General features: G+C 68.1%; 217 protein-coding genes and 1 pseudogene (2 of these 218 cut by a window edge). 118 read left to right on the top strand and 100 right to left on the bottom strand.

Annotation, left to right across the window (positions count from 1 at the left end; translation table 11 throughout):
• A protein-coding gene (locus ACLKOY_RS10935) for an MFS transporter (RefSeq protein WP_436453648.1) crosses the window boundary here: on the bottom strand, positions 1-500 show its start. Its footprint begins 760 nt before the window's first position; only the first 500 of its 1,260 coding nucleotides appear in the window; its start codon is at positions 498-500; its stop codon lies off the left edge, out of view.
• 59 nt (positions 501-559) lie between these two features.
• Here ACLKOY_RS10935 and ACLKOY_RS10930 point away from each other — a divergent pair, with 59 nt between their 5' ends.
• Positions 560-1,621 carry a LacI family DNA-binding transcriptional regulator gene (locus ACLKOY_RS10930; protein WP_436453647.1) on the top strand — a complete coding sequence of 354 codons (1,062 nt, stop codon included), beginning with the start codon at positions 560-562 and terminating at the stop codon, positions 1,619-1,621.
• A gap of 12 nt (positions 1,622-1,633) precedes the next feature.
• Here ACLKOY_RS10930 and ACLKOY_RS10925 read toward each other — a convergent pair whose 3' ends face one another.
• Positions 1,634-3,133: a hypothetical protein gene (locus tag ACLKOY_RS10925; protein ID WP_436453646.1), complete on the bottom strand. Its 1,500-nt coding sequence runs from the start codon at positions 3,131-3,133 to the stop codon at positions 1,634-1,636.
• 263 nt (positions 3,134-3,396) lie between these two features.
• Here ACLKOY_RS10925 and ACLKOY_RS10920 point away from each other — a divergent pair, with 263 nt between their 5' ends.
• From ACLKOY_RS10920 to ACLKOY_RS10890, 7 genes and pseudogenes are all read left to right on the top strand, one after another.
• Positions 3,397-6,339, top strand: coding sequence for a Na+/H+ antiporter subunit A (locus tag ACLKOY_RS10920; RefSeq protein WP_436453645.1), 2,943 nt, complete (start codon positions 3,397-3,399; stop codon positions 6,337-6,339).
• A pseudogene (locus tag ACLKOY_RS10915) lies at positions 6,339-6,840 on the top strand (Na(+)/H(+) antiporter subunit C); the annotation flags it as partial. The gene ACLKOY_RS10920 and the pseudogene ACLKOY_RS10915, both read left to right, overlap by 1 nt.
• 256 nt (positions 6,841-7,096) lie before the next feature.
• Positions 7,097-8,650 (top strand): Na+/H+ antiporter subunit D, encoded by a 1,554-nt coding sequence (locus ACLKOY_RS10910; RefSeq protein ID WP_436453644.1) that lies wholly within the window; start codon positions 7,097-7,099, stop codon positions 8,648-8,650.
• Positions 8,647-9,255, top strand: coding sequence for a Na+/H+ antiporter subunit E (locus ACLKOY_RS10905; RefSeq protein ID WP_436453643.1), 609 nt, complete (start codon positions 8,647-8,649; stop codon positions 9,253-9,255). Before ACLKOY_RS10910 ends, ACLKOY_RS10905 begins: the two co-directional genes overlap by 4 nt.
• Entirely contained in the window at positions 9,252-9,521 is a 270-nt protein-coding gene (locus tag ACLKOY_RS10900) for a monovalent cation/H+ antiporter complex subunit F (RefSeq protein ID WP_042540345.1), read from the top strand. Before ACLKOY_RS10905 ends, ACLKOY_RS10900 begins: the two co-directional genes overlap by 4 nt.
• Positions 9,518-9,907 (top strand): monovalent cation/H(+) antiporter subunit G, encoded by a 390-nt coding sequence (mnhG, locus tag ACLKOY_RS10895; RefSeq protein ID WP_363573181.1) that lies wholly within the window; start codon positions 9,518-9,520, stop codon positions 9,905-9,907. Before ACLKOY_RS10900 ends, mnhG begins: the two co-directional genes overlap by 4 nt.
• A gap of 15 nt (positions 9,908-9,922) precedes the next feature.
• The gene (locus ACLKOY_RS10890) at positions 9,923-10,738 is read left to right on the top strand and encodes a DUF2510 domain-containing protein (RefSeq protein ID WP_436453642.1); all 816 of its coding nucleotides are present in this window, start codon (positions 9,923-9,925) and stop codon (positions 10,736-10,738) included.
• Positions 10,739-10,829: 91 nt separating this feature from the next.
• Here ACLKOY_RS10890 and ACLKOY_RS10885 read toward each other — a convergent pair whose 3' ends face one another.
• A complete protein-coding gene (locus ACLKOY_RS10885; RefSeq protein WP_363573177.1) occupies positions 10,830-11,591 on the bottom strand; it encodes an alpha/beta hydrolase in 762 nt (253 codons plus the stop codon).
• A 103-nt stretch (positions 11,592-11,694) separates the two neighbouring features.
• Between ACLKOY_RS10885 and ACLKOY_RS10880 the strand changes: the two genes are divergently transcribed.
• Complete coding sequence (locus ACLKOY_RS10880; protein WP_436453641.1) at positions 11,695-13,059, top strand: MFS transporter; 1,365 nt, start codon at positions 11,695-11,697, stop codon at positions 13,057-13,059.
• Positions 13,060-13,078: 19 nt separating this feature from the next.
• Here ACLKOY_RS10880 and ACLKOY_RS10875 read toward each other — a convergent pair whose 3' ends face one another.
• The 6 genes from ACLKOY_RS10875 to ACLKOY_RS10850 form a co-directional block, all read right to left on the bottom strand.
• A complete protein-coding gene (locus ACLKOY_RS10875; protein ID WP_436453640.1) occupies positions 13,079-15,724 on the bottom strand; it encodes a penicillin acylase family protein in 2,646 nt (881 codons plus the stop codon).
• Positions 15,725-15,859: 135 nt separating this feature from the next.
• A complete protein-coding gene (locus ACLKOY_RS10870) occupies positions 15,860-17,737 on the bottom strand; it encodes a YhgE/Pip family protein (RefSeq protein ID WP_436453639.1) in 1,878 nt (625 codons plus the stop codon).
• The gene (locus tag ACLKOY_RS10865) at positions 17,734-18,708 is read right to left on the bottom strand and encodes a hypothetical protein (RefSeq protein WP_436453638.1); all 975 of its coding nucleotides are present in this window, start codon (positions 18,706-18,708) and stop codon (positions 17,734-17,736) included. Before ACLKOY_RS10865 ends, ACLKOY_RS10870 begins: the two co-directional genes overlap by 4 nt.
• Complete coding sequence (locus ACLKOY_RS10860) at positions 18,705-19,328, bottom strand: helix-turn-helix domain-containing protein (RefSeq protein ID WP_363573161.1); 624 nt, start codon at positions 19,326-19,328, stop codon at positions 18,705-18,707. Before ACLKOY_RS10860 ends, ACLKOY_RS10865 begins: the two co-directional genes overlap by 4 nt.
• A 133-nt stretch (positions 19,329-19,461) precedes the next feature.
• Positions 19,462-20,895 carry an argininosuccinate synthase gene (argG, locus tag ACLKOY_RS10855; protein ID WP_436453637.1) on the bottom strand — a complete coding sequence of 478 codons (1,434 nt, stop codon included), beginning with the start codon at positions 20,893-20,895 and terminating at the stop codon, positions 19,462-19,464.
• A 67-nt stretch (positions 20,896-20,962) separates the two neighbouring features.
• Complete coding sequence (locus tag ACLKOY_RS10850; protein ID WP_436453636.1) at positions 20,963-21,382, bottom strand: winged helix-turn-helix transcriptional regulator; 420 nt, start codon at positions 21,380-21,382, stop codon at positions 20,963-20,965.
• Positions 21,383-21,492: 110 nt separating this feature from the next.
• Here ACLKOY_RS10850 and ACLKOY_RS10845 point away from each other — a divergent pair, with 110 nt between their 5' ends.
• The 3 genes from ACLKOY_RS10845 to ACLKOY_RS10835 all read left to right on the top strand — a co-directional run bounded on the left by ACLKOY_RS10845 (position 21,493) and on the right by ACLKOY_RS10835 (position 24,464).
• Positions 21,493-22,857: an MFS transporter gene (locus tag ACLKOY_RS10845; protein WP_436453635.1), complete on the top strand. Its 1,365-nt coding sequence runs from the start codon at positions 21,493-21,495 to the stop codon at positions 22,855-22,857.
• A 13-nt stretch (positions 22,858-22,870) separates the two neighbouring features.
• Entirely contained in the window at positions 22,871-23,662 is a 792-nt protein-coding gene (locus ACLKOY_RS10840; protein WP_436453634.1) for an NAD(P)H-dependent oxidoreductase, read from the top strand.
• Positions 23,663-23,756: 94 nt separating this feature from the next.
• Positions 23,757-24,464: a ZIP family metal transporter gene (locus ACLKOY_RS10835; RefSeq protein WP_436453633.1), complete on the top strand. Its 708-nt coding sequence runs from the start codon at positions 23,757-23,759 to the stop codon at positions 24,462-24,464.
• A gap of 225 nt (positions 24,465-24,689) precedes the next feature.
• Here the strand turns inward: ACLKOY_RS10835 and ACLKOY_RS10830 are convergent, their stop codons facing one another.
• From ACLKOY_RS10830 to ACLKOY_RS10790, 9 genes are all read right to left on the bottom strand, one after another.
• Positions 24,690-25,811: a DUF4064 domain-containing protein gene (locus ACLKOY_RS10830; protein WP_436453632.1), complete on the bottom strand. Its 1,122-nt coding sequence runs from the start codon at positions 25,809-25,811 to the stop codon at positions 24,690-24,692.
• A complete protein-coding gene (locus ACLKOY_RS10825; RefSeq protein ID WP_436453631.1) occupies positions 25,805-26,593 on the bottom strand; it encodes a hypothetical protein in 789 nt (262 codons plus the stop codon). Before ACLKOY_RS10825 ends, ACLKOY_RS10830 begins: the two co-directional genes overlap by 7 nt.
• Positions 26,590-27,615, bottom strand: a complete 1,026-nt coding sequence (locus ACLKOY_RS10820) for a vWA domain-containing protein (RefSeq protein WP_436453630.1) — start codon at positions 27,613-27,615, stop codon at positions 26,590-26,592. Before ACLKOY_RS10820 ends, ACLKOY_RS10825 begins: the two co-directional genes overlap by 4 nt.
• Positions 27,612-28,598, bottom strand: a complete 987-nt coding sequence (locus ACLKOY_RS10815; protein WP_436453629.1) for a vWA domain-containing protein — start codon at positions 28,596-28,598, stop codon at positions 27,612-27,614. The genes ACLKOY_RS10820 and ACLKOY_RS10815 overlap by 4 nt, the downstream gene beginning before the upstream one ends.
• Positions 28,589-29,080, bottom strand: a complete 492-nt coding sequence (locus ACLKOY_RS10810) for a hypothetical protein (protein ID WP_436453628.1) — start codon at positions 29,078-29,080, stop codon at positions 28,589-28,591. Before ACLKOY_RS10810 ends, ACLKOY_RS10815 begins: the two co-directional genes overlap by 10 nt.
• Entirely contained in the window at positions 29,067-29,954 is an 888-nt protein-coding gene (locus tag ACLKOY_RS10805) for a DUF58 domain-containing protein (RefSeq protein WP_436453627.1), read from the bottom strand. The genes ACLKOY_RS10810 and ACLKOY_RS10805 overlap by 14 nt, the downstream gene beginning before the upstream one ends.
• A 29-nt stretch (positions 29,955-29,983) precedes the next feature.
• Positions 29,984-31,141, bottom strand: a complete 1,158-nt coding sequence (locus ACLKOY_RS10800; RefSeq protein ID WP_436453626.1) for an AAA family ATPase — start codon at positions 31,139-31,141, stop codon at positions 29,984-29,986.
• Positions 31,142-31,263: 122 nt separating this feature from the next.
• The gene (locus ACLKOY_RS10795; RefSeq protein ID WP_436453625.1) at positions 31,264-31,968 is read right to left on the bottom strand and encodes a Pr6Pr family membrane protein; all 705 of its coding nucleotides are present in this window, start codon (positions 31,966-31,968) and stop codon (positions 31,264-31,266) included.
• 248 nt (positions 31,969-32,216) lie between these two features.
• Positions 32,217-33,206, bottom strand: a complete 990-nt coding sequence (locus ACLKOY_RS10790) for a DMT family transporter (protein WP_436453624.1) — start codon at positions 33,204-33,206, stop codon at positions 32,217-32,219.
• A gap of 176 nt (positions 33,207-33,382) precedes the next feature.
• Here ACLKOY_RS10790 and ACLKOY_RS10785 point away from each other — a divergent pair, with 176 nt between their 5' ends.
• The 9 genes from ACLKOY_RS10785 to ACLKOY_RS10745 all read left to right on the top strand — a co-directional run bounded on the left by ACLKOY_RS10785 (position 33,383) and on the right by ACLKOY_RS10745 (position 42,742).
• A complete protein-coding gene (locus tag ACLKOY_RS10785) occupies positions 33,383-34,669 on the top strand; it encodes an adenylosuccinate synthase (RefSeq protein ID WP_140035722.1) in 1,287 nt (428 codons plus the stop codon).
• A 7-nt stretch (positions 34,670-34,676) separates the two neighbouring features.
• Positions 34,677-35,786 (top strand): lactonase family protein, encoded by a 1,110-nt coding sequence (locus ACLKOY_RS10780; protein ID WP_436453623.1) that lies wholly within the window; start codon positions 34,677-34,679, stop codon positions 35,784-35,786.
• A 57-nt stretch (positions 35,787-35,843) separates the two neighbouring features.
• Complete coding sequence (locus ACLKOY_RS10775) at positions 35,844-37,217, top strand: MFS transporter (RefSeq protein WP_436453622.1); 1,374 nt, start codon at positions 35,844-35,846, stop codon at positions 37,215-37,217.
• 250 nt (positions 37,218-37,467) lie between these two features.
• Positions 37,468-38,901 carry a dihydrolipoyl dehydrogenase family protein gene (locus tag ACLKOY_RS10770; protein ID WP_436453621.1) on the top strand — a complete coding sequence of 478 codons (1,434 nt, stop codon included), beginning with the start codon at positions 37,468-37,470 and terminating at the stop codon, positions 38,899-38,901.
• Between the two features lie 201 nt (positions 38,902-39,102).
• Positions 39,103-39,405 carry a DUF427 domain-containing protein gene (locus ACLKOY_RS10765; protein ID WP_436453620.1) on the top strand — a complete coding sequence of 101 codons (303 nt, stop codon included), beginning with the start codon at positions 39,103-39,105 and terminating at the stop codon, positions 39,403-39,405.
• A 64-nt stretch (positions 39,406-39,469) separates the two neighbouring features.
• On the top strand, positions 39,470-40,357 hold the full coding sequence (locus ACLKOY_RS10760) for an ABC transporter ATP-binding protein (RefSeq protein ID WP_258184347.1): 888 nt from the start codon (positions 39,470-39,472) through the stop codon (positions 40,355-40,357).
• On the top strand, positions 40,354-41,034 hold the full coding sequence (locus ACLKOY_RS10755) for an ABC transporter permease (protein ID WP_436453619.1): 681 nt from the start codon (positions 40,354-40,356) through the stop codon (positions 41,032-41,034). Before ACLKOY_RS10760 ends, ACLKOY_RS10755 begins: the two co-directional genes overlap by 4 nt.
• Positions 41,031-41,765, top strand: coding sequence for an ABC transporter permease (locus ACLKOY_RS10750; RefSeq protein ID WP_436453618.1), 735 nt, complete (start codon positions 41,031-41,033; stop codon positions 41,763-41,765). The genes ACLKOY_RS10755 and ACLKOY_RS10750 overlap by 4 nt, the downstream gene beginning before the upstream one ends.
• 53 nt (positions 41,766-41,818) lie before the next feature.
• Complete coding sequence (locus ACLKOY_RS10745; protein WP_436453617.1) at positions 41,819-42,742, top strand: ABC transporter substrate-binding protein; 924 nt, start codon at positions 41,819-41,821, stop codon at positions 42,740-42,742.
• Positions 42,743-42,819: 77 nt separating this feature from the next.
• Here ACLKOY_RS10745 and ACLKOY_RS10740 read toward each other — a convergent pair whose 3' ends face one another.
• Entirely contained in the window at positions 42,820-44,097 is a 1,278-nt protein-coding gene (locus ACLKOY_RS10740; RefSeq protein ID WP_436453616.1) for an AI-2E family transporter, read from the bottom strand.
• 94 nt (positions 44,098-44,191) lie between these two features.
• On the opposite strand from ACLKOY_RS10740, the gene ACLKOY_RS10735 reads away from it, so the two are divergent.
• Positions 44,192-44,491, top strand: a complete 300-nt coding sequence (locus ACLKOY_RS10735) for a chorismate mutase (protein ID WP_042541193.1) — start codon at positions 44,192-44,194, stop codon at positions 44,489-44,491.
• A 138-nt stretch (positions 44,492-44,629) separates the two neighbouring features.
• Positions 44,630-45,796: an ROK family protein gene (locus ACLKOY_RS10730; protein ID WP_436453615.1), complete on the top strand. Its 1,167-nt coding sequence runs from the start codon at positions 44,630-44,632 to the stop codon at positions 45,794-45,796.
• A 46-nt stretch (positions 45,797-45,842) separates the two neighbouring features.
• On the opposite strand, the gene ACLKOY_RS10725 is transcribed toward ACLKOY_RS10730, so the two are convergent.
• From ACLKOY_RS10725 to ACLKOY_RS10710, 4 genes are all read right to left on the bottom strand, one after another.
• Positions 45,843-46,250, bottom strand: coding sequence for a hypothetical protein (locus ACLKOY_RS10725; RefSeq protein ID WP_436453614.1), 408 nt, complete (start codon positions 46,248-46,250; stop codon positions 45,843-45,845).
• Between the two features lie 173 nt (positions 46,251-46,423).
• The gene (locus ACLKOY_RS10720) at positions 46,424-47,344 is read right to left on the bottom strand and encodes a carbohydrate ABC transporter permease (protein ID WP_171821966.1); all 921 of its coding nucleotides are present in this window, start codon (positions 47,342-47,344) and stop codon (positions 46,424-46,426) included.
• Between the two features lie 2 nt (positions 47,345-47,346).
• Complete coding sequence (locus ACLKOY_RS10715) at positions 47,347-48,321, bottom strand: carbohydrate ABC transporter permease (RefSeq protein WP_436453613.1); 975 nt, start codon at positions 48,319-48,321, stop codon at positions 47,347-47,349.
• A gap of 50 nt (positions 48,322-48,371) precedes the next feature.
• Positions 48,372-49,616, bottom strand: coding sequence for an extracellular solute-binding protein (locus ACLKOY_RS10710; RefSeq protein ID WP_436453612.1), 1,245 nt, complete (start codon positions 49,614-49,616; stop codon positions 48,372-48,374).
• 290 nt (positions 49,617-49,906) lie between these two features.
• Here ACLKOY_RS10710 and ACLKOY_RS10705 point away from each other — a divergent pair, with 290 nt between their 5' ends.
• The 5 genes from ACLKOY_RS10705 to ACLKOY_RS10685 are packed head-to-tail and all read left to right on the top strand — an operon-like array spanning position 49,907 to position 54,414.
• A complete protein-coding gene (locus tag ACLKOY_RS10705) occupies positions 49,907-50,803 on the top strand; it encodes an SIS domain-containing protein (RefSeq protein ID WP_436453611.1) in 897 nt (298 codons plus the stop codon).
• A gap of 24 nt (positions 50,804-50,827) precedes the next feature.
• Positions 50,828-51,820 carry an ROK family protein gene (locus ACLKOY_RS10700; protein WP_436453610.1) on the top strand — a complete coding sequence of 331 codons (993 nt, stop codon included), beginning with the start codon at positions 50,828-50,830 and terminating at the stop codon, positions 51,818-51,820.
• Complete coding sequence (locus tag ACLKOY_RS10695; RefSeq protein ID WP_436453609.1) at positions 51,817-52,758, top strand: 1-phosphofructokinase family hexose kinase; 942 nt, start codon at positions 51,817-51,819, stop codon at positions 52,756-52,758. Before ACLKOY_RS10700 ends, ACLKOY_RS10695 begins: the two co-directional genes overlap by 4 nt.
• Positions 52,755-53,609 carry a class II fructose-bisphosphate aldolase gene (locus ACLKOY_RS10690; protein WP_436453608.1) on the top strand — a complete coding sequence of 285 codons (855 nt, stop codon included), beginning with the start codon at positions 52,755-52,757 and terminating at the stop codon, positions 53,607-53,609. Before ACLKOY_RS10695 ends, ACLKOY_RS10690 begins: the two co-directional genes overlap by 4 nt.
• Positions 53,610-53,637: 28 nt before the next feature.
• On the top strand, positions 53,638-54,414 hold the full coding sequence (locus ACLKOY_RS10685) for a DeoR/GlpR family DNA-binding transcription regulator (protein ID WP_436453607.1): 777 nt from the start codon (positions 53,638-53,640) through the stop codon (positions 54,412-54,414).
• Positions 54,415-54,638: 224 nt separating this feature from the next.
• Here ACLKOY_RS10685 and ACLKOY_RS10680 read toward each other — a convergent pair whose 3' ends face one another.
• The 4 genes from ACLKOY_RS10680 to ACLKOY_RS10665 form a co-directional block, all read right to left on the bottom strand.
• Complete coding sequence (locus tag ACLKOY_RS10680) at positions 54,639-57,137, bottom strand: CHAT domain-containing protein (RefSeq protein ID WP_436453606.1); 2,499 nt, start codon at positions 57,135-57,137, stop codon at positions 54,639-54,641.
• 171 nt (positions 57,138-57,308) lie between these two features.
• Positions 57,309-58,883: a S8 family peptidase gene (locus ACLKOY_RS10675; protein WP_436453605.1), complete on the bottom strand. Its 1,575-nt coding sequence runs from the start codon at positions 58,881-58,883 to the stop codon at positions 57,309-57,311.
• A gap of 166 nt (positions 58,884-59,049) precedes the next feature.
• Positions 59,050-59,532 (bottom strand): hypothetical protein, encoded by a 483-nt coding sequence (locus ACLKOY_RS10670; RefSeq protein WP_436453604.1) that lies wholly within the window; start codon positions 59,530-59,532, stop codon positions 59,050-59,052.
• The gene (locus ACLKOY_RS10665) at positions 59,529-60,155 is read right to left on the bottom strand and encodes an RNA polymerase sigma factor (RefSeq protein ID WP_436453603.1); all 627 of its coding nucleotides are present in this window, start codon (positions 60,153-60,155) and stop codon (positions 59,529-59,531) included. The genes ACLKOY_RS10670 and ACLKOY_RS10665 overlap by 4 nt, the downstream gene beginning before the upstream one ends.
• A 90-nt stretch (positions 60,156-60,245) precedes the next feature.
• On the opposite strand from ACLKOY_RS10665, the gene ACLKOY_RS10660 reads away from it, so the two are divergent.
• Positions 60,246-60,464, top strand: coding sequence for an SCO4848 family membrane protein (locus ACLKOY_RS10660; RefSeq protein WP_140035740.1), 219 nt, complete (start codon positions 60,246-60,248; stop codon positions 60,462-60,464).
• A gap of 30 nt (positions 60,465-60,494) precedes the next feature.
• Here ACLKOY_RS10660 and ACLKOY_RS10655 read toward each other — a convergent pair whose 3' ends face one another.
• Together ACLKOY_RS10655 and ACLKOY_RS10650 are read right to left on the bottom strand one after the other, a co-directional pair.
• Positions 60,495-60,953, bottom strand: a complete 459-nt coding sequence (locus ACLKOY_RS10655; RefSeq protein WP_436453602.1) for a hypothetical protein — start codon at positions 60,951-60,953, stop codon at positions 60,495-60,497.
• 60 nt (positions 60,954-61,013) lie between these two features.
• On the bottom strand, positions 61,014-61,511 hold the full coding sequence (locus ACLKOY_RS10650; RefSeq protein WP_436453601.1) for a MarR family winged helix-turn-helix transcriptional regulator: 498 nt from the start codon (positions 61,509-61,511) through the stop codon (positions 61,014-61,016).
• A 115-nt stretch (positions 61,512-61,626) separates the two neighbouring features.
• Between ACLKOY_RS10650 and ACLKOY_RS10645 the strand changes: the two genes are divergently transcribed.
• A complete protein-coding gene (locus ACLKOY_RS10645; RefSeq protein ID WP_436453600.1) occupies positions 61,627-62,418 on the top strand; it encodes an SDR family NAD(P)-dependent oxidoreductase in 792 nt (263 codons plus the stop codon).
• Between the two features lie 13 nt (positions 62,419-62,431).
• On the opposite strand, the gene ACLKOY_RS10640 is transcribed toward ACLKOY_RS10645, so the two are convergent.
• Positions 62,432-63,853, bottom strand: a complete 1,422-nt coding sequence (locus ACLKOY_RS10640; RefSeq protein ID WP_436453599.1) for an MFS transporter — start codon at positions 63,851-63,853, stop codon at positions 62,432-62,434.
• Between the two features lie 75 nt (positions 63,854-63,928).
• Between ACLKOY_RS10640 and ACLKOY_RS10635 the strand changes: the two genes are divergently transcribed.
• Positions 63,929-64,510 carry a helix-turn-helix domain-containing protein gene (locus tag ACLKOY_RS10635; RefSeq protein ID WP_436453598.1) on the top strand — a complete coding sequence of 194 codons (582 nt, stop codon included), beginning with the start codon at positions 63,929-63,931 and terminating at the stop codon, positions 64,508-64,510.
• Positions 64,511-64,513: 3 nt separating this feature from the next.
• Here the strand turns inward: ACLKOY_RS10635 and ACLKOY_RS10630 are convergent, their stop codons facing one another.
• The 7 genes from ACLKOY_RS10630 to ACLKOY_RS10600 all read right to left on the bottom strand — a co-directional run bounded on the left by ACLKOY_RS10630 (position 64,514) and on the right by ACLKOY_RS10600 (position 70,515).
• A complete protein-coding gene (locus ACLKOY_RS10630) occupies positions 64,514-65,659 on the bottom strand; it encodes an FUSC family protein (RefSeq protein ID WP_436453597.1) in 1,146 nt (381 codons plus the stop codon).
• Positions 65,660-65,819: 160 nt separating this feature from the next.
• Positions 65,820-66,506 carry a hypothetical protein gene (locus ACLKOY_RS10625; RefSeq protein WP_436453596.1) on the bottom strand — a complete coding sequence of 229 codons (687 nt, stop codon included), beginning with the start codon at positions 66,504-66,506 and terminating at the stop codon, positions 65,820-65,822.
• Complete coding sequence (locus ACLKOY_RS10620; RefSeq protein WP_436453595.1) at positions 66,506-67,423, bottom strand: ABC transporter ATP-binding protein; 918 nt, start codon at positions 67,421-67,423, stop codon at positions 66,506-66,508. The genes ACLKOY_RS10625 and ACLKOY_RS10620 overlap by 1 nt, the downstream gene beginning before the upstream one ends.
• Complete coding sequence (locus tag ACLKOY_RS10615; protein ID WP_436453594.1) at positions 67,420-67,827, bottom strand: GntR family transcriptional regulator; 408 nt, start codon at positions 67,825-67,827, stop codon at positions 67,420-67,422. Before ACLKOY_RS10615 ends, ACLKOY_RS10620 begins: the two co-directional genes overlap by 4 nt.
• Positions 67,828-68,081: 254 nt before the next feature.
• On the bottom strand, positions 68,082-68,882 hold the full coding sequence (locus tag ACLKOY_RS10610; protein ID WP_436453593.1) for an ABC transporter permease subunit: 801 nt from the start codon (positions 68,880-68,882) through the stop codon (positions 68,082-68,084).
• Positions 68,879-69,862 (bottom strand): ABC transporter ATP-binding protein, encoded by a 984-nt coding sequence (locus tag ACLKOY_RS10605; protein WP_436453592.1) that lies wholly within the window; start codon positions 69,860-69,862, stop codon positions 68,879-68,881. The genes ACLKOY_RS10610 and ACLKOY_RS10605 overlap by 4 nt, the downstream gene beginning before the upstream one ends.
• Positions 69,859-70,515: a TetR/AcrR family transcriptional regulator gene (locus ACLKOY_RS10600; RefSeq protein ID WP_436453591.1), complete on the bottom strand. Its 657-nt coding sequence runs from the start codon at positions 70,513-70,515 to the stop codon at positions 69,859-69,861. The genes ACLKOY_RS10605 and ACLKOY_RS10600 overlap by 4 nt, the downstream gene beginning before the upstream one ends.
• 61 nt (positions 70,516-70,576) lie before the next feature.
• Here ACLKOY_RS10600 and ACLKOY_RS10595 point away from each other — a divergent pair, with 61 nt between their 5' ends.
• From ACLKOY_RS10595 to ACLKOY_RS10580, 4 genes are all read left to right on the top strand, one after another.
• Positions 70,577-71,779: a class I SAM-dependent methyltransferase gene (locus ACLKOY_RS10595; RefSeq protein WP_436453590.1), complete on the top strand. Its 1,203-nt coding sequence runs from the start codon at positions 70,577-70,579 to the stop codon at positions 71,777-71,779.
• A gap of 345 nt (positions 71,780-72,124) precedes the next feature.
• Positions 72,125-73,426 (top strand): quaternary amine ABC transporter ATP-binding protein, encoded by a 1,302-nt coding sequence (locus tag ACLKOY_RS10590; protein ID WP_436453589.1) that lies wholly within the window; start codon positions 72,125-72,127, stop codon positions 73,424-73,426.
• The gene (locus ACLKOY_RS10585) at positions 73,426-74,448 is read left to right on the top strand and encodes an ABC transporter permease (protein ID WP_436453588.1); all 1,023 of its coding nucleotides are present in this window, start codon (positions 73,426-73,428) and stop codon (positions 74,446-74,448) included. Before ACLKOY_RS10590 ends, ACLKOY_RS10585 begins: the two co-directional genes overlap by 1 nt.
• 80 nt (positions 74,449-74,528) lie before the next feature.
• Positions 74,529-75,449 carry a glycine betaine ABC transporter substrate-binding protein gene (locus ACLKOY_RS10580; RefSeq protein WP_436453587.1) on the top strand — a complete coding sequence of 307 codons (921 nt, stop codon included), beginning with the start codon at positions 74,529-74,531 and terminating at the stop codon, positions 75,447-75,449.
• Positions 75,450-75,555: 106 nt separating this feature from the next.
• Here ACLKOY_RS10580 and ACLKOY_RS10575 read toward each other — a convergent pair whose 3' ends face one another.
• Positions 75,556-76,443 carry a MurR/RpiR family transcriptional regulator gene (locus ACLKOY_RS10575; RefSeq protein WP_436453586.1) on the bottom strand — a complete coding sequence of 296 codons (888 nt, stop codon included), beginning with the start codon at positions 76,441-76,443 and terminating at the stop codon, positions 75,556-75,558.
• 103 nt (positions 76,444-76,546) lie between these two features.
• On the opposite strand from ACLKOY_RS10575, the gene ACLKOY_RS10570 reads away from it, so the two are divergent.
• From ACLKOY_RS10570 to ACLKOY_RS10540, 7 genes are read left to right on the top strand one after another with little or no spacing between them, the layout of a single operon-like run.
• On the top strand, positions 76,547-77,740 hold the full coding sequence (locus tag ACLKOY_RS10570; protein WP_436453585.1) for a C45 family autoproteolytic acyltransferase/hydolase: 1,194 nt from the start codon (positions 76,547-76,549) through the stop codon (positions 77,738-77,740).
• Between the two features lie 19 nt (positions 77,741-77,759).
• Positions 77,760-79,403: an ABC transporter substrate-binding protein gene (locus tag ACLKOY_RS10565; protein ID WP_436453584.1), complete on the top strand. Its 1,644-nt coding sequence runs from the start codon at positions 77,760-77,762 to the stop codon at positions 79,401-79,403.
• Positions 79,404-79,408: 5 nt separating this feature from the next.
• On the top strand, positions 79,409-80,359 hold the full coding sequence (locus ACLKOY_RS10560; RefSeq protein WP_436453583.1) for an ABC transporter permease: 951 nt from the start codon (positions 79,409-79,411) through the stop codon (positions 80,357-80,359).
• A complete protein-coding gene (locus ACLKOY_RS10555) occupies positions 80,356-81,204 on the top strand; it encodes an ABC transporter permease (RefSeq protein WP_436453582.1) in 849 nt (282 codons plus the stop codon). Before ACLKOY_RS10560 ends, ACLKOY_RS10555 begins: the two co-directional genes overlap by 4 nt.
• Positions 81,205-81,207: 3 nt before the next feature.
• Positions 81,208-82,002 carry an ABC transporter ATP-binding protein gene (locus tag ACLKOY_RS10550; protein ID WP_436453581.1) on the top strand — a complete coding sequence of 265 codons (795 nt, stop codon included), beginning with the start codon at positions 81,208-81,210 and terminating at the stop codon, positions 82,000-82,002.
• Complete coding sequence (locus tag ACLKOY_RS10545) at positions 81,999-82,853, top strand: ABC transporter ATP-binding protein (protein WP_436453580.1); 855 nt, start codon at positions 81,999-82,001, stop codon at positions 82,851-82,853. The genes ACLKOY_RS10550 and ACLKOY_RS10545 overlap by 4 nt, the downstream gene beginning before the upstream one ends.
• A gap of 55 nt (positions 82,854-82,908) precedes the next feature.
• Positions 82,909-84,384 (top strand): lipase maturation factor family protein, encoded by a 1,476-nt coding sequence (locus tag ACLKOY_RS10540; protein WP_436453579.1) that lies wholly within the window; start codon positions 82,909-82,911, stop codon positions 84,382-84,384.
• Positions 84,385-84,496: 112 nt separating this feature from the next.
• Here the strand turns inward: ACLKOY_RS10540 and ACLKOY_RS10535 are convergent, their stop codons facing one another.
• From ACLKOY_RS10535 to ACLKOY_RS10520, 4 genes are read right to left on the bottom strand one after another with little or no spacing between them, the layout of a single operon-like run.
• Positions 84,497-85,264, bottom strand: a complete 768-nt coding sequence (locus tag ACLKOY_RS10535; RefSeq protein WP_436453578.1) for an ABC transporter permease — start codon at positions 85,262-85,264, stop codon at positions 84,497-84,499.
• A complete protein-coding gene (locus ACLKOY_RS10530) occupies positions 85,261-86,046 on the bottom strand; it encodes an ABC transporter ATP-binding protein (protein ID WP_436453577.1) in 786 nt (261 codons plus the stop codon). Before ACLKOY_RS10530 ends, ACLKOY_RS10535 begins: the two co-directional genes overlap by 4 nt.
• The gene (locus ACLKOY_RS10525; RefSeq protein ID WP_436453576.1) at positions 86,043-86,414 is read right to left on the bottom strand and encodes a DUF1048 domain-containing protein; all 372 of its coding nucleotides are present in this window, start codon (positions 86,412-86,414) and stop codon (positions 86,043-86,045) included. Before ACLKOY_RS10525 ends, ACLKOY_RS10530 begins: the two co-directional genes overlap by 4 nt.
• A 1-nt stretch (position 86,415) precedes the next feature.
• Complete coding sequence (locus tag ACLKOY_RS10520; protein WP_436453575.1) at positions 86,416-86,775, bottom strand: PadR family transcriptional regulator; 360 nt, start codon at positions 86,773-86,775, stop codon at positions 86,416-86,418.
• Positions 86,776-86,955: 180 nt separating this feature from the next.
• Between ACLKOY_RS10520 and ACLKOY_RS10515 the strand changes: the two genes are divergently transcribed.
• Positions 86,956-87,912: an FUSC family protein gene (locus ACLKOY_RS10515; protein ID WP_436453574.1), complete on the top strand. Its 957-nt coding sequence runs from the start codon at positions 86,956-86,958 to the stop codon at positions 87,910-87,912.
• Here ACLKOY_RS10515 and ACLKOY_RS10510 read toward each other — a convergent pair.
• The 4 genes from ACLKOY_RS10510 to ACLKOY_RS10495 form a co-directional block, all read right to left on the bottom strand.
• Positions 87,909-89,237: a threonine/serine ThrE exporter family protein gene (locus ACLKOY_RS10510; protein WP_436453573.1), complete on the bottom strand. Its 1,329-nt coding sequence runs from the start codon at positions 89,235-89,237 to the stop codon at positions 87,909-87,911. The genes ACLKOY_RS10515 and ACLKOY_RS10510 overlap by 4 nt on opposite strands.
• 17 nt (positions 89,238-89,254) lie before the next feature.
• Positions 89,255-90,610, bottom strand: a complete 1,356-nt coding sequence (locus ACLKOY_RS10505) for an anaerobic C4-dicarboxylate transporter family protein (RefSeq protein ID WP_311877662.1) — start codon at positions 90,608-90,610, stop codon at positions 89,255-89,257.
• On the bottom strand, positions 90,607-91,335 hold the full coding sequence (locus ACLKOY_RS10500) for a Type 1 glutamine amidotransferase-like domain-containing protein (protein ID WP_436453572.1): 729 nt from the start codon (positions 91,333-91,335) through the stop codon (positions 90,607-90,609). The genes ACLKOY_RS10505 and ACLKOY_RS10500 overlap by 4 nt, the downstream gene beginning before the upstream one ends.
• Positions 91,336-91,640: 305 nt before the next feature.
• A complete protein-coding gene (locus ACLKOY_RS10495) occupies positions 91,641-92,372 on the bottom strand; it encodes an SGNH/GDSL hydrolase family protein (protein WP_436453571.1) in 732 nt (243 codons plus the stop codon).
• Between the two features lie 41 nt (positions 92,373-92,413).
• Here ACLKOY_RS10495 and ACLKOY_RS10490 point away from each other — a divergent pair, with 41 nt between their 5' ends.
• A complete protein-coding gene (locus ACLKOY_RS10490; RefSeq protein ID WP_436453570.1) occupies positions 92,414-92,887 on the top strand; it encodes a cytochrome C5 in 474 nt (157 codons plus the stop codon).
• A gap of 54 nt (positions 92,888-92,941) precedes the next feature.
• On the opposite strand, the gene ACLKOY_RS10485 is transcribed toward ACLKOY_RS10490, so the two are convergent.
• From ACLKOY_RS10485 to ACLKOY_RS10470, 4 genes are all read right to left on the bottom strand, one after another.
• Positions 92,942-93,943, bottom strand: a complete 1,002-nt coding sequence (locus tag ACLKOY_RS10485; protein WP_436453569.1) for a magnesium and cobalt transport protein CorA — start codon at positions 93,941-93,943, stop codon at positions 92,942-92,944.
• Between the two features lie 280 nt (positions 93,944-94,223).
• Positions 94,224-95,063, bottom strand: a complete 840-nt coding sequence (locus tag ACLKOY_RS10480; protein WP_436453568.1) for an SDR family NAD(P)-dependent oxidoreductase — start codon at positions 95,061-95,063, stop codon at positions 94,224-94,226.
• On the bottom strand, positions 95,060-95,809 hold the full coding sequence (locus tag ACLKOY_RS10475; RefSeq protein WP_436453567.1) for a spermidine synthase: 750 nt from the start codon (positions 95,807-95,809) through the stop codon (positions 95,060-95,062). The genes ACLKOY_RS10480 and ACLKOY_RS10475 overlap by 4 nt, the downstream gene beginning before the upstream one ends.
• Complete coding sequence (locus ACLKOY_RS10470; RefSeq protein ID WP_436453566.1) at positions 95,806-96,675, bottom strand: hypothetical protein; 870 nt, start codon at positions 96,673-96,675, stop codon at positions 95,806-95,808. Before ACLKOY_RS10470 ends, ACLKOY_RS10475 begins: the two co-directional genes overlap by 4 nt.
• A 101-nt stretch (positions 96,676-96,776) precedes the next feature.
• Here ACLKOY_RS10470 and ACLKOY_RS10465 point away from each other — a divergent pair, with 101 nt between their 5' ends.
• Together ACLKOY_RS10465 and ACLKOY_RS10460 are read left to right on the top strand one after the other, a co-directional pair.
• Positions 96,777-97,349 (top strand): ArsR/SmtB family transcription factor, encoded by a 573-nt coding sequence (locus ACLKOY_RS10465; protein ID WP_436453565.1) that lies wholly within the window; start codon positions 96,777-96,779, stop codon positions 97,347-97,349.
• A 10-nt stretch (positions 97,350-97,359) separates the two neighbouring features.
• Positions 97,360-98,895, top strand: a complete 1,536-nt coding sequence (locus ACLKOY_RS10460; protein WP_436453564.1) for a serine hydrolase domain-containing protein — start codon at positions 97,360-97,362, stop codon at positions 98,893-98,895.
• Positions 98,896-98,988: 93 nt separating this feature from the next.
• On the opposite strand, the gene ACLKOY_RS10455 is transcribed toward ACLKOY_RS10460, so the two are convergent.
• A complete protein-coding gene (locus tag ACLKOY_RS10455; RefSeq protein ID WP_436453563.1) occupies positions 98,989-99,339 on the bottom strand; it encodes a TraR/DksA family transcriptional regulator in 351 nt (116 codons plus the stop codon).
• Positions 99,340-99,467: 128 nt separating this feature from the next.
• Between ACLKOY_RS10455 and phnD the strand changes: the two genes are divergently transcribed.
• The 5 genes from phnD to ACLKOY_RS10430 are packed head-to-tail and all read left to right on the top strand — an operon-like array spanning position 99,468 to position 103,536.
• The gene (gene phnD / locus ACLKOY_RS10450) at positions 99,468-100,412 is read left to right on the top strand and encodes a phosphate/phosphite/phosphonate ABC transporter substrate-binding protein (RefSeq protein WP_436453562.1); all 945 of its coding nucleotides are present in this window, start codon (positions 99,468-99,470) and stop codon (positions 100,410-100,412) included.
• A complete protein-coding gene (locus ACLKOY_RS10445) occupies positions 100,409-101,272 on the top strand; it encodes a phosphonate ABC transporter ATP-binding protein (RefSeq protein WP_436453561.1) in 864 nt (287 codons plus the stop codon). Before phnD ends, ACLKOY_RS10445 begins: the two co-directional genes overlap by 4 nt.
• On the top strand, positions 101,256-102,140 hold the full coding sequence (gene phnE / locus ACLKOY_RS10440; protein ID WP_436453560.1) for a phosphonate ABC transporter, permease protein PhnE: 885 nt from the start codon (positions 101,256-101,258) through the stop codon (positions 102,138-102,140). Before ACLKOY_RS10445 ends, phnE begins: the two co-directional genes overlap by 17 nt.
• Positions 102,137-102,904 carry a tyrosine-protein phosphatase gene (locus tag ACLKOY_RS10435; protein ID WP_436453559.1) on the top strand — a complete coding sequence of 256 codons (768 nt, stop codon included), beginning with the start codon at positions 102,137-102,139 and terminating at the stop codon, positions 102,902-102,904. The genes phnE and ACLKOY_RS10435 overlap by 4 nt, the downstream gene beginning before the upstream one ends.
• A complete protein-coding gene (locus tag ACLKOY_RS10430; RefSeq protein WP_436453558.1) occupies positions 102,901-103,536 on the top strand; it encodes a TetR/AcrR family transcriptional regulator in 636 nt (211 codons plus the stop codon). The genes ACLKOY_RS10435 and ACLKOY_RS10430 overlap by 4 nt, the downstream gene beginning before the upstream one ends.
• 233 nt (positions 103,537-103,769) lie before the next feature.
• Here ACLKOY_RS10430 and ACLKOY_RS10425 read toward each other — a convergent pair whose 3' ends face one another.
• A complete protein-coding gene (locus ACLKOY_RS10425; RefSeq protein ID WP_436453557.1) occupies positions 103,770-106,313 on the bottom strand; it encodes an MMPL family transporter in 2,544 nt (847 codons plus the stop codon).
• A 72-nt stretch (positions 106,314-106,385) separates the two neighbouring features.
• Between ACLKOY_RS10425 and ACLKOY_RS10420 the strand changes: the two genes are divergently transcribed.
• Positions 106,386-106,955, top strand: a complete 570-nt coding sequence (locus ACLKOY_RS10420; RefSeq protein WP_436453556.1) for a TetR/AcrR family transcriptional regulator — start codon at positions 106,386-106,388, stop codon at positions 106,953-106,955.
• A gap of 9 nt (positions 106,956-106,964) precedes the next feature.
• Here the strand turns inward: ACLKOY_RS10420 and ACLKOY_RS10415 are convergent, their stop codons facing one another.
• The 4 genes from ACLKOY_RS10415 to ACLKOY_RS10400 form a co-directional block, all read right to left on the bottom strand.
• A complete protein-coding gene (locus ACLKOY_RS10415) occupies positions 106,965-107,672 on the bottom strand; it encodes a DUF2786 domain-containing protein (RefSeq protein ID WP_436453555.1) in 708 nt (235 codons plus the stop codon).
• A 267-nt stretch (positions 107,673-107,939) separates the two neighbouring features.
• Positions 107,940-108,083: a hypothetical protein gene (locus tag ACLKOY_RS10410; protein WP_311260231.1), complete on the bottom strand. Its 144-nt coding sequence runs from the start codon at positions 108,081-108,083 to the stop codon at positions 107,940-107,942.
• Positions 108,080-110,413 (bottom strand): phosphoribosylformylglycinamidine synthase subunit PurL, encoded by a 2,334-nt coding sequence (purL, locus tag ACLKOY_RS10405; protein ID WP_400789863.1) that lies wholly within the window; start codon positions 110,411-110,413, stop codon positions 108,080-108,082. The genes ACLKOY_RS10410 and purL overlap by 4 nt, the downstream gene beginning before the upstream one ends.
• Positions 110,414-110,482: 69 nt before the next feature.
• Entirely contained in the window at positions 110,483-111,427 is a 945-nt protein-coding gene (locus ACLKOY_RS10400) for a helix-turn-helix transcriptional regulator (RefSeq protein ID WP_436453554.1), read from the bottom strand.
• 101 nt (positions 111,428-111,528) lie between these two features.
• On the opposite strand from ACLKOY_RS10400, the gene ACLKOY_RS10395 reads away from it, so the two are divergent.
• Positions 111,529-111,993, top strand: a complete 465-nt coding sequence (locus tag ACLKOY_RS10395; RefSeq protein WP_436453553.1) for a VOC family protein — start codon at positions 111,529-111,531, stop codon at positions 111,991-111,993.
• Between the two features lie 131 nt (positions 111,994-112,124).
• Here ACLKOY_RS10395 and ACLKOY_RS10390 read toward each other — a convergent pair whose 3' ends face one another.
• Positions 112,125-113,618 carry a serine/threonine-protein kinase gene (locus tag ACLKOY_RS10390; protein WP_436453552.1) on the bottom strand — a complete coding sequence of 498 codons (1,494 nt, stop codon included), beginning with the start codon at positions 113,616-113,618 and terminating at the stop codon, positions 112,125-112,127.
• A 433-nt stretch (positions 113,619-114,051) separates the two neighbouring features.
• Here ACLKOY_RS10390 and ACLKOY_RS10385 point away from each other — a divergent pair, with 433 nt between their 5' ends.
• From ACLKOY_RS10385 to ACLKOY_RS10375, 3 genes are all read left to right on the top strand, one after another.
• Complete coding sequence (locus ACLKOY_RS10385; protein ID WP_290163937.1) at positions 114,052-114,279, top strand: DUF2188 domain-containing protein; 228 nt, start codon at positions 114,052-114,054, stop codon at positions 114,277-114,279.
• Positions 114,280-114,314: 35 nt separating this feature from the next.
• Entirely contained in the window at positions 114,315-115,037 is a 723-nt protein-coding gene (locus ACLKOY_RS10380) for a 3-keto-5-aminohexanoate cleavage protein (protein ID WP_436453551.1), read from the top strand.
• A gap of 213 nt (positions 115,038-115,250) precedes the next feature.
• The gene (locus tag ACLKOY_RS10375) at positions 115,251-116,435 is read left to right on the top strand and encodes a MalY/PatB family protein (RefSeq protein WP_436453550.1); all 1,185 of its coding nucleotides are present in this window, start codon (positions 115,251-115,253) and stop codon (positions 116,433-116,435) included.
• A 219-nt stretch (positions 116,436-116,654) separates the two neighbouring features.
• Here ACLKOY_RS10375 and ACLKOY_RS10370 read toward each other — a convergent pair whose 3' ends face one another.
• Entirely contained in the window at positions 116,655-117,035 is a 381-nt protein-coding gene (locus ACLKOY_RS10370) for a type II toxin-antitoxin system VapC family toxin (RefSeq protein ID WP_436453549.1), read from the bottom strand.
• The gene (locus ACLKOY_RS10365) at positions 117,032-117,295 is read right to left on the bottom strand and encodes a type II toxin-antitoxin system Phd/YefM family antitoxin (RefSeq protein WP_436453548.1); all 264 of its coding nucleotides are present in this window, start codon (positions 117,293-117,295) and stop codon (positions 117,032-117,034) included. Before ACLKOY_RS10365 ends, ACLKOY_RS10370 begins: the two co-directional genes overlap by 4 nt.
• Positions 117,296-117,451: 156 nt before the next feature.
• On the opposite strand from ACLKOY_RS10365, the gene ACLKOY_RS10360 reads away from it, so the two are divergent.
• Together ACLKOY_RS10360 and ACLKOY_RS10355 are read left to right on the top strand one after the other, a co-directional pair.
• Positions 117,452-117,985, top strand: coding sequence for a PadR family transcriptional regulator (locus ACLKOY_RS10360; RefSeq protein ID WP_436453547.1), 534 nt, complete (start codon positions 117,452-117,454; stop codon positions 117,983-117,985).
• Entirely contained in the window at positions 117,937-118,746 is an 810-nt protein-coding gene (locus tag ACLKOY_RS10355; RefSeq protein WP_436453546.1) for an alpha/beta fold hydrolase, read from the top strand. The genes ACLKOY_RS10360 and ACLKOY_RS10355 overlap by 49 nt, the downstream gene beginning before the upstream one ends.
• Positions 118,747-118,780: 34 nt before the next feature.
• Here ACLKOY_RS10355 and ACLKOY_RS10350 read toward each other — a convergent pair whose 3' ends face one another.
• Positions 118,781-119,950, bottom strand: a complete 1,170-nt coding sequence (locus ACLKOY_RS10350) for a MalY/PatB family protein (RefSeq protein WP_436453545.1) — start codon at positions 119,948-119,950, stop codon at positions 118,781-118,783.
• 454 nt (positions 119,951-120,404) lie between these two features.
• On the opposite strand from ACLKOY_RS10350, the gene gnd reads away from it, so the two are divergent.
• Both gnd and ACLKOY_RS10340 read left to right on the top strand, forming a co-directional pair.
• Positions 120,405-121,466, top strand: coding sequence for a phosphogluconate dehydrogenase (NAD(+)-dependent, decarboxylating) (gene gnd / locus ACLKOY_RS10345; RefSeq protein WP_436453544.1), 1,062 nt, complete (start codon positions 120,405-120,407; stop codon positions 121,464-121,466).
• A 189-nt stretch (positions 121,467-121,655) separates the two neighbouring features.
• Entirely contained in the window at positions 121,656-122,120 is a 465-nt protein-coding gene (locus tag ACLKOY_RS10340) for a GNAT family N-acetyltransferase (RefSeq protein WP_436453543.1), read from the top strand.
• Between the two features lie 126 nt (positions 122,121-122,246).
• Here the strand turns inward: ACLKOY_RS10340 and ACLKOY_RS10335 are convergent, their stop codons facing one another.
• The 6 genes from ACLKOY_RS10335 to ACLKOY_RS10310 all read right to left on the bottom strand — a co-directional run bounded on the left by ACLKOY_RS10335 (position 122,247) and on the right by ACLKOY_RS10310 (position 128,110).
• A complete protein-coding gene (locus ACLKOY_RS10335) occupies positions 122,247-123,053 on the bottom strand; it encodes an ABC transporter ATP-binding protein (RefSeq protein WP_436453542.1) in 807 nt (268 codons plus the stop codon).
• Between the two features lie 8 nt (positions 123,054-123,061).
• Positions 123,062-123,949 (bottom strand): ABC transporter permease, encoded by an 888-nt coding sequence (locus ACLKOY_RS10330; RefSeq protein WP_436453541.1) that lies wholly within the window; start codon positions 123,947-123,949, stop codon positions 123,062-123,064.
• A 2-nt stretch (positions 123,950-123,951) separates the two neighbouring features.
• Positions 123,952-124,956 carry an ABC transporter substrate-binding protein gene (locus ACLKOY_RS10325; RefSeq protein WP_436453540.1) on the bottom strand — a complete coding sequence of 335 codons (1,005 nt, stop codon included), beginning with the start codon at positions 124,954-124,956 and terminating at the stop codon, positions 123,952-123,954.
• 58 nt (positions 124,957-125,014) lie between these two features.
• Positions 125,015-126,736, bottom strand: coding sequence for an allophanate hydrolase (gene atzF / locus ACLKOY_RS10320; RefSeq protein WP_436453539.1), 1,722 nt, complete (start codon positions 126,734-126,736; stop codon positions 125,015-125,017).
• Positions 126,733-127,464: a GntR family transcriptional regulator gene (locus tag ACLKOY_RS10315; protein ID WP_436453538.1), complete on the bottom strand. Its 732-nt coding sequence runs from the start codon at positions 127,462-127,464 to the stop codon at positions 126,733-126,735. The genes atzF and ACLKOY_RS10315 overlap by 4 nt, the downstream gene beginning before the upstream one ends.
• 259 nt (positions 127,465-127,723) lie before the next feature.
• Positions 127,724-128,110 carry a VOC family protein gene (locus ACLKOY_RS10310; protein WP_436453537.1) on the bottom strand — a complete coding sequence of 129 codons (387 nt, stop codon included), beginning with the start codon at positions 128,108-128,110 and terminating at the stop codon, positions 127,724-127,726.
• Positions 128,111-128,407: 297 nt separating this feature from the next.
• On the opposite strand from ACLKOY_RS10310, the gene ACLKOY_RS10305 reads away from it, so the two are divergent.
• Entirely contained in the window at positions 128,408-128,614 is a 207-nt protein-coding gene (locus ACLKOY_RS10305) for a hypothetical protein (RefSeq protein ID WP_436453536.1), read from the top strand.
• A gap of 218 nt (positions 128,615-128,832) precedes the next feature.
• Here ACLKOY_RS10305 and ACLKOY_RS10300 read toward each other — a convergent pair whose 3' ends face one another.
• Positions 128,833-129,237 (bottom strand): hypothetical protein, encoded by a 405-nt coding sequence (locus tag ACLKOY_RS10300; protein ID WP_436453535.1) that lies wholly within the window; start codon positions 129,235-129,237, stop codon positions 128,833-128,835.
• 117 nt (positions 129,238-129,354) lie between these two features.
• Between ACLKOY_RS10300 and ACLKOY_RS10295 the strand changes: the two genes are divergently transcribed.
• The gene (locus ACLKOY_RS10295; protein ID WP_436453534.1) at positions 129,355-129,915 is read left to right on the top strand and encodes a dihydrofolate reductase family protein; all 561 of its coding nucleotides are present in this window, start codon (positions 129,355-129,357) and stop codon (positions 129,913-129,915) included.
• On the opposite strand, the gene ACLKOY_RS10290 is transcribed toward ACLKOY_RS10295, so the two are convergent.
• Positions 129,893-130,405: a hypothetical protein gene (locus ACLKOY_RS10290; RefSeq protein ID WP_436453533.1), complete on the bottom strand. Its 513-nt coding sequence runs from the start codon at positions 130,403-130,405 to the stop codon at positions 129,893-129,895. The two genes, ACLKOY_RS10295 and ACLKOY_RS10290, sit on opposite strands and share 23 nt — an antisense overlap.
• A 105-nt stretch (positions 130,406-130,510) precedes the next feature.
• Here ACLKOY_RS10290 and ACLKOY_RS10285 point away from each other — a divergent pair, with 105 nt between their 5' ends.
• The gene (locus ACLKOY_RS10285; protein WP_436453532.1) at positions 130,511-131,080 is read left to right on the top strand and encodes a TetR/AcrR family transcriptional regulator; all 570 of its coding nucleotides are present in this window, start codon (positions 130,511-130,513) and stop codon (positions 131,078-131,080) included.
• A 74-nt stretch (positions 131,081-131,154) separates the two neighbouring features.
• Positions 131,155-131,565: a DUF1428 domain-containing protein gene (locus tag ACLKOY_RS10280; RefSeq protein WP_436453531.1), complete on the top strand. Its 411-nt coding sequence runs from the start codon at positions 131,155-131,157 to the stop codon at positions 131,563-131,565.
• A gap of 10 nt (positions 131,566-131,575) precedes the next feature.
• Here the strand turns inward: ACLKOY_RS10280 and ACLKOY_RS10275 are convergent, their stop codons facing one another.
• The 4 genes from ACLKOY_RS10275 to ACLKOY_RS10260 form a co-directional block, all read right to left on the bottom strand.
• On the bottom strand, positions 131,576-131,956 hold the full coding sequence (locus ACLKOY_RS10275; RefSeq protein ID WP_436453530.1) for a hypothetical protein: 381 nt from the start codon (positions 131,954-131,956) through the stop codon (positions 131,576-131,578).
• A 32-nt stretch (positions 131,957-131,988) separates the two neighbouring features.
• The gene (locus ACLKOY_RS10270) at positions 131,989-132,243 is read right to left on the bottom strand and encodes a hypothetical protein (protein ID WP_436453529.1); all 255 of its coding nucleotides are present in this window, start codon (positions 132,241-132,243) and stop codon (positions 131,989-131,991) included.
• Positions 132,244-132,667: 424 nt separating this feature from the next.
• Positions 132,668-133,843 carry an ATP/GTP-binding protein gene (locus ACLKOY_RS10265; protein ID WP_436453528.1) on the bottom strand — a complete coding sequence of 392 codons (1,176 nt, stop codon included), beginning with the start codon at positions 133,841-133,843 and terminating at the stop codon, positions 132,668-132,670.
• An 83-nt stretch (positions 133,844-133,926) separates the two neighbouring features.
• Positions 133,927-134,937 carry an SDR family NAD(P)-dependent oxidoreductase gene (locus tag ACLKOY_RS10260; protein ID WP_436453527.1) on the bottom strand — a complete coding sequence of 337 codons (1,011 nt, stop codon included), beginning with the start codon at positions 134,935-134,937 and terminating at the stop codon, positions 133,927-133,929.
• A 671-nt stretch (positions 134,938-135,608) separates the two neighbouring features.
• Between ACLKOY_RS10260 and ACLKOY_RS10255 the strand changes: the two genes are divergently transcribed.
• Positions 135,609-136,436 carry a hypothetical protein gene (locus tag ACLKOY_RS10255; RefSeq protein WP_436453526.1) on the top strand — a complete coding sequence of 276 codons (828 nt, stop codon included), beginning with the start codon at positions 135,609-135,611 and terminating at the stop codon, positions 136,434-136,436.
• Here ACLKOY_RS10255 and ACLKOY_RS10250 read toward each other — a convergent pair.
• From ACLKOY_RS10250 to ACLKOY_RS10240, 3 genes are all read right to left on the bottom strand, one after another.
• Positions 136,433-137,662, bottom strand: a complete 1,230-nt coding sequence (locus ACLKOY_RS10250) for a DNA cytosine methyltransferase (protein ID WP_436453525.1) — start codon at positions 137,660-137,662, stop codon at positions 136,433-136,435. The genes ACLKOY_RS10255 and ACLKOY_RS10250 overlap by 4 nt on opposite strands.
• 339 nt (positions 137,663-138,001) lie before the next feature.
• Positions 138,002-138,550 (bottom strand): MarR family winged helix-turn-helix transcriptional regulator, encoded by a 549-nt coding sequence (locus ACLKOY_RS10245; RefSeq protein ID WP_436453524.1) that lies wholly within the window; start codon positions 138,548-138,550, stop codon positions 138,002-138,004.
• Between the two features lie 253 nt (positions 138,551-138,803).
• Positions 138,804-140,648, bottom strand: coding sequence for a DUF262 domain-containing protein (locus ACLKOY_RS10240; protein WP_436453523.1), 1,845 nt, complete (start codon positions 140,646-140,648; stop codon positions 138,804-138,806).
• A 199-nt stretch (positions 140,649-140,847) separates the two neighbouring features.
• Between ACLKOY_RS10240 and ACLKOY_RS10235 the strand changes: the two genes are divergently transcribed.
• On the top strand, positions 140,848-141,051 hold the full coding sequence (locus tag ACLKOY_RS10235) for a hypothetical protein (protein WP_436453522.1): 204 nt from the start codon (positions 140,848-140,850) through the stop codon (positions 141,049-141,051).
• Positions 141,051-141,629, top strand: coding sequence for a DUF7255 family protein (locus tag ACLKOY_RS10230; protein ID WP_436453521.1), 579 nt, complete (start codon positions 141,051-141,053; stop codon positions 141,627-141,629). The genes ACLKOY_RS10235 and ACLKOY_RS10230 overlap by 1 nt, the downstream gene beginning before the upstream one ends.
• A 73-nt stretch (positions 141,630-141,702) precedes the next feature.
• On the opposite strand, the gene ACLKOY_RS10225 is transcribed toward ACLKOY_RS10230, so the two are convergent.
• Genes ACLKOY_RS10225 through ACLKOY_RS10205 form a run of 5 tightly spaced genes read right to left on the bottom strand, consistent with a single transcriptional unit; the run spans position 141,703 to position 147,707 of the window.
• Entirely contained in the window at positions 141,703-142,623 is a 921-nt protein-coding gene (locus ACLKOY_RS10225) for a metallophosphoesterase (protein WP_436453520.1), read from the bottom strand.
• Positions 142,624-142,665: 42 nt separating this feature from the next.
• Entirely contained in the window at positions 142,666-143,694 is a 1,029-nt protein-coding gene (locus tag ACLKOY_RS10220; RefSeq protein WP_436453519.1) for a LacI family DNA-binding transcriptional regulator, read from the bottom strand.
• Complete coding sequence (locus ACLKOY_RS10215) at positions 143,691-145,574, bottom strand: ABC transporter permease (RefSeq protein WP_436453518.1); 1,884 nt, start codon at positions 145,572-145,574, stop codon at positions 143,691-143,693. The genes ACLKOY_RS10220 and ACLKOY_RS10215 overlap by 4 nt, the downstream gene beginning before the upstream one ends.
• A 1-nt stretch (position 145,575) precedes the next feature.
• On the bottom strand, positions 145,576-146,592 hold the full coding sequence (locus ACLKOY_RS10210) for an ABC transporter ATP-binding protein (RefSeq protein ID WP_436453517.1): 1,017 nt from the start codon (positions 146,590-146,592) through the stop codon (positions 145,576-145,578).
• A 41-nt stretch (positions 146,593-146,633) separates the two neighbouring features.
• On the bottom strand, positions 146,634-147,707 hold the full coding sequence (locus tag ACLKOY_RS10205; protein ID WP_436453516.1) for an extracellular solute-binding protein: 1,074 nt from the start codon (positions 147,705-147,707) through the stop codon (positions 146,634-146,636).
• A 444-nt stretch (positions 147,708-148,151) separates the two neighbouring features.
• Here ACLKOY_RS10205 and ACLKOY_RS10200 point away from each other — a divergent pair, with 444 nt between their 5' ends.
• The 16 genes from ACLKOY_RS10200 to ACLKOY_RS10125 all read left to right on the top strand — a co-directional run bounded on the left by ACLKOY_RS10200 (position 148,152) and on the right by ACLKOY_RS10125 (position 167,407).
• Positions 148,152-149,852 carry an ABC transporter substrate-binding protein gene (locus ACLKOY_RS10200; protein ID WP_436453515.1) on the top strand — a complete coding sequence of 567 codons (1,701 nt, stop codon included), beginning with the start codon at positions 148,152-148,154 and terminating at the stop codon, positions 149,850-149,852.
• 2 nt (positions 149,853-149,854) lie between these two features.
• Entirely contained in the window at positions 149,855-150,829 is a 975-nt protein-coding gene (locus ACLKOY_RS10195) for an ABC transporter permease (RefSeq protein ID WP_436453514.1), read from the top strand.
• Positions 150,826-151,824, top strand: a complete 999-nt coding sequence (locus ACLKOY_RS10190) for an ABC transporter permease (RefSeq protein WP_363572871.1) — start codon at positions 150,826-150,828, stop codon at positions 151,822-151,824. Before ACLKOY_RS10195 ends, ACLKOY_RS10190 begins: the two co-directional genes overlap by 4 nt.
• A complete protein-coding gene (locus ACLKOY_RS10185; RefSeq protein ID WP_436453513.1) occupies positions 151,821-152,729 on the top strand; it encodes an ABC transporter ATP-binding protein in 909 nt (302 codons plus the stop codon). Before ACLKOY_RS10190 ends, ACLKOY_RS10185 begins: the two co-directional genes overlap by 4 nt.
• Positions 152,726-153,622 carry an ATP-binding cassette domain-containing protein gene (locus tag ACLKOY_RS10180; protein ID WP_436453512.1) on the top strand — a complete coding sequence of 299 codons (897 nt, stop codon included), beginning with the start codon at positions 152,726-152,728 and terminating at the stop codon, positions 153,620-153,622. Before ACLKOY_RS10185 ends, ACLKOY_RS10180 begins: the two co-directional genes overlap by 4 nt.
• On the top strand, positions 153,619-154,911 hold the full coding sequence (locus tag ACLKOY_RS10175) for an alpha/beta fold hydrolase (RefSeq protein WP_436453511.1): 1,293 nt from the start codon (positions 153,619-153,621) through the stop codon (positions 154,909-154,911). Before ACLKOY_RS10180 ends, ACLKOY_RS10175 begins: the two co-directional genes overlap by 4 nt.
• Positions 154,908-156,350 carry an aminopeptidase P family protein gene (locus tag ACLKOY_RS10170; protein ID WP_436453510.1) on the top strand — a complete coding sequence of 481 codons (1,443 nt, stop codon included), beginning with the start codon at positions 154,908-154,910 and terminating at the stop codon, positions 156,348-156,350. The genes ACLKOY_RS10175 and ACLKOY_RS10170 overlap by 4 nt, the downstream gene beginning before the upstream one ends.
• Complete coding sequence (locus tag ACLKOY_RS10165; protein WP_436453509.1) at positions 156,347-159,181, top strand: beta-L-arabinofuranosidase domain-containing protein; 2,835 nt, start codon at positions 156,347-156,349, stop codon at positions 159,179-159,181. The genes ACLKOY_RS10170 and ACLKOY_RS10165 overlap by 4 nt, the downstream gene beginning before the upstream one ends.
• A gap of 109 nt (positions 159,182-159,290) precedes the next feature.
• Positions 159,291-160,199, top strand: coding sequence for a dihydrodipicolinate synthase family protein (locus ACLKOY_RS10160; RefSeq protein ID WP_436453508.1), 909 nt, complete (start codon positions 159,291-159,293; stop codon positions 160,197-160,199).
• A 16-nt stretch (positions 160,200-160,215) separates the two neighbouring features.
• Positions 160,216-161,217, top strand: coding sequence for a proline racemase family protein (locus tag ACLKOY_RS10155; protein ID WP_363572857.1), 1,002 nt, complete (start codon positions 160,216-160,218; stop codon positions 161,215-161,217).
• Positions 161,214-162,209 carry an ornithine cyclodeaminase family protein gene (locus ACLKOY_RS10150; RefSeq protein WP_436453507.1) on the top strand — a complete coding sequence of 332 codons (996 nt, stop codon included), beginning with the start codon at positions 161,214-161,216 and terminating at the stop codon, positions 162,207-162,209. Before ACLKOY_RS10155 ends, ACLKOY_RS10150 begins: the two co-directional genes overlap by 4 nt.
• Positions 162,196-162,900, top strand: coding sequence for a GntR family transcriptional regulator (locus tag ACLKOY_RS10145; RefSeq protein WP_436453506.1), 705 nt, complete (start codon positions 162,196-162,198; stop codon positions 162,898-162,900). Before ACLKOY_RS10150 ends, ACLKOY_RS10145 begins: the two co-directional genes overlap by 14 nt.
• Complete coding sequence (locus ACLKOY_RS10140) at positions 162,900-164,066, top strand: NAD(P)/FAD-dependent oxidoreductase (protein WP_436453505.1); 1,167 nt, start codon at positions 162,900-162,902, stop codon at positions 164,064-164,066. The genes ACLKOY_RS10145 and ACLKOY_RS10140 overlap by 1 nt, the downstream gene beginning before the upstream one ends.
• A gap of 29 nt (positions 164,067-164,095) precedes the next feature.
• On the top strand, positions 164,096-164,425 hold the full coding sequence (locus ACLKOY_RS10135) for a (2Fe-2S)-binding protein (protein ID WP_436453504.1): 330 nt from the start codon (positions 164,096-164,098) through the stop codon (positions 164,423-164,425).
• Positions 164,418-165,917 (top strand): FAD-dependent oxidoreductase, encoded by a 1,500-nt coding sequence (locus ACLKOY_RS10130; RefSeq protein WP_436453503.1) that lies wholly within the window; start codon positions 164,418-164,420, stop codon positions 165,915-165,917. Before ACLKOY_RS10135 ends, ACLKOY_RS10130 begins: the two co-directional genes overlap by 8 nt.
• Complete coding sequence (locus tag ACLKOY_RS10125) at positions 165,914-167,407, top strand: aldehyde dehydrogenase (NADP(+)) (RefSeq protein ID WP_436453502.1); 1,494 nt, start codon at positions 165,914-165,916, stop codon at positions 167,405-167,407. The genes ACLKOY_RS10130 and ACLKOY_RS10125 overlap by 4 nt, the downstream gene beginning before the upstream one ends.
• A 109-nt stretch (positions 167,408-167,516) precedes the next feature.
• On the opposite strand, the gene ACLKOY_RS10120 is transcribed toward ACLKOY_RS10125, so the two are convergent.
• Both ACLKOY_RS10120 and ACLKOY_RS10115 read right to left on the bottom strand, forming a co-directional pair.
• Entirely contained in the window at positions 167,517-169,409 is a 1,893-nt protein-coding gene (locus ACLKOY_RS10120) for a glycoside hydrolase family 127 protein (RefSeq protein ID WP_436453501.1), read from the bottom strand.
• A gap of 151 nt (positions 169,410-169,560) precedes the next feature.
• Positions 169,561-171,057, bottom strand: a complete 1,497-nt coding sequence (locus tag ACLKOY_RS10115; RefSeq protein ID WP_436453500.1) for a SulP family inorganic anion transporter — start codon at positions 171,055-171,057, stop codon at positions 169,561-169,563.
• A 135-nt stretch (positions 171,058-171,192) separates the two neighbouring features.
• On the opposite strand from ACLKOY_RS10115, the gene ACLKOY_RS10110 reads away from it, so the two are divergent.
• The 5 genes from ACLKOY_RS10110 (at position 171,193) to panB (ending at position 174,843) form a co-directional block, all read left to right on the top strand.
• On the top strand, positions 171,193-171,663 hold the full coding sequence (locus tag ACLKOY_RS10110) for a hypothetical protein (protein WP_436453499.1): 471 nt from the start codon (positions 171,193-171,195) through the stop codon (positions 171,661-171,663).
• A gap of 246 nt (positions 171,664-171,909) precedes the next feature.
• Entirely contained in the window at positions 171,910-172,689 is a 780-nt protein-coding gene (locus ACLKOY_RS10105; RefSeq protein ID WP_436453498.1) for a DUF2520 domain-containing protein, read from the top strand.
• Positions 172,686-173,591 carry a pantoate--beta-alanine ligase gene (panC, locus tag ACLKOY_RS10100; RefSeq protein ID WP_436453497.1) on the top strand — a complete coding sequence of 302 codons (906 nt, stop codon included), beginning with the start codon at positions 172,686-172,688 and terminating at the stop codon, positions 173,589-173,591. Before ACLKOY_RS10105 ends, panC begins: the two co-directional genes overlap by 4 nt.
• A complete protein-coding gene (panD, locus tag ACLKOY_RS10095; protein WP_436454113.1) occupies positions 173,591-173,977 on the top strand; it encodes an aspartate 1-decarboxylase in 387 nt (128 codons plus the stop codon). Before panC ends, panD begins: the two co-directional genes overlap by 1 nt.
• A complete protein-coding gene (panB, locus tag ACLKOY_RS10090) occupies positions 173,974-174,843 on the top strand; it encodes a 3-methyl-2-oxobutanoate hydroxymethyltransferase (protein ID WP_436453496.1) in 870 nt (289 codons plus the stop codon). The genes panD and panB overlap by 4 nt, the downstream gene beginning before the upstream one ends.
• Before the next feature lie 16 nt (positions 174,844-174,859).
• Here the strand turns inward: panB and ACLKOY_RS10085 are convergent, their stop codons facing one another.
• The 3 genes from ACLKOY_RS10085 to ACLKOY_RS10075 all read right to left on the bottom strand — a co-directional run bounded on the left by ACLKOY_RS10085 (position 174,860) and on the right by ACLKOY_RS10075 (position 177,177).
• A complete protein-coding gene (locus tag ACLKOY_RS10085) occupies positions 174,860-175,063 on the bottom strand; it encodes a helix-turn-helix domain-containing protein (RefSeq protein ID WP_042540715.1) in 204 nt (67 codons plus the stop codon).
• On the bottom strand, positions 175,063-175,551 hold the full coding sequence (locus tag ACLKOY_RS10080) for a DUF2975 domain-containing protein (RefSeq protein WP_436453495.1): 489 nt from the start codon (positions 175,549-175,551) through the stop codon (positions 175,063-175,065). The genes ACLKOY_RS10085 and ACLKOY_RS10080 overlap by 1 nt, the downstream gene beginning before the upstream one ends.
• A gap of 408 nt (positions 175,552-175,959) precedes the next feature.
• Entirely contained in the window at positions 175,960-177,177 is a 1,218-nt protein-coding gene (locus ACLKOY_RS10075; protein ID WP_436453494.1) for an MFS transporter, read from the bottom strand.
• A gap of 100 nt (positions 177,178-177,277) precedes the next feature.
• Here ACLKOY_RS10075 and ACLKOY_RS10070 point away from each other — a divergent pair, with 100 nt between their 5' ends.
• Entirely contained in the window at positions 177,278-177,583 is a 306-nt protein-coding gene (locus tag ACLKOY_RS10070) for a transcriptional regulator (protein ID WP_363572825.1), read from the top strand.
• Between the two features lie 177 nt (positions 177,584-177,760).
• On the opposite strand, the gene ACLKOY_RS10065 is transcribed toward ACLKOY_RS10070, so the two are convergent.
• Together ACLKOY_RS10065 and ACLKOY_RS10060 are read right to left on the bottom strand one after the other, a co-directional pair.
• Positions 177,761-178,519: an SDR family NAD(P)-dependent oxidoreductase gene (locus tag ACLKOY_RS10065; RefSeq protein ID WP_436453493.1), complete on the bottom strand. Its 759-nt coding sequence runs from the start codon at positions 178,517-178,519 to the stop codon at positions 177,761-177,763.
• 1 nt (position 178,520) lies between these two features.
• Positions 178,521-178,799, bottom strand: a complete 279-nt coding sequence (locus ACLKOY_RS10060) for a helix-turn-helix domain-containing protein (protein WP_311244168.1) — start codon at positions 178,797-178,799, stop codon at positions 178,521-178,523.
• A gap of 78 nt (positions 178,800-178,877) precedes the next feature.
• On the opposite strand from ACLKOY_RS10060, the gene map reads away from it, so the two are divergent.
• Entirely contained in the window at positions 178,878-179,666 is a 789-nt protein-coding gene (gene map, locus ACLKOY_RS10055; RefSeq protein WP_436453492.1) for a type I methionyl aminopeptidase, read from the top strand.
• Between the two features lie 3 nt (positions 179,667-179,669).
• On the opposite strand, the gene ACLKOY_RS10050 is transcribed toward map, so the two are convergent.
• From ACLKOY_RS10050 to ACLKOY_RS10040, 3 genes are all read right to left on the bottom strand, one after another.
• Entirely contained in the window at positions 179,670-181,199 is a 1,530-nt protein-coding gene (locus tag ACLKOY_RS10050) for a glycosyltransferase family 2 protein (RefSeq protein ID WP_436453491.1), read from the bottom strand.
• 118 nt (positions 181,200-181,317) lie between these two features.
• On the bottom strand, positions 181,318-182,505 hold the full coding sequence (locus ACLKOY_RS10045) for an RNA polymerase sigma factor (protein ID WP_436453490.1): 1,188 nt from the start codon (positions 182,503-182,505) through the stop codon (positions 181,318-181,320).
• Positions 182,502-182,879 carry a YciI family protein gene (locus tag ACLKOY_RS10040; protein WP_436453489.1) on the bottom strand — a complete coding sequence of 126 codons (378 nt, stop codon included), beginning with the start codon at positions 182,877-182,879 and terminating at the stop codon, positions 182,502-182,504. Before ACLKOY_RS10040 ends, ACLKOY_RS10045 begins: the two co-directional genes overlap by 4 nt.
• A 165-nt stretch (positions 182,880-183,044) precedes the next feature.
• Between ACLKOY_RS10040 and ACLKOY_RS10035 the strand changes: the two genes are divergently transcribed.
• From ACLKOY_RS10035 to ACLKOY_RS10025, 3 genes are all read left to right on the top strand, one after another.
• Complete coding sequence (locus ACLKOY_RS10035; protein ID WP_140035836.1) at positions 183,045-183,632, top strand: PadR family transcriptional regulator; 588 nt, start codon at positions 183,045-183,047, stop codon at positions 183,630-183,632.
• A gap of 24 nt (positions 183,633-183,656) precedes the next feature.
• Positions 183,657-185,348: an ABC1 kinase family protein gene (locus ACLKOY_RS10030; RefSeq protein ID WP_436453488.1), complete on the top strand. Its 1,692-nt coding sequence runs from the start codon at positions 183,657-183,659 to the stop codon at positions 185,346-185,348.
• 104 nt (positions 185,349-185,452) lie between these two features.
• The gene (locus ACLKOY_RS10025) at positions 185,453-187,447 is read left to right on the top strand and encodes a BCCT family transporter (protein WP_436453487.1); all 1,995 of its coding nucleotides are present in this window, start codon (positions 185,453-185,455) and stop codon (positions 187,445-187,447) included.
• A 158-nt stretch (positions 187,448-187,605) separates the two neighbouring features.
• Here ACLKOY_RS10025 and ACLKOY_RS10020 read toward each other — a convergent pair whose 3' ends face one another.
• On the bottom strand, positions 187,606-189,249 hold the full coding sequence (locus ACLKOY_RS10020; protein WP_436453486.1) for an SDR family oxidoreductase: 1,644 nt from the start codon (positions 189,247-189,249) through the stop codon (positions 187,606-187,608).
• Positions 189,250-189,341: 92 nt separating this feature from the next.
• Between ACLKOY_RS10020 and ACLKOY_RS10015 the strand changes: the two genes are divergently transcribed.
• The 3 genes from ACLKOY_RS10015 to ACLKOY_RS10005 all read left to right on the top strand — a co-directional run bounded on the left by ACLKOY_RS10015 (position 189,342) and on the right by ACLKOY_RS10005 (position 191,501).
• Positions 189,342-189,590 (top strand): hypothetical protein, encoded by a 249-nt coding sequence (locus ACLKOY_RS10015; protein WP_436453485.1) that lies wholly within the window; start codon positions 189,342-189,344, stop codon positions 189,588-189,590.
• A gap of 57 nt (positions 189,591-189,647) precedes the next feature.
• Positions 189,648-189,821 (top strand): CsbD family protein, encoded by a 174-nt coding sequence (locus tag ACLKOY_RS10010; RefSeq protein ID WP_140035840.1) that lies wholly within the window; start codon positions 189,648-189,650, stop codon positions 189,819-189,821.
• 102 nt (positions 189,822-189,923) lie between these two features.
• The gene (locus ACLKOY_RS10005) at positions 189,924-191,501 is read left to right on the top strand and encodes an MFS transporter (protein WP_436453484.1); all 1,578 of its coding nucleotides are present in this window, start codon (positions 189,924-189,926) and stop codon (positions 191,499-191,501) included.
• 46 nt (positions 191,502-191,547) lie between these two features.
• Here the strand turns inward: ACLKOY_RS10005 and ACLKOY_RS10000 are convergent, their stop codons facing one another.
• On the bottom strand, positions 191,548-192,105 hold the full coding sequence (locus ACLKOY_RS10000) for a MarR family winged helix-turn-helix transcriptional regulator (protein WP_140035842.1): 558 nt from the start codon (positions 192,103-192,105) through the stop codon (positions 191,548-191,550).
• On the bottom strand, positions 192,105-192,362 hold the full coding sequence (locus ACLKOY_RS09995; RefSeq protein ID WP_436453483.1) for a hypothetical protein: 258 nt from the start codon (positions 192,360-192,362) through the stop codon (positions 192,105-192,107). The genes ACLKOY_RS10000 and ACLKOY_RS09995 overlap by 1 nt, the downstream gene beginning before the upstream one ends.
• 120 nt (positions 192,363-192,482) lie before the next feature.
• Between ACLKOY_RS09995 and ACLKOY_RS09990 the strand changes: the two genes are divergently transcribed.
• From ACLKOY_RS09990 to ACLKOY_RS09955, 8 genes are all read left to right on the top strand, one after another.
• On the top strand, positions 192,483-192,932 hold the full coding sequence (locus ACLKOY_RS09990; RefSeq protein WP_140035843.1) for a MarR family winged helix-turn-helix transcriptional regulator: 450 nt from the start codon (positions 192,483-192,485) through the stop codon (positions 192,930-192,932).
• A 70-nt stretch (positions 192,933-193,002) separates the two neighbouring features.
• Complete coding sequence (locus tag ACLKOY_RS09985) at positions 193,003-193,332, top strand: DUF7882 family protein (protein WP_363572799.1); 330 nt, start codon at positions 193,003-193,005, stop codon at positions 193,330-193,332.
• Between the two features lie 3 nt (positions 193,333-193,335).
• Positions 193,336-193,626 carry a hypothetical protein gene (locus tag ACLKOY_RS09980; protein WP_436453482.1) on the top strand — a complete coding sequence of 97 codons (291 nt, stop codon included), beginning with the start codon at positions 193,336-193,338 and terminating at the stop codon, positions 193,624-193,626.
• A gap of 74 nt (positions 193,627-193,700) precedes the next feature.
• Positions 193,701-194,924 carry an MFS transporter gene (locus tag ACLKOY_RS09975; RefSeq protein WP_436453481.1) on the top strand — a complete coding sequence of 408 codons (1,224 nt, stop codon included), beginning with the start codon at positions 193,701-193,703 and terminating at the stop codon, positions 194,922-194,924.
• 135 nt (positions 194,925-195,059) lie between these two features.
• Positions 195,060-196,367, top strand: coding sequence for an ABC transporter substrate-binding protein (locus ACLKOY_RS09970; protein ID WP_042537269.1), 1,308 nt, complete (start codon positions 195,060-195,062; stop codon positions 196,365-196,367).
• A 72-nt stretch (positions 196,368-196,439) separates the two neighbouring features.
• Positions 196,440-197,312 (top strand): carbohydrate ABC transporter permease, encoded by an 873-nt coding sequence (locus ACLKOY_RS09965; protein ID WP_042537267.1) that lies wholly within the window; start codon positions 196,440-196,442, stop codon positions 197,310-197,312.
• Positions 197,309-198,217, top strand: coding sequence for a carbohydrate ABC transporter permease (locus ACLKOY_RS09960; protein WP_056375345.1), 909 nt, complete (start codon positions 197,309-197,311; stop codon positions 198,215-198,217). Before ACLKOY_RS09965 ends, ACLKOY_RS09960 begins: the two co-directional genes overlap by 4 nt.
• A 1-nt stretch (position 198,218) precedes the next feature.
• Positions 198,219-198,929, top strand: coding sequence for an alpha/beta fold hydrolase (locus ACLKOY_RS09955; RefSeq protein WP_436453480.1), 711 nt, complete (start codon positions 198,219-198,221; stop codon positions 198,927-198,929).
• Positions 198,930-199,145: 216 nt separating this feature from the next.
• On the opposite strand, the gene ACLKOY_RS09950 is transcribed toward ACLKOY_RS09955, so the two are convergent.
• From ACLKOY_RS09950 to hisD (ACLKOY_RS09940), 3 genes are read right to left on the bottom strand one after another with little or no spacing between them, the layout of a single operon-like run.
• Positions 199,146-199,886 carry an HpcH/HpaI aldolase family protein gene (locus tag ACLKOY_RS09950; RefSeq protein ID WP_436453479.1) on the bottom strand — a complete coding sequence of 247 codons (741 nt, stop codon included), beginning with the start codon at positions 199,884-199,886 and terminating at the stop codon, positions 199,146-199,148.
• Positions 199,886-200,644, bottom strand: a complete 759-nt coding sequence (locus ACLKOY_RS09945; RefSeq protein ID WP_436453478.1) for an SDR family NAD(P)-dependent oxidoreductase — start codon at positions 200,642-200,644, stop codon at positions 199,886-199,888. The genes ACLKOY_RS09950 and ACLKOY_RS09945 overlap by 1 nt, the downstream gene beginning before the upstream one ends.
• A complete protein-coding gene (gene hisD, locus ACLKOY_RS09940; RefSeq protein WP_436453477.1) occupies positions 200,641-201,972 on the bottom strand; it encodes a histidinol dehydrogenase in 1,332 nt (443 codons plus the stop codon). Before hisD (ACLKOY_RS09940) ends, ACLKOY_RS09945 begins: the two co-directional genes overlap by 4 nt.
• 100 nt (positions 201,973-202,072) lie before the next feature.
• Here hisD (ACLKOY_RS09940) and ACLKOY_RS09935 point away from each other — a divergent pair, with 100 nt between their 5' ends.
• From ACLKOY_RS09935 to ACLKOY_RS09920, 4 genes are all read left to right on the top strand, one after another.
• Positions 202,073-203,074 carry a LacI family DNA-binding transcriptional regulator gene (locus ACLKOY_RS09935; RefSeq protein ID WP_056375350.1) on the top strand — a complete coding sequence of 334 codons (1,002 nt, stop codon included), beginning with the start codon at positions 202,073-202,075 and terminating at the stop codon, positions 203,072-203,074.
• A 135-nt stretch (positions 203,075-203,209) separates the two neighbouring features.
• Positions 203,210-204,190 carry an ester cyclase gene (locus ACLKOY_RS09930; protein ID WP_056375351.1) on the top strand — a complete coding sequence of 327 codons (981 nt, stop codon included), beginning with the start codon at positions 203,210-203,212 and terminating at the stop codon, positions 204,188-204,190.
• A 30-nt stretch (positions 204,191-204,220) separates the two neighbouring features.
• Complete coding sequence (locus ACLKOY_RS09925) at positions 204,221-205,390, top strand: cupin domain-containing protein (protein WP_436453476.1); 1,170 nt, start codon at positions 204,221-204,223, stop codon at positions 205,388-205,390.
• Entirely contained in the window at positions 205,383-206,261 is an 879-nt protein-coding gene (locus tag ACLKOY_RS09920) for a nitrilase-related carbon-nitrogen hydrolase (RefSeq protein WP_436453475.1), read from the top strand. The genes ACLKOY_RS09925 and ACLKOY_RS09920 overlap by 8 nt, the downstream gene beginning before the upstream one ends.
• Before the next feature lie 12 nt (positions 206,262-206,273).
• Here the strand turns inward: ACLKOY_RS09920 and ACLKOY_RS09915 are convergent, their stop codons facing one another.
• Positions 206,274-207,200 (bottom strand): LysR family transcriptional regulator, encoded by a 927-nt coding sequence (locus tag ACLKOY_RS09915; protein ID WP_436453474.1) that lies wholly within the window; start codon positions 207,198-207,200, stop codon positions 206,274-206,276.
• 76 nt (positions 207,201-207,276) lie between these two features.
• Here ACLKOY_RS09915 and hisD (ACLKOY_RS09910) point away from each other — a divergent pair, with 76 nt between their 5' ends.
• A complete protein-coding gene (gene hisD, locus ACLKOY_RS09910) occupies positions 207,277-208,593 on the top strand; it encodes a histidinol dehydrogenase (RefSeq protein WP_436453473.1) in 1,317 nt (438 codons plus the stop codon).
• Positions 208,594-208,918: 325 nt separating this feature from the next.
• Here the strand turns inward: hisD (ACLKOY_RS09910) and ACLKOY_RS09905 are convergent, their stop codons facing one another.
• Positions 208,919-209,671: an SDR family NAD(P)-dependent oxidoreductase gene (locus ACLKOY_RS09905; protein WP_140035847.1), complete on the bottom strand. Its 753-nt coding sequence runs from the start codon at positions 209,669-209,671 to the stop codon at positions 208,919-208,921.
• 70 nt (positions 209,672-209,741) lie between these two features.
• Positions 209,742-210,815 (bottom strand): LacI family DNA-binding transcriptional regulator, encoded by a 1,074-nt coding sequence (locus ACLKOY_RS09900; RefSeq protein ID WP_436453472.1) that lies wholly within the window; start codon positions 210,813-210,815, stop codon positions 209,742-209,744.
• Between the two features lie 196 nt (positions 210,816-211,011).
• Between ACLKOY_RS09900 and ACLKOY_RS09895 the strand changes: the two genes are divergently transcribed.
• The 9 genes from ACLKOY_RS09895 to ACLKOY_RS09855 all read left to right on the top strand — a co-directional run bounded on the left by ACLKOY_RS09895 (position 211,012) and on the right by ACLKOY_RS09855 (position 223,208).
• A complete protein-coding gene (locus tag ACLKOY_RS09895) occupies positions 211,012-212,394 on the top strand; it encodes an extracellular solute-binding protein (protein ID WP_436453471.1) in 1,383 nt (460 codons plus the stop codon).
• Complete coding sequence (locus ACLKOY_RS09890; RefSeq protein ID WP_363572786.1) at positions 212,394-213,332, top strand: sugar ABC transporter permease; 939 nt, start codon at positions 212,394-212,396, stop codon at positions 213,330-213,332. Before ACLKOY_RS09895 ends, ACLKOY_RS09890 begins: the two co-directional genes overlap by 1 nt.
• An 8-nt stretch (positions 213,333-213,340) precedes the next feature.
• On the top strand, positions 213,341-214,174 hold the full coding sequence (locus ACLKOY_RS09885) for a carbohydrate ABC transporter permease (RefSeq protein ID WP_363572784.1): 834 nt from the start codon (positions 213,341-213,343) through the stop codon (positions 214,172-214,174).
• Between the two features lie 36 nt (positions 214,175-214,210).
• On the top strand, positions 214,211-215,728 hold the full coding sequence (locus ACLKOY_RS09880) for a glycoside hydrolase family 32 protein (RefSeq protein WP_436453470.1): 1,518 nt from the start codon (positions 214,211-214,213) through the stop codon (positions 215,726-215,728).
• 162 nt (positions 215,729-215,890) lie between these two features.
• Positions 215,891-216,103: a heavy-metal-associated domain-containing protein gene (locus tag ACLKOY_RS09875; protein WP_290163343.1), complete on the top strand. Its 213-nt coding sequence runs from the start codon at positions 215,891-215,893 to the stop codon at positions 216,101-216,103.
• Positions 216,100-217,062, top strand: coding sequence for a heavy-metal-associated domain-containing protein (locus ACLKOY_RS09870; protein WP_436453469.1), 963 nt, complete (start codon positions 216,100-216,102; stop codon positions 217,060-217,062). The genes ACLKOY_RS09875 and ACLKOY_RS09870 overlap by 4 nt, the downstream gene beginning before the upstream one ends.
• Before the next feature lie 69 nt (positions 217,063-217,131).
• A complete protein-coding gene (locus ACLKOY_RS09865) occupies positions 217,132-219,399 on the top strand; it encodes a heavy metal translocating P-type ATPase (RefSeq protein ID WP_436453468.1) in 2,268 nt (755 codons plus the stop codon).
• 67 nt (positions 219,400-219,466) lie between these two features.
• On the top strand, positions 219,467-221,572 hold the full coding sequence (locus tag ACLKOY_RS09860) for a heavy metal translocating P-type ATPase (RefSeq protein WP_436453467.1): 2,106 nt from the start codon (positions 219,467-219,469) through the stop codon (positions 221,570-221,572).
• 151 nt (positions 221,573-221,723) lie between these two features.
• A complete protein-coding gene (locus ACLKOY_RS09855; RefSeq protein WP_436453466.1) occupies positions 221,724-223,208 on the top strand; it encodes a hypothetical protein in 1,485 nt (494 codons plus the stop codon).
• Here the strand turns inward: ACLKOY_RS09855 and ACLKOY_RS09850 are convergent, their stop codons facing one another.
• On the bottom strand, positions 223,209-224,207 hold the 3' portion of the coding sequence (locus ACLKOY_RS09850) for an ABC transporter ATP-binding protein (protein ID WP_436453465.1). 51 nt of this gene lie beyond the right edge of the window; 999 of the gene's 1,050 nt are visible here — the last part of the coding sequence; the start codon falls outside the window, past its right edge; it ends in the stop codon at positions 223,209-223,211.

The following is a 224,207-nucleotide window of genomic DNA, read 5'->3' as shown; positions in this document are numbered from 1 at the left end:
ATCTGCAGCTGGGCGGCCAGGGCACCGAGGCCGGCGCCGATCACGGTGCCGAAGCTGAAGAAGGCGTGGAAGAGGGGGAGGATCGTCTTGCCAGAGTGCTGCTCGATCGCGGTGGCCTCGACGTTCATCATGACGTCGACGCAGCCGTTGCCGAGTCCGAACAGCACGAGACCGATGAGTACCACCGAGTACGAACCCAGCACGTTGGCGCCGATGCCGATCAGGGCGACGCCGGAGGCGAACGTGAAGATCGACACCATCATGCCGAGGCGTGCGCCGGTGCGCGCCATGATCGCCGGGCTGGTCGAGATACCGATGATCGAGGCGATGCCCGCACCGAGCAGCAGCATGCCGACCTGCGCCTTGTCGACCTCGAGCGCGAGCTTGATGTCGGGGACACGTGAGGCCCAGGTCGCGATCGACAGACCGCTGGCGAGGAAGATCGCGAAGATCGCGGTGCGCCAGCGCACATACTGCGATCGAGAGAGAGCCGTGTCCATGTCGCACAGCATATCGAATCGATTCGATGATCGGGAACCCGGGGAGCTATCCTCGGAGTATGACGAGCCACGACAGCCCGCGCCGAGCGACGATCGCCGATGTCGCACGACAGGCGGGAGTAGCGACGTCGACGGCATCCGTCGTCTTCAGCGGCAAGGCCAACGTCGCGCCGGCCACGCGCGAGCGGGTGCTCGCCGCAGCAGCGGACCTCGGCTACGCCGGGCCTGACCCGCGCGCCGCCTCACTGCGCCGAGGACGCAGTGGCATCGTGGCCGTGGTGCTCGAAGGACATCTGCGTGCGGCGTTCCTCGACCCGGTGACCACCGCGATGATGGACGGGCTCACCGATGGGATGGCAGACCTGAGCGCCGGCATCCTGCTGATGCGCGACGAGCCGGGCGATGACGGATCGTCGCTGTCGAACGCACCCGTCGACGCGGTCGTGCTGATCGGATGCTCGGGGCGCGCCAAGGCATCGCTCGACATCGTCCGCAGTCGAGGACTGCCCGTGGTCGTGATCGAGGGCGACGCCGGAGAGGGCATTCCGAAGATCATGCTCGACAACACCGCCGCCGCGGCGGACGTCGCTCGTCACCTGCGCGATCTCGGACACCGCGACGTGGCGCTCGTCACCCTGCCGCTCGACACGCAGCGCGAGCGCGGCCCGGTCACGCAGGAGCGCATCGACGCGGCGACCGTGGATGTGACGATCGATCGCCTCGCCGGCATGCGCGAGATCTTTCCCGACGCACCGGCGATCTCGGCGGGAGGCAGCTTCATCGATGAGGGCCTCCTCGCGGGGCGACGGCTGCTGGCGGACGTCGAGACGAGGCCGACCGCGATCCTCGCGCAGAGCGACCTGATCGCGGTGGGTGTCATCCGCGCGGCGGAGGAACTGGGGCTGCGCGTGCCCGAAGACCTGTCGGTCGCCGGTTTCGACGGCATCGCCGCCGACGGACTCGGCGACCTCGTGCTCACGACCAGCGTGCAACCGGCGGTCGAGAAGGGGCGCGCTGCCGGAGAGCAGGTCGCCCGGATGCTGCAGGGGGAGCCGGGCCTCACCCTGCACCTCACCTGCCGATTCCGCGCGGGCACGACCACGGCGGCGCCCGCCCGCTGAGCAGGCTGCCAGTCAGGAACGCTGCGGGCCCAACGGCAGCGTCTCGGCTCCGAAGTCCAGGATCGAGTACCGACCGCAGTCGACGATCGTCTCGGGGAGCAGCGCCTCCGACAGGTCCCACGGCACGGTCTGCGCATCCTCGACGAGGAATGACACCTCGCCGACCGCGAAGTCCCCGCGGTTCACCAGCCAGGCGTACGCGTTGAGCTGATGATCGACCTGCACGAGTCGTGAGGGTTCGGACAGATGCAGCTTGGGCAGACGCACCGTCCAGAACTGCCCGGCACCGGTGCCGCCGGAGGCGTCGACCCAGGCGGTGACGCAGGTGAGATCCGCATCAGGCCGGGCGGCGGCATCCGCGAGTCGAGGGATGCTGAGGCCCCCGACGATGAGCAGCACGACCCCGGCCATCACTGCCAATGCTCTCCGGGCACGCTCGCTGACCCGCAGGGCGTGCGGAGCGGCCACGAGTGCGAGCACCGGAGCGAAGGCGACCGGCTGCAGATAGCGTGCCGCGTGGGTTCCCAGCGCGATGGCCCCGATGACGACCACGACCGGCGCCACCCATCCCATCGCGGCGACCAGCCGCGAGCCGGGTTGGCGCGGCCGCACGGTTCGCACCACGGCTACGGCCAGGAGTGCGGCAGTGATCAGCAGCCCGATCACCCCGAAAGGGCTCTGCATCCGTTCGCCGACGAGCTGTGCGTAATGGTCGATCGACTCGTGCCACTGCTCGGGATGCACGTACCCGACGCCGGTCTGGGTGATCCATGCCGCGAGCGGAATACGTGCCAGAAAGCCGATCGCGGTGCCGGCAAGCAGCACGACGATGATGACCGGCATTCGCGAACGCAGCTCCGAGGAGATCGCGGCGACGGCCAGGACGATCACGAGCGGAACCGTCGCCCACGCAGCGTAGAGGGGGTTCGAGAGGGTCGACACGAGCGCGACGATGCCGAGGGCGATCAAGGGCCACGCTCTGAGCGCGTGGCTGTCGATCATGCGTCGGACTATGCCGATCGTGACGACGACGCCGACGACGGTCGCGGAGTAGTACGTGGTGGTCAACTGCAGCGACGCGAGGTCCAGCGCCTCGCGCGACGCCGACACATCGGTCATCGCGAGTGCCCCGAACGCCGAGAGAGCGACCACGGACCAGGCCACAGGGGCACTGCCGGCGCGAGCACGTCCGGCAGCCAGACGGATTCCTCCGTAGAGAGCGAGCAGATTGACGACCGCGCTGATCGCGAAGAGACCGTTCGCATCTACGGGCAACGCGGCGTGGAGGGCCGTAAAGGCTGCGGACTCGGGCAGGAACAGCACGCTCGACATCGCCCAGTCGAGCGGTTGCCCTGAGAGCAGCGAGCGGGCGAGCATCGCCACGACCAGAGAGTCGCCGTCGCGGAAGAGCAGATCGGCTCGAGGCGACGACGCGACGGCACCCGCGGTGACGAGCGCGACTGCGGCAGCGCTCAGCCACCCGCCCAGCTCCCGCACCCACGCCCGCGTCACGGGGCTACTCTGCCACGACCCCCGTGAGGATTGCGGACTTCGCGCGGGTCACGCGATCTGCGACGATCGACGCATCCGAATGATCTGATTCCTCGATTCGAATCACGCAAAGTGCCCGGAATCCCGCGAAAAACGGGACATTTGGGCGATTCGACGCCGACATGATCGACCCTGAAGAGCGAAATATCAAGGTAAACTCGATATCGACACCCGCCCGCCCGCCTGCGCCGCCCCCGGCCGACGAGCTTTGAGGAGCCGCGTATATGCTGACGCTCCTCGCCGTGTTCCTCCTCGGGTCGATCCTGATGCCCGTCCTGGTGCGCTGGCTGGGGTCTCAGGCATTCGCCATCGCGGCTCTCATTCCCACTGCGGCATTCATCCACGCCCTCGTGCTCACCCCCCAGGTGCTCGACGGACCGACGCCCTTCGTCTCGGTCGCGTGGATTCCGCAGCTCGGCCTGAACCTGTCCATGAACATGGACGTCCTCGGCTGGGTCCTCACGCTGATCGTCACCGGTGTCGGCGCCCTCGTGCTGTTGTACTGCCGGTGGTACTTCCACGACGACTCCGCGGGTATCGGCCAGTTCGCCGGAGTCCTGCTCGGCTTCGCCGGTGCGATGTACGGTCTCGTCCTGACCGACGACCTTGTCATGCTCGTCATGTTCTGGGAGGTGACGAGCATCCTCTCGTACCTCCTCATCGGCCACTACCGACGGCGAGCGGCCAGCCGACGAGCCGCCCTCCAGGCGCTCCTGGTCACCACGCTCTGCGGACTCGTGATGTTCGTCGGAGTCGTTCTGCTGGTCGTCGATGCCGGAACGTCGAGCATCCGCGAGATCCTCGAGATCGCGCCCACAGGGGCGATCGTCGATGCCGCCGTGGTCATGCTGCTCGTCGGTGCCATCAGCAAGTCCGCGATCTTCCCGTTCCACTTCTGGCTTCCCGGTGCGATGGCGGCGCCGACCCCAGTCAGCGCCTACCTGCACGCTGCGGCGATGGTGAAGGCGGGCATCTACCTGATCGCGCGCTTCGCCCCGATCTTCGCGTTCACCGGTCCGTGGCGGCCGATCATCATCTCGCTGGGAATCGTGACGATGCTGCTCGGCGGCATCCAGGCCCTGAGAGAGACCGACCTCAAGCGCATCCTCGCCTTCGGCACGGTCAGCCAGCTCGGGTTCTTCTCGATCGTGATCGGCTACGGCACGCAGGCGAGCGCCCTGGCCGGTCTCGCACTCGTGATCGCGCACGCGCTGTTCAAGTCGGCCCTGTTCCTCATCGTCGGTGTGATCGACAGGCAGCTGTCGACCCGAGACATCGATGAGCTGAGCGGCGTGGGGCGTCAGGCGCCGGTCATGGCCACTGCGGCATTCATCTCCATCGCGTCGATGGTAGGCGTCGCGCCGACCCTCGGATTCGTCGCGAAGGAGTCCACTCTCACGGCCCTCCTCGATGACGCGCTGCACGGGTCCCCCTGGGGACTCGTGGCGATCATCGGTGTCAGCATCGGCTCCATTCTCACTGCGGCATATGGCATCCGCTTCCTCTGGGGCGCCTTCTGGACCAAGCGCGACGCAGCAGGCGATCGCCTGCCGGACACCATGTGGCCCGATCCGCCCGTCGGGTTCCTCTCGGCGCCGATCATCCTCGCCGGCCTCACGCTCGCGGCCGGAATCGGAGCCCCGGCTCTCGACGTCGCTCTGCAGGGATACGCACTCACCGCCACGCCTGGCCTCGACGCAGAAGGGGTGCCCGCCGAGGGACCAGGGCACCTCGCCCTCTGGCACGGTCTCGAGCCTGCTCTCGGCATCTCGATCCTGTCGATCCTGCTCGGCGCCGCGGTCTTCCTTCTCACGCTGCGCACGGGGTGGGATCGCAAGGCGCGGTTGATCCGCTTCACCGCGGCGGACGTCTACTACCTGGTCATGCGCGGCGTCGACCGGCTCTCGGTGCTGAGCACGACGCTCACGCAGCGAGGCTCGCTTCCGGTCTATGTCGGCACGATCTTCGTGGTCTTCGTCGCCGCCGAGATCACGGCTCTGGTCGCCAGCGACATCGACCGCTTCCAGCTCTCGGCCTGGCACACTCCGACGCAGCTCGTGGTCGCGCCCCTGATGGCCGCCGCCGGCGTCATGGCCGTGCGGGCGCAGAAGAGGTACACCGGCGTCGTGCTCGTCTCGATCACGGGCCTCGGCATGGTGGCGCTCTTCGCCACGAGCGGTGCGCCCGACCTCGCACTCACGCAGATTCTCATCGAGACCGTGACGATGGTGACCTTCGCGCTCGTGCTGCGCCGCCTGCCCGCACGGATGGGCGAGCACAACGCGTCCGTCGGTCGCATCCCCCGAGCGCTGCTGGGAGTCGGAGTCGGACTCACGATGGCCTTGGTCGCGATCGTGGCGACGCAGTCGCGAGTCGCCGATCCGATCTCCGCAGTGTTCCCCGAGATCGCGTACGAGATCGGCCACGGCAAGAACGTCGTGAACGTGGCGCTCGTCGACCTGCGCGGCTGGGACACGATGGGCGAGCTCTCGGTGCTCGTGCTCGCCGCGACCGGCGTCGCATCGCTCGTCTTCGTCACGCATCGCGCCGACATGCTGTCGGCGACCAAGACGCTCCCCAAGGCCCGCCGCCGCCGCACTCTCAGCCGCCCCCTGGTTGAGACGACCGAGGGCGTGCGGTTCCAGACCGACGAGAACGAGAGCAGCCCCCGCGCCTGGCTCGTCGGCGGCCCGAAGATGAAGCCCGAGAACAGATCGATCCTGCTCGAGGTGATCGTCCGCATCCTCTTCCACACGATCATCGTCGTGTCGATCTTCCTGCTGTTCTCCGGTCACAACCTCCCGGGCGGCGGCTTCGCGGGCGGACTCGTCGCGGGCATGGCGCTCGTCATGCGCTACGTCGCCGGCGGACGCTGGGAGCTCGGCGCGGCCGCGCCCACGGACGCCGGCCGACTGCTGGGGGCCGGTCTGATCCTCGCGGTCGGCACCGCCGTCGTGCCGCTGTTCTTCGGCATGGCCCCGCTCACCAGCACGTTCTGGGAGTGGGAGATCCCCGGCATCGGCCACATGGAGTTCGTGACCTCGACCATCTTCGACGTCGGCGTGTACCTGGTCGTGATCGGACTCGTGCTCGACGTGCTGCGCAGCCTCGGTGCCGAGGTCGACCGTCAGGCGCAGGAGTTCCGCGAGCGGGGGGTGAGCATCTGATGGATGTCTCGTTGACCCTGATCGTGATCATGGCCGTGCTGTTCGCGTGCGGTGTCTATGCGATGCTCGAGCGCAGCCTCACCCGCGTGCTGATCGGCTTCCTGCTGCTCGGCAACGCCACCAACCTCCTGCTCCTCATCGTGATGGGCGTGCCGGGGAGCGCCCCCTTCTACGGCGTCGAGGGCGAGATCAGCGATCCGCTGCCACAGGCGCTCACCCTGACGGCCATCGTCATCACGTTCGCCGTCTCGGCCTTCCTCCTCGCGCTCATCTACCGCTCGTGGCAGCTGGGTCAAGCCGACACGGTCGAGGACGACGAGGCCGACATCGCTCTCCGCGAGCGCACCGACGCCGACGAGGACCTCATGGACGACGAGGCCGACGCAGCCGACGACGAGGCGACCACCGACTTCGTCGGCGTGCAGACGTCGCCGATCACGGTGCTGCACATGCGCGACCATCCGTCGATCCACGACGATGCCCCGACCGACAGGCCCACGGCTGCCCGTGCCCCCGAGCGCGCGGAAGACGACGACGACGCGGATGCCGCAGCATCCGTCCTCACGGCCGAATCGGCCCCGTCCGACGATGACGACGCAGACGACTCGCCGCCCTCCGACGACTTCCGAACCGATGCCGACACCCACGCGTCCGACGCTCACGAGACCGACGCGGCTGATGCCGCCCGAGACACGGCGGCCGACACGGCTTCCGATGACAGCGCGCCCGAGCACACCGACGACGAGGAGGACCGCCGATGAGCGCCCTCGTCCCCCTGCTCGTGGCCCTTCCGCTGCTCGGTGCGGCGGTGACCCTGATCTTCGGTCGCAACCCGCGCCTGCAGGCCTTCGTCACGGTCGCGACGCTCGCGACCGTCTCGGTGATCGCCGCCGTGCTGCTGGTCGTCGTCGACGCAGGCGAGCCGCTGGCGGTGTCGGTCGGCGGATGGCCCGTGCCCTTCGGCATCGTGCTCTACGTCGACAGGCTCGCGGCTCTCCTCGTGCTCATCTCGAGCATCGTGCTGCTCGCGGTGCTGCTCTTCTCGATCGGTCAGGGCGCGGCCGACGGCACCGACGAGACCCCGATCTCGATCTTCAACCCGTCGTACCTGATCCTCGCCGCGGGAATCTTCAACGCCTTCATCGCGGGTGACCTGTTCAATCTGTACGTCGGGTTCGAGATCCTGCTCGTGGCGTCATACGTGCTGATAACCCTGGGGAGCACTGAGTCGCGCATCCGCACCGGTGCCGTCTATATCGTCGTCTCCCTGGTGTCGTCGATCCTGTTCCTCGCCTCGATCGCGATGATCTACGGCGCGCTCGGCACCGTGAACATGGCGCAGATCGCCGAGCGCATGACCGAGCTCCCGCAGGAGACGCAGCTCGTGCTGCACCTCATGCTCGTGATCGCGTTCGGCATCAAGGCCGCGATCTTCCCGGTGTCATTCTGGCTGCCCGACTCGTATCCGACGGCTCCGGCCCCGGTCACCGCGGTCTTCGCCGGGTTGCTGACCAAGGTCGGCGTCTACGCGCTGATCCGCACCGAGACGCAGCTCTTCGCCGACAACAGCATCGACACCGTGCTGCTGATCATCGCTCTCGCGACCATGATCGTCGGCGTGCTCGGAGCGGTGGCGCAGGCCGAGCTCAAACGAATCCTGTCGTTCACGCTCGTGAGCCACGTCGGCTACATGATCTTCGGCCTCGCGATAGCGACCCCGGCGGCGATCGGCGCGACGGTGTACTACATCGTCCACCACATCGTCGTGCAGACGACCCTGTTCCTCGCCGTCGGTCTCATCGAGCGTCGAGCGGGAAGCACCTCGATCCTCCGGGTGAAGGGTCTGCTCAAGATCGCGCCGGTGATCGCCGTGCTCTACTTCATCCCCGCGATCAACCTCGGCGGGCTCCCGCCGTTCTCCGGGTTCATCGGCAAGTTCGCGCTCTTCGAGGCTGCGGCATCCGTGGGCACCCCGCTGATGATCGTGCTGATCTTCGGTGGGATTGTCACCTCGCTGCTCACTCTCTACGCCCTGATGCGCGCGTGGAACCTCGCATTCTGGCGCGAAGAGGACGACTCGACCGAGACCGAGGGTCGCATCTCGTATCTCGGCAACGCCCCGGCCGCAGACGAGCAGCAGGAGCGTCGCCGCATCCCGCGCATCATGACGATCGCCACCGCCGGCATGGTGGGCGTCACCCTGGCTCTCACGGTGTTCGCCGGCCCGCTCTACGCGCTGTGCGATCGCATCGGTGCGGCTCTGCTCGACCCCGTCACCCTCGTGCAGCTGGAAGACGAGGTCGAAGGATGAGCCCCACCGAGACCGGCCGCCACTTCTGGCGGGACATCCGGGTGCAGCTGCCGTTCCTGGCATGGCTCGTCGTGCTCTGGATGCTGCTGTGGAGCCAGTTCACGGTGCTGGCGTTCATCTCGGGTCTCGTCGTCGCCGTGTTCGTCACGCGCGTCTTCCGGCTGCCGACCGTCGAGCTCTCCGGCCGCATCAACATCTGGTACGCCGCGCTCCTGGTCGTGCAGTTCCTGTTCGCGGTGCTCCGAGGCGCGGTCGCGGTGACCGTGCAGGTGTTCGACTTCCGGCATCAGCCCGGCGCGGCGATCATCGCAGTGCCCCTGCGCTACGCCGACGATCTGATGATGACGCATGTGGCAGTCATCTCCTCGCTGGTGCCCGGCTCGCTCGTGGTCGAGGCCGACCGCGACCGTCAGGTGCTGTATCTGCACGTGATCGGGGTGCGCAGCATGGCCGACGTCGAGCGGCAGCGCGAAGGTGTGCTGCAGTGGGAGCGACGAGTCGTGCGTGCGCTCGGCGCCCCCGCGCAGTACCGTGCCCTCAAGGCCGACGAACGCGCGGCGCGTGCCGGTGGTGCCGGCGGGCTGACCAGGGGAGGTGCCCGATGAACGTGCTGATGCTGGCGATCATGGTCGTCTTCGGGGTGGCCGCCATCCTGACGATCATCCGCATCGTGCGCGGCCCCTCGATCCTTGACCGAGCCGTCGCCTCCGACGTGCTGCTCACCGAGGTCATGTGCGTGCTCGGCGCCGAGATGGCGATCAACGGCCACACCCGCAACATCCCGGTGCTGCTGATCATCGCAGCCGTGGGCGTCTTCGGCTCGATCTCGGTCGCCCGATTCGTCGCCAGAAGGGACAACACGACCCCATGAACGTGTTCGGTCTCGCCATTCCCGACGCCGTCATCGACGTCGCCATCCTCGTGCTGATCCTGCTCGGCGCGATTCTCTGCCTGTCGGCCGCGGTCGGGCTGCTGCGCTTCCGCGACGTACCGTCGCGTTTGCACGCTGCGACGAAGCCCCAGGTGCTCGGTCTCATCCTGATCTGCCTCGCGATCGCCCTGTCGCAGCGCACCGTCGGCGGGATCCTCATCGGGCTCGCGCTCGTCTCGCCGATCGTCCTGATGCAGTTCGCCACAGCGCCGCTGTCGGCCCACATCGTCGGTCGGCAGGCCTATCGCAACGGCACGACCGACGAGCGCAGCCTGGTCGTCGACGAGCTCGCCGAGTCGAAGCAGACTCCGCCGGCCGCCGGCTGAGCAGAAGGAAGACGGATGTCAGCACCACAGGGATGGTACGAAGCGGGCGCGCCGGGTCAGCAGCGCTGGTGGGACGGCGTGCAGTGGACCGCACATGAGCGGACGGCGCCGCCGACCACCCCGTCGATGGGCTGGTACCAGGTGCCGGGGACCACAGACGTGCGCTGGTGGGACGGCGCGATCTGGACGCCGTACCGCGTTCGCACGGGCAAGCCGCGGCCCGACGCCCTGGCGGTGGAGCCGCCGGCGGTGGGGCTGGTCCTCGGGATCGTGTTCTTCGTGCTCGCGATGCTGCAGCTGACTGCAGCGGTCATCACGCAGAACCCGGGCAACTTCGCCCTTCCCGTGATCCTGATGTCCGTGGCCGTGATCTGGATCCTCGGCGCCGCACACACACACGCCGTGCGCAGACTCCCCGCCCCGCAGTCCGTGCCGATCGTCGACGCATCCGTGCAACCGCTGCCCGGAGAGGTCGACGGGCCGGGTGCCGGGTGGTATCCGGTGACCGGGCAGGCCAGCCGCTGGTGGACCGGTTCTCGCTGGACCTGGTACCTCGGCACGAAGTTCGGCACGCGCCCCGGGCACGCCGGGCCGCGCGGCTATCTCGTGTCGATGATCGTCGGCTGGGGCGTGGTGGCGATCGCGGTGATCGGTGTGATCGCCGCGGTGGCGGGAAGCGTCATGGAGCAGAGTCTCGTCACCGGGTTCATGATCGTGTTCGGCATCATCTTCGCGCTGCTCTTCGGCGGTCTGGGGGCGTTCGTGCTTCTGCTGACGAGGTCGCGCCGCAACGCGATGCTTCTTCCGACCACACCTCCGCCGCTGCGCTGAGGCGGGTGCGCGGTGCGCCGGTGCGGAGCCGCGTGGGTTCACAATTCAGCATGAGACTGAGTTGTGAACCGAACGGCGACGAGAGTGCGGGTCAGAGGTCGTCGGCGAAGCGCTGGATCAGGCGGGCCGCCGGCTCGGAGTCGCTGATCAGCGTGCCGTGCCCATGGTCGGGGATGACCCGCAGGTCGGCGCCGGGGATCTCGTCGATGATCTCCTGGCACCAGCTCATCGGCGCGAGCGGGTCGTCTTCACCGCGCAGCACCAGCACCGGCTGATCGATGCGAGCGAACGCCTTCTCCGGCTGGTGCACGATGGTCGCGCGGATCTTGCGGATCAGGTGCGGGCCGCCCCGCAGGTACTCCCGGGCGCCACGCCAGATGACCAGCGGGCGCTCGCCGATCAGGTCGGTGAGGAGGTACCTCGCCTGGGAGGCGATGTTGCGCGCGGCCTTGTTGACGGTGGGGCCCGCAAGCACGACGCCTTCGACGAGCGAGGGATGCCGGGCGGCCAGCTCTGCAGCGATCTGGCTGCCCATCGAATGGCCGATCACGACGACAGGACCTTCGCCGGTGTGCCGCAGGTAGGCGGCGACGAGGTCGGCGTGGCGCTCCATGGTGAAGGTGCGTGCGGGCTCGGGTGCTTCGCCGAACCCGGGGAGGTCGAGCGCGATGACCCGGCCCTTCAGTCGCTGCACGACGTCGAGGTAGACGCTGCGTCCCATGCCGATGCCGTGAAGCAGCAGGAAGGTGCGCGGTCCTTCGCCGAAGGTCTCTGCGATGAGCGTCGCCCCTGCGTGCTCGAACTCGAGCAGGGTGACGGGGGTGCCCTTCGGGGCGAGATAGCTGGAGACCACGCACCCACGCTAACCGAGTGCAGGCGCGGCGGCTAACCCGAACGATGTGCGTCGTATGCCGGTGTGCGACGAGACGCGAGCGCGCGCCATGCGAGGATGAAGGGTGTCTTCGCCCAGCTCCGATCCCGATCAGATCGAGACAGGGGGCGAGACGCAAGGCCCGTCGAAGGGGTTCATCGCCCGCATCGCAGACGGGTTGAGCGATCCGGTGCTGCGCGCGCTCGTCGCCGCGACCGCTGTGTCGCGCATCGGCCGCGGTGTCTTCCTCGCGGTCACGGTGCTGTTCTTCACGCAGATCATCGGTCTCTCCCCTGCACAGGCGGCCGTGGTGCTCGCGGTGTCGAGCGGATGCGGTGTCGTGGGGTCGCTCCTCGGCGGCTGGCTCGCGGACCGGTGGAGCGCCCGACGCCTCGCATTCGGCTTCGAGATGACCGGGGGCGTGCTGCTCGCCGCCTATGCGTTCGTCGGAGATTTCGTGTCGGCGCTTCTGCTCGCCAGCCTCTCCGGCTTCTTCGACTCGCTCGGATACTCGGCGAGGTCAGCGATCATCGCGCGAGGGTTCGCACCCGACAAGAGAGTGCACGCCCGGGCTGTGCTGCGCACGGTCACGAACCTCGCGATCGCGGCGGGCTCAGGTTTCGGCGCGATCGCTCTGGCGCTCGGCACCCCCGAGGCGTACCGGGTCGTCATCGCCGGTGCGGGTGCCGTCTGCGCGCTGGGCTCGCTCTCGCTCCTCCGGCTGACTGCGGCGGTCGACGCCCCCGCACGCGGTCGTGTCACGGCCCAGCTCACGGAGACGGGATCCATCGACACGCAGGCGACGGCCGCGGCATCCGCCGAACGCAAGGACTGGAACAGGCGCTCTCCGTGGCGCGACCCCCGGTACCTGCTGCTGAGCGCACTCTCGGCCATCTTCGGCATGCAGTTCGGGGTGGCAGAACTCGGAGTGCCGCTGTGGATCAGCGAGTACACGAATGCGCCTGATGCCACGTTCGCGGTGCTCCTGATCGTCAACACCGCGCTGGTCGTGCTGTTCCAGGTGCGTGCCTCGCGCGGCACGCACGACGTCCGGATCGCGGGACGGGTGACGATGATCGCGGGGTGGCTCATGGTCGGCGCCTGCCTGATCTATGCGCTCGCCGCAGGTCTTCCGACGTGGGCCGCGATCGTCATCCTCATCATCGGCATGATCACGCACACGTTCGCCGAGATCCTGTCGCAGGCCGGAGCCTGGGGGCTCAGCTTCGAGCTCGCCGATCCCGTGCGGGCCGGCGCCTATCAGGGCGTGTTCGGCATGGGCTTCTCGCTCGGAGCCCTCGCGTCGCCGATCGTCGTGAACGCCACGGCGATCACCTTCGGCTTCGCCGGATGGGCGATGCTGGCGGTGATCTTCCTCGCTGCCGCGGTCGGCATCTGGGTGATCGCACGCCGCGCGGCCGCATCCGGTCCCGCCCCTGTCGACGCCTGAGGAACGGGCCGGGCCGCGCCTACTCGCCCGGCGTCAGCACCAGCGTGTTGCGCGTCACCGCATCGACCGCCTTCTCGGAGAACGCCCACGGCTTCTGCACGCCGGCCGCCCAGTCGGCGGTCTGATCGATGTAGTGCTCATGGAACGCATGACCAGACGCGCCCGTGAGGTGGATCCAGGTCGAGGCGTCGAGGTCCGCCAGGTCGACCACCATGCGCATGGACGGCACGGTGGTCGTCGCGTACGAGGACCCGAGGTCCCACCCGGTCGCGTTGACCACCGATGCGCCGCCGCCGACCGCGTACGGACCGCGGTTGAAGAGCATCTCGATCGGGGCGATGCCCGACGAACCGAGAGTGTCGCTCGTGAGGGTGATCGCGTGCAGGTCGCCCCACCTCCACCCCGTGACGGCTTCGCCCTGCAGCGCGGAGAGCTCGTCATATGCCTCTTCGGCCGACAGCGCCAGCATCTCGTCCATGCTCGCGACGTCGATGGCCGGGTTCGTCCAGAGCGGGTCGGTGGGGTCGTCGAGCAGGTCCGCGACGACCGTGAAGAGGCGGCCCTGGCCGTCTATCGGCAGAGGCTGGTCGCGTTCGGCGAACAGGTTCTGCACGAGGTTCGACCAGAGCACGTTCGCGTAGGCGGCTCCTGCCGACCCCGCGTCGTTCTGCGCATCCCACGAACGCAGCAGGGCCACGGCATCCTCTGTGCCTGCGCCCTTCACCTCGACATCGTCCATCGCGGATGCCAGGCGCTTGCCGATCCACATCTCGCTGTCCATCTGGATCTCGCGCATGTCCTGCGCGGTGAGCGGTGCGGCTGCCACGCGTCGTTCGATCAGATGGGCGATGCGATCCGCGCGATAGCCGTAGTCCCAGTCCCGCGAGAGGAAGTACGGGTAGTCATCGGTGACGATCGCGTTGTTCGCGGTCACGATATAGCCGGATGCCGGGTTGTACGACATCGGCAGCTCGCCGAAGGGGATGAATCCGGTCCAGTCGTAACTGCTGTCCCACCCCGGTTGCGGCATCCACCCGTCGCCGGCTCCTCGCACGGGCAGGCGTCCGGGAGTCTGGTAGCCGATGTTGCCCTCGACGTCTGCGTAGATGAGGTTCTGCGCCGGAACGTCGAACAGGGCGGCCGCCGAGCGGAACTCGTCGAAGTCCTGGGCGGTCGACAGCGCGAAGATCGCGGTGGCTGCCGTGCCGGGGTCGAGTGCTGTCCAGCGCAGACTGACCGCGTACTCGGAGGCCTCGCCCGTGGGGGCAGCACCCGTCGCACCACCCGCGGCGAGGCCTGGCTCGGGTTCGTCGGCGATCGCCGTGAAGTCGTCGGTGAGCCCCGAGATGATGGGGCCGTGCACGGTCGACCGGATGGTGAGGTCGATGTCGTCGCCGCCGGCGACCGTGATCGTCTCGGTGGTCTCCTCGATCGGCACCAGCGCTCCGTCTCGCCAGTACTGGTCTCCCTCGATCCGCTCGACGTAGAGGTCGGTGACATCGGTGGTCAGATTGGTGAAGCCCCAGGCGATCTGCTGGTTGTGGCCGATCACGATGCCGGGGAGTCCCGAGAACGAGAAGCCGCCCATGTCGAACGGGCACTCGTCGGTGACCTCGCTGCATCGCAGCTGCACCTGGTACCAGACCGACGGCAGTGATGCGCCCAGGTGCGGGTCGTTGGCGAGCAGCGGCATCCCGCTCTCGGTGAGGTCTCCCGACACCACCCACGAGTTCGACCCGATGCCCTCGCCGACGTCGCCGACGAGCAGGCTCGCCGCTTCGATCACGTCTGAGGCCTCCTGCCACTCGATCGTCGTCGCGGCCTGCTGCATCTCATCGTCGTTCGCATCGGTCGTGAACGCGGCGGGCTCGGCCCCGGTCTCGGTAGTCGTCACGGTCGTCAGCTCGGGCACGATCACCGGATGCTCGTCGAACGGATACGCAGGGTAGAGCTCGTCGAGCGTCGCGGTGATCCCGGTCGGGTCCGAGGTCTCCGAGAGCTGCGCGGCCAGCAGCGCACGCTCGACCTCATCCTCGATGTTTCCGCGGAGATCCCAGGCCATGGCCTTCAGCCAGGCGACCGAATCGGCGGGCTCCCAGGGCTCGGGCACGTACTCGGGATTCTGCATTCCGAGGACGGCATATTCGAGCGACAGCTCTGCACCGGAGCGTGATGAGAGATAGGCGTTGACGCCGTCGGCATACGCCTCGTAGTAGCCGCGCGTCACGTCGTCCATCGCCTCGACCTCGGCCTCGGCGACCTTGCGCCACCCGAGGGTGCGCAGAAAAGCATCCGTTGCGGCCTGCGATTCGCCGAACATCTCAGCCACGCGCCCGGCCGTCACGTGTCGCCGGAAGTCCATCTCGAAGAAGCGGTCCTGCGCGTGCACGAATCCCTCGGCGTAGAAGAGATCGTGGCTCGAATCGGCAGTGATGGTCGGGATGCCGCGATCGTCGCGCTGCACCGTGACCTCGGCCTGCAGACCCTCGAGCGGCAGGGTGCCGTCGGTCTGCGGGAAGGACCGCTGGATGGTCCAGGTCACGAAGAAGGCGGCGGCGACAGCGACCACCACGATGGCGGCGACGACGAGGAAGACGATGCGGCCGATGCGGGCGCCCAGTGAAGGGCGCGACGGGTCGACGATCTCGGTCGAATGGGTTGTCATCTTCGAGAACTCTTTCGGGTGGCATGGCGGAACTCAGTCCCAGAGAGTCCCAGAGTGCGTCTCACCGACGCACTCTGGGAATACTACCCACAACGGCGCTGCGGGCGGGGGAGTTCTCGGCCCCCGCCCGCAGTGTCAGCCGATCAGGCTCGGCTGCAGATCGCGCAGCGTGCGCCGGTGCGTCATGCGGGTCACCCCGATGGCGGCGAGCAGCAGGGCGCCGACCAGCCAGATCCCGAGCACTACCAGATCCCACCCGGCCCTGGCGAGATTGCCCCCGTACATGAGCTGTCGCATGGCGTCGACCACGTAGCCGAGCGGCAGCACATGGTGCAGCGCGGCCAGGGGAGCGGGGAGCGTCTGCCAGGGGAAGGTGCCTCCGGCGGTGACGAGCTGCAGCACCATGAGCACCAGGCCCAGGAACTGACCGACTGAGCCGAGCCAGACGTTCAGGGTGAGGATGATCGCCGCGAACGTCGCCGACGCGAAGATCATCACACCCAGCGTGCCGATGGGGTTGTTGAACGTGAAGCCCAGGGTGATCGCGAGAATGCCCATGAGCCCGACCATCTGCACCGCGCCCAGCATCGCGGGAGTCAGCCAGCCGGCCAGAGTCACCCGGATCGGAGAGTGCAGCGCGGTCACGGCGCGGCGAGAGACCGGCTTGACGATGAGGAACAGTGCGTAGATGCCGATCCAGGCCGACAGTGCGGCGAAGAACGGTGCGAGGCCTGCGCCGTAGTCCTCGGCCGACGCGACCTTGTCGCTCGACACCTTGACAGGGTCTGCGATCGTGTCGGCCTGCAGTGTTCGCAGTTCGGGGGTCGACACGGGGATCTGCTCCACCCCGTCGGAGAGACCGTCGCGCAGCTCGGCCGTGCCCGATGCGAGGGTGCTGAGCCCGTCGCGCAGTTGGGCCGCGCCGTCGTTCGCCGCAGCCGCGCCCGTCGCCACGGTCTGCGCGCCGCCGGCGAGGGTCTGCGCGCCGCTGGCGAGCTGTGAGGCACCGGATGCCAACGACTCGGCTCCGGCGGCGAGCTGGTCGACCTTGTCGACCGCGTTCTGCACGGTGGCGTTGCCCTCTTCGAGACGCGTGCCGAGCGGGTCGAGGGTCGCGAGGACCCGATCGATCTCCTCCTGCGTGAGGCCCTGATCCGTGAGGACCGTCGCGATGTCCTGTCGCGCCTGGGGCAGGGCATCCGTCGCGTGCTGCACTGCCGACCCGGCGCGGTCGGCGACGTCGGCCAGCTGTCGGTTGCCGTCGCTGACCTGCTGAGCCCCCGAGGCGAGGGTCGCCGCGCCGCCGGCGAGCTCAGACGCGCCGCCGGCGAGCTGCGACGTGCCGTCCGCGAGCTGAGATGTGCCGTCGGCGAGTGTGGCGCTGCCGGTCGCCGCGGTGTTGGCGCCGTCGGTGAGCTGGCTGGCCCCGTCGGCGGCGGTGACGAGGTTGTCTCGCACCTCGCTGAGTCCGGTGAGCAGGCGCTCTGCGGCTTCGCTGCCGACCATCTCGGCCACTGAGCTGCGGATCTTCTCGACCGCCTGGGTGCCCATGGACGACGCGAGGTAGTTGTTCGCGTCGTTGGTCTCGAGTTCGATGCGCGCCTGGTGGGGGTCGTCGCCCGCGGCCGAGGTCAGCGCCGCAGAGAAGTCATCGGGGATCGTCACGGTGAAGTCGACCGTGCCCTCGCGCAACGCGTCTGCGGCCTCGTCGGCCGACATCCGCTGCCAGTCGAAGGCATTGCCGTCGATGAGGTTCTCGGCGACGTCCTCGCCGTAGTTGACGGTCTCGCCGGTCTCGGCATCCGTTCCCGTGGTGGGGGCAAGTGCCCCGGCGTCATCGACGACCAGCGCCACCGGCACGTCAGGGAACTTCGCGTACGGGTCCTGGTTGGCCCAGAGGTACAGGCCGCCGTAGAGGATCGGCACGCACACGAGCGCGATCAGGGCGATGATGCCCATCTTGCTCGCGGTGAGGCGCCGCAGCTCGGCGGCGATCATGGCGGGAACCTTCATCGCTCGCCTCCGTTCTTCTCGGGGTCTGTGTCGGGCGTTTCGTCTCGGTCGGCTTCGCCGTCCTCGCTCAACGACCGGGGTTCTGTGTCTGGGTCGGGGGGCTCGCTCGACGAGCGGGGCGCGGGGTCTGGGGGAGAACCGAGAGGATCGGGCGTGTCCTCGGCGTGTTCGTCGTCGACACGCGGTGCCGTGGCGAGGTCGTCCGGGTTCTCCGGGACGGGGCCGGGGTCTGTGTCGGGCGTTTCGTCTCGGTCGGCTTCACCGCCATCGTTCGACGAGCGAGGGTCTGCGTCGGCTTCGACGCCATCGTTCGACGAGCGGGAGGCGTGGTCGAGCACGAGCGGTGGGATCGGGCCGGACGCGTTGATCGCCTCGAGCTCATGCATGCGTTCGAGGGCCACCGCTGCGGATCCACCGATGACGACGAGCATGGCGTAGCCGCGGTCGGCAAACTCCGATGCGATGCGCCACCAGCCGTCGGGGCTGCCGCCGTGGCGGTCGGGAGCGACGAGCACGATGCCTTCGGTGCCGTCGCGGAGGATCGCGAGCTCGCACAGGATCCGCACGCGTGCGGCCGGGTCGACGTTGCCGATCGGCACCCCGGCGAGGTCGCCGAAGCCGAGCTGGTTCAGCCAGCGGCGTGCGTGCAGCGGCGTCGCCCCGAGGCCGGCGAACATGAGCTCTTCGCCCACCACGCCTGCCAGGGTGATGTCGGGGTGCGGGTCGCTGACATCGGGAGCGTCGACGAGCGCGATCGTGCGGCGCAGGGCCTTGTTGTTCGCGTCGCCGTCGATCGTCACGCGTCCGGTGTCCGGGCGCATCCGTCCGCTGGCGATCAGGCCCAGCACGGTCGGTCGTTGCTCGGTCTCGGCGAGGGCGAAGCGCACCGCTCCGCTGTGGAACTCCAGGCTCGTCGTCGGCAGCGACTGACCGCCGCGACCCTTGCTCACCTCGTGCAGAGTGACTCTCATGCGCTGACCTCCTGCGATTCGGCGATGTCTGGGTGCGCGTTCAGCAGCTCGTCGGCTTCGCGCCATGAGAGCCCGGCGATGCTGAGCAGTGTGCGCACGGCGAGGCCGGCCGCGCCCGTGCTGTGGGCGTCCGTGCGCGAGACGACCGTGCGCGCGACCTCTTCGATGAGGCGGGCGAGGGTCGGGGCTGAGAGGTCGGTGCGGAAGCTGCCGTCTTCCTGCCCGCGACGCGCGAGGGCGGCGACGGTGCGGCGCAGGGGGGCGAGGGCGTCTGCGGTGTGCTGCACGTGGGCTTCGTCGAGGGCGAGCGCGGCGGCGACCTGAACGTGCGCGGCCTCCTGCCAGAGACGTGCGGCGAGGCGGGCCAGCGCGATGCGCGAGTCGGCGTCGGTGACGGACTCGGCGATCGCGTTGAAGCGCTGCGCTCCGACCGAGATCAGCTCGCGGATCAGTGCCTCGCGGTCGTCGAAGTGGCCGTAGAGCGTGCGGCGCGACAGGCCGGCGCTGCGGGCGATGACGTCGATCGAGGCGCGCGGGTCGGTCGCAAGGGTTGCGCGGGCCGCATCGAGGATTCCGGCGCGGTTCTCGACGGAGTCGCGGCGGGGAGCACGGGTGGTCATGCCCCCATTCTACGTATTGTGCACAGATGTGTGCAAGATAACTCGGGGGACTCACAGGGTCGCAGTGCACCGCGCGGGCAGAAAGAAGGGGGCGGATGCCGCAGCATCCGCCCCCCTCCAGAAGAACCGAGAGTCAGTCGGTGCCGGAGTCGAACGCAGCACCCTCGGATGCGGTGTCGACCGCGTCGGCGAAGTTCTCGTCGACCTCCTCGACGGAGCCCGTGATCTCGCCTGACTCGCCGGCGGTGACGCGTCCGACGAGCTCGCCGGTGGCGCCGCCGATGAGGCCGAGACCCGCGTACTGCTCGAGGCGCGAGCGCGAGTCGGCGATGTCGAGGTTGCGCATGGTCAGCTGTCCGATGCGGTCGACCGGGCCGAAGGCGGCGTCGCCGACACGCTCCATCGACAGCTTCTCGGGGCCGTACGACAGGTTGGGCGACGCGGTGTCGAGGATCGTCCAGTCGTCTCCGCGACGCAGGCGGATCGTGACGGTGCCCGAGATCGTGAGGCCGACCCAGCGCTGGATCGACTCGCGCAGCATGAGCGACTGCGGCTCGAGCCAGCGTCCCTCGTACATGAGGCGACCCAGGCGACGACCCTGCTCGTGGTACGTCGCGAGGGTGTCTTCGTTCAGGATGCCGTTGACGAGGCGCTCGTACGCGATGAAGAGCAGCGCCATGGCCGGGGCCTCGTAGATGCCGCGCGACTTCGCCTCGATGATGCGGTTCTCGATCTGGTCGCTCATGCCGAGGCCGTGGCGTCCGCCGATCGTGTTGGCCTCCATGACGAGGGCGACCGGGTCGGTGTACTCGACACCGTTGATGGCGACCGGGCGTCCGGCCTCGAACGTGACGGAGACGTCTTCGGTCTCGATCGCGACGGAGGGGTCCCAGAACTTGACGCCCATGATCGGGTCGACCGTCTCGAGCGAGACGTTCAGGTGCTCGAGGGTCTTCGCCTCGTGCGTGGCGCCCCAGATGTTGGCGTCGGTCGAGTACGCCTTCTCGACCGAGTCGCGGTAGGGGAAGTCGTGGGCGACGAGCCATTCGCTCATCTCCTTGCGGCCGCCGAGCTCGGTGACGAAGTCGGCGTCGAGCCACGGCTTGTACACGCGCAGGCGCGGGTTGGCCAGCAGGCCGTAGCGGTAGAACCGCTCGATGTCGTTGCCCTTGTAGGTCGAGCCGTCACCCCAGATGTCGACGCCGTCCTCCTTCATGGCGCGCACGAGCAGCGTGCCGGTGACGGCGCGGCCGAGGGGCGTGGTGTTGAAGTACGTGCGTCCGCCCGAGCGGATGTGGAAGGCGCCGCACGACAGCGCGACGAGACCCTCCTCGACCAGGGCGGTCTTGCAGTCGACCAGACGCGAGGCCTCGGCGCCGTACTCGAGCGCGCGGCCGGGGATCGACTCGATGTCGTCTTCGTCGTACTGCCCGAGATCGCCGGTATACGTGTAGGGGACGGCACCCTTGTCGCGCATCCACGCGACGGCGACGGAGGTGTCGAGTCCTCCGGAGAAGGCGATGCCGACGCGCTCGCCGACGGGAAGTGACTGGAGGACCTTGGACATGCTTCCCAGTCTATCGGCGGCGTGTCGGCTGTTTCGGACGGGAGGGAGGGAGTGACGAGGCCCGGTGTCAGCGCGCGGCGGCGGGCTCGAGCGTCTCCGGCTCGGCGGCGAGCTCGAGATTCTCACGTCGTTCGAGTTCTCGTCGCTGATGCGCCGCGTATCGGCCGCCCCAGTCGGTCAGGGCTTCGACGAGGGGCATCGACCCTCGGCCGAGGTCGCTCAGTCGGTACTCGACCTTGGGCGGGACCTGCCGGTACACCGTGCGGATGAGAAGCCCGTTGTCCTCCAGCTCACGCAGCTGACGGGTGAGCACACGAGCGGTCGGCTCGTCGAGCAGCCTGCTGAGCTCGCCGAATCGCAGCACCTCGTGCTCGTCGAGAAGGCTGAGGATGCTGGGCTTCCAGGCTCCGCCGATCACAGCGATCGAGATCTCCGCGTCGCACGCGTCGCCCCACTCCCGGACGATGCGCTCCGTCTTCTCCCTCATGGGATCCGCCTTCCGTTCCGTCTCATCGCGGCCATAGTATCCAGACAGTCACTATCTACCATCCATGACCGTACTTGTCTGAAGTGTACTCAGGACACGAGACTGATGCGGTGACCTTCCCGATTCCCACGGCATCCGCTCGACCGCGCACCGCCCTGCATCCGTGGCTCGCCATGATCCCGCTGCTTCTCGGCATCCTGATCGGGGCGCTCGCGATCAGCAGCATGTCGACCGCGCTGCCGGCGATCCGCGGCGACCTCGCCCTCAGCGACAGCGGTGCGCTGTGGCTCGTCGACATCTATGCGCTCTCGTTGGCGGCGACCCTGATCATCGCCGCCCGGATCGGTGACGCGTTCGGTCGCAAGCGCATCGTGCTCGCAGGACTCGCGGGCTTCGCCGTGCTCAATCTGGTGGGCGGATTCGCTCAGGACGGGATGCTGCTGATCGTCGTGCGCGCGCTGCTCGGCGTCGCGGAAGCCTTCGTGGTCGCGGGCGTCGTCGCCACGATCGGGGCGCACTATCACGCACGGCAGCGCGTGCTGGCCTACGGACTGTGGACCGCGACCTTCGGCGCGGGCAGTGCGCTCGGACCCGTGCTCGGCGGGCTCGTCACCGAGGGACCCGGATGGCGGTGGCTGCTGCTGGGCAGCGTCCCGCTAGCGGTCGTCGCCGGTGTGCTCGCGATCTGGCTCGTGCCTGACTCCCGCAGCTCCCGGCCGCCCTCGTGGGACATCCTCAGCATCGTGTCGTCGATCGTCGCGCTCGGCGCCCTCGTCTTCGCCCTGCACGAGGTGCTCGCCGCCCCCGTCGCCGCGGGCATCGCCGGCGTGGTCGCGGTCGGCACGCTCGTCTTCTTCATCCGACGCCAGCGCGCCCTCGCCGAACCCCTCATCGACATGCGGCTCTTCCGAGTCCCCGGCTTCAGCCCTGCGATCGTGCGCATCGTGGCGAGCGGCGGAGTGTCGACGGCATCCGTCCTGCTGGTGAGCCTGCACCTGCAGGATGCCAGGGGGTTCAGCGCGGCCGAAGCCGGCATCGCGATCCTTCCGCAGGCGATGGCGATCGCGCTCGGCGGAGTGCTCGCCCCCCTGTTCCTGCGGTGGCTGAGCTCGCCCACGCTCACGGTGCTCGCTCTCGTGGTGCAGGGCGCGGGGCTCGTCTGGCTGTCGACCGGAGTCGATCTCGTCGCGTTGCCGCTCGTGTTGGTCGGGGCGGGGTTCGGGGTCGCGGCGACGCTGGCCGCGACCACGCTCTTCGACGTGACGACCGAAGACGACGCCGGTCAGGTGGGCGCGATCCAGGAGGTCGGCTTCGCCCTCGGCGGCGGCCTCGGCATCGCGGTGCTCGGCACGATCGCCGTGATCGCAGGGTCTCGCGGTTTCGTCGTCGCGCTGCTCATCGCAGCCGGGGCGGTCGTCGCCGCGGCACTCCTGCCGCTGTGGCGGCGCACAGCTCCCCACCCCGTCTCCCACTGAAGAAAGGCCATCCGTGTCAGCATCACGCCCGACCGTCCACTGGATCTACGCCCACCCGCAGGAGAACTCGTTCAACGCGCGACTGTTCCGCGACGGAGTCGAAGCGCTCTCGCGCGACCACGACGTCGAGATCACCGACCTGTACGCTCAGCGGTTCGACCCCGTCCTCGCGTCCCAGGATCTGGGCCAGCCGCACGGCAGGGAAGGCAACCTCGTCGATCTGATGGGCGAGGCGTTCGCCGCGGGGCAGCTGCCGCCGGATGTGATCGAGGAACAGCGCAAGCTCGCGGCCGCCGATCTCGTCGTGCTGCAGTTTCCGCTGTGGTGGTACGGGCCGCCGGCGATCCTCAAGGGGTGGTTCGACCGCGTGCTCACCAACGGGTTCGCGTATGGCACCTCCGATGCCGAGACCGGTCTTCCGCTGCGCTACGGCGAGGGGCCTCTCGCCGGGCGGCGAGCCCTCGTGATCGTCACGGCAGGCGAGGACGACCGTTCCATCGGAGAACGGGGCGTCAGCGGTGATCTGGACTCGCTGATGTTCCCACTCACCCACGGAACCCTCTGGTACACCGGCATCGAACCGCTCGACCTGCACGTCGTCCACGATGCCGACGGGTTGGACTCGGCGGGCGTCGATCACGAGAGCGCCCGCCTGCTCGAACGACTCTCGGGGGTCCGCGACGAGTCGCCGAGCAGTCCGTATCGCCGGCTGCGCGACGGCGACTACCACGGCACCCGGGCGCTCCGACAGGATCTGCTCCCAGGTCGCACCGACCTCGGCATCCATCGCATCCAGGTCGGCTGAACGGAGCGGGCGCGGCGGCGACGCGCGTGGGCGAGCCGGATCCATCCGCGATTTCCATCCCGACGGTGGCAGAGTTGCCTTGAAGGAGGTCGGTATGGGTGCAGCGATCCTGTGGGGCGTCGTCGCGGCATCGCCCCTGATCATCGGAGCCGCGCTCGCCCTGCTGCGCACCTGGCCACCGCGGTGGCTGGGCATCGTGCTCGGCTTCGGCGCGGGCGCCCTCATGGCGTCCATCGCGTTCGAGCTGTGGGAGGAGGGACTCGATCTCGCGGGCCCCATCCCCCTGATCGTCGGCGTCGTCGCGGGAGCCCTCGCGTACTTCATCGCCGACCGGATCCTCGATGCGCGAGCGGCGAAGTCGAAGGACAGCGGCGCGGGTGTCCCACTCGCGCTCGGCGCGCTGCTCGACGGCATCCCCGAGCAGCTCGTGCTGGGCATCGGCCTCGCCTCCGGTGAACCGGTGAGCATCGCGCTCGTCGTGGCGATCGTGGTCTCGAACCTGCCCGAGTCGATCGGCTCGGCCGCCGATCTGCTGAAAGGCGGCATGGCCAAGTCGCGCGTGCTGCTGCTCTGGGCCGGTATCTCGGTGATCTGCGCGCTCGCGACCGTCGCGGGCTTCGGCCTGGCGAGCGCGACCGGAGATGAGTTCCGTGCGGGCGCGAGCGGCTTCGCGGCCGGTGCCCTGCTCGTCATGCTCGTCGACTCGATGGTCCCGGATGCGCAGGAGAAGGCGAAGCAGGTGACGGGGCTTGCGACGGTGCTGGGATTCGCGCTCGCCGCGGGGCTCTCGCTCGCGAGCTGAATCGGGCGTCGCGAGATCAGACGAGTGCGACCGCCCCTCGTGTTGATAAGCAGGTCAGCGCTGGTCAGCGAATCGAAGCTCTCTGATGTCGTCAGCCGAGAGGGGCGTCCCACAGCCTCGGATGACTAGGCGCCCGTCCTCCTCCGCGAGGTTGTCGCGCCCTGATTTTTCCATGGTTGTCTCCATGCCATGACGCTACCCCCGGGGTGGTACAGACACCAGAACTCAGAACCCGGGGTACTCCTGCAGCTTCTGCTCGAACTCGGCGCGGTCGGCGTCGCTGAGCACAGCGCTCGCGATGACGACCATCTGCAGCCCCTCGAGCGGTTCTCCGGTGCGGGCGCTCTGCGCCTCTCTGGTCTTCAGGAAGTCGCCGGACGGATCGTTCGAGAGGTCGAAGATGTTCGTGTAGAACCGCATCGGGTCGGGGTAGTTCTCGGTGTAGTACTCCCACGTGTGCTGCTCGCGGGGGTCCTCGCTGCCGTAGAGCTTCGCGATCATCGACGGATCGATGCCCGAATACTCGCCGTTGAACGAGTACAGCGACGGCAGGCCGTGCGCGGCGACGACCTCGTCGATCGTGGCCATGACCTCGAGCTTCAGGCTGTAGTCCTGGATCGGCTCGCTGGTCGCCCAGCCCACGGACGTGTACTCGACGAGCATCGACTCTCCGCCGTAGCCGTTGCGCTCTGGGCGCAGATCCTCGTCGCCGACCTGCACCCACTCGTACCCGTATTCGTCGGTGACGCGCTCGCGGATGTCGGCGAACAGGCTGTCGGCCTCGGCCCGCACGTCTTCGAGCGACTGCTGCCGCAGAGCATCCTGAGGATCCGTGCCCCTGATGCCGGGGTAGGCCTCTTCGTGCTTCTGCTCCTCGGTCTTCATGCCGTCATAGCTGCCCGAGGCCGAGGTCTGCAGTGCACCGATGCCGCCCACCGTGGCGACGTTGAAGATCAGGGTGACCGCAAGGGCGACGGCTCCCAGGGTGCGTCCGCGGGCGGTGAACATCGCACCGATGATGACGGCGACGACCACGAGCTGCAGAGCCAGCATGGTCACGCCGTAGAGTGCGTCGGTCGCTCCGATCGCCAGGGTGATGAGGAGGATCAGAGCGAACAGGATGCCGAGGATCAGAGCGACCCAGCCGAGTGCGTTCGCCGGTTTCTTCTCCTCCGTCGAGGCTTCGGCCGCGGTCGCCGTGCCCGACATGGCCGGGGAGCCCGGATGCTGCACGACGGGACCGGCCTGACGGCGTGCGTTGCGATAGCCTCCGGGCGGCGGAACTGGTGGTGCCCCCTCGGTGCCGGCGACGTAGCGGGCCCTCTGCTTCTCGTGATCCATCACCATGGCTTGTCCGTTCCCGAGCCGCCGCCGTCGTCGCCCTGCTGCTGATCGCGCTCCTGCGTGCCCTGCTCGAGCTTCTCCTCGAGCTCTTCGAGCTTCTCGTCCGAGGGCTGCGGCTCCTGCTCCTGCTGTTCCTCGGGGGGTGGCTGCTGCTCGTTCTGCTGCTTCTGCTTGAGACGGTCTTCGAGGTCATCCTGGCTCTGCTGCATGTCGCGGTCAGGGTCGGATGACTGCTCCTGCGCCTCGTCGCTGTTGCACTCCTCCGGCGTCTCGGTCGTGACGGTGAGCGCCTCGCCATAGAACTCGGCGGCCGCAGCGCCGTCGCCCTCGGTGCGCGCGGCGTCGCCCATGCGCTCGAGGACGAGCGCCAGGTTGATGCGCACCGTGCACACCTCGAGGCCGGTCGCCAGGTCGAGCGACTCCTCGAGCTTCGCCCGCGCCTCCGGCAGCTTCTCGGCCCCGGCCAGTGCGGTGCCCACGTTGAACGGCGCCTTGTAGGGCTCGAACCAGTTGAGGAACTCCTGGCCGCGGGCCGATGCCTCAGAACCCGCGTAGTCGTCGGCCACGTAGGCGGTGATCGACTGGTGCGCGAACGCGTACATGCTGAGGATCTTGCCGACGAACAGCAGGGCGGCCAGCGCGAGGGGCAGTGTGCCGATCGCGATCCACCGACGGATGCTGCGTCGGCGACGATTCGAGGCCAGCAGGGCGGCGGCGGCTGATGCCCTCAGGTCTTCGGGGCTGCCGGATGGCGTCGCGCCTGCGCGGGCGGACAGGTCGGTCATGCGGCACCTCCGCCGGTCGGGCTCTTCCGGCGGCGGGACGACGACGGCGCTCGCAGCAGACGCAGTCGGGCGACGAGCATGCTCGCCCTTGTGAGCTCCACGCCGAGCAGCGCCACCACGACGAGGGCGGCGATCCAGTACAGCTCGGTCACATTGCCGACCGTTCCCGACTCGGCATAGCTGGTGGTGGTCGACGGAGCCTCGGGCAGGATCAGCTCGGCATCCGCGGTGCGGTGCTGGTAGTCGACGCCGAGATCCGCGGCGATCGCCTCGAGGTTCGCCTCGTCGATCACCGACAGTGCGTTCGCCCCCTGATACTCGATGTACCCACTCGATGACCCATCCACGCTGCCCGTGTTGAGTTTCATCGGGCCGCCTTCGGCGGTGCCGTAGCCGAGCACCGCGCCGGCATCCGTGAGCTTCTCGCTGCCGTCGAAGGGCTCGGGCGGCGACGTCACCGTCTGCTCGCCGTCGCCGAAGTAGAAGACCATGCGCGAGCGGTCGGGCGAGGCCTCGGCCGCGTTCGACAGCGTGTCGGCGAGCAGCTGGTTGGCGATGCCGATCGAGCTGCCGCGCGACTGGCTCGTCACCTCGGGCCGAAGCACCTCGAGCGAGGAGACGAGCGCGGTCGTGTCGGTCGTGAGCGGCATGCGCAGGTCGGCCGAAGCGTCGAAGGTGATCAGGGCGAAGCGGGCGCCCGGGTACTCGTCGACGATCGTCTGCACGTCGGCGCGGACGCCGTCCAGGCGCGGTTCGTCGCCGTTCCAGTCCTCGGCGACGATGCTCGCGGTCGTGTCGACGACGAGCACGATGTCTGTGTCGGTCGCCAGCGTCTCGGTCGCGCCCCCGGGGATGCCCGGCCGCAGGAACATGACGAAGCAGGCCAGCAGCATGACCAGCCGCATGGCCCACAGCGCCTTGTCGCGTCCCTTGGCCTTCGTCAGCGCGATCACGGCGAGAGCGGCCACCGGCGCGCAGAGAAGCGCCAGGAGGAAGACGTTGAGCACGGGCTGGAAGATCACAGTCTCACCCTCCAGAGCACGACGATGAACGAGAGCATCGAGATCATCAGCACGACGATCCAGAGGTTCGGGGCGTCGGTCCAGACGACCTGCGCCTGACCCTTCAGCGCGGCCGCCTCCTGCTCCTGCACCTGGGCGACGATGTCGCTCACGGTGGTCGTGTCGCGCAGGCCGAAGGCCTGGCCGCCCGTCGCCTCGGCGGCCTTCGTGAGCTCGGCGCTGACGTCGGCATCCTTGCCCTGCACCGGGTTGAGCGCGAACACCCGGACCCCGTTCGAATCGGCGTACGCCGCAGCCTCGTCGAGAGTCACGATCGAGGCGCCGTTGACCTCGTTGTCGGTGGCGAAGATGATCGACCGCGACCGCTCGTCGTCGGGGTGGTCGAATGCCATGGCACATGCGGCCAGACCGTCGCCGATCAGCGAGGCGCCGTTGCCGTTGAGCGTGCCGACCCAGTGCTCGGGGATCGACTCGCTGAACTCGAAGCTCTCGCGGATGCTCCGCAGGTGGTCGCTGATGAACTCGTAGTCATCGGTCAGGGGGAAGATCTGCACGGGCGAGCTGTTGAAGATTGTGAGGCCGATGCGCTCGCCCTCGAAATCCTCGAGCAGTTCCTCGAAGACCGTGAGCACCTCGACGTCGACCTCGCTCATCGAGCCCGAGACGTCGAGGCACAGCATGATGTCGCGGCTCGTGTTGACGGGCTGGATGGTCTGCGACGCCATCGGGCGCGCCGAGACGACTCCGGCAGCCAGGGTCGCGACCACGCCGATCAGCAGGATGCTCGACAACGCCAGCACACGTCGGTTCAGCGCCTGCCGGAAGGTCGGCAGCGCGCGCAGGCGTTCGGCGCGGGCGACACGCGCCCGCTCGTGCTCGTCGGTCTTCGCATGGCTGCGCAGACCGATCACGATGCCGAGCGCGATCGCGATCACGACGACGCCGACGGCGACGAGGATGAGCCACCCGTTCGCTAGTGCCACGTGCGCACCACCGTTCTGGCCGCCTCGGCGCCTGCGATCGGATCGATCGCGGGGCCGGGTCGGAAGATGCTCGGGTAATAGTGGCGCCCCATGGCGTCGACGAGGGCGGGGTGCACTCCGCGAGACACGAGATCGTCGAGCGCGAGCACCGGGGCTTCGAGTCCGCTGTACTCGTTCACGAAGGTGCGCACCACACGGCTGAGCTCGAGGTTCGCATTGCGGGCCGAGAGCGCGCGTGCGCGGTAGTCGTCTTCGATGCGCTGGATGCGGTCGAAGTACTCGACCCTCAGCTGCGACAGCACATCGGTCGTGAGCAGAGTGGGCCCCTGCGCGTCGCGGGTCAGCGTGAGGTCGCGCCGCGGACGCGTCAGAGCGACGATCAGCCACGCCGCCGCGATGATCAGCAGCAGGATGCCGAAGGCGAGCAGGAGCCATCCCCAGCCGTACTGGAACGGCGGGTAGAGCTCATCAGAGCCGGGCATTCGACCTCCGATTCAGCAGCTGCAGCAGCTGCGAGACGGCGTCGTCCTGGCCGGCCAGAACGCTGTGGCTGATCTCCATGCGCTTGAGCAGCTCTGCCAGACGCGCAGCGTCGGCCTCGGTCTGCGCGGCGAGCTCACGGATGATGTCGGGGTCGCCCTGCACGAAGTCGGGCACCTCCCACATGCTGTCGACATCGCTGCGGATGGTGCCCGTCGCGTGGTCGAGCACCGGGTCGGCATCGCTCACGGTCAGCCACAGCACGTCGTGCTGCACGCGCAGTCGGCGCAGCATCCGCTCTGTCGCTTCGGTGACCGGAGCCTCGTCGGTGATGACGACGACGATCATGCGCCGCGAGATCGTGCGGGTGACGTACGACAGCAGCGCGTCTCGGTCGCTCGACGCCGTGCTCGCGTCGATCGACTGGTCGATCGTGCGCAGGGCGTGTTCGAGCGCGCCCTCGCTGCGGCCCGGTGCGCGCCGGCGGATGCGGTCGGAATCGCCGTAGACGAGAGAGAAGTCGTCACCGTGGCGCAGCGCGAGCACACCGAGCACGCCGGTGGCGAGGATCGCGAGGTCCTTCTTCGACCTCTCGTCGTGCGCGAGCGCGGCCATCGAACGGCCGGTGTCGACCACGAACAGGATGGTGTGCATGCGCATCGCGCGGTGTCGCTTGACCAGCGGGGTGCCCAGCCGAGCCGTGGCGCGCCAGTCGATGTCACGCACCTGATCGCCGTACTCGTACTTGCGCAGATCCTCGAAGTCGAGGCTGCGGCCGTGCAGCAGCGACGCGTAGGCGCCGTCGAGCGCGTGCAGCGACTTGCGCGACGAGTGGATGAAGAGCTTGCTCTTCACCTGGGCGATCAGGCTGGACATGGCGGGTGGGTCCCTGAGCGTGTCGAAGGTCAGGGTGTGGGCACTGCGGCGAAGATCTGGTCGATGATCTCCTCGCTGCGGATGCCGTCTGCGTCGGCCTCGAAGGTCAGCAGCACGCGGTGGCGCAGCACGAGGTGGCGCAGCGAGCGGATGTCCTCCGGGATCACGTGGCCACGGCCGTTCAGCAGCGCCAGCGCCCGGGATGCCTGCAGGAACGCGATGCTCGCCCGGGGGCTCGCGCCGTACTTGATGAAGCGGGCGCGCTCCTCGCCGATGTACGGCGCGGGGTTGCGAGTGACGTAGGCGATCGAGACGATGTAGTTGCGGATCGCCGGGTCGACGTAGATGCGGCTCGCGACGTCCTGCAGCATGTGCACGTCGTCGAGGCTGATCGCGCTCGAGACGTGGCGGTCGGGGTCGAGCACACCCGAGTCGATGCGCCCGAGGATCTCGAACTCCTCGGCGGGGCTCGGGTACTCGACGATCTCCTTCAGCAGGAAGCGGTCCATCTGCGCCTCGGGCAGCTCGTAGGTGCCCTCCTGCTCGATCGGGTTCTGCGTCGCGATCACGAGGAAGGGCTTGGGCAGGTGGTGCACCTCGCCGCCGATCGTGGTCTGGTGCTCCTGCATCGCCTCGAGCATGGCGCTCTGGGTCTTGGCGCTCGAGCGGTTGATCTCGTCGAGCAGCACGAAGTTCGCGTGCACCGGGCCGAGCACGGTGCGGAACGATCCGGTCGCCGCGTCGTAGATCTGGTTGCCGGTGATGTCGCTGGGAAGCAGGTCGGGCGTGCACTGGATGCGCTTGAACTGCGCCCTCACGGTGTCGGCGAGCGTGCTCGCAGCGGTCGTCTTCGCGAGTCCCGGAACGCTTTCGAGCAGGATATGCCCACCCGCGATCAGCGAGATCAGCAGGCTCATGCGCAGACGCTCCTGGCCGACCATCTTCGCGGAGTACGCGTCTGACACGGTCTTGAGCACGGCGGTCGCGCGCTGGAGCTCAGCTTCGGTGGGGGCTTCTGACTTCTTGCTCGCCGACGTCGACGCCGCGGGTGCCGCGGGTGCGGATGCCGATGCGGCGGCGCGGGTCGCAGGAGCGGGCGGGGCAGGTGGGGCTGCCTGGGTGGAGGGCGCGGGCGGAGGCGGCGGCGTCGAACCTGCAGAGGGGCCGGGCGCGTAGGGCTCGTTCATCGGTATGTCTCCTCGTTCCCACGGGGGGACGCGTCGACGACCCCCCGTCGACCAGCGTAACCGCATCCGGTCTCTCCGCTCCGGCCCGGCGACGGATACAGGTCGAGCTCTCGGCGGTCCGATCAGACGGCGGCAGGGACGGGAGCACCGCGCTTGCGCCCGACCCACACCACGAAGCACGCGACGCCGATGATGGCGATCGCGATGCCGACGATGTATCCCGAGACGCCGAGGTAGCCGCCGGGCACCAGATGCGGGTTGAGGAACGGATACGGGTACCACCAGGTCTCACCAGTGGCGGGGGCGATGATGAGGTTCGCGCGGATCATCGTGTAGACGACCCAGACGATCGGGAAGATCGTGATGATCGCGACGGCGCTCCAGCGCAGCGCGCGTCGACGCGGCGCGAACAGCAGATCCGCGAGCAGGAACAGCGGGATCACGACGTGCAGCACCTCGTTCGACCACGGCACGGTCACACCCTGGGGCAGCTCGACGCCTCGCAACAGCGTGTTGTAGACGATGCCGGTGACGATCATGTAGGTGCTCACGCAGGCCAGGATGATCGCGAACCAGGTCGGCTCCGGCTCGGTGCCGCGGCGGTGGCGCAGTGACCAGATCGCGCCGATCGCCAGAACCATCACCGCGAGCACGTTCGACAGGATTGTGAAGAAGCTGAAGAAGTTCGCGGCGACAGTAGGCAGGTGCTGACCCCACTCGGTGGTGGCCGCGAGAGCGTTCTCGATGCTGCGGGCGAGCTGCGCGGCGATCGCCGCGAGTCCGAGCACCGCCGCTGCGAGGCGTGCGTAGGGCCACCAGGTCTTCATTTCGCCTCCGCGCACACTTTATCGGTCAGTATGCCGGTCGACGCTAGACCGATATGTCGGTATCTCGACACTGGTCGCGAAGCGATGGGAGGCGCAGTGGGTGGGTGGTCAAAAACGCGGGTGAAGTGCGGTGGGTGGTCAAAAGAACATCGGATGGTCGCGTGTGAGGTGCTTTCTTGGCCATGCACGGGCACAGCGCTCGCTGATCGGTCTCGGTGAGAGATCACGCACCGGGCGAACGCCGACGGTCAGGCGGAGCGACGGCCCCAGCGCATGCGGGTCACGAGCACTCCGAGCAGGCACAGCGCGCCGCCGATGAACATGAGCGGGGTCGGCACCTCGCCGAGGATCGCCCACGACATCAGGATCGCGATCGCCGGTACGACGTAGGTCGTCGCCGACGTCTGCCCGGCGGTGCTGCGCTGCAGCACGTACGCCCATGTCGTGAAGGCGACCGCCGTCGGGAAGATGCCGAGATACACGACCCACAGTGTCGAGCCCAGCGGAGCCGTCTGCAGTACTCCGACCAGGTTGCCCACCCAGGGAATCAGCGCGACGGTGCCGGCTGCAGCGCCGAGGAACGTCAGGGTCGTCGCGTCGGATCCCGCGCTGAGCAGGTGCTTCTGCAGCAGAGTGCACCCCGCGTACAGCACGGCGGCGAGCAGCGCGAGCAGAAGGCCGGTGATGTCGGGACCCTCGCTCGTCGACGAGTTCATGCCGATCAGCACCACGCCGAGGAAGGCGATCGGCGCCCCGATGACGAGCGGCTTGGGGAACCCCTCGCGCAGGAACAGTCCGCTGAAGACCACGACCATGAGAGGCGCGAGGTTCACGACCATCGCCGCCGTGCCCGCGTCGAGGGTCCGCTCGGCGGCGTTGAGCGCGAGGTTGTAGACGCAGAACCAGCCGATGCCCCACACCGCCACGAGCCACCAGTGCCGGCGGTCGGGAAGCCGCAAGCCGTGACGCACCGCGATGATCGCGAGCACGGCAGTGCCCACCGCCATGCGCAGCAGCGCGAGCGCACCCGGATCGAAGTGCTCCCCTGCGCCGCGGATGCCGATGAACGCCGACGCCCACAGCACCACCGTCACCAGGGCGGCGATGAGCACGAGCGGTCCCTGCTTTCGGGGTGTCGCTGTGATCAGGGTGTCGTCGCGGCTCACGCGACCGGTCTTCGGCATTATCCGATCGTGCCACCGGCCACCGACATCGGCGATGCGCGCGAGCGACAGCATCCGATGCTTTTCCGCCAGTCCTCCGTCGACTCCGCTTCGGCCGCGCATCTGCAGGACGTGGGTCCCTCCACTCCACAGCCCGGAGGGTCGGCGAACGACCTTCGATAGGATGGAGCCGCCCGAAGAGGGCCAGCTCATCAGCCGGTGCAAACCCGGCGAAAGCAAGGGGGATACCCATGCCAGGAATCGTTATCGTCGGCGTCCAGTGGGGCGATGAGGGCAAGGGCAAGGCCACCGACCTGCTCGGCGAGCGCACCGACTGGGTCGTCAAGTTCAACGGCGGCAACAACGCGGGCCACACCGTCGTGGTCGGCAACGAGAAGTACGCGCTGCATCTGCTGCCCTCCGGCATCCTGTCGCCGGGAGTCACCCCGGTGATCGGAAACGGCGTCGTGATCGACCTCGAGGTGCTCTTCAGTGAGCTCGAGGCGCTCGGCGCCCGCGGCATCGACGTCTCGCGCCTCAAGGTGAGCGCCAACGCGCATCTGATCACGCAGTACCACCGCACGCTCGACAAGGTCACCGAGCGCTTCCTCGGCAAGCGCATGATCGGCACGACCGGCCGCGGCATCGGCCCGGCCTACGCCGACAAGATCAACCGCGTCGGCATCCGCGTGCAGGACCTGTTCGACGAGAACATCCTGCGCCAGAAGGTCGAGGGCGCCCTCGACCAGAAGAACCACCTGCTGGTGAAGATCTTCAACCGCCGCGCGATCACCGCCGACGAGATCGTCGAAGACCTGCTGTCGTACGCCGAGCGTCTGCGTCCGATGGTCGCCGACACCGGATACCTGCTCGACGAGGCCCTGCGCCGCGACGAGGTCGTGGTGTTCGAGGGCGGCCAGGCCACCATGCTCGACGTCGACCACGGCACCTACCCGTTCGTCACGTCGTCGTCGGCGACGGCCGGTGGCGCGTCGACCGGATCAGGCATCGGACCCGGCGCTCTCGACCGCATCGTCGGCATCGTCAAGGCTTACACGACCCGCGTCGGCTCCGGTCCGTTCCCGACCGAGCTGTTCGACGAGCAGGGCGAATGGCTGCGCTCGCGCGGCTTCGAGTTCGGCACCACCACCGGCCGGCCGCGCCGCGTCGGCTGGTACGACGCGCCGATCACGCGCTACGCGACCCGGGTCAACGGCATCACCGACCTCGTGCTCACCAAGCTCGACATCCTGACCGGACTCGAGCAGATCCCGGTGTGCGTGGCCTACGACGTCGACGGCCGGCGCTTCGACGAGGTGCCGGTCAACCAGACCGACTTCCACCACGCGACGCCCGTGCTCGAGTACTTCCCCGGTTGGAGCGAGGACATCTCGACCGCGCGCACCTTCGACGACCTGCCGAAGAACGCGCAGGACTACGTGATCGCGCTCGAGGGCATGAGCAACACGCGCATCTCTGTGATCGGCGTCGGCCCCGAGCGCGACCAGGTCATCGTGCGTCACGACCTGCTCGACTGAGCGCCCGGTGACACGCTTCTGGCTCGGCGGGTACGGCCCCGCGATGGACGGCTCCGCCGACGGCATCGGCCTGCTCGCCGGTGACGAGAGCGCGCCGACCGCGCTCGAGTACCGCGGTGCGGTCACGCAGACCGCCTCGCCCTCGTGGCTGGCGCAGCATCCGTCGCTCGATGTCGTCTATGCGGCGCTCGAGGCGGATGCCGGCGTGCAGGCCTTCGCCCGCAGTGGCGAGTCGGCCCTGCGGCCGCTCGGCGAGCCGGTCGCCGCGGGCGATGGTGTGTGCCACGTGGCGGTGTCGTCGAGCGGATCGTTCCTCATCGCGAGCTGCTACGGCGACGGACGAGTCGTGCGCATCGGCATCGACGCGCAGGGACAGCTGGTGCCGGATGCCGTGAACAAGGCCGCCGAGCTGCGCGCAGCGCTCCTCGGCGAACCGCTCGAGGAGACGGCGCCGGCCGGTGTCGCCGCCGCGGCATCCGATCCGTATTCCGGCGAGCTCACCGCCACCGGCGATGCGCGCTCCTCGCATGCGCACTCCGCGGCGTTCCTCGCCGATGGGCGCATCGCGACGACCGACCTCGGATTCGACCTCGTGCGCATCTGGCGTCCGATCGCCGGAGGCCTGGTGCTCGATCACGAGGTCGTGCTGCCCGTCGGCACCGGTCCGCGTCACATGGTCGTGCACCCCAGCGGCCACCTGCACGTGGTGACCGAGTACTCGTGCGAGGTGTTCACGCTCGCCGCCGGGCGCGACGGCACGTGGGCTGTCGTGTCGTCGGTGCTCACGAGCCCCATCGCCGAGATCGGCGTGGACTTCCCCGCCGAGCTCGCCCGCACCCGTGACGCTCAGTTCCTCTACACGGCCCTGCGAGGCAGCAACACGATCGCGGCGCTGCGCGTGCGCGGCGGAGGCGAGGCGCTCGAGCCGATCGCGCTCGCCGATTCGGGGGTCGACTGGCCACGTCACCACCTCGTGCACGAGGGCAAGCTGCTCGTCGCGGGGCAGCGCTCCGACACCGTGGCGCTCATCGACCTCGACGAGCGCACAGGGGCTCCGCTCGACATCCGCCACATCGCGCAGGCTCCGGCGCCCACGCACATCCTGCCGGTGCGCTGAGGCGGTCGACGGGCGCAGCTTGACCTCAACCTTTGTTGAGGTTCTACGGTCGAGCCTATGACCATCGACACCGATGCGGTTCCGACCGCGAAGCCCGCCGCCGGCATCCTGAGCGGCGCCTATGTCTGGATCACGATCGGCGCGTGTGCGCTCGTGTTCCTGGGGGCGTTCGAGTCCCTCGCCGTCACGACGGTGATGCCGGCGGTGAGTGCTGACCTCGACGGCGAGCGCCTGTACGCCCTCGCGTTCGCGGGGCCCCTGGCCACCGGAGTCATCGGCATGGCCGTGGCGGGCAACTGGGCGGATCGCCGCGGGCCCGTGGCTCCTCTCTACGCCTCGGTGGGCCTGTTCGTGATCGGGCTGATCGTCGCCGGACTCGCGCCCAGCATGGAGGTGCTCGTGGCCGGGCGCTTCGCGCAGGGCCTCGGCAACGGCGGGCTGATGGTGGCGCTCTACGTGGTCGTCGCTCGCGTCTACCCGCGCGACCTGCATCCGGCGATCTTCGCGGGCTTCGCCGCGGCCTGGGTCGTGCCCTCGCTCGTCGGACCCACCGTGGCCGGTGCCGTCACCGAGATCTGGAGCTGGCACTGGGTGTTCCTCGGCGTCGTCTTCCTGGTGGTACCCGCGCTGCTCATGGTCGTCCCGGCGCTCCGAGGACTCTCGGGCGACGGCGACGCCACCACGCCGTGGGCCTTCGGGCGGCTCGGCTGGTCGGTGCTCGCCGCGGTCGCCGTGCTCGCGCTGAATCTCGTCGGCGATCTGCCGGGCGCCGGGCCCGTGCTCGCGGCCGCCGCCGTGGTCGTGGCGCTCGTCGCGGTTGGTGCGCTGCTGCCGAAGGGCACGCTGCGCGCGCGACGGGGTCTGCCGTCGGTGCTGCTCGTGCGCGGTCTCGCCGCGGCAGGCTTCTTCGGCGCTCAGGTCTACATCCCCTACCTGCTGACCGAGCGCTATGCGGTCTCGCCGACCATCGCCGGACTCTCACTCACGGGCGGTGCGCTGGCCTGGTCGGCTGCGGCGACCGTGCAGGGGCGCATGGGAGCCAGACTCTCGAGTGTGCTGGCCGTGCGCATCGGAACGGTGCTGGTGGTCGCGGGGGTGGTTCTCGCGCTCGTCGCCACCGTGCTCGCCGCGCCGGTGGTCGTCATCATCGTCGCGTGGGTCGTCGCAGGAGCGGGTATGGGCCTGATGAGCCCGAGGACCAGCGCCCTGACGCTCGAGATGTCGGCACCCGAGAACCAGGGCTTCAACAGCTCGGCCATGACCGTGGCCGACTCGTTCGGCAGTGCGCTGGCCCTCGCGATCACCGGCGTGCTGTTCACCGGGCTGGCGGCGGCGGGAGACCCGTTCATCGCGGTGTTCGCCTTCGCCGCGATCATCGCGCTCGCCGCGGCGGTGCTCGCCGTTCGTGTCGCGCCCCGGCATCCGGCCTGACCGACGCCGGCCGGGTGGGGTCGTCCGCTTCCAGGACCGACGCACGGATGCAGGACGAGACGGATGCAGGACGAGAAGGCGGATCTGGTCCTGCAGACGTGCCTCGGTCCTGCAGACGGATCGGGTGGGATCAGGACGGATCGGGGCCGTGACGCGCCCACCGACGCGCCCGGCGACGCGCCCAAGGAACAACCACCCCGTGACTCGACGTTGCTCTTGAGCAAGACTGGGCGACGGAGAGGTGCACCTCATGACTGCTGAGAAGACCGACGAATACGACCTGATCGTGCTGGGCGGCGGACCGGTGGGCGAGAACGTCGCCGACCGCGCTGTGCAGAACGGGTTGACCGCGATCATCGTGGAGAGCGAGCTGGTCGGCGGCGAGTGCTCGTACTGGGCCTGCATGCCGTCCAAGGCGCTGCTGCGTCCGGCCCAGGCGCTGCGCGCGGCGCAGAAGGTCAAGGGCTCGGCCGAGGCGGTGACCGGAAAGCTCGACGTGCGTGCGGTGTTCGACCGTCGCGACTCGTTCACGAGCAACTGGTCCGACGACGGGCAGGTGAAGTGGCTCGACTCGGCCGGCATCAACCTCGCTCGCGGCCACGGCCGTCTCACGGGTGAGCGCGAGGTGACGGTGACGGATGCCGACGGCGGCACCCGCGTGCTCCACGCGCGCCACGCTGTCGCGATCAGCACGGGGTCGGATGCCGTGATCCCGCCGATCGACGGGCTGCGCGAGGCCTCGCCCTGGACCAGCCGTGAGGCCACCAGCGCCGAGGAGCTTCCGGAGTCGCTCGCCGTGATCGGCGGCGGGGTGGTCGCGGTCGAGATGGCCACGGCCTATGCGGCGCTCGGTTCGACGGTGACGATCATCGCCCGCAGCGGTCTGCTGGGTTCGATGGAGCCGTTCGCGGGTGAGCGGGTCGCGGCCGGGCTGAAGGAGCTCGGCGTCGACGTGCGCACCGACACCGGCACCACGAGCGTCACGCGCGGCGACGACGGCGTCTCGATCGTGCTCGACGACGGATCCACGGTCACTGCGGCTGAGGTGCTCGTGGCGACGGGGCGCTCGCCGCGCAGCGGCGACATCGGCCTCGACGTCGTGGGCCTCGAGGCGGGCCGCTGGATCACCGTCGACGACACGCTGCGCGTGCCCGGGTCGGACTGGCTCTACGCGGTCGGCGATGTCAACGGACGGGTCCTGCTCACGCACCAGGGCAAGTACCAGGCACGTGCTGCCGGCGACGTGATCGCGGCACGCGCCCAGGGCGACGACGTCGACGACGCCCCCTGGGGCAAGCACGTCGCGACCGCAGACCGTGCGGCGGCCCCGCAGGTGACGTTCTCGTTCCCGGAGGTCGCGTCGGTCGGGCTCACCGAGGCAGACGCCCGCAAGGCGGGCACCGACGTGGCCGTGATCGACTACGACCTCGGCTCGGTCGCGGGAGCGAGCCTCTATGAGGACGGCTTCGAGGGTCAGGCTCGTCTCGTCATCGACAAAGAGCGCGATGTCATCGTCGGTGCGACATTCGTGGGCCCCGAGGTCGCCGAGCTCGTGCAGACGGCGACCGTGGCGATCGTCGGCGAGGTGCCGATCGCCCGGCTCTGGCACGCGGTTCCGGCCTACCCCACGATCAGCGAGATCTGGCTGCGGCTGCTCGAGACCTACGGGCGGGATTCGGCATGAGCGCGTCGGACGGATGCGGAGAGCGGGTGCCGCTCGGCGCCATCCGTTCCGGCATCCGCTCCGAACAGTCCGTGAGAGACCTGGCGCGATCGGCGCGCCCGGAGCAGGATTGTTTCCCACATTGACGGCCCCGGGCACAACCCCCGACCGAATGTCGCACACCTCTTATACGCTCGAACCCACATCCGAGGAGGCAGGACCATGAAGGCTGTACTCGCAGGAACCGTCATCGCCGAGGCAGACGAGAGCGATCTCGCCCGCATCGAGGGCAACTGGTACTTCCCGCCGGCGTCGATCACCGAGGGAGCGCTCGTCGAGAGCCCGACCCAGTACACGTGCCCGTGGAAGGGCGACGCCCAGTACTTCTCCGTGCAGGCCGGAGGCGAGCTGCACCCGGATTACGCATGGTCGTATCCGACGCCCTTCCCGAGTGCGTTCGATCGCGTGGGCAAGGACTTCTCGGGCTTCGTCGCGTTCGACCCGCGGGTCGAAGTCTCCGCATGACCTCTGTATGCCGAAGCCGCGGCGCTGACGCCCGTCTCGTCGATCGACCGACCGGAGAGTAATCGTGATCGAGTTCCGCAACGTCACCAAGCAGTTCCCCGACGGCACCACCGCCGTGAAGGACTTCAGCCTGGTGCTGCCGTCACGCAAGACGACGGTGTTCGTCGGATCCTCGGGATGCGGCAAGACCACTCTGCTGCGCATGATCAACCGCATGGTCGAGCCGACCTCGGGCGAGGTCGAGATCGACGGCGAGAGCGTGCTCGGCGGCGACCCCGTCGCGCTGCGTCGCCGCATCGGATACGTCATGCAGAACTCCGGACTGATGCCCCACTTCACGGTGATCGACAACGTCGCCACAGTGCTGCGCCTCACGGGTGTCAAGAAGGGGCCGGCACACGAGCGCGCGCGCGAGCTGCTGAAGACCGTCGGCCTCGACCAGTCGCTGGCCGAGCGGTATCCGAGCCAGCTCTCGGGCGGTCAGCAGCAGCGCGTCGGTGTGGCCCGCGGGCTGGCGGCAGACCCGAACATCCTCCTGATGGACGAGCCGTTCGGCGCGGTCGACCCGATCGTGCGAGCCGACCTGCAGCAGGAGACGCTGCGGCTGCAGCACGAGCTCGACAAGACCGTGGTGTTCGTCACGCACGACATCGACGAGGCCTTCCTGCTCGGAGATCAGGTCGTGATCCTCGACAAGGGCGCGCGCATCGTGCAGGTGGGCAGCCCGAGCGAGATCATCGAGAACCCGGCAGACGACTTCGTCGCCTCGTTCATCGGCGCCGACCGAGGGCGTCGCGCTCTGCACCTCAAGGAGACCCCGCACGGCACTGTCGTGGTCGACTCCGAGGGCCGCACGCAGGGTGCGATCGTGGCCGACGTCGAGAAGTCCGACGGTCCGCTGGCGGGGCCGGATGCCGCCGCCCTCGGCGCAGTGCAGGGCGAGCGCGCGTGAACTGGGTCACCGACAACCTCGGGTTGATCTTCGACCTGACTCTGGTGCATCTGCGTCAGAGCATCATCCCGATCGTGCTCGGCTTCGTGCTGTCGCTTCCGCTCGGCTGGGTCGCGTGGCGCTTCCGACTGGTGCGTGGACCCATCATCGTGCTCACCGGACTCCTGTACACGATTCCGTCGCTCGCGCTGCTGATCCTGCTCCCGGCCGCGCTCGGCTACTCGGCCATCAGCGAGTCCAACCTCGTGATCGCACTGACGATCTACGCGATCGCGATCCTGGTGCGTGCCGTCTCCGACGGCCTCGACTCGGTCGACGACGACGTACGCCAGGCCGCCACCGCGACCGGATTCGCCGCCTTCCGCCGCTTCTGGGCAGTGGAGTTCCCACTCGCGGGTCCCGTGATCCTCGCCGGGCTCAGAGTCACAGCGGTCAGCACCATCTCGCTCGCCACCGTCGGCATCCTGATCGGGGTCACGAACCTCGGCTATCTCTTCACGAACGGCCTCGAGCGCCGCATCATCGCCGAGGTGTTCGCCGGAGTCATCGCCGTCGTGGTGATCGCGCTCGTCATCGATCTGATCCTGCTCCTCCTCGGCCGAGCTCTCATGCCGTGGACCAGGGCGGCCGCGAAGCCCGCAGCGGCCCGCGCTCTCGCTGTGGGGGCTCCCGCATGAACCTCTTCCTCGAAGCCATCGCGTGGATGGTCGCGCCCGAGCAGTGGCAGGGGCGTTACGCGCTGCCTGTTCTCCTGGGGCAGCATCTCGCTCTGACTGTGATCTCGGTGGTGATCGCCGCGCTCATCGCCCTGCCGATCGGCTGGTTGATCGGCCACACGGGTCGCGGTCGCGAGATCGCCGTCGCCGTCTCGGGAGCCGCCCGCGCGATTCCGGCCTTCGGCCTCATGGTCCTGCTCGTGCTGCTGCTCGGGGTGCTCCGCATTCCCGAGGCCGCGATCATCACGTTCGTCCTGCTCGCCATTCCCTCGCTTCTCGCGGGGGCCTACACGGGACTCGAAGCGATCGACCGCCGCGTGATCGATGCCGCGAAGTCGATGGGGATGACCGGCTGGCAGGTGTTCTGGAAGGTCGAGGTGCGGCTCGGTCTCCCTCTGCTCGTCGGCGGCATCCGGGCAGCGCTGCTGCAGGTCATCGCGACCGTCACGATCGCGGCCTACGTCAATCTCGGCGGTCTCGGGTGGCCGATCATCCAGGGGATCCCCCTGCGTCGGTTCGACCAGGTGCTTGCCGGCGCGATCATCGTCGCCGTGCTCGCCCTGATCGTCGACCTGATCTTCGCGGCCCTCCAGCATGCCGCCGTGCCTGCGGGCCTGCGCACCGGTCGCCCCACCAGACGCCGGTCTCGCGCATCGGCTCGCCCCGCCGCGGTCGAACCGGCCACAGCCTGAATCGTCCATTCTCCGTGATGTCCCCCACAGCAGTCCCAGAAAAGAGGAAGTCCATGTTCACAGCACGAGGCAAGCGTTCTGTCTTCGCCGTCGGTCTTGTCGCCGCGGCAGCACTCGCCCTGACCGCCTGCTCGTCGAGCAACCCGCTCGACGAGCCGTCCGACTCCGGTGAGAGCTCGGGCAGCGGCGACACGATCGTCGTCGGCTCGCAGGCGTACTACTCCAACGAGATCATCGCCGAGATCTACGCCCAGGCGCTCGAGGGCGCGGGCTTCGATGTCGAGAAGAAGCTCAACATCGGTCAGCGCGACGCCTACATGCCTGACGTCGAGGCCGGCGAGATCAATGTCTTCCCCGAGTACACCGGCAGCCTGCTGGAGTACATCTCGGACGACGAGGTCGACGTGACCAGCCCCGACGACGTCTACGCCGCGCTGCAGGAGGCGCTGCCCGAGAGCCTCACGGCTCTCGACTTCGCCGAGGCGTCCGACCAGGACTCGTACACGGTGCTGAAGAGCTTCGCCGAGGAGAACGATCTGACGACCATCGGCGACCTCGCGAACGTATCGTCCGAGGTCACGATCGGTGCGGCCCCCGAGTTCGAACAGCGTCCGTACAGCCCGGCTGCGGCCAAGGAGGTCTACGGCGTCGACCTGACGTTCTCGGCCACCGGCCCGACCACGCTCGAGTCCCTGCTCGCCGGCCAGATCCAGGTCGCCGACATCTACACCGCCGACCCCGCCTTCGAGACCGAGGAGATCGTCGCTCTCGAAGACCCCGAGAACCTGATCATCTCGTCGAACGTGGTGCCGATCGTCTCGAGCGACATCGCCGATGACGTCTCCGACGTGCTGAACGCCATCAGCGCCAAGCTGACCGGCGAGGAGCTCGTCGCCCTCAACGTGCTGAGCACCGTCGAGGAGCAGTCGTCCGCAGACATCGCGAAGAAGTGGCTCGAGGACAACGACCTCGTCTGACGCTGAGCCGTCTTCACTCGGAAGTGCCCGGTCCCTCAGGGGGCCGGGCACTTCCGCGTTCCGGGAGCGCGAGCGCGCTAGACCCGGGCATCCTGCCGCGGGATCAGGACCTGCTTGATGATGATGAGGATGGATGCCGCGACCGGCACCGCCACGAGCGCACCGAGCAGGCCGAGCAGCGTGCCGCCGGCAAGCGCACCGATCACCACGAGTGCGCCGGGCACGGCGACGGCGCGGTTCATCACGCGGGGGGTGATCACGTAGGCCTCGATCTGCATGTAGACGAGGTAGACGAGAGCGAAGACGAGCGCCGCGACCGGGTTGGTGAACAGGGCGAGGCCCGTGCCGATGATCCAGAAGATCACCGATCCGACGAGCGGGATCAGGGTGATGCAGAATGCGACGGTCGCCATGAGCGGCGGGAACGGCAGACCGAGGAAGAGGTACAGCAGGAACGCGAGCACGGCGTTGCAGAACGCGAGCACGACCATTCCCATGACGTAGGCGCCGACCGAGTCGGTGATCTGGTCGGTGATGTCGCTCGCGCGAGCACGGTCACGAGCGGGAGCGAGACGAAGCATCCCGGCCTTGATCGAGGGCAGCGTCGCGACGAAGTAGAGCGTGAGCACCAGGACGACGATGATGCCCGAGATGGCGTTGGCGATCCCGGCACCGACCTTCAGGGCTCCGCCACCGATCGCGGCGATGTTGCCGGGGTTGGTGAGAAACGACTGCACGTCGGCGACGAGGTCTTGGAACTGATCGCCGAACTGCTCGTCGAGCGCCGCGTAGATGTCGCTCCGGGTGAACTCCTGGATCATTCCCGGCACGGATCCCACGAAGCTGGTGATCTGGTCGATCACGACCGGCAGCACCATCCACACGACAAGGCCTGCGACGACGATGAGTCCGAGGATCGCGACGACCACCGAGATGGCCCGCGAAAGTCCGCGTCGTTCGAGGAACCGCACGGTGGGGTCGAGTCCGAGGGCGGCGAAGAGCGCCAGGGCGATGTAGATGAGCACGGTCGACAGGTTCGCGACGGCCAGGCCCAGCACGATGGCGGCGAGGGCGCCCAGCGTCACCAGGAATCCGAACACGAAGGGGCGGTCGATGCGCGTCCAGAACGACCGGCTCGGCGTCATCGGCTCGACGACACCGTGACGAGCGGCGGGTGACGTCGGGTCGTGCGGGGCGGTCGTCGTGATCGCGGTGGCCGCTGATGCAGGGGAGCTCGCGGTCGCGGAGGCGTCAGCGGATGCATCGATCGTCGATGCCTCGCGCTCGGACGCCGGGGACGGGTCGGATGCGGCGGCGGACGCGCTCGACGACGGCTCGTGCTCTTCTCGGCTCATGTGCTCACGATAGCGTCCGATCGGCGCCTCGCCGGGGAGCATCCGCGTGGTCACGAACGGTGCTCCAGCCCCGTGTTTCCGTAGAGTAGGGGGCATGACCGCCGCCGAAGACCCCCGGGCTGAACTCCTCCGACTGCGCTCGAGCATCGACAACATCGATGCCGCACTCATCTTCATGCTCGCCGAGCGGTTCCGCGCCACGCAGCAGGTCGGGCAGCTCAAAGCCGAGCACGAGATGCCGGCATCCGATCCGGGACGCGAGGAGCAGCAGGTCGCACGCCTCAAGGCGCTGGCCGAGGACGCGCACCTCGACCCGGAGTTCGCCGAGAAGTGGTTCAACTTCGTGGTGGCTGAAGTCATCCGCCATCACACCGAAGCCGCCGAGGGGCGATGATCCGGCCTTCCGGGCGAGTGACAGTGTGTGCAGCACTCACCCGCCCGGGGACCGAACTAAGTTTATTGAATAAACTATGACTGAGGGTACGCAGAACCACCAGGTCTGTCAAGCAAATCCGACCCCGGGACCGGCACCATGCTGAACGGTGATGACGCACTCGACACACAGGCGTCGGTTCGCCGCGCGAACCTGCGTCGGGCGCTGCAGCTGGTGTTCCGCAATCCCGGCTCTGAGACGAGGGCGGGGATCGCCCGCGCCACCGGTCTCACGGCGGCGACCGCCTCATCTCTGGTGGCCGAGCTCATCGACCTGCAGCTGATCGTCGACGGCGAGCAGGCTGCGAGCACCGGCGGCAAGCGGGCGACAACTCTGACCATCGCGGCCGAACATCACGTCATCCTCGTGCTCGTGATCCGACCGACCGATGCGCGCATCGCGCTGGTCGCGCTCGACGGCTCCGAGGTCGAGACGCGCAGGGTCGCGTTCTCCGACGAGTCACGGGATCAGATGCTCGACGACGCCGTGGCCGATATCGCGGCCGAGTACTCCGGTCGACTGCTCGTCGCCGGAGTGCAGCTGCCGGGCACGACCGACGGACGTCGGGTGTTCGAGAGCGTGCAGCTCGGCTGGAGGGATGTTCCGCTGGCCGATCGCTTCGAAGCCGTGCTCGGGATTCCCGTGCTGCTCGTCAACGACGTGGATGCCGAGGCGATCGCCGAGGCGGCAAGAGAAGACGAGTCCTCGGGCTATCGGCTGTTCATCCATATCGGCACAGGCATCGGCGCGGCGGTGACACTCGATGGCGAGCTCGCTCCGGGGCCTCGCGATCGCGCGGGCGAGATCGGTCACGTCCAGGTGGAGTTCGGCGATGACGCGCGCACGTGCCGCTGCGGCCGGCGGGGCTGCCTGGAGTCGGCATCGTCGATGACGGCCATGCTCGGCGACGACTTCGATGACGCCATGGACGATGAGACGATCGCTGCGCTCGCCGCGTCTGCCGACGACGAGCATCTGGCTGAGGGAGCACGGGCGCTCGCCCGCACCATCAAGCTCATCGCCGCAGTGCTCGACGCGGCCGAGGTCGTGATCGGCGGGCCGGCACGGGCGCTGGGCGAGCGGTTCCTGCCGCTCGTGCAGGCGGAGGTCGACTACACCGCGACCGGCACCGCGAACGTGCCGGTGCGATACGCCGACTCCGACGCGTCGATCTCGACGGGTGTCGCACAGGTGGCGCTCTCGAGCGCGCTGGGGGTGCGCTGGAGCCCGGCGCAGCTGCGCGCAGCATCCGCTCTTCGCGACTGAACTTCAGCGCTCTCTCCTGAGGCCGCTGCAGACGCGAGGCCTCCGCTCAGCGCGGTGAAGCGATCCCGACCAGTGCGGCCACCAGCCCGGCCATCACCAGGATCGCGATTGCGAGGTAGTGGACGATCTTGCCGGTGACGAGCATCGGGAGGTCCGGTCCGTCGTACGACGCCGGGTTGAAGAGCGAGCCGCGCGCGCGGAAGCTCCAGCGCATGCCGAATCCGATGCGTCGCAGCGCGTGCGATGGCGCAGCGAACGCTTGGCCGCGCTGCTCGCGAGGCGCCTTCCATGCCGCTTGCGCCGCGTACCAGGCGATGACGAAGAACGGCATCGCGAGGGACACCGCCCAGGCGATGAGGGCGACGCCGATCAGGGTGCCCAGCCCGGGGTCGAGAGATCGGATGAAGAACAGCCCGAGCGCTGCGAGTCCGACCGCTGCCGGAACGAGCACCACGCCCCATCCCCACCCCGGGTGTGCATCGCCTGACGGTCGTCGATCAACTCGTCCAGCATCCTGCCATGTCATATATTGCCCCCCTGCGTCACCACACTAGACGGCGCTCATCCGCTCCGAGCGCCTGACGAGCGGACCAGCGCCACCGCCGTCGGGGTGATCGCGAGCTGGCTCTACTTCACGCTGCCGGCGGTGAGGCCGCCGACGAGGCGCTTCTCGATGAGCATGAACAGGATGACGACGGGCAGGATCGCGACGATCGAGACGCCGAACACGTACTGCCAGCTCGTCTCGTACTGACCGACGAACTTGGTGAGCGCGACCGACAGGGGCTGGTTCTTGTCGGTGGAGAGGATGACGAGCGATGCGGCGAACTCGTTCCAGCAGGCGACGAAGGTGAACACGATCGCGGTCACGATGCCGGGCCAGACCAGCGGCAGGTTGATCTTGAAGAGCACGGTGAAGCGTCCTGCGCCGTCGATCTGGGCGGCCTCGTCGATCTCCTTGGGGATGCCGGCGAAGAACGAGTGCATGATCCATACCGCGAACGACAGGTTGAACGCGGCGTTGATGAAGATCATCGCAGCCCACGTGTCGCTGAGTCCGAGCACCGTGAACTGGCGGAACAGACCCGAGGTGAGCACGGCCGGCTGCAGCATCTGCGTCACGATCACCAGGAATAGGAACACCATGCGCCCGGGGAACTTGAAGCGGGCCGTGTAGTACGCGGCAGGCAGCGACACCAGCAGCACGAGCAGTGTCGCGAACACGGCGATGATGATCGTCGAGATCAGGTTGTAGGGCAGCGGGGTCTCGGGGGTCGACCACATCGAGATGTAGTTCTCCCAGTGCCACTCGATCGGCAGGTAAGTCGGGTCGACCGAGCGGATCTGCGACTTCGTCTTGACGGAGCCGAAGAACATGATCAGGTACGGCAGCACGAAGATCGCGAGCACCAGGATGCCGGCGGCCATGCGCAGGATGACGCGGGGCAGCGTGACCTGGTCTTCGGTGTACCGGCGCTTGCGCCCGGGGATGCGGGGGGCGGCGTCGTCGCCTGCGGTGGTGACGAGGGCGGTCTCGGTCAGAGTCATGATCAGACCTCCTTCATGGGCTTGACGGCCTTGACGTAGATCGCGACGATCACGATCACGATGAGGAAGGCGACGACCGAGAGCGCGCTCGCGACGTCGACCTTCTTCTGCAGCTCGATGTACTTGAAGATCATCGTCATGATCGTGTCTGCGCCGTAGCCGGGTATCGACCCGGTCATCACCTTGAGGATCGGCAGCGAGTTGAAGACGTTGATGATGTTGATGAGCACCGCGACCGCGAGGGCGCTGCGCAGCTGCGGCAGCACGATGGTCCAGTAGGTGCGCGTCGCTCCGGCGCCGTCCATCTTGGCGGCCTCGAGAGTGTCGGCCGGAACCGTCTGCAGTCCGGCGAGGATCGTGTAGGTCGTGAACGGCAGCGATACGAAGATCGCGATCACGATCGACCACGCGAATGCGGTGGCCGGGTTCTTGGTCCAGCCGTAGCCGACCGCGTCGTCGGACAGCCCGATGTCGTAGAGGAACTTGTTGAAGACCCCGAAGTACGGCTCGAGGCTGTAGTAGAAGACCATCGTCGTCATCACGACGGATGCCGCCCACGGCACGATGACCGCCATGCGCACGATCTGCCGACCAGGGAACGCCTTGTTGAGGATCTGCGCGAGTCCGAGCGAGATCAGCACCGTGAAGGTCACGACCGCGACGACCCAGATGATCGTCCGGAAGATGATCGGCCAGAACTCGGCGAACGTGAACACCGTCACGAAGTTGTCGAAGCCGACCGAGCCCTTGTCGAGGCCCGAGAGTGAGATGTCGCGGGTGGAGTTGAAGAACATCACTCCGGCGGGGAACAGCACCACGCCGATGATGAGCAGCAGCGCCGGGGCGATCCAGGGCAGCGCCTGGAGGAGGTCCTTCCCTCCGGGCTTGCCGCGGGTCGCGCCTGGTCGGCGCCCCGGGGTGCGGGGGCGGCCGGTGGCCGCCCCCGCGAGGTTCGAGGTTTCTTTCGTCTGGCTCATGGGAAAACCCGAACCTCTCCGTCGCTTGGTGTGGGCAGTGTCAGCGGGACTCAGCCCGCGTCGACCTGTGCCTGGATCTCGGTCAGGACGTCCTGAGCCGGCTTCGACTGCAGCTGGCCGAACAGCGCCTTGAAGGCTCCGTCGGTGGCCGACCACTTCTCGTTCGTCGACGGGTAGAACTGCGCGTCGGGCAGCACCTCGAGGAACGGCGCGAGCGCCTCCTCGCCGGCGAGCTGCTCGGCACCCGACTTGGTGACGGGCAGGAAGCCCTCGGCCTGCACCCACGGCACGTACACGTCGGCCGAGTAGTAGTAGTCGAAGAAGGCGGTGATCGCCTCCTGCTTGTCGCCGTCGTTCTGGAACGCCATCAGCTGGTCCATGACGCCGAGCGTGAACGGCGAGCCGTCTTCGGTCGGGATCGGGACGATCGAGTAGTCGAGCTCGGGGTTGCCCTCCGCGATCTGGCCCACCGTCGGCGGCAGGCCGACCTGCATGCCGATCTTGCCCTGGATGAAGATGTCCATCAGGGGCGAGCGCTGGGTCGAACCGGGGTCTGCCTGGGTCGCACCGGCATCGATCATCTTCTTGATCTGCTCGGCACCTGCGAGGTTCTCGGGGGTGTCGATCGTGATCTCAGAGGCATCGCCGAACGAGCCGCCGCCGCCCCACAGCCACACGGCCGCCTCGGCCTGCGCCTCTTCGGAACCGAGCGGCATGCCGTAACCGGCCACGCCGCCGCCGAGTGCCGACACCTTGGTCGCGGCATCGAGCAGCTCGTCCCAGGTCGTCGGAGCCTCGACGCCCGCCTGCTCGAGCAGCGCGTTGTTGACGAACAGGGCGCGGGCCGATGCGATCAGCGGCAGGGCGTAGGCGGTGCCGTCGACCTCGGCGTTCGCGAGGAACGCGTCCTGGAAGTCGGAGTAGGTCTCCTCCGAGACCACGTCCTCGACCGGGTAGAGAAGCTCGTCGCCGACGAATCCGGCGAACGGTCCGCCGTTGTAGATGTCGGGAGCCTCACCTGCCTGGATCTTGGTGGAGACGACCTTCTCGAGGTTGTCCCACGACTGCACCTCGAGGTCGACCGTGATGTCGGGGTTCTCGCTCTCGAACCCTTCGATCACGTCTTCCCACAGGCCCTTGGTGGCGTCGGAGTAGCTGGGCACCAGAAGGTTGAGCGTCGTCTCGCCCTCGGCGTCTCCGCCGCCTCCCGTCGAGCCGCTGAACCCGCACGAAGCGAGCGTGAGCGTGGCGGTCGCCGCCAGGGCGACGGCACCGAATCGCAGTGACTTCTTCATGTGTATTGCATTCCTCACTGTGTAGGTGGTGCACAGTCGCAAGCACAACTCACGCGACGGTGCGTGTGATCGCCTTCGCCGGTGGCTGGGCGATCGGTTCAAGCCGGGTCGGCTCGAGGAACCCTCCGTGGACCGGATCTGCGGAGGGGCGGTGGAACTTGTTCGATTATTTGTCAGGAGAATAAACAAATCAAGAGGAACCTTGCATGATTTCCTCGTGTCGAAATACTATGATCGAATCGACAGTTAAACGATCACAAACTTGCAACATCTGGTCCGGAGGGCCCGACATGACCGAACTTCTGCCCGGCGCACACATGCGCGAAGAACTGAACTCGCAGCCCGAGACCTGGGCCCGCGCGGCCGATCTCCGTGATGCGCAGGCGCTGCTGCCGGCATCCGGAGCCCGCATCGCGGTCGTCGGATGCGGCACGTCGTGGTTCATGGCGCAGTCCTATGCGTTCCTGCGCGAGACCGCGGGGCAGGGCGAGACCGACGCGTTCGCGGCATCCGAGTCGTTCGTCGACCGCGGCTACGACGCCGTGGTCGCGCTGACGCGCTCGGGCACCACGACCGAGGTGCTCGAGCTGGTCGAGCGCATCAAGGGCCGCGTGCCCACGATCGGCGTGATCGGTGACGAGACCTCGCCGCTCGTCTCGCTGGTCGACGACGCCGTGCTGCTGCCGTTCGCCGACGAGAAATCCGTCGTGCAGACGCGCTTCGCGACGACCGCCCTGGCACTGTTCCGCGCGTCGCTCGGCGAAGACCTCACGAGTGCGATCGATGATGCCGCCGCCGTGCTCGCCGCACACTACGACGACGAGCTGCGCGATGCCGAGCAGTACTCGTTCCTCGGCCGCGGCTGGACCGTCGGCCTTGCACACGAGGCCGCCCTGAAGATGCGCGAGTCGTCGCAGTCGTGGACCGAGTCGTACCCCTCGATGGAGTACCGCCACGGTCCGATCGCGATCGCCGCACCCGGCCGCGTGACGTGGCAGTTCGGCCAGGCGCCCGAGGGACTGGCCGCGCAGGTCGAGGCCACCGGGGCGCGTTTCGTGCAGCATCCGGTCGACCCGCTCGCCGACCTCGTGCGCCTGCACCGCGTCGCCCTCGATCGCGCGGTCGCCAAGGGTCTCGACCCCGATCAGCCTCGCAACCTCACGCGATCCGTCATCCTGGATGCATGACCCGACCCACCCGCGGAGAGTTCGATGACCAGCCCTGAGGATGCCGCGAGCATCGCCGACGTCGTGAGCGACGCATCGGGCGAGAGGCTCGCAGCCGCACGTCCACTGGGCAGCGGTGCTCCGGTGCTGGCCTTCGACGTGGGCGGCACCGACATCAAGTCGGCGCTGTTCGACGCAGACGGCACGGCCCTCGGCCTGCGCCGTACGCCGACCCCGGTGGCCGACGGCGATCGCACCGAGGTGCTGATCGAGCGGCTCGGGGTGCTCGCCGCCGAGCTGCGGGCGGACCACCCCGACGTCGTGCCGCAGGCGGCCGGGCTCGTCGTGCCGGGGATCGTCGACGCGGATGCCGGACTCGGCGTCTTCGCGAGCAACCTCGGCTGGCACGGCTCCCCGCTGCGCGACCTCGCATCGGCGAAACTCGGCCTGCCCGTCGCCTTCGACCACGATGTGCGTGCGGCGAGCTGGGCCGAGCACCGCCTGGGCGGCGCTCGCGCGTACTCGAACTCGGTCGTGCTCGTGATCGGCACCGGCATCGCGGGCGCGCTGCTCGTGGGCGGAGAGCCCTACACGGCGGGCGGCTATGCGGGCGAGATCGGCCATTCGCCGATCGCCGACGGACCCGTGTGCGCGTGCGGTGCGCGCGGCTGCCTCGAGGTCGTCGCGTCGGCCGGTGCCATCGCGCGCCGCTATCGCGAGGCGACCGGCATCACCCCCGACGGCGCCAAAGACGTGATCGCCCGCGCCGCTGCCGGCGATCGGATCGCCTCGGAGATCTGGAACTCGGCGCTCGACGCCCTCACCCTGTCGCTCGCTCAGCTCACCGCAGTCGTCGCACCCGAGGCGATCGTGATCGGCGGCGGGCTCTCCCGCGCCGGCGGGGCGCTCTTCGACGAGCTGCGTGCGCGGCTCGCCGAACGCCTGAGCTTCCATCGACTTCCCGAGCTCGTGCCCGCCGAGCTCTCGGGCAACGCCGGCATCCTGGGCGCGGCACTGCGCGCGAGGGAGCTCGCATGATCCTCACCGTCACCCCGAACCCCGCCCTCGACCTCACCTGGCACGTCGAGCGGCTGACCCTCGGTGAGACTCACAGAGCCGATGCCGGTGCGGTGCGCGCCGGCGGCAAAGGTCTCAACGTCGCCAGGGTCGCGCACGCGCAGGGCGCCTCGGTGCTCGCGGTGTCGACTGCCGGTGGCCGCAGCGGCGTCGAACTCGCGGCTGAGCTCGGTGCCAGCGGCGTGCCGCACCGACTCGTGCCGGTGGTGGGAGCGACTCGGCAGAGCATCGCCCTGGTCGACGAGGCGCTCGGAGACACCACGGTCGTCAACGAGCGGGGTGTGAACCCGACCGATCCCGAGTGGGCGGCCGTGCTCGGCGAGGTCGTCGACGCTCTGCCCGGCGCGCAGGTGCTGGTGATCTCGGGCAGCCTTCCGCCCGGGGCGCCCGAGACCTTGCTTCCGCTGCTGATCGGCACGGCGCGAGACGCGGGTGTGCCGGTGATCGTCGACACGTCCGGTCCTGCGATGCTGCACGCGGCGGATGCCGGAGCATCCGTGCTCAAACCCAACGCCGCCGAGCTCGTCGAGGCGACCGGCATCACCGATCCGGTCGAGGGCGCCCGCTCGCTGATCGAGCGCGGCGTCGACCTCGTGCTGCTGTCGCTCGGCGCCGAGGGGATGCTCGCGGTCACGGCATCCGAGGTGCTGCACGCCCGCCTCGACGCTCCGCTCGCCGGCAACCCGACCGGTGCCGGTGACGCCGGAGTGGCCGCGTGCGCGGTGCTCTACGCCGACGGCATCCGTGACCCGGCAGCCATTCTGCGACGCGCGACCGCCTGGTCGGCTGCCGCAGTGCTCATGCCGCTCGCCGGCGAGATCTCCGACGAGTGGGAGGCGCTCGAGCAGCGCCTGCTCGTCGCTCCCTACGACCCCACCGTTCGAGAGGACCCTCTGTGACTCTGGTCTCCGCCCGCGAACTGGTGACGGATGCCGCAGCACGCGGCACCGGCATCGGCGCGTTCAACGTGATCCATCTCGAGACCGCCGAGGGGCTCGTGCGCGCCTCCGAGACAGCGCACCTGCCGGTGATCCTGCAGATCTCGCAGAACTGCGCCGACTATCACGGGGGCCTCGAGCCGATCGCGCTGGCGACCCTCGCGGTCGCCAGCCGGGCAGCGACACCGGTCGCGGTGCACCTCGACCACGCCGAGCGCCCCGAGCTCGTAGACGAGGCCATCGCGCTGGGGTTCGGTTCGGTCATGTTCGACGGCGGCGCGCTGCCCTACGACGACAACGTGGCGATCACGGCTGCCGTCGCCGAGCGGGCTCACGCGGCAGGCGTCTACATCGAGGGCGAGCTGGGCGAGGTCGGCGGCAAAGACGGCGCCCACGCACCCGGCGTGCGCACCGACCCCGACGAGGCGCGGGCGTTCGTGGCCGCGACCGGTGTGGATGCGCTCGCGGTGGCGGTGGGTTCATCGCACGCGATGACCGACCGCACGGCATCCCTCGATCTCGAGCTGATCGGCCGGCTGCGCGAGGCGCTGCCCGTGCCTCTCGTGCTGCACGGATCCTCGGGCGTCGCGGATGCCGTGATCGCCGACGCCGTGCGCGCGGGAATGACCAAGATCAACGTCTCGACGCACCTGAACGGGTTCTTCACCCGGGCGATCCGTTCGACGCTCGACGCCGATGCGAGGCTCGTCGACTCGCGCAAGTACCTGTCACCCGCGCGTGAGGCGCTCGCGGGGGAGGCGGCGCGGATGCTGCGGCTGTTCGCCCTCGAGCCCGCCGGAGTTGCGGGGTGACCAGCGTGAACACGGGCAGGATGGTGACATGAAGCGCGCCGCCCGTCTGAATGCGATCCTCGACCTGCTGGCCGAGGACGGCGAGGTGAACGTCGACGAGCTCGTCGAGCGCTTCGGCGCCTCGGCCGCCACCACCCGTCGCGATCTCGACTCGCTCGCCGAGCAGCGTCTGCTCACCCGCACGCACGGCGGGGCGGTCGCGCACTCGGTCGCCTACGAGCTGCCGATCCGCTACAAGAGCCACCAGCGCGCGCACGAGAAGGAGAGCATCGCCCTGGCCGCCGCCGCGCTCGTCGCACCGGGCATGGTCGTCGGGTTGTCTGGCGGAACCACCACCACGGCCATCGCCGCAGCGCTCGCCGCTCGAGACGATCTCGCCGCAGGAACGGGCATCACGGTCGTCACCAACGCCGTGAACATCGCGGCGCAGCTCGCGACCCGACCCGACATCAAGGTCGTCGTGACCGGTGGGGTGATCCACTCGCGCAGCTATGAGCTGGTGGGCCCGTTCGTCGAGCAGCTGCTGAGGGGCGTGCGGCTCGACATCGCCTTCATCGGAGTCAACGGCATGGATGCCGTGGCCGGAGCCACCACGCAGGACGAACGCGAAGCCGCGGTGAACCGGATGATGGCCGAGCGAGCCCGCCGCGCCGTCGTCGTCACCGACAGCAGCAAGATCGGCACGGTGGCGTTCGCGGCCGTCGGCGGCTCGGAGCTGTTCCCCGTGCTGCTGACCGACGACGGAGCGGATGCCGCGACCCTGGCTGCGTTCCGCGACGCGGGCTACGAGGTCCTGACAGCCTGACAACCTGAGACCCGTGCGGACTCCTGGTGGGGGTGCCGCGACCCCTCTCGCGGCACCCCCGGAGTAGATGGTGTCCTGTCGTTCCCTCACACTCCCCAGTGCACGAGGGTTTCCCCAGTTCGACTGCGCCTCCCTCGCGCTTCGTTTCCGAAGCCCTTCGCTGGCACCTTCTGGAGATAAGGAGCCATGCACCGATGTTCTGATACATCGAGTGGAGAAAAGATTCAGAGACCGCTTCCGTGGCACTGGAACGGCGCACTCAGTCCGGTGGATTCGGCTGCCGCGGCCAGCGCGACGGCCGGTCGTGCACCGGCCGCCAGCTCGACGTGCACGGCGCCGAGCAGCTCGCACGCGATGTCGTCTGCCACCACCACGGGTGCGGCGATGACGCAGCCGGTGCCGGCGTGCAGCCAGACCCGCGTCATGCCCAGCGCCTCCTCGCCCCAGCGCACCGATGAGCGGCCCAGCTCGCACGCCGAGAGCACCACGGTCTCTGGCGCGCGCGAGATCAGGTCGACGTCATAGCCGAACAGTGTGCCGTCGTGGAGTTCGAACCCGGAGAACAGTGGGTTGTCGACCGCATGGCGACCGTGAGCGGCGATGTGCAGCACGTCGACCTGCTCGGCGAGCTCGGTGACGGCCGACACCCGCGCGCGCTCACCGGTCAGCATCCGGGAGTCGGTCCACGCCTCGGCAGCCCGACGCACCTCCTCTTCGGCGCGCGCGACACGTGGGCCGGTCGCGAATCCGGCCGTCGGAGCCGGCGCTGCTGCGTCCTGTGAGCGTTCGGGCGCGGCGCGCGAGGAGTCCGGCAGAGGAGGCGTCGACGAGGACTCGGTTCGTCGAGGCGGCTCGCCGAGCAGACGCGACACCGAGGTGGCGATCGTGAACGGCGTTCCGCGCATTCCGGGGAGCATCGCCCAGGGGATGCCACCGAGGATGCCGGGAACCGTCAGGGCGAGACGAGCAGCCCCACCCGACGCCGCGCGGGCAGGTGCGAGGAGCGCGTCGTCGAGCCGGCGCAGCCTGTCGTCGAGCGATCGTGCCACGACGGAGGCCATCGCGCCGCCACGAGTGAGGGCAGCCACGTCGAGGTCGGCGCGGAGTCCGTCGAGCGCGGCCTCGATGCGCGGCAGCGACAGCTCGACGATCGACGAACCGGATGCCGTCACCACGACGCACAGCAGCTCCTCGCGCGTGAAGACGTAGGCGAGGATCGCCGTGTCATCCTCCAGCCGGGCCCTGGTCTCGAGCAGTCCGAGGCGCTGGTGGTTCCCACCGACACCGGTCGACGACCACTGCCGGTCACGCACCCGATCCCGCAGTTCGCGCACACGCGCATCAGTCGTCCAGTCCGACCCGGCGAGCTCTGCGCGCAGCATCCGCAGTTCGGCGAGGTCGGCCGAGAGTTCTGCGTCGTGCGGCGGGCGCACCGGAGCGACCTGCTGGCTCAGATGCCTGGCGCGCTCCGACCACTCGAACAGCACCTCAGGGTCGCGCGACCGGGCGGCGGCGGCGAGCCCCGTGAACATCAGCTCGGTGCCGTGCATCGCCACGGATGCCTGCAGGTCGAGCGCGCCGAACGACTGCTGCCACGCGGTGAGCAGGTCGAGGCCCTCGGCTGCGGCACGGCGGGCGTCGGCATCCCTGCCTGCAGACGCCGCTCGCACCGCTCGCACCTCGTGCGCGCGCAGGCGCAGCGGCGTCGGGGCGTCGGAGGTGAGTCGCGGCATCCGCCCTCCGTCAGCGAGGCGTGCGGTGAGAGACAGGGCAGTGGCCTCGGTGCGGAACCCTCCGCGGGTGAGCGCTGCGGCGGTGCGTGCGAAGTCCTCGGCATTCGGCGCGGCCTTCGGGTGGGCGAGCAGCCGGGCCTCCAGCCGCACCGCCTCGGCCCGGGCGGCCCAGCTCTCACTCCCCAGCGCGGCGAAGCGACGGGATGCGGTCGCGGCGGCCCGCTCGGCAGCAGGGGCGTCGTGCCGCAGAAGCGACCGGGCGAGGTGGAACTCGGCTTCGCCGCGCGCCTGGCGCATGCGCTGTGCACCGAACCGCGCGGCGACCGCGCCGAGCAGCTCCTCGGCCTCTGTCGTGAGGCCCGCATCGCGCAGCACCTCGGCGCGGTCGAGGTCGCTGATCGCTGCGGCGAGGTCGCTCGTGGCGGCGAGAATCGGCCGCGATCGGGTCATCAGTCCGAGCGCCGTGACGAGGTCGCCACCGAGCAGTGCGGCATAGCCGAGGTTGTGGCGGGCTTCGGCGAGCGGCGCGTCTGCCCCGTGCGCCTCATACGCGGCGATCGCTCGCTGCAGATCGGCCGAGCACTCGTCGAGCCGGTGTCTCTGCATGTTGACGACCGAGCGGCTCATCAGGCAGTTGGCGCTCTCGATCGAGCCCTCGTGGAGCCCGTCGATCGCCTTCGTGAGGAGCAGGTCGGCCTCATCGAGGCGGCCATTGTGCATCAGCAGCGTGCCCAGTTGCCCGTTCGCGAGGGCGATCGTCTCATCGCTGAGGCCGGGGCGCGACAGTGCTTCTCGTGAGAGCCGCTCGGCCTCCGCCGGCTGACCCGTCTGGGCGAGCACGTAGGCCATGGTCCCGTCGATTCGTGCGCGCAGATCACCGTCGTCGGTGCGCGCGGACGCGGTCGTCAGAGCACGCCGCGCCTGCGCGAACCGTCGGGAGTTGGCTGCGTCGACGCCGCGCTGATGCAGCTCGAGAGCAGACAGGGGCACTGGACCAGAATGCCGGTATGTCTGGCTTCGCGGAAGTCTTGCGGCCGCATTCGGCTGCCTGGCCTGGGCCGTTTGGCTGACCAACGCCCGGATGGCTGACCGTACTGACCCTGTTCGGCAGCCAGTCGGGGAATCTTCAGCCATCCGGCCGACGTACTGATCCGGCCGCGGCTACCCTCCCGACACCGGGGAGGGCAGTGTCTTCAGCACGGCGGCGACGGCCTTGGCCGCGACATCTGCCTTCACCCCCTGCGGAGGCACCGTGCCGAGCTGCGCGGCGATGCGTCCCGCGACGTACGGAGCGGCGAATGACGTGCCGCTCCAGATCGCGAAGCCGCCGCGGTAGTCGTCGGGGTCGATCGTCTCGCGGCGGAGCCCGTCGACATCGGCCCTCGTCGCGGCCTGCTCGCCGCCGACGAACGCCGGCGAGGTGCTGACCACCGCGGCTCCCGGTGCGTACACCTGCACCCAGGGGCCGACGTTCGAGAACAGCGCGACCGACCTGGCCGAGGGGTTCAGGGCGCCGACCGACACGTGCGGGGCGTCCTTGTCTCGAGGGATGCCGTTGTCGGCACCGGGCCAGGGCCAGAGGGATGCCGGGAACGACGGCCGATCGATCGCGTCGTTGCCCGCCGAGCACACGACCACGCATCCGAGTTCACGGGCTTTCGTGAGCAGCGCGTGGAGGGTCTTGCTGAACTGACCGTCGACCGGGGACTCGTGGTAGTACCCGAGTGAGAGGTTCAGGACGTCGATCGGATGCCCCGTCTTCGGGTCCTCCCGGTGTCGGCGCAGCAGTTCGACGACCTGGGCGACCGTCGTGAGGAACGTGCTCTCGTCGATCACGCCGAGAGCGCCGGCCATGCGGATCGACAGGATGTCGGCCTCCGGAGCCGTCTGCCGGATGATGCCTGCGATGAACGTCCCGTGACCCGCGACCGCGTCGATCTCGCCGTCGAGCTGCCCGTAGAGATCGGGGTAGCGCTCGGGATCCGCGTCGTCCGTGAGCCCGACCGGCACGCCGTCGAGCTCGATATGCCGGGTGACGATGTCGTCGGGAAGCCAATCGTGCACGCCGCATCCGGTGTCGAGCACCGCCACCACGGGGCGACGGCCGCGTTTCGGGGCGGCCGTGCGCTGCGGAGCCGGCCCGAGCCAGGTCACCGGCTGGCGGGCGCCGCGCCCCGGCTCGAGGTAGTCGTCGCTGCCGCCGACTCCTCCGCCCGCGCCGCGCACCGGGTTGGTGCGGCTGAACGGGTTGGTGCGGCTGAAGGGATTCGTGCGACTGAACGGATTGAGCCCGACCGGATCGATCGACAGCACGTGCTCGAGGCTGGTCCTCGGCATCGGTGTGCCCGAGCTGCGGCGGGCGCGCTGCAGCACGCGCCACGCATCGGGCGGCACCGGAGATTCGCCTCGGGTCGGCTCGTCGGGGGTGGTCAGGCGGGCCCGGAGGAAGCCGGGCACGCCTGGAACCAACGGATCGGCCGCGCGGAGAGCCTCCGGCGATTCGATCTCGAGATTCCAGCCGAACGAGCCGGCCGCGTCGCGCAGCTCGCGGATCTCCTGGTCGTAGGCCTCCTGGTCGTTCTCCTGATCCTGTGTGATCAGCAGGCGCTCCTGCAGATACGCCGTGGGGAACGCCCTGACGCCGTCGACGGGTTCGACCGACGGGTCGAGAGCCGTCCCCCGTCTGATCGATCCTTCAGCTCGGTCCTGCCAACTCCACCCCTGGGGCTGCTCCATCGTGGGTCCTCTCCTCGCGGGCGAAGCCGCGTCCTGTGCGGGAGTTCCCGCGGTGTGTGCGGGATGCCCCGCGTCCCGTCAAAGAGATCCTGCGAGCTGCGGGAGTCGCCCAGCGGGTGGTGTGCGCGGGTCACCCCGCAACGTGCGCGGGTCGCCCCGCGGTGGATCACAACTCGAACTGCGGGGTCGACAGAGTGCGCTGCTCGTCGCCCGCCATCGTGGTGAGGCGCACGAGAGTCAGTCCGTCGGGCACGTCGTCGAACATGAAGCGACCGGTGTCGTTGGCTGTCGTCGTGCGGATGTGCTCGCCCTGCGCGAGTTCGATCGCACCCGATGTCGAGTCGACCCAGCCGTCGACGCGGTGCGCGCCCGTCGCGGTGCGCGTGACGTGCAACAGGATGCTGGTGGTGCCGTCGCTGAACTGCAGGGTCAGCGCGTCGGCGTCACCGCGCACGGCACCGAGCGGTTGTTCGACGAGGGTGAGCAGCGCGTACTCCTCCGACAGGCCCTCGGCCGCGACGGTCGCGATCATGCGATCGATCAGGGCGGCGGGCATCGGATCGACGTCGCGCCACAGTGAGCGCAGCTGCGCGAACAGCTCGGCATCCTCGTGGTTGTCGCCGCCGTGTGCTCCGTCGTTCTCGCTCATGAGCTGCCCTCCGTTCGTGGTGTCGGCGCGTCGAGCAGGTCCCGCAGCTTCGCGAGGCAGCGTTGGCGGGTGGGGCCGATGCTGCCGACGGGCATCGCGAGATCGGCGGCGAGGCGGGCGTAATCGGGTCGCTCCTCGAAGGCGATCACACGCAGCAGGCGCTGGCATCGGTCGGCGAGGCGTTGAACGGCAGCCCAGAGACGGCGGTTCTCGTCTCCGACGGTGGCATGGTGCTCGGCCGACTGCTGCTCAGGAAGCAGTGCGTCGAGAGCATCCGACTCCGCGGTGTCGACCCTGTTGTGCGCCTTGCCGGCCCGCCAGGCCTCACGGCGGGCGGTGGTGGTGAGCCAGGCCGAGACCGCCTTCGGGTCGCTGATCGAGCGATGGCCCCGAACCAGCTGCAGCCAGGTCGTCTGGATGACGTCTTCGGCCAGTGTGCGCTCGAGTCCGTAGGCCCGCACGACATGCCAGAGCACAGGCGTCATCAGCCGCACGAGGTCGTCCATCGCGCGGCTGTCGCCGTCTCGCCATGCGTCGAAGAATTCGGCGGCTCGCCTCCAGCGAGCCGCGCCGTCGTCCGGTGCAGGATCGAGGCCGGCGCCACCGGGTGCGCCGTCGATCATGAGTCCCATTGTGATCACATCAGTCAGGAGCACGGCAAGAGCTTGCTGATACATGGACTCGGTGTTTTTTCGGGGCGTTAGCGTGGAGGGGTGATCGCTCTCTCCGTCGTGCTCTTCCTCAACGCCGCCTTCAACGTGCTGGTGTGGCCCCGCTTCTACAAGCGCGTCGCGACAGACCCGCGGGCTCGGGATGCCGACGGCAAGGCCACGACGTTCCTCAAGGTGCACGCCGTGCTGATCGCGATCGCCCTGGTGCTCGCGCTGGTCTCGGTGATCGTCGGCGTCGCGGCTCTCGCCGGAGCGCTCTGAGGGTCAGCGCTCGGGTCAGCCCGACGGCGGTCAGGAGCGGGTGACCGGCTGCTGCAGCTCGGTGATCCAGTCGGCCTGGTCTTCGGATTCCGACCGCAGGTAGACCTCGCGGCACGCTCCGACGGCGGTGGCGCCGCCGTCGGTGATCGCCTCGTTCAGCGCATGCCAGCTGTCGTCGATCGTCGCCATGGTGCCGAGGTGCGTGGCGGTGAACGCAGACTCGACGGCCGGCAGCTCGACGATGACGAGCCCGTCGACCGCGGGGCCGTCGTAGACGAAGCCGACCGTGATGCGCACGCCGTGCTTGTTCATGTCGTACTCGGCGATGGGGAGTCCCGGCGTCGCCCCCGCATCACTCAGGGCGTCGGCGACCCGGTCGAACAGAGGGCCCACGACAGCCGCGACCTCGGGCTGCGAGGCGACGGTCTCGGTCAGCGACGCGAGTCGGACGAACGGGAGTGGCTTCTCGCTGATCTCCAGGGCTGACATCGTCGTCTCCTCAGGTCGTGGGTGCGTGCCGCCGATCCTACGCGCGCGCACCGACATCCGTCACGTGCGATCGAGCGCCGGCCGCCACCCGTCATCCGGCCCGATCGCGGCCGAGACCCTCTGACTGATCACACGGAGCTGGCGCCTCTGGGCCGCCGTGAGACTGTCGAACACCAGTTCGCGCACGAGCGCATGATGCGCGGGTGTCGACTCGACGACCTTGTCGTGCCCGCTCGGCGTGAGGATTCCCAGCGTGAACCGGCCGTCTGTCGGATCGGTCTCGCGCCGGACCCACCCCTTCGCCTCCAGGCGGGAGACCGCGCGCGAGAGTCGCGAGAGGGTGCAGCTGGCATAGCTCGCGAGGACGCTGAGACGCAGTGTGCGATCGGGAGCGGAGTCGAGCGCGAACAGGATCCCGTGTTCGAAGTGGGTCAGCCCGCTGTCGCGCTGCAGCTGCGCGTCGAGAGCGGTCGGCAGCCGTTCGAGCAGGGTGGCGACGGGCGCCCAGATCTCCAGCTCCTCCGGGCTCAGGGGGTCGTCGATCGAGTGCTCGGGCATGTCATGAGCCTACGCCATGCGCGCCCATTCACTTGCTCACGCAAGTGAAGACCCGTACAGTTACTTGCTCAAGCAAGTCAATGCGCACCAAAGGACGGTGCGAGAAGGAGTGATCATGAACCTGGGGCTGCAGGGCAAGACGGCGTTCGTCAGCGGATCGACGCAGGGGATCGGCTATGCGATCGCTGCCGCGCTCGCCGCGGAGGGCGCCGAGGTGACGCTGAACGGGCGCGACGCGCAGCGTCTCGATGCGGCGGTCGAGCGTCTGCGCAGCGAGCACCCGGGCGCGCGAGTGGCGGGTTTCGCGGCCGACTTCTCGAGTGCCGACGAGGTTGCACGGCTCACCGAGGCGCTGGGGCAGGTGGACATCCTCGTGAACAACGTCGGACTCTTCGGCCTCGCCGACTTCGCATCCGTCAGTGATGAGGACTGGGCGCGGTACTTCGAGGTCAATGTGATGAGCGGCGTGCGGCTGTCTCGCGCGCTGCTCGGCGGGATGCTCGAGCGGGGTTCGGGTCGCATCATCTTCATCAGCAGCGAGTCCGGCGTCAACGTGCCGGCCGACATGGTGCACTACGGCATGACCAAAGCGGCCATGCTCGCGGTTGCGAACGGTCTGGCGAAGCTCACCCGGGGCACGGCCGTCACCGTGAACACCGTGCTCGGCGGCCCCACGTTCTCCGACGGAGTGGCTGCATCTGTGGCGGTCGTCGCCGATGCACAAGGCCTTCCCGCCGAGGCGATGAAGAGTGCGATCATCGGCCAGAACCGAACGACCCTGTTGGAGCGGTTCATCGACCCGACCGAGATCGCGAACCTGGCCGCATATCTGTCGAGCCCGCTGTCGTCCGCGACGAACGGTGCCGCCCTGCGCGCGGACGGGGGTGTGCTCACCGGGATGCTGTGATGGTTTACACCGCTCAGGCCATCTCGTACTGCTTCGCGTGCTCGGCCCAACGCGACTCGACGGGCAGAGCGCGCAGCGCGCGGTTGCCCAGTGCGAGGGCGACGGCGACGATGCAGAGTGCTGCGCACGCGAGGATCGTCCATTCGCGGCCGATCCAGCTGAGGCCGAAGCCGGCGATCAGAGGCGCGAGCGGCATGGCACCCATTCCCAGCACGCCGGCCGCGCTGTTGGCCCGACCCAGCAGCTCGGTCGGCGTCGCGACCATGAAGTAGCCCATCATCCCGGCGTTGAGCGCCGGGAGCAGCACCACCGAGGCTCCCAGCACGATCACGATCGCCCACGGCTCTGTCACCGTCGCGAGCACCACCGTGCCGACGGCGCCGCCCGCGAGACCGGCGATCGCGAGCACTCCAGTGCGGATGCGCGGCACGAGCAGTGGTGCCACGATGGCGCCGGCGAGCATGACCGCACCGACCCCCGCGCCGAGCGACCCGATCAGCAGCTCGGAGTATCCGGCCTGCTGGAGTGCGTACATGACGGTCGTGATCGCGGCGTTGAAGCCCAGGTTGACGATCGTGATGATGACGAGCACGCCGCCGAGGTCGGGGCGTGAGAACAGCCAGGCGAACGCCTCTCGCAGCTCGGCCCACGCGCTCGTTCTGGCCGGGGCGGTCGCTGGGGCATGGGCGGCCGACTCCGTGGGGAGACCCAGACCATCCGCCGGATCCACGGCGAGTCCCGCCGTGACACGCCCTTCTTCGACCGGATGCTCTGAGCTCGCCGCGCCATCGCCCGCCCCCGACCCCCCGGCATCCGCCCCGGTGTCCGCGATTCCGGCGCGGCGCGCCTCTCGCCGCAGCATCCATGCCGTGACTGCGGCGACCGCGTGGCAGAGCGTCATGACGACGCCGACCAGCCAGCCGCCGACGCCGAGCAGGAGTCCGCCCAGGGGTCCGCCGGCGAGCTGCAGCGCGGCATCCCGCCCCTGGTTCGCGGCCTGAGCCCTGCCCATCGCGTCGTCGGGCACGATCTCCTTGATCGCGCTCTCGCCGGCGACGTCGAAGAGCCCGCCGCGGGCGGCAAGCAGCACGTTCGCCGCGAGCAGGGTGCCGAAGGTGAGGGCATCTGCGAGAGCCAGCAGGGTGAATGCCGCTGCCAGCAGGATGCCGATCAGCGAGCCGATCAGCATGAGCAGGATGCGACGGTGCCGGTCGGCCAGGACACCGCCGACGAGTGTGAGCACCAGACGTGCGACCATTCCTGCGCCGCCGATGACACCCGCCTGGGCGGGGTCGTTCGTGACGATCAAGGCGAGCAGAGGGATCGCGAAGGCGAACAGTGTCGCCGCGAGACCCTTGCTCGTGTCGCTCACGAGCCAGGTCAGGTACCGGGCGTTGCGCCAGAGCCGGTGGGGTGCGGTCACGGTCGTCGTCATGATGTAGAGAGTAGTTCCGCAAGAGGACTTGCGCAACTAATCTTGCGCAATCATTCGTGCGAGTAGGATCTGAGCATGGGCGACGGCACTCACGGTGAAGATCCCGTATGGATGACGACGGCCATGCTCAAGGCCTACACGCATCCGCTGCGGCGGAAGATCCTTCGCCTGCTCGCCCGACGCCACCACATGCGCGCGGCCGACATCGCCGCCGAGCTCCAGGTCGCCGCGAACAGCGTCAGCTTCCACCTGCGCACCCTCGCTGATGCGGGCCTCATCGTCGAGGCTCCGGAGCATGCGCGAGATCGTCGCGACCGAGTGTGGGCGCCGGTGAAGGGTGCGATGAGCGTGGGCGACCCCGACCACCCGGTGGCCGACGAGGAGCTCGGCGACGCCGTCGTGCGAGCCGTGGCCGCCGAGCACCAGGACCTTCTCCAGCGTGTGATCGCGTGGTCGCCCGAGTACTACGGAGGTCGAGCCTCGGGCATCCACGCCGTGTTCCAGCAGCGCACCACCCGGCTCACCGAGGCGGAGTTCACGGCGGTGATGGAGATCTTCGACAGGGCGATGGCCGAGGCCGAAGCCGCGCACGATGACGACGACCCCGAGGGTCGCTTCTGGCAGGTCGACCTCGTCGCCGCAGACGACACGATCTGACCCCTACGCGCCCTCCGGCTCCGTGGCGGACTCGCCCTCGGTCTCCTCTTCCGGCTCCCGATGGCCGCTGAGAATGAGGATGCGGCGCAGCTGCATGGCCGCGAGCACGCCGGGGCCCATCGACCGCCGTACATCGATCGTGCGGTCGTCGACGGTCTCGAGCAGCAGTCTGATCGCTCGGGCCGCCTCCCCGCGAGCGCGGTGATCTGCGGGAGTGAGCGGATCCTGCTGAGCGATGACCTCGGCGACCGCGTGGCATGCCGCCGAGAGCGGTTCGGGCAGCGCCGCATCCAGTTCGAGCGCGCCCGGGCGGTCCCAGATGGTGTCGGCGGTCTCGTCGGAGATGTCGCGGATCAGGTGCGCGATGCGATCGAGGCGCGCGAGTTCGGCGTGGATGTGCTGCGTCTCTCCGCGGCGCCCGAAAGCGCGCGGGTTGCCTCGCCGGCTGTCGTCGGCGTCAGACAGCGCGGTGCGAAGCTCTGACGTCGTGTCGGCGAGCGATGACGCATCGTCGGCCCACTTCTCGTGCTCCGGAGGCCAGGACTCCGAGACGGCCGATCCGATGTCGTGCAGGTGCTCGCTCAGCTGAGTGCGGAAGGCGTCGACCTTCGCCGCGGCGGCGAGAGTGAGCGGCGCGGGAGCAATCACCAGGTTCACGATGAACCCGACGACTACTCCGACCCCCATCTGCACGAGGTAGCCGAGCGAGTACTCGTCGGCGTTCTGGCCGCCGACGATCAGCACGAACAGGGCAGCCATGGGCACGTATTCGCGTCCGACGCCGAACCAGCCGGTGCCCGAGACCAGCACGCCGACGCCGACCACGACAGGGATCGACCACCACGTCGGGCCGACGGTCAGCACGACGACTGCGGCCAGGGCGATGCCGGTCGCGAGTCCGAGCAGGGTCTGCAGGCCCGACCGCACCGACCCCATCAACGTCGGATACATGCTGACCAGCGCGCCGAGCGGTGCGTAGTACGGGTACTCGTCGGTGACTCCGGGCGTGTGCGGAGCGATCAGCCACGCGAGCCCGACCGCCAGTGCGGTCTTGGCGACGAGCAGCAGCCTGGCAGGGTCGACCGCCTCGCGCAGCGAGCGCACGATGCCAGGGCGGCGCGCGCGCACTCGGGTTCTGATGTTCGTCACGGCATCCTCTCGTCATCCTCCCCGAAGGGATGACGCTAGCCGTTCGGCATCCGTCCTCGCACCTGGTTGCTTCTCGCGCTCACGCCCGGTAGCACGTCATGCACACGACGACGCCGGCCGCCCCGTGAGGAGCGACCGGCGCCGAGTGATCACCGACTGATCAGGGGATGGCCCTGCGGAAGGCGAGGAACGAGATGCCCGCGAGGACCGCGGTCGCGACGAGGCCCCACAGTGCGAGTCCGAGCGCGCCGGCGTCGAGGATCCCCCGCCACACCTCATCCCACAGCTCGAGTCTCGTGGCGAGGAAGGCCAGCCCCACGAGGATGAGGCCCAGACCGACACTCGCGATGGTGAGCACGGTGGGTCCCCAGCTCTTGTAGATCGTCGCCCCGGTGAAGCCGACGACGAACAGGAAGAGGGCGAGGGTGAAGTAGACGGTGAACGCCCCGAGCGGACCCGCCTCCCACAGCCACGGCAGGTAGAACACGTAGCCGTTGATGCCGTATCCGTTCGTCAGCGTCTCGATGCCGCCGCCGATCAGGAAGACGACGCCCATGAGCGCGCTTCCGAGGATGGCGGTGAGCAGCGTGCCGAAGTAGAAGTCGCGTCGGGTGATGCTCATCGCCTGCGAGAACGGGAAGGTCAGCGTCATCGCCGACAGCCCGATGGCGAAGAAGTACCAGAGCGGAGCCTGGCCGCCGCCGCCGTACTTCGGGCCCTCGGTCGGGATCATCGCGTAGATGAGTATCGAGATGACCACCGCGGAGCCGAGGATGATCAGCGGCACCCAGATGAACGTCTGCCGGTTGATCAGCTGCAGGCGGATGACGTTGAGTGTGCGTCGCATCAGCGGACCTCCTCTTTCGCGGCTGAGGCTCTGGTGGCAGAGCCCGCCTCGGCCTTCTGGGTGAGACGCACGATCAGCTGCTGCAGCGACACCGGAGCGAGATCGAGACCGGATGCCGTGACCTCGGCGCGGTCGGCGGCGGACAGCGCCCCGAGCACGGTGACGGAGGCGACTCGGCCGAGCGCCTCGCGGTGCAGCACCTCACGGTCGGAGGCCCAGGCGTCGACCTTGCCGGCCTCGCCGACCACGGTGACGGCGCGGTCGCGCACGGCATCCGTGTCTTCGTCGAGCAGGATCTTGCCGTTGTCGATCACGATGACCTTCTCGATGAGGTTCGACACCTCGTCGATCAGGTGCGACGACAGGATGATCGTGCGCGGGTGCTCGGCGTAGTCCTCGAGCAGCCGGTCGTAGAAGATCTGCCTGGCGACCGCGTCGAGTCCCAGGTAGGGCTCATCGAAGAAGGTCAGCTCGGCGCGGGAGGCGAGGCCGATGATGACCCCGACGGCCGAGAGCTGGCCGCGCGAGAGCTTCTTGATCGTCTGCTTCATCGGCAGCTGGAACTGCTCGATCAGTTCGTCGGCGAGCTCCTGGCTCCAGTTGCGGAAGAAGAGGCTGGCGGCCTTGAAGGCATGACGCGGGTAGGCGTCATCCGGGTACTTCTGGCTCTCGCGAACGAAGCAGACCCGGTTGAGGACGTGCGTGTTCTCGTAGGGGTGCTCGCCGAAGACGCGAACCGTGCCCGACGACTCGAAGTTCTGCGCGGTCAGGATCGACATGAGCGTGGTCTTGCCGGCTCCGTTGCGACCGAGCAGTCCGTAGATCGCTCCACCCTCGAGGGTGAGCGACACGTTGTCGAGCGCGTTCTTCTCCTTGTAGTGCTTGGTGAGGTTCTGCACCTCGATGACGGCGGTCATGCGGGGGTCGTCCCTTCTGTCTGTCGTGCCGATGATGTCTGTGGTTCCCGGGCCGCGCGCTCGCGGAGCAGTGCGGCGAGGTCGTCGGTGCCGAGCCCCAGCGTGCGGGCCTCGGTGAGGAGCGGGTCGATGTAGCGGTCGGCGAACGCGGCGCGGCGTTCGCCGAGCAGCAGGTCTTTCGCGCCGGTGGCGACGAACATGCCGATGCCGCGGCGCTTGTACAGAACTCCCTTGTCGGTGAGCATGGCGACTCCCTTCGCAGCCGTCGCGGGGTTGATCCGGTAGAAGCCGGCGAGCTCGTTCGTCGACGGGGCCTGTGCCTCTTCCTCGAGCGAGCCGTCGAGGATCGAGTCCTCGATCTGCTCGGCGATCTGGAGGAAGAGCGGCTTGCCTTCTTCGATCACGAGTCCTCCGCTGCGGTTAGTGGGTTAGTTACTCGACTAGATAACCACTGAACCTGCAGTGTGTCAACCCGTTTCTCGGGCAGGTAGCCAGGCGGGGTCAGTTCTGCATCCGAAAGGGCGCGTTGCGGTGCGAAATTGACCCCGCCTGGCTGGTGCGGTGCGAAATTGACCCCGCACGGCTGCTGGCCACGGCCGGTGCGGTGCGGAACTGACCCCGCCTCGCGGTGGCGGTGGTGGTGGCGGCGCGAGCGGTGTCAGCCGCGCAGGTCGCGCGCGCGGAAGGCGAAGACCGACGCCACGACGAACACGAGAGCCAGGCCCCAGGTGAGGGCGAGCCCACCGGCATCCACGCCCTCGGCGAGGGGCGGCTGACGGTACACCCAGGCGTACGGGGAGAGCGCGTTCAACCACTCGAGGTCGTCGGACTGTCGGGCGATCGCCTGCAGGACGTACCCGACCACGGCGATTCCTGCGCCGACGCCCGTCGCCCAGATGCGACGGCCGGTCGCTGCGCCGGCGAGCAGAGCGGCGGATGCCGTGAGGAAGGAGAGTCCGGTGAGCGCGGCGCTCGCACCGACGATCCGCCAGCCTTCGAGGCCGAGCTCGGCCGAGTCGTTCAACGCCCAGACGACGAGCCCCGCGAAGGCGCCGAGCCACAGCAGTCGCACGAGCACGGCGAAGGCCGACTCCAGTGCATACTGGCCTCGGCCGATGCCGTGTGCGAGGTCGAGTTCGGCCCGCCCGCTCTCTTCGGCGCCGGCGATGGCCGCCGAGCCCCAGGTCACCGCCGCGATCGTGAGCAGAAGGAAGCCGATCAGGCCGAAGAACGTGCTCTGCGCGTATCCGGCGCCGGTCGCGATCTGGTCGTAACCGAGGGTGTCGACGAGTTCCTTCGGCAGCGACGAGATCATGCCCTCGAGCTGGCCGTCGCCGGCGAGGCTCGGATACAGCGGCAGATAGAGGAACAGCACCGCGGCGAGACCCACGGTCCACCCGAGCAGGCTTCGCCAGGACTCGCGCAGACTGCGCCGGAACACCGGCAGGATGCCGTTCATCGCTGCTCCTCCCTGTCGCGCCGCGATCGTCGGGTCGCGGGTCGGGCGGATGCCGGAGCGGCAGAGGCGCCGTACAGACGCAGCACCGACTCCTCGAGGTCTGGTTCCTCCACGGTCAGATCGCGCACCTCGAACCGGGCGAGCACCTTGAGGAACGGGTCGATCGCGCCGTCGACGGTGCCAGACAGGCGCAGGACGCCGTCGGCATCGTGCACGTCGACCCCGGTGAGGCCGGGCACGCGGTCGAAGTCGGCGCGGGCGGATGCGGCATCCGACGTCGTGATCTCGACGCGCACCCGTCGGATCGAACCCAGCCGCAGCGAGGCGACGTCGCCGTCGGCGACAACTCGTCCGTTCGCGAGCACGGCGACCTCGTCGGCAGCCTGCTGGATCTCGCTGAGCACGTGCGAGCTCAACAGCACGGTCTGCCCTGCATCCTTCGCTTCGCGCACTATCTGCAGGAACTCTCGCTGTACCAGCGGGTCGAGACCGCTGGTGGGCTCGTCGAGGATCAGCAGCTCCGGGCGATGCATGAAGGCCTGGATCAGCCCGACCTTCTGCTTGTTGCCCTTCGACAGCGTGTGCACGGGGCGCGACAGGTCGACGCCGAGCCGGTCGGCCAGCTCGCGGCCGGTGCGCAGCGTCGTCGCAGAATCGCGCTCGCCCGAGACCTGGGCGTAGAACGCCAGCATCCGGTGTCCACTCGATCGCCCCTCGAGGTGCAGCTCGCCCGGCACGTAGCCGATGCGGCGGCGCAGCGCTGCGCCGCCGTGCCGGGGGTTCTCGCCGAGGACGCGCACCGAGCCGGATGACGGGCGGATGACGTCGACGAGTGTGCGGAGGGTCGTCGTCTTGCCGGCGCCGTTGGGGCCGATCAGCCCGAACACGGTGCCCGGTCGCACGTGCAGGTCGAGCTCGTGCAGCGCGATGCGACTGCCGTAGCGCTTCTGCAGACGGTCGATCTCGACGGTGTCGGTCATGATGCGTCTCCTCTCGGGGGGTTCCCCTCGGCCGCGAGTGCGTCTCGCGCGCCGTCGAGCAGTGCGGTCGTCGAATAGATGCCGTGCGTGAGCAGCTCGAGCGTCGGCAGGGTGGTGCGCAGGAGCCCCGCCGGGCTCAGCTGATCGGTCCCCAGTGCGCGAGCGATCTGCGCGCGCATGACGACGGGGGCGAGTCCGATCAGCGTCAGCAGCATCGTCGTCATCTCGGGGTCGCTCATCGGCTCGAGCATCCCGGCCTCGCGCTGATCGGCGAGCACATCGCGGGTGTTGGCCAGGAAGCTGTCGAACAGGCGATCGGCGGCGGCCGAGCCGTCGGCGAGCATGCGCGCGAGGTAGTCGATATAGGGGCCATAGCGCTCGAGGTCGTTGAGGGCGGTGCGGATGCGGTCGCGGGTGGGCGCGACGATGAGGTCGTGGTCCTCATCGATGAAGACACCGACGACATAGTCGTCGCATGCTGTGCGCAGAGCGTTCTTGTCGCCGAAGTGGTGCACGATCAGCGCGGGGCTGACGCCGGCCTCCCTGGCGATCGCGCGCATGCTCACTCCGTCGTATCCGTCGCGGGCGAAGGCGGCGATGGCGGTGTCGCGGATGCGGGCGCGAGCCGTGATGTCGTCAGAATCTGAACGCATGTACAGCAGACTAAACACGTGTTCAGTCTGTGTCAAGAGGGGGCGCTCCTAGTCTGGAGGGGTGGACTTCCCCTATAGCCGCCTGCGCCGCTGGCCCGACGTCGAGGCCGACAACCTCCAGGCCTACGACGCGACCGATCTGCTGCTCGTCGAGCGCGCGCTGTCGCTCGGGGTCGATGGGCGAGAGATCGCGGTCATCGGCGACGAGTACGGTGCGATCACGCTCGCGCTGACCTCGGCCGGGCTCGACGGGATCCGCGTGCACCAGGACCTGGCGACGGGGCGTCGCGCGCTGGCCCGCAACGCCGCGGAGCTCGATCTCGCAGGGTTCTCGTCGCACGAGCTCGATGCGACTCTGCTCGACGGCGCGCGACTCGTGCTGCTGCAGCTGCCCAAGGCGCTCTCAGAGCTCGAGGAGATCGCGGATGCCGTGGCTCGATGGGCAGCCCCCGATGCCGTGCTCGTCGCGGGCGGTCGTGTGAAGCACATGACGATCGCGCAGAACGAGGTGCTCGGACGCAGCTTCGCGCAGGTGCAGGCCGAACGCGCGGAGCGCAAGTCGCGGCTGGTCGCGGCATCCGCTCCTCGGCCGGTGCCTGGGGAGCCGCCGTTCCCGGTGACAGCGCGGCACGACGGCCTGGTGCTCGTCGCGCACGGCGGTGCCTTCGCGGGGGCACGCCTCGACATCGGCACCCGCGTGCTGCTCGACGTGCTCGGCCTCGCCGGTTCACAACTCAGGAAGAACACCTCGGCATCCGCCGAAAGCGGGCCGAATGCGCCCGAGAGCGCACGTTCTTCCGGAGTTGTGAACGACGGACATGTCAGCCCTGCCCCGGCCGTCGTCGATCTGGGCTGCGGAACGGGCGCACTCGCCGTGTCCTGCGCCCTCGCCCACCCTGAATCCCGGGTCATCGCCACCGATCGCTCCGCCGCGGCCGTCGCCTCCGCCCGCGCCACCGTCGCCGCCAACGGAGTCGCCGAACGCGTCACGGTCATGCACGACGACGCGGGTTCGGAGCTCGCCGACGCGAGTGCCGACATCGTGCTGCTCAACCCGCCGTTCCACCTCGGCAGCAGTGTGCACACCGGAGCCGCGACTCGTCTGTTCGAGGCCGCCGCCCGCATCCTCCGCCCCGGCGGCGAGCTGTTCACGGTCTTCAACTCGTCGCTCGGCTACCGCGCCGAGTTGACCCGGCTCATCGGCACGACCGAACAGGTGCATCGCACTCCGAAGTTCACGGTGACGCGCAGCATCCGGCGCTGACCGCACCCGCGCCACGCCCGACCGCGCACGCGCGTCCGAAACCCGCGCAATCCCCCGGTCAGCCGCCGAAACTGAACGCCGATAGAATTGCCGGATTTGCCCCTGACCGGCCATTTCATTACGTTGGTTGGTGGGCCTGACGGCCCGAAGACCAGTCCGCGATCACGTCCTTCTTTCGAATGTGCTGTGCTGCGAAGAGGCGTGGACGTACGGTCGATGCTCTATCGCGGTGGATCCGAAATCCGCCGTCCGCGCCGCCACAGCACCATGTCGAAACGGCCGGGAGGATCACCCGGGCGTAACCGAAGCAGGCTCAGCCACCCGAAGGCGAGCCGCAGGGGAAACGTGTCCGAAATCGCTCTTGAAGCGCGCAATCTGTACAAGGTGTTCGGGAAGAATCCGAGCAGTGCCGTCCGTCGACTGAAGGCCGGTGAGAGCAGATCCGAGGTCGGCGACGCAGGAACCGCCGCCGTCATCGACGCCAGTTTCACCGTGAACCGGGGCGAGATCTTCGTGATCATGGGCCTGTCGGGCTCCGGCAAATCCACCATCATCCGCATGCTCAACGGGCTGCATGACGCGACCGACGGATCCGTCGTCGTGAACGGCGACCCCATCACGGGAATCCCGTCGTCGCGTCTGCGTGAGATCCGCCGCGATCGCATCTCGATGGTGTTCCAGCACTTCGCACTGCTGCCGCACCGCACGGTCGCCGCGAACGTCGCCTACCCGCTCGAGCTCAAGGGCGTCGGCAAGGACGAGCGGCTGAAGAAGGCCGGCGAGATCCTCTCGCTCGTGGGTCTCGAGGGTCAGGCTGACAAGCTTCCCTCCGAGCTGTCCGGCGGAATGCAGCAGCGCGTGGGAATCGCTCGTGCGCTCGCCGCAGACTCCGACATCCTGCTCATGGACGAGGCGTTCAGCGCGCTCGACCCGCTGATCCGCCGCGAGATGCAGGAGCAGCTGCTCGAACTCCAGGAGAAGCTGCAGAAGACGATCGTCTTCATCACCCACGATCTCAATGAGGCGATGTTCCTCGGTGACCGCATCGCCGTGATGCGCGACGGTCGCATCGTGCAGATCGGCACGCCGGAGGACATCCTGATGGACCCGGCCAACGACTATGTCGAGCAGTTCGTGCAGGACGTCGACCGCGCCCGTGTGCTCACGGCAGCGAACGTCATGGAGCGCCCGCGCCCCGTCGTCGCCGACACCGCCGGCCCCCGCACAGCGCTGCGCCAGATGCGCGATGCGTTCATGTCGGCCACCTACGTCACGGGTCGCGATCGCAAGCTGCTCGGCATCGTCACCGACCGCGACGCCGTCAAGCTGGTGCGCCAGGGCGTCTCGACACTCGCGTCGATCATCAAGCCGGTGCCGCAGAGCGTCAGCGAGGACGAGGTCCTCATGAACCTCTTCATCCCGTCGGTGGAGTCGCCGCTGCCGCTGGCAGTGGTGGATGCCGCGGGACGCCTGACCGGTGTGATTCCGCGCATCACTCTGCTCGCCGCCCTGGGCCCCGGCCCCGGAGCGACCGGCGAGCTCACCCTGCCGCTTCTCCCGATGCCGCAGGCCGAGATCGATGCAGTGCTCGATGACGGGTGGACCGCCGACCCGGCGGACGCCGTGAAGACAGAGGAGGTGCGCTGATGGATGGTTTCCGCATTCCCCTCGGCACCTGGGTCGCGACCGGAGTCGACTGGATCAAGACGAACCTCGACGGTCTGCTCGACGTCATCTCGTTCGTCGTCAGCTTCCTGGTCGACGGGCTCACCCGTGCGCTGTTGAGCCCGCACTTCGTCGTCATCATCGTGATCGCCGCGTTCATCGCGTGGCTCGTGCGTTCGTGGCAGCTCGCGATCGGCACGGTCATCTCATTCGTGCTCATCGTGGCCATGGGCCTGTGGGTGCCGGCGATGCAGACGCTCGCCCTGGTGCTCGTCGCCGCGGTGATCGCGGTGCTGATCGCGGTGCCGCTCGGCATCTGGTCGGCCCGCAACGCCACCGTGCGTGCGGTGCTCAAGCCCGTGCTCGACTTCATGCAGACCATGCCGGCGTTCGTCTACCTGATTCCGGCGATCGTGTTCTTCAGCATCGGCGTGGTTCCCGGACTCGTCGCGACCGTGATCTTCGCGCTGCCTCCCGGCGTGCGACTGACCGAGCTCGGCATCCGCGGAGTCGACTCCGAGACCGTCGAGGCGGGCCAGGCGTTCGGCGCCAAGCCGGGTCAGATCCTGCGCGGCATCCAGCTTCCGCTCGCGATGCCGACCATTCTCGCCGGCGTCAACCAGGTCATCATGCTCGCGCTGTCGATGGCGGTCATCGCCGGTATGGCGGGTGCTGACGGCCTCGGAAAGATCGTCGTCGAGGCGATCTCGACCATCAACATCGCCAAGGGCGTCGAGGCCGGTCTGGGCGTCGTGCTCATCGCCGTCTTCCTCGACCGCGTCACGGCAGCGCTCGGCGACCTGGGCAGCAACCGCTCGTCTCTGCTCGGCCTGCTGGCGCGTCGTCGCACGCAGAAGCGCCTCGACGCGGCATCCGCCGAGGTGCCGGCGACAGCATCCGCCCCCGCATCGGCCGAGGCAGCCGCTGCGAAGGATGCCGAAGACGAGGCCGAGCGCATGAAGGCCTCCCCGCGCCGCGCCCCCGTCGGCGGCGGCGTGCACTGACTCATCCCTCCCACAAGAGAACACGCAACACAGCAGTACACAGCAACACAGCACAGACATACGGAACGAGAGAGATACACATGAAGAAGAAGCTCCTGACCATCGCGGCGATCGGCGCCGCAGCGACTCTGACCCTGGCCGGATGCAGCGGTGACGGCACCGGCGGTACCGGTGGCGGCACCGGCGGCGGCGACGCCGGATCGGGCGACAAGGGCACCATCACGCTGGGCTTCCTGCCCTCGTGGACCGACGGCCTGAGCACCGCATACCTGCTGCAGGACCAGCTCGAGAAGATCGGCTACACGGTCGAGATGAAGACGCTGACCGAGGCGGGCCCGCTGTACACCGGCCTCGCTCAGGGTGACGTCGACATCTACCCCTCGGCCTGGCCCGAGCTCACTCACGCCGAGTACATGAAGACCTATGGCGATGACATCGAAGACCTCGGCGCGTACTACGAGAACGCCAAGCTGACGCTGGCGGTTCCCGAGTACTCCGATCTGAACTCGATCGAGGACCTCGCGGGCAAGGGTGCCGAGCTCGACGGCAAGATCTTCGGCATCGAGCCGGGTGCCGGCCTCACGGCGCAGACCCAGAAGATGATGCCCGAGTACGGTCTCGACGGCGAGTACGAGCTCGTCACCTCGTCGACCGCGGCGATGCTCACCGAGCTGAAGTCCGCGACCGACAAGCAGGAGGACATCGTCGTGACGCTGTGGCGTCCGTTCTGGGCCAACGACGCCTTCCCCGTGAAGGACCTCGAAGACCCCAAGGGTGCCATGGGCGAGGCCGAGGCCCTGCACTTCCTCGGCACGAAGGGCTTCGCCGAGGAGTACCCCGAGGCGGCTGGGCTGATCGAGCAGATCAAGCTCGACGACGCGCAGTACGGCTCGCTCGAGGACATGGTCGTGAACGAGTTCGGCGAGGGCAAGGAAGCGGATGCCGTCGACGCATGGCTCGAAGAGCACGGCGACGACTTCGACTGGGTCGTCACCGAGTAAGAACACCCGCTGACTCCGCGCGGAGTTTCACTCCCGTCGCACGTCGTGTCGCTCCCCGGTCCGCCGGGCGACACGACATGCGACGGGAGTTCTGCGTTCGGGTGGGTCAGTAGCCGAGTCGGGCCCGTATGTCGTTGAGCAGCTGCGAGGAGCTCAGCGCCGCATCAGGGGCGACGGCGGAGATGCCCTGCACCAGCACATCCGAGATCAGGATGGCCGTGAGGCTCTCGGAGGTCAGCCCCGTGGGAGTGTGCGGTGCGGTCAGGATCGCATCGACGCGAGACGAGAGTCGCTCATGAAGCTCGTCGGTCACGAGGATCACGCTGGCACCCATCAACTGCGCGTGATCGAGGAGGACATCGATGTCGCGGGTGACCCGCCCGGGTGCGAAGACGACGAGGACGTCTTTCGCGCCGAGATTCATGACCTCGTCAGCGAGGCGGAATCCGTCGGTGCTGAGCCGCCGGGTGGTGAGGCCCGTGCGCCGTAGCCGGAGCGCGAGGTTCTCGGCGGCGATGCCGGAGGCCCCGAGGCCGTAGCAGTAGATGCTCTCGGCGCGCATGAGCAGCGCGATCGCAGCCGAGTAGGCGTCGTCGTCGTTCGAGGTGCGGGCGAGTTCGATGAGCGACGCGGCCTCATCCCAGGTCTCCTGCTGGATGCGGGCGAGATCCTGCCCGATGTGCTCGATGCGGGTCTTGAGCCGCACCTCGGGTGAGACGCTGCTCGAGAACGGGGCGGCGACCTCTTGCTTGAGATGCGAGAGACCCGAGTACCCGAGCTTCTGCAGGGTGCGGACGACGGACGCATTCGACGTGCCGCTCTGCGCCCCGAGTTCGGCGGCGCTCGCATAGAGGATGTGCTCGGCAGAGGTCGATGAGAGCACACGGCAGACGGCTCGCTCGGATTTCGAGAGGTCGTTCCACGTCTTGGTGATGCGCGCGCGGAGGCCGGAGAGAGCGGGGTTCTCTGTATCGCTTGTTACAAACGGTTCCATTGATGTATCATTCTGTTCGAGAGGCGCATCATCCGTAACGGATGGTTCAATCATCTCGGGTGCATCGACTATGCGCAACCGGCGCAGCTGACAGGGAGGTCACATGGCGGCCACGACACCGATCCGCACGATCGAGATCAGCGGAGCGCCCCGCGCACGCGGGCGCCAGTACGGCGAGGCTGCGGCGGGCCTCATCGCAGGGTCGATCGACTATTACACGGAAGCTCTCACGCAACAGACAGGCATGAGCTGGGTCGCGATCACGGACTCCGTCGCGCAATGGCTGCCGATCAGCGAGCAGATCGCGCCACATCTGATCGAGGAGATGCGCGGCATCGCCGAGGGTGCGGGTGTGACCTTCGCCGAGATCCTCACGCTGAACGTGCGCGGGGAGTTCGTCTACGACCACGCAGGCCCCGCGAGACGCGCGACCGCGGCAGTGCCTGAGCTCGAAGACGAACGCGATGCGGTCGACGGGTGCACGTCGTTCTTCCTGACCGGGGAGGGCAGCGGCACCGGGCACACCCTCGTCGGGCAGAACTGGGACTGGCGGACTCGTACCGCCGGGACGACCCTCATCGTCCGCGTCGTGCAGGATCCGCTTCCCACGGTGATCATGCAGGTCGAAGCCGGTCAGGTGGGTCGGCACGGCGCCAACTCCGCCGGCATCTCGCTGAATGCAAACGGGCTCGGCGGGAGTTTCGGGGCGGCGGTAGGAGTGCCGCAGACCCTGATCCGCCGGCTCGTGCTCGATCAGGGCGACATCGCGAGTGCGCTCAGGATGCTGGTGAAGACGCGCCCGCACATCGCGAGCAACGCACTGCTCGCGGACCGCAGCGGTTTCGGCATCGACCTGGAGACCACACCCAGCGGTGTGGATTGGATCTACCCCGAACGCGGTGTGATCGCGCACACGAACCATTTCCAGGCCTCGGTGCCGCCGCAGCTCGCAGGAGCATACCTCCCGGTGTCGGCTGACTCGCTGCTTCGTCTGCCCCGCGTTCAGGCGGGGCTCGCGGAGGTCGCGCATGCGGCGACGCCCGCGGAGAGCTACGAACTCGTGCGCACGGCGATGTCCGATCACATCGGTTTTCCCGAGGGCGTCTGCACCCACCCGCACCCCGACGCGCCCTCGGTCAAGCAGTGGTCGACGCTCCTCTCGAGCTGTGTCGATCTCACGACAGGCGAGTACCGAGTCGCGAACGGGTTCCCGTGCGAGACCGCATACGAGGTGCTGCCCTGGAATCTCTACGACGGCCCGCACGATGAGCTCGACCCCACCCGACAGACAGACTGACACGAGGAGCTAGCGTTCAATGAAGAAGCAGCATCACCCCATCACGTCGACGATCGGCGTGCTCGCCGCGTCGACATTCGTCCTCGCCGGTTGCAGCTCGGGCTCGAGCGGCGAGGACGCCGGCACCGAGCTCGACGTCCCGTTCGGCGCGACGACACCAGCCGCCTCCGGCCCGCTCGATACCGTGACGTGGATGCTCGGTGGAGAGCCGACGACGCTCGATTCCGACATCGATGCCACCACAGCCGACGACACGGTGCTCGCGAACGTCTGCGATCGGCTCATGCAGGTGCAGCCCGATCTCACGCTCGGCCACGGGCTCGCGTCGGACGCCCAGTGGACCGACGACACCCACCTCGTCTTCACGATCAGGCAGGATGCTCTCTTCCATGACGGGAGCCCGGTGAGCACCGCTGACGTCGTGTGGAGCATGCAACGTCACTCGGCGGAAGGCGCTGCCGAATCCGACGAGTACCGCAACGTGGTCTCGATCGAACAGACCGGCGACGACCAGATCACCGTCACGACGTCGCAGCCGGACGCCATCCTGCTGCAGGCGATGGCCGGCGATGGCGGCATCGTCTGGAACCCGCGTGTCATCGAAGCCGAAGGAGACGACTTCGGCAGCCCCGGCTCCGCCTCCGCGTGCAGCGGGCCGTATGAGGTGACCTCGTGGGATGCGGGGTCGCAGCTCACGATCACCAAGTTCGCCGACTATTGGAACCCCGATGTCGACGCCCTCACGAACGAGGTCGTCTTTCGCTGGGCCGATGAGACCGCGATTGCCAACTCGGTCACGACGGGCGAGGCGCAGGGATCCTTCCTCGAGAACGCCGGCGCTGCGAGGAGCTTCGTCGAGAGCGCCGATGTGTCGGTGTTCCAGGGTCCGTCGACGAACGCCTGGGTGCTCGAAACGACCGACCGTGGCGCGCTGAAGGATGAGCGCATCCGTCGGGCGCTCTCGCTCGCGCTCGACCGAACCGGTGTGGCCACCGCAGCCTTCGGGGGTCTCGCGCAGCCGTGGAAGACTCCGGTCGGTTCGGGGTCATGGGGCTACGAGGTCGACACGTTCGAGCAGGCCTATGACGCTCTCGAGGGAGCGCCTGCACAACCCAGCGAAGAAGATCTCGCGGCCGCCGAGGAGCTGATCGCCGATGCGGGCGCCCCGTCCGCCCCGATCGTGGTCGCCTCCAACGGCTCCTCGACGCACAACGTGATCGCGAACGCGCTCGTCGCCGCCGCGCAATCTATCGGGCTGGAGGCGGAGATCATCGTGATCCCGCAGGTGCAGTACGGCGACTTCTACTCCGACTCCGAGCTGCGGGGTCAGGCCGACCTGTGGCCCGACGAGTACTACATCTCGAAGAACGACCCACTCGGCTTCTACAAGAACGGCGCATCCGGTGCGAGCGTGAACTTCGGCGTCTTCTCCGACCCGGAATACGATGCGCTGGTCGATGAGGGCTACGCGGCGACGGATGACGCGGAGCGTGCCGAGATCACGACCGAGCTGCAGAGGCGCTGGGTCGAACATGCCGTATGGATCCCGGTCGTCGCGACCCCGTCGACGCTCATCATGTCGAACGACGTGACGGGCGTGCCGGCCTCCGCTGCCTTCATCTACTACCCGTGGGCCATCGACCTCGGCAGCACGGAGGAGTAGACGCGATGGCGTTCGCGATCCGCAAGCTCGCCGGCATGGTCTTCACGCTGGTGATCGCCTCCTTCATCATCTTCGCTGCGATGTATGCGGCACCGGGCGATCCGGTCACGTTCCTCATCGGCAACCCCGAGAACCTGACCCCGGAGCGGATCGCGAGCGTCCGCGCCCAGTACCACCTGGATGAGCCGATGCTCGCGCAGTACTGGCACTGGGCCTCCGGAGTGCTCACGGGCGACTTCGGACAGTCGTTCCAGTACCACCAGCCGGTGAGCGCGCTGCTCGCGGCGAGGGTGCCGATCACCCTGTCTCTCGTCGCCTACGCGGCCGTCCTGCTCACGGTATTCGGCATCGGGCTCGGCGTCGTCGCGGCCGTCCGTCGCGGAAAGGCGGCCGACACCGCCATCATCGGAGCCACGACCCTCGCCGCCAGTGTTCCCTCCTTCGTGCTGGGCATCGCGTTCGTCGCGCTCTTCGCCGTCGAGCTGCGATGGTTCCCCGTCGCCGGTGCGGGTTCAGCCGGTCTCGATCGTGTGTACGCTCTGACCCTTCCGGCGCTCACCCTCGCCATAACCGCGCTCGCGATCGTGAGCCGCGTGACGCGGCAGTCCATGATCGAGCAGTTCTCCTCCGAGCATGTCGAGGCCGCCCGCGCCTCGGGGCTTCGCGAGCGGTACATCGTGCGCGACCATGTCCTGCGCGGAGCCTGGGGGCCGATCATCACGATGGTCGCGCTCGTCATCGCGAGCATGATCGCCGGAACGGTCGCGGTCGAGACGGTGTTCGGGATCTCGGGCGTCGGCTCGCTCCTCGTCGATGCGATCAACACGCACGACTTCCCGGTCGTGCAAGCCGTGCTCCTCTTCATGGTCGTCGCGTACATGATCGTCACGACGATCGTCGATCTGCTCCTGCCCGTGCTCGACCCCCGCATCAGACGAAGGGTGGTGTCCGCATGACCTCGGTCCTTCCTCCACGCGTGCGCCGGCGCAGGCGATCCGGATCCGATGTCGGGTTCTGGATCTCCTCCGGCATCCTCGCGCTCATCACCGTGGCGGCCGTCTTCGCCCCGCTGCTCGCCCCCTATGACGCCGACGGCGTGGACTTCGCAGCGATCTGGCAAGGACCGAGCGCCCAGCACCTGCTCGGCACGGATCAACTCGGTCGCGATCTTCTCTCACGACTGCTCATCGGAGCAGGAGAGACCCTCATCGGTCCGGTGCTGCTGCTCGCGATCGCCACCGCCATCGGTGTGGCGATCGGTGTTCTGGCGGCATGGCGAGGGGGGTGGATCGACACGATCCTGGCGCGCATGACCGATGTGATGTTCGCGTTCCCCGGACTGCTCTTCGTCGTGCTCGTCATCGCCGTGTTCGGCAAGGGGCCGGCCACCGCGATCGTGGCGCTCGCGCTCGCCTACGCACCGGTCATCGCGAAGTACACCCGTAGCCTGGCGTTGAGCGAGATGACGCGGCCCTACATCGACGCGTACCGGGTGCAGGGACTCGGCGGGCTGATGATCTGCTTGCGCGGAGTCATCCCGAACCTGCTCCCGCCGCTCGTCGGGTACCTCGTCGTGCTCTTCGGCGAGGCACTCATGAGCCTCGCGACGCTCAGCTTCCTCGGGTTCGGGGCGCAGCCTCCGAGCTCCGAATGGGGCCTCATGGTGCACGAGGGACAGCCCGGCATCATCCAGGGCGAGTTCCTGCCGACGCTCGTCCCCGGTGCTGCCATCGCCATCGTCGTCATCGCGGTGAACGTCGCCGGTGTGCGAGTGGCCGACCGACTGCTTGCGAAGGGATGAGCGATGCTCCTCGATATCCATGACCTCGATCTCGCCTTCGGGCAGGGCGAAGATGCGGTGCGGATCCTTTCCGGCATCAGCCTCGGTGTGGACCGTGGCGAGCTCGTCGGACTCGTCGGAGAGTCGGGATCGGGCAAGTCCACGACGGTGCGCGCGGCCCTCGCTCTCTACGGCGATGAGGCGACGATCGCAGGAAGCATCCGCATCGACGGCATCCAGATGGTGGATGCCGACGAGAAGACGCGGCGTCGCGTGCGCTCCGCATCCGTCTCGCTGGTGCAGCAGGATCCACGCGCAGCGCTCAACCCCGTGCGCCGCATCGGCGACTCGCTCGCCGAAAGACTCGTCCGCGTGCACGGGTGGCAACGGCGCCGTGCCGACGCGCATATCGTCCAGCTCTTCGCCGCGGTGGGCCTGACCCATCCCGAGCGCCGTCTGCGGCAGTATCCCCACGAGCTCTCCGGCGGCATGCTTCAGCGAGTCGTCATCGCTTCGGCGCTGAGCACCGACCCGGCTCTCCTGCTCGCCGACGAGGCGACCAGCGCGCTCGACGTGACGACGCAGGCCGAGATCATCGCCATCTTCCAGCGGCAGATCCGCGAGCGTGGTCTCGGCATGCTCTTCATCACCCACGACCTGGCCCTCGCGGGAGCGATCTGCGACCGGATCCATGTGCTCAGGCAGGGCGAGATCGTCGAGACGCTGACGAAGCCGGGGCTCTTCGCGGATGCGGTTCACCCCTACACGCTCTCGCTGATCGCCGCCGCCCCTGTGCTCGACACGAAGGAGTCGTCATGAGTCTGGTGGAAGTCTCTGACCTGTATCGGGCCTTCCGCATGGGGCCGCGAACAGAACACGTCGTCGCCGTGAACAGGGTGAGTTTCAGCATCGAGGCAGGCGAGGCGCTCGGTCTCGTCGGAGAATCGGGATCGGGCAAGTCGACGATCGCCCGGATTCTCGTGGGCCTCGAGCACGCCGACGCGGGGAGCGCGGTGATCGACGGTGTCGACCGCCTCAGTCGGACGCGGGGCAGGGCCGAGCGTCTCGCGCGGGCTCGAGCGGTGCAGATGGTGTTCCAGGATCCGAACGGGTCGCTCGATCGCAGGCTGACGGTGCGGGAGGCGCTGCGGCGAACCCTGCGGCTGAGAGAACAGCCTGCGGATCCGCACCCCGACCGCACGATCGCAGAGCTGCTCGATCGCGTGCGACTCACCGAGCGGCATGCCGACGCCAAGCCCCACGAGCTCTCGGGCGGTCAGCGACAGCGCGTCGCAATCGCGCGGGCCCTCGCCGTCTCTCCCCGCCTCGTCGTGCTCGACGAGGCGGTGTCGGCACTCGATGTCTCCGTGCAGGCGCAGGTGCTCGAACTCCTCGCCGAGATCCAGCGTGAGTCCGGCGTGAGCTATCTGTTCGTCAGTCACGACCTCGCCGTGATCCGCGAACTCTGCTCCCGCGTCCTCGTGCTGTTCCGCGGCACCGTGGTCGAGCAGGGTGACACGGGGCAGGTGCTGACGAGTCCCGAGCATCCCTACTCGCAGCTTCTGATCGCGTCGACGCCCGGCCCGGGGTGGGATCCCGAGCGAGTCGTGAGTGACCGCATGACGTTCACTCAGCGCATGGAGGTCGTCGGCCGCGGAGAGCAGGGCTAGGTCGCAGTCCCGCAACCCCCTCCGCGGCGCGGTGCCGCGAGCGTAGCCTGTGCTCGTGGACGGGTTCGCGGCGGTCGACTTCGGGTTCGCTCGCGAGGTCCTGCAGCGGGGCATCGCGGCGCTGTATCTCGTCGCGTTCCTCTCGACCCTGAATCAGTTCCGGGCGCTCCTCGGTGAGCACGGACTGCTGCCGGCGCCGGTGCTGCTCGACTGGATCGGCGACAAGAGCGAGCGGCGGCGGATGCTGCATCCGACCCTCTTCGTCCGCATCCGATACTCCGATCGGCGACTCGTGCTGCTCTGCGGGGCAGGGATCGTCATGTCGGCGCTGCTCGTGATCGGCGTCCCGCAGTGGGGTCCGCCGTGGGTGCCGATGCTGTGCTTCCTCGCGCTGTGGCTCGGATACATGTCGGTGGTCAGCATCGGTCAGACCTTCTACTCGTTCGGCTGGGAGATGCTGCTGCTCGAGGCGGGGTTCTTGGCCGCGTTCCTCGGCTCGAACGACCAGCCGCCGCCGACCGTCGTGATCGTGCTGTTCTGGTGGCTGCTGTTCCGGGTCGAGTTCGGTGCCGGCATGATCAAGATCCGTGGTGGGCAGGAGTGGCGCGACCTCACCGCTCTGACCTATCACCACGAGACGCAGCCGATGCCCGGGCCGCTCAGCCGTCAGGCGCATCTGCTGCCCCGGTGGTTCCACCGCGGCGAGGTCGTCGGCAACCACTTCGCGCAGCTCGTGGTGCCCTTCTTCGTGTTCGCGCCGCTGCTGTCGGTGTGGGTTCCCGGGCCGGTGCCGCAGATCGTCGGGGCTGTCGCCGCCGTCATCGTGATCGCGACTCAGGTGTGGCTCGTCGCCACCGGCAACTTCGCGTGGCTGAACTGGGTGACGATCGTCATCGCGTTCTCGGCGATCGGGATGCCGGGGGTCGGGGTGCCGGTCGCTGAGCGACCGGACCCGGACGGGACTCTCTGGCCCGGCATCCCGCTGTACTGGTTCGTGATCACCACGGCCGTCGGGCTGCTCGTCGTGGCACTGAGCTGGCCGGCGGTGCGCAATCTGTTCGCGCACCGTCAGCTGATGAACGCGAGCTTCAACCGGTGGCAGATCGGCAACGCCTACGGCGCGTTCGGCACAGTGACCAAGGAGCGCATCGAGATCGTGGTCGAGGGATCGGTCGACGACGACGGGCTGCTGTGGCGTGAATACGAGTTCAAGGGAAAGCCGGGCGATGTGCGTCGCATCCCCCGCCAGTTCGCGCCGTACCACCTGCGACTCGACTGGCTGATGTGGTTTCTGCCGCTCGGGCGCTCACTCGACGACTGGTTCACGGTGTTCCTGCTGCGGCTGCTCGAAGCCGATGCTCCGACGCTCGCCCTGCTGCGCACCGATCCATTCGACGGCGAGCAGCCGCGCTGGGTGCGAGCGGTGTCGTACCGCTACCGCTTCGCGACCCGAGCCGAACGGCGCTCCGACGGTGTGGTGTGGGTGCGCACGCGGCAGCGCATCGTGCTCGGGCCCCTCGGGTTGAAGTAGGACGGGTGGGGGCCTCCTCCCCACGGCGCGAGACAGAACCGACGCCGAGCGCGGCGAAACGCCCCGGCCGGGCGCGGGGCCCGGACGGAGCGTTCCGTCTCACTGCAGACGTTCAACTGACCTTCTTGCGGTACGCGATGATCGCGAACACGTAGGCGACGATCAGGATGCCGACGCACCAGGCGAGGGCGACCCAGATCTCGGTGCCGACGGGCTTCTCGGCGAACAGCGCCTGAATGGTGTCGACGATCGAGGTGACCGGCTGATTCTCGGCGAACCACTGCACCGGACCCGGCATGGTCTCGGTCGGCACGAACGCCGAGCTGATGAAGGGCAGGAAGATCAGCGGATACGAGAATGCGCTCGCCCCGTCGACCGTCTTCGCACTCAGACCGGCGATGATGGCCAGCCAGGTGAGGGCGAGGGTGAAGAGGAACAGGATGCCGATGACGGCGAGCCACGCGAGCGGGCCGGCTCCGGTGCGGAATCCCATCAGGAATCCGACGCCGAAGATGATCGCCAGCGTGATGCCGTTGGCGGTGAGCGACGTGAGGACGTGCGCCCAGAGCACGCTCGATCGCGCGATCGGCATGGAGTGGAACCGTTCGAAGATGCCGCTCTGCAGATCGTTGAAGAGCCGGAAGGCCGTGTAGGCGATGCCGGACGCGATGGCGATGAGCAGGATGCCGGGAAGCAGGTAGTTCACGTAGTTCTCGGCGCCGGTGCTCTCGCGGAGCGCACCGCCGAAGACGTACACGAACAGCAGCATCAGCGCGACCGGCGTGACCGCCGTGGTGATGATGGTGTCGGGACTGCGGAAGATGTGCCGCATCGAGCGGCCGGTGAGTGTCGCGGTGTCGGCGACGAAGTGCGTGCTCATGCTGCGCTCTCCTTTCCGGTTGCGGGACCCGACTTCGGGCCGACGAGGGTGAGGAAGATCTCCTCGAGGGTGGGCTGCTTCTCGACGTACTCGACCTTGGCCGCGGGCAGCAGGCGCTTGAGCTCTGCGAGGGTGCCGTTCGCGATGATGCGGCCCTCGTGGAGGATCGCGATGCGGTCGGCCAGCTGCTCGGCCTCATCGAGGTACTGCGTGGTGAGCAGCACCGTGGTGCCGGTGTTCGCGAGCTCTGTGATGACGTCCCACACCTCGATGCGCGACTCGGGGTCGAGTCCGGTCGTCGGCTCGTCGAGGTAGATGACCTCGGGGTGTCCGACCAGGCTCATGGCGATGTCGAGACGACGGCGCATGCCGCCTGAATAGGTGCCGACCTTGCGCGCGCCGGCATCCGTCAGGCGGAACCGCGCGAGCAGGTCGTCTGCCACCGTCGCGGCGTCGGGCAGGTGCCGCAGCTTCGCGACGAGCACGAGGTTCTCTCGTCCGGTCAGGATCTCGTCGACCGCGGCGAACTGGCCGGTGAGGCTGATCTTCTGCCGCACGGCGAGCGGGTCGGCGGTGACGTCGACTCCCTGCACGACGGCCGTGCCGGCATCCGACTTCAGCAGTGTGGAGAGGATGCGCACCACGGTGGTCTTGCCTGCGCCGTTCGAGCCGAGCAGGGCGAAGATGGATCCCTTCTCGACCTCGAAGTCGACGCCGCGCAGCACGTGAAGATCCTTGTAGGACTTCTCGAGGCCGCGAACGGCGATGGCGGGGCTGGTCATGATCGTGTCTCCTTCTTCTTCGCGTCGTCGACCGCCGCGGTCAGGCGGGCGCGTTCCTTGTCGATCCAGTGGGTTCCGCCGTACGCCTCGGCGTAGGTCTCGGCGAAGGCGACGGGGTCGTCGCCGACGATGTCGCCGATCGGGGTGCTGTCGATGGCGGCGCGCTCCCACAGGTCGGCGAGATCGAGGAAGATCTGCACGAGGATGTCGCCGTCGGTGATGCCGCCGTAGTACATCGTGTAGCGGTGCTGGGCGTTGGCGACCGTGCGATAGGGCTCGGGGAGCGCGTCGATGCGCTTCTTCGCATCGCGGTATTGCTTCTTCTGCTCGAGCGATCCGGTGAGCGCTTCGATCCACTTGGCGGCCATGTCAGTTCTCCTTGTTGGTCGTGTCGGTGTTGGTCTTGTCGTCGGTGCGCAGGCTGTCGATGCGCTGCGTGAGGAAGCTCCAGGTCTTCCAGAACTCGTCGAGCTCCTGCGTTCCCGCCGGGTTGAGGGAGTACACCTTGCGGGGCGGCCCCTTCTCGCTCGGCACCTTCTCGACGTCGACGAGCTTCTTCTGCTCGACGCGCACGAGCAGGGCGTAGATCGTGCCCTCGGCGATGTCGGTGAATCCGTGGTCACGCACGCGGGTGGTGATCTCGTATCCGTAGGCCGGCTGCTCGGCGAGGAGAGCCAGCACGATGCCCTCCAGGGTGCCCTTGAGCATCTCGGTCATCTGCTTGCCCATGAAGGCCTCCTCTCGTTGGTCGGTACTCAGTGTTGCTGGGTACCGGTACAAAGTAACACTGAGTACCGGTACTTAGCAACACCGAATACTGATCTTCCTCGTGTGGATTCCGGTGGTGGCTTGCGCATCACGCCGCGCGTGGTTCTGTACTTCCGGGGCGGGAGACTCCAGAGTGAGCACATGGCGGCACTGGCCTGGTCGTGGAGGAACGCCCTGCATGGGGCGGTGATCGGTCTGCCAGCGGGCATCGCGACGCTGAGCGACCCGCAGATCGGGCTGGCGCTCGCGGTCGGCGTGCTCCCCGCGGCGGGGCTCGGAGTGTCGAGCACTCGCAGACAGCGGGCGATGAGCCTCGTCGTCGGCGGCATCGCGGCGATCTCGGTTCTGCTCGGGTCGGCGGTGACGCGCACTCCCGCACTGGCGGTGCTCGTGGTGTTCGCGCTGTGCGTGGTCGTCGCCGTGCTGGCCGCCGATCGTTCACGGCATCTCGCAACCCCGGTGCTCGTGCTCGGGGTGCCGCTGCTCGGCGTCGGGCTCTCGTTCTCGTCGGTTGCGACCGGGCTCGCCGGTGCGGGGCTCATCCTCTCGGGGTCGCTGTACGCGTTCCTCGTGTCTCTGGTCTGGCCGGACTCGTCATCCGGCCCGCGCCCCTCGCCACCCCCGACGACGCGCTCGGCCATGCTCGTCTACGGCATCCAGATCGGACTCGCGGGGGCGATCGGTGCCGCGATCGGCTTCGCGCTGGGCGTCGACCACCCCGGATGGGCGTGCACCGCGGCGCTCATGGTGAGTCGGCCGAATCACGCGATGCTGATCACACGCGGATGGGGCCGGCCCGTGGCGGTCGTCGCCGGAGCTCTGCTCGCGATCGCCGTCGCGGCCCTGCATCCGCTCCCCGCGGTCTCCGCGATACTCCTCGTCGTGATCCTGACACTCGGCACCGGCACGGCAGGCAGCCGGTGGTATGTCTTCCCGCTGTTCTCGACCTTCATCGTGCTGTCGATGCTGCTGCTCGAAGACAGCGGCACACCCGCCCACTGGTTCGTGGAACGCGTCGGAATGACACTCGTCGGCGTGACGCTCGCGCTCGCCGCGGCGGCGATCGTGCCGCGGGTTGCTCGGCTGGTGCGTCGCTAGGGCGCGTCGGCCCTTCTCCGCCGCCACGGCAGCAATCGCTCCCACCGGCGCGGCTGCACGGCATCCGTCACCGCCGTCGGCACCGCGACCGCGAACTGCACGATCTCCTCCGCGCCATGGTGCACGACGCGGTAGAGCGCGGTGCCGATCAGGACGCCGAGCGCGATCGACATGACCGAGACGAGCGCCTCCATGAAGTCGGCGAGTCCGCCGTCGGTGGCGACGGCCTCGGTGAGCCCGACCAGCCCCGCAGCCCCCGGAACCAGCAGCCAGAACGCCGGCAGGAAGGTGATCTGCACCGGTGTGCCGTGCCGCAGTGAACCGATCCAGAACACCACGACGGCCATCGCGACGGCGCCGACGAACCCGCCCACGAGGGGGCCCAGCAACGCCGCCCCCACCCACTGTCCGGCATAAGCGACGATGAGCGCGAGCAGCACCCAGCCGAACGTCGAGGCGGGTGCGGAGAAATGCAGGTAGTTGCCGAGCGCGAAGACCAGGATGCCGATCAACGCGACCCACCACGGCAGCGAGGAAGCCACTTCCAACGGCTCGTAGGTGCGGGACTCGACACCCACGACGGTGCCGGCCGCGAGGATGCCGAAGGCGAGCAGCGCCAGCTGCACGAAGCCGTAGACCAGGCGGGAGGCGCCTGAGATCATCTGCCCCGACGCGAGCTCCACGGTCGCCGTGGTGAGCACGCCCCCGGGAAGGAACGTGACCAACGGTGCGATGAGCAGGCGGATCGGGTCGCCGATCTCGATGACCTCGGCGAGCAGGAACACCGCGGCCGCGCAGACGAACGCCGCCGCTATCGGCATGATCAGCTGCAGAGTGGGAGAGCGCACGAGCTTGAGCAGACCGATGCCCGCCCCCAGAGCGAACGCGACGATCGCTCCCTGCCAGGTCGGCGCGAGCAGCAGGGCGAGGCCGGTCGTGAGAACGGCGTGCCCGAACGTGCGGGTGACCCAGCCCAGGCGAGGTCGCATGGCTCCGATCTCGTTCAGGCGACGGATGCCGTCGAGGGGCGACACCGACGCCGTGCGCGCCTCCGCTATCAGCTCGTACAGCGCGGCGATCTGGTCGAACCGGAACGACGCGTTGGTCGCCGAGCGGATCGCGACGCGAGAATCCTCGTCGTCACCCGTCTCGACGATGATGATCGTCGGGAGCACGACGAAGTCCGTGTCGTCGGCGCCGTAGGCCTCTGCGACCGTCGTCACCGTGTCGCGGATGCGGTCGACCGACTCGGCTGACGCGTTCATGCCCTGCGCGAGCCCCAGGAGGAACTGGCGCAGGGCCGAGCGATCGAGGTCCACCGGCATCTCAGGGGACCCTCGCGTCACGAGAACAGGAAGGAGAGCACCACACCCACGACGATCGCGACGCCGACGTAGACGAGGTTCGGCAGCTGGAACGAGTGGTCGAAGACGAACTTGCCCATCTTCGTCGTGCCGGTCTGGTCGAACGCCACGGTCGCGACCTGGCTGCCGTTGGCCGGCAGCGTGTAGATGCCCATGGTCGACGGCCAGAGACCCACCAGCAGCGGCGCGGGCAGTCCGATCGTGATGCCGATCGGCACGATCGCGTTGGTCGCACTGGATTGGCTCGTGGTCAGCATCGCGACGGCGAACAGGGCGAGCGCGAAGAGCAGCGCGCCGAGGAACGCCGACGATCCCGAGACCACCGAGCCGAGGCCATCGACGATGAGCGTCTGGTTCGCCGCGACGAACGTGTTGGCGAGCCAGGCGATGCCGAACAGGGCGATCGCACCGACGATACCGGCGGGGAACGTCGGCTGCTTCGGCACATCTGCGGCCTTGACCTTGCAGAACACGAAGATGAGAGCCGCGATGATACCCATCACCACCTCGATGATGACGGTCACGCTCAGACGAACGGGGTCGCCGGCGTCATCCGTGCCGATCACCGGGCGCAGCCCCTCGAAGAGCCCGAACAGCACGATGACGCCGACGCCGATCAGGAACAGCGCGGCCGACAGCACCGCTGTGCGCGGCAGCTTCGTGTCGTGCGCGTCCACCACCGGTGGCTTGATCTGGTGACTCTCGAGACGGCGCTGGAATTCGGGGTCGTCCTCGAGGTCTTTGCCGTGCCGCATCATCACGAGTGCGGCGACGAAGAGACCGGCGATCGACGCGGGCCACATGATCAGCAGCAGTCCACCGAGGTCGACGCCCTGGGGCGCCAGCAGCACGACCATCGAGGCTGTCGCGGCGGAGACGGGGGAGCAGAGGATGCCGACCTGCGAGGCCACGGCCGAGACCGACAGCGCGCGCTCTGGTCGGATCTTCTGCTGGTACGACACGTCGTAGATCACCGGGAGCAACGGGTAGAAGATGTTCCCCGTGCCCGCTCCGACCGTGAAGAGGAACGACATCGCCGGTGCGAGGAAGACGACCGACTTGGGTTTGCGCCTGATCACCTTGGCGGCGACCGACACCATCCAGTCGATGCCGCCGGCGGCCTGCATCGTGGATGCGGCGGTGATCACCGTGATGACGATGAAGACGGCATCCACCGGGGCGTTGCCGGGGGCCTCCCCGAAGACGAAGATGAGCACGGCCACGCCGACGAGTCCCCACACGCCGAGGCCGATCCCGCTGGTGCGGGTGCCCATGTAGATCGCGAGGATGACGACGATCAGCTGGGCGATGAGGATCCACACGTTGTCGTTCATGTCGACGGCCCCTTCGTAATGGGGCCAGAGCCGGTGAGGATCTCGGTGGCCAGCTCGGTCTCGACGATCTTGCCCTCGATGGCTTCGACACGCAGGGCGAGGGCGTTCTCGACCGGGCTGATCGCGGTCACGAACTCGGAGTTCTCGAAGTGCAGTGACTGCAGATTGCCGACCGCGTATCCCGTGGCGAGCTCGCCGCTGAGGAGAGACGCGTGGAACAGAGGTCGCCGCTGATCCTCCGCGTCGTAGTGCGGGCAGAAGCTGCCGTGCAGGAACCCGAGTCCTTCGGGGAGCACCTGCAGCGTGGGTCCGTAGCTGTCGGTCGTGCCGCCCTCGAACCAGCAGATGCCGCCGGCGCTGCCTCCGGTGAAGACGACGTTCGAGTCGGGGTCCTCCCACATCTCGCGCATGATTTCGTCGAGGCCCTGCCGCTTCCACACGTCGAGCATGTTCGCCGTGTTGCCGCCGCCGACGTGGATGACGTCGAATCCCTTCACGAAGCCCGCGAGGTCGTCGACCGAGCGGTGGAAGAGCGGCAGGTGATGCGGCGCGCAGCGGTCGGAGTCATACGTCGAGTAGAAACTCACGATGTAGGCCGCGTCGTCACCGGTCGCGGTGCCGACGAACAGCACTCGTGGTCTCTTCTTTCGAGTGAGCCCGAGGATGTAGTCGTGCGTTGGATCGTTCCGGCGCTCCATCATCGCCTTGCCTGCACCTGTTGCCACTACATGAGACACAGCGTCCCCCCTTCATCGCTCCCCCGCGGTACGACTTCGGATGCGCTTCAAGATACTGGTATACGAATCGATTCACCAGTGCATCTTGCGGCGCGACGGAGCCGTCCTGTCGGTGTCGCGGGCGGCGGGCGGGGTCAGTTGTGCATGTTCCACGGGATGCGGGGTCAGTTGTGCATGTTCCACGGGATGCGGGGTCAGTTGTGCATCGGAGAGGGCGATCTCGGGTGCGTTAGTGACCCCGCACACGTGGGTGGGCGCGGGCGGGTGGCGCGGGCGGACGCGTTCGAGTCGGCTCAGCCGTTGAGGCGCGCCATCGCGACCTGCGCCTCGAGCAGCGGCAGGGTGCGGTCCCGGTCGGGCTGCGGGCAGATGTCGAGCGCACTGGCGAGCGTGAAGGCCAACGCGGCGTGACCCGCGGCGTTGGGGTGGAACGGGTCGCCCATCAGCCCCCACGGCACTCCGCCGTTGCCGAACTCGGTGAAACGGGCGTGCTGGTCGACGAGGATCACGTCGTCGCTCGCGGCGACCTCGCGCACGGCATCCGCGAATTCGGCGATCCTCTCGCGGTCGGGGGCGTTCGCCACGTCGATCGACGGCGGGGTCTGGAGCACGACGATCGCGCCCGCGGCGCGCACGCGCGAGACGAACTCGCGCAGCGAGGCGGCGAACGCGGTGGCCTCGACCGCGACCCGATCGGGGCCGGTCGCCATGTCGTTGGTGCCGATCATGAGGGTGACGATGTCGGGCCGCCACGTTGCGACGCGGCGATCCCAGTCGTCCAGGATGTCGGTGAGGCGGTGCCCGCTGATCGCCGTGTTGATGACGGCGTCACGGGTGCGCGCGAGCTCGCCGCGGATCAGTTCGTGCAGATGCTCGGCATAGCTGCGGCCGCCCTGCGTGTGCACGAGTCCGTGGGTGATCGAGTCGCCGGTGATGACCCAGTTCAGCGGCTCGGGGCCGGCGAGCGACGCCGCGATGCGGCTGAGATCGGATGCGGCGGAGGCGGGGGAGACTGCGTTCGGCACGCCCTAGAGCCTAGCGGCGGCGTGAGTGGAAGACTGGTCTCATGTCCTCCCCACTGCTCGACCACCTGCTCGCCCGCATCGTCGACAGCGGCCTGCTCGATGATCCGGTCGCCGAGAACGGTCTCGTCTACGGCCGGGCGACCATCGACGCCGCCGGTGCCGTGGTCAAGGTCAACGTCGACCCCGAGCTGGAGGACGACGAGGAGACCCTCGACGACGACGCGCTGCTCGAGGCGATCACGCGCATCCTCTCCGTCTCCGAGACGCGCTGGCGTGCGGTGATCGACGAGGTCGCCGACGACATCGACGAGGCGGTCGACGACGAGCCGGTGCTCGAGCAGATCGACCTGCGCGACGATCTCGAAGCCACCTCCGTCGTGGTGTTCGCCGACGCGGTGCTGATCGCCTTCGACGCGCCGAGGCAGTTTCCCGACTCGCGGATCCTGGTGCAGCTCGACGACGACCTCGAGGTCGCCAACATCGAGGTGCGCGACCGCGACGGTGCCGAGGTCTAGGCGGTCGACGACCTCGACGGGCTCAGCGGCGACGTCCGCCGAGCCCTCCGGGCCTCACAACCACTTCTTGTACTTGAACACCCCGTAGAGGGCGACTGCGAAGGCGGCCATCGCTCCGATCGCCATCGGGTATCCGTGCGCCCAGTGCAGCTCGGGCATGATGTCGAAGTTCATGCCGTAGACCGTGCCGACGAGCGTGGGCGCGAAGATGATCGCGGCCCACGAGGAGATCTTCTTGATCTCGTCGTTCTGCGCCAGCCCTGCCTCGGTCTGGCGTCGTGCGACGAGAGCGGAATGCACGGTGAGGGCGTTCTCGAGGATCGCGCGGAACGAATCGACCCGCTCGTTCACACGGATGACGTGGTCGAGCACGTCGCGCAGCGACCGCTGCAGCTCCTCGTCGATGCGGTACTTCTCCGACCCGCGACGCAGCCATTCCAGCATCCCGGCGAGCGGATGCACCGCCCGCTGGAAGTTGATGACCTCGCGTGAGAGCTCGTAGATGCGGCGCGAGAGTGCGTCGTCATCGCTGTCGCCGAAGAGCTGGTCCTCGATCTCGTCGATGTCGTTGAGCAGCCCGGTGACGATCGGCTCGTACCCGTCGACCACCTCATCGAGGATCGCGTAGAACACGGCCTCAGGCCCCATCGCGAGCAGCTCGGGGTGCGCCTCCATGCGGCGGCGGACGGCTGCGAGGTCGGGGGATTCGGCGTGGCGGATCGTCACCACGAAGTCGGGGCCGACGAACAGGTGCAGCTCGCCGAACTCGATCGACTCCTGCTCGTCGCGATAGCGAGCGGGGCGCAGCACCGCGAAGAGCGTGTCGCCGTAGCGCTCGACCTTCGACCGCTGGTGGCCCGAGAGCGCGTCCTCGACGGCGAGCGGATGCAGGTCGAACTCGCGCGCGACGGAGGCGACCTCGATGGGGCTCGGTCGATACAGGCCGATCCAGGCGATGCCGCCGTGGGCGTCGAGCGACCGGTAGGTCTCGTCGAGGTTCTTCGGGGTCTCCACTCGGCGTCCGTGCACGTACACGCCGTTGTCGATGAGGGCCATGATGGGCTCCGTTCTCGCAGGCGCACGCCGGATCAGAGAGGGCGTGCGCAGAATTCGTCAGGGGGCGGAGGACGCCGCCGACGGCTGCGAAGCAAGACCTGCGGGTGCGGAGCCGAAGCTCAACGCACGGATGCAGTCAGACGCGACGCAACGAAGGCGGCGTCGCAACTATCACCGGACATCGCCATCACCGCCTCTCGCGCTCTGAAGGGGTCTTGTGACCCGACTCGCCAGCATACTCCTGCATCCTGGACGCGATCTCCGGGCGGAGCGGAGGCGTTCAGGCGCTGATGCCGACGAGTTCGGCGCTCTTCTGCCACAGCGCCTCGGCGAGTGCGGCATCCTCGATGCGCGGATTCACGCGACGTGTCAGCACTCGCTCGTCGTAGTACTCGCCCGAGATCCAGGTCTCGTCGGGCGTGCCCTCGACGAACCAGCTCAGGGTGCTGCCGCCCTTCTCGCTGGTGATCAGCAGCAGACGCTTGAGCGGGGTGCGGTAGACGAACCGCATGAGCGTGTTCGAGTCCGAGGCGAAGTTGGTCTGCACGGTTCCGGGGTGGAAGGCGACCGACGTCAGCCCCTCGTCGTGGAACTTCGTGTGCAGGCTCTTCGTGAACAGCACGTTCGCGAGCTTCGCGTCGCCGTAGGCCCGGTTCGCGCTGAAGTTCTTGCGATTGTCGAGGTCATCGATGTCGAGCCGCGCGAACAGGCGATGCGCCACGCTCGAGGTGTTGATGATCGCCGCGTGGCCGGTGCGCAGCTGGGGCAGCAGCAGGTTCGTCAGCAGGAAGGGCGCCAGGTGGTTCACCTGCAGGGTCTTCTCGAAGCCGTCGACCGTCGGGGTTTGATCGCCGAAGATGCCTCCCGCGTTGTTCGCGAGCACGTCGATGCCACCGTCGCCCACGGCATCCGCGACCTTCGTCGCGAGCTCGCGCACGTCGTCGAGTCTGGTGAAGTCGGCGGTGAACCACTCGGCGCCGGTGTCGGTGGCGACCGCCCGCGTCTTCTCGACAGAGCGGCCGACGAGGATGAGTCGGTGACCGGATGCGGTGAGCTGGCGCGCTGCGGCTGCGCCGATGCCGTCGGATGCTCCGGTGAGCACGACCGTCTTCGGGGTCACGAGGCTGCCTTCGGTGCGGGCTCGGCAGCCGCGTCCGTCGCACGGCGACTGCGCGCGACATAGACGGTGTTCGACGACGTCCCGCCCGTGACGGCGTTGGCGAAGTCGACCACGTGGGCCACGGCGTCATCGAACACGGCGTGCATCTCGCGCATGAAGTCGTCGTCGGGCGGATCATCCGACCACAGAGCGAAGACGCCACCGGCTGCGAGGTGCCGGTCGAGTGCGCGCAGGCCGTCTGCGGTGTAGAGGTCGGCGTGGGTGGGGTCGAGCTGATGGCGCGGCGAGTGGTCGACGTCCAGCAGTATCGCGGAGTATCCGCGGTGGCCTTCGCTCGGCGCTGCCCGAACCAGGGCGAAGAAGTCGTCTTCGACCAGAGTCGTGCGCGGGTCTTCGACGAGCTCAGCCGACACGGGCAGCAGCAGCCTCTGATGCCAGCCGATCACCGCGCCGAGCCGGTCGACCACGGTGAGCGAGGCCACACGGTCATCGCGCAGCGCCGCGACCGCCGTGTATCCGAGCCCGAGGCCACCGACCAGGACCGAGAGATCGTCGCCGTCGACAGCGGCCAGACCCAGGTTCGAGAGCTCCTCCTCCGCCACCGTGAACAGGCTCGACATCAGGTATTCGTCGCCGAGTCTGACCTCATAGACCTCCTGGCCGACAGCGGGCTCGGTGCGTCGGCGCAGTGTCAGCTCGCCGATCGGCGTCTCCTGCCAGTCGAGTTCTTCGAATCTCGTGATCACCGCGGAGTCTCCCGGTCGTCGTCTGCGCTCGGCTGCGCGGGCTCCCCTGTTCTGGCCCGGGGCGGGGGAGCTGTCGTCGCGGAGGGCAGGACGATCCTCTCGGGCTCCGGAGCGGGCGCTGCTGCGGGTGTCGCGTGCTCGGGCAGCTCGCGGGCCACCTGCTTCTCGAGCACCTGCACGGCCTCGTCGCTCAGCAGGATCAGCCCTTCGAGCTCGTCGCGCACACGGCGGTACGCCACGTTGCGCTCAGCCTGCGTGGCGGATTCGTCGACCGCGACCTTGAGCAACTGCTGCGCGCGATCCAGACGCTTGCGCTCGGGTTCGGTGAAGGTCGAGTCGCGCAGCCTGCGCGCATCCTTCTCGGCGATCTCGAATGCCACGGCATACGCGCCGACCGCGTCGAGGTACTCCGAGACCTGCCGCTCGGTCACGGTCGAGTCGGCAGACGGCGGGCGCAGCGCATCCGCCGTCTTCTTGGCCCGCAGGAAGGCGGCGACCAGCGGCTGGCGGCCGTCGCTCATGGCGGGGAAGGCGATGAGCTTCGCGACGTCGAGCTCGTAGTCGAGCCAGCGGGCGGTGATCTCGTCGTGCTCGGAGAAGAGACGCTCGAGCAGGGTGTTCGGTGTGACCGATGCCGTGGTGTCGACGACGGCCGGGCCGATGCGCTTCGCACGGCCGTTGCGCGCCTCGAGTTGGGCGGTCTTGATCTCGGCCTTGAGGCGCAGAGTCTCGATGCGTCGTTCGTGGCGGCGCTTCGCGCTGCGCTCCCACGCCTTCGCGGCACCTCCGGCCATGCCGAGGATCGGGAAGGCGAGCCACCAGTAGTTGCCCGCAAAGATCCAGAAGCCCCGGATGAACTCGTCCATGATGTCCTCAGCCTACTTCTCGGGCTTCGCGGCGTCGCCCGCGGTTCCGTCTTCTCGCCCATCTGTTTTCCGTAATTACGAACTTTTGATAGGTTCGAATCATGGAATCCGACGACCAGAGCACGATCGAGCGCCGACTGGCCGACCTCGAGCACGAGGTCGCACGGCTGTCCGCACTCGCTGCTCACTTCTCCGCACCCGCTGACGGTGCGGAATCGGGTGCGGAATCGGGTGCGGAGCCGCAGGCGGCGGATGCTGCGCCCGAGCCGACCGGCGCCGACGATCCGCTCTGGTTCGTGAACGAGCTCGGACGCCGTGCGCCCGGCGCGGTGATGATGGCCGGTGCGGTCGAGACGCAGGCGGGGCCGGTGCGCTGGCAGTACGGCCTGCACGCCGAAGGGCTGCTCGCGCAGGACTGGAGCGATCTCGCCCGTCCGCTCGAAGCCCTGGGACACCCGGCACGCACCGAGCTCGTGCGCCAGGTGATGCGCGGAGCGCACACGACGGCGGAGTTGCTGCAGCTCGAGCACCTCGCGTCGTCGGGTCAGCTCTACCACCACCTGCGGCAGCTCGTGAGTGCGGGGTGGCTCGTCTCTCCGCGCCGCGGGTACTACGAGGTTCCGGCTGCCCGCGTGGTGCCCCTTCTCGTCCTGACCATGATCGCTTCGAGCTGAGGAGCCCACCGTGACCACCCCCTCGATCCCTTCCCCCGACCTGCACGACCACCAGAGCGCATCGGATGCTCCGCGCCGCCGCCCCACTCGAGCGATCCTCGCCGTGATCGGCGCGGCTGCAGTCGTCGGCGTCGCGCTCGGTGCGGCTATCGGTCCGCAGCATCAGACGGTCAGCGCGTCGACCGCGGGCGATGAGGCGCTCGCCGACCGCATCCGCTCTCTGCCCGGCAGTCTCGACAGCTTCCGCGCACTCTCGGTCGCCGAGATCGGCCCCGACGGGGCCGTCTTCGCGGGGCTCGGTGACGCTGACCCGTCCGACCCCGGGGCCCCGACCGCCGACACGGTGTTCGAGCTCGGATCCATCACCAAGACCTTCACCGGCGCGCTGTTCGCCGATGCTATCGAGCGCGGAGAGGTCAGCGCCGACGATCAGCTCGCTGAGCATCTTCCCGACCTCGAGGGCACAGCCGCCGGCGAGGTGACGCTCGCGTCGCTGTCGCAGCACTCGTCGGGTCTGCCCGGACTCGGTGCCACGGCTGAGGCGGAGGCCCTGAGCGGCGTCCTCCTCAACGAGAGCCCCTACTCGACCACCACGACCGAGCAGCTGATCGCCGACGCGGCAGTCGCGCCGGTCGACCCCGATCAGGGGTCGGTCTATTCGAACTTCGCCGTCTCGCTGCTCGGAACGGCGCTGGTCGAAGCGGCGGATGCCGGTGACTACGCGGCCCTGCTGCGGGAGCGCATCACGGAACCGCTCGGCATGGACGACACGATCGTCGCAGCGACCGCCGACGAGGTGCCCGCCGATGCTGTACCCGGATTCCTGATCAACGGCGTCCCGGCTCCCCGGTGGTGGGGAGAGGGCTACCTGCCCGCCGGCGCGTCGACGTTCACCACCGCGGCAGACCTCGCGCTGTGGGCGCAGGCCAACCTCGACGGCACTGCCCCGGGTGCGGCAGCCCTCGACCCGACCGCGCCCATGGGAGAAGGGGCCGAGATCGGATGGGGATGGATCACATCGGCCGCGTTCGACGGCGACGGCCTGCAGACCTGGCACAACGGCGGAACCGGGGGATTCCGCACCATGCTCACGCTCGACCGCGAGGACGGCACCGCTTTCCTCGCGCTGTCGAACACAGTGGCCCCGGCCGACTACATCGCCATGTCGTATGTGTCGGGCGCGCCGATTCCCGCGGTCGACGGTGCATCCGTCGGCATCGCCTGGGGCATCTTCGGGCTCGCACTGCTGCTGAGCCTGGTCGCCCTGATCCGCGCGTTCCGGGTTAAGGCGCTGCTGCCGTCCATCGGCGACCTGATCTGGGCGACCTTCGGCCTCCTGCTGCTCTGGCACAGCGGACCGTGGTTCTCCGTCGGCGGCTGGCTGTGGGGCATGGCGTTCGCGCCGGCACTCGCCGCGATCGGCATCCTCGTTCTCCGGGCGTCGCGGGCTCGCCTGCCCTTCCTCCCTCGTCGCCGCGCCTGGTACTGGTGGGCGGTCGCTGTGCTCGGAGCGGTGCTCACCGTGGGGGTCACGTTCCTCTGGTGATCCCCGCCGGGCGGCCCGACCTGCCCGGTCGTTGAGCGAGGACGGCGGAGCCGCCCGAGACGAAACGTCGTCACTGTTCCCGGAAGCCTCGGCTCAGAGCCCGAGCTTCTCGGCGCAGGCGACGCAGTGCGTGGCAAAGGGGCGAACCTCGAGCCGGGCCTGCGGAATCGGTCGGCCGCAATTCGCGCACACGCCGTAGGTGCCGGCATCCAGGCGAGCGATCGCATCGTCGACCTGCCGGAGTTCGGATGCCGCCGCCTCGGCGAGGCCGGTCAGCCGTGACCACTCGGAGGAGAGCGTGACGCCCTCGGGGTCGTGCTCGTCGTCGTCGTTCGAGCTCTCTCGGTCGTGCATCAACTCGGCGAGGGTGGCTCCGGTCGCTGCGACCCGCTCTGCTGCCTGGGCGCGCAGCTGTTCGAGGCGAGCACGCGCATCAGGGGTCATCCGCACACTCTAGGCCGGGGTTCCGACATCCGGCCCGCCCGACCATCGACACCAGTCGTTCACCCAGCGTTCCGTTTCGAGTACGGCGGTCTCGTAATTCCCTGTCACCTTCGCGAGTTGGAATACTCATGTTCTCGGAATTCGGGAACATCTCCTCCCGAAAGGTCATCATGCGCCGCTTCACCCTGCCCGCCGTCGGCCTCCTCGGCCTCGCCGCCCTCGCCCTCACCGGCTGCCAGAGCCCGACCGCCGAAGCGGCTCCCGCCGACCCGAACGCCCCCATCACGATCGCGACGCTCCCCGTCGGCGACGACCCCACCGCCGAGAACCCCATCGAGGTCTTCGCCGAGCTGCTCGAAGAGTCCACCGGCCGCGACGTCGAGATCACCGACGTGCCCGACTACCTGAGCGTCGTCGAGGCGATCCGCGCCGACCACGTCGACATCGGCATCATGAGCGGTTTCCCCTCGGCCCTCGCCGTCAACACGGGGGAGGTCGACGCACTCGTCGCCTTCCAGGGTGACGGCAAGCCGGTCTCGACCTGCGTCGTGCTGAACGATTCGCCGGTCCAGACGGTCGAGGACCTCGAGGGCAAGACGGTCGCGTTCGCCGATCAGGCATCGAGCTCGGGCTACTTCATGCCGGTGTACATGCTGCACGAGGCGGGCCTCGAACAGGGCACCGACTACGAGGCGATCTTCGCGGGCGGCCATGAGGGCAGCTTCGCGGCCCTGCAGCAGGGACAGGTGGATGCCGCCTGCACCGCCGTCATGCTCACCGAGCTCGGTGCCCCGATGTTCCCCTTCGCCGACGGCGAGTGGCGCGCGGTGGGCGAAAGCCCGGCGATGGACATCCAGGGAGCGGTGCTCGGCCGCCAGTCACTCGACGACGAGACCCGCAAGGTCATCCAGGACGGCATCGCCGAGGTCTTCTCGCCCGAGAACGCCGAGGCCCTCGGAGCCTACGGATCGTTCGCCGCGTCCGAGCAGACCGTCGACCCCGACGGCTCGTCTTTCGAGTCCTTCGCTGAGATCGCCGCGGTCGCCGGCGTCGAACTCAAGGACCTCAAGTGACGAACCCCTCACTGATGAGGGCGGATGCCGCGGCATCCGCCCTTCCGGCACCTGCGGTCGCCCCCGCCCGCACCTCCACCGCCGAGCTGCGTCAGGCGCTGCCGCTCGTGTCGGTGCGCGACCTGAGCGTCGCGTACGACACCACCACGGTGCTCGACGGCGTCGACCTCGAACTGTTCCCCGGCGAGATGGTCGCGCTGCTCGGCGCTTCGGGTTCGGGCAAGTCGACTCTGATGCGCAGCCTCACCGGCTTCGCCCCCATCTCGGCCGGGTCGGCGCGCGTCGCGGGACACGATGTCACGAACCTCGCCCGGGGCGAGCTGCGCACCCTGCGGTCTGATGTCGGCCAGGTGTTCCAGCAGTTCAACCTGATCCCGCGGCTCAGCGTGATGACCAACGTGCTCACCGGAGCGCTGCACGGTGCCGGCCCGATCAACATGATCGGCGGCTTCTCGAGCGCTCATCGCCGCCGCGCGCTCGAACTGCTCGACCGCGTCGGCATCGCGCACAAGGCCAATGCCCCTGCGCGCTCGCTCTCGGGCGGCCAGCAGCAGCGCGTCGCGATCGCCCGCGCACTCATGCAGCAGCCCCAGGTCATCCTGGCCGACGAGCCGGTCGCATCGCTCGACCCCAAGCTCGCCGACTCGGTGCTCGAGCTGCTGCGCGAGATCGCCACCGAAGACGGCATCCCGGTGCTGGTCAGCCTGCACGTGCTGCCGCTCGCGCTCGCGCACAGCGACCGCATCATCGGACTGCGGCACGGGCGGATGCTGGTCGCCGGCGCCACATCACAGCTGGACGCCGTGGCGCTGTCGCCGCTCTACGACGACGAGGAGCACGACGATGACGCTCACCACTGATCCGCGTTCGACGGGCGGCCCGACCGGCAACACGGCGGGCGGCAAGGCAGACCGTCCGAGTACCCGCCCCGTTCTCGATGCGGGGGAGCGCTCGCGTCTGGAGCGCGCCTTCCGCATCCCGCGTGCTCGGTTCCTGATCGGCCTGCCGATCGCGGTGCTGCTGCTGATCTGGTCGTTCAACGGCGCCGAGTTCAACTTCATCAAGCTGGGCGATGGCGCGGTCAACATGGGCGAGTTCCTGTCACGCCTGTTTCCGCCGGACTTCTCGAAGATCGGCACCATCCTCGCGCTGCTGCTCGAGACGTTCCAGATGGCGGTCGTCGGTACAGTGCTGGGCGCCGTGCTATCGCTGCTCGCCGCGTTCGGAGCGTCGTCGAACATCGCACCCAAGTGGGTCTACTACCCGACGCGCTGGGTGATGAACATCATCCGCTCGGTGCCCGATCTCGTCTTCGCGCTCATGTTCGTCTCGGCCGTCGGACTCGGCCCGTTCGCCGGCATCCTGGCCATGACCCTCGGGTCGATCGGATCGATCGGCAAGATCTTCGCCGAGGCCATGGAGCAGGTCGACCGCGGACCCGTCGTCGCGATGGAGGCCGTCGGCGCCTCGAAGCGGCAGGTCATCCAATACGGCATCCTGCCGCAGTCCGCACCCCTGCTCACCTCGTACACACTGCTGCTGTTCGAGGGCAATGTGCGCGGCGCGACCATCCTCGGTCTCGTCGGTGCCGGTGGAATCGGCCTCGAGCTGACCACCGCGATGCGCATGTACGACTACGGCCACCTCAGCGCCATCATCATCTGCATCATCGTGCTCGTCACGGCGATCGACCAGGGCAGTGCCCTCATCCGAAGGAGAATCACATGACCATCGCAGACATCGACCTCGTGCTCAGCGCCCCCGTCAACCTGCGCGATCTCGGCGGAATCCCGATCGACGGCGGCGTGCTGCGCGAGGGCCTCGCCATCCGCACCGACGACCTCGCCTACGTGCCGACCGAGGTGGCTGCACAGCTGGTCGCCGCCGGGCTCACCGCGATCATCGACCTGCGCTCGCCGCTGGAGGTCTCGGTCACCGGTCGCGGCCCTCTCGCCGAGTACCCCGTGGCCTACCACCACCTGCCGCTGATCGCAGATGTCGGCGAGTCGATGAACCGGGACGCCCCCGAGCTCACCCACGATGCGATGGGGCGGATGTACCTGCGCATGGTCGAGGTCGCCGCACCACAGCTCGTCACCGCGCTGAACGTGATCGCCCACACCCCGGGAACCGCGGCATTCCACTGCGCTGCCGGACGAGACCGCACTGGTGTCGTCGCGGCGATGCTGCTGCTCGCGCTCGGAGCGGCGGATGACGACATCGTCGCCGACTACGCCCTCACCGGCGGCAACATGGTCGCGATCATGCAGCGCACCGCTCCCGTGATGGGCGCGATGTGGAAGGCGCTCGGCTTCGACGCGGATGCCGCCGGTGCAAGCTCCGCCCTGCTCGAGGGGTCGATGGAGGTGTCGATGCGCACGCTGCTCGACACCCTTCGCGAGCAGCACGGTGACGCACTCGCCCCGCTGCGCGCCGCGGGGCTGTCGGACGACACGATCGCCCGCCTTCGCGAACGGGCGCTCGCCGCGTGACGGTCGTCGATGTGGATGCCGGGGCGGCGGTCCGCCGTCGCCCGGGTCGTCCGCGGGATGAAGACATGGACGGCATGATCCTCGCCGCCACGCTCGAGATCATCGACGCGGGGGAAGACGTGACGGTCAGCCGCGTGGTCGCGCGCAGCGGGGTGAGCCGGGCCGCTCTGTATCGTCGATGGCCGTCGCTCACGACGTTGATCGCTGCGGCTCTCGATGTCGGGCGTCTGGTGCCGCCGGAGTATCCCGACGATGTCGATCTTCGCGATGCGCTGTTCGACGGGCTCGGGCTCGGCGAGAACGGAGTGGCGCTGTCGGTCGCGGCATCCGGGTACGCAGAGGAGCGATTCCGTCAGCGCATCCGTCTGGTGATGGCCGATCGCGCCCTGCAGAAGGCGTACTGGCAGTCGCACGTCTCGCGCCGACGAGTGCCTTTGCTGAACGCGCTGCGCGGGGGGATCGCTCGCGGCGAGCTGCGGGCTGATCTCGATGTCGAGGCGTGTTTCGACGCGATCGCCGGCGCCGCGTACTACCAGGTCGTCGTGCGCGGCGACCGGATGGACGACCCCGCAGTCGCCGCCCGCATGCGCTCCGCCGTCGAGGTGGTGTGGCGCGGGATGGTGGTCGCCTGAGCCGCCGGGGTGGCGTCGCCCGGTCCTTTTGGCTGAGGCGCGAGCCATCTGGTTGGGTGCCCGGTCCTTTTGGCTGGAGATCGCACGCATGGCTGGCGAATCGCTAGGACCTGTCCAGCCATCCGGGATTCGGCCAGCCATCCGGTCGGTGAGGAGTGCGAGCCATGGACCGGACGGTCGGCCACCGCCAGGCGTCGACCGCGAGCGTCGACCGCGACGCTCAGTGAGTGGCGTCAGCGCCCATCAGAGGCCTTCTCCGGGCTCGGCACGACCACGACCGTGTCTGTCCGCACGCCGGGGTGGTCGCGTTCGAGCGCTGCACCCTCCATGTCGACGTTCGGCAGGATGCGGTCGAGCCACCGCGGCAGCCACCATGCCGAGCGTCCGAGCAGGTGCATGAGCGCGGGCATGAGCAGCATCCGCACGACGAAAGCGTCGAGCAGCACACCGAAGGCGAGACCGAAGCCGATCGAGCGGATGATGGTCGACTCCGAGAAGATGAAGCCGCCGAACACCGAGACCATGATGAGCGCCGCGGCAACGACGACCGAGCGGCCGGCCCGGAAGCCCTGCGCGACGGCATCCCGAGCCGAGGCGCCGTGCACGTACGCCTCGCGCATGCCCGAAGCCAGGAACAGCTGGTAGTCCATCGCCAGCCCGAACAGGATGCCGACGAGGATCACCGGCAGGAAGCTCAGGATCGGACCGGTGCTGTGCAGGCCGATGATCTCGGCGCCCCAGCCCCACTGGAACACCGCGACGATGAGGCCGTACGTCGCGAAGAGCGAGAGCACGAAGCCTCCGGTCGCGATGATGGGGACGAGCAGCGAGCGGAACACGACGATCATGATGAGCAGCGACAGCCCGACGACGACCACGAGGTAGAGCGGCAGTACGCCGGCGAGTGCCTCGGAGATGTCGATGTTGGTCGCGGCCTGTCCGGCGACGCCGAGCGTGATGCCACCGTCGAGCTGCGGCAGAGCACGGATGTCCTGCACGAGCTTCTCGGTCGACGCGCTGTTCGGGCCCTCGGCGGGGAGCACCTGGAACGCGAGCAGGGTGTTGTCGTCGGAGGTCGCGATCGGCGCGACGGCCACGACGTCATCCTGGTCGGCGATCTTCTGGGCGACCTCGACCTGCGTGGCGAGCAGGTCGTCGTCGCTCACCGCGTCATCGAGAGTCGCGGTGACGAGCAGCGGCCCGTTGGCACCCTGGCCGAACTGCTCGTCGACGACGTGGAACGCACGATAGCTGGTCGAGTCGGAGGGCTCGCTCGCGCCGTCGGGAAGACCGAGGCGCATAGACATCGATGGGATCGCGACGATCAGCAGCGTGATGACGCTGACGAGCACGGTGACGACCGCGCGCAGCGTCGACATCTGCTTCACGGGCTTGCCCGCGGCGTGCGGCTGCCCGATCGTCGCGCGAGCCTTGCCGCTGAGCAGTCGCGTTCCGACGAGCCCGAGGATCGCGGGGGCGAGCGTGATCGCGACGAGCACGGCGACGGCGACGCAGACCGCTCCGACCGTGCCCATGAGCCCGAGGAAGGGCACGCCCGTCACGTTGAGGGCCAGCAGGGCCACGATCACCGTGGTGCCCGCGAACACGACAGCGGTGCCCGAGGTGCCGGTGGCGAGGCCGATGGACTCGCGCACAGGGACGCCGTTGAGCAGCTGCTTGCGGTGCCGGTTCACGATGAAGAGCGAGTAGTCGATGCCGACGGCGAGTCCGAGCATCACACCCAGCACCGGGGTGACGGATGCCATGTCGACGACGCCCGAGAAGGCGAGGGATGCGGTCACGCCGACGCCCACGCCCACGACGGCTGTCACGATCGGGAGTGCTGCGCCGATGAGCGTGCCGAGCATCACGATCAGCACGACGGCCGCGAACGCGAGGCCGATCGCCTCGCCGACGCCGAAGATCTCGGGAACGCCCTGGGCGATGTCGGTGCCGAAGTCGACCTCCACGCCGTCGATCGGCGACGAGTCGAAGTGCTCGATCGTGCCCTGCTTGACCTCTTCCGAGAGCTCGAGGCGGGGGTCTTCGAACGAGACGTTGACGATCGCGGTCGAGCCGTCATCGGATACGACGCCGATGCCGTCCGTCAGATCGAGCAGCGTGGATCCGAGGTCGACCTGCTCGGCGTTGGACTCGAGCTCGGCGCGCGAGTCGTCGATGGTCTTCTGCTGCGCATCGAGCTCGGTTGCCTGCGCATTCAGTGCGTCGATCTGTGCATCCAGAGCGGCGAGCTGCTCGGCGGGAGCACCGCCCGCTTCCGCCTGCGACCGCGCGGTGGTCAGCTGCTCGAGTCCGGCCTCGAGCTGGGCCCGACCGTCGTCGAGCTGCGACTGACCGGCATCCAACTGGGTGCGGCCATCGGTGATCTGCGTCTCGCCGTCGGCGAGCTCCTGCTCCTGATCGAGCTGCTGCTGCTGGGCGTCGAACGGGTCGACGACCGAGGCCACGCCGTCGAGATCCTCGGCGCTCGTCGCGAGCTTAGAGATCTCCTGCTTCTGCTCCTCGGTGAAGGCCGAGCCGTCGGTCGTCTGGTAGACGACGGTTCCGGTGCCGCCTGCGGTGTCGGGCAGCTTCTCGGCGAGCTGGTCGGTGACGGCTCCCGAGGCGGTGCCCGGGATGTCGAAGCTGTTGCTCAGCGTGCCGCCGAGAGTGAGGAAGGCGCCGACGCCCAGTCCGAGGATGACGACCCACGAGACGATCACCGTCCACGCCTTGCGTGCGGCGAACGAACCCAGGCGGTACAGCAGTGAAGCCAAAACGATCTCCTTCAGACGGATAGATCATACGGGGCGTCTCGTCTAGTGTTCTGTGGTTATCCTGAACGTGTGGTGAACGAGCATCGAAGCGGCCCCGTGCGCAGCACGGCTGCCCGTGAGGCGATCCTCGACGCGACGTCTCGCCTGTTCCACAACCAGGGGTACGACCGGCTCACGATCGAGGGCATCGCGAAAGAGGCAGGGGTCGGCAAGCAGACCATCTACCGCTGGTGGCCGTCGCGCGGAGCCCTGATCGGCGAATGCCTCGCCGAAGGTCGACTCATCCCCGTCGATTTCGTCGTCCCCGACACCGGACACCTGGCCGCGGACGTCGAGACCTGGCTTCGCAGCGTGCTGTCGATCCTCGAGGCCCCCGAGGGAGGCGCTCTGCTGCGCTCGCTCGTCGCAGCCGCGACGGAGGATGCCGGCGTCGGAGCACACCTCGGTGAGAGCCTCGGTGTCGAGAAGTACCTCACCGAGCGCATCCGCGGTGGCATCCGTGACGGACAGCTCGCTGAGGACGCGCCTGTCGAGCAGCTCGGACGAGCGATCCTCGGAGCGATCATCGTCGAGTCGCTGGGGCGCGAGCACCATGACCCCGATTCGATCGTGCGGTTGACCCGCTTCATCTTCTCGCGGTAGTCGTCCGCCTCACCGAGCCACCGCCGTCTGGCTGCCCGTCTGCGCATCCAGGCCCGATCGGTGCCCGTACGCGAACGATGCCGCATCCGCTCCTCGCCTCGGCCGCGCGGCCTTCGTCGTCATCTCGCTCACTGCGTCGTCCACCCGGCTCTGACGGGAGACGAGCACGAGCTCGGTGCCGTCACTGCTCTCTTCGACCGCGACGCGTCGACTCTCGGCGATGCGGTTCATGACCCCCACGGCGAATCCACGGAGGAATCCGCTGCGCGCCCGACGCCTCTCGCCCTCACGACGCTCGGCATACAGGTCGCGGTGTGTGAGCCACCATGCGCGCATCGCGACCATGGCCTGCACCTCGAGGCTCGCGGTCAGCGTCTGCGCCTGCCGCACGTCTGACGCATGACCGACCAGATAGAGGGCGGCGACCGTCGGGAACTCCCCGACGAGAGGCCGCACGGTCTCGAGCGCGCGGGCGACTCCGATACCGATCTCGCGCAGGTCTTTCGCGTAGACGCCGCGGAACAGCATCCGCTCGGTGATGATCTGCTCCTGTGCCTGCCCCAGGAGCCCCCGTCGTTCGTCGATCTGCGCCTGTTCGATCCCGTATTTCACGATCAGGCGCTCGGCGTGCTCGGTCAGCGCCTCGGCCTCTTCAGGCGTCGTGCTCTCGGCCTTCGCCAGCAGTTTGGCGATCAGGTCGATTTTGGCTTCGGTCATGGCATCCCCCTTGGATCTGTGATGCCTCGAATCCTTCGCGGGGGTGCCTACATTCGGGCGTCGGATTCCGGGGTCTGAGGATATCTCCAGACGTGTGGATGCCGGTGCAGAAGACGACGCCGCTCCAGATGCAGGCTCAGATCACAGATGCAGACGCAGAATGCATTTTCTGGACCTACAACGGTCATTCGGGCATGCACCTGTGACCCAGGGCGACCTGTGATCCAAGCCGGCGCGTGGCGACGGAGCAGACGAAACGGGCAGGCCTCAGCCGAGGATCAGCGTGATCACGGTCGCGCCGCCGCCGCCGAGGATGAGCGCGATGATGACGCTCCAGGCGACGATGCGCAGGCGACGGTTGCGCTTCTCGCCGAGATCGCCGTAGTCCTCGCTCAGCCCGTCACCGCTCATGCGCTGACCGGCTCGCTGACCGTCGGGCCGAAGGCTGCGGGCAGGGTGGCCTGCGAGCGCTCACGGATCTCGGCGACGGGAACCGTGAAGACGTCCTGCACCTCGAGCTTCGCGCCCTCGGAGTCGGTCACGCCGATGCGCATCACCGGGTAGTCGCGGCCTTCGCAGAGCCCACGGAACTTCACGTCGTCCTCGCGCGGAACCGTCACGATGACGCGACCGGTCGACTCGGAGAACAGAGCGGATGCGGCATCCACACCGTCGCGTTCGATGATCTCGTTGAGCCAGACGCGTGCGCCGACGCCGAAGCGCGAGACGCCCTCGGCGAGGGCCTGCGCGAGGCCACCCTCCGACACGTCGTGCGCCGACGAGATCAGCCACTCGTCACGAGCCGCGCCGAGCAGGCCCGCGAGGCGCTTCTCGCCCGCGAGGTCGACCTTCGGGGGCAGTCCGCCGAGGTGCTGGTGCACGGTCTCAGCCCACGCCGAACCCGAGAGCTCGGTCGAGGTCGTGCCGAGCAGGTAGATGTTCTGGCCCTCGTCCTGCCACCCCGAGGGGATGCGGCGCGAGACGTCATCGATGATGCCGAGCACGCCGACGAGCGGGGTCGGGTGGATCGGCACGTCGCCGGTCTGGTTGTAGAACGAGACGTTGCCGCCGGTCACAGGGGTGCCGAGCTCGTAGCATCCGTCGGCGAGACCGTCGACGGTCTGCCCGAACTGCCACATGACCTCGGGGTTCTCGGGGGAGCCGAAGTTCAGGCAGTCGGTGATCGCGGTCGGAACCGCTCCGGTGACGGCGACGTTGCGGTACGCCTCGGCCAGGGCGAGCTGCGCACCCGCATACGGGTCGAGCTGGCAGTAGCGGCCGTTGGCGTCGGTCGAGATCGCGAAGCCGAGACCCGACTCCTCGTCGACGCGGATCATGCCGGCGTCATCGGGGAACGAGAGGGCCGTGTTGCCGAGCACGTAGTAGTCGTACTGGTTGGTGATCCAGCGGGTGTCGGCGAGGTTCGGCGAAGCGACCAGGTTGAGGAACTGCTCGCGCAGCACCTCGGGGTCGTTCGAGCGGGGCAGGTTCTCGGCGGCATCCGCCTGCAGTGCGTCGATCCACGTCGGGTACGCGACCGGGCGGTCGTAGACCGGGCCGTCGACCGCGACGGTCGAGGGGTCGACGTCGACGATGCGCTCGCCCTGCCAGTCGATGATGAGGCGGCCGTCTCCGGTGACCTCGCCGAGCACCGAGGTCTCGACGTCCCACTTCTGCACGACCGCGAGGAACGCGTCGAGCTTCTCGGGGGCGACGATCGCCATCATGCGCTCCTGCGACTCCGACATGAGGATCTCCTCAGCCGTGAGCGACGGGTCGCGCAGCAGAACGTTGTCGAGCGAGACCTTCATGCCGCTGTTGCCGTTGGCTGCGAGCTCGCTGGTGGCGCACGAGATTCCGGCGGCACCGAGGTCTTGGATCGCCTCGACGAGCTCGTCGCGGTACAGCTCGAGGCAGCATTCGATGAGCACCTTCTCGGCGAACGGGTCGCCCACCTGCACCGCGGGGCGCTTGGTGGGGCCGGTGCTGTCGAACGAGTCGGATGCCAGGATGCTGGCGCCGCCGATGCCGTCGCCACCCGTGCGGGCACCGAACAGCACGACCTTGTTGCCGACGCCGGTCGCGTTGGCGAGCTTGAGGTCTTCGTGACGGAGGACGCCGACCGCGAGCGCGTTCACGAGGGGGTTGGCCTGGTACACAGAGTCGAAGACCGTCTCGCCGCCGATGTTCGGAAGGCCCAGGCAGTTGCCGTAGAAGCTGATGCCGCTGGTCACGCCGTGCACGACGCGGGCGGTGTCGGGGTGGTCGATCGCGCCGAAGCGCAGGGCGTCCATGATCGCGACCGGGCGTGCGCCCATCGAGATGATGTCGCGGACGATGCCGCCGACGCCCGTGGCCGCACCCTGGAACGGCTCGATGAACGAGGGGTGGTTGTGCGACTCGGCCTTGAAGGTGACGGCCCAGCCCTCGCCGACGTCGATGACGCCCGCGTTCTGGCCCATGCCCACCATCAGGCGTTCCTTCATCTCGTCTGAGACCTTCTGGCCGAAACGGCGCAGGTAGTTCTTCGACGACTTGTAGGAGCAGTGCTCCGACCACATCACGGAGTACATGGCCAGCTCACCGGAGGTCGGGCGGCGGCCCAGGATCTCCTTGATGCGGGCGTACTCGTCGTCCTTGAGGCCCAGCGCCGCGTAGGGCTGTTCCTTCTCCGGAGTCGCGGCGGCGTTCTCGACGGAGTCGGGGACGTGCTTGTGGGCAGGTGCAGGGGCGGTGGTCACGCGCACTCCTAGATGAGGGGCCGGCGGGGCATGGCCAGTCTACTGGGGGAAGCCGGGGCCGATCGCCGGTCAGGATGCGGCGGCGAAGCGGGCCGTGAGGGCCTCGGCGGCATCCGCCAGTGCGGGCGGGCCGACGACCGTGAACGGGGCATCGAAGCGGGTGATCGAGGCGAGGATGCCGACCCACGACCACGATCCGACTGTGACGCGACACGAGGTCTCGTCGATGGACTCGACAGTGCCGTGGCGACCGATCCACTGTGCGACCTCTCGGGCAGGCAGCTCGAGCACGAGCTCGCCGATGCAGGGCCAGCGGTCTTCGGCATCCGATCCCTTCGCCCGCGCCGCGAGGTAGGTCTGCGCGTCGGCGGCTGGCAGCTCGCGCGGGGTAAAACCGGGGCCGGTCGGGATGCGCGGGGCCATGCGATCGAGTCGGAACGTGCGCCAGTCGTCGGCCTCGAGATCCCAGGCGAGCATGTACCACCGGCCCTCCCGGGCGACGACGGCGTGCGGTTCGGTGCGCCTGGCCGGCCGGTCGCGGCGCTCGCCGTAGTCGAAACGCAGCATGAGTCGATCGCGCACGGCCGCGCTGACCGCCTCGAGTACCGCAGGATCGACACGCGTCTCGTTCTCGACGCCGGTGAAGCGGATGCCGTCGACCCGATGCCGCAGGCGCGACGGCATCACCTGCCGCACCGTCGCGAGCGCCCGCGCGGCGCCCTCGTCGATGTCGATCCCCGTTGCAGGCACGCTCTGCAGAGCGACCGCGATGGCGACGGCCTGCTCGTCGTCGAAGAGAAGCGGAGGGAGCTCCGAGCCCGCCGCGAGCCGGTATCCGCCGTCCGGACCCTTGATCGCGCTGATCCGGTATCCCAGCTCGCGCAGCCGATCGACGTCTCGTCGCACCGTGCGGGGAGTGACATCGAGCCGGTCGGCGAGCACCTGCCCCGGCCAGTCGCGCTGCGTCTGCAGCAGCGAGAGCAGGGCGAGCATGCGCGAGGAGCTGCCGGTCATGCATCCATTCTGCGCCAAGTAGAGGACCGAAACTGTCCGCTTCTGCGAGGAGTGTGGGTCTCACCGGCATCCCCGCCGTTCGAATCCATCGAGGAGACCCCATGACCATCGCAACCACCACCCACCTGAACTTCCGCGGCACCGCCCGCCAGGCGCTCGAGTTCTATCAGGGCGTCTTCGGCGGAGACGTGACGCTCGCCACCTACAGCGACGTCGGGATGCCGGCGGGCGCCCCCGACGCAGACAAGGTCGTGTTCGGGCAGGTCGAGAACGCCGACGGCTTCCGGCTGATGGCATACGACATCCCCGGCGCATCCGAGGACCCGGAGGCGACGGCGGGCACGACCTCGCGCGAGAACGGGATGACCATCACCGACCGCACGTTCTTCCAGTCGCTGCGCGCCGACTCGCTCGACGAGCTCACCGGATACTGGAACGCTCTCGCAGACGGCGGCTCTGTCGTCGAGCCGCTCGCTTCGTCGGCCTGGTCGCCCGGATTCGGCATGCTGACCGACCGCTTCGGGGTGACCTGGGTGCTCGACGTGAAGGCTGAGTACGCGGGGTGAATCGGTTGGCGTTCACGACTCAGCATGAACTGCGTCGAATCGGCCCGAAACCGCAGGTTTCGATCCGGATCGTCAGGTTCTTGCTGAGTTGTGAACGCCGGAGGCGGGGCGACCCGTGGGGGAGCCGACGGCTAGCCCTCGCCGCCTTTGCCTTTGTCCTTCTCGCCTTTGTCGCCCTTGCCGGAATTTCCGGAGTTGCCGTTGTTCCCGTTGTTGCCGTTGTTCCCGTTGTTGCCGTTGTTCCCGGGGTTCCCGTTGTTCGCGGAGTCCTCGGGGTCGGAGACGACCTCGACCGGGGCTGCGGGCGCTTCCGCGGGCACTTCCACGGGCGCTGGCTCGGCCGGCACGCGGACCACCGGTACAGACGCTGTTCTCGAGAACTCGGCGGATGCGGGGGCGGTGAATGCCGTGAGCCCGGCGACGATCGCCCCCGTCGCGACCAGCCCGGCCGCGCCCGCAAGCACGCGGTTACGGGTGCGAGTGCGAGAGGCAGTGCCAGCACCGGAGCCGGCGCCGGCGACCGCCGTGACGCTGGTGCCCGCGGTTGCCGGGAGGACGGCCGTCGCTCCGGTCTGCGACGAGTCGACGGCATCCGATCGCCCTGCGCCGGGTTCCGCCGTGGCGCCCGCGGTCGGGTCCGCGCCGGGATGCTTGGCGGGGGCTGCGCCCACGGTCGGGTCCGCATCGGCATCCTTCGCAGGGGCCGCGCCCGTAGTCGGTGCCGACCCGGCCGACGCGACGATGGCTGCCGCCGCCGCAGCGACCGCGGAACCGTTGGCGTCAGCGGCGTACCCCCGGAGCAGACCGCGTGCGGCGCGAGCGACCTCGGACGCGGTCGGTCGCTCGTCGGGCTCGAGCCGCGTCATGCGGGTCAGCAGATCGCGCCACTCCTCGGGCACCGTCTCGGAGATCGTGGGCGGTTGCGCGAGTCGGGCGATCGCCGCTGCGCGCCCGGAACCGAGCGCGGCGTACCCGGTCTCGCCGCTCAGGGCCTCCAGCATCACCAAGCCCAGCGCGAAGATGTCGACCGGAGTGCTGGGGTCGGCGTCGCGCAGCTGTTCCGGCGCCATATAAGTGAGTGTGCCGAGCACGATGCCCGGGGTCGTGAGCCGGGTGTCCTCGATCGAGCAGGCGATGCCGAAGTCGGCGAGCTTCGCGGTGACGGGGCGGCCCGAGCGTCCTCGAGCCAGCAGCACGTTCGACGGCTTGACGTCACGGTGCACGATCCCCGCCGCGTGCACCGCAGCGAGGCCCTCGGCGAGGTCGCGGGTGATGCGCGCGACGTCGCGCGGCGGCAGGGGACCTTCGGCCATGCGCGCGGCGAGCGTCGGTCCGTCGACGAACTCCATGACGAGGTACTGGGGTCGTCCAGGGGCGAGCTGCGCGTCGTAGAGCGTCACGAGCGAGGGGTGACTCAGCGAGGCGAGAAGCGCCTTCTCGGTGTGCGCGCGCTCGATCGACGCGACCGGGCCCTCGCCATGGATCATCTTGATCGCCACGATGCGCCCGAGGTGCGTGTCTTCGGCGCGGTAGACGGTCGCCATGCCGCCCTGCCCGACGCGGTCGTGCAGCACGTACCGTCCGTCGAGGAGCGCCGCCGTGGGGGACACCACTTCCAGGGTCATCGCATCGTCCTTGCACCAGCATCCGGGTCATGCATCAGACGAACCTAACCCGCGTGAGCGGAGCTCGTCACAGGGCTTGACGTCGCGACGAATTGGTGAGTGGGGCGCTGCGGCGCGGTTGGAGGCTGCGCAGGTGCCACGCGGTGCGATGCGGCTCTGCGGGTCGGGGGTCTGGCTCGGTGCGGGGTCGAAAGTGCATCGGAAACCGCCGATTCGGGTGCGTTATTGACCTCGCGTGGTGATGTCGCCCCGCCGTCGAAGAGTCCGATTGGATGCGGGGTCAAAAGTGCATCGGAAACCGCCGATTCGGGTGCGTTATTGACCCCGCACCGCCGTGGTCACGGCCCGCCTGGCGAGGGGGCGACGCGCTGTCAAGGGTCTGCTCCCTCTCAGGCCCCTCGCGTAGAAAGGAGGGAGATCGAAAGGACGTGGCATGGCCGCAGGCGACATCGAGACCTTCCAACGTGACGGGATCTGGTTCAACCGCATCGAGGGCGAATCGCGCACCCTGGGTTCGAGCTTCGGCACTCAAGACGAAGCGGTTCGAGCCGGCCGCGGAGCAGCGGCCGCGCGTCAGGTCCGGCACACCGTGCGCACCGACGAAGGGCCATCCGACACCGGAAACCTGTACGACTGGCATCCGCGCGACCTCATGAACTGATGGGCCCTGATTCTGTGGAGCGATCAGAGCGACGGATGCTGTTGCAGGCCTGCATCAACGGCGCCCGTCCGGCGACAGAGCACCCGGCGTTGAGCGCCGACGCGACCCTCTCCGCAGCCGACGCGGCGCGCGCCGTTGCTGCGGGAGCGAACGCGATCCACGTGCACCCGAAGGATGCCGCGGGCCACGACAGCCTTGCTGCCGCTGACGTCGAACGGTGGCTACAGGCTCTGAGAGCCGCGTGCCCCGACGTGCCGATCGGCGTGACGACCGGAGCGTGGATCGAGCGCGACGTCCAGCGGCGGTTGGCCGCGATCGAGGAGTGGACCGAACTCCCGGACTTCGCATCCGTCAACTGGCACGAGGCCGGCGCTGACGACATGGCCGAACTGCTGCTCAGCCGAGGAGTCGGAGTCGAAGCGGGCATCTGGGACGCCACGGGCCTCGAGGCCTGGAGCCAGTCGCCTGTCCGCAGGCGATGCACACGCGTGCTCATCGAACTGCCCGACGAGGCCGCCGAGGTCGTACGGCGCCACGCCGAGGGGCTGATCGCGCACGTCCGGCTCGACGAGCCGAACATTCCGATCCTGCTGCATGGAGAGCTGCGATCGGCGTGGCCCGCGTTCACGCTCGCCGTCGAGCTCGAGCTCGATTCGCGCATCGGACTCGAAGACACCCTGTCTCTGCCCGACGGGCGGACCGCCCCCGACAACGCGACGCTGGTGCGCACCGCGAGCGGGATCGCCTTCGCGGGCTGACGGAAACCGGCATCCCGACCGTCACTCGCCGAAACGAGAATCGCGCGGCGGCACGGCCTTCCTTAGTGTGGAAGCTCCCGCTGCGAAGGAGTACTCGTGTCTGAGATCACGACCGCGTCCGCCGGTCGCCGGTCGCCCGGCAAGGGTGATCGCATGAGCATCCGTTCCGATGCCGCCGTCCGATGTCGCTTCGTGGGCTGAGGGCCGCTTGCCATGACCGACGACCGCGCGCGCATTGACCCGCATCCGTTCGACTCCCGCACGAGGTTCGACCTCGATCGACCCGAGAGCCGCAAGTGGAGCCTGCACCCCGGGCGCATCGGCGCGTGGGTCGCCGAGATGGACTTCGGCGTCGCGCCCGTGATCGCCGATGCGATGCACCGAGCGATCGACGAGGAGAACCTCGGATACCTGTCGCCACCGCTCGCCGCCCGACTCGGCGAGGCCACCGCCGAATGGATGCAGGGCGAGTACGGCTGGGCGATCGACCCCGAGCGCGTGCATCCGGTGTCCGATGTGATGGCCGCGCTGCGGGTGGCGGTCGAGGAGTATGCGCCCGCCGGATCGCCGGTCATCGTGCCGACGCCCGCATATATGCCGTTTCTGACATATCTGCCCGCGATCGGGCACCCGGTGATCGAGATTCCGGGTGTCGAGGTCGACGGACGCTGGCATCACGACCTGCAACGCATCGATGAGGCGTTCGCCGCGGGTGCTCGCACGCTCGTGCTCTGCAACCCGCACAATCCGACCGGCACGGTGGTCGAGCGCGCCGAGCTCGAGGCGCTCGCTGACATCGTCGAGCGCCACGGCGCCCGGGTGTTCGCGGACGAGATCCATGCGCCGCTGCGCTTCGACGGCCGACCGTTCATCCCCTATGCGTCGGTGTCGGAGGCGACGGCAGCGCACACGATCACCGGCACGAGCGCGTCGAAGGCGTGGAACATCCCTGGGCTCAAGACCGCTCAGCTGATCACCTCGAATGACGCCGACCAGCAGCTGTATCGCCGGTTCGGGTTCTCAGTGCAGCACGGTGCCGCGACGCTCGGCGTGGTCGCGTCGACCGCGGCATATCGCGAGGGCAAGCCGTGGCTCGACGGAGTGATCGACTATCTCTCCGATTCGCGACGCCTTGTGGGATCCCTTGTCGCCGAACATCTTCCCGGCGCGGTCTATCGCGAACCGGACGCGACCTACATCGGCTGGATCGACACGAGCGCGCTGGGAATCGAGGGTGCGCCGGCGGCGTTCTTCCGCGACCGTGCCGGGATGGTGCTGACGGAGGGCGCGCTGCTCGGAAGAGGGTACGAGGATTTCGTGCGCGTCGTGTTCGCGACTCCACGGCCGATCCTGCGCGAGGCGTTCGCCGCGATGGGGGATGCCGTTCGGGCACGCTGACGCGAGCATCTTGCCCGGTGGCGCAGTGCCGATCGAGCCCGTTCCCGGAATCGATCGCGTTCAGCGGGTCGATCGCACACCGAGCGTCGATGCGCCCCGCGCGTGCCGGATGCGGGGTCGAAAACGCATCGCTAGTGGGCCTTTACGGTGCGAAACTGACCCCTCACCGACGCGGGGTCGCGAATGCACCGCGCCACACAACCTGCCTGGGCAGTACAGCTAGACCCGCGGCCCGGCGTCGAGTCCGAATCGCTCCGCTGCTGCCGCGAACTCCAGGTCGAAGGTGAGAATGCTCTCGATCGCATCGCCGATCTCGAGCGCGGTCGCCAGGTGCAGCGCATCCAAAGTGCGTAATCCGCTGTGCAGCTCGACGGCCCGGGCGAGCGTGTCATCGCTGAGTGAGACGAGAGCCACGCGATCGAGCAATTCCTGTGCGGCATCCGTGCTGATCGCGCGCCGGTCGGCGACGGCATGCAGTTCGACCGCCAGCAATCGGGAGGAGACGAAGGCCGTGCCGTCGGCGAATGCCCGGCGCATCGCTGCGCTGCCGTCCTCGTCGATGAGTGCCTTGGCCGCTGCAGAGGTGTCGAGGTAGATCACAGCCGGTCGGACCGAAGCTCGTCGAGGATGTCTCGGGTCGAGCGTTCACTCGTGGCGGCGGGTGTGAGGAGCGCCCCGGACCTCGAGGGCATCGTCACGTGGCCTGACGACACGAGTCGCTCCCAGGCGGTCTGTGCAGGTGGATTCAGTTCGGCGATCGGGCGTCCGCGGTCGGTGATGATCAGCCGCTCCCCGGCGGCCACCCGCGCCAGCACTTTCGCGGTCTGCTGATTGAGTTCCGTCTTCGTCACCCTCGCCATGCCCCCGATTCTACGCCCGATCTAGTAGAAGTAGTAGATCGCGCCTCTTGCTCGCTCCCCTTCATCCTGCGCGGGGGTTCGGACATTCGCCGGATCGCATCCTCGGGGTCGATGAGATCTACCTACTTGTGTCGACCTATATGTGTGTGGTCTTATATGACCATGCAACTCCGGCACGCCGTCCTCGGCCTCCTCGACCTCACTCCGCAGAGCGGGTACGACCTCGGGCGTGCGTTCGATCGATCCGTGGCCCACTTCTGGAACGCCGACCAGTCGCAGATCTACCGCACCCTCGACCGCCTCGAGGCAGACGGCGCGATCGAGACAGAGACGATTCCGCAGCAGGGCAAGCCGGATCGTCGGGTGCACTCGCTGACCGACGTGGGTCGAGCCGAGCTCGCGGCGTGGCTCAGCACTCCGCTCGAGAGCCTGAAGCCGAAGGAGCCTTTCCTCGCGCGGCTGTTCTTCGCCGAGTCGCTCGGTGTCGACGGCATCCTGGCTCTGCTCGACGAGCGCGAGACTGCGGTGCGCGAGGGGCTCGAGCAGCTGCGCGCGCTTCCCGCGGCGAGCGGCGACCTCGGCGCCGTCTTGCGCATGGCGACTCTGGATGCGGGCATCCGACAGGGCGGGGCCGAGCTGGCGTGGCTCCGCTCGACGCGCGCATCGATCACGGAGTTCGGGAACGCCTGATGGATGCCGCGTATCCGATCGAGCACGGCGAGCGCACGGGCGAGTCGATCATCCTGCTGCACGGCGGCAACGTCGGCGGCTGGATGTGGCAACCGCAGGTCGAGCGTCTCGCCGGGCGGCATCTGATCACTCCGGATGCCGTCGGCTTCAACTCCCGCGCCGGCGAAGCCTGGCCGGGTCTCGCGGGAGCCGCCGATGACGTGGCCGCGACCATCCGGGAGCGCGCAGTCGGTGGGCGAGCGCACGTCGTCGGGCTGTCGATGGGGGCCGTCATCGCCGTGCACCTGGTCGCCCGGCATCCTGATCTGGTGCGCTCGTGCATGGTGACCGGGGCGATGATGCTCGGCGTCAGCGGGGTTCAACGACGTGCGGCCGAACTGCAGCTGCGCGCCTGGGATCGGCGATGGTTCTGGCGGATGCAGGCAGCGATGTTCCGGATTCCCGCCGATGCGCGCGAGCAGTTCATCGCCGCGGGCATGGGTGTGAGCGCACAGACGGCGCACGCGATGTACGGGGAGATCTTCGACGGATCGATGCCGGAGGGCCGGTTCGATTACGCGGGGCCGATGCTGGCGATCGCGGGAGAGCGTGAGCCGCGCGATGTGGCCAGGGCGTTCCCCGCGCTCGTTCGGGCGATGCCGCAGACCCGCACGTGGGTCGCGCCGCGGATGCGCCACGTCTGGAGCCTCCAGGATCCCGACCTGTTCACGAGGACGATCGTCGACTTCGTCGACCGGAACGTGGTGCCCGCCGCGTGCTGAGCCCCGCCGTCCTCGCTCAACGACCGGAGCGCGTTCAGACGGCCAGGTCGCCCAGCGCGGCGGCGATGCGGTCGACCGCCTCGACCATGACCGGGCGGGGCAGCGCGAACACGAAGCGCGTGTATCCGATCGCGGCCTCGCCACAGGCGGCACCATCCGTCATCGCGACGCCCGCATGCTCGCGGAACCACTCCCCGAGATCCCCGGTCAGCCCGGTCTCGCGGAAGTCGAGCAGCGCGATGTAACTGCCCTCGGGCACGATCATCCGCACGCCGGGCAGCTTCTCGTCGACGAGCTGCGCCAGCATCCGTCGGTTGCCGTCGAGGTACTCGACCACCCCGTCGAGCCACTCGCGCCCGCCCGTGTAGGCCGCGATGTTCGCGACGACGCCGAGCGTCGAGGTGCCGTGTCCTGCCCAGAATCCGAGGCTGTCCCAGAGCGCGGCGTCGGCGTCGTTCGAGAGGATCACCTGCGCGCACTTGAGGCCGGCGAGGTTCCACGCCTTCGACGCAGACGTCGCGGTGAGCGTGTGGGCTGCGGCGGCATCCGACACCGAGGCGTAGGGGATGTGCTGCGCCGGCGCGTAGACGATCGGCGCGTGGATCTCGTCGGAGAACACCCGGCCGCCCGCATCGGTCACGACCGAGGCGATCGCGAGCAGCTCGTCACGGGTCGCGACGGTGCCGAGGGGGTTGTGAGGGTTGCAGAGCACCAGCATCTCGCCGCCGTCGCGGAACGCCTGGGCGACGGCATCCAGGTCCATGACCCAGCGTCCGTCGACCTCGATGCTCGGCACTTCGATCACCCGACGGTCGCGCATCGGCGGCACCAGGAGGAACGGCATGTACGCCGGCGTGGGCACGATGATCGCCGACCCCGGGGTGGTGAAGTGCTCGATCGCCAGCTCGAACGCGGCGATCACATCGGGCACGTGGTGCACCCGCTTGGGCGAGAACTCCCACCCGTACGAGTCGGAATACCAGCGGGCCGTCGCCTCCGAGAGGTCCTTCGCGAGCTTCTCGGGCAGGTAGCCGGTGACGCCCAGGTCCAATGCCGACTTGACCGCGGTGTTGACGGCGGGGGCGAGTCCGAAGTCCATCTCGGCGACGAACGCGCCGATCATGTCGGGGAACGTCGTCCATTTCAGGCTGCCCGCGCTGCGCAGGTCGTCTTGAGTGATCTGGTCGAACGTACCCGTGGTCATGTTTCAATCCTTCCATCCACGGGGAGCCCTCGGCCCGGATGCGGAAGGTCGGGGCCGTTGCGCGTCGACACTTGCATGTCCGTATTACAGATGCATGCCGAGAACGACGGGCTCGGCCTGCATCCGTGATCTGAGCATGCATCCGTGAGGGCCGCCCGGACGCGGCCCCGCACCGGGGTGGGGTGCGCGCGGGGTCACTTCCGCATCGGAAACCGAGCGCCGGCAGCGTGCGGGGTCACTTTCGCATCGGAAACCGGCCTTTCGGATGCGGTTTTGACCCCGCACCGAGGGCGGGGTGCGTGCGGGGTCACTTCCGCATCGGAAACCGAGGCCAGCGGTGCATTATTGACCCCGCATCCAGACCGCAAGCACCGCCACACCATTGAGCCACCCCCGCACCCGTGCCAGGATTGCCCCGACTCGGCTCACCGGGGGCGGGGACGAAGGGATTCTCATGCAGCTGGCGATGATCGGACTCGGCCGGATGGGTGCCAACATCGTGCGCCGCCTCATGCGGGCGGGGCACGAGTGCGTGGTCTATGACGTGAATGCCGATGCGGTGCAGGTGCTGGTCGCCGAGGGAGCGACAGGCGCAGACAGCATGGCCGACCTGGCGTCGAAGCTCGAGGCGCCGCGGGCCGTGTGGATGATGGTGCCCGCCTCGCTCACCGGCGCTGTGGCAGACCAGGTCGCGGCGGTGCTCGACGAGGGCGACATCCTGATCGACGGTGGTAACTCGAACTACCGTGACGACGTGCGGCGGGCGAAGGCCTTCCGCGAGCGCGGCATCCACTACGTCGATGTCGGCACGAGCGGTGGAGTGTTCGGACTCGACCGCGGCTACTGCCTGATGGTCGGCGGCCCGGACGAAGCGGTGCAGCGCATCGAGCCGGTGCTGAAGACGATCGCTCCGGGTGTCGGCGAGATCGAGCGCACCCCCGGTCGCACGGGAGACCTCACGCCCGAGGAGCAGGGCTATCTGCACTGCGGACCGTCGGGCGCGGGGCACTTCGTGAAGATGGTGCACAACGGCATCGAGTACGGCATCATGGCGTCGATCGCCGAGGGCCTCAACCTGCTGCACAACGCGGATGCCGGAGTGCGCGAGGCCGAGCACTCGGCGGAGATCGCCCCGCTCGAGGAGCCGGAGTTCTACCAGTTCCCGATCGACACGTCGAAGGTTGCCGAGCTGTGGCGCCGCGGATCAGTCATCTCGTCGTGGCTGCTCGACCTCACGGCCGCCGCGCTGTCCGAGAACCCGACGCTCGACGGTCTCGCCGGTCGGGTCTCCGACTCGGGGGAGGGTCGCTGGACGGTCAAGGCCGCGGTCGACGTGGGAGTGCCCGTGCCGGTGCTCGCGGCGTCGCTGTTCGAGCGCTTCGCCTCGCGCGACGAAGACCGCTTCGCGAACCAGGTGCTGTCGGCCATGCGCCTGCAGTTCGGTGGACACCAGGAGCTTCCCGCCGGAGACGTGCTCGAGGCCGGCTCGCGCAAGGCCGAGTCCGACACCGCGTGACCCTGTCGCTGCTGTGACGCCGTAGGCGGGGCCAGTTCCGCACGTTCCCACCCGCGCGGGGCCAGTTCCGCACCGCAAACGGCGTGATCCGGTGCGAAAGTGGCCCCGCCCGCGGGGAGATGTGAAAGTGGCCCCGCCCGCCGGGGCACGGCACGGCACGAGACGAACGACGTAGAGGAAGGAAAGCGCATGACATCGATCCCTGTGACCCGGCCGGCGCAGCCCGGCGATGCCGCCACCGTCGCGAAGCTCCTGCACGCGTTCAACACCGAGTTCGACACCGCGAGTCCGGGCGTCGACGTCCTTGCGCACCGCCTGACGCTCCTGCTCGCCCAGCCGACGACATTCGCAATCCTCGGCGGCTCCCCTGCCGTCGGCGTCGCGCTCGTGACGCTCCGCGCGAACGTCTGGTCGGATGGGCCGGTCGCGCTGCTCGATGAGATGTACGTCGCACCCGCCCACCGCCGCACCGGCATCGGCTCGAAGATCCTCGAGCACGTGGTCCGCACCTGTCGGGAACGGGGCGTCTCGGAGATCGAGATCAATGTCGACGAGTCGGATGCCGATGCCATGCGCTTCTACGAGAGCCACGGTTTCACCAACGGCGACCCCGACACCGGCGAGAAGGCCTACTACTTCTTCCGCTCGCTCTGAGCCGCCCCGGCCAGCGCCCGACGGGCCAGCGCCCGACGGGCCTGCGCCCGACCGGCCCGCGCCCGACGGGCCCGCGCCCGACGGGCCCGACGGCCCGAAAGCCCGACGCCCCGACCGCCCGACGACTCAGACCAGCGCGGCATCCACCCTGTGATCGTTGCCGGCGTGCACGAGGGCGTCGATGCGACGCTCGATCGCGTTGAACTCCGGGGAGTTCACGTCGCGCTCGCCGGTGAGGTCCACGGTCACGATCTCCCGCACGTGCCCCGAGATGCCGTGCGCCGTGCCGCCCGCCATGACCATGACGCGGTCGCCGAGGTAGACGGCCTCCTCGATGCTGTGCGTCACGAACAGCACGGTGATGCCGGCATCCCGCTGGATGCGCTGCAGCTCGTGCTGCATCTCGGTGCGCGTGAGCGCGTCGAGAGCGCCGAACGGTTCGTCCATGAGCATCACCGACGGAGTGTTCGCGAGCAGTCGCGCGATCGCGACGCGCTGCTGCATGCCGCCCGACAGCTGGTGCGGGAAGGATGCCGCGACGCGACTGAGTCCGACGGAGTCCAGCGCCGCGGTGGCCCGCTCCTTCACGACCGCGCGCGGAAGGCGCGCCTGCCGAGGCCCGTACTCGATGTTCTCGCGCACCGTCAGCCAGGGGAACAGCCCGTAGTCCTGGAACACGACGCCACGGTCGGGTCCGGGCCCGGTCACCTCCGCCCCGGCAACAGTCAGAGAGCCCTCGGTGATGGTCTCGAAGCCCGCGACCATGCGCAGCAGCGTCGACTTGCCGCATCCGGAGGCGCCGACGATGCAGACCACCTCACCGGCCGCGACGGTGATGTCGACACCGTCGACGGCGGCGATCGGCGAGCCGGGGTAGCGCTTGCCCACACCGTTCATGACGATGTCGGCGGCGTGCTGGGGAGGAATGCTCATGCGATCTCTCACTTCTGGATCGGTCGGCGCCCGAAGGCGATGGCGAAGATGAGCGTGAGCAGACGGTCGGCGATGAAGCCGGCCAGGCCGATGACGACCATGCCCACGATGATGAGGTCGGTGCGCGACTGCTCCCTGGCCTGGGTGATGAGCGCGCCGAGACCGGTGCTGATGCCCACCGTCTCGCCGACGACGAGGATCACCCACGAGAGTCCCATCGCGATCCGCATGCCGCTGATGATCTGCGGAGCGGCAGCCGGGATGACGACCTTGTAGAGCGACTGCAGGCGGGGTGTGCCCAGCATCGCGGCGGCCTCGAGGAGGCGCCCCGGCACTTGGTGCACTCCGCTGATGGTGTTCAGGAGGATAGGGAACACCGCGGCGATGAACACGAGGAACACGGTGGAGCGGTCGCCGAAGCCGATGATCAGCAGCGTCAGCGGCGCCCAGGCGGTGACGGGGATGGGGCGGACGAGATTGATCGTCGGCTCCAGCATGCGGAACAGGAGCTTCGATCGGCCCATCAGCACGCCGAGCGGCACGGCGACGACGACCGCGAGACCGAAGCCCTGCAGCACGCGCAGCGCCGAGGCGCCGAGGTGGCCCCAGAGAGTGCCGCTGAACGAGTCGTCGTAGACGCCGCCGAAGGCGAAGTCCACACCCCTCACCGCGACCTCTCCGGGGGTGGGCAGGAACGTCATCTTGATGTCGAACGGCAGGGTCCAGGCGTTCTGAACGCCCAGGTGCCAGCCGATGAGGATGAGGATCGGAACGGGAAGCGCGATGGCCCATCCGAACGACAGGCGGCGGCGCGGCCGGGCGGCGCGTTTGCTGGCGGGCGGCGTCTCGGCGTTCTCGACGCCCTGGGGCGGATCGGCGAGTGCGGTGGTCGTCACGATCACTCCGTCCGTGCGGTCTCGACGAAGCTGGCGTCGGTGAGGAGATCCTGGTCGACCTCGGCCGAGACCTGGTCGAATGCGAGCATCTCCTCGCTCATCGCGGCCAGCGTCGAGAGGTAGTCGGCGTCCAGATCCCAGCGGGGCCAGATGTTCTCGATCGCCAGGTCGACGATCGCGGGGTCGAGCGCGAACTCCTCGACGAGGCCGTCGGCCCAGGCGGCGGTGTCGTCCGCCATGTGCTCGACGGCCGCGGCGTGGGTGTCGACGACGGACTGCACGAGCTCGGGGTCGGACTCGATCAGGCTGTTGCTCGTGGCGAGCACGATGTTCGTCTGACCGATGGGGGTGTCGTAGGCCGACATCAGCTCGTGAGCACCGCCCTCGATCGCGATCGACGGGCCCACCTCGGCGGAGATGAACGCGTCGATCTGCCCGGAGGCGAACGCGGTGGCCATGTCGGCGAAGGGAAGGTTGACGAGCTCGACGTCGCTCGCGGGGTCGATGCCCTGTGCCTCGAGCGTGCGCTTGAGGAGGATCTCCTGGGTGGCGCCCATCGGGAAGCCGACCTTCGCACCCTTGAGGTCATCCGGCGTCTCGATGTCTTCTGTGGCGACGATACGGGTGCCTCCGTCGGCGGCGGAGGCGACGATGCGCACATCCTGCTTCTCGGCGACGCCGGCGATGACGGATGCCGCCCCGGTCACGCCGAAGTCGACGGATCCCGAGACGATCGCGTTCTTGATGTCGCTGGAGGTGTCGAAGAGCACGATCTCGACGTCGATGCCCTCCTCGGCGACCTCCTCATAGAAGAAGGGGCTGAACAGGTGGGGCTGCGCACGCAGCGTGCCGATGGTGACGGACTGCCCGCCGCCGTCGCCGCTCTCGGAGTCGGCGGACGAGGACGCTGCGGAGCAGCCGGTGAGCACGAGGGCCGCGGCGGCGAGCGAGGCGACGGCGAGCGACGGCGTGCGGAAGGACGTGCGGGAGGGGGTGCGGAAGGTCATGTGTTCTCCTGGTGGGGGCGGGGTCAGGACGGTTGGTGGAGGGACAGGGGGGCAGGGGTCAGGCGGTCACGGGGGCGACGGATGCTGCGCGATAGGCGCGCCATCCCCCGAAGTCGGTGATGTCTCGTTCGGTGAGGTCGACGGATGCGGTGAAGCCGAGCACCGACGAGCCGTCGGAGAGCTCGATCTCGCCGAGCGCGAGAGGAGCGGCGATGCTGCGCAGCAGCGTCGACAGTGCGAGGGGCGACAGGCGCCACAGCTCGCCGGGGAGCTCGGCCCCCTCGGTCGATCGGATGACCGCCGGGCGGTCGACCGCTCCTTCGACCAGCAGCATCCGGAACCTGTCCGAGGTGCGGACCTCGCCGACGAACCGGGCGCCGAGCGCCTGCAGCTGCGGGTTGAGCGGTTCGCCACTGAGGTGCGCACCGAAGACGGCGACGTCGACGCCGGGGGTGCCGAGCGCGGCATCCTGCTCCGACTCACCGAGAAGGCGAGCTGCGAGATCGAGCGCGACCTGGTCGTGGAACGTCGGCGTCACGATCGAGACGCCGAAGTGGCCTTCGCCTGCGACCTCACCCGTCGGCACGGCGACGGCGGCCATGTCCATGAGGTTCACGAAGTTCGTGAAGGTGCCGACCGTGCTGTTCACGCCGAGCGGATCGGCCGCGACCTCGGCGACGGTCGGGTGGATCGGCGCGGTCGGGATGATCAGAGCATCCGTGCCGTCGAGGGCCTGCCGAGCGAGGAGCGTCGCGGCGGCGACGGCCTGCTGGGCATCGATCACCGTCGTGCCGTCGATCTCTGCGGCGCCGGCGGCGATCGCGGCGACCGAGGGATCGGCCTCCTCCGGGTGTGCGGCGAGGAATGCGCCGTACGACCAGGCCCGCTCGCTGACCAGGCCGCCGCTGTAGAGCAGCCGGGCGGTGGCGAGGAACGGAGCGATGTCGATCGTGCGGGTCTCGGCACCCAGAGCTTCGAAGCGGGCGATCGTCTCGTCGAACGCCTCCAGGACCGCCGGCGAGAGCGAGGCGAGGTCGGCGCGTCGGGGCACCGCGATCACAGGTCGCGGCGGGGCCGCCTGCGGGGCGTCGAGTGCCCACGGCCTGCTCTTCGGGTCGCTCGACGACGGGCCGGCGACGACCGACATCACACGCGCGGCGAGGCCGGTGGTGCGGGTGAAGACCGAGACGGTGTCGTATGAGGGAGAGGCGGGGAGCACCCCGTCGAGAGGCAGCAGTCCGAGGGTGGGCTTCACACCGAGGATGCCGTTGAAAGCGGCCGGGACCCGCCCCGAGCCCGCGGTGTCGGTGCCGAGCGAGAAGTCGACGAGGTCGTGCCCGACGGCGGCGCCGGATCCCGAACTCGATCCGCCCGAGACGCGCTGGGGGTCGAGCGCGCTCGTGACGACGCCGTAGGGGCTGCGTGTTCCGACGAGTCCCGTGGCGAACTGATCCATGTTGGTCTTGCCGACGAGGATGGCGCCCGCGTCGAGCAGTCGTGTGACGACGGTCGCGGTCTTCGCCGGAACCCGGGCGAACGCGGGGTGTGCGGCGGTGGTCGGGATGCCAGCCACGTCGATGTTGTCCTTGACGGCGAACGTCAGACCGGCGAGGGGGAGAGATGCGCCCGCGGCGACGCGGGCGCGCACGCTCTCGGCATCCGCTTGGATCTCGTCGGCGCTGCGGCGGGTGATCCAGATGCTGGCGGGCGCGGCATCCAGTGCGGTCTCGAGCGCCGCGACGTCGGCGGAGACGGACTCGGAGGAGGAGAGGGAGATCATCGGTGCGGGTCCAATCCGTGGTTCATGTGGGAGATCTGCATGGCGCGGGCCGCGCGGGCCTCGACGATCGACTGCGACTGCCCGACGTGCGTACGCAGGAAGTCGCGGGCTTCGCGAAGGCGCCCGGTGAGCACGAGCTCGAGGATCTCGAGGTGCTCGGAGATGGTCGCGTCGACGCGGTCCTGGGTGAGGTAGTCATGCATGCGGATCGGGCGGATGCGGCGGTTCACGCGCTCCAGCGCTCCGACCAGCTCGCGGTTGCCCGCGGCGCCCAGGAGTGCGAGGTGGAAGTGCTCGTCTGCGTCGACGAAACCAGGGTCGGGGGTGATGCCGGCCTCGAGCCGAGAGACCCAGAGGTCCTGCTCGGCGGTGAGACGGGCCCGCTCATGCGTGATCGTGGGGTCGGCGATGGCGCGGTCGATGCCCTGCGACTCCAGCAGGATGCGCAGCTCGTAGAGGTCGGTGAACTCTTCGAGCGTGGGCATGTAGCGGTACAGCGCTCCGTCGCGCTTGACGAGGAGGCCGTCTGCTTCGAGCCGCGCCAGCGCGTCGCGCACCGGTGTGCGGGAGAGCTCGAAGCGCTCGGCGACGTTCTCCTCGGTGAAGCGGTGGAAGGGCGAGTACGCCGCGGTCAGCAGCTCGGCCCGCAGCTGCTCATAGACGCGGATGCGGGCGGGACGCCGGCGCTCGGAGCCCGGATCCTGCGATGTGGCCAATGATGTATCCATTGCTGGACATCGTTCGGTATCCATGTTTCGGCGGTGTATCTGGGCCGTACTCCCCGCGTTACGTTCTTCTCACATCCGCCGTCCGCACGAATGTGCACACCACACGACTCTCAGCCGGGGTCAGAAACGCACGGCCGTTCTCGGCCGGGGTCACTTACGCACCGCCGCTCTGAGCCGGGGTCACTAACGCACGGCGCACGCCCGAATGCGGTGGCCTATTGACCCCGCACGGATGTGCACACCCGAGCGAGGCGCATCTTCACACGGCGCGTGGGGCCCGCCACCCCACCCAGTCCGGACGATCCACCACGCAGAAGCGGTTGCCCTCGGGGTCTTCCATGATCACGTAGTCGGCATCGTCGGGCAGGTTGTCCCAGTGCACCTCGCGGGCGCCGAGCTCGGTCAGGCGGCGCACTTCGGCATCCTGGTCGTCGGCGTAGCTGTCGAGGTGGATGCGCGGCGGCAGCACTCGCTCGGAGTGATGAGCGTCGAGCGCGATGCAGGGGGCGTACGCGTCGCGCGGTTTCAGCACGACCCAGTCGTCGGATGCCGGGTCGCGCTCGACATAGTCGAGGGCCGCCTGCCAGAAGAGCGACTGTGCGGGGAGGTCGTTCACGCGGATCACGATCGACACGATCTTCAACATGCCGGTCAGTGTAGATCTGGGTGATGCAGCAAGCCAGTGGCTTGTTCGCGTCTGGTGCGCATCGTCGATCGCGTCGACATCGGGGCGCCCCACGCTGCTCCGCGGATCGCGTCGAGAAGGCCTTTCTCGACGCGATCGACGATTCCGAGGAGGGTCTGGTCATCGCCGTAGGCTCGCTGGGCTACGAAGTCTCGACACGGCTTGTGCTGCCTTTCGGTGCCGATCAGGCTTGGTTTGACCAGTGCACTGCGCCGTGCTCATTCCCGCGGTCATGGGCTGCTTCAAGGGAGGTTAGAAATGAAGCGTTCTCTCGGTTGGTTCCTTGTCTATTTCATCCTCACGGTCGCATCGGGTGCTGCGCTGATCCTGCTGGTGCCGAGCATCACCGATCCTGACACGGTGCTGCAACCGTGGATCCCGTCGGTGCTGGGTGCGGTTTTCGCCGCAAGCGCCTTCATAGCCTGGAAGGTTCGCCCGGACTGGAAGCTCAGCCCTTCGACATAGCCCCCTCGGCCAGTGACACGAGCGGTCCCGACAGCGAGATCATCGCTGTCGGGACCGTTGCTGTCTACGCTCGCGTCATCTACCCGTCACGGCGACGGCAGCCACCTGATCACACTGGATGCCGTGATCGAGACGATACTTCAGACCGCGACATGAGCAATCAGTGAAAGGAGGCGAACACGGTCGGTCGGCGGTGATGGTCGAAGAGTGCTGAGGGTCTACTCTTTCGCCGCTGACAAGGTTGCGCGGTAGTCCGAAACGGCCCGCACCATCGGATCGATGATCTCGCGCAGCTCGGCAGTGAGCTCTTCGTCGTCACCCTCATTCGACAAGCGCGAGATCAACGCGTACCTCGCGGGTTGGCGGTCGATTGCGTGGGCCAACTCGAAGGCGAGGACGTCGAAGTCGCGCTCGCCGGATCGAGGCACGGTGGCCCGTACGCGTCCGAGCTGGGGGGCGTCGCTCGTCAGGTGCAGATACGCCCGCAGCTCCGGGTCGAATCCTGTTCCGCCGACGTGAACGATGTCCCCCGTGGCGGAGTCGAGCCACACGTACAGCCATGACCCGCCGGGGCGAACGCGGCCGCTCCGAACGGAGATGACGCGGGGCTGGCCGGTACTCATGCGCCAACCATATTCGCTGCCTGCGGCGCCCTCCACGACTGCGGGGTGTCGGCCTCGGCAGCTCGCAAGTACTCTGACCCATATCCCCCACCGCCCGCATCGAAGGAGATCGGCGAGATGAGACCACTGCGCTATGCGATCAACGTCACGCTCGACGGCTGCGTGCATCACGAGGCGGGTGTTGCTCCCGATGAGGAGCTGATGCGCTTCTGGACTGCCGAGATGGAACGGGCGGATGCCGTGATCTACGGAAGGACGACCTACGAGATGATGCAGTCTGCCTGGCGTCGCCCGGCATCCGGGCAGTGGCCGGACTGGATGAGCGAGTGGGAGATCCCGTTCGCCGAGGCCATCGACCGCGTGCCGAAGCACGTCGTGTCGAGCACGCTGAGCTCGGTCTACTGGAACGCCGAGCTGGTTCACGGTGACCTGGGTGAGGCGGTCCGAGAGCTCAAGCAGCAGCCGGGCGAGGGGCTGTCGGTGGGCGGCGTGACGCTGCCGCTGGCACTCGCCGATCTTGGGCTGATCGATGAGTACACCTTCGTCGTGCATCCACTCGTCGCCGGGCACGGGCCGCGGTTGCTCGACGGGCTGAACGGACCGCTCGAGCTCGACGTCGTGGATCGTCGGGAGTTCGGCTCGGGAGCCGTGGCCGTCACATACCGTCCGCGGCGGTGACCGGAGCTGCGGGCGCCTGAGGGCTCCGCGATCTGCGGCCGATCCACAGTGCGGTGAAGCCCGCGTAGGCGCCGAACACCGCTGCGGACCCGAGCACCAGGATCCATGGGCCCAGCCCGTTCTGGTAGAGCCAGCTCATATAGATCAGGAACAAGGCGCTGCCCAGGGCGCCACCGACACCGGCGCCGACGCTGATCTTCCACCGATTCGCTGGCGCGCCATCGGTGGTCGCCGAGACGCGCTTGGCGATGTACGCGCCGAAGGCTGAGGTCAGTCCGGATGCGGCGCCGGTGATGACAGTCGGCGCCACGATGAGCATGGCCAGCCAGTACCAATTGGTCCATTGTCGGTCGTTCGCGGAGCCGAGCGAGTCGGTGAGGTAGGGCGCGCCGTGGATGATCAGCATCGTCACGACGAAGAACACGAGTCCGAACACCGTGAGCGCGAGAGTCAACATGCCCATGCTCAACGGCCCTCGTGTCTCGCTCATCCCGCGACTCTATCCAAGACCGCGCAGCCACACGCGTCGTGGAGCGGGGCCCGCTAAGCGGCCCGAGACGAAACGCGCCACCCACAGCCTCGATAGCCTTATCTGGTGCCCCGCCCCCGAAGTGAAGCCGCGCGTCAGTCCGTGCTCGAGGCGATGCGCGCTGCCGTCGTGGCCGGTGCGTACGAAGCGGTGACGATCGAGGGGCTTGCCGAGACAGCGGGAGTCGCCAAGCAGACGATCTACCGGTGGTGGCCGTCGAAGTCGGCGATCCTCGGCGAGGCGCTGCTCGAGGGAGACCTGCCCGGAGCCGACCCCGCTGTCGCGATGAGCGACGACATCCGGGCTGACATGCACGCCTGGTTCTCCGCGATGTCCGTCGGTCTCGCGAAGCCTGAGGGCGTCGCTCTCGCCCGAGCGCTGATCGCGGTGACAGCCACCGACCACGAACTCGGCCTGGCGCTCAACGAGCGGCTCGCGGCGCCGATCCGCTCGTGGGTCGCCGAACGGATCGCCCGCGGGCAGTCGGCGGGCGAGATCCGGGCGGACGTGGATGCTGACGCGATCGCCGACCAGCTGGTCGCCATGGCGTCGTACGCGGCGCTGATCGGGCAGCCGTTGAGCGCAAACCGCGTCGAGGAGACGGTGACGCGGCTGCTGCGAGGCATCGCTCGATAGGCATGTCTGGTCGGGTGAGACCGACGGTGGATACCCTGGCGACGGACACTCACCGCTGAGGACTGGAGCAGAGAATGGTCATCGCTGACATCACGATCGTTCCGGTGGCGACGGAACGCAAGGCCGCATACCTCGACTTCTCGAAGCGGATGGCCGAGGTCTACCGCGATCACGGAGCGATCAGCGTCGTGGACTACTGGCAGTCGAGCGATTCAGCCGACCCGGGGGACTTCCACGCAGACGGGACGTCGTACGAATCGGGCGAGCTCAAGAGCATCGCCGACCTCGCAGACACGAGCGCCGAGGAGTCCGTCGTGGTCACGGTGACGACATGGCCGTCGCGCGAGGTTCGCGACCGAGGAACCGCTGCCGTCACGAGCGATCCTCGCGTGCTCGAGACGCTCGATGAAGACCCGGTGTTCGATGGAGCTCGCGTGATCGGTGACAGCTTCGAGATCGCGATGACTGTTCAGCAGGAAGAGTGACGGGCTCCGGTCACGGGGTGCAGTAGGCGAGCATCGCGTCGGTCGCCGTGCGCATCTCCGTCGTCGCGGCGTCCAGGCCCGTGATGTCACCCGCGATGGCCTTCTCACCCTCGGCGGCGAATGCGTCGATGCTCGTGGTCCACGAGTCGCGGAGTGTGACGAACTCCTCGGGTCCGTCGACACCGCGGATGTTCTCGGCGACACTCTTGACCTCATCGAGCGCTGCCTGCGCGGCTTCGGGAGTCGGCGCGCTGACGCTGCCGATCACACCGGTCACCTGCGCGGCCTGAGCGGCGACCTGGCCGCAGGCGGCGATAGTCGACGCTTGCGAGCATCCGGAAAGCAGCAGGATGCCGACGGCGAGCGTCGCGAGCGCGGGGAGCTTCTTCATGAGGGTCACTTTAGGTGGGGGAGATGTGAGGTCTACGCCTCGCCGTAGGCAGGGCCGACGAAGGTCACGGGCTTGTCCGCGGCTTCTGCGTAGGCGATCTCCGCGAGCGTCGATTCTCCGAAGTGTTCGCCCTGGTTCACGACAACCACTCGATCGGCCAGGTCGATCCTGCGCAGGTGCAGCTCGCCGAGTGCGATCTTCTGCTCTGCGGTGATCGGGGCATCGATCTCAGCGGGCATGAGGACGATGGCGCCGGCGAGCGTCAAGGACTGACTCACCGCTCGCATTTCCTCTGTGAACCGCATAGAGCCGCAGATGCAGATAATCTCAGGACGGCTGGGCATGGATCGGGCTGTCACCGACGGGGAAGTCACGCCTCAGAGATCGGCGGGTCGGGGAGAGCCCATATCCGCGAGTATTCGTCGCGCACCTCGGGCCAGACTGTGCGGAGGCCATCCTCCACGGAACCGACCGAGGTCGCGGTGACTCCGAGCAGCACGAAGTCATGCGTGATCGGGCGGCCGGAGCGATCGAGTCGCTGCTCTGGATCGCGAAGTCGCAGAGCGCCGCGCGCTCCCACCATTCGGTAGGAATCGGCTTCAAGATCCAAAGAGTCGAAGACAGACTCATACACGGCGAGCGGATTCAAGGTCCCGCCGGTGCGGAGGAGTCGAAAGCCCCACGACCGTCCTCGTGCGACCCAGATGAATGTCACTTACGGCTCCGCAGTAGCACCTTCGCGTGCTCAGCGTCCTCCAGGTCGATCCGGAAGCGAGTCAGTACAGCCGTCAAGTAGTTGTGGCGAGCGAGTGCCTCCGCCTTGGCTTCCTCGAGCTTCGCGCGCCCGGCATCGAGAACCTTGTCGATGGCTTCCTTTGAGACCAGCGCACCGAGGCCGGCGGCCAGCGCGGCGATCGGTCCGGGGAGTTTGACCTTCCTCATGAAGGGCGCGATGAGAGCCAGCGCTGTGGCGATTCGCCCGGCGTTGTTCAGGAGGTGCTCCGCGACCTTCGGAGGTAGCTGCATGGTCCGCGCCCAGTTGGCGTGCCTCTCGAAGGGAAGCACGGCGGCGATCGGCAGGAGCAGGTCAACACCCACTCTCTGGCTGACCTCGATCTCACCGAGGCGGAACTTCGCGGAGGAGAGCAGAAGGAAATCCTCACCGACAGCGAGGGCTTCGGGTGCCGCGACCATGCCTTCGATGATCTTTCGCAGCTGGTCGAGGTCGCCCGCGCTCTTCTCGATGATCAGCTCTTTGAACTGCTGTACGTCGGTGTCGGGCATGAGGTCCGACTTCGACAGAGCGACGATCCAGATTCGGGGGAAGACCACGAGCGGTTTGCCGTCGTCGAGGATGTCGTCTCGAAGGCTCTCCAGTCCTGCGCGGTAGTTGCGGAACAGTGATTTCAGATAAGCCTCCTCCTGCCCGTCGTTGTCGAGAAGGAGCTGCGCATCGACCAGGAGGACGGCCACGTCTGAGCCGAGCAACGCGCGAAAGCCCTCCACGCGGCGGATGGCCTCTTCGCCCTCGACTCGTTGCGTGAACCACTCGCCCGGATAGTCGTGCCAGACGAGCCGCACCTCATCTACGGGTGGCCTCTTCTTCGGATTGGATGAGAGGCCTTTGGCACGCTTCATCGAGAAGGAGTACGAGATCGACTTGAACTTGTTCGGCTCCGGCACTCGTGCAGAGTTCCTCATTCCCAGATAGTTCTGGAAGAGTTTCGCTCCCTGCCCTGTGTCATCCGCGACGACGTCGAACAGATTGCGCTCGCCGTATCCGTCCTCCTGGGTCGGGCCAAAGAACGAGGAGATCAGAACGGTCTTGCCACTCCCACTCTCTCCGAAGACCGCTATGTGCTGTTCGAGCCTGTTCCTTGTCGCCACCGTCGTGTTGTCCTCTCCCCTGAGAACGGAAGCACCGTTCTCCGATCACCGTAGTGGAGAGTGCCGACACCGCCTCGCAATGACTACTGCACCGACCATCCACCATCGGATGTCAGCACCGCACCGTTGATGTTCACGGCATCGTCCGACAGCAGGAATGTGATCGACGCGGCGAGGTGCTCGGCGGTCGCGACCGTCGGGATCGCCTGCTGGAATGGGGCGAGGCGACCGGAGCCGTACTCCGACATGTTCGGGGGCATCGGGATGCCGGTGGCGACGCCTCCCGGAGCGACGGAGTTCACGCGGATGCCCTTCGGTCCGTACATGAACGCCGCGGACTTCGTGACGCCGATGATGCCGTGCTTGCTGGCCGTGTAGGCGTTGCCCGACGAGTTGCCGCGCAGACCCGCTTCGCTGGAGACGTTGAGGATCGAGCCGCGGCCGGCCTTCTCCATGATCGGCAGCACCGCGCGCATCAGCTTGAACGGGGCGGTGAGGTTGATGGCGATGACGCGGTCCCAGACGGCATCCGTCGTCTCGCCCGCGGGGGAGAAGTCGTCGTTGATGCCGGCGACGTTCGCGAGGGCGTCGATGCGGTCGCCCGCGGCGGCGATGACGGCGTCGATCGCGTCCTGCTTGGTGAGGTCTCCGGCGACGGTGGTGATGTCGGCATCCGGCAGCTCGGCCTTCAGGGCGTCGAGCTTGTCGGCGGCGATGTCGGAGGCGATGACACGTCCGCCTTCGCGGGCGATGCGGGATGCGGTGGCCTTGCCGATTCCGGATGCTGCGCCCGTGACGATCACGGTCTTGCCGGCGAAACGCCCGGTGGTGGGCTTCTCGGTCCAACCCTCGGACTCGTCGGACGCGTCGGCCTCGGGGATCTCGCCGCCGTTGGCCGCGCGCACGAGGTCGTCGACGACCGACTGCGGCAGCTGGCCCTGGCTCATCGCGACGAGCTGCTGCAGCGGTAGGCCGAGCACGGGGGTGAGCAGCTCGGGGTCGGCGCCCGTCTGCTCGAAGAGTGCGCGGATGAGTGGCCCGCCGGTCGGGTCGTTCAGCCAGTCGCCGATGGTGGAGTGTGCGGTGAGGGCCATGGTCGAGCTCCTTGAGGCTTGGGTTGCGCAACGGTGCGTCTACTTATGGATGAGTCTACGCCTTGTCGATCGGATCTTTCCTGGTGCTCGGGGCGAGAGCAGAACAGAGCAGAGCAGAGGCGAAGATGCTCTCCCATAGCCGCTCGTTCTCAAGCCGACCGGAGAAGAATTTCCATGGGGTGAGCCGGAGCAGACTGCCTGACGCAGTGGGCCGAGCGGCAAGCCCTGTCTGGGCAATGGCCGCTCGAGGCGGCACCCGAACGGGTATCTGCTTGTGCGCCACTAGAGAATCGTGCCTCGAAGGGCTTGGGAAAGTCTGCGAGCACGGGCCGCCCTTGCGCCGATACGAGCTAGTTCACGGCGCCGATGCCGCTTGTGCTATCGGCCCGTGTCTCGGATTCCAGAGAGAGCTGAGCGTTCCACGACGGTTTGCGGTGGCCACGGGGATCACATCTTCTTCAAACTCCGCAGGTGCTGGGCGAGCCGAAGTGCGTGAGGCGCTCGATGAACGAATGACCTACGCTGCTTGCAGCCGTTGGGGAATGGTGATCCCGCAACGCATGCTGGCGGTCTGATCGTTGAGAGTCTGACTTGGTGCTGTCGAGGCGACACTGGAGTCCTGTTGCACACGCTCTGATAACCTTCGGTAAAACCGATAGAAGGGCTTCAATATGGCCGACCGTGACGAAGTTGTCGAAGGAACGAAAGATGTTGTTGTCTGGTGGCTCGAGAACCGTCAGCGTGAGAAATTCGAGAAGATTCAGCACGCGACGTTCAATCCCAATCCGTTTTTGCTGCCAGTAGTTGCTAGCCTCCACGGCGCGGATTCTGTTGAGGAGCTCGGCGAAATACTACTTGCGGGTCACCTCGTGAGTGGACATAATACAGGGTTCGGGAAACTGTTCGATGAGAAGTTGCTTCCCCGCGTTTTTGGCACTATCAAGCTGAGTAAGGCTTACCGGAAAGACACTCCGCCATTCTCACAGTCGGCATTTAATGATATTGATCATATAGTTCGTCGAGTTGGATACGATGATTTGCTCTCCCTTAAAGCATCAAAGTGGACGATTAATCTGGGTGGGGCAAAGGATCTAAATCGCTCGTTCGAGCAGATCCGGGGGCACCACATGCGTCCGTATCCTGGGAGATATGGTGAAATCGCAGTGGGCGTGCTGTACGGTCAGGATCTGACGGACAAGTACCAAGTGCTGCGCGGCGAGACGCAACGGCAGAGAGACATGCATGACGTCATCGATCTGACTGACACGGTGAATGTTTACCCTGGGCGAGCGTTCTGGACGTGGTTGAATGACGGGGAATCAGGGACGCAGGATTGGGTGATGGAAGGCGTACTTGCCGCTACTGAAGCATTCGCCGATTCCGCCCGGCAAAAGCGACTGATACGAGAGCTTGTAGAAGGCAGCGAGTCGCTTTCGAGTCTCGCGGGCGCGTCGGTCCCCTTCGACTGGAATCGCATGTTGAGAGAGGTGAATGGCTAACTCGCGTCCTCGCGGAGCTGGCCGGCGTAGTAGTCATGGTCGCCAGATAGGGCAACGCCGTTTTTCCAGAAGGATCGGGTTCGCACGTGCGGTCGGATATGAATGATCCGACTTGGTGTGGCAACTTCGTCAAAGGCCTGGGCGGTGAGGAGCTGCGATACGACCTTGCCGACGATTTCGCCGAGGCGCACCGGAACTGCGTTGCCAACTTGGCGGAACTTCGCCTGAGTGGTTCCGCGAAAGCTCCAACTGCTCGGAAACTCTTGGATCGCCGCCGCTTCTCCAACAGTGATGGCCCTGGTCTCTCGTGGATGGCACATACTTGTGCTCGCATGGTTAGGCATCGTCACTACGGTGGGGGATGGGAACGCGAACGAGAGCCTGCGCCAATAGGCGCTCCTGCCACCTTTTAGCCCCCAGCTCTTTCCCATCGATTCCTTCTGAATCTCCGGAGGAAGGCTTCGCCAATTTCCACCCTCTGGAACCATCGCTAGGTAATGCAATTTTCGTGGACTGAAATTGAGCAGCGAAGGATCTGGATCTACGAAATCCTTGCCGATCGCATGTTCGAGGGTCCGGAAAGGGGGAAGGCCATCGGGCTCTCGATTTGAGTGTGTCGGCCCGGGGAAATTTGCGACCTTTCCTTCACGATTGCCAATCAGAATCACACGCTCCCTTTGTTGGGGGGCGCCGTAATTCACGGCATTCACTACGAAGCAATCGACCCGATATCCGATAGCTTCGAACTTTTGGATAACATCACGAAGTAGTGAACCGTGCGCGACTTCTTCTTTTGTGGCGGCCGGGTCAGACGTGGACCGAAGCGACATGGAGAGCATTCCGCGTACGTTTTCCATGACGAATGAGCGGGGTTGGGTTTCGTTGATTATGCGCACAAACTCGTACACCATCTGCCCTCGCCGATCCTCGAGTCCGCGTCGTTTCCCGATAACACTGAACGCTTGGCATGGGGGGCCACCGACCACCAACGGTACCTCGCCCCTTTTGAGCCCAGAGAGGCGTAGCAACTCTTCACCATCAGTTAGCTCGATCGAGCGATCCACAAGGGGTAGGGTCGGGCGGTTGTGGCGGATGGTCTTCACAGCGTCCGCATCGAACTCTACGGCGACGCGGGTCTCGAACCCTGCTTGCTCCAAGCCGAGATCGAGGCCCATCGCTCCGGAAAATAGCGAAATGAAGGGAACCTTTTCAGGGCTCGAACCCATGTCTCGGGTCTCCTCTCAAAACTGATCTCAACTCTGTCGAGATCAGTTGTAGTTGCTACTTCCGACATTCGAGCGTGAAGTCATCTGGATGGGGCCTGCATGCCCGGAACCACTGGATCCCTGGCCAACTGTCTGCGCCAAGCGTGCATGATGCGCTGCGTCGGGGCGGTTTGCTTCGGTGTCGGGGCTGTGCTTGGGGCGCTGCGCCGACACAGATTCTATTCAAGCACGGTATCGCTTCCGCGGCTCTGCGCGCCTCGCCGGTTCCACTCGCAATGACCGCTGGCCTGAGTCATCACTCGCGCGAGCATCATCACATCCTCGGCATTGAGTGACTCTTCACTGCCTCCATGTGCCCCGGAAACACTCCGCCAACACCTCCCGCCCCTCGTCCGTGATCGCGACGATGGTGCTGTGGTCATCCTCCGGTGACGGCCCACGCGTGACGAGCCCTCGCTCCTCGAGCGACTGTGCCTTGCAGGTCAGTCCGCTCCGGCTGTAAACGACTCCATCTGCGAGATCGGACATCTGCTGCGAACCACCCGGAGGATCGCCGAGCCACGCGAGTAGCTGGAACTGCACGCAACTGAGCTTGCCGACGTCGCGCAACTGCTTCTCGACCGTATGCCGCAGCCTGCTACACAACTCGGTGAAAGGGTCCACGAAGCGGCCGGACCCAAGGTTCTGCAGTATGACGAGATCGACCAGGTTACGACGTCTCAGGAACGAATAATGCTCTGGCTGGTCGAGTCCACGGTTTCGCGGTGGGTGACGCGGTGATCGCCTTCCTGCCGGTGGCGAGGCAGCGGGGCCGATCTCGGGCAAGATCATTGTGACCTCATAGCTAGGTGCGTACTCAACAGGATCACGGCCCGTGAGAATGGCCACGAGGTATCCAACCGCGGGGCGCGTCACGAATATTCTGCTCGATGCTTACCACTTGGCGAAAAGAGTCGCTCTCCGGTCTTCGACCCGCCGAAGCGGTGAAAAGACAGCACTTGCCCTTCACAGCACTCACCTTGCTATCCAGCCGATCGGTAACTTGGGCGCCATCACACGCGGGCTACTCCTCCCAGGGCAGCGGACCCTCAACCTGCGTCAACTTCCCTTTTCATGTCCGCCAGCCCGGCGGTGTCAGGACTCAGTCAGTGTCATCGCCCTCGACCAGTTCCTCGTCAAAATCGGACGACGCTTGCGAAGCGCCTCCGGGAATATGGTTCGTCGGCGTCAGCATTTTGACGATGCGCGCCTCGAGGTTGGATCGGCGCTCATCGAAGAAGGCAACGAACTCTTGCGCGGAACTCGGAAGGGTGGAAGGTAAGGCGTTCCTTTCGAGGAACGAAGCCCGCTCCTCTGACGAGGGGTACTCCCCAGCCAGCCATGCAGCAGGAGTGGCTGCCAGCTTTCCGATGTTCTCCAGGCCGGGGAGAAGTTCAAGGTTCGGCAACTGGTTCTTCAGTTCTACGAGTTCGTCGACCTGAGACGGAGAGAAGGCCAGTCCTCCGTCCTCGTTTAGCTGACGATTCAGCTTCTTCGGGTCGAGGAGTGCAGATGGGAAGATGTGATCGACGTGGAACTGGTTGCGTGTGTCTACATGAGGGAACAGGGCGGCCATCACGGCGAAGGTCCGGGGTCGCCCGTACTCAAGGCTGAGAACGTCGTCGACGAGAGCTTCCGTGACCGCGAGAGACTTGCCGCGCCGTGCCATCGCACGCTCGATGGCGGCAACAGGGAACGCCTCGTCACCCTCGGACCGGATGATCTCGCGCAGATCACGTAGCAACGTGTCGAGCCCGGATCCCCAGATCCCGCGGACAATCAGCGAGCGCAACACCCATGAACGCAGGGCCTCCCGATCCTCCCGAGTCTTCGGCGATTCCCGATAAGCGTGGCCCAGCCCACGGTGGTGAACGTAGTACGCGACGGGGATCAGAACGCTGTCCGCCGTGAGAGACCCGCCGGACAAACCGAAGTCGCTCAGCAGCCCGACTGCGACCTGGAGGGAGGTGCTCAGTGAGTCCCATCCCGCCTCGAGCTTCGCCATGTTGGCCGATGTGAAGTTCTTGACCTTGAATCCGATATCGCCGACGTCGGCGATCACCAGCCCCGACTTGAGCACTGTGTCACGAGAGAAGCTGAAGCCGTTTCCAGTCTGATTGAGTTCATCCACCAAGCCGTGAACAGCCGTACGGGCATCACCGTCCCACTGCGCAGTGGCGATCGAGAGGAGGAGATCACTGTACGACAGCACGGTCCCGCCAGAGTTCACGCGCACGAAGATGTCCAGGACACGCTCGATGTCCTGCTCGGTCTCCTCATAGAAGTGAAGGCTGGCTGTTTTATGGATCGCATCCCACAACTTGCTCACGAGCCCTGAAGTGACAGGATCGTTGCCGACGCCGTACTTCGCCAGGAGCTGGATCAGGGAGGACATCTCCGACGCCTCGAATACCTCGGGTACGGGCAACCAGATCTTGCTCTCGTCATCAAGTGACGCGTCGACGTCCTTGGCCTCAAGGAACTGGAAGTGATACTTGAGGCCGAGCTCGTTCTCCGGCGCCTCACCCGCGAGATTCAAGTAAAGCTGGCGTTCCGGGTACGACCACGACTTGTTGGCCCATCCACCATGGTTCTTATAGGCGTATGTACCGCGGAGCCCGATGTTCAGCGACGTCAATCGCTGCTGACCATCCAAGATCGCAACCACCTCGCGATCGGTGGGAATATCGACTACTGGGTTGTGGCGGTTGTCGAAGGCACTGTAGTGGCGCATGAAGCCATAGAACTTGAACTCGCTAATGGTCTCCGGTAGAACCTTCCAAGACAGGAAGCTCCCGACGGGGTATCCACGCATCACGGAATCGAAAACTCGAATCACTTGCGAAGGTTTCCACACGTATTCCCGCTGGATCGCGGGAAGAATGAGTGTGCGATCCTGGATCTGTCGGAGAGCGCTGGCAATCGTCATCGGTTCCTTGTGTCCCATGACCGAATCCTATTGGGACGGCTGCGTCATCCGTACCGCCTAGGCTCCGGGATTCTGCGCCAGCAGATGACGACAAAAGTCGTGGGCGCTCTCTTTGAGAGCGGGCCCGAGTGCCGGTGTCCAGCACGAACAAAATGCTGGTCAAGCGAAACATCGGAGTCCACTGCGGTCATCGAGGGCATCGAGTATGGTCATCGACATGACCACTTACACCCCTCGCGAACTGGCCGATGAGCTCGGATACGAAGGCGAAAGCCGTCCGGGGATCGTTGTCCGGAGATACTTGAGAAAAAAATACCCGGAGCACCCGAAGAATGCCTTGTGGGTCTTGGATGAGCAGCAGGCCGTAGATGTTCGTCAAAATGTGCCGCGTCGCACGCAGGGTGATCAGAAGGCCATCTAGTGGCTGTCGGTGACGTGGAGCGAGCGGTCGCGGAGGCCGCCACCACGACCGGCGTCTCACTCGTGGCGATGCCGCGCGTCGATTGGCTCAACACCCATGGGCATTTCATGCTCCCGGATGCGGCCGCATCGGCGGTTCGTGCGTTGCAGCGAGTGTTCGACGAGCTCGGCGGCAACGAAGAAGAGCAGCGTTCCAAGCGTTGGGGATCGTTACCCAGCGACCTGCTACACCTCGAATCAAGAACGATGGTGGAGGTGGACGAGATGCAGCACTTCACTTCATTCCGACTGCTCACACTTCGGGCGGCACCTAGCGGCGCGGTCGATCGTGACCGGTACGCCGAACTGTGTGGACGGTGGAGCCCCCAAGCCGACAGATACCGAGCGTCAAAGGTAGCGAAGGGCTTTCCCGGGTCGCACGGCCGGGCTCGGCAACGCGCCTACAACGATCTCCTGCGCGACATCGTGGCGCCGCTGATGGGCTATCGGATGGTTCGAGTGCCCGTCCCGGGGCTCTCGGCCGACGATGCCCGCGCCGCCGCCGCGGATAGGCTGCCGCGCATTCTTGCTGTGCCCTGACGCCTTGCGTCGAGGGTGAGCGGCGTCTTCCGCGTTCGGCTCGTTTCATCTCGCTCGGCTTCGCCGGGCCCGCTCAACGAACGGTGGCGCGCTCCCGCCAGGAAATCCCCCGCCCAGCTATACGCCGCCCGGCCTCCTCCGCCTCAACAGGCTCCCCGACATCCGCACCGACTTCAAGCCCCACAACTGAGTGCACGATCGTCCCGTCGTACACGTGCACGAGGTTGTAGCCCTGCGCAGCATCCTGCCCGCGAGTAGCTCCCACAGGCTGTGCCAGATCCTGCCCGTACGCGCTCGACGACGCGGCCGCCACGGGAATCCCCGCGAACATCCCGAACGATGGGTGGTGCACGTGCCCCGAGAGGATCCCCCGCACATCCGACCCAGCCAGCACTGCAGCCAGTGCCGCCTGCTCACGCAGCTCGACCGTCACCGCAAGGTCGAGCACCGTAGGCAGCGGCGGGTGATGGATCAGAAGCAGCGAACCCTCCGACGCCGGCACAGACAGCTCGGTTGCCAACCACTCCAGCTGCACCTCATCAACGCGCCCCCAGTGCTGCCCGGGAACCGTCGAATCCAGCACGATCACCCGCATGCCGCCGAACCACCGCACCTCGACCACGGCATCCGATCCGGCACCTGCGGTACCGGAAACGGGCGTTTCACCGGCAAGCCCCAACTCCGCCCGCATCGCCCCACGCTCGTCGTGGTTGCCCATAGCCCACACGACCTCGCACCCCAACGCCTCGACCGCAGGCGCCACCAGCTCCCGCAACCGCCGATACGACGACGCATCGCCCCGGTCAGCCAGATCCCCGGTGAACAGCAATGCGTCAGGCTTCAAGCCAGAAGCCACCAACCGCGACAACACAGAAGCGAGGTTCGCATCAGCATCCGCCCCACTGCCGTACAGCGACGAACGTTCACTGGGAAGGTGCGTATCGGAGATGTGCACGAAGGTGTGCGATGGGCGAGAGTGCTCGGTGAGGATCATTTCTCTTCCAGGGAGACGACGAACAAGTACAGGACAGAAAAGTCAGATGGCCGCGGCAGTCGCCCCGGGCACGAGGGTTCCGACGAACGGCTGCCGGACGGTCGGCGCAGAGTCGGCGTCAGAACTCAGAAGAAGCTGCATCGTCTCCACAGCCGCCGAAGCGACCGCCTCGACCGGAATCCTCAACGTCGTCAGCCCCAGCAGATCGGCGCCGGGAAGGATGCCGTCGCACCCCGTCACGCTCACATCGCCGGGTACAGACAGCCCCGCAGCACGCAACGCCCGCATGACAGCCAACTGCCGATAGTCCGACGCGCACATCACAGCCGTCGCCCCGTCGCGTACGGCATCCAGCGCCTCATTCACCCCGTCGGTCGGCGCCGCTCCCGCAGACACCAGAGTCACCGACGCCCCGCCGGCAACCAGCGTCGACTCCATCGCCGACGCACGAAGATGCTCAGCGAACGACACGTCCTCCGCACCCGAGAGCACGACGACCCGCCGATGCCCCAACGACAGAACATGCGAAGCCAGCATTCGTCCATGCTCAGGGTCGTCGTAATGCGCGGTATGAATCCCCTCAGCCGTCTCGACCCGACCCGCGCGCACGATCGGCACCTGGTCGGCGAACGGTTCGAGCTGCGCGGCCGTGATGCCACCCGTCGCGACGATCAACCCCGCCACCCGCATGCCGAGCAACCGGTGCAGTGCATTGACCTGCTCGGCGCCCTGCACGTCCGCCCCGATCGTCACCGTCACGAGATCGAGGCCACGCCTGTGCGCCTCATCCTGCAGGCGCGAGAACAACAGTCCGTACGCAGGGTTGCTCGCGTCGCGCAGCATGAGTCCAACCGTGCCTGTGCGGCCGGCGGCGAGCTCGGCGGCCATCGTGTTGCGCACGTATCCGAGGCGCTCGGCCTCGGCGAGGATCCGCTCCTGGGTCTCGGGAGCGAAGCGCCCCTCGCCCTTCAGTGCCCTGGTCGCGGTCGCGCGGGAGACCCCGGCAGCCGCGGCCACATCGCTGACCGTGACGCGCAGCCCCGGAGCATCCGAAGACGATGTACCACTCACGCGCGAGCCTTCTTGGCCTTGCGGGGCGCTCCGGCGCGCGAACCTCGTCCATACACGAGATACATGGTGACACCCATGATGATCATGAGCAGCACTGTATAGACGAACGTGATCGGCATCGCGTCGAGATTGTTCTCGCCGCGCGTGCTCTCTTGGATCGCCACACCGAGAGGCTTGAACAGCGGGTGGTAGAGAAAGATCGCCGCGTCGTAGTCGTCGAGCAGGCTGTTGAAGTTCAGCGCCGTGATCGCCGCGGCCGTCGGCAGCACCAGCGGCACCAGCACCTTGCGGAAGGTCGTCAGCGACTTCGCCCCGAGGATGCGGGAGGCGTCTTCGAGCGAGTCGGGCACCGATGCGAACCCGGCCTTGAGCAGGCGCAGCGTGAACGGGATCTTCACGCAGATGTACGCGATGAGCAGCAGGATCGGCGTGCCGGTGAGCACCAGGCCGCCCACGATCGCCCGCGGCTCGTCGAATGCGGTCACCAGGGCCAGCGCGATCAGCACGATCGGCAGGATCCACGGGATGTGCAGCACGTACTCGATCGAGGTGGTCAGCAGGTTGCGGTGCTTCTGCAGCATCCGTGCCACGAACAGCAGACCGCCGACCACGACGATCGAGGCCACGGCGCTATAGACGACGCTGACGATGAACGGACGGATCGCCTCGGCGCTCGAGAAAACGGTGATGTAGTTGTCGAGCGTGAAGCTGTCGAGGGTGATGGATCCGGCGAGGATGCTGCGCGCATCGACGAACGAGAAGATCACGATCAGCACGACCGGGATCAGGTAGATCACCCACAGCAAATAGGCGACGACGTGCACGACGACGTTCGCGAACGGGTTGCGGATCTTCTGCTTCTGAATCGGTGTCGCCACCTTCGCGACCGAGAAGTACACGCCCGACTTCTCGAAGCGGTTCATGATCGCGAGCAAAATGATCGTCGCGATGCCGAGCACGATCGCCAGCAGGGCGGCGATGTCACGCGTGATGGGGCTGCGCGAGAGGTCGATGATCAGCGGCGCGACGGTCTGGAAGTCGGGCCCGCCGAGCACGAGCGGAGCGGTCAGCGCTCCGAGTCCGATGAGGAAGGTCAGCACCGTGACGGCGAACAGCATCGGCTTCATGACCGGCAGCACGATGCGGCGCAGGATCGTCCAGGTCGACGCACCCATGAGCTTCGCCGCCTCGATCGACGCGTAGTCGACCTTGCCGAGCGATGACGAGAGGAACAGCATGTGGTTCGTCGTGGTCGCGAACGTCATCACGAAGATGACCGCGAAGTATCCCGAGAACCAGTCGCGGTCCATGTCGGGCCACCAGTTGACCATCATGTTCGTGAAGAACCCGAACCGGCCGTAGATGAAGTTGTAACCGGCGGCCAGCACGATGCCGCCGTAGATCAGGGTCGTGGCATAGCCGAGCCAGAGGATCTTGGCCCCGCGCACCTGGAAGTACTTCGTCACCAGCACGATGAACACACCGACCACGTTGACCGTGATCGACAGGGTGACCGCAAGCAGGAAGCTGTTGCCGAGCGTCTTCAGCGCGCGCTCGCTGCCGAACAGCTTCTCGATGGCACGGATGCTGAACTGCCCGTCGGGGAAGAACGTGACGCCGAGCAGGGCGGCGTTCGGCAGCACGAGGAACGCCGCGGCGAACCAGATGACGATGATGCCCGTGATCCACGCGAGCGGAGAGCGCAGCATCGCCTTCACGCTGCCGGGCTTTCCACGTTTGCGGGGCCGCGGTCCCGGCGTCTGACCCTCGACGACCGCGTGGGTGGTCAAGGAGCCGGCTTCTCCGGTCACGGCCGCTGACGGCGGGACCGCGGGGTCTGTGGGGTTCTGCGAGTTCTGCGAGTTCTGGGGAGTCGACATGTCACGCCGCCGGGTACTGCAGGATCCAGCGGCGATCCACGTCGACACGCACGGCGTCGCCCGGGTTCCACTGGCGTGCGCTCGCCGCGGCGGGCACGCTGACGCGCAGCGCAGCATCCTCTGCCGTCACCGTGTAGACGCTGTGGCTGCCGTGGTACGTGCGATCGACGATGGTGCCATCGAGTGAAGCGGATGCTGCAGAGACCTCGCCGGCCTCGGCCAGGTGCAGCTTCTCCGGCCGTACATAGCTCTCGGCCGTGGCGTCCAGTCCGCCCCCGAGGCTCGTGATCTGCGCCGGGCTGAGACGGTTGTTCTCGCCGATGAACCGGCAGACGAACGGCGTCGCGCTGCGGTCGTAGATCTCCTCAGGCGTGCCCACCTGCTGCAGCGTGCCGGCGTCGAGCACGGCGATGCGGTCGCTGAGGGTGAGCGCCTCTTCTTGATCGTGGGTGACGTAGACCGTGGTCACGCCGACCTCGCGCTGCAGCTCCTTCAGCTGCTCGCGCAGCTGCACGCGCAGCTTGGCGTCGAGGTTCGACAGCGGCTCGTCGAGCAGCAGGATGCTGGGGGTCAGCGCCAGTGCGCGGGCGATCGCCACGCGCTGCTGCTGCCCGCCGGAGAGCTCCGACACGTTCTTGTCGAGCTGCGACTGCGCGAGGCCTGTGCGGTCGGCGATCTCGTCGACGCGGCGGCGCTGCTCGGCCTTCGAGGTCTTCTGAATCGAGAGGCCGAACGCGATGTTCTCGCGCACATTCATGCTGGGGAACAGGGCGTAGTTCTGGAACACCATGCCCACGCCGCGCTTCTCGCTCGGCACACGTGTGACGTCGCGGCCATTGATGTGGATGCGGCCGCCGGTCGGCTCGACGAACCCGGCGAGTGCCCGCAGGGCCGTGGTCTTGCCGCATCCGGACGGACCCAGGAGGGTGAAGAACTCACCCTCCTGGATCTCCAGATCGAGGTGCGAGACCGCGTGGTGATCGCCGAACGCGACCTCGACATCTTCGAAACGGATCATGCTGTCTTTCCGGCTAGGTGGTGAAGAGAGGTTCGGTTCGATCAGCCGATGTACTCGAGCGTGACCTTCTCGACCCACGCTCCGAGGTTCTCGCTCACGAAGCCGAAGTCGATGTCCTGACGGTCGAGGGTGCCCATGAGTTCGACGACCTCGGGGTTGGCCTGCTCGACCGCGCCCTCGTTGACGGGCATCGAGTTGAACTCGGCGGCGAACTCGCCCTGCACCTCGGCGCTGCCGAACCAGTCGATGAACTCCTGCGCCGTGGCCTCGTTGCCGGTGCCGTTGATCTGCGCGATCTGCTCGGTGACATACGGCACGCCGTAGTCGGGCACGATCATGCCGGTCTTGGTGCCGTACTCCTCGTCGCGCGCGGCGATGCCGCTCGAGGGGAGCACGCCGTAGTCGATCTCGTCACGCGTGATGCGGGCGTAGAGGTCGGTGCCCTCGACCGCGGGCGAGCCGTTGGCGTAGTACGCCTCGACGAGCTCCCAGCCCTCGTCACTGACACCCAGGTCGCCGTCTTCGTCGAGGTGACGCGAGAGGATGCTGGCGAGCACGAGCTGCGGGGTGGCCTGGCCGAGTGCCGGGTTGACCTCGTAGCGGCCGGCGTACTCCTCGGTCCAGAGGTCCTCCTCGTCGGAGGGGGCGTCGGTGATCCTGTTCTCGTCGTAGACCGTGACGATCGCCTGCTCGACGAGCGGCCAGAAGGCGCCGTCAGCCGGGTCGCCCGCGTCGGCGGGAACCTCTCCGCTCCACTCGGGCTCGTAGGCCGTGATCGCCTCTTCGGCCTTGAGCTGCTCGAAGAACATGTTGTTCAGACCGAACACGACATCGCCGACCGGGTTGTTCTTCTCGGCGATGATGCGGTTGGTGAGGTCGGCTCCACCGAGGCCCACGATCTCGATGTCGATGCCGGCATCCGCTGCCTTCTCGGTAATCCACTCGCCACGGCCGTCGCTGTTCGAGTTGGTGTAGACGATGAGGGTCGCATCCGACCCGCCGTCGCTCGAGCCGCCGTCGGACTCGGTGCTGCCGCCTGCGCAGCCGGTCAGGGTCACGGCCGCCACCGCAGCGATTCCCAGGAGAGACCAGCGCTTCTTTCGGATGTCGACCATGGTCGCCTTTCTCGTCATCGAGGTATGTCTGAGACTGACTTTACCCCGGAGTTGTGGTTTCTGTACAACGATTGGTCTGTTTCTTAGCCGCGTTCGCGCGACCGCACTCAAGATAGGCGGCGGAGATGAACGCAGGGGGAGCGAGGGGTGAACGTTGCGCCGTTCGACGGGCGCGTTTCGTCTCGCTCGGCTGTGCCGTGCTCGCTCAACAACCGGGGGAGGGCGATTCGTCTCGCTCAACCGTAGTGGGTCGGATTATCCCGGATCAGAGGCGGAATCGTCGGCGGGTTCTCGACGCGCCTCGCATGACGATCCTGTTACAAGATGGCCACTCCTCCGCATCCTCGGCTAGAAAAGATCCACCAGTACAGTTGTACATTGCACTGTCATGGGGTTCTATGGAAACCATTCGCAATGGCGCAATCGACAGAAAGGTCTGGTCTCGTGACCGCATCTAAGAGGCTCCCCGCATTCATCGCCGCGGCCGCCGCATCCGCTCTGCTCATCTCCGGCTGTTCTGCCGGAGGGGGTGAATCGAACGCCTCCCAGCCAGGCACCGACGGCACGCCCCAGACGGGCGGCACCGTGCACATGCTCCAGAACGCCGACTTCTCGTACCTCGACCCCTCCCGCGGGTTCGACGGCGGCGTCAACGCCTTCTACCGCCTCATCTACCGCGGCCTCACGATGCAGGCCGCCGGTGACGCCGACGACCCCAATGCGATCGTGCCCGACCTGGCCGAGTCGCTCGGCGAGGCGTCGGAAGACGGCCTCACCTGGACGTACACGCTCAAGGACGACATCTTCTTCGACGACGGCACCCCCATCACGTCAGAGGCCATGAAGTTCGGGATCTCGCGCTCGTGGGACCCCCAGGTCGGCATCGGCTCGCCCTACCTGCGCCAGGTCATCGACGCGCCCGAGGGCTACCAGGGTCCGTATGTCACGGGCGACCTGCCCACGATCGAGACCCCCGACGACAAGACGATCGTCTTCCACCTCAAGAAGCCGTTCCCCGAGTTCGACAACGTGCTCGCGCAGCCCAACGCCGTGCCTTTCCCCGAGGGCACCGGCGCCGGCGACGAGTTCATCAAGGACATCATCGCCTCGGGCCCGTACACGCTCGCCGAGTACACCCCCGGCAGCTCGATCACGCTCGAGCGCAACGAGTACTGGGACGACTCGACCGATGACGTGCGCAAGGCCTACCCCGACGAGTGGCAGTTCGAGATCGGCATCGACGCGGCCACGATCGACGAGCGCATGATCGCCGGCCAGAGCAGCGACCAGAACGCCATCTCGGGCACCGTGAGCGCGGCGACCCTGCCCCGTCTGCAGACCCCTCAGCTCAAGGACCGCGCGATCACCGCCGACGCCTTCTGCACCACCTACATGTCGATGAACACGACCAAAGCGCCGTTCGACGACGTGAACGTGCGCAACGCCGTCAACTGGGCGATCGACCGCTCGGCCCTGGTCAACGCGTCAGGCGGCACCCAGCTCGCCGACCCGGCGTACACGATCATCCCGCCGGTGGTCTCGAGCTTCAAGGACTTCAACCTGTGGGAGACCGAGGGCGACAAGGGTGACACCGAGAAGGCTCAGGAGCTGCTCGACGAGGCCGGGCTCTCCGACGGATTCGAGTTCACGCTCGACATCCGCTCGCAGCCGCTCATGCAGGGGCAGGCCGAGGCCATCCAGCAGGCTCTCGAGCCTCTCGGAATCACGGTGAACCTCAACGTCATCGACACGTCGATCTACTACGAGACGATCGGCACCCCGGCACAGCAGAACGACGCCGCCATCACCGGATGGTGCCCCGACTGGGCATCGAGCGCCAGCACGATCATCCCGCCGCTGTTCGACGGCCGGAACATCTTCGAGAAGGGCAACTCCAACCTCGCCCAGATCAACGACCCGGCCATCAACGACCGCATCGATGAGATCACCGCGATGACCGACGTCGACGAGGCGAAGACCGCCTGGGGCGACCTCGACGAGCAGATCATGGAGCTCTCGCCCGTGGCGCCGCTCGTGTTCAGCAAGGGCATCTTCCTGCCCGGTGAGAACATCGCCGGCTACTACCCGAGCACCAACCTGACGGACCTGACGATCATCGGTCTCAAGGACCCCTCGAAGGGCTGAGCATGACCTTCAGCTCGACATCGCTCGAGTCCGAAGCCACGCCGGCGGGTGACTCCAGTCTCGCAACGACACTGGAGTCACCCCCGGCCTCTGGCCGGCGGCTGCTTCGCGCATTCCTGACCGACTGGGGAGCCATGCTCTCCAGCGCCTACATCCTGCTCATCATCCTCATGGCGATCTTCGCGCCGCTGCTGACGATGCTGAGCGGATGGGGGCCGTACCAGTTCGACCAGTCGGCGATCGACCCCAACCTCGGTGCCATCCCGATCGGACCCTTCGGCGGCATCAGCGCCGAGCACTGGTTCGGCGTCGAGCCCGGCAGCGGTCGCGACATCTTCGCCCGCATCGCCTACGGTGCCCGCGTCTCGATGACGGTCGCCCTCTCGGCGACGCTGCTCACCACGGTGCTCGGCGTCGTGATGGGCCTGCTCGCCGGCTACTTCGGCGGACTCATCGACCTCGTCATCTCGCGCGTCATGGAGTTCCTCATGGCGTTCCCCGCCCTCATCTTCATGATCGCGATCCTGTCGGCGCTCCCCGCCGACAACCGCGTCTTCCTGCTCGTGGTGGTCATCTCGCTCTTCGGCTGGCCCTACCTCGCCCGCATCGTGCGCTCGCAGACCCTCTCGCTCAAGGAGCGCGAGTTCGTCGAAGCCGCCAAGGCCTCGGGTGCATCGAGCGGCCGGATCATCTTCCGCGAGATCCTGCCCAACCTGCAGTCGACCATCATCGTGATGGCGACCCTCGCGGTTCCCGGCTACATCGGCACCGAGGCGGGGCTGTCGTTCCTCGGCGTCGGTGTCGTTCCGCCGACTCCGAGCTGGGGCCAGATGATCGCCGCCGCGACCCCGTGGTACGCGGTCGACCCGATGTACTTCGTGATCCCCGGTGTGTTCCTCTTCCTCCTGGTGCTGTCGTTCACGACCCTGGGTGACCGCATCCGCACCATCGCCACCAGTGGGGAGGCCCGCTCATGATCCGCATCGTCGGCTCCCGCCTGCTCGGCATGATCGTCGTGCTGTTCCTGGTGACGCTGTTCACCTACGCGATCTTCTTCCTGCTCTCCGCCGACCCGGCCGTGCAGATCTGCGGCAAGAACTGCACGCCAGAGCGCATCGAGCAGATCCGGCTGAACCTCGGGCTCGACCAGCCCTTCTGGACCCAGTTCTGGGGCTACGTCGGCGGTCTGTTCACCGGCCGCACCTTCACGGTCGCCGGTGCCGCCGTCGAGTGCGCGGCCCCGTGCCTCGGCTACTCGTTCCAGACGAGCCAGCTGGTCGGCGACATGATCGTGCAGCGCCTGCCCGTCACGGCGACGATCGCGATCGGCGCCGCAGTGCTCTGGCTGCTCGGCGGAGTGATCGCCGGTGTGCTCAGTGCCGTGAAGGAGGGCAAGTTCCTCGACCGGTTCTTCGCCGGACTCACGCTGGGCTCGATGTCGATCCCGAACTACGTGCTCGCCCTCGCCCTGCAGTTCATCTTCGTCGTGGCCCTCGGCTGGCTGCCGTTCCCCCAGGCGGTGAAGTTCGCGGATGACCCGGCGCAGTGGTTCCTCAACTTCATCCTCCCGTGGATCGTGCTGGCGGTCGGCTACGCGGCGGTCTACACGCGCCTCACCCGCGCCAACGTGATCGACACCCTGCAGGAGAACTTCGTGCGCACCGCGCGGGCGAAGGGACTGCAGCCGGGCCTGGTCTGGCGTCGACACGCGCTGCGCCCTGCGCTCACCCCGATCGTCACGATCTTCGGCATGGACGTCGCCGGCCTGCTCGGCGGCGCAGTGATCACCGAGACCGTGTTCGGCATCAACGGCGTCGGCAAGCTCACCGCCGACTCGATCACCTCGAACGACCAGCCGGTCATCATGGCCGTCACCCTGCTGTCGGCGTTCTTCGTGATCATCGGCAACATGGTCGTCGACCTGCTGTACACCGCGATCGATCCGCGCGTCAGAACGGGGGCCACCGCATGAGCGACACAGCGAACACGACCGGACACACCACCGGTCCCGAGAGTGGCGGGGGCAGCGGTCCGCTGCTGTCGGTGCGAGACCTCACCGTCTCGTTCCGCACGGCACAGGGCCCTGTCAGCGTCGTCAAGAACCTCGAGTTCGACGTGCCCCGCGGCGGTGCGCTCGGCATCGTCGGGGAATCCGGGTCGGGCAAGTCGATGACGAGCCTGGCGATCATGGGCCTGCTGCCGAAGGGCGGCACGGCCACGGGGTCGGTCCGCTTCGACGGCGCAGAACTGCTCGGGATGCCGGAGCGCGAGAAGCGTCGCATCCGCGGTGACCGCATCGCGATGATCTTCCAGGATCCGCTGTCGTCACTGAACCCCTATTACAAGGTCGGCACGCAGATCGCCGAGGCCTACCTCTCGCACCGCAGCGGCGTCTCGCGCAAGCAGGCCCGCACGGTCGCGATCGAGGCGATGGAGCGCGTGCACATCCGCGATGCCGCGCGCCGGGTCGACCACTACCCGCACCAGTTCTCGGGCGGCATGCGCCAGCGCATCATGATCGCCATGGCGCTGAGCATGGAGCCCGACCTGATCATCGCCGACGAGCCGACCACCGCGCTCGACGTGACCGTGCAGGCGCAGATCCTCGACCTGCTCGACGAGATCCGCGGCGAGACCGGCGCAGGCCTCATCCTCATCACCCACGACCTCGCCGTGGTCAGCGAGGTCACCGATCAGATCGTCGTGATGCGCGCGGGCGAGACCGTCGAACGCGGAGCCGTCGAGCAGGTCTTCAGCGACCCGCAGGCCGACTACACCCGGCGTCTGCTCGACGCGGTGCCGCGCATCGACGACGAGATCGGCGTGCTGCGCACCACCGAGATCACGGTCCCGAACAACGGGAGGAGCGAACGATGAACACCGGCACACCGCTGTTTCGCGGCACGGATCTGGTCAAGGAGTTCGCCACGGGTTCGGCTGGGCCCCTGGGCAAGTCGAAGACTTTCCGGGCCGTCGACGAGGTCTCGCTCGAAGTGCATCGCGGCGAGACCCTCGCCGTGGTCGGCGAGTCGGGCTCGGGCAAGTCGACGACGGCGCGACTCGTCGCCCGGCTGATGGATGCCACCAGCGGAAAGCTCGAGTTCGAGGGCGCCGACGTCACCCGCGCCAAGGGCGGTGAGCTGCGGGAGTTCCGCGGCGCCGTGCAGGTGATCTTCCAGGATCCGTACTCGTCGCTCAACCCGAAGCACACGGTCGAGCGCCTGGTGACGGCGCCGCTCGTCTATCAGGGGCGCAAGATCCCCGGCGGCGCCCGCGCCTTCACGCGCGAGCTCATGGAGCGCGTCGGCCTCAACCCGATGCACTCCGAGCGCTACGCCGCGCAGTTCTCGGGTGGCCAGGCGCAGCGCATCGGCATCGCCCGTGCCCTGGCCGTGCGGCCCAAGCTCGTGATCTGCGACGAGGCGGTGTCGGCCCTTGACGTGTCGGTGCAGGCGCAGGTCATCAACCTGCTGCGCGACCTGCAGGCCGACGAGGGCTTCGGCTACCTCTTCATCGCGCACGACCTGGCCGTGGTGCGCCAGATCGCCACCCGCGTGGCCGTGATGTCGCAGGGCGCCATCGTCGAGACCGGCATGCGCGACGAGATCTTCGAGCGGCCGGAGCACGAGTACACCAAGACGCTGCTGCAGGCCGTGCCGCGCATCAACCCCGAGTGGGACGCACGGCGTCGCAAGGCCGAGGCCGCGCGCGCGGGCCGGGCTCAGGATGCTGCGCGGGATGCCGCGGTGGACACGGAGGAGACCCGATGACCCGCACCGCGACGGCGCAGTACATGCTGCCCGGCATCCGCGTCCGTGAATACCGCACGTCGGTGCCGCTCGACTGGAACGCCTCCGACGGCGAGACGATCGAGCTGTTCGTGCGCGAACTCGTCGACCCGACCGCCGACACCGCCGACCGTCCGCTGCTGACGTATCTGCAGGGCGGCCCTGGCGGTGCCAACCCGCGGCCGCTCGGGCGCGACGGCTGGATCGACGAGGCGCTGCGCGACTACCGCGTGGTGCTCGTCGACCAGCGGGGCACGGGTCTCAGCACGCCGGTGGATGCCGCGATCGTCGCCGAGCGCGGCGAGGCGGGCGGCGAGTACCTGGCGTGCTTCCGTGCCGACTCGATCGTGCGCGACCTCGAGCACGTGCGCACCTCTCTGTATGACGGGCGCCGCTGGGCGACTCTCGCGCAGAGCTTCGGCGGCTGGATCACCATGACCTACCTCTCGTTCGCCCCTGAGGGACTCACGGCGAGCTACGTGTGCGGTGGGGTGCCGGGCATGCCACCGCGCGCGAGCGAGGTGTACCGCCGCACGTTCGACCGGGTCGAGGCCAAGACGGCCGAGTTCTACCGCCGATTCCCCGACGATGAGGCCGCAGTCGTGCGGATCGCCGACCGGCTGGCCGCTGGCGATGTGCACCTGCCTGATGGAGACCTGCTGACGGTGCGCCGCTGGCAGTCGCTGGGCATCGACTTCGGCATGAAACCGGGCTTCGAGCGACTGCACTGGCTCGTCGAGAAGGCCTTCGTGCGCCCGGGACAGCTGTCGACGGCATTCCTGCACGACGTGATGACGCTGTCGTCGAGTGCGGGCAACCCCCTGTTCTGGACCCTGCAGGAATCGATCTACGGAGACGAGCACAGCGGCCCCACCGCGTGGGCCGCGCAGGCCGAACGCGAGCGGCGTGCCCAGTTCGACGAGACCCGCCGACCGCTGCTGTTCACCGGCGAGATGGCATTCCCATGGATGTTCGACGAGGTGCGTCTGCTGCGCGGCTTCCGCACCGCCGTCGACCAGCTCGCAGAGAAGACCGACTGGTCGCCGCTCTACGACCCCGCCGCGCTCGCGCGCAACGAGGTGCCGGTGGCCGCGGTCGTCTACTTCGACGACATGTACGTCGACGCCGGTCTGCAGTTGCAGACGCTCGAGGGCATCGGCAACTCGCAGTACTGGGTGACCAACGAATACGAACACGACGGGATCGGATCGGGCCGCACGCTGACGCGCCTGAGAGAGCTCGTCCGAGACCGCGGAGGAGAGCGCGCATGAGCGACACGACCACCGGAGCACGCCCGCCGTATGCGGGCACCCGCTACCCGAAGCTGGCGGAGATCCCCGCGTTCCGCGAGTTCATCGCGCAGGGGTGGGATGACGTTCCGACGCGTCCCGACCTGCCGGCCGGCAGCGCACAGGCCGCGGCCGCGCATCGCGAGCGCCTGAGCGCAACGATGCCGGGCCAGACCCTGGTGCTGAGCTCGGGGATCGCCCCGGTGCGCAACGACGACTCGTCGTATGGGTTCCGCGCCGACAGCAGCTTCGTCTGGGCGACCGGATGCCAGGCCGAAGAAGCCACGCTCGTGATGTGGGCTCGGCCCGGCGGCCACGACGCGGTGCTCTACATGCCCGCTCCGTTCCGACCCGGCGACGACGGGTTCTTCAGCAACGCACTGCACGGCGAGCTGTGGGTCGGGCCGTCCGCCGGCCTCGCCGAGTGGGCCGAGGAGCTGCAGATCACGGTCGAACCGATCGAAGCGCTCGCCGGCCGCGCCTCCGAGCTGCGCGGTGCGCTCGCCGCCCGCTCGGCCAGCACCTCGGCCGCAGAGCACGATCTCGAGGTCTCGGCCGACCTCGAGCGCACCCTCTCGCGCCTGCGCATGGTCAAGGACGACTGGGAGATCGGTCAGCTGCGGCTGGCGGTCGACGCCACCGTCTCGGGCTTCGCGGCGGTCGTCGCCGAGATCCCGCGTGCCATCGCCGACGGGCTCGGCGAGCGCTGGCTGCAGGGCACGTTCGACAGGCACGCGCGCACGCACGGCAACGGCACCGGATACTCGACGATCGTCGGTTCGGGCTCGCACGCGCCGATCCTGCACTGGGTGCGCTGCGACGGCCCGGTGCACCCCGATCAGGCGCTGCTGCTCGACATGGGTGTCGAGGCCCACTCGCTCTACACCGCCGATGTCACGCGCACGGTGCCGGCCGAGGGCACGTTCAGCCCGGCCCAGCGCGAGGTGCACGACCTGGTCGAGAAGGCCCACCGCGCGGGCCTCGATCAGATCAGGCCGGGCACGCCGTACCTCGACTTCCACTTCGCCTCGATGCAGGTCGTGGCCCAGGGGCTGCACGACTGGGGCCTGCTGCCCGTCTCGGTCGACGAGGCACTGTCGCCCCACGGTCAGCAGCATCGCCGCTACCTCGCGTGCGGCATCGGTCACCACCTCGGACTCGATGTGCACGACTGCAGCCAGGCGCACTACGAGGACTACATGGGTGCCGACCTCGAACCGGGCGTCGCGATGACGGTCGAGCCGGGGCTGTACTTCCACGCCCACGACCTCACCCTGCCGCCCGAGCTGCGCGGCATCGGAGTGCGCCTCGAAGACGACATCCTCGTCACCCCGACCGGATCCGAGGTGCTCTCGGACGCCCTTCCCATCGACGCCGCGGGCATCGAAGAGTGGACGCAGCGGCACAGGGCGGTGCGATGACTCGGGGCAACGCGATGGCGTGGGGCACGATGGCCGCCGACGGCGGCGAGGCGACGGCATCCACCGGCATCCTCTCTTCTGCGCAGCTGCGCCCGTTCCCTCTCGACCGCGTGCGCATCGGCGACGACAGCGTCTTCGCGAGGGCGAAGAACCAGATGCTGCACCTGGCGCGCGTGTATCCGGTCGACCGGCTGCTCGCAGTCTTCCGCGCCAACGCCGGGCTCGACACCCGTGGCGCCCTGGCTCCGGGCAACTGGGAGGACTTCGGCCACCCGCGCGAGCAGGCGTGGGGCGAGCACGACTACCCCGGCCGTGAGAACGCGCAGACCGCGAACCTGCTGCGGGGTCACTACGCAGGCCATTTCCTGTCGATGCTCGCTCTCGCGTATGCGGGGGAGCGCGACGAGGCGCTGCGCGCCAAGGTCGATGAGTTCGTCTCGGGTCTCGGCGAGGTGCAGCGGGCACTCGGGGCGACCGGTCGCTACTCGCACCCCGGATTCCTCGCCGCGTACGGCGAATGGCAGTTCTCGCGACTCGAGGACTACGCGCCCTACGGCGAGATCTGGGCCCCGTATTACACGACCCACAAGGTCATGGCCGGCCTGCTCGACGCCTACGAGCTGACCGGCAGCATCGAGGCGCGCGACATCGCCGTCTCGATGGGGCACTGGGTCGCACACCGACTGACCCGGCTCGACCACGAGCGCATCCAGCGCATGTGGTCGCTCTACATCGCGGGCGAGTTCGGCGGCATGAACGAGACGATGGCGCGGCTGAGCGTCGTCGCCGACGAGCCGCTCTTCCTCGAGGTCGCACAGCTCTTCGACCAGGACGACCTGCTCGCAGCCGGTGCCGAGCGCCGAGACGTGCTCACCGACATGCATGCGAACCAGCACCTGCCGCAGCTGCTCGGCTACCTGCACGAATACGACCTCACGGGCGAACGTCGCTATCTCGAGGCGGTGCTGGGCCTCTGGGACCAGATCGTTCCCGGGCGCATGTACGCGCACGGCGGCACCGGTGAGAGCGAGCTCTGGGGCCCTCCGCACACGGTCGCGGGCGACATCGGTGACCGCAACGCCGAAACGTGCGCCACCTACAACCTCCTCAAGATCGCTCGACAGCTGTTCGCTCTCACCCGCGAGCCGCGGTTCATGGCGTACTACGAGCGCGGAGTGCTGAATCACATCCTCGCCTCGCGCCGCGACATCGACTCCGACACGAGCCCCGAGGTCGCCTACATGTTCCCGGTGAACCCCGGGGCGGTCGCCGAGTTCGACAACGTCGGCACCTGCTGCGGCGGCACCGGGCTCGAGAACCACGCCAAGTACCAGGACACGGTGTTCTTCACCTCGACGGATGCCGGTGCGGATGCGGACCTGTGGGTCAACCTCTTCGTGTCGGCGACGCTCGACTGGCGCGAGCAGCACGTGACCGTGCGGATGCAGACGACGCAGCCCCTCGGCGGCACGACCGAGCTGACGATCGAGGGCGCAGACGGCTTCGTCGACGGCACGCCGCTCACCCTCCGCATCCGGGTGCCCGAGTGGGCGGCCGACGCCCCGGTGCTCCGGATCGGCGACGAGACGATCGACGCTCCCGTCGAGCACGGCTACCAGGTCGTTCGTCGGGAGTGGTCTTCGGGCGAGGTGCTGCGCATCGACTCTCACGCATCGCTGCGATCCGTGGCGACGCTCGACGACGCGATGCTCCAGTCGATCGAGTTCGGACCATCGGTGCTGGTCGCTCGGTCGGATGCGACGACCACCCTCGACCTCGCGCTCGCCCAGCGGCGACTCCTCGACGGGTCGCTGCGTGCCGACGAGATCGGCTCCGCAGCCGACGTCGAGGCCGCACTGCGGACGGACGGCGCCGTGAGCATCGCCGGAGTGCGCTTCGAACCCGTGTGGACCGGGAGTTCCTCCAGGTACCACATGTACGTGCGGGCATCAGGAGCCTCGATCGGATTCGTCGGCGCCGAGACCGACGTGCCGGTGCGCGTGCGACACGACGGAAGCTCGCTGCTCGACGACGTGTGGCGCGAGCCTGCGCCATCCACTCGCGCAGAGTTCCTCGACCGGGTCGGCAAGACTGCGAGCGTGGCCCGGCGCGACGGACTGCTCGCGCAGAGCGAGCTCGTGCAGGTGCTCGAGGCGGCGGCCGCGTCTGACGTCGACGGGCTCGGCGGGCACCCCCACGGCTCGGTGATCGACGCCGACGTCACCGCGGCGACCTGGCGCGAGCACGCGGGTGCCGACGGCATCCCTGTGGTCGAGTGGAGCGTTCCGCGCGCTCTCGCCGATGCGCCCATCGCGCCGTCGGTCGCGATCACGCCGGGAGTCCTGCCCGCACCCTCGGGGTGGTTCACAGAGGTGCCGACGATCACGGTCGCCGCCGAGGATCTCGCCGGAGCGGGCGGCCTGCGGGTCGAGGTGGCGGTGTCGGACGACGAATGGATGCCGTACACCGGTCCCTTCGCGCTGCCGGGTGACGGCGAGCATCGGGTGCGAGCTCGAGCGATCGACGCCACCGGCGCGACGGGTCATGCCTCGCGCGACTTCGCGGTCGATACGGGCGCACCTGTCTCTCGCGCGACCGTGCGACAGCTCGGGTCGAGTGTCGAGATCACCCTCACGGCGACCGATGAGGTGTCGGGCGTCGAACGGATCCAGTGGGAGGGGCCCGGTACCTTCTGGGCCACGTTCCATGAGGCGTTCGTGCGAGCGCTCTCCGATCACGAGCAGGTGATCGAGTTCGCGGCGACCGATCGCGCGGGCAATGAAGAGCCCCGTCAACGACTGATTCTGCCGGCGAGGGGTGATGCCTCGTGAAGAAACCGCGAGACTCATGGACAGGGCCGCCGTTCGCCACTAACATTGCAATTGTACTCATTCATCATTCTGGTGCCGAGGGGCGCCGAGAGCACGGGAGTTCTGACTCATGACCGAAAAGAAGCCCTGGCACGGCGTCAATCTCGCGACGACGCTGCCCATCAATCCGGACTTCTCCGTCAACTACGACGCCTACGCCGAGCACATCCGCTTCACCACCGACAACGGCGTGACGGGCATCATCCCCAACGGCTCGCTCGGTGAGTACCAGACGCTGACGGAGGAGGAGCGCAAGCAGGTCTACCTCACCGCCGTCGAGGCGTCGCCCGAGGGCGTTGCAGTGATCCCCGGCGTCGGCGCCTACGGGGCGATGGAGAGCGTGCGCTTCACCGAGCACGCCGCCGAGCACGGCGCACCCGCCGTCATGCTGCTTCCTCCCAACGCCTACCGGGCGAGCGACGACGAGGTCGTCGACCACTACCGCCGCGTCGCCGCAGTGGGTCTGCCGATCCTCGCGTACAACAACCCGATCGACACGAAGATCGACCTGCGCCCCGAGCTGCTCGCGCGCCTGTTCGACGAGGGTCTCATCGTCTCGGTCAAGGAGTTCTCGGGCGACGTGCGCAACGCGTACGCGATCCGCGAGCTCGCTCCCGGACTCGACATCTCGATCGGATCCGATGACGTCGTGCTCGAGCTCGGCATCAACGGCGCCGTCGGCTGGGTCGCCGGCTACCCGAACGCGATCCCGGCATCCACCGTCGAGCTCTACAACCTGTCGACCTCGGGCGACCCCGCCAGCTGGGCGAAGGCGCACGAGATGTACCGCGACCTGCACCCGCTGCTGCGCTGGGACTCGAAGACCTGGTTCGTGCAGGCGATCAAGCTGTCGCAGGAGGTCGCCGGTGTCGCCCCCGCGGGCATCACGACCCGCCCGCCGCGCCTGCCGCTTCCCGACGAGGTGCGCACGCGTATCATCGCCGACACCGAGGCCGTGCTGGCCAAGGGCTACCGCTGATCCGGAGATACGACTCATGCGAGCACAACGCGTCTTCCACGCCGTCGACTCCCACACCGAGGGGATGCCGACGCGGGTGATCGTCGGCGGCGTCGGCGTGATGCCCGGGTCGACGATGGAGGAGCGCCGGCAGTGGTTCATGGCGAACAGCGATGACCTGCGCCTGCTGCTGATGAACGAGCCCCGTGGCCACAGCGCGATGAGCGGAGCCATTCTGCAGCCGCCGACGCGACCGGATGCCGATTTCGGCGTGCTCTACATCGAAGTGTCCGGCTGCCTGCCCATGTGCGGACACGGCACGATCGGAGTGGCGACCGTGCTCGTCGAGACGGGCATGGTGCCGGTCGTCGAGCCGGTCACCACGATCCGTCTCGACACTCCGGCCGGCCTGGTGATCGCCGAGGTGCACGTCTCCGACGGGCACGCCGACAGCGTCACCCTGCGCAATGTGCCCTCGTTCGTCGTCGCGCTCGACCAGGTCGTCGACGTCCCGGGGCTCGGAGCCGTCGAGTACGACCTCGCATTCGGCGGCAACTTCTATGCGGTCGTCTCGCTCGAGCAGATCGGGCTGCCGTTCGACCGTGCGCACAAGGAAGAGCTGCTCGCCGCCGGGCTGAGCATCATGGCGGCCATCGAGGCGAAGGGTGAGCCGGTGCATCCGGTCGATCCCACGATTCGCGGCTGCCACCACGTCTACCTGAAGGCGCCCGGTTCGACCGCGGAGCACTCGCGTCATGCGATGGCGATCTACCCCGGGTGGTTCGACCGCTCACCCTGCGGCACCGGCACGAGCGCGCGCATGGCGCAGCTGCACGCACGCGGCGAGCTCGACCTGAACCAGGACTTCGTCAACGAGTCGTTCATCGGCACGAGCTTCACGGGGCGTCTCGTCGAGACCACCGAGGTCGCCGGCATCCCCGCCGTCATCCCGACCATCACCGGCCGGGCATGGGTGACGGGCACGGCGCAGTACATGCTCGACCCGAGCGATCCCTTCCCTCAGGGGTTCGTGCTGTGACGTCTGTTCCGGTGATCGGCGTCGAGGAGATCGACGCGGCTCTCGACCGACGCGGTGCGGTCGACGCCATCGCGTCGGCGCTGCGCGACGGGGTCGACATCGAGGCCGACTCTCCTCGACTGTTCAGCCCGCTCGACAGCGGCGAGTTCCTGCTGATGCCGACGCAGTCGCCCGAGCACGCGGGCATCAAGGTCGTGACCATCGCGCCGCGCAACACCGAGCGGGGTCTGCCCAAGATCCAGGCGTGGTACCTCGTGTTCGACGCGGCGACGCTGAGCCCCCTCGCTATCCTCGAGGGCGCGCACCTGACGACTCTGCGCACGCCCGCGGTCACCGCGGTCGCGATTAGCGGGATGCTGCAGGCCGACCCTCGTGGAGCGAGGGACGGCATCGACGCCCTCGCCGTGCTCGGGTCGGGGCCGCAGGCCGTGGCGCACGTGCGCACGCTCGTCGACCTGATGCCGGTCGGCGCCGTCAGCATCGTGGGCCGCACCGCCGGCCGCACCGCCGAACTGGTCGAGCGACTCCGTGCCGATGGCATCCGCGCAGCATCCGGTGATCTCGGCGATACGCGTGACGCCGACGTCGTCATCACCGCGACCTCGTCGAACGTGCCGGTGCTCGGCCGTGCCGATGTCGGCGATCACGCCGTCGTCGCGGCCATCGGCTCGCACGGCGCCGAGCGTCGGGAACTGGCGGCCGACCTGATGACAGAGGCCGATGTGGTGGTCGAGGCCAGGGCGTCGGCGTTCCGCGAGAACGGCAACCTGCTGCAGGCCCGTGATCTCGCGGAGTGGCAGACAGGTGCGCAGCCGGTGACGAATCTGCGAGAGTTGGTCGCGGGTGCTTTCGTGCGCCGCGAGGCTCGACCGGCGGTCTACACGGGTGTCGGCATGAGCTGGGAGGATCTCGCCGTGGTGGCGCAGATCCTGAGGTCGGCGCCGAGCGCCGATGCATCGCCTCAGAGAGGGAACACAGATGTCCGCAACTGACACGCGCAGCCTCGTTCGGCTCAGCAAGCAGCCCAGTGTTCGCGACACGGTCACCCGTGCGCTGCGATCCGCCATCATCAGCGGCGAGATGCAGCCGGGGCGCGTGTACTCGGCGCCGAGCCTGGGCGAGGAGTTCGGCACGTCGGCGACGCCGATCCGCGAGGCCATGCTCGACCTGGTGCGCGAAGGGCTCGTCGTCGCGATGCCCAACCGCGGATTCCGCGTGACAGAGGTGTCGTCGCACGACCTCGCCGAGGTCACCGAGCTGCGACTGTTCCTCGAGCCGCCGGCCGTCGAGAAGGCCACCCCGCTGATCCCCGAGAGCGCGTTCGCCGACCTGCGCAGCAAGGCCGACGACATCGTCGCGGCAGCCGACCGGGGCGACCTGGTCGAGTATCTGAGCGCCGACAGCGACTTCCACCTGGCGATCCTGCAGTACGCGGGCAACGCCCGGCTCACCCAGCTGATCCAGTCGCTGCGTTCGCAGACCCGTCTGTTCGGTCTCGCCGAGCTCTACGAACGCGGGCATCTCACCGGCTCCGCCAAGGAGCACCACACGATCATGGATGCCATCGAGGCCCGCGATGCGGTGCGTGCGCGCGACCTCGTGTTCTCGCACATCGAGCACGTGAAGGGCGACTGGTCGGGTCACACGGTGGGCGAGCCCCACCCCCCGGAGGCGAACGGCTAGTGGCTTCATCGACAGCACGCGCCGACGTCGTCATCATCGGTGCGGGGGTCGTCGGTGCCGCGACGGCGTACTTCGCCGCGGCCTCCGGCCTTCGGACCATCGTGATCGAACGCGGTTCCATCGCCTCGGGCACGAGCAGTCGGTGCGAGGGCAACATCCTCGTCTCCGACAAAGAGGTGGGGCCCGAGCTCGAGCTGTCGCTCTATTCGCAGCGGGTGTGGCGCGAGGACCTCGCCGAGCACGCCGAGCTGTGGGAGTTCGAATCCAAGGGCGGCCTCGTCGTCGCGGGCAGCGCCGCGAGCATGGCGGGTCTCGTGAACCTGGTCGCACACCAGCGCGAGCTGGGCATCCGCGCGGAGATCATCGACGACAACGCCGGGCTGCGCGAGGTCGAGCCGTACATCAACCCCGCCCTCGTCGGCGGCGCGTTCTACCCCGACGATGCGCAGGTGCAGCCGCTGCTCGCCACGCATCATCTGCTGCGGCTGGCGATCGAGCACGGCGCCGAGCTGCACACCAGAACCTCGGTGCACGGCATCCTCACCGATCACGGCCGCGCCATGGGCGTCGACACCTCGCTCGGGCGCATCTCGGCCGGGGCCGTCGTCAACTGTGCCGGCCCCTGGAGCGGCGAGGTCGCCGCGCTCGCCGGGGTGCACCTGCCGGTGATGCCGCGACGCGGATTCGTGCTCGTCACCGAGCCCGTGCCGATCACGGTGCACCACAAGGTCTACGCCGCCGAATACGTCGGCGATGTCGCCAGCTCGGATGCCGGGCTGCAGGTCTCGCCGGTCGTCGAGGGCACCCCCAGCGGCACGATCCTGCTGGGCGCCAGTCGCGAGCGCGTCGGGTTCGATCGGTCGTTCTCGGCCGAGGCGGTTGCACGCATCGCCGCGAGCGGTCTCGGCCTGTTCCCGGCGCTGCGCGACGTGGGGGTGCAGCGCGCGTACTCGGGATTCCGCCCGTACTGTCCCGACCACCTGCCGGCCATCGGTGAGGACGCTCGCATGCCGGGTCTCTGGCACGCGGCCGGCCACGAAGGTGCAGGGGTCGGCCTCTCGGTCGGCACGGGCAAGCTGCTCTCGCAGGCGCTGCGGTCGGAGAAGACCGATCTCGACCTGACCGCCTTCCGCCCCGAACGACTCGAAGGGCTCGTCGCTGCATGAACCGGATGAACACCGACGGGACCCCACCCGTGAGCAGCCTCGACTTCGACGGCAGCCCCGTGCAATTCACGCCGGGGCAGACGATCGGTGGTGCCCTCGCGGGAGCGGGCATCGTGTCGTGGCGCACGACACGGCGCGACCACGCACCTCGCGGGCTCTTCTGCGGCATCGGCGTCTGCTTCGACTGCCTCGTGACCGTCGACGGCGTGCGCAGCCAGCGTGCCTGTCTCGTCGAGGCGTGCGAGGGGCAGGACGTGCGCAGCGCCGACCCCGACGAGCCGCTGCCGCTGACGGCGCCGTCGTCCGAGCCGTCGCCGTTGCCGCCGTCGCAATCGCATCCGGAGGAGTCGTATGGCTGAGAACGTCACCCCGACGACCGAGACCGCGCCCGCCGATGTCGCGGTGGTCGGTGCAGGACCGGCAGGACTCAGCGCCGCAGTCGTCGCCGCCGAGCACGGACTGAAGGTCGTGCTGATCGACGCCTCGCGGCAGACCGGGGGGCAGTACTGGCGGCATCCCGACGAGCGTCATCGCGACGCCTTCGCGGCTCCGGAGAGCACCGGTCATCACCACTGGCGGCACTACACCGATCTGCGCGATCGTCTCGCCGCCGGAGTCGCGTCCGGTCGCATCGTGCATCTCTCCGGGCGGCAGGTGTGGCGCACCGACGGCTTCGGCGACCGGGTGGCCCTGCGCACCAGTGCGGTCGGCGCGCGTGACACTCTGCCCCAGGCCGAGCGCACCACGTGGGCGCGACGACTCGTGATCGCGACCGGGGCCTACGACCGCCAGCTGCCCGTGCCCGGGTGGACGCTGCCAGGAGTGATGGCCGCCGGAGGTGTGCAGGCGATGCTCAAGGCGAATCAGGTGCGGGCCGGACGCCGCGCGGTGGTCGCCGGCACCGGACCCTTCCTGCTCTCCGTCGCCGCAGGACTCGCCGAGGCCGGAGTCGAGGTGGTCGAGGTGGTCGACGCCAACGCCCTCTCGCGCTGGGCGGCGACACCCCTGCGAGCGCTGCAGGAGCCGGGGAAGCTGTGGGAAGGCGCGGGCTACGCGTCCACCTTCCTGCGCCATCGCGTGCCCTTCCGCACGCGCACCGTGATCAGTGCCGTGCGCGGCAGCGGGCGAGTGAGCGAGGTCGAGCTTTCGCGCGTCGACGGCGAGGGGCGCATCCGTCCCGGATCCTCGCGCACCGTCGCCGCCGACCTCGTCGCCTTCGGCTGGGGCTTCACCCCACAGCTCGAACTCGCCGTCGGACTCGGGCTGCGCACCCGCATCGATGTCGACGGATCGCTCGTGATCGATGTCGACGACGACCTGCGCGCGTCCGATCCGCTCGTCTTCGCCGCTGGCGAGGTCACCGGCATCGGCGGAGCCATCGCGTCGTGCGCAGAGGGTGAGCTCGCCGGATCCGCCGTCGCGAGAGACCTCGGCGCCGCGACCGACGCCAAGGCGATGGCCCGGCATCGTCGACGTCTGCAGCGTGGTCGGCGCTTCGCGGTCGGCATGCATCGGGCCAGCCCCGTGCCCGCCGCGTGGGACGAGTGGCTGACCCCCGAGACCCACGTCTGCCGCTGCGAAGAGGTCACCGCCGCCGAGGTGACCGATGCCGTGAACGGGCTGCGCGCCGACGACGCGCGCGACGTGCGGGTGACCGCGCGACCCGGAATGGGCCTCTGCCAGGGGAGGGTGTGCGGATTCGCCCTCTCGAAGCTCGTCGCGACCGGCACCGGCGACGTCGTCGATGCCCCCGCACTCGAATCCTTGACCAATCGACAGGTGGGCGTGCCCGTCTCGCTGGGCGACCTCGCCTCGCTCGTGCCGCACCACCCGAACCAGGAGGAGTCTTGACTTTGCACGACACATCCGACGACCGCGTCGACCAGATCATCGAACGCGCGGTGCGCGCATCGGAGCAGTGGAAGCGCGCCAGCATCGCCGAGCGTGCTCGCGCACTCGACACCGTGGCGGACGCCCTCGACCAGCACGCCGACGAACTCATCCCCGTGGCGCAGCGCGAGACCCATCTCGCCGAGGCGCGCCTGCGGGGCGAGCTGCGTCGCACCACGTTCCAGCTGCGCATGTTCGCCGAGATGCTCCCCGAGGGGCTCTGGCTCGACGCCCGGATCGACCACGCCGACGCCGAGTGGCCGATGGGTGCTCCGCGCCCCGACCTGCGCCGTCAGCTCGAGCCCATCGGCGCGACGCTCGTGTTCGCCGCGAGCAACTTCCCCTTCGCGTTCTCGGTGGCCGGAGGCGACACCGCCAGCGCGCTCGCCGCGGGCAACGCCGTGGTGCTCAAGGCCCATCACGGGCATCCGGATCTCTCCGACGCGACCACCGCGGTGGTCGTCGATGCACTCGCCGCGGCAGGTGCGCCCGAGGGACTGTTCCAGACCATCCATGGCACCGAGGCAGGGGTGCGTGCGCTGCGCGCTCCCGGAGTCAAGGCCGCCGCCTTCACCGGGTCGGTGAAGGGAGGGCGTGCGCTCTTCGACATCGCCGCGACGCGACCCGAGCCCATCCCGTTCTACGGCGAGCTCGGCAGCACCAACCCCGCCTTCGTCACGAAGCGCGCGGCCGATAAGGATGCTGCGGGCATCGCCCGAGACTTCGTGGCCTCTGTCACCGGGAGCGCCGGGCAGCTGTGCACCAAGCCGGGAGTGCTCTTCGTGCCCGCGGGGTCGTCGATCGTCGCCGAGCTCGAGGCGCAGCGGCTGCCGGCGGCGGCGCCGTTGCTCAACAGCGGCATCGAGAGCGGCTTCCGTGACTCGCTCGCCTCGACGCGTGCCGTCGCCGGTGTGCGCACGCTCTCGGCTGGTGCTGGTGCTGGTGCTGGTGTCGATGGCGACTCGGGCGCGGATGCCGGGGCGCCGGCACCCGTGCTGCTCGCCGCGTCGTCTGAGACGCTGCGGGCCGAGATGGACACGCTGATGAGCGAGATGTTCGGACCTGCCGCGCTGGTCGTGACCTACGACGACGAGAGCGAGATGCTCGAGATCGCCGATCGTCTGGAGGGCCAGCTGACGGCGACCGTCATCGGCGAGGACGACGACGAGATCGTGGTCGACCTGTTGCCGAAGCTGACGGCCCGCGCGGGCCGCGTGCTCTGGAACCAATGGCCGACCGGTGTCTCGGTGACCTGGGCGCAGCAGCACGGTGGCCCGTACCCGGCCACGACCGCCGTCGGAACCACCTCGGTGGGTATGGCCGCGATCACGCGCTTCCTGCGACCGGTCGCCTACCAGAACGTGCCGGAGTCCCTGTTGCCGGATGCTCTCAAAGAGGGCAACCCGCTCGGCATCGCGCGGCGCGTGGACGGCGTGCTGACGCTGCCCTGACGGGCGCGGCGTCCTGTGTGCGGGGTCAGTTTCGCATCGCGCGGGGCTGTTTCGGATGCATTTGTGACCCCGCACAAGCCAAGGGCCAGTCCGGGCAGCGACCGCGCGCTCAGATCGTCGAGGTCGGCATCCAGACGCGCATCGAGGCGCCGCCGTCGAACTCGGCGAACGGACGCAGCTCGACGGTCGTCGGCTCGGTCGACGGGAGATCCGGCCCGCGGGTGTAGAGCGGCTGCGCGTCGGTCGGCAGCCGGTGCGCGGGGATCGTGAGGAGCGGACCGAGCGGGCCACGTGACTCGACGTCCGCGGCCTCGGTCGCCAGCGACTCAGCGACAGCGTCGGCATCCACGGTGAGGCCGTCGACGTCTCCGACCGCGCAGTAGACGATGGGCCCGCGTCGCACGGCCACGGTTCCGCGCACTGCGTCGATGCGAGGGTTCGGGTGGATGACCTCGGCCTCCACCGGCAGCTCCAGCTCGAGCACGGTGCCGTCGACCAGGGCGTCGTCGATGACGATCCATCCTGCCTCGACGAGCGGCTCGATGGTGATGCCGTCGCGACGCAGGGTGAGCGGACGACCGGACGCCCACTGCGGCACGCGCAGCGCCAGCCGACGGCATCCCTCGGACGCGTCTCCGTCGACAGTGATCTGGATGCTGCCATCGACGGGGTAGGCGGTCTCGACCTGCACCGAGGCGCCATGCGCGCGCAGGGTGGCCGATGCGTAGAGCACGATGTCGAGGCCGTCCTCGCGTTCGGCGGCGAGGTGGTGCTCGAGCGTTGCGAACGTGCGCATCAGGTTCGGCGGGCAGCACGCGCAGCTGAACCAGCGACGACGTGCGGCCGGGGCGTCGCCGCCGTAGGGGCGCTCGTCGCGCACCTGCAGCGGGTTGACGTAGGTGAACGAGTCGCCCTGGGCGGAGATGCCCGCGGCGACGACGTTGTAGAGGGCGGTCTCGGCCACATCCATGCATGCGGCATCGCCCGTGGCGAGGTACATCCGCCAGGCCCAGCCGAAGAGGGCGACTCCCGCGCAGGTCTCGGCGTAGGCGCGGTCGGGCGGCAGCTCGAAGGCTTCGCCGAACGCCTCGTCCTCGTGCCGGGCGCCGGTGCCTCCTGTGAGGTACATGCGGCGCAAGACGAGGTCGTCCCATTGGGCGCGCATCACGTCGAGCATGGCGGTGTCGCCGGTCTCGAGATAGACGTCGGTGATCCCCTGGTTCAGGTAGAGCGCGCGCACCGCGTGCCCGCGCATCTTCGTGGCCTCCAGGGCGGGCTGCTCGTCCTGGTAGTACGGGGCGCCGAACATCACGCCCCCGAGGAAGCCCGAACCACGTCGGCGGATGAAGGATTCGGCCAGGGCGAGCGATGACTCGTCGCCCGTCGTGCGGTGCAGCTCGACGAGGGCCGCCTCGATGAGCGGGTGTCCGCAGTACTCCACCGCATCGTCGGCACCCATGCGCGCCACAACGTGCTCGACGAAACGCTCGGCGACCCGCAGCAGACGGTCGTCTCCGATCGCCCGATGCGCACCGACGGCTGCCTGGATCAGATGGCCCAGACAGTAGAGCTCGTGGCCCTGGGCGAAGTCCGTCCACGGCTGACGGTCGTCACGGCTGAGGTACGCGGAGTCGAGATAGCCGTCGTCCTGTTGCGCCCGCTCGATGAGATCGACGGTCCGGTCGAAGAACGACCGCAGAGCGGCATCCTCTTCACGGCCGAGCTCCCAGGCCGCGGCTTCGAGCGTTTTGTAGATGTCGGAGTCGGCGAAGAGCATGCCGCGGAACTCGACGTCTGCCTCGCCCGTGAGCCGCCGCACGTTGTCGAGGGTGCCGTACTCCTCGAGCATGGCGATGCCGTGCGGCAGCGTCACCTGCCGGTTGCGGCGGTGCCACTCGTGCACCGCTCCGCGCTCGACCAGAGGCGAAGACCGCAGCGGGCGGCGCACGCCGTGCGTCGTCGGCCCGACCGGGGCGTGAGCGGGGACTCGGGTCACTGGCATCGCGTGGCTCTTCTCCGAGGTGCGTCGGCGGCACCTCTCCTCGAGAGTGCAATTGTACTTGTACCGCGCAGATCGGGCTAGAGCCGATTGTGAAAGCTGGCGCGCTCGTGCCGATCGCGAGGATGCCGCACCTTGCTCGCCGTGTCCGCGACTACTCGAACCCGCCGGTCAATCTTCCCCGCATCCGCTGACTGCTGTCGTTCATCCCGATGATCTCGACCGTCTTCCCGAGCGCCGTGTACTTCATCTCGATCGCATCCAGAGCCGCGACCGTCGATGCATCCCAGATGTGCGATCCGGTGAGGTCGATGACGACGCGGTCGGGATCCTCCGGGTACGAGAACAGCGTCGTCAGGTCGTTGCTCGAGGCGAAGAACAGCTCACCGGTCACGGTGTAGGTGACGACGTCATCGGCGACAGTCCGCGACACCGAGACGAAGTGCGCCACCCGTCGCACGAACAGCACCGACGCGACGAGCACGCCGCCGACGACGCCGACCGCGAGGTTGTGCGTCAGCAGCACCAAGACGACGGTCGCGATCATCACGAAGGTCTCGCTCTTCGGCATCCGCTTGAGAGTCGACGGCTTGACGCTGTGCCAGTCGAAGGCTCCGATCGCGACCATGATCATCACCGCGACGAGGGCCGCCATCGGGATCGTGCTGACGAAGTCGCCGAAGACGACGACTAGCAGGAACAGGAAGATGCCGGCGCAGAACGTCGAGATGCGGGTGCGGGCGCCCGACGCCTTGACGCCGATCATGGTCTGGCCGATCACGGCGCATCCGCCCATGCCGCCGAAGATCCCCGAGAGCATGTTCGCCACGCCCTGTGCCCACGACTCACGCGTCTTGTTCGAGTGTGTATCGGTGATCTCGTCGACGAGCTTCGCGGTGAGCAGCGACTCCATGAGCCCGACCAGCGCGACCCCGAGCGCGAACGGCGCGATGATTGTGAACGTCTCCCAGGTCAGCGGCACGTTCGGGATGAAGAGCTCGGGCAGGCTCTTCGGCAGCTCGCCCTGATCGCCGACCGTCGGCACCGTGATCGCGAACGCCATCACCACAGCGGTCACGATGATCACCGACACGAGCGGCGCCGGCACGATCGTGGTGATCTTCGGCATCGCGATCATCACGACGATTCCCAGCGCGACCAGCGGATAGACCATCCACGGCTTGTCGATCAGCTGCGGGAACTGCGAGCTGAACACGAAGATCGCCAGCGCGTTCACGAACCCGACCATGACGCTGCGCGGAATGAACCGCATCAGCTTCGCGACACCCAGCACCCCGAGGAGCACCTGGAAGATGCCGGCGAGGATGACCGTCGCGATGAAGTAGTCCATCCCGTAGGTCGGCGCGACCGGCGCGATCACGAGCGCGACGGCTCCGGTCGCCGCTGTCACCATCGCCGGACGCCCACCGAGGAATGCGATCGACACCGCCATGATGAACGACGAGAACAGACCCACCTTCGGGTCGACGCCGGCGATCACCGAGAACGCGATCGCCTCGGGGATCAGCGCGAGCCCCACGACCAGACCCGCGAGCACCTCGCGCGTCAGCATCCGCGGACTCGTCAGCGCCTGAAGCACCGTGGGATTCGCCCGATAGCGGGCGCGATCGTCGATCGCAGTTGCAGACATGGGGATGCTCCAGAGAAAGTGCCCGGGGGCGGGGCAGAACAGTTAAGGGTACGGCGGATGCTGAGGTGCAGCGTCCCCCGGTCGTTGAGCTGACCACCCCTGTCCCGTGTCGGCAGCCGCGGATAGAGTGCGGTCATGGAACCCGTGCCGACCGACTTCTGGGGCGTCGTCGTGCCCTCGTGGCTCGGCGCCGTGGCATCCATCGCGGCATCGACCGTCGCGGTCATCGCCTTCATCAACAGCCTGTCGGCGAAGGGCGGTGTGCGCGAGATCGGGGATGCGTTGAACCGCGAGGTGACCGTTCAACCGGCGAGGCCCACTCTCAGGGGTTCTTCCGTGGCTGAGGCGGAGCCGTGGATGTTCCGGAGCGATAGACGAGTCGGGAGTTTCCGCAACACGAGCGGGGAGGTCCTGGTGGTGTCGGGCATCTCGGCGACGGCCGGTATCGAGGCGACGCTGCGCGAGCAGCTTCCGCTGCACGTGCCGCCAGCAGCGTCGTTTCAGGTGTACCTGAAGCAGAGTCTCGGGGGCCCCGCCGTGCGGGGTGTGACGCTCGAGTGGGTCCGCGAAGACCGGGCTGAGCTCTCGCGCACCTACTACTTGTAGGTGTCGCGGACGCAGCCCGGTTCTCACGTGGAAGGCGCGTTTCGTCTCGGTCGGCTCCGTCGTCCTCGCTCAACGACCTGGAGAAGTGTCTCGGAGCGATGTGCCCAGTCTGAGCCAAGAAAACTGAGCGGAATGGCAACTCATTGACCGAAGCTCGTGGATCATCTGCTCCCAGATTTTGCGCGCACGCCACTCTGGGCGGATACTCATCCCATCCGCGCCGCACGTCTCGGCCGGGGAAACGACATGCACAGCACCCCTGCTCTCGCACCTGAGACGACCATCGCCATCGTCGGCGCCGGCCGTCTCGGCGGCGTACTCGCGCGGACTCTGCGCGCAGCGGGCTTCGTGGTCCTGGGGCCCCTCGGGCGGGACGACCGGATGCCGGATGCCGATGTCGCCCTGCTCTGCGTTCCCGACTCGGCCATTGCGGCGGTGGCCTTCGCCGCGCGGCCGCATGCCCGCCTCGTCGCCCACGTCTCGGGTGCGACTCCGCTCACCGACGTCGACTTCAGCCTGCACCCGCTGCAGACCTTCACCGGCAAGGAGACGCCCGAGGTCTTCCGCGGCATCGGCGTCGCCGTCGACGGCCGCACGCCAGAGGCGCTCGAGGTGGCCGAAGCGCTCGCGCGGGCGCTCGGCGCCAACCCATTCCGCGTCGACGACGCCCACCGCGCGGAGTACCACGCCGCGGCATCCTTCGCCTCGAACTTCGTGCTCACCGTGCTCGATGCGGCCGAGCACCTCTCGCGGGACGCCGGGGTGGATCGCGCGCACCTCGCACCGCTCGTGCGCCAGACGGTCGACAACTGGGCGGCATCCAGCGCAGCATCAGCACTCACCGGACCCATCGCTCGCGGTGACGAGGTCACCGTGGCGCGGCAGCGCGCAGCATCCGCCGACTACCGAGACCTCTTCGACGCACTCGCCGCCGCCACTCGCGCGGTCGCCGGACGCGCGCCGCGCTCGGCCACCGCCGGCACGACCCCCGATCACACCGCCACCACCGAGGAGCCCGGGGCATGAGAATCCTCCGCACGATCGCCGAGGTGCGAGCAGCGGTCCGCGACGCCAAGGCAGCGGGCCGGTCGGTCGGACTCGTACCGACCATGGGCGCGTTCCACGAGGGGCATCTCTCGCTCATGCGCGCGGCACGGGAGCAGAACGACCTGGTCGTCGTCTCGCTGTTCGTCAACCCGACCCAGTTCGCCGCGAACGAAGACCTCAGCACCTACCCGCGCGACGAGGCTCGCGACGCCGCGCTCGCCGAGGCGGAGGGCGTCGACATCCTGTTCGCACCGGAACCGGCCGAGATCTACCCCGATGGCTTCGCCACGAACATCCACGTCGCGGGCATCACCGAAGTGCTCGACGGCGCGAGCCGCGGACCCCACCACTTCGACGGCGTCGCCACCGTCGTCACCAAGCTGTTCGGCATCGTGCTGCCCGACGTCGCCTACTTCGGCCAGAAGGATGCGCAGCAGGTGCTGGTCGTGCGCCGGGTCGTGCGCGACCTCGACCTCGACGTGCGGATCGTGGCCTGCCCGATCGTCCGCGAGCCCGACGGACTCGCCATGAGCTCGCGCAACGTCTACCTCGACGCGGGCGCACGCTCCCAGGCGACCGCACTCAACCGGGCGCTCGACGCGGCGGATGCCGCCCACCGAGCGGGGGATCGCGACGGCATCCTGCCTGCTGCCCATGCTGTTCTGACGGAGGCGGGAATCGACGCCGAATACCTGGAACTCCGGGATGCCGAGACCCTGCGGCCCGTGACCCGCATCGAACGAGACGCGCTGCTGCTCGTCGCCGCCCGTGTGGGTGCCGCGCGGCTCATCGACAACCACCTGCTGGCAGCCACCTCGACCTCCGAGACCAGCACGAACACTGAGACCAACTCGACCACCCACGGAAAGGGCGACGCGTGATGCGACGCACGATGCTGAAGTCGAAGATCCACCGCGCGACCGTCACGGGCAGCGACCTGAACTACGTCGGCTCGATCACCGTCGACCCCGACCTGCTCGAAGCCGCCGACATCCTGCCGCACGAGCAGGTGCACGTCGTCGACGTCGACAACGGCGCGCGCTTCGAGACCTACACGCTGGTCGGCGAGCGCGGGTCGGGCGTGATCCAGGTCAACGGTGCCGCCGCTCGCCTCGTGCACACCGGTGACACCATCATCGTCATCTCCTATGCCGACTACTCGCCCGAAGACCTCGCCGACTATGAACCCGTCGTCGTGCATGTCGATCGGTCGAACTCGATCGTCCGCGTCGACGACGCCGTCGGTGAACTGGTGGCGACCTCATGAGCGCCCACGCCGCACCGACCAAGCGGCTGACCCTGCGCGACCTCGACGCGAAGAAGCATGCGGGTGAGCCGATCGTCATGGTCACCGCCTACGACTTCCCGAGCGCGCAGATCGTCGAAGAGGCCGGCGTCGACATGGTGCTCGTCGGCGACTCTGCCGCGATGACGGTGCTCGGCTACGACAGCACCGTTCCGGTCACGACCGACGAGATGCTGATGCTCACGAAGGCCGTGCGCCGAGGACTCGCCAGACCGCTGCTCGTGGGCGACCTGCCCTTCGGCTCGTACGAGGCATCGGATGAGATCGCCATCGCGACCGCGCAGCGATTCGTCAAGGAGGCGGGCGTCGACCTGGTCAAGATCGAACGCGGCGGCGCCACCGTCGAACGTGCCCGCGCGCTGGTGAATGCCGGCATCCCTGTCGTCGGACACGTCGGACTCACACCGCAGACCGCCACCTCGCTCGGCGGATACCGCGCCCAGGGACGCACCGCAGACGCCGCACTCACCGTGATCGACGACGCCCTCGCGCTGCAGGATGCCGGAGTCTCGGTGCTGGTCATCGAAGCCGTTCCATCCGAAGTCACCGCGGCGCTCGCGCCCCTGCTGCGCATTCCGCTGATCGGCATCGGAGCCGGAGCGGATGCCGACGGCCAGGTGCTCGTCTTCCACGACCTGCTCGGCATCTACGTCGGCGGGGTCGCCAAGTTCGTCAAGCGCTATGCCGACGTGCGGGGCGTCTCGGTCGCCGGGGTCGCGGCCTATGCGAGCGAGGTGCGCGAAGGCGTGTACCCGGGGCCCGAGCACGGGTACGGGATGGCCGAGGGTGAGGCCGCCCGGCTGCAGGAGCTGCTCGCGGGGCGGTAGCATCACTTCCCGATCCTCACGCCTCCCAGCGAAGGATGTCGCCGGGCTGACACTCCAAGACCTCGCACAGTGCGTCCAGGGTCGAGAAGCGCACAGCCTTGGCGCGGCCGTTCTTCAGCACTGCGAGATTCGTCGGGGTGATGCCGATGCGCTCGGCCAGCTCGCCGACTCCCATCTTGCGCCGCGCCATCATCACGTCGATGTCGACCACGACGGGCATCAGATCACCTCGTTGTCGAGCTCCGAGCGCAGCGACTGTGCCTCGGTATCGCGCTCGATCGCCTGCCGCAGCAGCGCCTTCATGACGACGACCAGCAGCGCGATGCCGCCGAGCACCACGCCCGCGCCGCCGATGAGCGCAACGAGTCCCGGTGCGGCCGAGCCCGGTGCGAGTATCGCCGCGAGGATCCACGTGAGCGCCGCGGCCACGAGGATCGCGCCGATGATCGCGTCGATGTAGCGGAACGACGAGGTCGAGAAGATCGATCCGCGGCGCACCTTCGTCAGCAGCATCCACACGCAGATGCCGAACACCTGCAGGGTGCCGACGCCGAGAACCACGATCGATACGAGCGTGATCCGGCCCCACAGCTCTTCGGCGCCGAGGTCGATCCACAGCAGCGGCACGATGAGCGCCTGCACTGCCACGGATCCGATCAGCGCCAGCGCGATCACGACCTTCAACACGACGATCGTCGACTTCGCCATGACTCCACCTTTCATCGAGCAACAACAGAAATCTATCGTTAATCATTCGATATGGGAAGTCGGCGGAGGAGGGGACTCTGCCCCTCGGGAGGAGATCTGCCCCTGGAAGTCTGCTCCTCGGGAGGAGATCTGCCCCTGGGGAGGAGGGATATACGGGAAGCCCCCTCCCGAGGCGCAGTTCTCCTCCCGAAGAGGTGAGGGCTTCGTGACGCGCGTCCTGCCGATGCGGCCTCCCGAGGGGCTGTGCGCACTGCAGGGGCCTGCCGCCTCGGGAGGAGATCTGCCGCTGGGGAGGAGGGATGCGCGGGAAGCCCCCTCGCGAGGCGCAGTTCTCCTCCCGAAGAGGTGAGGGCTTCGTGACGCGCGTCTTGCGGCTGCGGCCTCCCGCAGGGGGGTGAGGCCGCGCGCCTACTCCGCGCGGCGCGCCCGAAGCACCAACGCGACCACTGCGAGCGCGATGACCGCGACCCCATATCCCACGCACACCGCGCCGAGCCCGAACACCCCGACCAGGGTTCCGGCGACGACGGCGGGCACTCCGAATGCGAGGTACGCGAGCAGGTAGATCACGGCGAATGTGTCGGCGCGGTCGGTGGCGGGGATGCTCGGTGCGAGTGAGGCGACGACTCCTGAGAAGGCGGTGCCGAAGCCCGTGCCGGTCACGGCCGTCGCAGCGAGGTAGAAGGGGAGCGACTCGACGCCGAGGGCGATGAGCGACAGCGCTGTTCCTGTCGCGAGGGTGGCGGTGCCGAAGATCACAGAGGTGCGCGGTCGGCGATTGCGGAACACGAACGCGGTGATCGCGCCGACGCCCGCCAGCATCGCGACTGCGAGCCCCTGCCAGACATGGGCTTCGCCGCCGAGCTCGGTGCGCACGATGGTGGCGCCGAGCGAGAGGAAGAGGCCGCCCGTCGCCCACCCGGCGATGATCGCCGGTGCGCCGCGCCAGAAGTCCGCGCGGATGCCGGCGGGCACCGACAGCCGGAAGCTCAGCGACCGCCACGCCCCCGCATGCAGCGGCGCGGTCTCGGGTGCGAGGAAGAACAGCGCGGCGAGCGCGAGGTAGATGACGGTGAGTGGCGCGAAGACGTCGAACAGCGGCTGGCCGGTCACGTCGAGGGCGATGCCCGAGACGAGTGCGCCGAGCGCGAGGCCGATTCCGGGGCTCAGGGCGTTCCAGAGGGCGGCGACCCTCGAGCGTCCGCCGGGTGCCAGATCGAGCGCGGCGGCTGAGAGTGCGGCGATGAGCACGCCACTCGCGGCGCCCTGCAGGATGCGCGCGAGCATGAGCGTCGCGACCGAGTCGGCGTGCCAGAAGAGCAGCATGCTTGCCGCGAGCAGCAGCAGTCCGCCGATCGCGACGGGGCGGCGTCCGATGTGGTCGGAGAGCGAGCCGGCCGAGAGCAGCGCGAGCAGCAGGGCGATCGCGTAGACGGCGAAGACCGCGCTGATGACGATCGCATCGAAGCCGATCTCGGCGGCGAGCACCGGGTAGAACGGCGAGGGAGCGCTCGCGCCGGTCATCATCGCGATCTGCGTCACGATCGCCAGCGCGAACCCGAAGCGCGGGCGGCGGATAGCGGATGCTGACGCCGGGGTTGTGGCGGTCGGTGACGTGGTGGTCATGCGTGCTCCCGCAGGGTCGGTCTCGAATCATTGGGTTCGAGAATCATCGAACTATCGGAGCGTACTCGCGTTCCACGGATTGTTCAACTATTCTCGAACCATGCCAGGCGAACTTCCGCATCCGGATCGCTCCGAGATCCAGCTCACTGACGTGCTCTTCGCGCTCAGCGACCCCGAGCGCCTGGCCATCGCGCGGCAGCTCGCCGACGGTCCGCTCGACATGGCTGCGTGCCACGCGACCGATCCGAACCTCCCCAAGTCGACCAAGTCGCACTTCATGAAGGTGCTGCGCGAGGCGGGCGTCATCCGCAACGAGCCCCACGGTCGACGGCGGATGCTGACGCTGCGGCGCGACGACCTCGACGCGCTGTTCCCCGGGTTGCTGGAGTCTGTGCTGCGCGGCTGAACTCCGGGCCGCGGGCGCGGAGCGAGCTCGCCGCCTCGGGAGGAGATCTGCTCCTCGGGAGGAGAGATTCGCGCGAAGTATCCTCCCCAGGGGCAGTTCTCCTCCCGAAGGGTGAGGGCCGGAGGGGTGAGAGTGCGAGGGCCCGAAGTGCGAGGGGCGGAGGGCCGAGGGCGGGACCTACCGGAAGTACGACGCCCCGTTGAGGTCGAGCACCGTACCCGAGGCCCATACGGCAGTGGGTGACGTGAGGTAGGCGACGGCATCCGCCACCTCTTCGGGAGTGCCGACGCGACCGAACGGGCTCTGCTCACGGATGCTGTCGCCCTGCTCGCTCTCGAGCTTCGCCGACTGCCGCTCGGTCGCCACCATGCCGGGCGAGATGGAGGTCACCGAGATGCCGTGAGGGGCGAGCACGAGTGCCATCGACTGGCCGAACGCCTGCAGCCCCGCCTTCGTCGCGGCGTATGCCGGGTGGTCGGCCTCGCCGCGGAACGCTCCACGCGACCCGACGTTGACGATCGCCCCACCCGATCGGCGCTCGATCATGTGCTGCGCCACGAGCATCGTCACATTCGACGCCCCGAGCAGGTTGACCGACACCATGGCAGACCACGCGGCCTGCCACTCGGCATACGACGTCGAATCGACGCGATGCTCATTGGCCGCGCTCGGCGCCACCGCAGCGTTGTTCACCAGGATGTCGAGTGACCCCAGGGCGTCGACGGCCTCATCGACCACGCGCTGCGCCTCGACAGGATCACCCAAGTCGCCTCCCACGAGCGCATGACCCGAACCCTCGAGCGACGCGAGGGTCTGCTCTGCGGCGACCTGATCCCGGCCGTAGTGCACGACGACCCGGTCACCTCGTCGAGCGAGCACCTGCGCGACCGCGCGGCCGATGCCGCGCGAGCTGCCCGTGATCAGCGCATGCGCCATGTCAGGACGCGACCTGCGCGCGACCGATCGTGCGCACCGGGGGCTCGATCTCGGCCCAGACCGAATCGAGCGAGAGGTGCAGCACGCCGGCGATCGCCGCGATGGTCGAGAAGGCGGGCGTCGCGACGCGTCCGGACTCGATCTTGCGCAGCGTCTCGGGCGAGACGCCGGCATCGAGGGCGACGCTCAGCATCGACCGCTCGCCGCGTGCGCGTCGCAGCAGGGCGCCGAGACGCTCTCCGCGTTCGACCTCGGCGGGAGTCAGCGGCATCCGAACCATCATGTGCCCATTCTAATCCCGGGATAGTATTACCGGGATAGTTATTGGAACGGCGGGAAGCCGGATGCGGAGACAACCATGATCGAGATCCTCAACGACGACCAGCTCGCCCGGGCGAGGGATGCCGGCGCGCTCGTCGGCGGCATCCTGCAATCGCTCAAGCAGCGCACGACGGTCGGCGTGAACCTGCTCGACCTCGACCGCTGGACGAAGCAGATGATCGAGGATGCCGGCGCGGTGTCCTGCTACGTCGACTACGCCCCGTCGTTCGGCCGCGGGCCCTTCGGCCACTACGTCTGCACGGCAGTGAACGATGCGGTGCTGCACGGGATGCCGCACGACTACGCGCTCGCACGCGGCGACCTGCTCACGCTCGACCTCGCCGTCACGCTGCGCGGGATCTCGGCGGATGCCGCCATCAGCTTCGTGGTCGGCGGCGGCGGCGCCGAATCCGCCGACAGCGCAGCATCCGATCTCGCGATGATCGACGCGACCGAGCGCGCGCTCGCCGCAGCCATCGCCGTGGCCCGCCCGGGGGCCCGCATCGGAGACCTCTCGCACGCGATCGGCACCGTGCTCAGTGATGCGGGCTATCCGATCAACCTCGAGTTCGGCGGCCACGGCATCGGCTCGACGATGCACCAGGACCCGCACGTCGCCAACGACGGACGCCCCGGGCGCGGCTACACGCTGCGCCCGGGCCTGCTGCTCGCGCTCGAGCCGTGGGTCATGGCCGACACCGACGTGCTGGTCACCGACGAAGACGGCTGGACCCTCCGCAGCGCCACAGGCTGCCGCACGGCCCACGCCGAGCACACGATCGCGATCACCGAGACCGGCGCCGAGATCCTCACGCTCCCGCGCTGAGCGTCACTTCTTCTGCGACCCGCTCCGCACGCGGCGCACCGCACGACCGGCCAGATCCTTGAGCCGCCCACCGGGCCACTGCCGACGCAGTTCGACGGTGCCACCGCGACCGGCGACCGGCGTGCACGTGCGACCCGCGAGCAGCGGTGAGCGTCCGGCGGCGGCGAGGGTCTCGGCATCCGCGGTGAGGGGGACGTCGAACGTCCAGCCCGCGCGACGCACTGTCACGAACAGCTTCGCGCCGCGCGTCTCATCATCGGGCCGGAACACCTTCAGAGGGTCGATGGCGACGGCGATCGCGCCGAGATTCCGCGGTTGTAGACGCGCCACGCGACGCTCGACCCCGGCGGCCTTGTCACGCCACAGCAGCTCGACATGATCGTTCTGCAGCTCGCGCCCTGCTTCGACGACCCCGGTCGGCAGGCCGTCCATCGCGATGGGCAGCGACGTCATCACGCCCGTGCCGGGCTCGAACACGAGAGCGTCCTGCCCGTCGCGGGTGATCGAGACATCGATCGTCAGATACAGCCCGCCGCCGCGCGACCACCGCGCTGAGGTCACGACCGCGCGGCATGCGAGCTCGGCCTCGAAACGGGCGAACGTCAGCAGGTCGGCACGCCGGTCGGCGCGGAGCAGTGCGGCTCGGATGCGGTTCGGAAAGGCCAGGCCCCCGTCGACACCCGGACCGAAGCGACGTCGCGCGAGCGGGATCACGACGTCGAGCAGACGTGAACGGTAGTCCTCGGGATACCCGGCGTACTTCTTGCCTGACACCCGCTTGAGGATCTTGCCGCGGAACCAGTGCCGCAGCAGCCTGTCGCGCAGGCGCCCGGGCTCGGTGTATCGCTCGACCAGGTCGAGAACGGCCTCGAGGTGGGGGAAGTACGTCTCGGGTTCGATCCGCGACGAACTCGCACTGCCCGCGTGCTTGACCCACGCGTAGCAGGGCCGGCTCGCGAGGATCGAGATCGTCGACGCCTCGAAGTAGGCCCGCATCACGAATAGGTGATCCTCGAGCCGCACCTTGCCGTCGGGGAAGCGGATGCGCTTCTCGCGCAGGAACGAGGTGCGGAACATCTTGTGCGGCGTGAGCATCTCGAGCAGCGGATCCTGGCCGAGGCGGGCGCGCGGGATGTCCTTCCGGAAGATGCGGCTCGGCAGCCGGCGTCCGATGCCCACCTCCTTGCCGACCACGACATCGGATGCATGCTGGTCGGCGTAGTCGCACAGGGCTTCGAGGGCGCCGTCATAGAGCCAGTCGTCCTGATCGACGAACTGGATGTACGTGCCGCGGGCATCGTCGATGCCGTGGTTGCGCGGGGTTCCCGGCCACCCCGAGTGCGGCAGGTACGCCACGCGCACGTAGTCGCGATCGCGGGCGATCTCGACCAATCGGGCCGCTGTCTCCTCGCCCGAGCCGTCGTCGCACAGCAGCACCTCGAACCGGTCGTGGTCGAGTGTCTGCCGGTCGAGGGAGGCGATGAGTTCATCGAACGCCGCTCCCGGTCGGAACACGGGGACGACCACGCTCACTCGGACGGAAGTGGACGCAGGGGAAACGGCAGGAGAATTCGACATCTACGGCAGTCAAACATCGTCGTCTGTGGAGCGCAGGGGGCTTGCTTTCAGGAGCGCGTGCGTGCAGTGCGCGTCAGGAACCCCGCGCGTGAGCTGCGGCCCGTGCACGGAGGAAGTCGATGACGGCCTCGTCGTCGGAGAGCGCGATCGCCCGCGCATACGCCTCGGTCGCATCCTGCCCGGCCTCCGCGAGCAGACCCGCTCGCGCGGCCCAGTACGGCTGGAATCCGTCTGCCTCGGGCGGAAGCGCGTCGAGCCCCGCCTCCGCTCCGTCGATGCGGGCGGTGACGACGGCGGCCGCGACCCGGGCCCCGAGGGTCGGCGCGACGGTGAGAAGCGCCGAGTACAGCATCCGCAGCGACCTCCAGTCGGTGACGCCCGTGCGCAGCCGGTCGCAGTGCACCGCCTGGATCGCGGCCTCGAGCTGAAAGCGCCCCGGCGCATCCGTCGGCCGCGCTCGCCGCAGGTAGGCCTCGCCCTCGGCGATCAGCTCGGCATCCCACGAGGCGGGGTCCTGCTCGTCGAGGGGCACGAACTCGCGCGACCGCCGGGCGAGCGTCAATGTGGTGAGGGCTGCGAGGCCCCACGCCTCGGGCTCGTCGTCGAGCAGCCCGGCCAGGGTGACGGCCAGGTACTGCGCCTCGCCCGCCATCGACTCGGCATCGCCCCGCCATGTGAGTGCGGCGCATCCGTAGACCGCCTCGAGCACGGCGGGAAGCCGTTCGGGCATCGACCGGCGGTCGGGAACCGCGAACGGAATCCGAGCATCCTTGATGCGCCGCTTCGCCCGCACCAGCCTCTGCGCCATCGCCGACGGTGGCACCGCGAACGCCCGCGCGACCTCGACGGCCTCGAATCCGAGCACCGTCTGCAGCATGAGCGGAGCCCGCACGGTCGGATCGATCGCCGGGTGCGCGCACACGAACAGCAGCTCGAGTCGCTTGTCGCCGATCGCGAGCGGATCGTGGTCGGCGAGCGGGTCGACTCGCGCACTCGCCTCGTCGAGAGGATCGGATGCTCTCGCGGCCTTCGACTTCCACACGTCGCGCAGCCTGTTCCTCGCCACGGTCAGCAGCCATCCTTCCGGATTGTCGGGCACGCCGTCGTCGGGCCAGCGCCGCAGCGCCTCCTCGAAGGCGGTCGACAGCGAGTCCTCGGCGAGCGCGAGGTCGCCGGTCCGCGCGGCGAGCAGCGCGACGAGCCGGCCGTAGGAGGTCCGTGCCGCGCTCTCGGCGGCGGCGCGGACCTCCTCGGGGATCATCGGTTCGGCGTCCAGACGCCGTCGACCGTGAACACGGCCCCGGGGCGGATCTCGACCGCGCCCCAGAAGGCGGGAGGAGCCTGCCGGGCGAACCCGATCGCGGCGTCCAGGTCGGGCACGTCGATGACGACCGTGCCGCCGAGCTGCTCCTTGGTGTCGGCGAACGGGCCGTCCTGCACCCGCAGTTCGCCGTCGCGCACCGTGACCGTCGTGCTCACGGCCGACGGCTGCAGCACCTCGGCGGCGATCAGCACCCCCGCCGACTGCAGGGTGGCGGCGTAGCTCGCGAACGCGGCCTGCCCCTGTTCGAGGGCCTCGGCCCCCAGAGTCTCGGCGTCGAACTCTTCGTAGTGCAACAGCAGTGTGTAGCGCATGGTCTCTTCCTCACTGTTCGTCGGTCAGCGTACAGAGGGATGACGACCGAGCGATCGGCCGATCGACACATCCGGCGAAGTTTGGTGAGGATGCCGGATTCCCACCCGGCACTCAGCCTTAACGATATATCGTTGACTATCGCTCACCATTTCCGGGAGGTCATCATGAACAACGCATTCCCCTCGAACCCGTTCGGCGGATCCGGCTTCGGCTCGGGCCCCGGCGGACCCGCATCCGCGATCTTCGATGCCATGGAGCAGCTCCGCAAGACGTTCGAGCAGCGCCCCAGTGGCGGCTCGCGCATGGCGAAGGGCGACGTCCGCACCGCGGTGCTGTCGCTGCTCGCCGAGAAGCCGATGCACGGCTACCAGATCATCAACGAGATCGCCGACCGCAGCGGCGGCACGTGGAAGCCCAGCGCAGGCTCGGTCTACCCCACGCTGCAGCTGCTCGCCGACGAGGGCCTCATCGAGGCCGACGAGCAGAACGGTCGCAAGACCTACTCGCTCACCGAAGCCGGCCGTGCCGTCGCCGCCGAGCACACCGAGACGCGGGCGCCGTGGGAGTCGCAGTCGAAGGGCGAGGGCTCGCACGACAACCCCCGCTACAGCGCACTGCCCAAGGCGGGCGTCGACCTCGCCGCGGCAGCTGCGGCCGTCGGCCGCAGCGGCAGCACCGAGCAGGTGCAGCAGGCGGTCGAGATCCTCGACGAGGCCCGCCGTAGGCTGTACTCGATCCTCGCTCAGGACTGATCGCACACGACCCAGGGACGACACATGACGGATGCTGCGGCGCAGGGCGCCCATCGTGCCCGGTACCGCCGCATCGTGTCGTTCGCGGCGCGCGAGTTCCTCAAGGTCTGGTGGTTCGAGCTCGTCCTGCCGCGCTTCGGCATGAGTGCGCTCGCCGAGCGCACCCGCGCCCCGCGCATGCAGCGCTTTGCGAAGCGGTTCCACGTGCTCGCGGTCGAGCTCGGCGGACTCATGATCAAGGTCGGGCAGTTCATGTCGTCGCGCCTCGACGTGCTGCCGCCTGAGATCACGAAAGAGCTCGAGGGGCTGCAGGACGAGGTTCCGGCCGTGCCGTTCTCCGGCATCCGCGCCGCCGCCGAGGCCGAACTCGGCATGCCGCTCGAGCAGGCGTACGCATGGTTCGACGAGAATCCGGTGGCCGCGGCATCCCTCGGTCAGGCGCACCGCGCCCGCCTGTCTGCGCAGGATGCCGCCGACACCGGCCTCGGCGACGTGGTCGTCAAGGTGCAGCGCCCGGGCATTGACGAGATCGTCGCGGTCGACCTCGCGGCTCTGCGCCGCGTGGCGCGGTGGGCGATGCGCGTCAGGCTCGTCAGCGACCGGGTCGACGCCCCCGGCCTGGTCGAGGAGTTCGCGCAGACGAGCCTCGAGGAGATCGACTACCTGCACGAGGCCGCGAGCGCCGAGCGTTTCCGCGAGAACTTCGCCGGAGACCCGCGCGTCAGCGCCCCCGAGATCGTCTGGGAGCGCTCGACGCGTCGCGTGCTCACGCTGTCTGACGTGACGGCGATCAAGATCAACGACACGGATGCTCTGCGCGCGGCGGGCATCGATCCGTCGGAGGTCGCGGATGTGTTCGCCGAGGTCATGTTCGACCAGGTGTTCACGCACAGCTTCGTGCACGCCGACCCGCACCCCGGCAACATCTTCGTGACGCCCGAGCCGGAGTCCACGACGGGCAGGAACTTCCGCCTCACCTTCATCGACTTCGGAATGATGGCCGAGGTGCCCGACACTCTCCGCAACGGCCTGCGCACGCTGCTGATCGCGGTCGCCGGTCGCGACAGCCGCGGGCTGGTCACCGCGGCTCAAGAGATCGGCGTGCTGCTGCCGTCGGCCGACACCGCCGAGCTCGAACGGGCGCTCCGGGCGCTGTTCGCACGCTTCGGCGGCATGGGCTTCGCGGAGCTGAGCAAGGTCGACCCCCGTGAGTTCACGGACTTCGCCGACGAGTTCGGCGACATGGTGCGCTCGCTGCCGCTGCAGCTGCCCGAGAACATGCTGCTGCTGATTCGCGCGGTGTCGCTGACCTCGGGCATGTGCTCGAGCCTCGACCCCTCGTTCAACGTATGGGACGCCGCCGAGCCCTACGCCGCACGGCTGCTGCGCGACGAGTCGGGCAACCTCATGCAGGACATGGCGCAGCAGGCCATGGAGACCGCCGCCGTCACCTATCGCCTGCCCAAGCGCATCGACGCGATCATCACCCGCGTCGACGACGGCAACGTCACGTTCGACACGTCAGCTCTCGAGCGCCGCCTCGACCGGCTCGAGGGCATCGCCCGACGCATCGGGTCGGGGGTGCTTTTCGCCGCGATGCTCGTCGGCGGCGCGCTGCTCGTTCCATCCCTTCCCCCGCTCGGCATCACTCTCCTCTGCGTCTCGGCGCTGCCGCTGCTGCACTCGGTCTTCGGCGGGCGCCGCAGCCTGCGCTGACGCGGGCTCGCGACGTTTCGTCTCAGTCGACGTCGTCGTCTTCGCTCAACGACCGAGGCCCGCCCCGTCGGCCGCAGAATGCCGGCATGGGAGAATTGGTTCCCATGGACACTCCGGACGACAACCCCACCTCACGGACCGACGCTCCGAAGACCAATACCGCAGCAGTCCGCCAGGCCGCGAAGGCCACGGAAGCCGCGCAGAAGATCGTCCGCGACATCGCCGCGGTGCCGCCGCGCGGCGTGCACCCGGCGCTCGTGCCCGGCGTCTCAGTCGAAGAGACCGGTCGCACGTACCGCACCGATCCGCTCGTCTTCGGCATCGCGGTCGCGCTGACCATCGCCTTCATCGCCTGGGGAGTCTTCGCGGGCGACAACCTCTCGGGCACGACCGCGACCGTGCTCGCGTGGGTCGTCGAGTACTTCGGCTTCTTCTTCACGACGATCGCCACTGTCATCCTCGTCTTCATGCTGTTCATCGGCTTCAGCCGCTACGGACGCATCCCGCTCGGTCGTGACGACGAAGAGCCCGAGTTCTCGATGTTCTCGTGGATCTCGATGCTGTTCGCCGCAGGCATGGGCATCGGCCTCGTCTTCTGGGGCGCGGCCGAGCCGCTCACCTTCTTCGAGACCCCTCCGCCCGGCACCGTCGAGGCCGACACTCTCGAGGCCATGCACACCGCCCAGGCACAGGTGCTCTACCACTGGGGTCCGCAGGCGTGGGCGTTCTACGCGCTCGTCGGTGGCGCGATCGCCTACGGTGCGTTCCGCCGCGGCCGCACTCCGCTGATCTCGTCGATCTTCGCCCCGCTGCTGGGTGAGGGCCGCACGACCGGCCCCCTCGGCCGCACGATCGACATCTTCTCGATCATCGTGACCCTGTTCGGCACCGCCGCATCGCTGGGCCTCGGAGCCCTGCAGATCGGCCACGGCGTCGAGATCGTCAGCGGCATCGGCGAGCTCGGCAACGGCGTGCTCATCGCGGCGATCGCCGTGCTCACGGCCTGCTTCATCGCATCCGCCGTCTCGGGCGTCTCGAAGGGCATCCGCGCGCTGTCGAACATCAACGCGGTCGTCGCGCTGCTGCTCGCCTTCTTCGTGTTCTTCGTCGGCCCGACGCTCCTGATCCTCAACGTCATCCCTTCGGTTGCCGTGCAGTTCCTCGGCGATCTGCCCGAGATGGTCGCCCGCTCGGCATCACAGGGCGATGAGGCGCAGGTGTTCCTCTCGAGCTGGACGATCTTCTACTGGGCGTGGTGGATCTCGTGGTCGCCGTTCGTCGGCATGTTCATCGCCAAGATCTCGCGCGGCCGCACGCTGCGCCAGTTCGTGTCGGTCGTCATCGTCGTGCCCGCCGTCATCTCGCTCGTGTGGTTCGCGATCTTCGGCACGACGGCGATCCAGCAGCAGATGGACGGCGCGAACCTCACCGTGGATCCGCCCGAGGAAGTGCTCTTCGGCGTGCTCGAGAACCTTCCGTTCCCGCTGATCACGAGCATCGTCCTCATCCTGCTCATCTCGATCTTCTTCATCACCGGTGCCGATTCGGCCTCGCTCGTGATGGGCACGCTCTCGCAGCAGGGTCGCCCCGAGCCGTCGCGCTGGGTCGCTGTGGTGTGGGGTGTGCTGGTCGGAGTCATCGCCGCGGTGCTGCTCGTCACCGGCGAAGAGGGCAGTGGGCTCAAGTCGCTGCAGAATGTCACGATCATCGCCGCTCTGCCGTTCGCGGTGATCATGGCGTTCATGATGGTCGCGTTCATGAAGGACCTGCGGCGGGATCCGATGATCCTGCGCGAACGCTATGCCCGTATGGCCGTGCGTCACAGCGTCATGGCCGGTCTCGAGGAGTACGGCGACGACTTCGCCCTCGTGCCCGTCGAATACGACCATTCCGAAGACGACCTCGCGTGGATCGACGAGGCCGACGTCGACGACAGCCTCGCCGAGGTCTACGCGACGGCGACCGAGGCGATCGACATCGTCCCGGCATCCGACGGAACCGCTGCGGATGCGGCTGCCGATGCGGATGCGGATGCGGATGCCGGTTCGGGTTCGGACCCCGGATCAGACGCGGCCGGCCTCGCCGAGCGCCCTTCCTGACTTCGCACGGAATCGACCCCACACACGGCTTCTGCTCGGTGCGGGGTCGATTTCGCATCGGAATGGGCCGTTTGGGGTGCGAAACTGACCCCGCACGCGGCCTCGGGTGCGAAAGTGACCCCGCACGCGAGTCGCAAGAGGGGCAGCAGACAGGGAACTCAGCTGACGACGGATGCCGCGCCCGAAGCGGATGCCGAACCTGCCGCACCCGAAGCGGATGCCGAACCATCCGCGACCGTCTCGACCGGCACCGCCGCAGCGTCGGTGATCCTCGCCGCCATGCCCGCGAAGATGAAGCCGTGGAACGGCAGTACACCGAGCCAGTACAGCCGGCCGGCGAGTCCTCGGGGGAAGAACACGGCGCGCTGCTCGTAGCGCGACCCGTCGCCGTCGGGGAGCGCGCGCAGCTCGAGCCACGCATCGCCCGGCACCTTCATCTCGGCGCGCAGGCGCAGCAGTCCGCCGCTCGCGGGTGATGAGTCGGTCGCCCGTCCGGGCTCCTCGACGGCCTCGACGCGCCAGAAGTCGATCGCGTCTCCGACCCGCGCCTCTGCCTTGCTGCGGCGTCCGCGGCGAAGGCCGACTCCTCCGACGAGGCGGTCCATCCACCCGCGCACAGCCCACAGGAACTTCGACGAGTACCAGCCGTTCGACCCGCCGATGCCGATGATCACTCGCCACAGGCTGTCGACCGGTGCGGCGGTGCGCAGCTTGCGTGTGTCGGTGAACACGGTGCGTCCGGCCCAGTCCGGGTCGCTGGGCAGGGGATCGCTCGGAGCGCCCGAGACTTCGGCATCCTGCCAGCTCGTCTCGATGGTGTCGGCGGCGTCGCGACCCAGCGCGAGCGAGACCGCCGTGCGATACGGGGTCAACCCGCCCTCGGGCTGCGGAATCAGCTCGTCGATCGCGTGGTCCTTCACGATGCACTCGTTCTGCAGCGACGCGACGAGCGGGCGTGCGATCGACCGCGGAACCGGCGTCACGAGATTCACCCAGTGCGAGGCGAGACCGGGGGTCAGCACCGGCAGAGAGGCGATCGCACGCTGACGGAGTCCGGCTTCGAGCGCATAGCCGTTCATCATCTGGCCGTAGCGCAGCACGTCGGGTCCGCCGATGTCCACCGCGCGATTCACCTCGTCGTCCACGCGGGCCGCACCCAGCAGGTAGTGCAGCACGTCGCGCACGGCGATCGGCTGGATGCGGTTGCGCACCCACTTCGGCGCCGGCATGTACGGCAGCACATCGGTGAGGTGGCGGATCATCTCGAACGACGCAGAACCCGAGCCGATCACGACGCCCGCCTGCAGCACCAGCGTCGGCACACCCGACTCGAGGAAGATCTCGCCGACCCGCACACGCGAGCGCAGATGCGGCGACAGCTTCACGTCGTCGGGGTGCAGGCCGCCGAGATAGACGATGCGTCGCACGCCGGCCTTCGCCGCGGCATCCGCCACCGTGGTGGCCGCTCGCTCATCGCTCTCTTCGAATCCCTTGCCCGCGGTCATCGAGTGGATCAGGTAATAGACCACGTCGACGTCTTTCATGGCCTCGGCGACGGCATCGGCATCGTCGGCCGAACCCTCGACGATCTCGCACTCGGCACCCCAGGGGAAGGATGCCGCTCGCGCGGCGTCACGTGCCAGTGCGCGCACCCGGTATCCGGCGTTCAGCAGTCGCGGTGTCAGCCGTCCGCCGATGTACCCGGTGGCACCGAGCACCAGCGCGCGGGGCGCGGATCCGTCGTCGCGGGGGAGGGCGCGCAGGGCCTCTTCGTGCCCGGTGGGCTGCGTGAGCTCGGTCATGACTCGAGCGTAGGCGCGATACCCGAAAGTTTCACTAGGCTGGCGAATCACTAGTTCATCTAGTAATCTTTTGGCCGAGGAAGGGAAACCGCATGTCGACATCAGCGCAGCACGCCACACGGCGCGACCTCCGCTCGCGCCGACTCGCCCCGACCGACTCCGTCGACCTCGCTCCGCTCTCGGCCCGTGATGCGGTCGGTCGCGCGACCGGAATCCGCCGCATCCCGCTGGCCCCCGCCCGCCCGCCGCTCTGGAAGTCCGCCGGAGTCGCCGGCCTCATCGCGGTGATCGCTGCAGCAACTTTGCCGCTGGCTGCCTCCGCACTCGACATCCCCCTGTGAGTCGACACCACAGGATCCCGACCACAGACCACCGCTGAGAAGAGAAAGGAGCCCCCCATGGGACTCGATGACAAGATCAAGAACGCCGCACAGGACATCGCCGGCAAGGCGAAGGAAGCTGCCGGCAAGGTGACCGACAACGAGAAGCTCGAGGCGGAGGGCCGCGCCGATCAGGCGAAGGCCAACGTCAAGAAGGCTGGCGAGAACGTCAAGGACGCTTTCAACAGCTGACACCAGCGACACAGCGCGGGGAGGTGGCAGAAGCCGCCTCCCCGCCGTTTGTGCGTTCCGTCCTCTGAGACGCGGATGCCGCAAGAGAAGGAAGATGGCACGATGTCCGATCCCCTGAAGAGCACCACCCCGAACCTGTGGCAGCGACTGATCCGTCGTCTGCGACCCGGCGCGGACGAACCACGACGTCTCACGGTCGACGACGTCACCGTGGTCGACCGCCCGATGCTGCGCCGCGCAGTCGCCGGCACGGTGGTCGGCAACCTCATGGAGTGGTACGACATCGGCATCTACGGCTATCTCGCCGTGATCATCGGCCGCGCGTTCCTGCCCGATGCATCAGCCGGTGCGCAGTCGCTCTTCTCGCTCGGTGTGTTCGCGGTGACCTTCATCGCCCGTCCGCTCGGCGGCGTCGTGCTCGGCCAGCTCGGCGATCGGCTCGGCCGTCAGCGCGTGCTGGCCTTCACGCTGATCATGATGGCCGCGGCGACGTTCCTCATCGGCGTGCTCCCCGACTTCTCGGTGATCGGCATCTGGGCGCCGATCCTGCTCATCGTGCTCAAGCTCGCGCAGGGCTTCTCGACCGGTGGCGAGTATGCCGGTGCCACGACGTTCATCACCGAATACGCGCCGGACAAGAGTCGCGGGTTCTATGCCTCGCTGCTCGACCTCGGGTCGTACATGGGCTTCGCGATCGGCGCCGCGTTCGTGTCGATCCTGCAGCTGACGCTGTCGGCAGAGACGATGCAGGGCTTCGCCTGGCGCATCCCGTTCCTCGTCGCACTGCCGCTCGGGCTCATCGCGATCTACTTCCGTCTCAAGATCGAAGACACCCCCGCCTTCCAGGAGGCGAAGGAGTCGGCCGAGCGTGCAGCCGACGACGCGCAGAAGGCCGCCGATGCGCCGAAGGGCGTCCTCGCGCTGATCCGCGCGTACTGGCGCGAGCTGCTGACCGCTTTCGTGCTCGTCGCCGCGGCCAACACCGTCGGCTACGCTCTCACGTCGTACATGCCGACGTACCTCACCGGCACGCTGGGCTATGACGAGGTGCACGGCACTCTGCTCACCCTGCCCGTGCTCGTGGCGATGGCCCTCAGCATCCCCCTGACCGGCAAGCTGTCCGACCGCATCGGGCGCAAGAAGGTGCTGTTCATCGGCTCGATCTCGGCGATCGTGCTCGCGGTGCCGTCGTTCCTGTTCATGATGCACGGCGAGATCTGGTCGACCCTGCTCGGGCTCGTGCTGCTCGCCTTCCCGGTGACCTTCTACGTCGCGAACCTCGCGTCGTCGCTGCCCGCGCTGTTCCCCACGTCGTCGCGGTACGGCGGCATGGGCATCTCGTACAACCTCGCCGTCGCGCTCTTCGCCGGCACGGCGCCGGTCGTCATGGAGGCGCTCGTGCAGCTCACCGGCTCGGCGCTGGCACCGGCGTTCTACGTGATCGGCACGTCGATCGCCGGCTTCATCGCCGTGGTCGTGCTCAAGGAGTCGGCGCGCAGGCCGCTGCCCGGCGCGATGCCGAGCGTGCAGACGATCGAGGAGGCCGTCGAACTGGTCGAGACGCAGGAGGAGAACCCGGACCTCGATCTCGACGAGCTGTTCCCCGAGCGGGTGGTCGTGGCAGCGGATGCCGCGGGTGAGGCGAACGCTCAGGCGAAGACCGACCCCGGAAGAGTCTGATCAGAGCGTCGGGTGGCCGGCCGATCCGTCGGCCGGCTCTCGGCGATCACTCGCCGGAGGACTCGGATTCCTCGTGCGAGCGGATGACGTCGCGCAGTTCCTGGTCGAGATCAGACGCCTCTTCGATGGCCGACGTCATGCCGGCGAGGAAGCGGGTGACGACCGCGCGCTCCTTGTCGCTCATCTCGTCGACGAGCGCCAGCATCCGCCTGTGCATCGCACCGAGGGTCTCGCGCACCTCGTCGTCGCTGCTGACCGTCGGCACCACGATTCCGGCGCGTCGATCGGTCGGATGCGGCTCCCGCTTCGCGTGCCCGCCCTTCTCGAGGCGGTCGATGAGGGTCGTCGTCGATGCGGTCGAGATGTCGAGCATGCGGGCGATGTCGATCGCGCGCACGATGCGTCCGGCCCGCTGCTCGCGCAGCAGGAAGCGCAGGGCGACGAGGTCGGTCTCGTTCATCTTCATCGAGATGCGTGTGCGTTCCCGCATCGCGGTCTCGGCCGATCGGTAGCGACGCAGCAGGTTCAGGACGTCGACGGTGCTCGCGCTGTCTGCCTCGGGGTACCAGTAGCCGGAACGGCCGAACTCCTCAGAGCGCTCCATCACGCCACCTCGCCATCATCGCTCAGGCTTTCTTCACTTCCACGGGGTTCCACCTCGCGTGCGAGCATCTCGGCCGCGCCGGACTCGACCTCGGCCGGCACGATCCGCAGGATCCCGCCGGTGATCGCGTCATGTTCGGCGGTGACGATCTGATCGATCCGCCACGCAGGCACGGAGGGAAAGTCCGCGCGCAGACGGTCGATCATGTCGGCGTACATGATGTACCCGGCATCCTCGAGTGCGAATCGCTCGACCATGAGGCCCCTTTCCCAGAATTCCATCATCTCACTTCATCAGAGTGGCTGGTCGCATTGGATTTCGCTAGGCAACCTGGTTACCTGTTTGTCGAGTACCATGGAAGGGTCAGGGGGTGACGCATGAGCAGCAGTACCGAGATGGCGACGCGGGCGAGTGAACTCGTCGCGCGTGTCGATGAACTTCGCAGGGCCGAGGCCCAGTTCGGACGACGTCTTGCCGCCGTGCGCGCGCCGAACGACACCGACCGCGAGGCGATGAGGTACATCCTCGACGCCTCTGACGACTCCCCGGCGACGCCGGGCGGCCTCGCCGCTCACTTGAACGTCAGCACGGCCGCGATCACCAGTCTGCTGCGTCGCCTTCAGGAGCGCGGTCAGATCGTGGTGGGGCCGCATCCTGCCGATGCCCGCTCCAAGGTGCTGCGTCCGTCGCTGCGCGATCTCAACGCGCAGGCAGATGAGTTGACGCAGCGCATCGAGTCGCTCGCCAGTGAGTTCACCCCGGATCAGACCGACGCGATCACTCGGTTCCTGCGACGTCTGGCCGAGGAGATCGGCGACCTCCCGTAGCTCGGACTGTGATTTAGCTAGGTAACCTAGTAATCTATTTCTCAACGGAGTTTTCGTTGAGGGAGAGATCATGGGACGTCTGACGTACGGAAACACAGCAACGCCGATCGAACTCGACGATCGGCTGATGACTCACCTGCGGCTCGTGATCGTGACGAAGCTGCGACGCAATGAGTCATTCCCGCTCACGCTCGCGATGGGCGACGGCATCGCCGAGACCATCTGGGTGCACGCGTCGATTCCCCTGCGCTTCTCCATGTCGCAGGAGGTGGATGTCGATCGTTCGCTGGTGGTGGCGATGATGAACGCCGCGAACTCGGCGGGAGGCCTCGACCTCACGCGCGAGGAGTTCGCCCGGGTGGTCGACGGCTCCCGCACCCTGCACGCGATGAGTGCGTGACCCATGTCTGCACGCATCAGAAATGCCGCCAAGGCCGTGACCGGTGCGCGGGTGCGCTCGGCATCCCGGCCCCGAGGTCTGTGGGTCGAGGTCGATCCCGGCTTCCACGTCGGGAACGACCGCAGGCAGTTCCTCGGGTCGATCACCGGGACGCCCCGCGAGGGCTTCCGGGCGTTCGGGGCGCAGTCTGATTTCATCGGTCAGTTCGATCGCCTCGACGACGCGAAGGCCGCGGTCGCTGCGGCGTCAGTGATCACGGAGGATGCGGCCCAGGTCGAACCGCTGCTGGGCTGAGAGCGCGGAGGCGCCGACTCCGGCGCCGGAGCGATGATTTTCGACGACGCCCTCGGGCGTGTACCGTCGTTGCTATGACTTCGATCGAATCGATTCGACGCCCCGCCGTTGACCTGGCCACCCGTCGCGCACGAATCGCGGTCTCTGCGCTGTTCCTCACGAACGGCGCCCTGTTCGCCAACATCCTGCCGCGGTACCCCGAGATCAAGGCCGCTCTCGAGCTCGACAACGTGGGCTACGGCCTGGCGATCGCCGCATTCCCCGCCGGAGCCATCGCCGCCGGGCTGTTCGCCGCTGTGCTGATCCGCCGATTCGGCTCGGGGCGGATCGCCGTGATCGGCACGATCGCCACCGGTCTCGGCCTGCTCGCCGCGGCGCTCGCTCCCTCCGGCATCCTGTTCGCCGTCGCCCTGCTGCTCGGCGGGGCCTTCGATGCGATCACCGACGTCGCGCAGAACGCGCATGGCCTGCGAGTGCAGCGGCGCTACGGCCGCTCGATCATCAACTCGTTCCACGCGATCTGGTCGATAGGTGCGGTGCTCGGTGGCGGCATGGCCGCGGCGGCGATCGCCCTGCAGCTGCCCCTCGGCGTGCATCTCGGAATCTCGACCGCGGTGTTCGCTGCGGTGGCCTTCACGGCGCTCTGGTTCTGCCTGCCCGGTCGCGATGAGGAGGCGGATGCCGAGGCGACGGCCGACCCGGTCGAGCTGCAGACAGCAGTGCGTCGTGGCGTGAGCCCTCGCACCGTGATGGTGCTCATCGCGCTCACGCTCATCGCTATGGCCGGGGCGATCGCCGAGGATGCCGGCAACTCGTGGGCGACCCTCTACCTCAGCGAATCGCTCGGCGCCGCCGCCGCGATCGCGCCCCTCGGATTCATCGCCCTGGTCGGAGCGCAGTTCATCGGACGGATGCTGGGCGACGGCATGACCGACCGCTTCGGGCAGCGCGCCGTGGCCCGCGTCGGAGGCCTGATCGCCGCCGGGGGAATGGCCCTCGCGCTCATCTTCCCGAGCGTGCCGGGAACGATCGCCGGATTCGCCGCCGTCGGCTTCGGCATCGCGACGCTCATCCCGGCGGCGATGCATGCGGCGGATGAGCTGCCGGGTCTGCGACCGGGAGCCGGGCTCACGATCGTGTCGTGGCTGCTGCGCCTCGGGTTCCTGCTCTCGCCGCCATTCGTCGGCTTCATCGCCGACACCGAGAGTCTGCGGGCCGGGCTGATCGTGGCACCGGCCGCGGCAGTGGTCGCGGTGCTGCTCGCCGGCGTGCTCGAGAAGCGTCGCCCGCGGGGGTAGTCGGCAGCGGCGGGCATGTCCAGACCCCTCCGCGCCCACCATGCCGCGGGTTTCGGCAGTATACGTATTCAATCCTCAAGAATTCCTGGAATATAGGCTTCCCTAAGTCCGTTGCATACGTATACCATCAGCGTCATGGGACATATCAAGCATCGGGCACTGCCGGTACTCGCCCTCGCAGCGGTGGGCATGATCGCCCTCTCCAGCTGCGGCGCCGGGACCCGCACCGACAACGCGAACTCGACAACGGTGTCGTGTGACTACACGGCTCCGGAGGGCAAGACCACGGTCAACGTCCTCGCCTACAACTCCTCGGCGATCGACCCGTTCACCGACACCATGGTGTCGAGCTGTTCGAACGACGACGTGACGCTGAAGCACGACCCGATCGACTTCGGCGGGCAGGTGACCAAGACCACGGCGACGCTCGCCGGCGACTCGGGCACCTACGACATCCTCGAAACCTACGGATTCGTCATCCCGGGCTTTGCCGAAGAGAAGAAGCTCGTTCCGCTGAACGACCTCTGGGACAAGTATGCCGACGACTACGGTCTGGGCGAGATCAGCGAGTCGATGGTGGAGGGCATGTCGTACGACGGCGACATCTACGCCATCCCGATGCAGGCGCAGATGTTCGTCATGGCATACCGCACGGATGTCTTCGACGACCTGGGGCTCGAGGTGCCGACCACCTTCGACGAGATGATCTCCGCCGCCGAGGCGATCCAGGCCGAGGGGCTCATGGACTACCCGATCGCGCTGCCGTGGCTCGCGACGAGCGACGTCTCCACCGGTTTCCAGGCCGCGATGAACTCGCTCGGCGCCGACTTCGTGAACGCCGACGGCGACGTGACGCTCGACGGCCCCGAGGCCAAGCAAGCCGTCGAGGCGATGCTCGCGCTCAAGCCGTACATGGATCCGCAGGTCACGACCTTCGACCAGCCCAAGGTGCAGCAGCAGATGTTCAACGGCACTGCGGCCATGTCGATCATGTTCTCGGGCCGGATGATCGACCTGACGCTGCCGGAAAACTCGAAGCTCTCCGACTCGTTCGGCTTCGCGGGGGCGCCCAAGCTCACGACTGACGCCGACTACTCCTACAACCGCCTGTCGATCGACGGATGGTCGATTCCGTTCAACACGAAGCTCGACCACGACATGCTCTTCCAGATGATGGCCTCGGCCGTCAGCGAAGACGCGTCGACGGCATCCGTTCCGGCGGCCTACCCGGCCCGCGAGGGGATGGTCACCGAAGAGAACTCGCCGTACGGCGCCGCCGCCAACGACTCGATCGCCTCGGCGATGCCGCCGATCGTGTCGCCGGTGCTGGCCGACCTGACGAACGAGATCCGCCCGATCCTCGTCGAGATCCTCAACGGCAACGTCTCCGTCGACGACGGGCTGGCGCAGATGCAGGCAACCGGCGAGTCCTTCGTCGGCTGATCCAGGACCGCCGGTCCGCGGCTGTGGCCTGAGCGCGAGTTCAGGCCACAGCTCGTCCAAGGGAGGACGCTTATGAAGACACGCGAGTTCTGGTTGCTCTTCGCACCGAGCCTGCTGGTGATGGGGGCGCTCCTCGTGCTCCCCCTGGTGCGCACGGTGCAGTGGAGCTTCGAGCAGGTCCGCTACGGCTCACCCGGATCGTTCGTCGGGCTCGACAACTTCGTCTACGCGCTGACTGATCCGCGCTTCCACCGGGCGGTCGCCTTCACCGTGATCGTCACGGTCATCACGACCGTGATCCTGCTCGTGTTCGGGTACATCATCGCGACAGGCGTCAACAGGATCACGACGTCCCGTCCGCTGGTACTCGGCATCCTGCTCGTCTCGTATGTGCTGCCCAACCTCGTGGGGGCTGTGGCGTTCTCGTGGCTGTTCGACGACAGCTTCGGCGGCGTCGTCAACCGGTTCATCGGGTTGATGGGCGGCACCCAGGTGCTCTGGTTCACCGACCAGGTTCCCAACGCGATCCTCGTGATCGCGAACACTGTCTGGTCGATGCTCCCGTTCGCGATGCTGATCATCCTGGCGGGGCTGCAGGGGGTGCCGAACGAACTGAAGGAAGCCGCGAAGATCGACGGAGCGAACGCCTTCCAGACCCACATCAGCGTGATCATCCCGACCATTCGCGGGGTGCTCGGGTTCGTGACGCTGATCACGATCATGGACGTCCTGAGGATGTTCGACAACCTGATCCCCCTGTCGCCGCAGGCGCAGTCGATCGGCAACGAGTCGATCATGCTCTACGTCTACTCGGTCGCCTTCGCCGACGGCGCACAGAACCTCGGCCTCGGCAGCGCGATCAACGTGCTCACCATCGTCCTCATCCTCATCATGCTGATCCCGTTCATCCGGGGCATCTTCAAGGAAGCGAAGGCAGAACGATGAGCCTCACGACCTCCGAGCTCTCCGACTCCGAGCTCTCCACCCGGGCGATCATCACCAGCGGCGCATCGAAGCGCAAGCGGCGCGGACCGAACCGCCCCCCGGTCGTCACCGGACTGCTGCTCGGCATCCTCTGCATCGTGATGCTCAGCCCGTTCATCTGGATGGCGCTGTCGGTCACGAAGCCCACAGACGTCGCGTTCTCGAACCCGCCGGTGTTCTGGGACTACGAGCCCACGCTGCAGGCCTTCGTCAACCTGTGGGAGACGACCTACTTCGCGGACTACCTCGTCAACACCCTCGTGGTCGCCGTCGTCTCGACCGTGCTCGCGCTGGTCATCGGCATCCCCGCGGCGTACGCGCTCTCGAGGTTCCCGAGCTATGTTTCGGCGCTGCTGCTGGTGCTCGCCCTGATCTTCCGGGCGCTCCCGCGCTTCTCGGTCGTGCTGCCGATGTACGACATCAGCAGGGCGCTCGGCATCTACGACACGACGTTCGCGTTGGCGATCGCCCTCGTCGCGATCAACCAGCCGTTCACGATCTGGCTGCTGCGCAACTTCTTCGCCGAGATCCCCCGGGAGCTCGACGAGGCCGCCATGATCGACGGATGCACCAGGATCGGGATGCTGCGCCGGGTCATGATCCCGCTGATGGGCCCCGGCATCCTGACGGCCGGTATCTTCGTCTTCCTGTTCGCGTTCCAGGAGTACCTGACGGCTCTCGTGCTCACCGACACCTCTTCGAAGACCGTGCCGGTCTTCATCGCCACCCAGCTCGGGCAGACCCTGCCGATGCTGCAACAGGCGGGAGCCGCATCCATGCTGCTCACGATCCCGGTGTTCGTGATCGCGTTCATCGCGCAGAAGTACCTCGTCGCCGGCCTCAGCGACGGCGCTGTGAAGGGCTGACATGGCGGTCGCGGTGCCGCCGCTCGTGCTGCTGGCCGGCATGAACTGCACCGCCGATCTATGGGAGGACGGCGGTTTCGGAGGGGGAGCAGGTGGGGCGATCCGGCCGGTGCTGGATCGCCCCACCGTCTCGGGGCAGGTCGATGCGCTGCTCGACGAGCTGCCCGATTCGTTCATCGTGGTCGGGCACTCGCTCGGCGGCATCGTCGGCATGGCGCTCGCGCTCGCCGCTTCGACGCGTGTCGCGGGGCTCTGCCTCGTGTCGACCAACGCCAAGGCGCCGACCGATGCGCAGCGCTCCGGCTGGACGAGCTGGCTGGATGCTCTCGAAGGTGGTGCTGAGCCGCGAGCGCTGCAGGACAGCATCCTCCAGCCTCTGCTCGGAGAGAACGTCGTGCGAGATCGTCCCGACCTCGTGGAGCGCACGCTGCGCATGGGCGAGGAGACCGGGGCCGAGCGGCTGCGGGCTCAGCTGCGGATGCAGCTCACACGCACCGATCTGCTGTCGCGACTGGGCGGACTGACCATGCCGACGCTCGTCGTCTCCGGACTCGACGACGTCATCTGCCCGCCGCGCTTCCACACCGAGATCGTGTCGGCGATGCCGGACGCACGGCTCGTGTCTCTGGATGCCGGCCACCTGCTGCCGCTCGAGAGGCCGCGGGAATTCGGTGGACTCGTGGGGTCGTGGCGCTCGCACCTCCGCATCTGAGCCCACAGACGCTCGGGCGCCGTCGCGCGGCGTCCTCTCGGGAGGAGGACTGCGCCCCGGGAGGAGAGAATCCGTGAATCTCTCCTCCCGAAGCGCAGTTCTCCTCCCGAAGGGTCGGGATGAGGCCGCGGGTCCCGAGGGGTGGGGATGCGGCCGCGAGGCCCGAGGGGTCGGGATGCGGCCGCGAGGCCCGAGGGTGGGGATGCGGCGGCGGGCTCAGCGCTCGGGCGTCGCCAGTCCGCGCAGATGCGCCATGAGGGAGGAGGCGAGGTTGTAGACCACGAGGTCGGCGCCGTCGGTGAAGGCCGCGCTTGCCGCATCCCGCGTGCCGACGATGTCCATGCGCAGCGAACCGGCGCGTGCGAGGGCCGAGTGCACGGCGGCGATGGCCTGCGGCACGGGCTCATCATCCGGGCCGGAGCTGGCCGCGAGATCGGCCGGACCGACCATGATGCCGTCGAGGCGCGGCGCAGTGACGAGCGCATCGACGTTCGTGACGCCGCGGGGCGACTCGATCATGCCGAGCACCAGAGTGTTCTCGAGCCACCACTCGCGGTGCTCGGCGGGGTCGACGAGACCGAAGCGCCCTGCCCGGCTGTACGTCGCGAACCCGCGCGACCCGACCGGGGGGTACATCGCCGCGGCGACCAGCGCCTCGGCATCCGCAGTCGTGTCGAGGTGCGGAGCCAGGATGCCCTCGGCTCCCTGATCGAGCACCCGTAGGATCTGATCCCGATCGCCCTCGCCGACGCGCACGATGACCGGCACGTCGTGCACCTGCGCGAGCGCGATGTGCTGACGCAGCGCGACGAGGTCGGCCGGTCCGTGCTCGCAGTCGATCAGGACGAAGTCGAACTCGGCGACGGCGAGCATCTCGACGAGCTCTTCCGACGGCATCCGCAGCAGGGCGCCGATCAGCTTCTCGCCCGCCCGTGCCCTGGCGCGCAGCGACGGCATCAGGCCACCATCCCGGCCGAGAGGTCGATGTCGGCGCCGCACATGCCCGGCATCGCGAGCATCGCGATGACCGCCGCGCCGACCTCGTCTTCCGTCACCATGCGGCCGAGAGCCGCACGCGACACGAACGCCTGCTCGGCATCGTCGATGCTCGTGCCCGAGCGCTCGGCCTCGAGGCGGAAGTTGCGCTCCATCCGTGGGCCCTGCACCGGGCCGGGGGAGAGCGAGTTCACACGCACGCCGGCGGGGCCGACCTCGAACGCGAGCGTCGACGTGAGTCCGATCACGGCCATCTTCGAGGCGCAGTAGGGAGTGCGATGCGCGAGCGGACGCTTGCCAGAGACGGATGCCACGTTGATGACGTCGCCGTCGCCGCGCTCGACCATTCCGGGCAGCAGTGCCTTGCAGAGCAGGAAGGTGCCGCGCACGTTCACGGCGAACACCTCGTCCCAGTCGGCGACGTCGATGTCGGTGAGAGCCGCGACGGGGCCGGGGATGCCGGCGTTGTTCACCAGGATCGAGACATCGGTGCCGGCGAGCTGCTCGCGGAGCGCGTCGATGGATGCCGGGTCAGACACGTCGCACGATATCCCCCGCGCCCGTGACCCGAGGTCGGCCGCGACGCGGTCGAGCTTCGCGGCGTCGCGCCCGACCACCACGACGTGCGCACCGGCGGCGTGCAACGACCAAGCGATAGCCGCCCCGAGTCCGCTGCCGCCGCCGGTGACCACTGCCGTGCGACCGGAGAGGTCGGTCATCGCGTCTCCGCGCCGACCGCGGCGTGGCTCTCTTCGATCCAGGCGAATTCCGTGCCGGCATGACGCCAGGCACGAGCGTCACCCGAGCGGGCGTGGCCCTCGAACAGCTCGACCCGGGCAGCGCGCCCGCAGACGGCGCCGAGCTCGACCGACGACTCGGTGTTCTGCACTTCCTGGTACGTCACGGTGCGCAGATACTTGCCGACCCAGAGCCCGCCCGTGTACCGGGCAGCGCCGAGCGTCGGCAGCACGTGGTTGGTGCCGATCACCTTGTCGCCGTAGGAGACGCACGTGTTCTCGCCGAGGAACAGCGCGCCGTAGTCGTGCATCTTCGTCAGAGCTTCGCGCGGGTTCTGGGTGAAGATCTGCACGTGCTCGAAGGCGAAGTCGTCGGCGATCCGATAGGCCTCGTCGAGGTCGTCGGCGACGATCACCTGACCCCAGTCGCGCCAGGCCGGGCCCGCGTAGTCGCGCGTGGGCATGCCGGGAAGGATCTTCTCGATCCAGTCCATGACCTCTTCGGCCAGCGCCTGCGACGTCGTCACGAGCACGGCGGGCGAGTCGGGTCCGTGCTCCGCCTGAGAGAGCAGGTCGACCGCGGTGAAGAACGGGTCGGCGTGCTCGTCGGCGACGATGAGGATCTCGGTGGGGCCGGCGAACAGGTCGATGCCGACTTCACCGAACAGCTGCCGCTTGGCCTCGGCGACGTAGGCGTTGCCCGGCCCGGCGATCATGTTCACCGGCTCGATCGAGTCGGTGCCGACGGCCATCGCGGCGACGGCCTGGACTCCTCCGAGGATGTAGATCTCGTCGGCGCCGGCCATCTTCATCGCGGCCACGGTCGCAGCGGGGATCTCGCCACGGATGGGCGGGGTGCACGCGACGACCCGAGGGACCCCCGCCACCTTGGCGGTGATGATCGTCATGTGCGCGGACGCCGTCAGCGGGTACTTGCCTCCGGGGATGTATGCCCCTGCGGCCTGCACGGGCACGTGCTTCTGGCCGAGGAACACCCCCGGAAGGGTCTCGACCTCGATGTCGACCAGTGAATCGCGCTGCGCCTGCGCGAAACGGCGCACCTGGCTCTGCACGAACTCGATGTCGGTGATCACCTGCGCATCGAGCGTGCCGATGATCTCCGTGATCTCCTCCTCGGAGAGTCGGTACGAGTCGCGACTCCAGTTGTCGAACTGCTCGGCATACCGACGCACGGCGACGTCGCCGTTCTCGCGGATGTCGTCGATGATTCCCCTCACCCGCTCGGCGACGTCCTGCTGAGCGGTGTCCGCGAACGTCTTCGTCGGCGCGGTCTTGAGATGCAGGGGCATGGCCCTTCCTTCCGTTGCATACGTATGTGCTGATTATGACCGCGTATGCATTCGGGCGTCAAGAGCAGTAGAATTCGTGAGATCGAGGGGGAGGCGCCAGATGGTCGTCACGAGTCGTGATGTGGCCCGCTTGGCGGGTGTCTCGCAGCCGACGGTGTCTCGGGCGCTGCGCGACGATGCGCGAGTGTCCGAGGCGACGAAGCTCAGGGTGCGCGAAGCGGCCCAGCTGCTTGGCTACGTGCCGAGCGAGGCGGGGCGTGCCCTGTCGTCGGGTCGAACCCGGCGCATCGGCCTGCTGCTGACCGATCTCGACAACCAGTTCTACTCGCACATCATCGCCCCGGTGCACCGGGAGCTCGAGACCCTCGGCTACCAGCTGATGCTGCACACCGAGTCGGCCGACAACGACACGATCGTCGAACGGCTGCTCGCCAACGGTCTCGACGGCGTGATCCTCGCGACCACCACGGTCGAGTCCGTCGCACCGCTGCGCCTGAAGGACCGCGGCCTGCCTTTCGTGTACTTCAATCGCACCGGCTCGTTCGTCGAGGCGGATGCCACCGTCGTCGATCCCGCGCCGGGCTATCGCGACGCTGTCCGGCGGGCGGTCGAGCTCGGTCACACGCGCGTGGGAGCGGTGCTCGGACCGAGCAACACCAGCACGGCGCAGAGCCGAGAGGCGGCCTTGCGCGACGCCCTCGTCGCCGAGGGCGTGACGCTGCACGAGAGCGATGTGCGGCGGGTTCCGTACGGAGCAGCCGAGGGTGAGGCGGCGGCATCCGAGATCCTCGCCGGAGCAGACCGCCCGACCCTCCTGTTCTGCGGCAACGACGTGGTCGCATACGGGGCGCTCAACGCCGCCCACCGCGCGGGTCTGCGTGTGCCGGAGGACCTCTCGGTCCTCGGCTTCGACGATCTGCCCGAGGCGGCCTGGCCCATCATCGACTTGGCCACGATCGGATACGACATCGCCGGCATGGCGCGCACCGCCGCAGACCTCATCGTGCGTCGCATCGAGGACCCGGACGCCGCACTCGAGAAGACGCGCTTCGAATCCGCTTTCGTGCCGCGGCGCACTCTCGCGGCCCCGCACGCCGGCTGACCCCGCCGCTCGGCGATGATCACCGTGTGCGCAGGATCATCTCTTGCGCTGGTTTGTGCATACGCATACACTGACGAAGACGAAGCCAGCGATCACCGATGAACCGCAGCTTCGCGTCTCGAAGGAGTGAAAAGCGTGTCTCTCGACCCGGTTGCTTACCTGCCGTACAAAGACCCCGACGACTTCATCCGTGAGGTCACCGATCTGATCTGGGTCGATCGGTCGATCAGCTTCATCCGCGAAAACTACGAGCCCGACTCGATCGTGCACGGCGCCTACGGCACCTCGACCACGCGGCAGGAGGTCATCGAGGGAACGCTCATGCGCATCTCGGCGACGCCCGATCGCACCGGCCAGGCGGAGGACGTGATCTGGGAGGCCCGTGGAGACGACGCGTTCCTCAGCTCGCACCTCGTGCTCTCCGGGCATCTGCAGACGTCGTCGCACAGCCGCACGATCGCCAACTGCCTGTACCGCAAGGGGCGCATGGTCGAGGAGTGGGTGGTGCGGGACTCGCTCGCCGGTGCGCTCGAGAGCGGCCTCGACGTCGATGAGCTCGCCCGCGCCCAGGCCTTCCGCGGATACACCGGATCATGGACCGAGCCGGCCCCCGCCGATCCGATCGCGAAGGGCGACTCCGGTGCGCGCCCCGACGACTACCGCTCCGAGGTCGAGACCGTGATCGACATGATCCAGACGGTCTGGAACGACCGCGACCTGCAGAAGGTCGAGAAGTTCTTCCACCGCGACCTCGTGCTGCTCACGGTCGGCAACCGGGTCGTCATCCGTCCCGAGGGCTACCGTCGGGCGCTGCTGCGGTTCCTCGAGTCGTTCCCCGCGGGACAGTTCGAGATCCGCGACATCCAGACCAACTACGACGTGCGCTATGCGGGCCTGCGCGTCGCCGTCACCTGGAAGTTCGTGGGCGACTACAACGGCGTGCCGAACTACGGCAGCCTCACCGGCAAGCCGATCGACCTGATCGGCATCTCGCAGTTCACATTCCACCAGGGAGCCCTCGTCAAAGAGGTGCGCCTGTGGGACGACATCGCCCTGCGCGCCCAGATTGCGGGCGTTCGCGGCGACGAGCCTGCGGCCTTCAGCAACATCTACTGATCAGCGACTGATCGACAAGGAGAAGAAGAAATGAGCAACGCCATCGTCGACCAGGTCGACGTCATCGTCCCCGCGGACGAGATCGCACGCCGCACCATCCGTCGGTCCGACTGGGTGCCGTGCAACTCGGCGTTCATCGACTGCCGCACCCCGGGTTCCGACCGCAAGGAGAACTACTCGTTCATCGGCGCCGGTGTCTCGCAGAACGCGAGCCAGTACGTGAACCTCGAGGTGAACCACGGCTTCAACACCGGGGCCGCCGGCATGCCGAACGGCATCTCGAACAACCTGCACCTGCACTTCACCGCAGAGGTGTTCATCAACCTCGGCGGCGAGTTCCGACTCCGCTGGGGGGTCGACGGCAAGCAGGGCGAGTACATCAGCCACGACGGTGACATCGTCACGATCCCCACCTGGATCTTCCGCGGCTTCACGAACGAGGGGCCGGACGACGGCATCCTCTACACGGTGCTCGGCCGCGATGACAACGGCGGCATCATCTGGGGCCCGTCGGTGCTTCGCGAGGCGGAGTCGTATGGCCTGCACCTCACGGCCGACAACAAGCTCATCGACACCGTCGCGGGCGATGTGCTGCCCGACGACGTGCCCCTGATCACGCCGATGAAGCAGCACTACATCGACGAGCTCACGACCTACACGGTCGAGGACATGCGCTCGCGGGTCATCCAACCGGGTGACCGCAAGTACTCGTCGGCGGCACTGCTCTGCGCAGCGGTCGACGGCGGCCACGTCGAGCTCGCCACCGCCATCGGCTACGGCATGAGCGAGAACCGCCGTCAGGTGCCGAACGTGACCGAACCGCACTCGTTCAACCTCGCGTGGGTGCGTGCCGAGGCGGGACAGGGCGTGCTTCGCCACCGCCATGACAAGACGCAGGCGCTGCTGTTCAAGACCGGTCGCTGGGAGGTCACGCTCAACGGCGACCCGTCGACCACGGTCACGCTGGGCGCGGGCGACACCTTCTCGGTGCCCGAGGGCAGCTGGCGCTCGTACGTCTGCGTCGAGGGCGATGAGACCGGAACCGGTACGGTGCTCGTGATCAACGGCGGCGACGACCGCGTCTACCTCGAGTGGGCTCCGGAGGTCGTCGAGGCGGCGGCCGCCGCCGACTGGACCATCGACCCCAACGGCTACCTGGCCCCTCTCGGAGTGATGGTCACCGCAACCGAGGATGACTGAGAGCGCAGGGGCGCGAGGGGCTTCCGGCTCCTCGCGCTCCGGCGTCTCCTCCGCGGGTGTCGGCGCAGCGGATGCCGGTTCGCCGCGTGTCGCCGCGATCTCACCCGAGATCGTGATCGGCGATGTCGACGGCACCCTCGACCGCATCCGCTCGGCGATCGCTGCGGCCGCGCGCCGCGGCGCTCAGCTGATCGTGCTGCCGGAGCTGGCCACGAGCGGGTACGTGTTCGCCGATCGTGAGGAGGCGCTCGGCGCCGCTCTGACCGCCGGCGACCCGCGGTGGTCTTCGGTGCAGGAGGCGATCCCCGAGGGCGCCGTCGTCGTGGTGGGGTATGCCGAGAGCGACGGCGATCGTCTGTTCAACACCGCCGCGGTCCTCACCCGCGAGGTGCGCCTCGCCGACTACCGCAAGGCGCACCTCTGGGGCGCCGAGAAGCTGATCTTCGACAGCGGACCCGAGGCCGGGCTCGTGGTTGATGCGCCGTTCGGTCGCCTCGGCGTGGCGCTCTGCTACGACAACGAGTTCCCCGAGGTGCCGCGCAGGCTCGCGCTCGCGGGCGCTGACGTGCTCGCGCTGCCCGTCAACTGGCCCCTCGTGCCGCGACCCGAGGGCGAGCACGCTCCCGAGCTGATCCAGGCGATGGCAGCGGCCCGGTCGTCTCGGCTGCCCGTCGTGATCGCAGATCGGTGGGGATCCGAGCGCGGGGTCGACTGGACCGACGGCACGGCGATCATCGACGAGCAGGGCTGGATCGTCGCGTTCCGAGCCGTCATGGGAGCCACGGCCGTGCTGTCGCTCGACGCCGCTCGTGGCAAGGCGCTGCCGCCGCACAACGACCTGTTCGCCGACCGCCGGGCCGACCTGTACTGACGCGGTCGCGGATCAGTCGAGCGCCGTGCGCCCCTCGTGCTCCGGCAGTCGTTCGCGCAGCATCCGCTCTGCCAGCTCGGCCAGCTTCTGCGTCGCGGGCGACAGCAGCACTCCCTCGCGCTGCACGAGCGCGATGGTGTCGTGCATCGGCTCGGCGAACGGGAAGGTGCGGATGCCCGACGGAAACGCGTCGGACTCGGCGATCGAGCGCGACACGATCGTGTCGGCGGTGCCCGCCGCGACCAGGCTGAGCGCCGTCTCGACGTGCTCGACCTCGACCGCCGGCTCGATGGTGAGCCCCCGCAGCCGTGCGCGTTCGAGGAGCTGGCGCCGTGTGGGATCGTCCCATCCGGCGAAGGCGTCGTAGAGCACGAGCTTGGCGTCGGCGACCTCGTCGATCGTGACGGCCGGAGCGTCGGGCTCGCGGGTGGCCGAGGCATAGAGCACCTCGTCACGGAACAGCGGGCGCACCTCGAGACCGTCCTCGTCGACCGGAAGAACCAGCAGGCCGGCTTCGAGCTCGCCGGCGGCGATCGAGCGGGCGACGTGCGCCGAGTTGATGCCGACGAGCCGCAGTCGCACGTTCGGATGCCGGTGATGGAAGGTCTCGGCCAGATCCGCGAGCGCGTAGTAGGCCGCGTTGCGCAGCACGCCGAACGTGCAGGTGCCGCGGTCCAGCGACGTGAGCGCCTGGATGGTGTCGATGCCGTTCTGCACCGCGCTCACGGCCTGCGCCGCGTGGGGGCGAAGCTCGAGCGCGGCGGCCGTCGGCACGAGGCGCCTGCTGCCGCGGGTGAAGAGGGTCACGCCGAGTTCGCGTTCGAGGCGCGCGACGAGCTCGGAGACGGAGGCCTGCGTCATGCCCAGAGTCCTGCCCGCCGCCGTGAACGAGCCGTCCTCGAGCGCCGCGAGGAAGGCCGTCAGTTGCGTGATGGTCATAGCCAATGGTAAACCCGATGGATCACCACGTATCATCAGGCTTGTCTCGTGGATGCGGCGGATCTAGCCTTCCTGCATGCGTTACTCCTCAGCTGTCCTCGCCCGCTACGACGGCGACTTCCACCACCTCAAGACCCCTCTCATCGACGCGCCCGCCGCGCAGCGTGATCCGGCTGTCATCGAGACCGTGACGAACATGCTCGCCGACATCCGCGAGCGCGGTCTGGACGCTGTGCTCGACTACGCCAGGAAGCTCGACAACTACCAGGGCGCCGACATCGAGCTCACTGCCGAGCAGATCGCGAGCAGCGGCGACCGTCTCGACCCCGACCTGCGGGCGGCGATCGAGCTCGGCGCCGAGCGGACTCAGGCGTTCGCCCGCGCGTCGCGTGAGCACCTGACCGATTTCGAGACGGAATTCGTGCCCGGCATCGTGACCGGCGCGAAGTACGTCCCAGTGTCGCGGGTCGGCGCCTACCTGCCTGCCGGTCGATTCCCGCTCACCGCGAGCGCCTTCATGACCGTGGGTGTGGCGAAGGCCGCCGGCGTGCCGACCGTGATCGCATGCACCCCTCCGCAGCCCGATGGCGCAGCGAACGACGCGGTCGTGTACGCGGCGCACCTCTCGGGAGTCGACCGGGTGTTCGTGATCGGCGGGGTGCAGGCGCTCGCAGCAATGGCCTACGGACTGCTCGGCGACCTGCCCGTCGATATGCTCGTCGGTGCGGGCAACGCGTTCGTCGCCGAGGCCAAGCGTCAGCTCTTCGGCACCGTCGCGATCGACCTGCTGGCGGGGCCGAGCGAGGTCGCGGTGATCTCGGACGAGACCGCCGACCCGGTGCTCGTGGCCGCAGACCTGTTGGGTCAGGCGGAGCACGGGCCGAACTCGCCTGCGGCGCTCATCACGACATCCGAGGAGCACGGCCACGCTGTGATCGCCGAGATCGAGCGTCAGCTCGAGACCCTGGCGACCGTCGAGATCGCCGGAGCTGCCTGGCGCGACTACGGCGTGGTCACGGTCGCGAAGGACCGCGAGACCGCCGCGGCCCTCATGGATGACCTCGCCCCCGAGCACCTCGAGCTGCTCACGGCCGACGACGAGTGGTACCACGAGAATCTGCGCAACTACGGCTCGATCTTCATCGGGCCCTGGAGCACCGTGGCTTACTCGGACAAGGGCATGGCCGGCACCAACCACGTGCTGCCGACCGCGGGTGGGGCGAAGCACAGCGCGGGTCTCTCGGTCTCGCGCTTCCTGAAGCCTCTCACCTATCAGCGCATCAGCCGCGAGGCGACGCCCGAGCTCGCGAATGCCGTGCAGGTGATCTCCGACTCCGAGGGGATGGCCGCGCACAGCGCGACGGCCACGCTGCGGTTGGACCGTCTCGCCTGACGGGGCGTGCCGCCATCGTCCTGCATCCGATGCCGACGGGTAGGTCGGGGCCGGATGCAGGACCGAGGCACGGATGCAGGGCGAGATCGCCGATCTCGTCCTGCATCCGTGCTTTCGACCTGCAGACGGGCCGGGGTGCCTGGGCTGCGGCGCCGGAGGTGGGGCCGGATGCCGGCGGATGCGGGAACTGACCGGTTTCGGACGCAGGACCGAGGCACGGATGCAGGATCATGCGGGTGGTTGAGTCCTGCATCCGTGCTGTTGCCCTGCCGACGGCCCCGGACGACGACCGAAACGGGGCGACAAGGCGCGCGGCCATTGAACCTCAGAGGGCGGTGTAGCCGCCGTCGACGAGGTGGTAGCTGCCGGTGATGAAGCTGGCGGCGTCGCTGGCGAGGAAGGCGATGAGGTTCGCGACCTCGTCGGCCTGGCCGAGACGGCCGATCGGGTGCTTGCTGACGAGGAACTCCTTCGCCGCGGCATCCATGCTGGCGAGCAGCGGGGTGTCGATGAAGCCTGGGCCGACCGAGTTCACGCGCACGCCCTGAGCGGAGTACTCGAGGGCGGCCGACTTGGTCATGCCGACGACCGCGTGCTTGGCCGCGACATAGGCGGGAGAGCCGGCGAAGCCGACGCTGCCGAGGATCGAGGCGATGTTGACGACCGAGCCGCCGCCGTTCGCGAGGATCGAGGGGATCTGCGCCTTCATGTTGCGGAAGACGGCGTTGAGGTTGATCGAGATGACCTTGTCCCACGCGGCGTCGTCGTACTCGGCGGTGGGGGCGGATGCTCCGCCGATGCCCGCGTTGTTGACGCCGATGCGCAGCGGGGCGAGAGTGTTCGCGAGCTCGACCGAGCTGGCGATCCAGTCGGTGTCGGTCGCATCTCCGACGGATGCCTCCGCGGTGCCGCCGGCGGCGCGGATCTCTTCGACGACCGCGTTCGCGTGCTCCGCGTTCAGATCGTTGACGACCACGGCTGCGCCGTTCTGAGCGAGCAGGAGAGCGGTCGAGCGTCCGATTCCGCTGCCTGCTCCCGTCACGATCGCCGAGCGGTTCGAGACGTCGTACTGAGCCACGAGTGACTCCTCTTCCGGACGGTCGCGGTGCCGGGAGATCTTCTCGGACGGTCCGTCCTCGGCTCCCAGCCTACGCCTCCGAAGCGGAGATGGATTCGCCTGAATGAATCTCGGCCGGTCGATCCACGGCCCGGATCGAGGCGCGCTCGACGACCGGCATCGGGATCAGCACGGCATCGAGCGGGCGCTCGCCGAGCAGCATCTCGACCGCTGTGCGCCCCATCACGTCGTAGGGGAGCCGCGCGGTCGTGAGCCCCGGTCGCTGGAAGCCGGCAAGCTCCTCGTCGTCGAAGGAGGCCACCGAGATGTCGTCGGGCACGCGGAGCCCGCGCTCCGCGATCGCCTGATACGTGCCGAATGCCACGCCGTCGTTGCCGGCCAGGATCGCCGTGATGTCGGGGTGCGCGTCGAGCATCTGCAGCGTGCGCGTGTAGCCGATGTCGGGGTTCCACTCGGGGACGTCCATGATGAACGGCTCGACTCCGGCCTCGGCGAAGGCGGCGCGGATGCCGTCGAATCTCGGTCCGATGGTCACCGAGTGCACGGGAGACGAGACCGCATGCGGGTTGTTGCCGATCACGCCGACGCGGCGGTGGCCGGCATCCGTGAGCAGGCGCGCCATCGCATGGCCCGCGACGCGCTCGTCGGGGAGCACGGAGGGGTGCCCCGTCGTCGACGTGCCGTTGACGATCACGACCGGCACGTCGGCGGGCGTCTCGGGCACCTCGATCATTCGGGCGCCGAGGAGTCCGATCAGGATGCCGTCGACCCGGCGGTCGATCATCGCCTGGATCTCGTCGGAGATGGTGGCGTCGTCGCCCTCGGTCTCGGCGATCAGCACGGTGTGGCCGTGCTCCTTCGCCGCAGACAGCAGGCCGCGGATCATCTCGGAGGCGTAGCGGGTCACGGTGATCTGATCCGAGATGAAGCCGAGTGTCTTCGTCTTTCCGAGGCGCAGGCTCTGGGCCGCGGGATTCGGTCGGTAGCCGAGCTCCTCGGCGGCGGCGCGGACCCGACGAGCAGCATCGGCGGAGAGGCGCGAACCCGGCCGGTCGTTGAGGATCATGCTCACGGCGGTCTTCGACATACCCGAGAGCGCGGCGACGTCGGCGAGCGTCGGCCTGCGATCGACGTTCTTCGGCACCGAGTTCCTCCTGTCGTGACATCTCCAGCTTAGGCAGTGCATGCGGCACCGCGGAACCACAGCGGTTGAATTGATTTAGCAAAATCGTTGCGGCCGCACATCGGCGGTGCTAATCTCGGCGATGCTGAATCAATTTAGCTTCGTCGTCGGGACTCGCTTCCCTCGCTGCGAGGCCATTCACTCAGGAGAGAACATCGTGGTTGATCTCACTCGCAGGGCTCTGTTCGGCGCGATCGGACTGGGGATCGTGGGCACCGTCGTCTCATGGCCGAGACTCACCGGTGCCGACATCCCCGGGCGCGGCACGGACACGCTGACGGTCGCCCTCTTCGGCACCGCGCAGGACGCGGTGGCGCGTCAGGCGCTGGTCGACGGCTTCCAACGCAAGCACCCCGGCATCTCGGTGCGCATCGTGGCGATCCAAGGGCAGGACTGGAGCGAGTACTTCGCCAAGATTCTCACGATGATCGCGGCCGGCACGCCACCCGATGTCGTCACGGTCGCGACCGAGGGGGCGCAACTCTTCGCCTCGCGCCTCGCGCACCCGCTCGACGCCTATGTGCGCCGCGACGCGTCGGAGATGCAGGAGTACTTCGACGACGTGAATCCCACACTCATCGAGGCGTTCATGTATCAGGGCAGCCTGTTCCAGATGCCCGACAACTTCAACGCGGCGAACGTCTTCTACAGCACGACGGCCATGGAGCGCGCGGGGCTGGAACGCCCCGCCGACAACTGGACGCTGGAGGACTTCCTCGGCACCGCCCGCGCGATGAAGAAGAGCGCTTCGGGGCAGTTCCTGCCGTACTTCTGGAACAACAGGCTGTGGGGCGGCGTGGTCCCCTGGCTGTACGTGAACAACACGAGCTTTCTGCGCGAGGAGAAGGCGACCGGCGGCGATTGGCTCTGGGACCGCTTCTATCCCGACCAGCCGGCCCGCAGCGGAGGCTATGAGTGGAAGCAGGCCGACGCGCTCAACGAGCACGCGGTCGAGAGCTTCTCGGTGCTCGAGCGCATGGTCTCGGAGGGTCTCGCCGCGAACCCCGCCCAGGGCGGCGGAAACGAGCTGGTCTCCCTGTTCTCCACCGGCTCGGTCGGGATGACCCCCGCCGGTGGCTTCTGGGTCAGCGGCCTTCAGGAGGCGGGCGTCGCGAACGACGCCTATGACGTGACCTACTTCCCCCGGATGGCGGGGCAGCGGCACCAGTTCGGGGCGGGAGGCTACGCGATCATGGAGACCTCGCCCCGCAAGGACGAGGCATGGGAGTGGCTCAAGTACTGCGTCTCGGTCGAGGGCATGACCATCGCCCACCCGAAGCCCGACTCCTCACTCCCTCGTCGCTCGCTCAACGCGAAGCTCTACGGCGCGGGGGTGGGACCTGCGCACTGGGAGGTCTTCTACGACACGCTCGACAAGTTTCCCGACACCGGTCCGATGCCGGCGCCGCCCCAGCAGGCCGCCGTCGAATCCGCTCTGCTCAAGAACGTGGTGTCGACCATCACGAACGGTCCATCCGGCGTCCGTCGAGGGCTCGAGACCATGCAGCGAGATCTCGAGCTCGCGCTGGGGGGAAACTGATGTCCGAGAACACCACCCGCACTCTCACCGTGCCGCCGGGGTCCCGGCGCGAGACCAGCACGGTCGCCCACTCGGGGCGATCCATCATCTGGGTCTTCCTGGCACCCACCCTGATCGGTCTCGGCCTGTTCAACTTCATCCCGATCATCGGATCGTTCGTCCTGGCCTTCTTCCGCTGGGACATCATCTCCGAACCGGTCTTCGTCGGATTCGACAACTTCGTCGACCTGGCCGCCAACCCGACCGTGAGCGTGTCGTTCCTGAACACCATCGGCTTCGTCGTCGTCGCCGTGATCCTGCAGCTCGCGGTCGCGCTGGTGCTCGCGGTGCTCGTGCAGTCGAGGATGCCGAACTGGCTGCGCACCTTCTTCCGGTCGGCGCTGTTCTTCCCGCTGATCCTGTCGGCGGCATCCGTCTCGCTGATCATGGCGTACCTGTTCAATCAGGAATTCGGGCTCGTGAATCAGACGCTCAACCTGATCGGCATCGCGGATGTCGGATGGCTGACGACGGGCCTCGGTGCGAAGGTCGTCGTGCTCCTGGTCTACGTGTGGCAGAACTTCGGCTTCACGTTCCTGCTCTTCATCGGCGGGCTCGCCGCCATCCCGAGTGAGGTCTACGAGGCATCCTCGCTCGACGGAGCGGCGGGGTGGACCCAGTTCCGCATGATCACGCTGCCCCTGGTGAGTCCGACGCTGCTCGTGGCATCCGTCATGGCGATCATCAACGCCCTGCAGATCTTCGACCAGCCGTGGGTGCTGACGCGCGGTGGCCCCGGTGATGAGACCCGCACCGCAGTGATGGTGATCTACGAGTCCGCTTTCCGACAGCTCGACTTCGGTGGCGCGTCGGCCATCGGCATCGTGCTCACGCTTCTCATCATGCTCGTCACGGCCATCCAGTTCCGGCTGAGCCGCCGATTCGTCTTCTACGGGTGAGGCCCATCATGACCACGACAGTGTCTTCGAAGCGTTCCTGGCTCTACACCCTCGGCACGGGCGGCAAGTTCGCCCTGCTCGGGCTCGCGGCCCTGCTCACCCTCGGGCCCGTCGTCTGGACCCTGATCACGGCGCTGTCGCCGACCGACAGCGTGACTCAAGAGGTCAGCGTCGGGTTCGGCGCGTTCGCCGACGTCTTCGCCAAGATCCCGATCTGGCTCTACGCCTGGAACAGCGCCCTGGTCGTGCTGCTCGTCGCCGCCGGCCAGATGCTCTCCGCCGCGATGGCCGGCTATGTCTTCGCGAAGTACGAGTTCCGCCACAAGAAGCTGATGTTCGCGCTGATCCTCGCGACGATGATGGTGCCGCTGCAGGTGACGATCGTCCCCGTGTTCATGCTGGTGAGGGGCATGGGCCTCGCCGACACCCTGCTCGCGCTCATCGTCCCTGCGCTCCCCACCGCGTTCGGCACGTTCCTGATGCGGCAGTACTTCATGGGCATCCCGACCGAGCTGGGCGAGGCCGCTCAGCTCGACGGGGCCGGTCCCTGGCGCACGTTCTTCGGGGTCTATCTGCCGCTGGCCACCCCAGGGCTCGCGATCGTCGGCATCCTCGCGTTCAACTATCACTGGAACGAGTTCTTCCGACCCCTCATCATGACCATCAGCGACCAGAACTTCACGCTGCCACTCGGCCTGGTCACGCTGCAGGGCAACCTCGGCACGGGCAGCGTCTCGACGGTGCTGGCCGGGGTGATCCTCTCGATGATCCCCGCACTCCTGGTGTTCTTCTTCGGGCAGAAGCCTCTGCGCGAAGGACTCACGGCGGGCGTCGGCAAGTGACGCACGCCCCCCTCAAGTAGAAAGACGACTGCCCCGGTGACCCCCACTGACCTCTCCCCGGTCCGCACCACTCGCCCACGAGCGCACTTCGCTCCGCGCAACAACTGGATGAACGATCCGAACGGACTCGTCTTCCACGACGGCCTGTACCACCTGTACTTCCAGTGCAACCCGCACGGGGTCTCGCACGCCGACGTGAGCTGGGGGCACGCCACGAGCACCGATCTCGCACGATGGACCGAGCACGCCCCGGCGATCCTCTGGGACGACACGGCGCAGATCTACTCCGGCTCCGTCGTCGTCGATCACGGCAACACCTCGGGGTTCGGCACGGCCGAAGAGCCCCCGCTGGTGGCGCTCTACACGGCGGCCGCCGACGGGCACCAGGCGCAGGCTCTCGCGTACAGCACCGACGGCGGATACGTCTGGACGAAGTATCGGGGCAACCCGGTGCTCGACCGGGGCACGAGCGACTTCCGCGACCCGAAGGTGTTCCGCTACGACGACGGGGCCGACGCGTACTGGGTCATGGTCGCGGTCGAGGCTGAGGACCGGCAGGTGCTGTTCCACCGCTCCGACGACCTCACGACGTGGACCTATCTGTCGTCCTACGGGCCGGCGGGCCCCGTCGGCGGAGTCTGGGAGTGCCCCGACATGTTCCGGCTCGCCGTCGACGGCGATGACGACGACGTGCGGTGGGTGCTGCTCATCAGCCTCAATCCGGGAGGCATCGCTGGAGGTTCGGGAACCCACTACGTCGTGGGGGAGTTCGACGGCACGACCTTCCGGGCGACTTCGCCCCTCCCGACTCCCGGGTCGGAGCTCCTGGTCGACCGCAGCCTGTCGCGTGAGGAGCTGGAGTCTTTCGGGTGGATCGACTTCGGCCCGGACTGCTACGCGGGTGTCACGTTCGACGGCCTCGCCGGGAACGAGCGGACGCTGATCGCCTGGATGGACAACTGGCAGTATGCCGGCAGCATCCCTCACGACGAGTCTTCCGAGTACCGCAGCGCGATGACTCTTCCTCGCAGGCTCTCGCTCACTCGCGACCGCAGCGGCGTGGTGCGTCTGCGACAGGCGTCGGCGATCGAGGTCGGACCCGACGAGATCACCGAGCTCGGCTCGCTGGCGGGTCGCGTCGCCGTGGGACTGGGAGATGCTGCGCCGGCGGATGCGGTGCGGATCCGTGTCACGGCGGAGTTCGACGATGCAGAAAGCGTCGAACTGCGCATCGGGGCCGCAGACGGCGGCGAGGTCGTCATCCGGCAGGTCCGCGCGAGCGGGCGCATCGAGGTCGTCCGCCCCGATGTGGTTCCCCCGGCGGGGGTGGGCGCGTCGATGTCGATGCCCATCGCGCGTGAGGGGGAGATCGACTGGGAGATCTGGATCGACGCGCTGAACGACCGGGTGTCGTCGCTCGAGCTGTTCGCGGAGGACGGCGACCGGGTGCTCACCGCGTTGATCCCCGCATCCTCGCGCCGCGCCTGTCTGCTGGCGGCCGTGGGGGGAGCGGCGCACGACGTGCGCGTCGCCGTCGCAGAGGTGCCGCGCTGACGCAGCCGAGCTGAAGTTGCCGAGCTGACGGTGTCGTGATGAGGTAGCCGTCGCGACGGCTGCGGTCGCGCGAAGTCATCGACCCATCGCGGAATACCCCGAGAGGGTATACGCTTGTTCTTAATACCCCCCAGGGGTACTAGAACGAGAGAGGGAGACATGATGACGAAGAACGAGTTCCAGGTGACGGGCATGACCTGCGGGCACTGCGAGATGTCGGTGCGCGAAGAGGTCTCCGAGATCCCCGGTGTCGAAGACATCCAGGTGAGCGCGCAGACCGGAAAGCTCGTCGTCACCGGCTCGGCCTCGGTCGACGATGCGCAGATCCTGGCCGCCGTCGCAGAGGCAGGCTATTCGGCGGTGCGGACGGCATGAACGCCGGCGCACGGCTCGGCCTCTTCGGGGCGGGCCTCGTGGTGGCGTTCGGCGCGGCCTTCGGGCTCGCCGGCGTCATCGTTCCCGCGAGCGCGGTGAGCGACTGGACGAAGGGTGCGGAAGTGGACGATCACGATGTTCACGTCGAAGGCACTGCCGGCGCGGATGACTCGGTGAGTGCCGCTGCGGACGATCTGAAGGGCCTGTCGCTCGGCGTCGACGGATTTGCGATGTCAGCGGTGTCGGCTCCGGCATCCCCCGGCGAACCCGGTGAGCTGACATTCCGGATCGAGGACGCCGCCGGCACCCCCGTCACGGCCTATGCGACCGCGCACGAGAAGGAGCTGCACCTGATCGTGGTGCGCTCTGACGGGAGCCAGTTCCGTCACGTGCACCCGGTGCTCGACGAGGCCACGGGAACGTGGTCGCTGCCCTGGGAGTGGACGGAAGCCGGAACCTATCGCGTCTTCGCGGACTTCACGCCCGCAGGCGCCGATGCCGCGTCGCTCACGCTGACCCGCACGGTTCAGGTGGCGGGAGAGATCACGCCCGTCGCGCCGGAGCCGACCCGTGTCGCGCAGGTCGACGGCTACACGGTCTCGGTCGACGGGGATCTCGAGGCGGGCACGATCGGTGATCTCACCTTCACCGTGACTCGCGACGGCAGACCCGTCACTTCCTTGGAACCGTATCTGGGAGCCTTCGGTCACCTCGTCGCACTGCGTGACGGCGACCTGGCGTACCTGCACGTGCACGCCGCGGGCGACGAGCCCGCAGCGGGGGAGACGTCGGGACCCGAGATCGCGTTCGCCGCCGAGGCTCCGACCGCGGGGCGCTACCTGCTGTACCTGGACTTCCAGGTCGACGGCACGGTGCACAGCGCAGAGTTCGTGCTCGACGCCGGTCAGTCTCACGGCTCGACCGGGTCGGAGGGCGATTCGCACGACGACGGGCACTGACCCGTCGAGCCCGCCCCTGCCGCAGCTGATCGCTGCGGCCCACAGCTGCAAGCCAGAGAAGGAACGAACATGAGCACGTCAGCACCTGCGAACGCGGGGACCGGAGTCGAGCTGGAGATCGGCGGCATGACCTGCGCCTCCTGCGCGATGCGGATCGAGAAGAAGCTGAACAAGCTCGAGGGTGTCGTGGCGACCGTCAACTACGCGACCGAGAAGGCGAAGGTCACGGTGCCGGAGGGTTACGACCCGGCCGCGCTGATCGCCGAGGTCGAGAAGACGGGATACTCGGCGTCGATCCCCGCCCCGAAGGGTGCGAAGAACGATGCCGGGTCAGCCGGGGATGCCGACTCGGATCCTGAGCTGCGGTCGCTGCGCAACCGACTGATCGGCGCGATCGTGCTGACGGTGCCCGTTATCGCGATGGCCATGGTCCCGGCGCTGCAGTTCACGTACTGGCAGTGGGCGTCGCTCGCGCTGGCGGCCCCGGTGATCGTCTGGGCGGCGTGGCCGTTCCACCGAGCCGCGTGGATGAACCTCAGGCACGGCACCGCCACGATGGACACGCTCATCTCGCTGGGCACATCGGCCGCGTTCCTCTGGTCGCTGTACGCGCTGTTCTTCGGCACGGCAGGCACGCCCGGCATGACGCACCCGTTCGAGTTCTCGCTCGCCCCGTCCGACGGGGCCGCGAACATCTACCTCGAGGTCGGCGCCGGCGTGACGATGTTCATCCTCGCCGGACGCTACTTCGAGAAGCGGTCGAAGAAGCAGGCGGGTGCCGCCCTGCGTGCGCTGCTCGAGCTCGGCGCGAAGGACGTCGCCGTGCTGCGCGGTGGCGTGGAGACGAAGATCCCGGTCGAGGATCTGCGGGTGGGAGACCAGTTCATCGTGCGGCCGGGCGAGAAGATCGCGACCGACGGCGTGGTGGTCTCGGGCACCTCGGCCGTCGACGCATCGATGCTCACCGGTGAAGCGGTGCCGGTCGAGGTCGCCGAGGGCGACACCGTCACCGGCGCCACGACCAACGTCGGCGGGCGGCTCGTGGTTCGTGCGACCCGGATCGGCTCCGACACCCAGCTGGCGCAGATGGCCCAGCTCGTCGAGGACGCTCAGACCGGGAAGGCCGAGGTGCAGCGTCTCGCCGACAGGATCTCGGGCGTCTTCGTGCCGATCGTGATCGTGATCGCCGTCGTCGCGCTGGGCGGCTGGCTCGGCGCGGGGTTCCCCGTGAGCGCGGCATTCACCGCGGCGGTCGCCGTGCTCGTGATCGCCTGCCCGTGCGCGCTCGGTCTCGCGACGCCCACTGCGCTGCTGGTCGGCACCGGGCGCGGTGCACAGATGGGAGTGCTCATCAAGGGGCCGGAGGTGCTGGAGTCGACCCGCAGGATCGACACCGTCGTGCTCGACAAGACCGGGACGGTGACCAGCGGCAGGATGACGCTCGTCGACGTGGTCGTCGAAGCCGGCACCGACCGCGCGGAACTCCTGCGGCTGGCCGGTGCGCTGGAGGATGCCTCGGAGCACCCGATCGCCCAGGCGATCGCCAAGGGTGCGACGCAGGAGGTCGGGACCCTGCCGATGCCAGAGGACTTCGCGAACATCGAGGGCAAGGGAGTGCAGGGGATCGTCGACGGTCACGCCGTGCTCGTCGGCCGGGATTCGCTCCTCGCCGAGTGGTCGCAGACGCTGAGCCCCGGGCTCGCATCGACGAAGGCCCGCGCCGAGGGCGAGGGCAAGACGGTCGTGGCTGTGGGCTGGGACGGCCAGGCGCGCGGCATCCTGGTCGTGGCCGACACGGTGAAGCCCAGCAGCGCCGAAGCGATCGCTCAGTTCACGGCGATCGGGTTGACCCCCATCCTGCTCACCGGAGACAACGACGCGGTCGCCAGGCGGATCGCGGCCGAGGTGGGCATCGACGAGGTCTTCGCCGAGGTCCTCCCGAAGGACAAGGTCGACGTCGTCACGCGGTTGCAGCGCGAGGGCAAGACCGTCGCGATGATCGGCGACGGCGTCAACGACGCCCCCGCCCTCGCCCAGGCCGACCTCGGCATCGCGATGGGCACCGGGGCGGACGTGGCGATCGAAGCATCCGACATCACCCTGGTCCGCGGAGACCTGCGCAGCGCGGTCGACGCGATCCGCCTCTCGCGCAGGACGCTCGGAACCATCAAGACCAACCTGTTCTGGGCCTTCGCCTACAACGTCGCGGCCATCCCGGTCGCCGCGCTCGGAATGCTCAACCCCATGCTCGCCGGCGCGGCGATGGCACTGTCGAGCGTCTTCGTCGTCGGCAACAGCCTGCGCCTGCGGGGGTTTCGGAGCGTCGTCACGCGGTGACGCGGGCGATATCGCGCACCCCGAAGAGAGACACTGAGATCCACACCCGACACGGGAGACAGCACTCATGATGAGCACGCACCACGCCGAGGGAACCACCGGCGACGAGCACGTCACTCACGATCACCACGCTCAGGACGCAGACGGAGGTCACGAGGGGCACGCCGGGCACGAGGGGCACGGTGGTCACGCCGGGCACGGCGACCACGTCGGCCAGTTCCGGCGCCTGTTCTGGATCAACCTCGTCATCGCGGTGCCGGTGGTGGCGTTCTCGCCGATGTTCGCGATGATCTTCGGCTACGACGTCGCCGACTGGGCGCGGTTCATCTCTCCCGCGCTCGGCACCGTCATGTACGCGTGGGGCGGATGGCCGTTCCTCACGGGTGCGCTCAGCGAGCTCAAGGCCCGCAAGCCGGGGATGATGCTGCTGATCGCCCTCGCGATCACCGTCGCGTTCTTCGCCTCATGGGGCGCGACCCTCGGGCTCCTCCATCACGAACTCGAGTTCTGGTGGGAGCTCGCGCTGCTCATCGTCATCATGCTGCTGGGGCACTGGATCGAGATGAGGTCGCTCGCGCAGACGACCTCTGCGCTCGATTCCCTCGCCGCGCTGCTTCCAGACGAGGCCGAACGGATCGACGGCGACGAGATCGTCACGGTCGCACCCGCCGACCTCGTCGTCGGCGATGTCGTCCTCATCCGCCCCGGAGCAAGCGTTCCGGCCGACGGTCGCATCATCGACGGGACCGCCGCGATGGATGAGTCGATGGTGACGGGCGAGTCCCGCCCCGTCACCCGCACGACGGGCGACACCGTGACTGCGGGCACGGTCGCGACCGACTCGGGACTGCGCGTCGAGGTCACCGCCACCGGCGACGACACCGCCCTCGCCGGCATCCAGCGCCTCGTGGTCGACGCGCAGAACTCGTCGTCGCGGGCGCAGCGCATCGCCGACCGGGCAGCCGCGCTGCTGTTCTGGTTCGCCCTGATCGCGGCGGCTGTGACCGCTCTCGTGTGGACTCTCGTCGGAGATCCTGACGCCGCCGTCGTGCGCAGCATCACCGTGCTCGTCATCGCCTGCCCGCATGCGCTCGGTCTCGCGATCCCCCTGGTCGTGTCGATCGCGACAGAGCGCGCTGCCCGGGGCGGTGTGCTCGTGAAGGACCGCCTCGCGCTCGAGAGCATGCGCACCGTCGATGCCGTGCTGTTCGACAAGACGGGCACGTTGACGAAGGGCGCCCCGACCGTGACCGCCGTCGAACCGGTCGGTGGCATCGACGCCGATCGCCTGCTCGCGCTCGCCGCATCCGCAGAGGCCGACAGCGAGCATCCACTGGCTCGCGCCATCGTGCGTGCCGCCGAAGACAGAGGCCTGACGCTGTCGAAGGCCTCGGGCTTCACGTCGTCTCCGGCGGTGGGAGTGACCGCCACCGTCGACGGCAGCGAGATCCGTGTGGGCGGGCCCAAGCTCCTCGACGAGGTCGGAGGCCGAGACATCGCCGCCGCCGACGGGTGGCGAGGCGAGGGCGCCATCATCCTGCACGTGACCGTCGACGGGCAGGTGGCGGGAGGGCTGAAGCTCGCCGACGAGGTGCGCCCGGAGTCTCGCGACGCTGTCGACGCACTGCACCGTCTCGGCGTCGAAGTGGTCATGATCACCGGTGACGCCCAGGCCGTGGCCGAATCCGTGGCGGCCGAGCTCGGCATCGACCGGGTGTTCGCCGGGGTGCGCCCCGAAGACAAGTCCGCGAAGGTCAAGGAGCTGCAGGGCGAGGGCAAGAAGGTCGCGATGGTCGGCGACGGCGTCAACGACGCCCCCGCTCTCGCTCAGGCCGACGTCGGCATCGCGATCGGCGCCGGCACCGACGTGGCCATCGCCTCGGCCGGAGTGATACTCGCGAGCTCCGACCCCCGCTCGGTGGTCTCCGTCATCGAGCTCTCCCGCGCCGCCTACCGCAAGATGAGGCAGAACCTCTGGTGGGCGGCCGGGTACAACCTGATCTCGGTGCCGCTCGCCGCCGGCATCCTGGCGCCCGTCGGATTCGTCCTGCCCATGTCGGTCGGAGCCGTGCTGATGTCGCTGTCGACGATCGTCGTCGCTCTCAATGCGCAGCTCCTGCGGCGCATCGATCTGTCTCCCGATGCGAGCGTCCGGGCCGTTCTGGGGCGGTGAGACACTGATCGCAGAGATGTCGTGACATCTGTGCGGCAGTGCAGACGTGGTGCGAGAATCGGATGCAATCCGAGATCGGTTCGGCGTCGAACAACTCTCGGACATCGAGCCCGTCGACGGTGCGGACGCTCGCCTGGTCGAGAGGAAGCCCATGAGACTCGCACAGACACTCAAGCGGATCGAGCTCGAGACGCGCCCGATCCATCCCGAGACCCGCCGCGCTCTCGCCATCCGCTGGTCGGAGCTGCCCGAGCACGCGAAGACGCCGAACCAGCTGCTCGGCCGCTGTGCCGTCGGATGCGAGGGAACGCACGGCGTTTTCCCCAAGTGCAACCTCACGTGCTCGCCCTGCTACCACTCGGCTGACGCCAACAAGGTGCGCATCGACGGCGACCACACGATTGACAACGTCGCGCGTCAGATGTCGTACCTGCGACAGATCCGGGGCCCGCGGGCCCACGCGCAGCTGATCGGCGGCGAAGTCAGCCTGTTGTCGGCTGAAGATCACGCGCAGGCGCTTCTCGCCATGCGCGCGGTCGGCCGCGAGCCGATGTCGATGACCCACGGCGACTTCGAGTACGACTACCTGCTCGATGTGGTGCTCGACGAGGATCGCAAGCCGAGGTTCGACAAGGTGTCGTTCGCCGCTCACTTCGACTCGCTCATGAGGGGTCGCAAGGGTGCGGTACGGCCGCACAGCGAGGCCGAGCTCAACCCGTTCCGCGAGAAGTTCGCGCAGATGTTCATCGACCTCAAGCGCGATCATGGCGTCGACAGCTACCTCGCGCACAACATGACCGTGACGCCGTCGAATGTCGACGAGGTCGAGCAGGTCACCCGCGACGTGCTCGAGATGCCGTTCGACATGATGTCCTTCCAGCCGGCCGCGTTCATCGGTGACGACCGGCGGTGGCGGGAGGACTTCGGTGAGGTCACGATCGACGCCGTGTGGGAGCGCATCGAGGCGGGTGCGGGGCACAAGCTGCCCTGGCAGGCGACCCAGTTCGGCGACCCGCGGTGCAACCGGTCGACGGTCGGCGTGCGCGTCGGCGGCGGTTTCGCGGCGCTGCTCGACCCCGACGACCCGAAGGACATCGCGGCGCGCGACCGGTTCCTCGATCACTTCGGCGGCATGATCTTCGGTGGCATCCCGAAGCCGGTGCTCGTCGTGAAGGTCGTGCGCGCGGTCGCCGGCCACCCGGGCGACATTCCTCCGCTCATCGGCCTCGCCCGCCGCGTGCTCCGCCGTGCCGGCGGACTGCGTCGCGTGCTGCGCGAGGCACGCCGAGGCAAGGTCTCGTTCAAGACCTTCGTGGTGCACAACTTCATGGATGCCGAGCAGGTCGACCCTGCGTGGAAGCTCATGGAGCAGGGCATCGTCGCCGACGACCCGCTGCTCAAGGAGACGCAGGAGCGCCTCGGCTCGTGCATGTACGCGATGGCGCACCCGGAGGACGGGCGCCTGGTGCCGGCGTGCGTGCAGCACTCCGTTCTCGACCCGATCGAGAACATCGAACTGCGACGACTGCTGCCGATCCCCTCGGTCCGCGATGGCGCCGAACCGCAGGTGGTCTCTCGGCCTTCAGGTCTCACGGGCGTGCGGGAGACGGGCGCGCCCCGAGCTGCCGCTCGCTGATCAGGCGGCGACCACATGCACGGCTGAGACCGGCAGCCCCAGCCGCACGCGGTCGCCGATCTGACACCGCTGCGTCGGCGGAGCCTCTGCGTGCACACGGGCGTCTCCGCAGCGGACGACGATCTCGGATCGGGCACCGGCCACGCGCGTCGACTCCACGACCCCCGCGATCGCGGCAGCATCCGTCGATCCGGCAGCGTCGTCGAGCACGGCCACGTCCTCCTGCCGGATCACGAGAGTCCCGGGGCCGTCGGGCGTCTCGGGCGGCACCGGCACCGAGCCGAGTGCGCTGTGATGGCTGCCGTCGCGCACCTCGCCGGGGATCTCGTTGCGGCCGCCCATGATCTGCGCCGCACGCAGGTTCTGCGGACGGCGATAGGCGTCGAGAACGGTGCCCTCGTGCAGCAGCACGCCGTGCTCGAGCAGCGCGATGCGGTCGGATGCCCTGGCCGCTTCGTCTCGGTCGTGCGTGACGAGCACGATCGTGGGTGAGACCGCCGCCCGCACCGCGTCGAGCAGGTCGTGCATATCGCCGCGGAGGGCAGGGTCGAGCGCGCTGAACGGCTCGTCCAGCAGGAGGACGGCAGGCTCGGCAGCGAGGGCGCGAGCGATCGCGACCCGCTGCTCCTGGCCTCCCGAGAGTTCGCCGACCCGTCGGTCGCCGAACCCTCGCAGCTGCACCATCTCGAGGTACTCCTCGGCGCGCGCCCTGGCGGCACGGCGGCTCGTGCCGGACACCCGGTCGGAGAACGCGACGTTGTCGAGCGCGGTGAGGTGCGGGAAGAGCAGCGAGCGCTGGAAGACCATGCCGACCCCGCGGCGCTCGGCCGCGACACCTGCGACATTCCTTCCGCTGATGCGCACGGCTCCGGCATCCGGCTCCTCCAACCCGGCGATGATTCGCAGCAGGGTGCTCTTGCCCGATCCGCTGGGCCCGAGCACGGCCGTGCACGTGCCGGCGGCCACGGTGAGCGAGAAAGCGTGCAGCGCCGGTGTGGG

The sequence above is a fragment of the Microbacterium sp. K2 genome (assembly GCF_051365005.1).
In the GTDB taxonomy this organism is placed as follows: Bacteria; Actinomycetota; Actinomycetes; order Actinomycetales; family Microbacteriaceae; genus Microbacterium; species Microbacterium foliorum_B.
The sequence above is the reverse complement of the archived record's forward strand: the minus strand, read 5'-3'. Positions and strand labels throughout refer to the sequence as shown.

What these genes read in the sequence shown, in the direction of transcription:
- ACLKOY_RS10905 (WP_436453643.1), top strand. Translation starts at nt 8,647, where the DNA reads ATGAGCCCCACCGAGACCGGCCGCCACTTCTGGCGGGACATCCGGGTG.
- ACLKOY_RS10520 (WP_436453575.1), bottom strand. Translation starts at nt 86,775, where the DNA reads ATGGGCAAGCAGATGACCGAGATGCTCAAGGGCACCCTGGAGGGCATC.
- ACLKOY_RS10850 (WP_436453636.1), bottom strand. Translation starts at nt 21,382, where the DNA reads ATGAGGGAGAAGACGGAGCGCATCGTCCGGGAGTGGGGCGACGCGTGC.
- ACLKOY_RS10735 (WP_042541193.1), top strand. Translation starts at nt 44,192, where the DNA reads ATGACCGCCGCCGAAGACCCCCGGGCTGAACTCCTCCGACTGCGCTCG.
- ACLKOY_RS10830 (WP_436453632.1), bottom strand. Translation starts at nt 25,811, where the DNA reads ATGGTGATGGATCACGAGAAGCAGAGGGCCCGCTACGTCGCCGGCACC.
- phnD (WP_436453562.1), top strand. Translation starts at nt 99,468, where the DNA reads ATGTTCTCGGAATTCGGGAACATCTCCTCCCGAAAGGTCATCATGCGC.
- ACLKOY_RS10080 (WP_436453495.1), bottom strand. Translation starts at nt 175,551, where the DNA reads ATGGCGAAGTCGACGATCGTCGTGTTGAAGGTCGTGATCGCGCTGGCG.
- ACLKOY_RS10785 (WP_140035722.1), top strand. Translation starts at nt 33,383, where the DNA reads ATGCCAGGAATCGTTATCGTCGGCGTCCAGTGGGGCGATGAGGGCAAG.
- ACLKOY_RS10485 (WP_436453569.1), bottom strand. Translation starts at nt 93,943, where the DNA reads ATGGCCCTCATCGACAACGGCGTGTACGTGCACGGACGCCGAGTGGAG.
- ACLKOY_RS10685 (WP_436453607.1), top strand. Translation starts at nt 53,638, where the DNA reads ATGAAGCGCGCCGCCCGTCTGAATGCGATCCTCGACCTGCTGGCCGAG.
- ACLKOY_RS10360 (WP_436453547.1), top strand. Translation starts at nt 117,452, where the DNA reads ATGACCATGCAACTCCGGCACGCCGTCCTCGGCCTCCTCGACCTCACT.
- ACLKOY_RS09945 (WP_436453478.1), bottom strand. Translation starts at nt 200,644, where the DNA reads ATGACCGACCTCTCCGGTCGCACGGCAGTGGTCACCGGCGGCGGCAGC.
- ACLKOY_RS10825 (WP_436453631.1), bottom strand. Translation starts at nt 26,593, where the DNA reads ATGACCGACCTGTCCGCCCGCGCAGGCGCGACGCCATCCGGCAGCCCC.
- ACLKOY_RS10745 (WP_436453617.1), top strand. Translation starts at nt 41,819, where the DNA reads ATGTTCACAGCACGAGGCAAGCGTTCTGTCTTCGCCGTCGGTCTTGTC.
- ACLKOY_RS09970 (WP_042537269.1), top strand. Translation starts at nt 195,060, where the DNA reads ATGGGACATATCAAGCATCGGGCACTGCCGGTACTCGCCCTCGCAGCG.
- ACLKOY_RS10610 (WP_436453593.1), bottom strand. Translation starts at nt 68,882, where the DNA reads ATGAACGGCATCCTGCCGGTGTTCCGGCGCAGTCTGCGCGAGTCCTGG.
- ACLKOY_RS10375 (WP_436453550.1), top strand. Translation starts at nt 115,251, where the DNA reads ATGACCGACGACCGCGCGCGCATTGACCCGCATCCGTTCGACTCCCGC.
- ACLKOY_RS10805 (WP_436453627.1), bottom strand. Translation starts at nt 29,954, where the DNA reads ATGTCCAGCCTGATCGCCCAGGTGAAGAGCAAGCTCTTCATCCACTCG.
- ACLKOY_RS09950 (WP_436453479.1), bottom strand. Translation starts at nt 199,886, where the DNA reads ATGCCGTCGCTGCGCGCCAGGGCACGGGCGGGCGAGAAGCTGATCGGC.
- ACLKOY_RS09920 (WP_436453475.1), top strand. Translation starts at nt 205,383, where the DNA reads ATGACTGAGAGCGCAGGGGCGCGAGGGGCTTCCGGCTCCTCGCGCTCC.
- ACLKOY_RS09995 (WP_436453483.1), bottom strand. Translation starts at nt 192,362, where the DNA reads ATGGTCGAGCGATTCGCACTCGAGGATGCCGGGTACATCATGTACGCC.
- ACLKOY_RS10920 (WP_436453645.1), top strand. Translation starts at nt 3,397, where the DNA reads ATGCTGACGCTCCTCGCCGTGTTCCTCCTCGGGTCGATCCTGATGCCC.
- ACLKOY_RS10185 (WP_436453513.1), top strand. Translation starts at nt 151,821, where the DNA reads ATGAGCGACACAGCGAACACGACCGGACACACCACCGGTCCCGAGAGT.
- ACLKOY_RS10380 (WP_436453551.1), top strand. Translation starts at nt 114,315, where the DNA reads ATGCTGTTGCAGGCCTGCATCAACGGCGCCCGTCCGGCGACAGAGCAC.
- ACLKOY_RS10295 (WP_436453534.1), top strand. Translation starts at nt 129,355, where the DNA reads ATGAGACCACTGCGCTATGCGATCAACGTCACGCTCGACGGCTGCGTG.
- ACLKOY_RS10160 (WP_436453508.1), top strand. Translation starts at nt 159,291, where the DNA reads ATGACCGAAAAGAAGCCCTGGCACGGCGTCAATCTCGCGACGACGCTG.
- ACLKOY_RS09925 (WP_436453476.1), top strand. Translation starts at nt 204,221, where the DNA reads ATGAGCAACGCCATCGTCGACCAGGTCGACGTCATCGTCCCCGCGGAC.
- ACLKOY_RS10280 (WP_436453531.1), top strand. Translation starts at nt 131,155, where the DNA reads ATGGTCATCGCTGACATCACGATCGTTCCGGTGGCGACGGAACGCAAG.
- ACLKOY_RS10535 (WP_436453578.1), bottom strand. Translation starts at nt 85,264, where the DNA reads ATGAGCACGCACTTCGTCGCCGACACCGCGACACTCACCGGCCGCTCG.
- ACLKOY_RS10525 (WP_436453576.1), bottom strand. Translation starts at nt 86,414, where the DNA reads ATGGCCGCCAAGTGGATCGAAGCGCTCACCGGATCGCTCGAGCAGAAG.
- ACLKOY_RS10640 (WP_436453599.1), bottom strand. Translation starts at nt 63,853, where the DNA reads ATGACGACGACCGTGACCGCACCCCACCGGCTCTGGCGCAACGCCCGG.
- ACLKOY_RS09915 (WP_436453474.1), bottom strand. Translation starts at nt 207,200, where the DNA reads ATGACCATCACGCAACTGACGGCCTTCCTCGCGGCGCTCGAGGACGGC.
- ACLKOY_RS10085 (WP_042540715.1), bottom strand. Translation starts at nt 175,063, where the DNA reads ATGCCCGTCGTGGTCGACATCGACGTGATGATGGCGCGGCGCAAGATG.
- ACLKOY_RS10155 (WP_363572857.1), top strand. Translation starts at nt 160,216, where the DNA reads ATGCGAGCACAACGCGTCTTCCACGCCGTCGACTCCCACACCGAGGGG.
- ACLKOY_RS10765 (WP_436453620.1), top strand. Translation starts at nt 39,103, where the DNA reads ATGAAGGCTGTACTCGCAGGAACCGTCATCGCCGAGGCAGACGAGAGC.
- ACLKOY_RS10710 (WP_436453612.1), bottom strand. Translation starts at nt 49,616, where the DNA reads ATGAAGAAGTCACTGCGATTCGGTGCCGTCGCCCTGGCGGCGACCGCC.
- ACLKOY_RS09965 (WP_042537267.1), top strand. Translation starts at nt 196,440, where the DNA reads ATGAAGACACGCGAGTTCTGGTTGCTCTTCGCACCGAGCCTGCTGGTG.
- ACLKOY_RS10365 (WP_436453548.1), bottom strand. Translation starts at nt 117,295, where the DNA reads ATGGCGAGGGTGACGAAGACGGAACTCAATCAGCAGACCGCGAAAGTG.
- ACLKOY_RS10020 (WP_436453486.1), bottom strand. Translation starts at nt 189,249, where the DNA reads ATGACCGAGCTCACGCAGCCCACCGGGCACGAAGAGGCCCTGCGCGCC.
- ACLKOY_RS10715 (WP_436453613.1), bottom strand. Translation starts at nt 48,321, where the DNA reads ATGAGCCAGACGAAAGAAACCTCGAACCTCGCGGGGGCGGCCACCGGC.
- ACLKOY_RS10490 (WP_436453570.1), top strand. Translation starts at nt 92,414, where the DNA reads ATGTCCTCCCCACTGCTCGACCACCTGCTCGCCCGCATCGTCGACAGC.
- ACLKOY_RS10545 (WP_436453580.1), top strand. Translation starts at nt 81,999, where the DNA reads ATGAGTCTGGTGGAAGTCTCTGACCTGTATCGGGCCTTCCGCATGGGG.
- ACLKOY_RS10860 (WP_363573161.1), bottom strand. Translation starts at nt 19,328, where the DNA reads ATGACCACCCGTGCTCCCCGCCGCGACTCCGTCGAGAACCGCGCCGGA.
- ACLKOY_RS10130 (WP_436453503.1), top strand. Translation starts at nt 164,418, where the DNA reads ATGGCTGAGAACGTCACCCCGACGACCGAGACCGCGCCCGCCGATGTC.
- ACLKOY_RS10775 (WP_436453622.1), top strand. Translation starts at nt 35,844, where the DNA reads ATGACCATCGACACCGATGCGGTTCCGACCGCGAAGCCCGCCGCCGGC.
- ACLKOY_RS10065 (WP_436453493.1), bottom strand. Translation starts at nt 178,519, where the DNA reads ATGGCGCATGCGCTGATCACGGGCAGCTCGCGCGGCATCGGCCGCGCG.
- ACLKOY_RS10565 (WP_436453584.1), top strand. Translation starts at nt 77,760, where the DNA reads ATGAAGAAGCAGCATCACCCCATCACGTCGACGATCGGCGTGCTCGCC.
- ACLKOY_RS10070 (WP_363572825.1), top strand. Translation starts at nt 177,278, where the DNA reads ATGCCAGGCGAACTTCCGCATCCGGATCGCTCCGAGATCCAGCTCACT.
- ACLKOY_RS10400 (WP_436453554.1), bottom strand. Translation starts at nt 111,427, where the DNA reads ATGACCGGCAGCTCCTCGCGCATGCTCGCCCTGCTCTCGCTGCTGCAG.
- ACLKOY_RS10040 (WP_436453489.1), bottom strand. Translation starts at nt 182,879, where the DNA reads ATGCGCTACACACTGCTGTTGCACTACGAAGAGTTCGACGCCGAGACT.
- ACLKOY_RS10190 (WP_363572871.1), top strand. Translation starts at nt 150,826, where the DNA reads ATGATCCGCATCGTCGGCTCCCGCCTGCTCGGCATGATCGTCGTGCTG.
- ACLKOY_RS10110 (WP_436453499.1), top strand. Translation starts at nt 171,193, where the DNA reads ATGGAACCCGTGCCGACCGACTTCTGGGGCGTCGTCGTGCCCTCGTGG.
- ACLKOY_RS10325 (WP_436453540.1), bottom strand. Translation starts at nt 124,956, where the DNA reads ATGACCTTCCGCACCCCCTCCCGCACGTCCTTCCGCACGCCGTCGCTC.
- gnd (WP_436453544.1), top strand. Translation starts at nt 120,405, where the DNA reads ATGCAGCTGGCGATGATCGGACTCGGCCGGATGGGTGCCAACATCGTG.
- phnE (WP_436453560.1), top strand. Translation starts at nt 101,256, where the DNA reads ATGACGCTCACCACTGATCCGCGTTCGACGGGCGGCCCGACCGGCAAC.
- ACLKOY_RS10000 (WP_140035842.1), bottom strand. Translation starts at nt 192,105, where the DNA reads ATGGAGCGCTCTGAGGAGTTCGGCCGTTCCGGCTACTGGTACCCCGAG.
- ACLKOY_RS10410 (WP_311260231.1), bottom strand. Translation starts at nt 108,083, where the DNA reads ATGAGCGGTGACGGGCTGAGCGAGGACTACGGCGATCTCGGCGAGAAG.
- ACLKOY_RS10045 (WP_436453490.1), bottom strand. Translation starts at nt 182,505, where the DNA reads ATGATCCCCGAGGAGGTCCGCGCCGCCGCCGAGAGCGCGGCACGGACC.
- ACLKOY_RS10585 (WP_436453588.1), top strand. Translation starts at nt 73,426, where the DNA reads ATGGATGGTTTCCGCATTCCCCTCGGCACCTGGGTCGCGACCGGAGTC.
- ACLKOY_RS10170 (WP_436453510.1), top strand. Translation starts at nt 154,908, where the DNA reads ATGAGCGACACGACCACCGGAGCACGCCCGCCGTATGCGGGCACCCGC.
- ACLKOY_RS10115 (WP_436453500.1), bottom strand. Translation starts at nt 171,057, where the DNA reads ATGTCTGCAACTGCGATCGACGATCGCGCCCGCTATCGGGCGAATCCC.
- ACLKOY_RS10395 (WP_436453553.1), top strand. Translation starts at nt 111,529, where the DNA reads ATGACCATCGCAACCACCACCCACCTGAACTTCCGCGGCACCGCCCGC.
- ACLKOY_RS10300 (WP_436453535.1), bottom strand. Translation starts at nt 129,237, where the DNA reads ATGAGTACCGGCCAGCCCCGCGTCATCTCCGTTCGGAGCGGCCGCGTT.
- ACLKOY_RS10250 (WP_436453525.1), bottom strand. Translation starts at nt 137,662, where the DNA reads ATGGGTTCGAGCCCTGAAAAGGTTCCCTTCATTTCGCTATTTTCCGGA.
- ACLKOY_RS10695 (WP_436453609.1), top strand. Translation starts at nt 51,817, where the DNA reads ATGATCCTCACCGTCACCCCGAACCCCGCCCTCGACCTCACCTGGCAC.
- ACLKOY_RS10560 (WP_436453583.1), top strand. Translation starts at nt 79,409, where the DNA reads ATGGCGTTCGCGATCCGCAAGCTCGCCGGCATGGTCTTCACGCTGGTG.
- ACLKOY_RS10835 (WP_436453633.1), top strand. Translation starts at nt 23,757, where the DNA reads ATGGGTGCAGCGATCCTGTGGGGCGTCGTCGCGGCATCGCCCCTGATC.
- ACLKOY_RS10800 (WP_436453626.1), bottom strand. Translation starts at nt 31,141, where the DNA reads ATGAACGAGCCCTACGCGCCCGGCCCCTCTGCAGGTTCGACGCCGCCG.
- ACLKOY_RS09865 (WP_436453468.1), top strand. Translation starts at nt 217,132, where the DNA reads ATGAGCACGTCAGCACCTGCGAACGCGGGGACCGGAGTCGAGCTGGAG.
- hisD (WP_436453477.1), bottom strand. Translation starts at nt 201,972, where the DNA reads ATGCCCCTGCATCTCAAGACCGCGCCGACGAAGACGTTCGCGGACACC.
- ACLKOY_RS09955 (WP_436453480.1), top strand. Translation starts at nt 198,219, where the DNA reads ATGGCGGTCGCGGTGCCGCCGCTCGTGCTGCTGGCCGGCATGAACTGC.
- ACLKOY_RS10700 (WP_436453610.1), top strand. Translation starts at nt 50,828, where the DNA reads ATGACCAGCCCTGAGGATGCCGCGAGCATCGCCGACGTCGTGAGCGAC.
- mnhG (WP_363573181.1), top strand. Translation starts at nt 9,518, where the DNA reads ATGAACGTGTTCGGTCTCGCCATTCCCGACGCCGTCATCGACGTCGCC.
- ACLKOY_RS10075 (WP_436453494.1), bottom strand. Translation starts at nt 177,177, where the DNA reads ATGACCACCACGTCACCGACCGCCACAACCCCGGCGTCAGCATCCGCT.
- ACLKOY_RS10305 (WP_436453536.1), top strand. Translation starts at nt 128,408, where the DNA reads ATGAAGCGTTCTCTCGGTTGGTTCCTTGTCTATTTCATCCTCACGGTC.
- ACLKOY_RS10205 (WP_436453516.1), bottom strand. Translation starts at nt 147,707, where the DNA reads ATGGTCGACATCCGAAAGAAGCGCTGGTCTCTCCTGGGAATCGCTGCG.
- ACLKOY_RS10875 (WP_436453640.1), bottom strand. Translation starts at nt 15,724, where the DNA reads ATGACAACCCATTCGACCGAGATCGTCGACCCGTCGCGCCCTTCACTG.
- ACLKOY_RS10910 (WP_436453644.1), top strand. Translation starts at nt 7,097, where the DNA reads ATGAGCGCCCTCGTCCCCCTGCTCGTGGCCCTTCCGCTGCTCGGTGCG.
- ACLKOY_RS10750 (WP_436453618.1), top strand. Translation starts at nt 41,031, where the DNA reads ATGAACCTCTTCCTCGAAGCCATCGCGTGGATGGTCGCGCCCGAGCAG.
- ACLKOY_RS10670 (WP_436453604.1), bottom strand. Translation starts at nt 59,532, where the DNA reads ATGAGCGAGAACGACGGAGCACACGGCGGCGACAACCACGAGGATGCC.
- ACLKOY_RS10215 (WP_436453518.1), bottom strand. Translation starts at nt 145,574, where the DNA reads ATGTCGACTCCCCAGAACTCGCAGAACTCGCAGAACCCCACAGACCCC.
- ACLKOY_RS10465 (WP_436453565.1), top strand. Translation starts at nt 96,777, where the DNA reads ATGGAATCCGACGACCAGAGCACGATCGAGCGCCGACTGGCCGACCTC.
- ACLKOY_RS10120 (WP_436453501.1), bottom strand. Translation starts at nt 169,409, where the DNA reads ATGCCAGTGACCCGAGTCCCCGCTCACGCCCCGGTCGGGCCGACGACG.
- map (WP_436453492.1), top strand. Translation starts at nt 178,878, where the DNA reads ATGATCGAGATCCTCAACGACGACCAGCTCGCCCGGGCGAGGGATGCC.
- ACLKOY_RS10930 (WP_436453647.1), top strand. Translation starts at nt 560, where the DNA reads ATGACGAGCCACGACAGCCCGCGCCGAGCGACGATCGCCGATGTCGCA.
- ACLKOY_RS10770 (WP_436453621.1), top strand. Translation starts at nt 37,468, where the DNA reads ATGACTGCTGAGAAGACCGACGAATACGACCTGATCGTGCTGGGCGGC.
- ACLKOY_RS10385 (WP_290163937.1), top strand. Translation starts at nt 114,052, where the DNA reads ATGGCCGCAGGCGACATCGAGACCTTCCAACGTGACGGGATCTGGTTC.
- ACLKOY_RS10255 (WP_436453526.1), top strand. Translation starts at nt 135,609, where the DNA reads ATGGCCGACCGTGACGAAGTTGTCGAAGGAACGAAAGATGTTGTTGTC.
- ACLKOY_RS10865 (WP_436453638.1), bottom strand. Translation starts at nt 18,708, where the DNA reads ATGAGAGTCACTCTGCACGAGGTGAGCAAGGGTCGCGGCGGTCAGTCG.
- ACLKOY_RS10455 (WP_436453563.1), bottom strand. Translation starts at nt 99,339, where the DNA reads ATGACCCCTGATGCGCGTGCTCGCCTCGAACAGCTGCGCGCCCAGGCA.
- ACLKOY_RS10645 (WP_436453600.1), top strand. Translation starts at nt 61,627, where the DNA reads ATGAACCTGGGGCTGCAGGGCAAGACGGCGTTCGTCAGCGGATCGACG.
- ACLKOY_RS10870 (WP_436453639.1), bottom strand. Translation starts at nt 17,737, where the DNA reads ATGAAGGTTCCCGCCATGATCGCCGCCGAGCTGCGGCGCCTCACCGCG.
- ACLKOY_RS10575 (WP_436453586.1), bottom strand. Translation starts at nt 76,443, where the DNA reads ATGGAACCGTTTGTAACAAGCGATACAGAGAACCCCGCTCTCTCCGGC.
- atzF (WP_436453539.1), bottom strand. Translation starts at nt 126,736, where the DNA reads ATGATCTCCCTCTCCTCCTCCGAGTCCGTCTCCGCCGACGTCGCGGCG.
- ACLKOY_RS10720 (WP_171821966.1), bottom strand. Translation starts at nt 47,344, where the DNA reads ATGACTCTGACCGAGACCGCCCTCGTCACCACCGCAGGCGACGACGCC.
- ACLKOY_RS10470 (WP_436453566.1), bottom strand. Translation starts at nt 96,675, where the DNA reads ATGGACGAGTTCATCCGGGGCTTCTGGATCTTTGCGGGCAACTACTGG.
- ACLKOY_RS10620 (WP_436453595.1), bottom strand. Translation starts at nt 67,423, where the DNA reads ATGACCGCCGTCATCGAGGTGCAGAACCTCACCAAGCACTACAAGGAG.
- ACLKOY_RS10240 (WP_436453523.1), bottom strand. Translation starts at nt 140,648, where the DNA reads ATGGGACACAAGGAACCGATGACGATTGCCAGCGCTCTCCGACAGATC.
- ACLKOY_RS10105 (WP_436453498.1), top strand. Translation starts at nt 171,910, where the DNA reads ATGCACAGCACCCCTGCTCTCGCACCTGAGACGACCATCGCCATCGTC.
- ACLKOY_RS09985 (WP_363572799.1), top strand. Translation starts at nt 193,003, where the DNA reads ATGGGACGTCTGACGTACGGAAACACAGCAACGCCGATCGAACTCGAC.
- ACLKOY_RS10315 (WP_436453538.1), bottom strand. Translation starts at nt 127,464, where the DNA reads ATGGATACATCATTGGCCACATCGCAGGATCCGGGCTCCGAGCGCCGG.
- ACLKOY_RS10195 (WP_436453514.1), top strand. Translation starts at nt 149,855, where the DNA reads ATGACCTTCAGCTCGACATCGCTCGAGTCCGAAGCCACGCCGGCGGGT.
- ACLKOY_RS10260 (WP_436453527.1), bottom strand. Translation starts at nt 134,937, where the DNA reads ATGGCCCTCACCGCACACTCCACCATCGGCGACTGGCTGAACGACCCG.
- ACLKOY_RS10180 (WP_436453512.1), top strand. Translation starts at nt 152,726, where the DNA reads ATGAACACCGGCACACCGCTGTTTCGCGGCACGGATCTGGTCAAGGAG.
- hisD (WP_436453473.1), top strand. Translation starts at nt 207,277, where the DNA reads ATGCGTTACTCCTCAGCTGTCCTCGCCCGCTACGACGGCGACTTCCAC.
- panD (WP_436454113.1), top strand. Translation starts at nt 173,591, where the DNA reads ATGCGACGCACGATGCTGAAGTCGAAGATCCACCGCGCGACCGTCACG.
- ACLKOY_RS10175 (WP_436453511.1), top strand. Translation starts at nt 153,619, where the DNA reads ATGACCCGCACCGCGACGGCGCAGTACATGCTGCCCGGCATCCGCGTC.
- ACLKOY_RS10030 (WP_436453488.1), top strand. Translation starts at nt 183,657, where the DNA reads ATGACGGATGCTGCGGCGCAGGGCGCCCATCGTGCCCGGTACCGCCGC.
- ACLKOY_RS10270 (WP_436453529.1), bottom strand. Translation starts at nt 132,243, where the DNA reads ATGCGAGCGGTGAGTCAGTCCTTGACGCTCGCCGGCGCCATCGTCCTC.
- ACLKOY_RS10570 (WP_436453585.1), top strand. Translation starts at nt 76,547, where the DNA reads ATGGCGGCCACGACACCGATCCGCACGATCGAGATCAGCGGAGCGCCC.
- ACLKOY_RS09875 (WP_290163343.1), top strand. Translation starts at nt 215,891, where the DNA reads ATGACGAAGAACGAGTTCCAGGTGACGGGCATGACCTGCGGGCACTGC.
- ACLKOY_RS10600 (WP_436453591.1), bottom strand. Translation starts at nt 70,515, where the DNA reads ATGCGTTCAGATTCTGACGACATCACGGCTCGCGCCCGCATCCGCGAC.
- ACLKOY_RS10145 (WP_436453506.1), top strand. Translation starts at nt 162,196, where the DNA reads ATGTCCGCAACTGACACGCGCAGCCTCGTTCGGCTCAGCAAGCAGCCC.
- ACLKOY_RS10705 (WP_436453611.1), top strand. Translation starts at nt 49,907, where the DNA reads ATGACCGAACTTCTGCCCGGCGCACACATGCGCGAAGAACTGAACTCG.
- ACLKOY_RS09975 (WP_436453481.1), top strand. Translation starts at nt 193,701, where the DNA reads ATGACTTCGATCGAATCGATTCGACGCCCCGCCGTTGACCTGGCCACC.
- ACLKOY_RS10310 (WP_436453537.1), bottom strand. Translation starts at nt 128,110, where the DNA reads ATGTTGAAGATCGTGTCGATCGTGATCCGCGTGAACGACCTCCCCGCA.
- ACLKOY_RS09890 (WP_363572786.1), top strand. Translation starts at nt 212,394, where the DNA reads ATGTCCGAGAACACCACCCGCACTCTCACCGTGCCGCCGGGGTCCCGG.
- ACLKOY_RS10515 (WP_436453574.1), top strand. Translation starts at nt 86,956, where the DNA reads ATGGCGGCACTGGCCTGGTCGTGGAGGAACGCCCTGCATGGGGCGGTG.
- ACLKOY_RS10530 (WP_436453577.1), bottom strand. Translation starts at nt 86,046, where the DNA reads ATGACCAGCCCCGCCATCGCCGTTCGCGGCCTCGAGAAGTCCTACAAG.
- ACLKOY_RS10740 (WP_436453616.1), bottom strand. Translation starts at nt 44,097, where the DNA reads ATGAGCCGAGAAGAGCACGAGCCGTCGTCGAGCGCGTCCGCCGCCGCA.
- ACLKOY_RS10790 (WP_436453624.1), bottom strand. Translation starts at nt 33,206, where the DNA reads ATGCTGTCGCTCGCGCGCATCGCCGATGTCGGTGGCCGGTGGCACGAT.
- ACLKOY_RS10340 (WP_436453543.1), top strand. Translation starts at nt 121,656, where the DNA reads ATGACATCGATCCCTGTGACCCGGCCGGCGCAGCCCGGCGATGCCGCC.
- ACLKOY_RS10025 (WP_436453487.1), top strand. Translation starts at nt 185,453, where the DNA reads ATGGACACTCCGGACGACAACCCCACCTCACGGACCGACGCTCCGAAG.
- ACLKOY_RS10415 (WP_436453555.1), bottom strand. Translation starts at nt 107,672, where the DNA reads ATGACCGAAGCCAAAATCGACCTGATCGCCAAACTGCTGGCGAAGGCC.
- ACLKOY_RS10165 (WP_436453509.1), top strand. Translation starts at nt 156,347, where the DNA reads ATGACTCGGGGCAACGCGATGGCGTGGGGCACGATGGCCGCCGACGGC.
- ACLKOY_RS09860 (WP_436453467.1), top strand. Translation starts at nt 219,467, where the DNA reads ATGATGAGCACGCACCACGCCGAGGGAACCACCGGCGACGAGCACGTC.
- ACLKOY_RS10290 (WP_436453533.1), bottom strand. Translation starts at nt 130,405, where the DNA reads ATGAGCGAGACACGAGGGCCGTTGAGCATGGGCATGTTGACTCTCGCG.
- ACLKOY_RS10795 (WP_436453625.1), bottom strand. Translation starts at nt 31,968, where the DNA reads ATGAAGACCTGGTGGCCCTACGCACGCCTCGCAGCGGCGGTGCTCGGA.
- ACLKOY_RS10730 (WP_436453615.1), top strand. Translation starts at nt 44,630, where the DNA reads ATGCTGAACGGTGATGACGCACTCGACACACAGGCGTCGGTTCGCCGC.
- ACLKOY_RS09870 (WP_436453469.1), top strand. Translation starts at nt 216,100, where the DNA reads ATGAACGCCGGCGCACGGCTCGGCCTCTTCGGGGCGGGCCTCGTGGTG.
- ACLKOY_RS09990 (WP_140035843.1), top strand. Translation starts at nt 192,483, where the DNA reads ATGAGCAGCAGTACCGAGATGGCGACGCGGGCGAGTGAACTCGTCGCG.
- ACLKOY_RS10665 (WP_436453603.1), bottom strand. Translation starts at nt 60,155, where the DNA reads ATGATCGACGGCGCACCCGGTGGCGCCGGCCTCGATCCTGCACCGGAC.
- ACLKOY_RS10390 (WP_436453552.1), bottom strand. Translation starts at nt 113,618, where the DNA reads ATGACCCTGGAAGTGGTGTCCCCCACGGCGGCGCTCCTCGACGGACGG.
- panC (WP_436453497.1), top strand. Translation starts at nt 172,686, where the DNA reads ATGAGAATCCTCCGCACGATCGCCGAGGTGCGAGCAGCGGTCCGCGAC.
- ACLKOY_RS10605 (WP_436453592.1), bottom strand. Translation starts at nt 69,862, where the DNA reads ATGACCGACACCGTCGAGATCGACCGTCTGCAGAAGCGCTACGGCAGT.
- ACLKOY_RS10810 (WP_436453628.1), bottom strand. Translation starts at nt 29,080, where the DNA reads ATGCCCGGCTCTGATGAGCTCTACCCGCCGTTCCAGTACGGCTGGGGA.
- ACLKOY_RS10275 (WP_436453530.1), bottom strand. Translation starts at nt 131,956, where the DNA reads ATGAAGAAGCTCCCCGCGCTCGCGACGCTCGCCGTCGGCATCCTGCTG.
- ACLKOY_RS10435 (WP_436453559.1), top strand. Translation starts at nt 102,137, where the DNA reads ATGACCATCGCAGACATCGACCTCGTGCTCAGCGCCCCCGTCAACCTG.
- ACLKOY_RS10510 (WP_436453573.1), bottom strand. Translation starts at nt 89,237, where the DNA reads ATGCCGGTGGACCTCGATCGCTCGGCCCTGCGCCAGTTCCTCCTGGGG.
- ACLKOY_RS10235 (WP_436453522.1), top strand. Translation starts at nt 140,848, where the DNA reads ATGACCACTTACACCCCTCGCGAACTGGCCGATGAGCTCGGATACGAA.
- ACLKOY_RS10550 (WP_436453581.1), top strand. Translation starts at nt 81,208, where the DNA reads ATGCTCCTCGATATCCATGACCTCGATCTCGCCTTCGGGCAGGGCGAA.
- ACLKOY_RS10335 (WP_436453542.1), bottom strand. Translation starts at nt 123,053, where the DNA reads ATGAGCATTCCTCCCCAGCACGCCGCCGACATCGTCATGAACGGTGTG.
- ACLKOY_RS10225 (WP_436453520.1), bottom strand. Translation starts at nt 142,623, where the DNA reads ATGATCCTCACCGAGCACTCTCGCCCATCGCACACCTTCGTGCACATC.
- ACLKOY_RS10060 (WP_311244168.1), bottom strand. Translation starts at nt 178,799, where the DNA reads ATGGTTCGGATGCCGCTGACTCCCGCCGAGGTCGAACGCGGAGAGCGT.
- ACLKOY_RS10650 (WP_436453601.1), bottom strand. Translation starts at nt 61,511, where the DNA reads ATGCCCGAGCACTCGATCGACGACCCCCTGAGCCCGGAGGAGCTGGAG.
- ACLKOY_RS09885 (WP_363572784.1), top strand. Translation starts at nt 213,341, where the DNA reads ATGACCACGACAGTGTCTTCGAAGCGTTCCTGGCTCTACACCCTCGGC.
- ACLKOY_RS09935 (WP_056375350.1), top strand. Translation starts at nt 202,073, where the DNA reads ATGGTCGTCACGAGTCGTGATGTGGCCCGCTTGGCGGGTGTCTCGCAG.
- ACLKOY_RS10035 (WP_140035836.1), top strand. Translation starts at nt 183,045, where the DNA reads ATGAACAACGCATTCCCCTCGAACCCGTTCGGCGGATCCGGCTTCGGC.
- argG (WP_436453637.1), bottom strand. Translation starts at nt 20,895, where the DNA reads ATGTCCAAGGTCCTCCAGTCACTTCCCGTCGGCGAGCGCGTCGGCATC.
- ACLKOY_RS10005 (WP_436453484.1), top strand. Translation starts at nt 189,924, where the DNA reads ATGTCCGATCCCCTGAAGAGCACCACCCCGAACCTGTGGCAGCGACTG.
- ACLKOY_RS10635 (WP_436453598.1), top strand. Translation starts at nt 63,929, where the DNA reads ATGGGCGACGGCACTCACGGTGAAGATCCCGTATGGATGACGACGGCC.
- ACLKOY_RS09855 (WP_436453466.1), top strand. Translation starts at nt 221,724, where the DNA reads ATGAGACTCGCACAGACACTCAAGCGGATCGAGCTCGAGACGCGCCCG.
- ACLKOY_RS10210 (WP_436453517.1), bottom strand. Translation starts at nt 146,592, where the DNA reads ATGATCCGTTTCGAAGATGTCGAGGTCGCGTTCGGCGATCACCACGCG.
- ACLKOY_RS09960 (WP_056375345.1), top strand. Translation starts at nt 197,309, where the DNA reads ATGAGCCTCACGACCTCCGAGCTCTCCGACTCCGAGCTCTCCACCCGG.
- panB (WP_436453496.1), top strand. Translation starts at nt 173,974, where the DNA reads ATGAGCGCCCACGCCGCACCGACCAAGCGGCTGACCCTGCGCGACCTC.
- ACLKOY_RS10675 (WP_436453605.1), bottom strand. Translation starts at nt 58,883, where the DNA reads ATGGAGCAGCCCCAGGGGTGGAGTTGGCAGGACCGAGCTGAAGGATCG.
- ACLKOY_RS10010 (WP_140035840.1), top strand. Translation starts at nt 189,648, where the DNA reads ATGGGACTCGATGACAAGATCAAGAACGCCGCACAGGACATCGCCGGC.
- ACLKOY_RS10890 (WP_436453642.1), top strand. Translation starts at nt 9,923, where the DNA reads ATGTCAGCACCACAGGGATGGTACGAAGCGGGCGCGCCGGGTCAGCAG.
- ACLKOY_RS10350 (WP_436453545.1), bottom strand. Translation starts at nt 119,950, where the DNA reads ATGACCACGGGTACGTTCGACCAGATCACTCAAGACGACCTGCGCAGC.
- ACLKOY_RS10505 (WP_311877662.1), bottom strand. Translation starts at nt 90,610, where the DNA reads ATGAACGACAACGTGTGGATCCTCATCGCCCAGCTGATCGTCGTCATC.
- ACLKOY_RS10580 (WP_436453587.1), top strand. Translation starts at nt 74,529, where the DNA reads ATGAAGAAGAAGCTCCTGACCATCGCGGCGATCGGCGCCGCAGCGACT.
- ACLKOY_RS10900 (WP_042540345.1), top strand. Translation starts at nt 9,252, where the DNA reads ATGAACGTGCTGATGCTGGCGATCATGGTCGTCTTCGGGGTGGCCGCC.
- ACLKOY_RS10625 (WP_436453596.1), bottom strand. Translation starts at nt 66,506, where the DNA reads ATGCGACGCACACTCAACGTCATCCGCCTGCAGCTGATCAACCGGCAG.
- ACLKOY_RS10015 (WP_436453485.1), top strand. Translation starts at nt 189,342, where the DNA reads ATGTCGACATCAGCGCAGCACGCCACACGGCGCGACCTCCGCTCGCGC.
- ACLKOY_RS10655 (WP_436453602.1), bottom strand. Translation starts at nt 60,953, where the DNA reads ATGTCAGCCCTGGAGATCAGCGAGAAGCCACTCCCGTTCGTCCGACTC.
- ACLKOY_RS09980 (WP_436453482.1), top strand. Translation starts at nt 193,336, where the DNA reads ATGTCTGCACGCATCAGAAATGCCGCCAAGGCCGTGACCGGTGCGCGG.
- ACLKOY_RS10555 (WP_436453582.1), top strand. Translation starts at nt 80,356, where the DNA reads ATGACCTCGGTCCTTCCTCCACGCGTGCGCCGGCGCAGGCGATCCGGA.